Genomic DNA, 230686 nt, shown 5'->3' with positions numbered 1-230686 from the left:
GATAAACTGCCGCTGAAATCATTCAGCTGAACATCCGTCTTTTTTAAAGCGTTCACCTTATACAGATCAGTCTTTTTCATAAAGTACTCTTTATCGTTTAATTTCACTTTAGCCGCCTGGTTATTCTCGGCTTCTATCTGCACCTTCGTACCGAAACTTACACTTGCGGAGGCTTTTCCTTTTATATCTTTTTCAGTGTAAAGGTCCGCCTTTTCAGCTTTTACCAAAGCAGGTTTATTCACAGACTCATAAAGGCCGGCATCGCTCTGTTTGACGTCACCGAAAGATGTGATCGCACGCAGAGGCTTGTCTGAAAACATCGAAGCGCCTGCGCCGACAGCCAGCAATGCAAGCAGCGTAATCTGTATCGTATTGGCAATGAATTTAGGCTTCGCTTTCTTTTGCTGCGCCTGAGTGATTTTCTGTTCCTCGGCTGCCCGCGTTCTGCCTTCAATCTGCTCGTTTTGATATTTCTTTTTTTCTTTCTTTGAAAGCTTGTTGAACCAATCCACAAAAGCTTTATATTCTTTTACAACGGCTTTCGTTTCGTCGAACATACGCATTTCGCCGTAATGCATCCAAGCCACCCGGTCACACATTTTCTCAATCTGTCCGATGGAATGACTGACGAAAAAGATCGTTTTGCCGCGTTCTTTAAATTCCGTAATGCGGTCAACACATTTCTGATAGAAAGTCTGGTCCCCTACTGAGAGCGCCTCATCAATAATAAGGATGTCAGGGTCCATATGCGCCGATATGGCAAAACCGAGACGGGATTTCATACCGCTTGAATAGCTTTTAACAGGCTGATCTATAAAGTCGCCGATATCCGCGAATTCAACGATTTTTTCATAAAGCTCGTCTATCTGCCGATTGTTGAGACCCATCATCAAGCATTTTAAACGGATGTTGTCCTTGCCGCTTAATTGATTGTTTAATCCGGCAGAAATCGCGATTAAAGACGGCTGCCCGTTCATATCAATCTCACCGCTTGTCGGCGGAATGATCTTTGCAAGCAGATTGGACATCGTTGATTTTCCCGAGCCGTTGATACCTACGAATCCGATCGTTTCCCCTTCATAGACGTCAAAAGAAACATTTCGGACAGCGAAAAAACCTTTTTGATTTCTGTTTGGGAAAAACAATCCTTTAATTTTGTCAGACTGTTTTTTATATAGAAAATACTGTTTTGAAACATTTCTGAACGAAACTTTTAGTTTCATCGTATAATCTCCTTACTATATTAAAGAAAGTCAACAAACTTATCTCTGAATTTCATATGAAGAAGTGAACCGACTGTTAACAGCAGCAGTGTGACGAACCAGAAATACAGCGTGTATTTCACATCGTGGAAAAACCACTGCCCTTCCATAAAGCTGTCTCTGAAGCCCTCGATAATATAGAAAAGAGGGTTTAACTTCAAGATGGTCAAAACTTCAGGTCTGTTTCCAAATTTCTCCGCAATGTCCCAGAAAATCGGCAGAAGAAAAAAGAGAAGCCTTGTGACGGCTTGAAGCAAAAACTGATAGTCCCTGATTAATACGCTGATGGTTGAATTAAACAGGCCGAAAGCAAACATAAAACTGATCATGCAAAACAAGTAATAAATATATTGCAGCCAGTGAAGCGTCGGAAACAGTCCGTTGCTCAGCAGCACAATAATATAAATCGCCATCATCACAAAGTAACTGAATAAATTCGATGCTATCACTACAGAAGGCAGTGAACTGATCGGAAAGTTCATTTTCGACACTAAATTTATCCGTTTAAAAACGCTGTTAGATGCATCCAGTATCGTCGGACTGATAAAGAACCAAGGAATTAAGCCGGCCAGCATCCAAACGATGAACGGTACGCTGTCTCCATTTCCAAGCACCATATCATGTCCGCCGCGAATCCCGAGACCAAATACGAACCAGTAAGCCAGCATTTGAATCATAGGGTTGAGAAACTGCCACAATATACCCAAATAGTTCACTTGATACTTTGATTTCGTTTCGTACACTGCAAGCCGCATAATCAGCGGAAATGAGTTGAATTGCTCTTTCAGAATTTTTACCAATGCATTCATTCTAATCTTCCTTAGTCGTAAGTTTTAGGTAATAGCTTTGACTTACAAAAGCACCGCTCATAATTGTAACAGATTACGATGTATTTTTCACTTCATAACAAGCCTGAGTCCCATGAGCGCAACATGCCGTCACTTAAGCAAAAAAGCATAATTAACATGGTTAAATTATGCTTTTTTGCACTTATTTACTTGTCCCCGAAAATCACTTTTACGGCTTTTTCAGACGATTCTCCGGTTTCTAAATAACAGAACTTCTCGTAAAAAGGCCCGAACGAATCCGGAAGCTTATAATCATCTGATTCCGTTTCATTGACCCATTTGATAACGTCACCTGTTTCTTTGACAAGCGGGCCGGGCGCTTCTTTTTCAAAGTCAAAGTAAAACCCTCTGAGTTTATCCCGGTACGTTTCGATATCAGGCACATAAAACAGCATCGGTCTTTTCAGATTCGCATAGTCAAAAAAGACAGAGGAATAGTCCGTTATGAGTAAATCAGAGACCATATACAGCTCACGGATATCTTCGTAGCTGGAGAAATCATACGCAAATCCTTCATACGGTCCGAGATCAAAGTTTTCCGCCACGAGATAATGCATCCGTAAAATAATGACATAACGGTCGCCGATCGCTTCTCTCAATTGGTGAAGGTCTAAATCAAGGTCAAACTTGTATTTTCCCTTTTTATAAAATTGGTCATCCCGCCATGTCGGTGCGTAGATAATCACTTTTTTATCTTGCGGAAGATTCATTTTTTCTTTCAGCGCTTTAATGACAGAAGGGCTGTTATCCGTCTGAAGGAAGTCATTCCGCGGATATCCCGATTCAATCATGGTTTTATTAAACTGAAACGCCCGGGCGAATATTTCGGTTGAATATGCGTTCGGTGAAATCAGGTAATCCCACTTTGAAGCCTCTGTCGTAAAGTTGCGCTTGTATTTTTCAGTGTTTGTTCCGGGCATATGCACTTCATCCATATCTACGGCAAGGCGCTTTAAAGGCGTGCCGTGCCATGTCTGGACATATGTCGTATGCTCAGGTTTCGGAATCCACAGCGGCATACGGCTGTTGACAACCCAGTACTCGGCTCTTGCCATGGCAAACAGCCATTTGAACGTGAAGCGTTCGATATAAGGAATACCTTTATCTTTAAATGTCTGTGAGTAAGCGGGGTTTACACTCCAGCAGAGACGGTATTCCGGCATCTCTTTGCTCATGTATTCATAAATCGCCCGCGGGTTGCAGCTGTACTGTTTTCCGGCAAAGCTTTCAAACATGACAAGTTTCTGTTTGACAGGCAGTTTTCCTGCAAATCTGAATCCTGCTTTGTAAGTGTTCTGTATTCTTTTCTCAATGAACTTTTTCAGCTTATTCTTTCTCTTGCGTACAAAGGAAGCGCCCCGTTTCAGCTTTCCTTTCACAAAATACTCCACGCGGGTGCTGAAGCTGTAATCGTTCATTCTCAGGTGGAGATTTTTCGTTTTCTTTTTCGTGAAAACGTGAAATCTGGCAGGCCCTTTTTCCGTTTTAAGAACCGTGAATTGGTTAGGGTTTACATGTTCAGATTTCAGAACCTTTAACGGTTTGCTGTTGGTGATAATCTCTTCACCTGTCCCGGCATCTTCAAAAATGAATTGAATATGGAATTGAAAGATGAGCTGCTGATTCAATTCTTTATAAACGGCATTCAAATCAATTTTTGTATCAAAGCCTATCGTGTCAAGCATCGTTGTGTCCTGAACATATTCATCAAGGTCGTGTCTCGGCACGTCGTGAAGCGGATACTTCAGAATGAGAGGCTCCTCTTCTTTTCCTTTTTTCATTTTCAGAATCAGGTTTTTTTCTTTTATCTTTAAGGTTTCTGCCGCATTCAGCCGGAATGCAAAACCTTTCAGATGTAAGCTGCCGTCAGATTCGAGCTCCATTTCATCAATCCGCGTGACGAACTTTTTCTGCAGCAGCTTTAAGGAGAAATTCCCTTTCTTCGTCGTGTAAGGGAAAAAGTACATATGATGAGCCTCATCTTTATAAGAAGACAGTTCAATAGGTTCAAGGCTGGATTTTAACCGTTTTTTACTGATATCACTGTCATCATTGATAAAGGAGACATAGAAATCCAGACATCCTTTGCCGTCCGTATGGTCAGAAAGCAGATCCGTGCTCATGACAGCATGGTACTCTCCGCCCTCTCCGGCCAACCGTTTCAGAGGGACGGAAAGTTCCGCTTTTGTTTTACGATTTATAATCTGAAGAGAAGGCTCTTCCCCTGCAGTGACATTTTCACAGGATATCGTAATGCTGAATGTCTCTTCCTTTATGTTAAGATGTTTTAACTTGTATCTGACAGGATTTTCTATACCCATAAAATAAGTCTACTCCTCTGTTTCAATTAAACATATCCAATCACAATCATCATTTTGTTACTTTCAGTGAAAGGTTCTCCTTCACCGTCCGGTAGAATTGATATTGCAGTCCGTTCGCTTCTGCCGTCACCTTTTCACCGTCTTCTCTGTTTAACATGACACGTTCATAATCGTTATAAATGACATACATAATATAACCGCCAAGTCCGACTTTTTCAATGTCACTTAACGGGATTTCAAGGACGTACCGCCCGTCTCCCAGTGACTGAACCGGAAACTGGTGGTGTACTTTCATGTTATCTCTGTGCTGAAACTGAATATATTGGGCATTATTTCTGTCCTGTCCGAACAAGCGGAACGTAACGGTGAATTTATGATCGGCGAACACCGCGCTTTCCGTTTCTCCGTGCATGCGAAGTTCGACCAGTTTATTTTCTTCATCCGTCAGCGGGCTTTCTAAATAAGCCAGTCCGTCTTTCGTCACGATGTTTTTATCGGGCTCTTTTTTGGACCAGCGGAACAGCTTTTCGACCTCATCATACCGTTTTTGAGTCAGCAGACGGTAGGCTGTTTTATGAATCGGATGAAAAAATGTCTCGGAAATATCGTATTTCGTCTTCTTTAACACATTCAGAATTTCATTGAATTTATTGTAGTAGGCTTCTTTGTTTTCGCTTTTCAGGAAGTGCATCCGATCGAAAAGCCGCGTAATGGAATCGAATTCAATCAGGCGGTTCATCGCCATCTTCTCTTTTTCAGTATCTAATTTTTTGTTCAGAATATACTTCATTACGGCTATGTTCGTGTCGGTTTTTTCCATTATATTGGTCTGCTTTGTCAGCGACTCATTATTGTCCATTCTGTTCAGATAATAGACCGGTTCGGTTGACGTTGAAATATCTCCGCACGCCAAAAGAACATCCATAAAAAATTGCTTATCTTCAGCAAATTTCATTTCCGGATATCTGATATCGTTATCTTTTAGAAATTGTAAGTTCATCATTCTTGCCCGCGGGCCCAGATGATAGAAAATATGCCGGATTGAAAAAGGCGATACCTTCGCTCTGTTCAGCGAAGACTCATGTTTCCCGATCGTTTTTTGACCGTTCACCTGCATTTCGATCGTTTTTCCGACCGCATAATTTACATGATCTCTTTCAAGCATGTCAAATAAGATTTTAACCCCGTTCGGCGCAAACCAATCATCCGCATCCAAAAATGTAATGTACTTCGCATTTGCCAGCTCAATTCCCAAGTTTCTCGGATAAGCCGGAGTTCCCGTGTTGTCTTTCAAAAAGACGACTGTAATATTTTCATACAATTCGGCGTACTCAGTCAGGATGTTTCTGGAATCATCGGTAGAGCAATCATCGACCAGAATTAAAGAAATATGCTGAAAGCCGATGTTTTGAAGGATCACAGAATCAACTGTTTTCCTTACATATTCTTCTGCATTATAAACAGGAACGACTACCGCTACCTTCTTCTCTTCCGCCAATGCTTCTTTGTTTAAAATGGTATATTCGCGTTCTTCTACGGACGGCTTGGACTCTTTTTTATTCAACTTAAAAAAGTTACTAAGATTCATCTTTAAATTCTCCTCTTATTGTCTAGCTTTTTTTCAAAAGCGCATAACAAATATAGCGAAAATAACCTTATATTACAAGAAGTACTCCCTATCCGGAGGGAGTACTTCTTTATCATCTGTATATCCGAATGTTTCAATTACACCCCGGCAATTTCTTTTTTAATCTGTGTGGTGGAAATGCCTTCGGTTCTAGGGAGATAGATGACTTCGCATTGATCTTTAAGGAAATCGAATTTGCCTTCCCAATCGTCTCCCATCACGAACACGTCGATGTTGTGATCTGCTATGTCACGTACTTTTTGATCCCAGCTGTTTTCCGGAATGACTTCGTCGACATAACGGATCGTTTCCAGAATCAGCTTTCTGTGTTCATAGCTGTGGTAGGCCTTTTTTTGTTTTTGCAGGTTGAACTCGTCTGTTGAGATGGCAACAACTAGGTAATCTCCAAGCTGCTTTGCGCGCTCAAGCAGTTTAATATGACCCCAATGCAGTAAATCAAACGTTCCGTAAGTAATGACCTTCTTCATGAAACAAAAGCTCCTTTCTATCATCATACGTATAACAAGCAACTGCCCTGAAATGCTGCGCAGCTGTATCCTTAATCACTAAAGTGCCAATTTCGTACTCATGGAACCTCATTATATCACATAGCCCTGAAAAGGTTAAGCCAATGTAAAACGAAGTTAAATTCCACTTATTAACAAATGTTATTACAATAGGAGTTTAGCAGGGTTTTTGCGCGGTTGATTAAAGAAATTGTTATCTTATTTATATTTTTGTAAAACTATTGTTAAGTTTATCTGAAGGTATTATGTTAAAATAAAGCTTAGCCTAAGTCACGAAAAAATGAAAGAAAATCCCGTACAAAAAGGAGGACGGCAGATGCAGACTGAAATGGTGCACAACCTTTCTTATGTTAATGGAAATTTACAGGAGTTTATTTCATATTTAGACACTTATTATATCGCACAGAGGCAAGGAGCCGTCATTGCGACGGTCAACCCTGAGATCGGATACGCTGCTGCGAAAGACAAAGGTTATCATCAAGTCATTTCTTCCGCGGATTTCGTCCTGCCGGATGGTATCGGCGTCGTGTTAATGTCACGTTTGACGCAGCACCCGCTGAAATCAAGAATTGCGGGATTCGATGTGTTTCTGTCGCTGCTAGGTCTCGCAAACCGGCAGTCTAAAAAAAATATTTTTATACGGAGCTAAGCAAGACGTGCTTGACGCCGTTTTGAACCGGATCGGCAAAGAGTATCCGAATATTGAGGTTGTCGGAGCCAGCAACGGTTATGAAGCGGATAAACGCTTCGTCGCCAAACAGATTTCCCGGGCCAAACCCGATCTCGTGTTTGTCGCCTTAGGATATCCCCATCAGGAACAATTTATTTATGAATACAAACATCTTTTCCCTCAGGCTGTATCGATCGGTTTGGGCGGAAGCTTTGATGTGTTCAGCGGAACGGTGAAACGCGCCCCTGAATGGATGATCAAAACGAATCTGGAATGGCTGTACAGACTGGTGACGAATCCGTGGAGATGGAAAAGGATGCTGAACATTCCGAAGTATGCTTTTACCGTTTTGAGAAATAATAAATCAAATAAAAGCCTGTATTCCAAGCAGGCAGAAGATCAAACGAAACAGCTTTAAACAAATAAAACAGCAAAAGAGATTGGTAATCTATGAACTTGCGATCTTTATTCGCCGCTTTTTATTCTATATATCTGTCTGTTCTGGGCGTTTTGTTCAAGCCTGTAAAGCCCAAGAACCATCTGACCCTGCTGGTATCTTTTGAAGAGAATGCACAGGCTCTCATTCGCTCTTACAAAGCGCACGCTGAATCGCTTTCTTATGAAATGACGGTTTTGTATACGAGACACGCCGTCAGTCTGAAAAAAGAGCTGGAAGGTCTCGGCTCTTTTTATCTGAACGAAAAACATCCGCTGCATCTTTTGAAGGCGGTTTTGATCCTTTTTAAGAGCAAAGCGGTGATAACGGATAACTATTTCCTCATGACAAGCGTCTTAAACCGCCGGCCGCAAACGACATGTATTCAGGTGTGGCATGCGAACGGCTCTTTGAAAAAGTTCGGCCTTGAGGATGTGACGAATCAAAACCGTCCGGCATCAGACATCAGCCGTTTTAAAAAAGTGTACCGCTCGTTTGACTTTGTCACCGTCGGTTCAGACGCGATGGCTGACGTTTTTAAAAAGTCGTTCGGCATACGGGACGGCCAGCTGTTAAAAACGGGTGTCCCCCTGACTGACGTGTATTATGAAGAACACAAGCCCGAACTGAAGCACAAATGGCCGAAAAAAATCATCCTGTACGCACCGACATTCAGGGATTATGATATGCAGTCCTTTCGGCTGCCATTCACCGAAGAACAGCTTACAAACGCGTTAAACGGAGAGTATATGCTGCTTGTAAAGCTTCATCCTGCCGTTTTGCATCATATTTCAGCTTCGTTTGAAAGCGAATTGATCAAGAACGTGTCTGACATGCGTCTTCATGATCTCTTGAAAGCGGCTGATATTTTAATTACGGATTACTCTTCCGTGCCTTTTGAATTCGCGCTCTTAAATAAACCGATTTTCTTTTTCACGTATGATCTGGAGGAATATGATCGAAAACGCGGTTTAATCGACAATTATACTTCCGTCATTCCCGGAAAAGCTTGTCATGACAGCGAAGCTCTTCTGGAGGAAATGACGAAAAAGCCATTTCGTGCAGAAGAAATGAAGCGGTTCTCGGACAAATGGAATATGTATTCAGATGGGAATTCGAGTGAAGCGTTATTAAAATTTGCGGAAACAAAAATGAAAAATTGCGCTGAAGCACCTGCCTGAATCTGAGGCGGGTGTTTTTTGCATGAAGAAAGGGCTGAAGCATGCACTTCAGCCCTTTTTTTATACTTTCATATACACGGGAACATCATAGTAAAGCGTATAGTCATCCAGCAGTGAGTATAAGCTGTACATGCGGTTTACCTGCTTATACGCCCAGCCGATGTCTGTCGCATACTGATGAGCCGCGGCTGGAGACCATCTCATTTTATACAGCGTATCCTGCTCGTATGAAGGATTGTGAATATAAGACGCACCGATAAATTGGGCTCCGCCGATAATCGCGGCTTCCGGAGTAAACCAGCCTTGCTTATACGCGTATTGTGCGCCGTAGTAATTCGGGTTGCTGTCATAAGCCCCGATGCCGTACATGTTGTAAACCTTTTTACCATTATACATAATGCCGTTCGCAAGCTCTGACGTGCCATTGCCCGTTTCAAGCAAAGCATGCGAAATCAAATACACTTCATTGATGCTGTATTTGCCGGCGGCTGTAATAAAGGCCTGGCCTTTTCCTGTCAGTATTCCTTTATTGACCAGCACTTTTTGATTCAGTTCCGATGCGTTCAGTCCGGCTGTCTGAGAGAGCTTCAGAAATTGAAAGTAATACTTGCTGTCTTGTGCGAAGTGAGCCGGATTGACGTACTGACCGACTTCGTCACTGCTGGCGTTTCTCCAGCCCATGCTGAGTTTGGCCCAGCCGTTTGTCTGGCCTGTGATGCTGATTTTATCGCCTTTTTTCAACTGCCCGATAATATTGCCGGAGCTGACTTCCGGGGTTGACCGGACGTTCAGGACGTCGGCTGTGACCGTCCCGGAGGCCGTGTTGATGTACGTAAGCGATGCATAGGCCGCGGCATCAGTCTGCGGGCTGACTGTCATTTGTTTTTTGACCATATCTGCCAGCGAGATGTTGTAATTGGTATTCATGATTTGCGGTCCGTTTTTTATTTTCAGAATAGCCATCGTCCATCCGTACAGCTTTTTCAGCTTTTGGGAGGCGGCGTCCGCTGACTGCGCTCCCGTGAATTGATCGCGAATGCGGAGTTCATAAACCGGATGGCTTTCACTCGTATAGCCGGCCTGTAATTGTTTGGCGCTGAAAAAGCTCATGCTTTTATTTAAAACGGTTTTACTGCTGAATTTTTCGGTTTTGATGACGTACTGTGCAGAGCCGGTTTTCCCCGTCTCCTTCACAGTGCCGGCCGCTTTGTTTTGCTTGAAAAAAGCAGTCACGCGGTCAATGTCTTCCTTCTTAAGCAGCGGTGCCGTTTCAATTCTGAATTGTGTATACGCCGCTTCACCTGTTTTCTGTGCGGAGGCGGATACTTTTTTCCCTTTGAAAAAATCCAGCGATTGATTGATCTTTGCCGTATCAAGCAGTGATTCGGTTGTGACTTGGTACGTTGTGTCCGTCTGCTTGGATATCGTTTTTGAAATGGCAGTCAGTTTATATCCCGCCAGCAGATTCAATCCTTTTTTTTATCTTCGACTGGTCTGCCGTCTGCTGAGAAAGCAGCTGATATTCGTTTTCTGCTGTTTTTCTCGCCGCTGTTCTTGCCGTCTTTACATGCTGCTGGCGGAAAAACGCCTCCGTTCGATCTGCCTTTGCAGCGGTAAGCTGCCCTGCCGTGATCCGGTAAACGGACACTGATGCTGTCTTTTTGACAGGCGATGCGTCGCAATGCCATTTTTTCTTTTTAAAGAAAGCTTGCACGCTTTGCAGCTGCTTAGCCGTCAGTCCGCTCATCGCGACCGTGTAATTATTTTTCTTGCCGGCTTTTTGATAGCTTCCGCTGACGCCCGTATTCTTCTTGATTTGGGTGATAGCATTTTGTACGGCGCTTACTCCGTTAAAATATCCTGACTGCACATTATACACGGTTGCTGTTTTGCTTTGGGCATACTTTTGAACGTTCCCTTTGACGCCCGTTTTCTGCTGCAGCTGTTTCACTAAACCTGCCGCATTATTTGCATTTGAAATGTCAGAGGCTGTCACGGTGATATTCGGACTGGCCTTTGCCGTGACTTTCAGCGACGACTGCAATCCTGTTTCCTTTTGAAAATCAGTTTGAATCTGAGCGGCTTTTTGATCGCCGGAGATTGTTCCCGATTGGATCTGAAACCGAGCTGTTTCCCGTTTGATCTGACGGTATGACGCTTTCACGCCCGTCTGCTTCGTCAACGCTTGCGAGAGCGCTTTTGCATCCGCATCGGCCGCCATCTCAGAAGTCACGACCTGCATATACGGCTGTTTTGTCCCCGCCGGCTTGACGGCGCCGGTCACGCCCGTTTTTTTCGTCAGTTCGGCAAGAAGATTTTTCGTCTGCCGCTCGTCTGACAGAACGCCTGATGTAACGGTCACGTAAGGCTGTTTGCTTCCGCTTGCGCTGTAAGTGCCGGCCACGCCCGTCTGCTTCATAAAATCTTTCAGCACAGTTTTCGCATCCGTTTCATCGTGTAAGCCTGAAGCTGAGATTTGATAAGTGAGCGGCGCATTTCCGGCTTTCTTTGCGTCAGCCTGCCACCCCGTATCCTTTTTCAATTTCGCTGCCGCTTGAAGCGCCTCGTTCTCAGAAGCAAATTGCTGCTTCGTTTCCAGCTCGTAAACGGAGTAGTCGCTGTATGCGGCCTCGGCGGGCTGTGTAACGGTGCTAAAGACAAGGAAAACGGCGGACAATAACATAGGTGCAACGAATCTCTTTTTCATTCCTTCTCCTCTTTCTGATTCAATTGGTTTCTATCAAACTAGTTTATTTATCGGCCCGCTTTCTTCATTTTTACAGAGAGAAATCATCCAATTATCCAAATAAAAAAAACTTAATCCCAGAGCTGGGATTAAGTTTGGTTTTATATATGAGAAACGATGATCGTGCAATCTCCGTTTATCGTAAAGTCAGGCATCTGATCCGGCAGTATGAAATGCGCGCCTTTTTCAAGCTTGGCGGACTTGCCTTCAAAGATGATGGAGCCGCTTCCTTCTGTGACGCTGCACAGCATAAACGGAGCGTCCTGGGTCATTTCCGCCGTCCCGCTGATATCCCATTTGTATACAGAAAAATATTCTCCCTGCACAAAGGTTTTAATGGTGATGCCTTTTCTCGTTTCAGTTGATTCATCCAAAAATCCATCCACATGAGGAACGGTGGCGGCGTTGACGGCATCGCGGATATGCAGCTCACGCGCCCCGCCGTTTTGATCTGTACGCCCGTAATCATATATCCGGTAGGCGGCGTCTGAATTCTGCTGTATTTCCAGCACGAGCGCCCCGGCGCAAATGGCATGGATGGTTCCGCTCGGCACATAATAAAAATCGCCGGGTTTGATCTTCACGCGGCGCAGCAGGCCTTCCCAGTCACCGCTGTTAATCATGGTGACAAGTTCCGCTTTCGAACGGGCCGTATGACCATATATGATTTCCGCATTTTCTTTACAGTCAATAATGTACCAGCACTCAGATTTCCCCGTTTCGCCCTGTCCATGCTCCTCGGCGTCATAATCGTCAGGATGGACTTTAACGGACAGATGATGTTTGACGTCCAGTATTTTCGTCAGCAGCGGAAACCGGTCCCCTTCCGTTCCGCCGAATAATTCTCTATGCTGATCCCACAGTTCCATCAAGGTTTTCCCTTGATACGGACCGCTTTTGACCGTGCTCATTCCGTGCGGATGAGCTGATATCGCCCAGCATTCGCCGGTTGTTTCTGAAGGTATGTCATATCCGAATCGTTCGCGTAATAACGTGCCGCCCCATATTTTTTCTTTACATACAGGCTGTAGAAAAATCGGCTCTTGCGTCATGTTCGTTCCCCTCCCCTTAAAAAGCGGCTCATATCCCATTCCCCCTGTGTCTTTTTTAAAACACGGAGAGCCGCGGTTAAAAACAATATGTATAAAATGGCTGACCTGCTCATTATACCATTCGGATGGGGCGGAATGCTCAGTCATTTCCTATTCCAGAATAAAATGCCTTGTTTGTCGCAAATTAAAATAACTGATGGAAAGGGGGGAACATTATGACGATACATGCGGAGCTCGGCAAAAACCTTGAAGCGCTGAAAAAACGGATCGGCCAAAGCGATGACATGATGTTTTATTCGTTTACGTACGGAAACGGCAAATGTGACGCCTGTCTTATATATATAGACGGACTGACCGAGAATCAATTGCTTGCGGAATATATTATTTCGCCCGTGCAGGCGGCCGCCCTGCATCAAGAGGAACCGGCTGAAATACCGCCGTCATCCATCTCTTTCGGCTATCGTCACACCCGGCTTTCTTCACTTAAGGACGCGGAGGCAGACATTTTTTCCGGCAAATCGGTTTTGCTGGCGGAGGGATGGGAGGAAGCCCTTTCGTTTGAGACGGAAACATTTAAAATGCGTGATATTGAAGAACCGGCTTCAGAAGTGCTTGAACGGGGGCCGAGAATAGGTTTTGTCGAAAAGCTCCGAACGAACACGGCGCTTTTGCGCGAGCAGTCCGGTGATCCCAACCTCCAGATCAAAGAGATCACACTCGGCGAACGGACAAAAAAGCGGATCGCCGTTGCCTACATTCGGGATATTGCGCCTGATGATGTTGTAAAAGAAGTGATGAAAAGACTGGATTCGATCACCATTGATGACATTCCGGAATCAGGAACGATCGAGCAGCTTATTGAAGATAACACGTATTCCATTTTCCCGACCGTCTTGACGACCGAACGGCCCGACCGGGTTATGGGCGCTCTTTTGGAAGGAAGGGTCTCCATTCTTGTAGACGGAACGCCTTTTACCCTTTTGGTGCCGGCTACCATTGATGAATTTATCCACTCACCTGACGATTATAATCAGCGGTGGGTTCCGGTTAACTTTCTCAGGCTGCTTCGGTATACATGCATTTTAATCACGATTTATTTACCCGGCCTTTACATATCGCTCGTTACGTTTCACACGGGGCTTTTGCCGACGAGAATGGCGGTGACGATTGCCGGAAGCAGATTGAATGTTCCGTTTCCCCCTTTTGTTGAAGCGTTTATTATGATTTTTACGATTGAGATGATCAGAGAAGCCGGACTCAGGCTGCCGAAGCCGATCGGACAGACGATCGGCCTGATCGGGGGCGTGGTGATCGGGCAGGCCGCCGTTCAGGCGAACATCGTCAGCGCGATGATGGTCATTATCGTATCCGTTACGGCATTGGCTTCTTTTACGGCGCCCTCCTATGCGTTCAATTTTCCGCTGAGACTCATCCGTATTTTTTCGATGATTTTGTCGGCGATATTAGGTTTATACGGACTGATCATGTGTTATCTGCTTGTCGTCGGCCATCTGATGCGCCTGAAAAGCTTCGGCCAGGACTATCTTATTCCGATCATGGCGCAGCCGGGACAGGACTTAAAAGATACGATCGTCAGACTGCCGACGCCTCTTTTGAAAAAACGGCCGACCAGAAAAGAGACGAAAGATAAAATCAAGCAAAGGTGATCACCATGAAAAAACCGGAAGACAAGCTGTCGTTTATGCAGACACTTCTCATGGTAAGCGGAACAATGATCGGAGCGGGCGTGTTAACACTGCCGCGCTCCGCCGCAGCAGCGGACAGTCCGAGCGGATGGATCATTATTCTTGTGCAGAGTCTCGTGTTTATCGGCATCGTCCTGCTCTTTATGCCGTTTTTGCAGAAAAACAGCGGGGAAACCATTTATGAGCTGAATCAAAGCATCATGGGACGCGCCATCGGTTCTCTTCTGAATTTATTCATCAGCTGTTATTTTGTCGTCACCGTCTGTTTTCAAGCCCGTTTTCTCGGTGAGGTCATCAATTACTTTTTACTGAAAAATACGCCGATGGGTGTCGTTATATTCATCTTTCTGGCGGTCGGCATCTACCATGTGACCGGCGGGGTCTATCCCATTTCAAAACTCTATGCTTATCTCTTTCCGATTGCGATCGTCATTCTGATTGTGCTGCTCATATTCAGCCTGAGACTGTTTAAGCTGGATTTCGTCCGCCCGGTCTTGGATGGGGGCTACAAAAGCTTTTTTGAGCTGTTTCCGCGGACCCTTCTGTACTTTTCAGGACTTGAGGTGATTCTTTATCTGGTGCCGTTTATGAAAAATCCGAAGCAGGCGAAAAAGGCTGCCGTCTTCGGCATCGCATGCGCAGGCTTATTTTACAGCTTTACGCTGCTTGTCGTAATCGGCTGTATGTCGATCGCTGAAGCCAAAACGGTGACATATCCGACCATTTCCCTGATTCACGCCTTGGAAATCCGCGGTATTTTCATCGAAAGGTTTGATATCTTTCTTTTAATTACGTGGACATGCCAGCAGTTCACCTGTATGCTCGGTTCTTTTAAAGGAGCGCATCTCGGATTAAACACCATTTTCAAACTGAAAAATAAAAACAATGCCTGGCTGCTGGGGGGCTTATTGGCAGTGACATTCGGCCTTTCAATGTACCCCGATGATATCAACAGTGTGTTTGCATTCGCGAATATTCTCGGATATGCGTTTTTTGCCGTCATTATGATTCCTTTTCTCATCTGGTTTGTCAGCTGGATGAAAAAAATAGCCGGGAGGAAACAGACGTCATGACACATTTCGTAAAATGGGCGGCGGCGCTTTTCATACTGATGACGCTTTCAGGGTGCTGGGACGCGAAGGAAGTCGAAAAGCTGTCTTTCGCCCGGGGGCTGGCGATAGACGAGACGAGTGACCGCCGATATAAATTAACCTATCAAAACCTGCTGCCCCAAAGTGAAAACAGCCAGGCTTCCGGCCGGCCCGTGTTTGTCAATGTGACGTCGCGGGGGGATACCATTCTTGAAGCCGTCAGTGAAGTCGCTTTAAAAGATCCGCCCGTTTACAGCGATCATTTAAAAGTGCTGATATTCAGCGACAAATTGCTGGCCGACCAAAATATACTCCAGATGATGAATCATTTTATCCGCGATGATGAATTAAGGCGGAGCAGCTATCTCTTCGCGGCAAGAGGTAAAGCGTCCGATATTCTGACGGAGCCGACGCCGAATCAGCAGCAGCCCATGCCTGCGGAAAAGCTGATCGACCTTACGAACAACGGCGGCTACAACGGGAAGATTTTAAAACCGCTCCGAATCGGGAGAGCTTCGATTTACTGCCATAATAAACTCAGTTTTCTCATTCAGGCCGTCAGCAATCAAAAAGGAAAAACGGTGTATGACGGAGCGGCCATTATCAAAAACGCAAAACAAAACAGATTGGCGGGCTTTCTGTCATCATACGAAGTACAGAGCCTGAATTGGCTGACGGGGACGATACGGGGCGGCGTGCTGCCCGCTTTGGATAAAGGGGGGCACCCGATTACCTTCGAAATCAAAAAATCAACATCCTCCATCACCCCCCTGCTGAAAAACGGGAAGCTGTCATTTCATGTAGCGGTGAAAACAAAAGGACTTTTGTCAGAGGATCAATATGCCGGAGAAGATTCATTCGATCAGCACTATTTAAACGGGCTGGAAAAGATTTTCGAAAAAAAACTGAAAAGCGATATGAAAGAAGTCATCGATAAGCTGCAGAATCAATATGAAACGGACCCTGTCTTCTTTTCTGACAGAGTCCGCATTCAATATCCCGACTATTGGAAGAAAGTAAAGCACCGCTGGGATGAGACCTTCTCCGAAGCGGCCTTTGACTATGATGTTTCCATTCAGATTACCAACTTCGGAACGATGGGACGGTAGCCTTCAGCGTTTTTTTTCGACACGAAGGAGAATCTGATAAATCCGGCTTTGTTCGGGCAGCTGTGTCACCGGAAATTGCATCGATTGCGCCATTCGTGTGATTTCCTGTAAAAACAGCTGCACCCGCTCATCCACGTGAACATACGTATAGGACTGCTTTTTCACGTCAAATGTCTCTTCCGGAAAGAGCGTGCGCACCGTCTGCGGCGTAAAAAACCGCAAGTGGGTGCGGTCGAGAATGCCGGCGTCTCTGTATGTCCAGTCACCGAGCAGAAGCGGGAACAGCGCTTCGGCGTGGGAAATATTCGGAATGCTGCAAACAATTGATCCGGCAGGCGACAAATAGGATGAGTACGTTTCAATGACGCGCCACGGGTCTTTTAAGTGCTCAAGGATGTCCGCGAAAATGATGCAATCAAAAAAGCCTTCCGGATAAGGCAGCTTCACTTTTTCGACATCTTCCTGCAGCACCGCTTCATAATGACCTTTTGCCGCTTGCGCCGCCAGCGGGTGCAGTTCTATTCCGTACAGTTCGCAAGGCTGTCTGTTTTGAAGTTCCAGCCCCGTAGCTCCCGCACCGCAGCCGACATCAAGTATCCGTTTCGCCTCCCGGGGAACGAGCTCCGCAATTTCCGGTCTCGGATGAGTAAAGTACGTAAAATCAGTGCCCCATTTTTCCGTAAAACGCTGGCGGTTCTCCGAATATAACTGATTGATATTGATATCCTGATTAGCCGTAAACGTCGCATGCCCGTGGTGATGCACAAAGGCATCGAGAGCGATGTGCAGGCTGTAGCCTTTTTGCAGGGCGCGCAGACATAGGTCATCATCTTCAAAAGAACCGTATCCGAATTGCTCATCGAACGGGCCGATGTCTTCAATGACGCTTCTTTTCACCAGAAGACAGAAGCCGACAAGGCGCAGCACCCGCTTTGTATGATGCTTTTCCCGTGCGCAATATGCCTCCGCGAATGACTCCAGCTCATCAAGCGATTGATACGCGTCATGGATCATTTGCGCGCCGCTGACATAGTTGCTGACGGGCCCGACCATACCGGTTTTTTCAGATTGATACAGCACCCTCAGCATGGAGGTGAGCCAATTTTTCGTGACCATCGTATCGTTGTTCAGAAACAGCAGATTTTCTCCCCCTGCCGCTTCGATTCCCTGGTTGCACCCCTTGGCGAACCCGAGGTTTTTTTCATTAAGGACGACTTTGACGTCAGGCAGATTTGATATGTATTCTCTCGTTCCGTCTGAGGAACCGTTGTCAACTATAATCAGTTCAATCTTATCTTTGTCGGTGTATCGTTCAATGCTGGCCAGACATTTTTTCGTCAGCTCAAGTTCATTATATGTAAGGATAATAATACTCGTTTTCACCGGCATCCCCGCCTTTATCGTGACTTTATACAACGTATGACATATCCCCGTCATTTATGTGACCGGGCGCCCGCTCGGCATCCGTTTTGAGGGGCCGGTGAATAACCGCCCCCCTAAAACTGAATATTACGGATGAACTGTCCGCCGATTTGATTCTGATCCCGAGCCTCCGTTACGGCTTTTCAGATCCTGCTCAATTTCTTCAAGGCTTTTCCCCTTCGTCTCGGTCACTTTAAACCGGACGAACAGGAATGCCAGTATCCCGATCACGGCATAAATGAGAAATAAATAGCTGATGCCGACTGCTTCCATTAACATCGGATAGGTTAATGAGACAATCAATGTTCCGGCATGCAGCATCAAAGTGGAGACACCCGTCCCGATACCCCGGACATGCAGCGGGAATAATTCAGGAAGCATGACCCACACGGCAGGCCCCCAGCTGACCGCAAACACAATGATAAACAGGCCTAAACAAATCACCGTTGTCCATGATGCGGCTGCTGAATGTTCAAAGAAAAGATTGACCGCAGCCAATACGAGCAGACTGATGACCATGCCCGCATTTCCGGCCAGCAGCAGCGGCTTCCGGCCGATCTTATCAATGACTTTAATAGCCGCAAGCGTCATGATGACATTGACGGCGCCGATTCCGACCGTTCCCAATATAGACGCGGAATTGCCGAACCCGACACTGGTAAATGTTTTCGGTGCGTAATAAATAATTGTATTTGTCCCGATGAATTGCTGCAAAAAGGCAAGTCCGAGGCCGGCAATCAGCGCGGGTCTCACCCACGGCTCAAACAATTCTTTCAAGCCGCCTTCGTTTTCCTTTTCCGCTTCTTTCATCTGATCAATCTCATCATCAATATTCTTCGTTCCCCGCAATGATGAAAGGATTTCTCTTGCTTTCTCTTCTTTGCCGATCGTAAACAGCCAGCGCGGGCTTTCCGGCATAAATAAGATTCCGATCAGCAGAATAACTGACGGCACAACCGCAAGTCCAAGCATCCAGCGCCAAGCCCCTGCATCGGCAAATATATAGTTCACGATATAAGAAACGAGGATTCCGACCGTAATCATCAGCTGATTCAGCGAAGAAAGCGCCCCCCGTTTATGCTTCGGAGCCAGCTCCGATAAATAGAGCGGGACGATCGTTGTAGATGTTCCGACAGCCAGTCCGAGAATAATTCGGAAAAGAACCATCACCCCTGTATTCGGGGCAAAAGCGACTCCTAATCCGCCTATACAAAACAGCAGCGCCGCTCCCATGATGGCCTTTCGTCTGCCGAACCGGTCGGTCAGTTTGCCGGCGAATCCCGATCCGAGAATCGCCCCCGCCAATAACGAACTGACGACGAGGCCTTCTGTAAAGGCGTTCAGTCCCAGTTCTTTTTTCATAAATAAAATAGCTCCGGAAATGACTCCGGTATCATATCCGTATAACGCGCCGCCGAGTGCGCCGAAAAAATAGAGCCATTTATTCGAGTGTATGCTTTTCATGTTATATAGACTCCCTTCATCCAACGCTGTATCCGCGCGGAATTGTTCTACTGCTTCTTTTGCCTGTTTCCGATCGTTTCAAACCTTCCGCACCGTTAATATCCATTATTTTACTGATTATTTTTTACAAAGCGCCGAAACATTTCCCGCTTCCTGCCGTCCAATATAATGTGAACCTGATGCAAAAATAACAGTAGATGTTGTCGAAATAGAGAGAAAGATTTAGAATTTTCTCATTTGCAGAGTTGCTCCAAGTCAACAATTATGGTACGCTTCACAAAGAATAGAAACGAGAGGTAATGATATGGAAGAACGATCTCAACGCAGAAAAAAGAAAAGACGCCTCAGAAAATGGGTGAAATTTGTACTGGTATTCGCCGCTTTCTTATTGGTGATCGCCGGTTCCGTCGGCACCTACGCATTTGTGAAATTGAATAATGCGACCAAAGAAGCGCACGTCAGCCTTGACCGCGGCGACCAGTCCGTAAAACGGATCAAAGAATTTGACCCGAAGAAGGATTCTTTCACCGTATTGCTTTTAGGAATAGACGCCCGGGACAATAAGGGCGAATCAGTAGATGACGCAAGAAGTGACGCCAATGTGCTCGTCACCTTCAACCGGAAAAAGAAAACAGCGACGATGCTCAGCATTCCGCGGGATTCCTATGTCAACATCCCGGGACACGGCTATGACAAATTCGCGCACGCACATGCTTACGGCGGTTATAATTTAACTTATAAAACAGTAGAAAACATGTTTGATATTCCGGTAGATTATGTGGTTGAGAGCAACTTCGACGCGTTCCGCGATGTCGTCAATGAGTTGAACGGCGTTACGGTAAATGTGAAAAGCCAGAAAATTGCCGATCGTATTAAAGTCGATACAAAAGGAAAAGTCGTGCTGAAGCCGGGCGTCCAGACGCTTGACGGTGAGCAGGCACTGGCTTATGTAAGAACACGCAAAGCGGACACCGATCTGATGCGCGGACAAAGACAGATGGAAGTGCTGAGCGCCATTATTAAAAAATCTAAATCGTTAAGCTCGATCCCATCGTATGACGATATCGTCGACAGCTTAGGGAAAAACTTGAAAATGAACTTATCTCTTAATGACGCCATCGGTCTGTTCCCGTTTATCACATCGCTGAAATCGGTGAATTCTTTGCAGCTGACAGGTTCAGACAGCTACATTTACACTCCTCAGTACGGCAAAAATATTTATTACTTCAAGCTGAATGAGGAAAACCTTCAAGAAGTAAAAACGAAATTAAAAAATGATTTAGACGCGTAAGATGTCACGGCGGGATTAGCAAATCCCGCCGTTTTTCTGTTGAAAAAAAGGACATGAAGGTATAGCCTTTTAACTGACGGCTTTCTGCTGATTTCGCACAAAGCTGAACATACTACATGAAGCAGCTTTATTTTTAAGGAGGGCATCCATACATATGAAATTGATAGCCATTGACTTAGACGGCACATTACTGAATTCGGACAGTGTGATTTCTCCGGAAAACAGAGCGGCTTTACAAAGAGCGGATGAAGCGGGCATTCTCGTGGCCATCTGCACGGGCAGAGCCACGTTTGATGTAAAAGCGCTCTTAAAGGATTTGGATATTCCGATCATTGCGGCAAACGGCGGGACAGTCCATGACAAAGGATACCGCCTCGTCAGCCGCCTCTTAATGGATCAGCAGGCCGGAAAGGATATCGCCGCTTATTTAACGAACAAAGACATTTACTTTGAGGTCTATACAGATGATCATCTGCTGTCCCCGTTTGACGGCGAGTCCAAACTGCAGGCAGAACTGGACATTCTGAAAAGCGCCAATCCCAAGGAAGATATTCAGACATTATGGGAGGGCGCAAAGACGCAGTTCAAACAATTCGGCATTAAACCCGTACAGGATATACAGGCGATTTTTAACGGAGACGAACATGTTTACAAGCTTCTTTGTTTCTCTTTTGATATGGAAAAACTGAGAAACGCCAAAGAAGAAATTACACATCATCCGAAATTATCCCAGACATCTTCCGGAAAACACATTATCGAAATCCTCCCTGCCGGTTCCGGAAAGGGACGTGCTCTGACGGAGCTTGCCTCACTGTACGGAATTGAAAAACAGGATATTTACGCCATCGGCGACAGCCCGAATGATTTCTCCATGTTTGAAGCGGCGGGAAACCGCATCGCCATGGGCAATGCGATTGATGAACTGAAGGAAAAAAGCACGTATATTACAAAAAGCAACGATGAAAACGGCGTCGCATATTTCATCAACCGGCTTCTCGACAACGGGCAATAAAAGGTAAAAGCCAGGTCTTTCACGGCCTGGCTTTTCACGTTTCCCAAAAAAGAAATTCCCAAAAATGAAAATAAATTGTAAGATAAAGAAAAAAGAAAAAAGGAGTTTCATGATGTCGAATGCAATCGCTATTATAGGATTTTTAGCTTTTCTCTGCGCAGTCGGATACGGAATGTTTCATCTCATATGCAAAGCGGCAAAAAAAGAAAAACATTTTTCAAAAAAGCTGTTTTGGCCCCTTCTCATCGGCGGATTTATCCTGCTTCTGACCGGTGCCTCCCCCGCAGAACCGGACGCCTCGGCCGTGAAGGCAGAGGAGAAATACAGCACCCTTGATACGGCTTATCAAAAATTGACGAAGGAACACCAGGCGCTTGAGAAAAAATATGAAAGCATCAGTGCCGCGGCCGAAAAGGAGAAATCCGAAGCTGAAGCCGGCAATGAAGAAAAACTCAGCAAACTCAGCCAAGAGATAAGCGAGCTGAAAAAAACAAACAAATCACTCAAACAAGACAATGAGAAATTAAAAAATTCACAAAAGAAGCTCGAAAAGACCGCTGAAACCCTTCAGTCAGAAAATAAAACTTTAAAGCGGCAGAAAGCAAAAACAAAATCCGAAAACGCGGAAACGGCGCAAAACAACGCCCCTTCCTCCGGAGGACATGCCGAAACGAAAGCATCCGGCACCTCACAGGGATGCGACATTAAAGGCAGCCGGAACGGCATTTATCACACGCCGGGAAGTACATACTACAACCGGACGACAGAGCCCGCAGAAATGTTCTGTTCTGTAGAAGAAGCGGAAGCGGCCGGATACAGAGCGCCGAAACGATAAAAGAAAAAGACGTCAGAGACACTCTCTGACGTCTTTTTTTACGGAAGCCGGATGCCGCCCGCATATTTGTCCTTCCAATAAGCGCTTGTGTTCATATTTGTTATGGTAACGCCTGCGGACACGGTGACATGAATCACTTGTCCGTTCCCGATATAAATGGCCGGATTCAGGCTTTCCGCTTTAAAGAAGACCAGATCGCCGGGCTTCAGATCTTGTTTATCGACCGGAACGCCCGCCTGCATCTGCTTGTCGGCATAACGCGGCAGGCTGATACCTTTCGCTTTTTGATAGATGTATTGAACAAATCCCGCCGTATCAAAGCCGGTTTCCGGTGAAGCGCCGCCTTTCAGATAAGAAATTCCGATATGATCGGCCGCTGTGGACACAACGGGGTTGTCTTTAGAAATGGCTAAATTGCTGAATCGGCGCACCCCTGTGAAATGTTTTTTCCAATAATCTTCCGCCAAGTAAGAAATGGTGACTTTTTCGGAGCGGCTTGCTTGGATGAACCTTCCCTCTCCCGCATAAATGCCCGCATGGGAAATTCCTTTTTTATACGTATCACTGAAATAAATCACGTCCCCGGGCTTTATGTCGCTCAGCTTGATTTTCTCACCGACCAGCCACTGCTGTTCCGCAGATCTCGGCAGGTAAATGTGAAGCTTGTTTTCAAAAACATATTGGACCAGACCCGAACAGTCGAATCCCGCCTCGGGCGTGCTTCCGCCGAATACATACGGAATGTCGAGGTAACGGGCTGCCTCCTGAACGATCGGATCATCAGCCAGTTCCGGATCTTTTGTCATCCGCTTTGCGCCAAGATATAAATTCATCCAATAACTGCTTTTTTGAAAGCGTGTGACGGTTACGCCTTCTGACGGAGAACTGTGTATCATCTCTCCGTTTCCGATATACAGACCGTCATGGACAGGCGTATTTTGTGTTGAATCCGACTTTTTGAAAAACACAAGATCTCCCGGTAAAAGGTCATTTTCTTTGACGGCGGCTCCGACTTTCCATTGATCACTGACCGTTCTCGGCAGATGGATGTTCTGCCTGCTGAAAAGATAATGCATCAATCCGGACGGATCAAAACCGTCCTCAGGCTCTTCGCCTCCGTAAACATATTTATTTCCGACAAGTTTTTGCGCGTCTGAAACGATCAGGACAGAAACTTGAGAATCCGCTTCGGCAATTTCCGTTCTCGTTACTGCAGGTGCCACAAGACAAATCATAAGGCCGGCAAGGATGTACTTCCTCCAGCTTGTGAGCATGTTTTCTATTCACTCTCCTCATTTTTAGTAGTTTTTACATCGGTAACTTTTAACAAATGTTTAGGAGAGCACAAAAAAAAGAATGCCCGATATGGGCATTCTTTACTGGATTCGGAACAAACAATATGCCGGCAAGCGGAATCATGAGCTTATTTTGCGCCCGCTGTGTCCTCTTGCTGAATTTTTTGCATTTCCGTGTCAATTTTTTGTTTTTCCTGATCTGTGAGCTGATCATTGTATTTAAACGCAGACATAAACATAAATACCATAATGATCGCGGCAAACGGCCATCCTGCTTTAATGATTTTCATTTGTTTTTCACTCCGCTTTCTTTTTTAAGATATCGCTGTGATCCACATCAAACGTTAATTTTCCATCCTTGACGCTCCACTTGAAATTCGATTCTTTCGTCAGTTCACGTACGATCGTTTTATGATTGATGCTGCCTTTTTTAACCGGTGCAGGCGTTGCTTCATGAATGTTCATCGGCGTGACTTCAAAGCGTCCCGTGCCGTTTTTCTGCAGATGATATTGAACAAGCGCCGTGTCTCTCGTTCTTGTCCACCCCTGGTCGAATACGAAGTTGCCCAGGCTGTAGAAAATAACGGTGCCGTGGTACATTTCGATCGGTTCCAGCACGTGCGGATGGTGTCCGACGATAATATCCGCTCCGGCATCTGACATTGCTCTTGCCAATTGGCGCTGTCTGTCATTCGGATCATTATCGTATTCCTGTCCCCAGTGTGTTTGAACAATGACAAGATCGGCTTTCTTTTTGGCTTTAGAAATCATCGGAATAAACAGCTCTGGATCGGCCGGAAGCACACCCGGCGCATTTCGTTTAGCTGCAAAACCTTTTCCGGAAACATCAGTGAAACCCAGTGTTGCGATTTTGATTCCGTTTACATCTTGATAAGAAATGTTCTGCTCGGCTTCCTTCAGCGTGAGGCCCGCTCCGACAAGTTCAAGATTTTGCTTTGAAAACTCTTCAACCGTATCCCGCATTCCTTGAGGGCCGTAATCCATCGCATGGTTGTTGGCTGCCGTGAGAACGGTGAAATTCATGTCCTTCAATACTTTTACGGCATCTTTGTTTGACTGAAGGTGGATATTTTTTTCTGCTTCTTTGTAGTTCTTTTTATATGTAACCGGGTTTTCAAAGTTCCCCGACACATAGTCGGATGCTTCGAAGAATGGCTTTGCGTAACGGAAGACACTCTCCGTGCCTTTATGCTTTGTCACTTTCTCGACATTCCGGCCCATCATAATATCTCCGACGAATGAAGCTGATACAAGGTCATCGGCATTTCTTTTCACACTCGGCGTTTCCGCCTTCCCTGTCAGGATGCAGACGAACATCAGGCAAAAGACGATCGGCAGCGCGATAAAAACGTGAAGATTGGTCTTCTTTTTCTGCTGTTTGGTCAGCTTCAGCAGTTTTTCTTGAAAGCTTAATTGTTTTTTCATCGTTTGACACACCTTACATTAGATTAAGTAGTAAGCAAACATAATGGCAAAAGTTGCGCCGCTTAAGAACAGCGTGCTGGCGAATGTAATCGTTAATCCCTGTTTCTGAATGGTATTGGCGATCAGACCCGGTACGATGATACCGATTCCGCGGAATTCTGATATCTCAAACGGTACGATCGGGTAAAGAAAATCAAGGGCGATTTTTAAGCAGATTCCCGTTATCAGCATAGCTGCGAATTTTCTGCGTCCGTACAAAATCATAAATCTGGATAAACCGTATTTGACGATCACGTATGTAAGAAGACTCACTAACAATACGAGTAAAATAAAGACCGGCTGGTTAAAAACGAGCCCTAAATAACCCGGCACAACTAAACCGGCAGGTACGATACCTGTTTTTTCCGCGAAAATTAAACTGATTAACACGCCTAAAATAAGTGAAATGTATAAATCTGATCCGAACATTTATCCTTTTCCTCCTAGCTAACGAGCTGTTTCACCTTATACTCTTGGATTTTTTCAATTAATGGTTCCGCTGAACCGTGGATATTGCCGACGCCATATATGACACGGTTTTGCATTCTTGTTTTCAGCACGTCCATGATTTCGTCTGTTGATTTATATTCCAGATCGTGCAGTGTATCGGCAGGAATCTTGCCTTCTTCATAAGCTCTGACGATCGGTTCCGTCGTTTCGCCGATGAGTATGAGTTCCTTCGTTTTAATGTACGGAAGCACGTCGTTTGCGAACTGAATCGTTCTGTCCACACGGTCGGCGCGGCAGTTCATGATGACGATCGGTTCATCTGTCGGGTAGCCGATTTCCTTTACACGTTTCCATATATTCAAAGTAGAAGATGCATCATTTGCGGCAAAGCCGTTTACGAAATGACCGGGCTCCTTCGTGCTGAGCAGCGGCAGGATTCTCATGGCGCCAGGATCAGGCGGCGCGTTCAGCATTCCTTTAAACGCCGTTTCTTCATCTATCCCAAGAGCCTGGGCAACGCCGAGCGCCAGGGAAGCGTTATCAGGAAAGACCATATATTCAAATTTTCGAAGGTATTCATCTGTAATTTTAGAGTTATCCGCAATAATGACCTCGGTATTCCGCTCTGCGGCTTTTTCTTTAAAGAAGTCTGTGTATTCACTGTCTGTAATGACAAGGTGACCGTTATACGGTATCGTCGCGGTAAAAGCTTCAGCTATTTCATCAAGCGTCGGCCCCATGACATCCATATGGTCTTCAAGCACATTCACGATGACGCCGATGTTGGCTTGAAGGAGTTCTTCCTGAAAGATAATCTGATAATCCGGGTTTACCGCCATACATTCACTGACAATGGCATTGGCGCCCCGTTCTACGGTTTCCTTCATTACTTCTTTTTGCTCGCCGATATTCGGGCCCTGCGGTTTCCGTTTGATCGGTTTCTCCTCAGGTGTATCCCAATAGATCATCCTTGCATCTGTTCCCGTCGTTTTTCCGACTGTTTTGTAGCCCGCCTCCATCAGTATTCCGGTCGTCAGCCTCGTTACGGTTGACTTTCCGCGGATACCATTAATATTGACGCGTACTGGCAGAGCATCGATATTCTTCTGATGCCGCCTTTTTTCAATGATTCCGATGATTAGTACGGCAGCACAGGCTATAATGAGTAACCACATTGATTTTTGACATCTCCTTCTGTATTGATAAATTCATTCATCAGTATATAGCTTCACTATGAATTCTCAATCGGCATTATGTAACATAATCTTCCCGCTTTCACTGAGCCAAACTTCTCTATTAGTGACGCTATTCTTCCTATGATCGAATTGCTTTTTTTGGGAATAGGCAGGACTTCAACCTTACTTCAATTTTTCAAAAGAAAAATGAATGCGTTTACATTTCCACACAGAAATTCATTTGGACCAATGGGACTATACGCGTTCCGGAAGAAAAAGATGTAATGATAATCCATCTTTTACAGCCTGTTATATCAGCGTTTTCCGCACTGCGCATACGTTTCGGGACTCTATGTCCGCTGTATGCAGACTGCCTGTTTTGTTAAGGATAAGGTCTTAAAGTCATTCATTTTTCCCCCGTATCCTGCTTTCAGTCCCATTCCAAAATAACTAGCGGAATGACTGGTACGTGACAGAAAAAGACGGGTCCGGAGTGTTTACAAGAAATACACATTTTATATGCGGAAAGCCTATCTCCTTTTAAAGCATTTACAGGACATTTATCACTCTTTTGAAATAATTTTAATAAATCTTTATATTCGTTCAAGAAATATTCATCCATAATTGTGAAGTTCATGGAAAAAAGCAAGCAGTATCAAGAAATTCCTTTAATTTATAAAATGCATAAAAAAGGAATACCCGCTGAAAACTACAGATAACCGGGAAAGGAGGCGGTCTGATGTCTGCGGATAAACAAAACAAACGGATTCCCGGCGATTTTGAATCGGCTGTACGGAAAATGCAGGAGCTGATGTGTGTTTGCGGCGATTTTAAAATACGAAGGATCAAACTGCAGGACCGTCATACCGCTTTCTTTTATATTGAACAAATGATAGAAGAACAGAAGCTGAATGAGTTTCTGTTAAGCGACACCCTGCAGAACGGTCCGCTTGAGGAAACGATGAATGCCGTCAGCAGTGCGGAAACGGATGAAACCAGAAAACTCATTGACGGGATTTTGGCAGGCCAGGTTGTTTTTCTCAGCGATGCGTCAAGGAAAGCGAAGCTGTTTTCCGTCGGGCAGAATCCGCTGCGTTCCATTATGGAACCCGAATCTGAAAGTATCGTCCGCGGCGCCCATGACGGGTTTGTGGAAAGTTTGGAAACGAACATTCATCAGCTGCGGTTTCACATACAGGACCGCCATCTCTCCGTTCATTATATGGATATCGGGGAAAGAGCCAAATCAAAGGTTGCGGTTATCTTTGTTGAGAATATCGCCAATCCGGAGATTGTGGAGGAAGTGAAGCGGCGCCTGTCATACCTGCGTATAGACAGCGTGCTTGCGCCCGGAATTATCGAGGAATCAATAGAAGATAATTCGTTTTCCATTTTTCCGCAGATCGTTCATACGGAACGGCCGGATAAAGCAAAAGCATGCGTGATGGAAGGCTGTGTGCTGATCATGATGGATGGGAGCCCGTCGGCCTTGATTGCCCCGATCACGTTCTTTTCTTTTTTTCAATCGCCGGATGACTACAGCACGAGGTGGATTTCCGCCAGTTTTTTGAGAGTGCTGAGATTTTCCGCCTTTATGATCGCGATTACGCTGCCCGCTTTTTATATCGCGCTGATTGCGTTTCATTTTGAAGTCATTCCCAACGATCTGATTATCACTATGAAAAATTCGATAGTTGATATTCCCTTCCCTCCGCTGATAGAAGCCATGATTATGGAGATTACCATTGAACTGATCCGCGAAGCCGGTATCAGGCTGCCGAAACCGATCAGTCAGACGATCGGCATTGTCGGCGGTCTCGTGATCGGTGACGCGGTCGTTCAGGCGGGACTCATTTCTAATATGATGATTATCGTCGTAGCCGTTACGGCTGTTTCTTCTTTTGTGCTTCCTTCATATGAAATGAGCACGTCCATTCGAACGCTCAGATTTCCGCTTATGTTTCTGGCATCCTCGTTCGGTTTTATCGGCATCGGACTCGGCTTCGGACTTATTCTGATGAACCTGTGCAAGCTTGAATCCCTCGGCGTTCCGTATTTATCATCTCTGACGCCGTTTCATTTCAGTGACTTGAAGGATGCATTTATCCGGCTGCCGGCTTGGTTTATTAAAAGAAGGCCTTTTTATTTGAGACCGCAAGACTCAAAGCAGATGAAACATGTTCGGGGGTGGAGAAAAGATGAAGCCTAAAAAAATAAGCCGGCTTCAAGGCGTGTTTTTCATTAATCAGACGCAGATCAGCATCGGCATTTTGGCGCTGCCCCATTTACTGATGATGAAATCGGGAAGCAGCGGGTGGATTTCCATTCTGCTTACCGGATTGCTCGTCCAGCTTACATTCAGCCTGTATATGATATTATTCCACCGGTTTCCGAAGCTGAACCTGTACGAAATGCTGGAAGAGGTGTTCGGAACACTTGCCGGCAAAGGGGTGCAGGTGCTGTATATTTTATATTTCGCGTTCCTCTGCACGCTCATTCTTTCTGTATTTACACGGATATTGGATATCTGGGTGCTCCCTCAGACTCCGAATTGGGTGATCAGCTTAATGCTGATCCTCGGTTCTGTCTATATCGCCCAAGCTCCGCTGAATGCGATCGCGAGGTTCAGCTTTATTTTAACGCCGTTTTTGCTGCTGATCTCTCTGCCGCTTTTATACACGCTGGGAAAAGCCGATATCACATACATTATGCCGATTTTTCACGGAACCGCAAAAGACATGCTGACCGGGGTGCAGCAAACACTTGTCAGCATTACCGGCTTTCAGGCGGCGCTTGTGATCGGGCCCCTAATCAACTGCACCGTCAGCCAGCGCTACAAAATACTGACGATTTCAAACGGCTTGATTATCCTTTATTACCTGTATATCACCCTTACTTGCTTTGTCACCATCAGCCCCGAAGAAATAAAAATGATCCCGGAGCCTGTGCTGTACCTGTTAAAAACCGTTTCATTCAGAATTATCGAACGGACGGATCTGCTCTTTTTGACGTTTTGGTTCGTGACCGTCTTTTCAACGCTGGCCAACGTGTTTTACTTGGCAAGCACCGGCATCGCCAAGCTGTTCAATCAAAAAGATCACAGCCGGTTTGTTTATCCGCCGGCCCTGCTCGTCTTCCTTCTGTCTATTTGGGCCACAAGCACAGATAAAACGATACAGCAGCTGGATCAGTTTTTCCGCATTTCCGATATTGTGTTTGTGTATTTGTTTCCGTTGTTTATGGTATTGATTGTCCTTGTACGCAAAAAGGGTGTCCGCCATGCGCATTAAAAAAGCGGTTCTTATCAGTCTCATGTGCGCAAGCCTGACACTTGCCGGCTGCTGGGATCAAAATTTGCTGAAAGATATTTCTCTCGTGCTGACCGCAAGCCTTGATGTTGATCAGGACGGTAAAAATAAAATCGCCATCACCTATCGGAAGGTTCAGTCCTCCCAGGCGGAACAGGAAACGGGCGGCTCATTCATTACGACGGTGCTCAGCGCTTCCGGGCACACCATCCGTGAAGCGCGGTTTCAATTGGATAAGCTTGTCGACCAGCGCATTGACACGTCCAAGCAAAGAGTCTTATTAATAGGTGAGAAAATGGCGGAAAAACCGCTTTTTCCTTATCTCGATGTCTTTTACAGAGATCCGAAAAGTCCGCTTCTCGCTCATCCGGCGGTTGTAAAAGACGGCGAGGCGATTGAAGTGCTGAAGCTGATCGTCCGGCAGAAATTGATCGTCAGCAAGTATTTAACGAATTTATTAACAAGCGCTAATGCGGAATCAAATATCAGCATGGAAAATTTGCAATCCATCCGTTCAAGCATGCTGACGGCTGATAAGGATTTCGCCCTTCCTTATTTATCGATTAACGGACAGACGATAAAGGTAGAGGGTTCTGCCCTGTTCAGCGGCCAGCGGAAAGTGACTGAGGTGCTCGGTCAGGATTCGACCCTCCTGACCCTTTTAAGCGGGCAATTTAATAAATCGGCTAATATTAATCTGAAGCTGTGGGACAAATACAAAATGGATATTGAAAATTATCTTTCTCTCGGCATCACGGATGCCACGCGAAAGATTGTATTTATAGATACAGATCCGCAGCATATAAAAGTGAAAATCCGTTTAAAGCTGAACGCACGCGTCTTGGAATATCCGAAGGACAAGCTGAATTCTTATACGGCAATCAACCAAATGAACAAACAAGCATCAGCAAATTTGAACAGCCAGGCCAGATCGGTGATCAGCCATATTCAAGAGCACAACTCGGATATCCTCGGCATCGGCCGGAAATATCAAACCCATTATTATGAGCGGGGCAAGCGGCTCAATTGGCGTGAGGCCTACCCTTCCATCGAAATCGTCCCTGATATCAAAGTGAATATCTCGCAAATCGGCATCGTGAACTAAAAGAGACCCCGGTCTCTTTTTTTGTTGCCAACCGAAATGATTCGTGTTACTCTTTTTGTGTAAACGGTTACATAAATGAAGGAGGAGTGTTTGTTGGCAACGATTAAAGATGTCGCAGGAGCTGCCGGCGTCTCTGTTGCCACGGTCTCGCGTGTCCTCAATGACAACGGCTACGTGCATGAAGATACACGAACGAAGGTCATGCTTGCCATGGAGAAGCTGAATTATTATCCGAATGAAGTTGCCCGCTCTCTTTATAAAAGAGAATCCAGACTGGTCGGGCTTTTGCTTCCGGATATTACGAACCCCTTTTTCCCGCAGCTTGCCCGCGGCGCTGAAGACGAGCTGCAGCGGGAAGGATACCGGCTGATCATCGGCAACAGCGATGAAGAATTGGAAAAAGAACTCGACTACCTGCAAACATTTAAACAAAATCAAGTTGCCGGTATTTTGGCGGCCACCCATTACCCCGACCTTCCCGAATACAGCGGCAGCCTTTACCCGGTCGTATTTCTGGACCGGACAAAAGAAGGCGCCCCATCCGTATTCAGTGACGGGCGGGCAGGCGGAAAACGGGCGGCTGAGGAAATGCTTCGCGGCAAAAGCAAAAGCATCACGCTTGTCAAAGGCCCAGGCCACCTTCCGACCGCTCAGGAACGTTTTAACGGCGCACTTGATGTGCTGCAAAAAGCGGGCGCGCAGTTCAATGTCATCTCCGCTGCTTCATTTTCCATCAAGGATGCCGCCGTTTTAGCAGAAGAATTGTTTGCAGCATACCCGGAAACCGACGGAGTCATTGCCAGCAACGATATTGCGGCGGCTGCCGTCCTCCATGAGGCGCTGCGGCTCGGCAAAAAAGTTCCGGAGGAGATTCAGATCATCGGATACGACGATATTCCGCAGAGCAGGCTTTTGTTTCCGCCGCTTTCAACCATCCGCCAGCCTGCATATGAGATGGGAAAACAAGCGGCAAACCTGCTGTTGCAATTGATAAAGAAAGAGCCGCCGAAAGAGACGGCCATTCAAATGCCCGTGACTTATATAAGAAGACAAACGACGAGAAAGGATGATCACCATGAGTGAAATTTGTGTTATCGGAAGCTGTTCTATGGATCTGGTCGTCACATCCGAACGGCGTCCGAAAGCCGGGGAAACCGTACTGGGCACAGACTTTCAAACCGTGCCCGGGGGAAAAGGCGCAAACCAGGCCGTAGCCGCTTCCCGCCTTGGCGCGAACGTATATATGGTAGGAAAAGCTGGAAGTGACAGCTACGGAAAAGCGATTATTGAAAACCTGAAGGCAAACGGTGTCAATACGGACTATATGGAAACGGTTACACATAAAAAAAGCGGAACGGCTCATATTGTGCTCGCAGAAGGAGACAACAGCATCGTCGTCGTAAAAGGCGCAAACGATGACATCTCACCCGATTATGCCAAAAGTGCGCTGGCAAAACTTCCCGGCATTGATATCGTGCTGATCCAGCAGGAGATTCCTGAAGAAACCGTTGAAGAAGTGTGCAGCTACTGCCGCGCGCACCAAATTCCGGTTATCCTGAATCCCGCGCCGGCCCGCCCGCTGAAACAATCGACGATTGAGAATGCCGCATATCTTACGCCGAACGAACATGAAGCATCCATTTTATTTCCTGACCGGACGAAAGAAGAAGCGCTCGCCGGCTATCCCGGCAAACTGTTCATTACCGAAGGAAAACAAGGCGTACGCTACTCAGACGGCACCGCGGAACGGCTTGTTCCCGGCTTCCCTGCAGAAGCGGTCGACACGACGGGTGCCGGCGATACCTTTAATGCGGCACTTGCCGTCGCGCTCGCGGAAGGACGGGACATCGAGCAAGCGCTCCTGTTCGCCAACCGCGCCGCCTCCCTGTCCGTGCAGCACTTCGGCGCCCAAGGCGGGATGCCGGTCAGAAAAGAAGTTGAGGAGCTGCTGTCATGAAAAAACACGGAATGTTAAACAGCCACATTGCCAAAGTATTAGCCGATCTCGGGCATACAGACCTCATCGCGATCGCCGATGCGGGTCTCCCCGTCCCTGACGGCGTCCCTAAAATTGATTTGTCCTTAACGGCGGGCATTCCCGCCTTTCGGGATGTGATCAGCCTGGTAGCCGGGGAGATGGCCGTCGAAAAGGTGATGGCCGCCTCCGAGATCAAAGACGAAAATCCTGAGAATGCAAGTTTCATAGAAAGCCATTTCTCAGCGCAGACGATCGAGTACATGTCCCACTCGGAATTCAAACGGCTCACACAGAAAGCAAAAGCCGTCATCCGAACGGGTGAAATGACACCATACGCCAACTGCATCCTGCAGGCGGGTGTGATTTTCTAGAAAGAAGGGATCCAGCATGCACATCGGCATGACAGACATTCATAAAACATTCGGCAAAAACCAAGTGCTATCCGGCGTCTCATTTGAGCTTCTGCCGGGAGAAATCCACGCTTTAATGGGAGAAAACGGAGCGGGCAAATCGACGTTAATGAATCTGCTCACCGGGCTCTACCGGCTCGACAAGGGAAACATTACGATAAACGGAACAAATATGAATTTCTCCAATCCAAAGGAAGCCGAAAAGCACGGAATCGCCTTTATCCATCAGGAACTGAATATATGGCCGGACATGACGGTGCTTGAAAATCTTTTTATCGGCAAAGAGCTGACGACGGCGTTCGGCGTTTTGGAAACGAAGAAAATGAAAGCGCTAGCAAAATCACAGCTTGAAAAACTGGGAGTCTCTCTTCCTCTTGACCGGGAAGCCGGACAATGTTCCGTCGGCCAGCAGCAAATGATTGAGATTGCCAAAGCGCTGATGACAAACGCTGAAGTCATTATTATGGACGAACCGACCGCGGCGCTGACCGAACGGGAAATCAGCAAACTGTTTGACGTGATGACGGCGTTAAAGCGGGACGGCGTATCCATTGTCTATATTTCGCACCGAATGGAAGAGATATTTTCAATTTGCGACCGGATCACCATTATGCGGGACGGCCTCACTGTCGATACGGCGCATATGAAAGATACTCATTTTGATGAAGTGGTCAAAAAAATGGTCGGGCGGGAGCTGACCGATCGGTATCCGACCCGCACGCCGTCACTCGGCGATAAGGTGCTCGAAGTGAAAAATGTCTCAAAAAAAGGAAGCTTTTCACAGATCAGTTTCCATGTGAGCGCCGGAGAAATCCTCGGCGTTTCCGGCTTAATGGGTGCCGGACGGACAGAAATCATGAGGGCGCTGTTCGGAATTGACCGGCTCGATTCCGGAGAGGTCTGGATTTCCGGCCGAAAAACCGGCATTCGGGGTCCGTACGATGCCATCCGCAAGGGACTCGGCCTGATTACGGAGAACCGCAAAGATGAAGGGCTGCTGCTGGATACGTCCATTCGTGAAAATATCTCATTGCCGAACCTGACCAGTTTCTCTCCGAAAGGCATCATTGACCGAAAACGCGAGGCGGAGTTCGTTGAGCTGCTCATCAAGCGTCTGACCATTAAGACTGCATCTCCGGAAACCGCCGCCCGGCATTTATCAGGAGGAAATCAGCAAAAAGTCGTCATCGCCAAATGGATCGGAATCGGCCCGAAAGTTCTCATCCTTGATGAACCGACAAGAGGCGTCGACGTAGGCGCGAAAAGGGAAATCTATTCATTAATGAATGAACTGACCGATCGCGGAGTCGCCATCATCATGGTTTCTTCCGAGCTGCCGGAAATTCTCGGCATGAGTGACAGAATTATCGTCGTCCACGAAGGGCGCATCAGCGGAGAAATCAATGCGGCAGATGCAACACAAGAACACATCATGACACTTGCCACGGGAGGGCAGCAGTATGAAAACTGAACCAATAACATCAACTGAACAAAAGCGATTTTCCATTCATACCTTCACGCAAAAACTCGGTCCGTTTCTCGGCTTACTGATTCTTGTGCTGATCGTTTCCGTTTTAAACCCGAGTTTTCTTGAACCTCTCAATATTCTCAATCTTCTTCGGCAGGTTGCGATTAACGCTCTGATTGCATTCGGAATGACGTTTGTCATTTTAACGGGAGGCATTGATCTCTCTGTCGGAGCCATCCTCGCCTTATCGAGCGCATTGGTCGCAGGTATGATGGTATCAGGCATCGATCCGATCTTAGCCGTCATCATCGGCTGCGTGATCGGTGCCGTACTCGGCATGATAAACGGATTATTAATCACAAAAGGAAAAATGGCGCCGTTCATCGCCACTTTGGCGACAATGACCGTCTTTCGCGGACTGACCCTCGTCTATACGGACGGAAATCCGATTACGGGGCTCGGTTCAAATTACGCATTTCAATTATTCGGGCGCGGTTATTTTCTCGGCATCCCCGTACCTGCCATTACGATGCTGATTGCATTTGCGGCCCTGTGGGTTCTTCTGCACAAAACACCGTTCGGCCGCCGGACATACGCCATCGGCGGCAATGAGAAAGCGGCGCTGATATCGGGAATCAAAGTGCCCCGCATCAAGATCATGATCTATTCTCTGACAGGTTTATTATCGGCGCTGGCGGGAGCGATTCTGACATCACGCTTAAATTCCGCACAGCCGACGGCCGGAGAATCATACGAGCTGGACGCCATCGCAGCGGTCGTTCTCGGCGGAACGAGCCTGTCCGGCGGTCGAGGGCGCATCATCGGTACGCTGATCGGGGTTTTGATTATCGGTACGCTGAACAACGGCTTGAACCTTCTCGGCGTATCATCTTTTTATCAGCTCGTCGTCAAAGGAATCGTCATTTTAATCGCGGTGCTGCTGGACCGCAAAAAATCGGCATAGTAGGAGGACCATTATGAAGAAAGCCATCATCACGATCGCGGCATTATCACTGTTTTTGCTGTCCGCCTGTTCACTTGAACCGCCGCAATGGGCAAAACCGTCAAACACAAAACATAAAAAAGAATTCACTATCGGGCTCTCCGTCTCCACATTAAACAATCCGTTCTTCGTTTCATTAAAAGAAGGCGTTGTAAAGGAAGCCAAAAAACGGGGCATGAAGGTCATTATTGTCGATGCCCAAAATGATTCATCTAAACAGTCAAATGACGTAGAAGATTTGATCCAGCAGGGAGTCGATGCGCTGCTGATCAATCCGACCGATTCATCAGCGATTTCAACAGCCGTCGAATCGGCAAATTCCCTCGGCATTCCCGTCATTGCGCTGGATCGTTCAGCCGAACACGGCAAAGTCGAAACGCTTGTCGCCTCTGACAATGTCAAAGGAGGAGAAATGGCGGCTGACTACCTCGCCGATCAGCTCGGAAAAGGCGCCAAAGTGGCTGAATTGCAAGGGGTGCCGGGCGCATCCGCGACACGGGAACGCGGAACGGGCTTTCATCATATTGCCGACAAAAAGCTGGATGTCGTAACAAAGCAAGCGGCAGATTTTGACCGCACAAAAGGATTGACCGTCATGGAAAACCTGCTGCAGGGACATCCGGATATCAAAGCCGTGTTCGCCCATAATGATGAAATGGCACTCGGGGCGCTCGAAGCGATTAACAGCTCGGGCAAACACATTTTGGTCGTCGGTTTCGACGGAAACAAAGATGGGATTTCTTCCATTAAAAACGGGAAGCTGACAGCCACGGTCGCCCAGCAGCCGGAGCTGATCGGAAAACTGGCGGCCGAAGCGGCGGAGCAGGTGCTCAAAGGAGAAAAAGTCAAAAAAACCATTGCCGCTCCATTGAAACTTCAAACACAAAAATAATCGGCCGATGTTTAGACTTCCGGTAAAACGTGAAAGGATGAAGTAAAAGGAGAGATACAGATGAAGAAAACAGCCAAAGCGGCATCCATTCTGACCCTTGCAGCGGGAATATCAGCGGCTTCAGCTGCCGGAATAACGCCTCTTCCGGAGACACACGCGCAAGAAGCGGTCAAAATTGACGATCTGTACAGCTACCCGCTTGACTCTTATCTCGTTTCCGCGGAAGCATTGAACGTCAGAACAAAAGCATCAGCAGCCAGTCCGAGAGCTGATACCCTTCATTTAGGCGACAGCTTAAAGATCATTTCATTCCAGAACGCTGACTGGGCAAAAGTACATTATAAAAACGGAAAAACAGGATTTGTATCTACTCATTATATTGTTAAAGAAGCAACAACCGTAAAAACGACGGCAAAAACAAAAGTATATACAGACAAACAAGCGGTCAAAGCTTCCCTTGCCAAAAACACGAGCGTTTCTTTCCTCGGATGGAAAAAGACAGCCGGCGGCGGCATTGATTTCGGCTGGGCGCTTGTCGATTACGGGGGCGCAACGGGATATATCAGCACAAAAGATCTGCAAAAACTGACATAATATCAAAACGGATTTCGCAAATTCAGCGCGAAATCCGTTTTTTCTTTCTTGAGCAGTCAGAAACGTCTAAGGTTCGAAATATTTCTCAGGAAATATTGTCGGATGAAGATGAATGCATACGACTCTAAAATGGCTTCTTTATGTAATCCGCCAGGCGTTTGGCGTTGTCACGGATAGCCGCAGCATCGGCGCTGCTAACCCCGTACATCGCGAAAGCCGGCAAATAGGTCATTCCCGTAAAATTAGCCATTGCCTGAAACGGCCTTAAGAGCTCGCTCAGTGAAAAATGGTTAGACCCGCCTGCCTGATATGCATCCTCTCCGGCACCTACAGAAACAGCCAGCAGCAATTCTTTGCCGTGCAGCGCCTTTCCTTTGGAACCGTAAGCCCAGCCATACGCCAGCACATGATCCATCCATGTTTTTAAAAGCGGAGGCGCACTGTACCAGTACAGCGGGAATTGAAATACGATCCGGTCATACTGTTCACACAGCTGCCGTTCCTTTTCCCCATCTATTTTCCCGTCCGGATATTCTTTATAAAGCTCACGGACCGTGATGTCATCATGATTTTTTAATTCTTCTGTCCACGCCTTATTGACCGCTGAGTTGTCCATGTCAGGATGAACCGCTAATACCAATACTTTCACAGCTACCACACCTTTCCCTTTTGACTGTATTTTACCTAATCTTTGCCGGTTCAGCCAAATAAAAAGAAAGCCCCCGAGAAAAATGAGGCTTTCTTTTTTATTTTATTCCGGGCTTCCTTCGGTTGTTTCGATATCCTTCGCAAAATTCGGATTATCTAAATTTGCGTTGAAAAAGTCCGCCGTATTCGGAAGCTTGAGGTTCATATTCATTTTTTGAGAAATGGTCACTTTACAATCTTTAATGACATAGTCAAACACGTGTCCCCCGGAATTGCGTCCTTCATCAATGAAGTGCAGGTGATATCCGGAAACAGCGATGCCGTTTGCGTAACCCGGCGTCCAGAAGCCGGCGATTGTACCCTGAATGTCGTCAAAGTTGAACACAGGCTGTGTTTTCACCGCTTCGATCATCGGAACGTACGGTTTCTCCTGGCGTTCTACCGTTCTTGTCTGCACCTTTTTAAATACGCCGTCTAAACGGATCGCATAAAATAAGTTTTTACTAGGCAGAAGGCTGGCGATTTCCTGCTCGAATTCTTCACGGGTCATTTCGCCGTCGATCGTATGCGTCATGTCCGGCGTGAAAAATGTGAATGAGCAGAATGGTGACAGGTCTCCGCCTTTAACAGGCGTAGCCGTTCCGTCGCCGCGCAGACGGTAAAATTCGCCGTCAAATCCGATTAATTCGCCGTCCAGTTTGTTGAACGTGCCGATTCCGAAATCACCGAACTTCGGAATGTCAGCCATATCAAAATCTCCGTCATATACTCCGTCCAGCAGAGATGTCATGGTGGATACTTGATAGATCTGATCCTCAGGTGAGCCTTTTTCTCCGCGGCTCATCATATGGATGTCGCTTGCGTTTTTCATATTCCCTTCACTCCTTTTAAATTGGGCTGTTTTAGAAAACAGGTCATGGTGCGCAGAGTGCTAGAGAGCTTTTGCTTTCATTTTTTCTTTGAATTGCTTCGGAAGCATGTCGCTTGATAAATGGACATTGTCACTGTAATCGACAGGAATGTCAATGATGACAGGGCCTTCTGTGTTCAAGCCTTTTTGCAGCACGTCTGCCAGCTGTTCCGGTGACTCAACGCGCAAGCCGGTGGCGCCGAAGCTTTCTGCATATTTTACGATGTCAATGTTTCCGAAATCTACGCATGATGTACGGTTATATTTTTTCATCTGCTGGAATGCGACCATATCATATGTGCTGTCATTCCATACAAGGTGAACGATCGGCGCTTTTAAGCGGACTGCCGTTTCCAATTCCATTGCAGAGAACAAGAATCCTCCGTCTCCTGAAACGGATACGACTTTTTCACCCGGATTCACCAATGTGGCGGCAATCGCCCAAGGAAGCGCTACGCCCAATGTCTGCATGCCGTTGCTGATCAACAGTTTCAGCGGCTCATAAGCGCGGAAGTAGCGGGACATCCAGATCGCGTGAGAACCGATATCGCAAGTGACGGTTACGTCGTCATCAATTGCATTGCGCAGTTCTTGGACGATTTGCAGAGGATGCACTCTGTCGGATTTATGGTCGCTTGGCGCCTTCTCGCTGTCTGAGAGCATCTGTTTTAATTCGCTCAGCACTTCTTTTTCACGGCTGCCCATATCAAATGACACAGCGTCGTGTTCAATTTGTTTAACCGTAGCGGGGATATCGCCTAATAATTCTAATTCCGGCTGATAGGCATGATCGATATCGGCCTGAATTTCGTCAAGATGGATAATAGCACGGTCACCGTTTACGTTCCAGAACTTCGGATCGTATTCAATCGGATCATAACCGATCGTTAATACGACATCCGCCTGTTCAAGCAGAAGATCGCCCGGCTGGTTGCGGAACAGTCCGATCCGGCCGAAATATTGGTCTTCCAGCTCTCTGGACAATGTGCCGGCCCCTTGGTACGTTTCTACGAAAGGCAGTTTTGTTTTGGCAAGCAGTTTGCGGATTTGTTTTACCGCTTCCGGTCTTCCGCCTTTCATGCCGACTAACAGAACGGGAAGTTTCGCCGTCTGGATTTTCGCGATAGCCGCGCTGACCGCTTCTTCCGGTGCAGGGCCTTGTTTCGGCGCCGGCACGCTGCGTACGTTTTTCACATTTGTGATTTCATTCACAACATCCTGCGGAAAGCTCACAAAAGCCGCGCCTGCCTGACCTGCTGACGCTGCCCTGAAGGCGTTTGTTACCGCTTCTGGTATATTCCCTGTTTCCTGTACTTCTACACTGTATTTTGTAATCGGCTGAAATAGCGCCGCATTGTCCAATGATTGGTGTGTCCGTTTTAACCGGTCTGCGCGAATTACGTTACCCGCCAGCGCCACTACCGGATCACCTTCTGTATTAGCCGTTAACAAGCCGGTCGCCAAGTTGGATGCCCCCGGGCCTGAAGTAACGAGACAAACGCCTGGTTTTCCAGTCAGTCTTCCGACAGCCGCAGCCATAAATGCAGCGTTCTGTTCGTGACGGCATAAAACCAGTTCAGGTCCTTTATCTTTTAACGCATCAAATACTGCATCAATTTTTGCACCCGGAATGCCAAAAACATGTGTGACACCTTGCTCCACTAAGCAATCAACAACAAGCTCCGCCCCCCGATTTTTTTCAGAGGTTTTTAGTTCATTTGTTGCTTTTGCCAACACCCTCACTCCTTATTATGCATATTAAATATAAAATTTTAAGTAATTTGTGATATTATTCACTATACACTCTTTGGAAATTGACCTCCAATATCAATTCGCCGTATGATTAATATGTTTCACGAATAATTAACAAAGAGAAAGGAATGGATAAGGATGGAGCTTCGCCATCTTCAATACTTTATTGCCGTTGCCGAAGAACTTCATTTCGGCAAAGCTGCGCTTCGGTTAAATATGACACAGCCGCCTCTCAGCCAGCAGATCAAACAGCTTGAGAAGGAAGTCGGCGTGACCTTATTAAAGCGCACGAAACGGGTTGTAGAGCTTTCAGCTGCCGGAGAAAGTTTTTTAAAACACAGCCGAAACGCGATCGAAGAAATAGACAAAGCGATTGAAATGGCGCAGAGAACGGCGCGGGGAGAGCTCGGCCGCCTTGTCGTCGGTTTTGTCGGCTCGGCCACATATGAATTTCTGCCGCCGATCATTCGGGAATTCCGCGAAAAATTCCCCTCCGTCAAGCTTGATCTGCGTGAAATTTCTTCTTTCAGACAGCAGGAAGAACTTCTGAAGGGGAACATTGATATCGGCATCCTTCATCCGCCTTTACAGCATTCCGCGTTACATATGGAAAAGGTGCAGAGCAGTCCGTGCATTCTGGCTTTGCCGAAGCAGCACCCGCTTACCGCTAAACAGACAATCGACATTCAGGATTTAAAAAATGAACCGATTATCACACTGTCGAAAGAAACATGGCCGACTTTATACCTAGAGTTTGTAAACTACTGCGAGCAGGCGGGCTTCAAACCGAAAATCGTTCAGGAAGCGACGGAGTATCAAATGGTGATCGGATTGGTTAGTGCCGGTATCGGTGTAACCTTCGTGCCTTCTTCTGCTAAAAAGCTGTTTAATCTCGAAGTCGCCTACCGCGGCATTAATCAGGCGCAGCTCACTGCCGAATGGGTCATTGCCTACCGCAAGGATAATCAAAATCCGATCCTGAAACATTTTCTGGATATTATGAATAAACGCCAGGCTTTATTGCAGGCGGATAAGGAAAATGCATAAAAAAGAGGGCCGCCGAAAGCAGCCTCTTTTTTTGTGCTTTTATGGATTTTTACTAAATTGGTAGAAACGCTCAGTACACCTTACGACCTGTACCCGTATACATACAGTACAACTGATCAGGAGGGATAAAAATAACGGGGCGGCAATGACCCATCTAAAAGGAGGCAGAACACATTACACATATTACCGTCATTTTGACCCTGATTTCTTTCTTTGTGACCATTATTTTTATATTTTGGAGACCCGGGGGATTAAATGAAGCCGTTCCGGCGTCGCTGGGCGCCATTCTCGTTTTGTTATGCGGAACCGTTTCCTTTCATGATTTGGGGGATATAGGGTCAAAAGTCACCGGAGCATCAATAACCATTATCTCCACAATGATTATGGCGATCGCGCTGGAAAGCTTCGGTTTTTTTAACTGGGCGGCGGCCAAACTGCTTCACCGCGCCAAGGGATCGGGCATCCGGCTTTTTTGGCTGACCAACCTGCTCTGTTTTTCAATGACGCTCTTTCTGAATAATGACGGGAGCGTATTAATCACCACTCCTATTTTACTATTGGTCTTACAATATCTCGGACTTAAAAGACATCAGAAAACACCGTATTTAATAAGCGGCGTATTAATTGCGACGGCGGCAAGCACCCCGATCGGCGTCAGTAATATCGTCAATTTAATTTCTCTCAAAATGATAGGCATGGACCTTTATTTGTACACCAATATGATGTTTATCCCCGGCACGCTGGGACTGGTGTTTATGGCCCTTCTGCTGTTTGCCGTTTTTTACCGCCGTTTGCCGAAACAGCTCCCCGATATTCCGGTTCATTTTGATTCGCTGGAACACAAACGATATCATCCGCTTCAGCCTCCGCCGGACTTGAGCCAAAACAGCCGTACGAACATCATGTTTTGTGTTTTGGTATTTGTATTGTTCGTCCGGATCAGTCTGTTTGCAGCTTCTTACAACGGCATATCCGTTTCGCTCGTGGCTGTCATCAGTTCAGTCATCCTGCTTTGCTGGAGATGGTTTTATTTAAAAATCGGACCGGCAGACTTATTAAGAAAAGCGCCTTGGCATATCTTTATTTTTGCCTTCACGATGTACATTATCATCTACGGACTGCATAATATCGGACTGACGGCGCTGCTTGTTCAGTCTATTGAGCCTTATGTCTCACAAAGCATTGCCCACGCCGCAACTATTATGGGCATTGCTACATCCGTCCTCTCTAATTTGTTCAATAACCATCCCGCCTTAATGATCAGCACTTTGACATTAACTGAAATGTCCATCGACCCATTAACCGTAAAAATCATTTATCTGGCTAATATTATCGGCAGTGATATCGGATCATTGCTTCTGCCGATCGGGACATTAGCCACGCTGATCTGGATGCATATCATCAGACAGCACGGCGAAAAAGTTTCTTGGTCAGAATATATCAAAACGACCATTGTCGTTGTCCCTCTCACCGTCGTGTTTACCATTACCGTTTTATATGTTTGGATCAGTTGGATTTACCTTTAGCTCCGATGAAAAAAAACTGCCTGCTGTATAAGAGAGGCAGTTTTATCATTTATGGCAGGTGCATGGTTTTTAAATGATTCAATTTCCAAAAAACAGTATCGCCGTCTGCATTGGTCAATTCAAGAATATTATCTGAGACATCCTGTAACAGCCCCACTTTATTCGGTATATCTCCTAAATCCAGAATAATCAGCTTCCCGATATATCTTTTTAATTGCTCCTCAAAATTCCGGACAAGGGGCACATTAGCGGGAACAACCGGCAGCTCTGAACTGTTTAATGTATACGGCGTCTGCTCATCGGAATAGGGTGTCAGCCATTTCAAATGATGCATCGAGATGAAAAGAGTCTTATAAACCGGAGAGAAGAAAACAAAATAATCATTTAAAACACTTGTCACATACCCATGGATGGAACGGTCTCCCGTAACAAATATTTCTGTAAATCTGCCTTTTATATGCTGGAGGGTATTCCGGTAAGAAAATGAATGTTCCTGTTTTTCGGGATGCGGACTTTTTTTTCTTGCGTACGGCTCTTTATTCTCTTCGTCCGGGAGCGTCAATGTCATCCTCTGAAGATGCAGCAGCGGAATATAAAGAAACGTCCGGCCGTCATGAATCACAATGATATCCTGACCGATATCCAAAAGAGTTCCTGAAAATGTCGTATTCCCCGATATCTCAATATCGACTTGTTTATCCAGAAATCTGCTTAATCCAGCCATTTCATTCCCCCCTCTCCCGCGTTTACGGACAATCTTTCCAATCATTTACGGCCGTGTTTCCACCGATAATCTATTGTCCTTAATACAGTGGCGTAGCTATAAGAGTTCTCTTCCTCCCGTTTTGAGGATCGAACGGATCTTGATGATCTTTTCGACTTTTTAGAGGAAGTACGCTGCTCTTCGCATGATTCTTCTTCATGTGACTTTTCTTCTTCGGCGCTCTCTTTCTCACCTTTATTCTCGTCGTCTTTATTCTCCTCTTTTTTAGCTGCTCCTTTTGCCCCTTCGCTGATGCTCTTGATATGAAAAGGATAGATCCGCAGCACTTCTTTATCTTTCACAAGAGTGTAGTGGCCGTCGGAATTATCCACAAGTATACCTTCAACGGCTTCAGGACCTCCGCGGTTGATGGATACCCATTTGTGGATCAGGCGTTTAAATATGCCGTGAAAATCATCAGCCATTTCAAATTCCGGGCGCTCCTCCTCTTGGCCGTCCTCTTCTTGTTCCGCGCTGATGCTTTTGACATGGTCGGCGTTAAAATATACGATTCCGTCATCTTCCGTTTCCAGCACGAGAAAATCATCCCCTGTTTCGTGAAGCTTACCTCTTTTCGATTCGGGACCTCCCTGATTCAATTGCACCGTGCGATTGGTCATCCGGCTGATCAGGTCTTGAAAATCATCAGCTTTTTCACATTCTGCCGCTTCGGCCGGCGATACGGTTTCACTCGTATTTTCCGTCACACTTTTCACGTGTTTCCATTGATAATAAACGATTTTATTATCAACCTGAAGAGCGATATAATCCGATTGAATGTCTGCTAATCTCCCTGTCTTGGACTCCGGGCCTCCCCGGTAGACAGTAATTACTTTTCCTTCCATTGCATGCAAAAAGTTGTCATCAGACCGATGCCGCTTCGTATTGCGTTTCATCTATTGTCCTCCTAGTCATTTTTCTCATAATGTAAAAAGCATAATGCATATATACGTATCACGATTATTTTCGGGAACTGATTCACCAGCCTATTTGTAAAAAATCTTTCTTCATTTCCAAATCAGATATTCCACCGCTCTAACTCACTGCTGATGAAGGCGGACCGCTCCTTAATGTATTCGCAAATCACATCAGGCTCCCGGTCAAAGCAATCAATCTCCTCTTTCTTATAAGGATCCTTTGCGACATGCGGCCTGATCTGCTCATACAGTGACATGACCTTCGGCTTCATATGTTCAATGGTAAACCGGGTCTGAAGCGTTTCTTCCAAAAGCTGTTTGTACGCTTTGCGGAAATACGGTTCATCCAGAAGCCTTGCAGTCAAGGTATTAAACCCTTGTATTCTGACATAATCGGCGTCCATCCGATCACCGTGAATGTCTCTTCCCCACGTCGCATCGTAATCCCACGGAATGACTTCAAAAAGTCCCGTTTCATGATTCCGGTACAAAGCGTAATTATGAACAAACCCATCGTAGTTTGAGGTAAACACGATGCCCGCAAGCCACCGCAAATACTTATCGGCGTCCAAGTGTTTGACGATCTCCCCCTTGAACTCTGACTTCGGCACGGTATTAATTTTATAGATCATGTCCTGCAAGTATAAATCGTCTTCTTTCGTTCCCGTTTTCTTTTCATAACCAAGTTCGAGCGATGTTTTTGTATCCCGCTCCAGATCACTGACGAGGGAGAAATTGGCGTCGTCATCAACCGCGTAAAAAACAGCCCCTTCCGCCAAATTCCGTTTCGCCAGAAAATATTCATCCACTGACTCCAGCTCAAGATACACCCCCTCATGTCTGCCATTGATTTGCAGGGTTACGAAATTCGCCTTTGGTGACAGCGTCCCAAGCTCCGCGAAGAAATCGAGAGACAGCTTATTCCTCATCATCGACGGATCTTTGTATTCAGCGTTTAAATGTATCTCTTTCGCCCTGCGAAATGTTTTCGGCGAATAAAAAGCGATGTGATACGATTTTTTCTTGAAATCTCTTATATGAGAGCCGCGGTACGCCAGATCAATGTCAAGCCGTTTTTGATTCACTCTCAGCACCGCGGGCACCGGATCATCATCCCAAATGTCTTTTTTCAGCTCCATTAAGTCTTTCGGGTGAATAAACAGCTGGTACAGAGGCAATGTTGATTGGTCTTTCATCAGTAACCCTCCCTGTATTAATTTAGGCTGTGCTTTTTATATAAAACTCAGCGAATCACACATACACTTTTTTCATTCATGCGTACTATGTGGTAGTAAGGATCGCATCCTTAAAACATATATCATGAGGAGGTTTCAAAATGGGCCACTATTCCCATTCTGATATCGAAGAAGCAGTAAAGTCCGCAAGCACCGAGGGATTGGAAGATTATTTGTACCAAGAACCAAAAAGCAGTAAGAAGAGAAAATCTCGCAGTCATAAAAAATCGTGCCGCTCTCACAAAAAATCTCGCAGCCATAAAAAATCGTGCCGCTCTCACAAAAAATCTCGCAGCCATAAAAAATCCCGTTCTCACAAAAAATCTCGCAGCCATAAAAAATCCCGTTCTCACAAAAAATCTCGCAGCCATAAAAAATCCCGTTCTCACAAAAAATCTCGCAGCCATAAAAAGTCCCGTTCTCACAAAAAATCTCGCAGCCATAAAAAATCCCGTTCTCACAAAAAATCTCGCAGCCGTAAAAAATCGTGCCGCTCTCACAAAAAATCTCGCAGCCACAAAAAATCATGCCGCCGCAAGAAAAAACGCACGCAGAAAAAACCTTATCGTCCTCATAAAAAAGACCCTTGCAAAAAAGACGATTACTGCAGCAAAACAGAGTACTGGAAAGACGGGAACATCTGGGTTGTAAAGAAAAACTACAAGTAACGCCATTTGTAAATAGGCTGCCGGCTAAACGGAAGCCTTTTTCCTCAATCAGATATATGCCACGTGATAAGATATGCAGCCGGTTTTCTTTTGTTGTGTTTCCGAATTTTCTTTCTGTATAATCAGGTCATACGATAAAGAAAGGCGGCCGAAATCATGCATATCTTACGAGCAGACGAACTGAACGCAAAAGACACTTACAAATTGCTTTCGGGCACAGTCGTTCCCCGGCCGATCGCATTTGTCACGACGCGGTCATCCATCAACGGCGCCGTAAACGCGGCGCCCTTCAGTTTCTATAACGTTGTCTCCGCAGAACCGCCGCTTCTGGCCATCTCTGTCAGCCGCGCGGACGGACGGCAGAAAGACACCGCGAGAAACGCAATCGCTCATCGGGAATTCGTGGTGCACGTCAGTGATGAGTCCATTATTGAAGATATTAACAAAACGGCGGCAAGGCTTGATCCTGATGTCAGTGAACTTGGCATGACAGACCTTTCTGTGACAGACAGCGCCTGCATCAGCGTTCCCGGTATAAAAGAAGCAAAAGTCAGGTTTGAATGTATACTCGAACGCCATCTTCCGTTTCAAAATGACAGCGGAGAAACGACGACAGACCTCATCATCGGCAGAGTCGTTTGTTTTCATTTGAATGACCAAGTATATGACGCCGATAAAGGCTACATACGGACAGATGAGCTGAAGCCTGCGGCAAGGCTCGCGGGGAATGAATACGCCAGACTCGGGAAGACATATACGCTCGTCCGCCCGACCTGAAGCAGGAACCATTATAATAGAAGAAACTACTCAAAAAGACCCCTTTCAAAAGGGGTCTTTTTGAGTCTTTTACCATTAAACTCCGCCTAATGTCTTATAGAATGCTGAAACTTGCAAGGCCCTCACCCGTATGAAACGAGTGACACATTTTTAGGAGGCAGACGATGGATTTCATTCAGTTACTGATTTTTTCAGCCGTATTTATTTTGCTCAGCCTTATGTTTCAAGTATTTGCCGTCAAAGTTCTCCATTTTCCAAATCCTGTTAAAAAGCAGAAGCCGATAAACAGCACATATCGATTAATCGAAATCACACTGCTTATTACGGGCATCGCAGCGGTGACTTTTTTCAATGAAATGTACGTATTTGCCGGAGCTGTTTCCATGCTATTTTGCTGCAGCGGCTTAATGGAATGGCGGCACCGGCGGGAGGAAAAGCAATATGTGTACGATTCGTTTTACGCGGGTCTTTCTGCCGCTCTTGGCGTGCTTATTTTTTTCATCAGTTAGCGTATCATGCTCTATACTCCTGCGGCCGCTCCGTCGCCGCGCGGGTCGGCCCCGCCTTGGAGAAAGCCTTCTTCATCAATGACGATCGCTGCCGCATGGCCCATAAGCCCGTCAAAATCACCAACGGTCTCGACGCGGTGGCCGCTCTGCCTTAGGGCTTCTCTCGTTTCAGGGCTGATTCTGCTTTCAACCCTCAGCCCTTCATACTCCTCTCCCCATGTCCGTCCCCAGACCCAGCGAGGCTCATTGATCGCCTGCTGCGGGTCCATTTTGTAATCAATGATGCGCGTAATCATCGCTGTCTGAGTTTGCGGCTGGCCTTCTCCTCCCTGGGTTCCGTACAGGATGTGCGGCTTTCCTTCTTTACAGGCCATCGCCGGCATGAGGGTGTGGAACGTCCGCTTGCCGGGTTCGAGCGTATTGACATGGAATTCATCCAGCGAAAAAAATGACCCGCGGTTTTGCAGTAAAATACCCGTCTCCCCCGCCGTAACGGCAGATCCGAACTCGAAATAGAGGCTCTGTATAAAGGAAACGGCATTTCCTTCCGCATCTCTGACGGCGGCATAAGCAGTGTCGCTTCCGACCGGACGGCTTACCGCCGGCGCAGCCGTGTAACCGATTTCTTCCGCCAGCTGCTTTGCATACCGTTTATCAAGCAGCCGATCCAGCGGAATATGAGAAAATGCCGGATCTGTCAGCACTTCATTCCGGTGCTGAAAACTCTTCTTCAGCGCCTCGATCAGCAGATGATAATAGTCAAAGGAACCGTGTTCAATCTGAGAAAAATCATAGTTTTCCAATATATTGAGCGTCATTAAGCCTGTAAAGCCCTGTGAATTCGGCGGAGCCTGATAGATGCGGTACCCGCGGTAATCAGAGGATACCGGGTTCGTCCACTCGCCGCGGTGGGCTTTAAAGTCATCAAGTGTCAGACGGCTGCCGTTGTTTTGCAGAAAGGATGTGATGCTTTGAGCGAGATCTCCTTCATAAAAAGCGCCTCTGCCTTTCTCGGCAAGCTGTTCCAAGCTGGCCGCCAGATCCTTCTGGACAAACCGTTCACCGGGCATGGGCGCTTTTTTGTTTCTCGTAAAAATGGCTGAGGTATAAGGTGTTGAGGCTAAAAGAGCGAGATTGCGTTCTGTGTGGGCGCACTGGTCGGCGGACACTGGAAATCCGTTTGCCGCATAATCAAGAGCAGGCTTCAGCACCTCAGCGAGCGAAAGACGCCCGTACGCCGAAAGCACGGCATCCCAGCTGTCCGCCATTCCCGGAACGGTAATGGCGCTTTCTGTCCCGCGCAGAGGGATCGCTTCTCTGCCCCGATACAAGTCTCTCGTCACATGCTCCCCTGAACGGCCGCTCCCGTTATAAGCTTTGATTCGGCCCGTTTCTTTATGGTAAGTGAGCCAAAATGAATCCCCGCCAAGACCCGTCATGTGCGGATACACGACTGCCAGGCAGGCGCTGATCGCCACTGCCGCGTCAAACGCGTTTCCGCCCTTTTCCAGAATGCCGGCCCCCGCCTGAGAAGCAAGATAATGCGGACTGACGACCATTTGTTTCGTTCCGATGGTTGAAGTATTCATGGCAAGCCCCTTTACAAATTTTCTCAAGTATAAAAAGCGGCATCGCCGGCATCCACTTTCCTGAAAGAAAAGCTCACACACTATTTACTTTCCGATAAGAAATAATCCTCAATCATTACGTAACGAAAACATTAAAAAAATTTCTCCTTCATACCGTAACATTTCATGATACAATAATATCCACCAAATGAAGGAAGGTGAAGCCGGTTGGAACATGAGTACAGCATTCCGAATCTTGTCCTTGATGAAACGGATAAACAGATTCTCTCGATTTTGCACGAGGAAGGGAGGATTTCCTATACAGACTTAGGAAAGCGGGTTAACCTGTCGCGAGTGGCGGTTCAGCACCGCATTCAGCATTTACTGGATGCCGGTGTGATTGAAAAATTCACCGCTGTCATCAACCCGGCGAAAATCGGCCGTCATGTGTCCGTGTTTTTTAACGTGGAGGTGGAGCCGCAGTATTTGGAGGAAACCGCATTAAAGCTTGAAAAGGAGCCGGCGGTGACAAGCCTTTATCATATGACCGGACCGAGCAAGCTGCATATGCACGGCATTTTCGCAAATGATCAGGAGATGGAAGAGTTTTTGACAAAACGGCTCTATACGCAAAAAGGCGTCGTCAGCGTCGACTGCCAAATGCTGATTAAACGGTATAAAAGCAGAACGGGCATGAAGCTGTAAGGAGGACATAGCCATGAAACATCCCTATTGGGACATTACGGCGGCGATGGTCCGAACGGGCATTCTCGGATTCGGAGGCGGCCCGTCGGTGATCCCGCTCATCCGCCATGAAGCCGTCAATAAATACAAATGGATAGATGATGATGAATTCGGAGAAATATTAGCGATCGCTAATGCGCTTCCCGGACCGATTGCCACAAAAATGGCGGCGTATCTGGGCTTCAAGCTGAAAGGCACGTTAGGCGCAATCGCGGCAACCCTCGCACATATTCTGCCTACATGTCTCGCTATGGCGGGCTTGTTTGCGGCTGTCAATGTCTTAAGCCGCTCAGCAATCGTTGCCGGCATGATTGGCGCCGTAACACCGGTGATCGCCGTCATGCTCGGCATCATGGCGTACGAGTTTGGCCAAAAAGCGCTTAAAGGTTTCGGCTGGGTCACGGGCATCCTGTTTTTTATCATCGCTTTTATCGGCCTGCAAACGTTACAGATCAATCCCGGCTTTGTCATTATCATTTTCTTGGCGTACGGCGCGTTTCATTTTAAATTAAAGGACAAAATCACAAATAAACGTTCAAAAGATAAAGGAATGTCTGCCTCATGATCTTGATTTATGTATTTATGGCGTTTTTTGTCGCAAACGTACTCGGATATGGAGGCGGACCGGCGTCGATCCCGCTGATGTTTGAAGAAGTCGTCAACAGATACAGCTGGCTCTCAAACGATCAATTCTCAAATATGCTCGCACTTGCGAACGCATTGCCGGGCCCGATCGCAACCAAAATCGCGGCGTATGTCGGCTACAGCGCAGGCGGATGGCCCGGGTTCCTGATTGCGCTGATCGCCACCGTCGTACCGTCGGCGCTCGCATTGATCGTGCTGCTTCGCATCATTCAGCGCTTCCGCCAATCCCCCGTCATCAAAGGTATGACGCTGTCCGTCCAGCCTGTCATCGCCGTCATGATGCTCATTCTTACCTGGCAAATCGGCGCAGACGGCATCAAAGCGATCGGCTGGGTTCAAGCGATAGTGATTGCGGGGATTTCCCTCCTTGCCTTGACAAAATTCAAGATGCATCCGGCCTTCCTGATTATCGCGGCGTTTTTGTATGGAGGGCTTGTGATTCCTCATTTATAAAGAAAAGCACCTGGACAGGTGCTTTTTTATTTTGGCCCGGAAATACCGTTTGATATGACAACTGTTTCTTCGCCTGCATCACTCTTGATGATTTGCTTGACTTGCAGCGTTGCGCCTGCCATTCTCACAGATTGCTGAACCTGAGGCGAATTGGTTTCAGCCTGTACCCAAACAGAAGTCGGCGCTTTCCAAGCTAGAAAGAGTGCAAGAATCAATATACCAGAGATAACCAGCAGCAGCTTCATATCGCATCACTTCTTTTCAATAAACGGCTCGCAGCGGACAGAGCCTGTTGATCATGAAGAATATCACCCGGACGATTGCCTTCTCCCAGCACATAGCCTTTAAAGGACATTCCCATAAAATGAAAAATATGTTCAAATTGCTGAATCAGCGGCAGCCCTTTTAGTTTAGGATTGTCCCCTCCCACTGCTGTTACATATGCCTGCTTCGCTGACATTTGCTGTTTAAAATCAGGAAACCTCGGATCTCTCAGCGTCTGTGACCAGCGATCAATAAACAGCTTTAATGTCCCTGACATGCCAAACCAATAAATTGGGGTGGCAAATACAAGAATATCGCACGGCAAAATCCGCTCAATAATAGAATCGCAGTCATCTTGAACAGGGCGAAAGCCGCCTTGGGCGTGACGCAGATCTTCAACTGGCCGTATCCGATATTTCCGCAAATGAATGTGCTCCGCATCGAATCCTTGAACAGCCTTCTCCGCAAGAATATCCGTATTTCCGCCAGACCGGGTTCCGCCATTAATAACCGCAATTTTCATGATGCATCTGCTCCTTTGTTTACGAATGATTTTCTTCATCATATAATGGATTCATCAATCAATACAGATGATTATTTCGATTGTTTCAATCGATAAAACCGATTTAGAAAGGGCGAGATCAAATGGAATTGAAGCAGCTGATCACCTTTATTACCGCAGCAGAACACGTAAACTTCACCCTAACCGCCAAGATGCTTAACTATGCACAATCAAGCGTTACCTCTCAGATCAAATCACTGGAAGAAGAAATCGGGACTCCTTTATTTGAACGGCTCGGCAAGCGGCTTTTCCTGACAGAAGCCGGCAAAACGTTCAAATCCTATGCGGAGAAGATCATTGCGTTAACAGAAGAAGCAAAAATGGCCGCAAATCAAGCAAGGGAAACAACCGGAACCTTGAAAATCGGTGCGACGGAAAGCCAGTGCACATACCGCCTTCCGCCTATCATAAAAGAATTCAAACAGGCTTTTCCTCAAGTAAAGCTTATATTCAAACCGTATATTTCCAACGAACAAGCGAAAGAACAGCTCTTGCAGGGCCAGCTTGATATCACTTTCATTTTGGATGTGAGCCGAACGGAAGACGCACTGCACGTTGAATCTCTGATTCAGGATGAAATCAAAATGGTAGCCGCCAATAACCATCCTTTTCCAGCAGACTCACCAGTAACATTGAAGGATCTTCAAAACGAAACCCTTCTGCTGACAGAGGACGGCTGTTCATATCGCACGCTCTTTGAGAACACTTTACATGACGCCGGAGTCTACCCTAATAAATTAGAATTCGTCAGCATAGAAGCCATCAAACAATGCGTGATGGCCGGACTCGGAATTGGACTATTGCCTGAAATGACAGTAAAAGACGATATTGCCGAAGGACGGATGAAAGAACTCAACTGGCAGAATGAATGCCCCGTTTTTACTCAATTAGCATGGCATAAGGACAAGTGGATGTCTGCACCATTAAAGGCATTTATCGATTTGACGCGAAAAACATTCAAATAAAAACCTGCTGCAAGGACGACAAAGTTTTTAATAAAGCGGACACCAGGCATACAAAAAAAACACTTGGTGGCTTAAAGCCCCAAGTGTTACACGTGATTTTTCCGATAAAACGTTCGCAAAACATGCGTTTCAAGGTCAGCCAGACGGACAGGGATCGGCAGCCTGCTTTCTCGATTGATCATTTTCATTGTGATCTGATAGCTGCTTTCTAAATCAATGTTATGTCCGCAAGACAAGAAGATAGGCTTCACGTCCCGCCGTGTCCGAAGCGCCCGGCCATATACCTCGCCGTCAATGAGAATAACGGTGTAGGCGCCTACTTCATTTTCAGGCATCTCAAAATCGCAGCCTTTGATTTTGAGATAGGTTTTCGCAATCCCAATCGTCGGCTTTCCCAGAAAAAAAGCCGCATGGGTGGCAACGCCCATATGATTGTAATGCAGATACCCGTTGCCATCAAACAAGAAGACATCCGGCTCCGTCTCCAGCTTTTTCGCCGCCTCGATGATCAAAGGCAGCTCGCGAAACGCAAGAAAACCGGACACATACGGCACACTGATTTTCCCCATGCTGTGCACCTTTTCAATGACTTCTTTTGTATCAGCGTCAATCACGATCATACTGCACACCCCGTACAGTTCCCCGTCCTGCTCCCAATAGGCGAGGTCGACGCCTGCGCATGTATTGACGGATTCTGGATGGATGACGGGGGATAGGTTGATTTTATGTATAAGGGATTGTTGTGTCCGAATAAAATCCGATTCATCTTTTTGTTCAAAATCGTGAATTTGATGTATTTTCATTTCACTTGTTTTCCTCTCTTCGCGCTCAATTGTCCTGCATGTCGATTCTAGCAATGACTCCAAATTATATCATTGAAAAAAGCAGATAGTATAATCTGCTTTTTTATTAATATTCATTTTTCATTTCTTTCATAAAAATATAATTCAATTGTTTAATTAATTCTTTACGTTCAGTACACATAATATCTTCTAGAGGATTTTCCCAATCTTCGTTTTTTATCAGTCAATGCCATAACTGCTCTGGGTACCACCCTACATCAAGCAGCAAATTCTTAGTTTTATGAGAAATCTGCAGGAGATTTTGATTAAAGTCAAATAACCAAGCATCATCATTTTCCTCTAGAGTTTTAGGGTCAGTATCTTTTAATGTAATATAATCAACAGTCCACCCCGCCGGTATCTTAAGCCTTAAGAAATTGGGAACATGTTGGCTTAGCTGCTGCAAACCCTCTAAAACCCCACTTCCCACAGTCCAGATTTGATATTCTAACTCTTCCAATAATTGTTCTATTTCATTAAAAGAGTCTTCTTTATAAATCTTATCTGTTTTTAAGCCCGCTACTATGACATGGTATTGATCATTTTCAAATATTACCTTAATAACAGCATTACGTTTTTCATTTTGTAGTTTTAGTAATTCATATTTTTCTTGCATTCTTTTTTCTGAACTTAAATTGTTCAGTACTACAGACCAGCCATTACAGGTTTTTTATGGCAGCAATTGAGAAATATGGTCTCTGTCCATCCTGCTTCTCCTTGTATTCCACATTGTTATACTATCAATAAAAAAACTTGCCGATGACAACACGGCAAGCTCTTAACTATAGCAATTCTAATACATCAGTAAACAAGGCATCTCCTAATGTTAATCTCCTGTTGAAAGGCTGTATATGTGGCAATTCACTCCACTCATACACAGTATCGTAGTAATCATACAAATAACTGAGTTCGATAAACCCTTTCTCTTGCATTATTTGATTAATATAGTTCGTTCCCTGAATGAATTCTAAAGATTCAGTTAAGGCTTTTCATTACTAGAGGTTATTGATTTTGTCTTTATAAACTTTTAAAATTGTTGTGTTTAAATCACTAATTTCTGAGAAATGCCATTCAAACGTCGTTAGAATTCTATGAAGTTCAAATAACATTTTCTCTATTTCATCACCATCGTTCTTATCCAATGAACCAAAATTGTTTAATATAATATCTAAATCTCTAGTTAACACCCTAAAATCCTCAAGGTTCTCGTACTGTTCATCTAAATCTTCTTTATTTATAATATTAATACTTGAATTAAGTTTATCTAGTATGTCCAATATTCCTTCTAACTTTTTATCCATATCAATTCCTCCACTGTTATTTCCACCCCTTAACTACTCGTCCAAGTGCTTTCTTAGTCTTGTCAGGGTTTAAAGTACCATCTAAATTCAATACGTATTTCACATTTCCCGTCTTATCTATTACTTCTAAATGGTCTTTGTGTAATGCGTCAAGATAAACTCCATAACCCTTTTTCAGATATTGGTTATCAGTTTTCTTTTCCACCTTATAAATTGATTGTCCATCGTACTTTACTTTTGATTTTGATAAGGAATTACTTATTTTTTTTCCAAATTCCATATCAAAAAACTCATTCATATTTGAAACAGGTTTAACAATACCCTTAATACCTTTACCACTACTAGCCATCTTCACAATCCCAAGATCCTTCACAGCCGTCTTTTCTACATCTACCCGGACTGTAGGGATTCCGATCGTGAAGCCATCCGGAGTTACTGGGCGTTCTGCGTACACGCGGACGTTTGTCGGGACTTTGAATTGTTTAACTTTTTCTAGTGTCTTGTTAGCTTTTTGAACTTTTGAATGGGTTGCAAGCGGTATGCCTTTGTTTACATGTTTCGCCAGTGCGCCGGCTCCAACCAAACTCAGCGCAGCTTCCAGTGCCCCTTGCTTCCGCTTTTCCTCAGACACTTTATTTCCGAACATATCTCTGCCTGTGACGGCTTCTGAGAATCCGTTTGAGGCGACGAGGCCGTATGCGCCCATTTCTGTCATTTTGAGAATGTCTAAGGATTTTCCGGTTTTATAGGCATCTAAAGCATGTTCTGCGGCAATGACGGTTTTTCCGGTTTTGTAAATGGCTTTTCCGCCTTTGAAAGCGCGGCCCGCCCAGCCGACGACCGGTATGAATCCGGCGGCGGCCATCGCTCCTGCTGTGACGCGTTCTGCGGTGGAGAGTTTTTCGCCGGTCACCGGATCAACGCCTTCAGCTGCTCTTTTATAATCATAATAGCCGGTGACTTCGCCGGTAAAGTTGCAGATGCCGTCCCATGTTTTTTCGTACCATGGTTTATTGGCTTCTTCTTCAGCCTTTTCCTGAAGCCGTCTTGCTTCGGCCTGCTGGGCTTTTGCGTCAATATAGTCCGTGCCCTGTTTTTCTGTCGCCATGACGCTTTTGTAGATTTCATTGCTGTGAAAGGCTTTTTTGTCATAGTACATAGGGGAGGCGCTTTTCCCGTTGCTGGTGGCCTGCATGAGAACGGAATATTTGCTGAGCACTGCGTTGTCCAGAGATTCTAAGTTTTGATATTCAGCGGTCAGGGATTCATCAAGCGTATCGACTGCCGTGATCGTGTCACGTCTGGTTTTCTGGGCATCACCCATTTTATCTGCGTAATCATCCAGCGTATATGTATCGAGATGAATAATATCGCTGATGCCAGACAAAATCGAATCGATTTCTGCTTTATGAGCGGAGACAATCTCTGAAGCTCTCAAATCCGCATTGGGCAGCTCATGCTCTAAAAACGAAGTCTCCGCATATGAATCGCTGAGTTCTTGATCTTTAATGTCACCTGAAATGCCATTTAAAAACGCAATTTGAGCAGAGACAAGCGTCAGCCAGCTGTCGGCGATTTCCGCTTGTCCCTGAAAAAAATCTTTTATATTGTCTGCGCCTTTCCCTTTCAAAGCATCACCCAGATCGGCCACGCCTTGAAAGGCTTGTTTGAGCGCACGCAGCTGTTCTTCAAGGGCTTCGTATTGTTTCTTTCTCTTATCTGCTTCGTCCGTTAACGATTGTGATTCAAACACTTTGCTCATCGGCAAGTCCTTTCTTTCGTTATTTTACGGCGATCGCCTCGTCCTGTTCCTTCAAAGAATCTACGTTGTCTTTAACGTCCGCGATATTCTTATGAACGGCCTGCTTGTATTCGCTGATCATCGATACAAGCTTTGCCTCGCGTGATTGGTATTTGGAGGTATAGTCGAGCTTGTTTTTTCCGTTTGAACCGGCGTTCCCGATAGAAACGGCCTCCAAAGCGCTGCTGACGGATTCAAGCTGCTTCATGACAGCTCCGTATTTGAGTTTTATTTCTGCCATTAAAACCAACTCCAGCTTTTTTTGATTGATTGTATTTTTTCTCCGACCGTGTCAAGGGCTTCTTCTCCCAGCGTCAGCAGGTGCTCTGCCTCTCTCGCGATGCTTCTGGCGGCAAGGAGCCCTCCTTTTTCAATTTCAAGCTGTGTCATCTTTAAGCCGATTCTGTAAATATAACCGTCGTATTTGTCTGTGACGATTCTGTATGCTTCTGTATGGGCCTGATCGCGCCGGTCATCAAATTCTTCAGCAAAAGTGCCGGTCCAATGATGATCCAGGTGCGGCCTGAGGATGTCTCTGATTTCAGACACGCCCTCTTCCTGCAGAGATTCTATCTCTCTTTTCGCTTCTTTTAATTTATCAATTTGGTGTTCGATCTCGCCCAGTTTATGGCTGATCGTGCTGTTAATATGGCTTAATGTGCTTGAATGGCTCATCTGTTTTCACCTCGTCTTACGCAAAAAGTCGTACAAAAAGCACAGACTTTTCCATACTATATTTCCATATATTATATTTTAAAATAGACAGAAAGCAGCTTAAATAGGTTAAATGACTTATTTTCAGCAGCCGAGATGCTCATCATTAACGCCAAAAGACTCACATAAACGGCATATCCATTCATTGATCTCCTCTATGTATCCATGATAAATTCCCTAAAAAAAAGGAGACAGTGATTAACCGTCTCCTTTGCCTTGTATCATAATTCTAATACTGTCGTTAACTGCAGTCCCAGTTGTACAAAACGTTTGAGAAATCTTTTTTCTTCAAATCTTCCGGTCTGATAAAGAAATTGGCGATTCCCACATCTCCCCACATCGAATCAATGTCATCATCTGAATCAATTTGCAAGAGCAGAATCGTATGGTTTTGATGGGAATAAGACCGCGGATCTTCCTGGGTGAAGGACGCATAACCGCCGATTTTATGGCCGAATGCGTTCGCCGTATATTCGTCATACACCTCATCGTCAAACTGCTCGAAATAGCCGAAGGCATCCATCCCGGCATACTGCCTGAATTGAAAATCAGACGGGAGCACCCATTCAGCAGACAGCTCAGGGGTGATCAGCGCTTCGGATTGAATCGGAAAATCGTACTCCTCTTCAACCTGAACGAAAGAAAAATCATCCATGAGCTCCTCTTCCCGATCTGTCACATGCTCAAAATATTTGACGGAGAAACCCGTTTGCGCGCACCCGTCGTCAAAATTCAAACCGTATACGTCATCACTGGCCGATATGTAAAACTGAAGAATGCCGGTGTCCGGAAAATCAGGTAGTCCGGGCATATCCGCAAAATTGATTTGGGCGAGAAGTTTCATCGGCCTGCCGCTTTCATCTTCAGGGTATTGTTCATGTTTCGGAAAATAGGGGTCTCCGGCAATTTTACTGTCATACCGTCCCGTTTCAGTTTTTTTGACGTGCAGTTTGATAAAGGGCCGTGCTGACGTTTCCAGCAGACCGCGGGATGATTCCATTTGCTTCGGCAATTTCCATGTGTTTTCCACGATTAATATCCCCTTCGTCTCTAATGATTGTATGATAAAAGGCCGGCGCAGACCGCCGGCCTTTTAAGTGACAGAATCAGTCTGAGGCACGACGGCTCTTCTTCCGATTGAGATATATTCCACGCCCGCCTGTTCCGCTTCCTCAAGCGAGTGGCAGTTTCTCCCGTCGAAAATAACCGGGGTTTCCATCAGCTCTTTGTACGCTCCAAGCGGGAAGTGTTTAATTTGTTCCCAATCTGTCAGAATCAGGGCGGCATCCGCTCCCCTGACGGCTTCTTCTATGGACTCCCGATAGGAAACCGCAGCCGGAAGCAGCTCGGAGGCCCGAAATGAAGCGATCGGATCGTACGCTGTCATCCGGGCGTCAAGAGCCGCCAGACGATCCGCAATGACAATGGACGGGGCATCCCGCATATCATCTGTATTCGGCTTAAAAGACAGCCCTAATAACGCGATGGTTTTCCCCGTCACACCGCCCAGCCTGTTCAGCACTTTATCAACCAGCATGGACTGCTGGTTATTGTTGACTTTAATGACGGACTTCAGCAATTCAAAATCATGCTCCACATGTCCCGCGATCTGCACGAGGGCGTTTGTATCCTTCGGAAAACAGGAACCGCCGTAACCGATGCCGGCTCTTAAGAATTGATTGCCGATCCGTTTATCCAATCCCATTCCGTGTGCGACTGATTCCACATCCGCACCGACTTTTTCACATATATGAGAAATTTCATTAATAAAACTGATTTTTGCCGCTAAAAATGCGTTTGACGCATATTTGATCATCTCAGCGCTTCTGATGTCCGTATGATATACCGGAATCGCAAGCGGCGCGAAAACCCGGTCAAGCGTTTCCCGCGTCTGCCGGTCTTCCGTCCCGATCACGATGCGGTCGCCGTGAAAGGTATCGTGAATCGCCGAACCTTCACGGAGAAATTCCGGATTCGAGGCGATTGAAATGTTCACGTCCGCTCTCAGCCGTGAATGAATAACTTCGCTGATCCTGTCATTCGTTCCCACGGGAACCGTGCTTTTTGTCACGACGATCGCATCTTTAGAAATATGTTCGGCAATCCGTTCGGCGACATTTTCAATATAAGTAAGGTTTGCGTGCCCGTCTTCTTTTTGCGGCGTTCCGACCGCTATAAAAATAACGTCCGCTTCCGCAAGCCCTTTTTCGTAGCTCGTTTCAAATGCCAGCCGATGCCGGCCGATATTTCGTTTCATCATATCTTCAAGGCCCGGTTCAAAGATAGGGGACAATCCCTTTCTCATCTGCTCAACCTTACGTTCGTCAATATCAATGCATGTTACGTCATGGCCGATTTCTGAAAGAGACACTCCTGTCACAAGACCGACGTAGCCTGTTCCGATCACTGTTATTTTCATCGTGTTCCCCCAACCGTTTAGAAATTGCTGCTGGGCAGCTTACCGTTATTATCATATGATCCCGGCGCCGGCGGAATGCCGGAAGCCTGAGGCCATGATAAGAAAAAACGGCGCCGGCCGCTGATAATAGCATAAGCATAAACGAATCATCTTGCAAAACAGCCGCTTACGCTTCATTTAAACGGGATGGAGACGACGATTAAAAAAGACCCCAGCGCTTACGGCGGGCCACAGGCAGCGGAGGTTCCTTATAAACGGCTTTGTTTTCAGTGAGAAGCGCCGCATTTTCCGTAAGCATGTAAATCAGCTCCGCCCCTGCTTCTTTTTTCAGAACGCCGAGCGCCTCCTGATAATAAAAATTCCTCGGTCCGAGGTTATGGGCGTCAGATGCGAGAAAGTGGATCAAATTCGCTTCCATCAGCTGCAGCGAAAAGGATTTCGCTTTCCGCCCGAATGCTCCGGCAATGCAGCCGGCCGTCACTTGGGCGGCCGCCCCTTTCTTCACAAGACTGTAAAGGACGGAAGGGTTTTCGCGAATTTCCCTGTTCCGCTCCGGATGGGCGATGACGGGGACATATCCGTTCAGCTGCAGTTCATAAAACAGCCTTTCAGCGTAGGCCGGGACATGATCCGCCGGAAATTCCGCGAGCACATACTTTGTATTATGGAGCGGGGCAAGCGAGCCGCTTTGAAGACCTGCCAGCAGATCTCCGTCTATTCTGATTTCCTGGCCGGGCAGAACAGTCAGCGGAATGCCTTCCTTATTCAAACGTTTGTTTAACAGGCTGACCGCTTCGTTGACCGTATGCCGATCCGTGTCATAGCGGTATTTCACATGATGCGGCGTCGCGATGATCGTATCAATCCCCTGTCTGACCGCTTCTCTCGCCATCTTCAGGCTTTCTGTATCATCCGCCGCGCCGTCGTCTATGGAAGGAAGGATGTGACAATGGATATCTATCATATTTCAATCCCTCCTTAAAAAGAATGGACCGCGCCCATTGTGACATTATTGTCCGTAATAGGCGTAGTCCGAATGTTTCGTTTGTTTCTTCCCGTTCATAACGGCCCCAAGGAGCTTGCACGGGCAGTAATCGAGCGCTTCTTTCGCCTTGGCCGCTTTTTCTTTGTCCGTTTTCCCGCTTGAGATCACCATAATGGCCCCGTCAGTGTAGCTGCCTAATATTTTCGTATCGGCTACGGCCAAAACGGGAGGCGTATCCAAAATCACCTTATCATAAACTGCGGCTGCTTCTGACAGAAGATCTTTCATGGCACCCGTCGATAAAAGCTCCGCCGGATTGGGCGGGATCGGCCCGCTCGTTAAAATATCCAGGTTTGCTTCATCAGCCGGCAGGACGGCTTTCTGAAACGGCAGCTGTTTTAACAGCAGCGACGTTAATCCGGTTCCGTTATCCAATTTGAAGGTGAAATGAACCGTCGGTTTGCGCAGATCCGCATCAATTAAAAGCACTTTTTTCCCCTGCTGTGCAAATACGACGGCAAGGTTGGCCGCGGTTGTCGATTTTCCTTCTTCCGGACCGGCGGATGTGATCAAAAGGGACTTCACCTCCGTATCAACGGAAGAAAATTCAATGTTTGTGCGGATCGTGCGATATTGTTCTGAGTTGATGGATTTCGGCTCAGACATCGCAATCACGCTTCGTTTTCCGGGTTTGTCTTTTTTACGCGTCAACATGTCCGCCTCCCGCTTGTTTAGTTTCCGCCATCCTCACATTTTTGGCAACGCTGTCTTTTGTACTGATTGAAGTAACCGTTCCCAGGATCGGGATGCCGAGCAGCGCTTCCAGCTGTTCTTCCGATTTGATCGTATTATCCAGATGTTCCAGCAAAAAGGCGAGACCGATTCCGCCCAAAAGTCCGGCGGCAAACGCAATCGCGATGTTCAGCTTACGGTTAGGCTCTGCCGGTGACTGGCTGTCCGACGCTTCGGCCTTTGAAAGGATGCTGACATTATCAACGTTCATGATGGCGGTGATCTTGTCCTGAAAAACGGATGCAACCGCATTTGCCATAACGGCCGCCCGCTTAGCATCCGTATCCCGAACGGCAATCGTCACGACTTGTGAATCCTGCTCGCTGGATACCGTGATTTTCGATTCCAGCTCTTTCGAAGTCATGGACAGATGCAGCTGTTTAATCACCTCATCGAGGATGACCGGGCTTTTGATGATGACATTATACGTGTTGATTAATTGGAGGTTGGTTTGAACGTCATTGAATTGGACTTCTTTTTGATTGTTTTTGGATTGGCTGACCAAAATTTGAGTTGAGTTTTCATAGACCGGCGTAAGAGCGAAGAAACTGATGAGACCGCCTGCGGAAGATGCCGCCGCGGTAATAATAAGTATAAACAGCAGACGCTTTCTCAGTATTGCGAATATTTCCTTTATGCTTGCAGATTCTCCCATATAACCTCCATATCACTTTCCGTGTATTCCCATTCCCTCCAATGATCTTTTCCAATTACGATTATACAGCTTTGAACTGTCATTTCTAACCTTTTCAAATGACAAAATTCGACAAAAATAGACAATCACTTCAATCCGATATATTTTTGTAAGCGCTTTAAATGCTGGTGTCACAGGAAGATTAAAAAATCCCGCGGCCAAGAGCCTGCGGGATTTTATGTTGCATATCCATTTTTAATATAAGAAATCAAATTCTCAAGCATTTCTTTTGTGGTCATCTCAGAGGACTGCTCACCGATGTCGTGCGCATGCATTAAAATCTTCAGAAACTCCTCTTGATCTAACTTCGTTTTCTTCATCATTCGTTTCCTTTCGGCTTCCATTAAATTGAAAACAAGATTATTATATGCTGTCGGGTGCTGTTTTGCAATCTCTAATACATCATTCGACACATTCGGGTTTTTATGTCCTTTTTTAGGAAAAACTTTTTCCGGGCCATGTGTTGCGATATAATAGAGGAATTGGAATCTTTTTATTTTGTGACTCGTTAGGAGCGATAATCATGCTTCAGGATATGATTGCTAAAGAAGATGTGCTCGCAGCGGCTGAACAGCTTAAAGAACTTCTTCCTTACAATGAAGACAATGTTCAGCTGATGAAGAAAGCACTCATTTTATATCGGCAGGATTCCGTCTATCGTATACAGGTTCAAACCCCGACAGAGATTTCCGCATATGTGCAGGATGTTGTGCCTGTAAGGGTCACGCTGAACTTATTTTTCATGGTGAAAAGCGGCTGCGCATGCCCGTCTGAGGCGATCTGCCGCCACGTGCTCGCCGTTTTTCTTTACGTATATGCCCAATTCGAGCGGGTCGGTACCTTTACCGAACATTGGCTGGAAAGAGAAAAGCTTGAGGAAAGCAGGGAGCTTGTCCGCCGGCAGTTTCAGGAAAAAGTGCTGCCGAATGAAGAGTCGCTGTCAAGCTGGCTCGCTTTTTTTGATTCGGAATTCTCGCTGTGGGAGGCGCGGACGCCGGCCGGAAGCCAGACGATGCAGGGACTTTATTACGGCTATCTGTCAGCGCTCAAAAAACACGCCCCGAAAAAACCCGAGCTTAAAAGCTTATATCAGATTCATTCGGCGCTTGCCGTCTGGCTTCACATGTTCACTTTGATTGAGTCAGGCAGATTGGATGCCGAAAAAGATTATTACAGCATCAATCCATACGTGGAACAGCTGATGGATACGATTTATTCCTCCATTGACAGACTGAAAACGTACGCCTTGTCTTTTTCACTCGATCCTTTTTTAGACCGGACGCCCCCGGTGCTCCGCAGACTGCTTGTGAAAGAAGAGCTTTTTCAATACGAACGCCTCCGGGTATTCGGTGAAATGTGGAGCGCGCTTTTGAACCGGCCGAAATGGGTCGCGCGTGAACAGGAGGTTCTCGAACAGGAAAGCGGGCGCCGTTTTTCGCCGGAAGTGCGGTTCGGACGGCTTCATCTGGCCTTTTTGCAAAAAGATGATGAAGCGGTCTTTGAAGATATGTCCCGCTTCCCTCCTGAAGCGCTGCCGTACACCTTTCAATGGCTCGGTGAACTCACCGCGAAAAAAGACTGGAAACGGCTGAAAACATGGTATGGCCGGATCGAACCGCTTGCCGTGAACTATACGAAGCTTGATAAGCCGTTTAAAGAAATGCGCGACATCATCGGAGAGCTGTTTGCGCTGTTGGCGGATTATGCGCGGCACTCACGGGATGATCAGCTGTTTGAACGGTTTGCTTCCGGCTGCCTTCCCTATACCTTTACCGAATACAGCCAGTACCTGTACGAAAAACGGCGGTACGCGGAATGGGTGGAGATTCACAGCCTCGTCGGTTTTTCCGTCTGGGAAATCGAAAAGGACATCCTGAAGGAAATTGCCGCCAGTGATCCGGAAGCGCTCATCCCCTCCTATCACCGGGCTGCGGCCTTTTTTATCGACCAAAAAAACCGCAGCGCCTATAAAGAGGCTGCGCGTCATCTGAAAAAACTGCGGACGCTTTATAAAAAGGCAAAAAAACAGCAGGTTTGGGAGCGGTATATCAGCCGGCTGAGCGCAAGCTACAAGAGGCTGCGCGCCCTTCAAGAAGAATTGCAGAAAGGAAAGTTGATTGATGGCGAGTCTTAAGGAAATTTTCATTCATGTTGAACAAATGGAAGATTGGACATTTACGCTGTCAAGCCATGATGAGAAGGAGCAGCCGCTTACTCTCAGTCAGATGAAGACTCATCTGTTCCAATGGCATGAGTCCACCTTTTACGGAACGTTTCTTGAAGACGTCAGCTTCATCGGCACTCCGGCCGTTCTGCTCAGCCCTTGGATGACCGTCGAGCTGCTTGGAAAAAACTCGTTCAATTCATTCAGCACCGTGCAGCTGACAAAGGAAACGGAACCGTTAATCGAAGCGGCTTCGACGATATACGAATTTATTGCCGACGGCGATTTTCTTCCGGATTATGACGCATGGCAAAATGGTGTCCTGCGCTTCAAAGACCGCGAGCTTTTGCTTGAAGGCTTTACGGCAGACTGGTTCTCAGCCGCGGTACAGGACTACATTCAGTACAATGATGACCTGCTGGAAAAATGGCGGCGGATCGAAACCCGTTCGCCGGCCGTTCATACGTTTAAAGGCTCCTTTTTGGATGAAGATGATTTTCTCGAGGGAATCGGTTGGCATGACGATCTGACGCCGTTTACCGTCGGGCTCCGATTAAACGAGCCTGATTTCGACGGTGACGACTGGAAAATCGAGATGTTTTTACGTGAGAAAAAAACCGGCTCCATCACCTTTTTCGACGGATTGAAGGGTCTGAAAAAAGCGTGGCAGGCATACAGCGGAAAAATCGCGCGCGAACAGGACCGCTTCCGCAGAACGGTTCCCTGGCTTTCGTTTGATTCAGGAACGACGCTGATCTCTGAAGAAGAGGCTTGGATCTTCTTATCGGAAGCGAGTGAGACGCTTGTCGATATGGGTGTGGAGATTCTTCTCCCATCATGGTGGCAGATTGTCCGGGACAGCAATATGATGCTCAAGGCGAAAGTGTCATCCTCCCCGCGGGGCGAGTCCTTCGTCGGCATGAACGCTCTGCTTGATTTCAACTGGAGATTCGCCACAAACGGAATTGAGCTGACAGAGGATGAATTCAATGAGCTTGTCGCAAACAACAGACGTCTCGTCAACATCCGCGGCCAATGGGTGAAAATTGATCCGCAATTTATTAAACAGATGAAAATACTGATGGAAAAAGCGGAATCTGAGGGCCTCCACATGTCCGACGTGCTGGCGCGCGAACTGATGGATCACGGGGAAAACGGAGCCGAGGACACGGACATCATTGACTCATCGGCATTTGCCGGGATCAAGATCGAATTATCAAAGCATCTCAGAAGCCTGATCCGCAAACTGACGGATGCCGGGGATCTGCCGGAGCATGAAGTCAGCGCCGCGTTTCAGGGCCAGCTCCGCCCTTATCAGATGTACGGCATGAACTGGCTTCTGTTTTTACGGGAAAACGGCTTCGGCGCCTGTCTCGCAGATGACATGGGACTTGGAAAGACGATTCAGATGATCGCTTATTTTCTCCATGTGAAGGAAAGCGGCCGGCAAAAAGCGCCTGCCTTAATCATTGCGCCGACATCGGTACTCGGCAACTGGCAGCGTGAGCTCCAGACCTTCGTGCCGCAGCTGAAGGCCGTGCTTCATTACGGCCCCCGCAGGCCGAAGGGCGAAGCATTTGTCCCGGCATATCAGGACGCGGATGTCGTTCTTACTTCTTACGGCCTCTCGCACGCCGATCAGGAAGAGCTTTCTTCCGTGACATGGAGCACCATCTGCCTTGATGAAGCGCAAAATATTAAAAACGCGCATACGAAGCAGTCCCGCGCAATCAGAAAGCTGAAAGGCGTCCATCATATTGCGCTGAGCGGAACACCGATGGAAAACCGCCTGACAGAGCTTTGGTCGATCTTTGATTTTATGAACAAAGGCTATCTCGGCAGTCTGACCGGCTTTCATAAACGCTATGTGCTGCCGATTGAAAAAGACCGTGACGAAAAAAGAATCAACCAGCTTCAGCAGTTAATCCGGCCGTTTTTACTGCGCCGGACAAAACGGGATGAAGAAGTGGCGCTTAATCTTCCTGACAAGCTGGAACAAAAAGAGTTTATCCCGCTCTCAGCCGAACAGGCATCCCTTTATGAACAGCTTGTCAAAGATACATTTGAACATATGGCTTCTCTGACCGGGATGCAGCGGAAAGCGCTGATTCTGAGCATGCTCGGCCGCTTGAAGCAAATATGCGACCATCCTGCGCTCTATTTGAAGGAAGAACAGACAGAGCTGTTAAACGGGAGATCCGTCAAACTGGAAAAGCTGCTTGACTTAATGGCGGTGATCCGCGGACAAGGGGAAAGCTGCCTCATTTTCACCCAATACATTCAGATGGGCAACATGATGAAGCGCCTCCTGGAAAAAACATTCGGAGAACCGGTTCAGTTTTTAAACGGAAGCCTGTCCAAGCAGGAACGCGATTCTCTCGTCGAACGGTTCCAGAAGAAAGAATACCCGACGCTGATTTTGTCACTGAAAGCGGGCGGAACCGGCCTGAATCTGACGGCTGCCAATCATGTCATTCACTATGACAGGTGGTGGAATCCGGCGGTGGAAAACCAGGCGACCGACCGCGCCTACCGAATCGGCCAGGAACGATTCGTCCACGTTCACAAACTCATTACGACGGGAACGATTGAAGAAAAAATTGATGCCATGCTCGAAACGAAACAAACGCTGAACGATCAGATTATCCAAAGTGAAAATTGGATTACCGAGCTGTCATCCGATGAGCTTGAAGAATTATTCACCCTCAGCGCATCGGCGCAATCACATTAAACGCAAAAAGACCGGCTCTCTCGGGAAGAGCCGGTCTTTTATGTCGTCCTTACTGTTACGCCGCATTTGCCATGAATGCGTCACGCCAGTCATGAACAGTATCGCCATACCTTTCACAGTAAATTCCTGATCATATACGCAACGCCGTTTTGATCATTTGTCAATGTAACGGCATCAGCGATCTCTTTAATATCTTCTCTCGCATTCCCCATCGCTATGCCTTTTCCGGCCGCCTGAAGCATTGAATAGTCATTTAAGCTGTCACCGACCGCGGCGGTTTCAGCCATCGGAATGCCGAGCTTTTGCGCCAGCCGTTTGAGCGCCTGCCCTTTAGAGGCGTTTCGAGACGCCACTTCAAAGTTGTGATCAGCAGAGCTGACAAGGGTGAGATCTTTCTGACCGCTGAATCGGTCCCAGCCCGCTTTCAGCTTCCGCTCATCAAACGAAAATCCGAGAATATTATAAAAATCCAGATGCTCTTCTTTCTCAAAGAGCTCACGGTATGAATGAATGTAAGCAAAGCCGGACTGGCTGTATTGCACTGAAGCCGCCTGTTCCAAAACAGAAAGATCGGTTTCCGGATTGGCGCTTTTCACCCGGTCCATTTCGATATCGAGCAGCTGCCTGCCGGTTTCAGGCGTATAGATGGCTTTGTTTGTAAACACCTCATAATAATATTGATTCTCTTCAAGCCATGACAAAATGCCGCGGGCTATTGATTCTTCAATCGCTTCACAGTGGTACAGGCTGCCGTCAGGAGCATGAATGGCGGCTCCGTTTGCGCTGATAATCCATGTTTTTATGCCGAGCGGTTCGAATATGGAGTGCACATCAAAATGCGCGCGTCCCGTGGAAACCACGATTTCAATTCCCGCTTGCCGGGCTTCCCTTAAAGCCCGCTTGTTTTCATCGCTTACTTGATGACTGCTGTTCAGCAGTGTGCCGTCCAGATCTATGGCAATCAGTTTCACATGTCCTCATCCTCTTCTTCAGATTCAGTTACAAGCAATTCTACGCCGTGCCGGTCGAGCAGATCGCAAAAATCCTGATCAGGCAGCCGATCGGTAATCAGCAGGTCAACCTCGTGCAGGTCTGCATACTGATAAAAACTCGTACGGCCAAGCTTGGAGTGATCGCTCAGCGCAATCACCTGTTCAGCCTGTCGGATCATTTTACGCTTTACCATGCCGTCTTCTTCATGCGGAATCGTCAGGCCGTTTTCCGAGATGCCGACAACGCCGATCAGCACCTTATCAGCGTGATAATCCCCCAGTTTTTCTACGACGGAAGCCCCGTATAAAAACCGGTGTTCCTTCTGGAGCTTTCCGCCGAGCAGGTGAATATCAATTCCCTCTTTTGCGGAAAGGATATCGGCCTGATTGATCGAATTTGTAATAACAGTGCAGCCGGTGACATTTAAATGCTCCGCGCAGGCCTGCACGGTTGTCGAGGTGTCCAGGATGATCCGGTCTCCTTTATGGATCAGGGATGCGGCCAGCTTGCCGATTTTGTTTTTCTCTTCAGAAACGGTTTTCAGCCGGCCCGAATAGCCTGGAACTTCCTGATTCACCGACGGCAGAATCGCGCCGCCCCGTGTTCTGATAATGGCCCCTCGCTCTTTCAGCTTTACAAGGTCCCTTCTTGCGGTATCTCTTGAAATATGAAGCAGCGAACATATCTGTTCTGCGGTGATCCGCCGATGCTGTTTCAAATATTCCATTATCGCAATCAGTCTTTCTTCTTGATACACGTCCTCATTCCCTTTTTTCGTCACTTATCTGTAAGTAATTATAAGTTTTTATCCCAATATATTCAATGTTTTTAAGTATTTATAAGCAAAATCACTTCTTTTTAACCATTTTTCAGCTTCCGCACAAAAAAACCAGTCTTTCGACTGGCGAGTGGGAAGGAGGTATTGCGGGGCCCGCTGAAAGGCGGGAAATCGAGGAAAAAAGCATGCTATTCAGCCAGCGGCTCTTTCCGTTTCTGATCCATAAACCGAACGGTATCAGCCATGACCTCGGTCACATAAACTTTTACGCCGTCTGTCTTTTCATAGCTTCTCGTCTGGATTCTGCCGCTTACACCGACCATTGACCCTTTTTGGCAGTACAATGCCGTGTTTTCAGCGTTTTTTCTCCAGATGGTGCAGTTGACGAAGTCGGTTCCGGTTTCACCCGACGCGCTTTTAAAATTGCGGTTTACTGCCAACGTAATATGCGCGACGGGAATGCCCGCTGATGTAAAACGGAGCTCCGGATCTTTCGTCAGCCGGCCGACAAGCATAACGTGGTTAAACAAGCCGTATCCTCCTCTCTTTTTCGAGGCTGGCTTCATTGTAGTACAAGGGCTCATGAAAGCAAAAAGCGGAAAAAGCCGTTATCCGTTTAGGCTGCTTTTATGTCTTTGTTTTTCTTTCTGATAAAAAAAACTTTTGTTTTTGACCGCTTATGTAATATGTATTTTTGAGCAGCCGCGAGAAAAGTTTCGTTTTGAGCCAGTCTTTCTCAAACATGCGGACAAACTTTCCGCCGTCCCATGCGAACCAGTAAAAACTCAGCTTTTTATCAGTCAGTGAAAGCTGAATTTTATACTGTTCCATGCGGTCTTTTGTTTCATATAAAAAGACGACATTTCCCCTTCTGTTAAGATGCACCTCACAATCTTCCTTTTTGCATACCAAGTAGGAATGATCGTCTTTTCGCCTTGAACCGTCTTCTATATAGATTTCCTTCAGGCGCAATTGATTCATAAGCATCTCTCCATGACCATATTCTTTTACATTATAATGAAAAAATAGAAATGATTAAATGTTGACCGCCTACAAAAATGATGAAGCATGTCTTACAGCATTTTCCCGGGAAAAATGATATGTGTTATAATAAATGAACGAAAAACATGGACAACAGGGGTGAAAATAAGAGATGAAAACCTTTAAACTGGTTGATCTGAATGTGGAACGTTTAGATAAAGACGATCAGCCGATTGAACAGTTTCCCCTTTTAGACGGATTGATTATCAACAAAGAGGACGGAGAAAATCACTGGTTAATTGAAGCACTGGTCCCGGCCGAACACTTTTCTTTTTTTGACATGCTGATGAAAAGCCAGAAAGAAGCGAAGGTGTTTGTAACGATTACGAAAAAAAGCAACCGCCCCGCCCAGCTGACGGGAAGCATCAAAAATATCGTGGAGCTGGAAAAGAGTATACAAGTTTTAATTTACGGTCAAATGGTGTCAAGAAACCACCCCGGATCAGAAAGCATTCTGGAGTCGCTCGTAAAAGAAGGCTACTCGGGCAGCCGGCTGATTGAAGCGTTTAAACAAAAATTATAATCATAAAAAAGGCCGGACGTTAATCATCCAGCCTTTTTTTGTGCCCTAGTCATTGTGAGGAGCCCGCTGTTTCAGCAGATCTCTGATTTCAGTCAGCAGTTCTGTCTGCTGATCTGTGTCTTCTGCTTCTTCAGCCTCTTCTTCTGCTTCTTTTTTACGTCTCAGCTTGCCTATTGTGCGGATCACGATAAAGATAGAAAATGAAATAATGAAGAAGTTCACAATCGTTTGAATGAAGCTTCCGTACTTGATATGAGCATCGCCGAATGTCACGGCCAGCCCTGAAAAGTCAAGACCGCCAAGAAGCAGGCCGACAAGCGGCATGATGATGTCTTCAACGAGCGACGTCACAATTTTGCCGAAAGCGCCGCCGATGACGACACCGATTGCCAGATCCATGATATTGCCCCGCATCGCAAAGCTTTTAAATTCTGACCACATTACATTCACCCCTTTCTATACAAAATGGGCTTTTTTATAAGCCCATTCGTTTGTTTTTATTCTCCGAGCGCAAATGTTAATTCAGCTTCACACACGAGCTCGCCGTCAACTTTGGCAACGCCTTTGCCGCGTCCGATCGTACCGCGCGCGCGGGTAATATCAACCTCAAGCTCCAGCTTGTCACCCGGTTTTACCTGCTTTTTGAAACGGCAGTTATCAATCCCCGCAAAAAATGCGAGTCTGCCCCGGTTTTCTTCTTTAATCAGCATCGCAACCGCTCCGACCTGCGCCAAAGCCTCTACGATTAAGACACCCGGCATAACAGGGTATTCAGGAAAATGGCCGTTGAAAAAATCTTCATTCGCCGTCACATTTTTATATCCCGCCGCCCGTTTTCCTTCTTCGACTTCCGTAATTCTGTCTACCAGAAGAAACGGATAGCGATGGGGAATAATTTCTTTAATTTGCTGAGTATCAAGCATTTTCTTGACATCTCCTTCATCGACAATAGTATGTATAGAAGGTATATGTGCTAACCAATCTGTACATTTGGAAGTATATTATGAATCAATTTCTTTTTCAACCGCGCTGTAAACTGTAACCAGCTGGCAATGAGCCTCGTCCATTAATGTGTTATGATAAATAAAGATTTTTACCCTATGCAAAGAGGTTGGAAGATGATTGCTAAGTTTACTGAAAAACGTACGCTGGTGATGCTGAATGAGTGGTATGACGCCATGGGAAAACGCCAATTCGATCTAGCCCGTTCCCTTCACGAACAAATCAATCAGCATCTCCCCAAATTACAAAAGAATGCAAAGCTCAAACTCAGATATCAGCTGTTTTTCGCACGGTTTCAGCTGCTGTTTGAGAAAAAAGACGGTCTGACTAAATTGTTCTGCGAGCTGAAGCGGCGCAAAGATGAGATGGATCATGAATTAACTTATTATTTCTATTTTTTCAAAGGGTTATTCCATATGGTGAATGGCGCTCCGAACCGTGCTGTCTGCCGCTTTAAAGAAGCTGAACAGTACCTGCCGGCCATTCAGGACCGTTTCGAAGCCGCTGAATTTTATTATAAAACAGCGGGTGCATATTACATGATGAAGTCGCCTGCGCTCTCCATTCAATATGTCAATAAAGCGCTGGAAATCTATCAAGGTGAATTCGGCTACATCAAAAAAACGCTCAGCTGCCGGCTGCTTCTCGCCGTGAATTACATAGACGAGGCACGCTATGAAGACGCAGAACAGCTCTTTAATGAATCCATAAAGATAATGGACCGGATCAATGACAATAACCTGCTGTGCCACGCCTATTATAATTTTGGTTTTTTAAAGACCGCCCAGAAAAAAGATAAAGAGGCCCTCCCTTTTTACAAAAAGGTATTGGGCAATCAGCGTTTCGAGAAAGAGTCTCCCGTTTCCTACCTGCATTGTGTATACGAAGCGGTCAGAGCACTTTTTAAAACCGGATATGCCGCCGAAGGACAAACCGTGCTGCAGAAAGGTTTATACATATCTGAAAAAGTGCAGAACAAGATTATGAAATTGAAGCTGACCGCGCTCAACATACTGTACACCGCTCAGGAGGACCCGTACGACCGATTGCAGAAACTCGTGCTGGAGCTGCAGAAAATTGAAGCGTGGGTGGATTTGGAAGTGCTGCTTCAGGATATTACTGATTACTACAAAAAAAAGGGCGATTTTGAGAAAGCCGCATTTTTTATCATGCGCGGCTGATCAAAACGCCCCTTCTTTTATCTGACTGAGTTGATTAAGCCCAGCATTTGGTCTCCCAATGTAATCGTGCGGCTGTTCAGCTGATAGGAACGCTGAGACACGATTAAGTCGGTCATTTCTTTTGACATATCGACATTTGAACTTTCAAGCGCGCCCTGCTCCATGCCGATTGCCTGCCGGTTTGCGCCGGTAAGCTCTTCAATCGCTGAAGCCCCTTCTCCGTTTACGGAAAACAGATTATCCCCTTCCGCATGAAGGGCCTGAGGATTATTGACATTGACGATGCCGAGATTAAACGTCTGCGAACGGGTTCCTGCCTGGTCTGAAGCAGTCAGCGTTCCGGTTTTGCTGATTTTCAGCTGATTCAGCGAACTGTCAATTTGTATGGGCTGGCCGTTCTCATCGAGAATGGGATTGCCTCCCGCTGTCATCAGCTGAAGCAGCCGGTCATTTCCGCCGGCCGGCTTGAGGGAAAGTGAGCCGTCCCTTGTATACACCCGCCGTCCGTCCGCTTCTGCCTGAAGATATTGATAAGGTGAGGTGAACGCGATATCAAGGTCACGGTCGGTTTTTTTGATGCTTCCCTGCCCTGAGTCCAGCTGCGGAGTCATGACCGTCCCGGCGCCGAGACGCAGGCCGGGCGGCGTTTTCCGCATGTTCGGCGAATTTTCCTTTTTGTCATCTATATGGTCATACTGCTGTCTGATCAGCTCGGAAAAGCGGGAGTCCCTCGCTTTATAGCCTGTCGTATCACTGTTTGAAAGGTTGCTGCTGACTGTATCCATCTGCTGCTGAAGCTGATTTAAGGCTGTTGAAGCCGTCAGCATTGATCTGAGCATCATAATTGAACGTCCCCCATTTTGTTACACTTTGCCGATTTCATTTGCGGCTTTATCCATGCTTTTATCGTAAGCCTGAATGACTTTCTGATTGGCTTCAAATGATCTGTATGCTTCCGTCATTTCTGTATACGTGCTCGTCACGTCCACATTCGAAAGCTCCGAGACGCCTTGCTTTAATGAATACGAGACCTGGGGATTCGCCGCCGCGCTCGGCAGTTCAGAGCCGTCGGCCGTGCTGTATAGGTCATTGCCGTCCCGTTTCAGATTGCGCACGTCTTCTTCCATTCTGATGTCAATCTGCCCCGCCGGCCGGCCGTTTGTCGTGACCGTTCCGTTTTCTGATACGGTGAATTTTTCATTGTCGACTGTAATCGGCTGTCCGTTTGTTGATAAAACAAGGTTTCCGTTTATCGTAAGCTGATTGTTTTCATTTAATGAGAAAGTGCTGCTTTTTGAATAGCGGACGCCGCCCGCGGTCTGCACGGGATAAAACAGCTCGGCGTTTTCATTCGTTTCGGCATTCTTGGGAACCTGATTCTCCATAAGCGCGATATCGGTCGGCTGATCGGTCGTTTTCAGGCTTCCCTGCGTAAACAACGGTTTCAGCTCCTGCATGTATACGCCTGTGTTGACGGAACCGATTTTCGTTTTTTTGTCGCCTTCTATTCGGCTCAGAAGCATCTCGGGAAAGGCGCGGATTGAACCTTGATCCTCTTTGTATCCTGACGTATTCGCGTTTGCGATGTTATTTGACAGCATTTCCGTTCTTCTCTGCTGTGTAATCATTGCGGACGTTGCGGTATATAATCCTTTTAACAAGTCTTCCACCTCTGAAATAGCATTATTTCCAGTTGCCTCACCGGAACATTTGTTCTATAATGAAAATCAGCATTTTTTCTTATTATCGGATTTACATTCCCGTTCGTGAAGGGTTTGACAGAAAAAAACCCCATTCTTTTTCAGAATGAGGTTTTATCATCAGCTCAGTTTGCGTTTTGGAAGCTTGTCCATGTTATCCAGCATGACGCCGGTTCCGACCGCAACACAATCCATCGGGTTCTCAGCGACAAGAACAGGCACCCTCAGCTCTTCGGCAAGAAGCTGGTCAAGCCCGTTTAACAGCGCTCCCCCGCCGGTAATGATAACGCCGCGGTCGATGATGTCAGCGGACAATTCAGGCGGTGTTCTTTCAAGAACCTGCTTGGCGGCCTGCACAATGACGGCAACTGATTCACGAAGGGCTTCTTCCACTTCTTTGCTGTTTACTGTAATCGTTCTCGGCAGACCGGAAACCATGTCACGGCCGCGGATGGTGATTTCTTCATGACGTGCGTCTGGGAAAACCGTTGCGACCTTCACCTTAATATCTTCAGCGGTACGTTCACCGATCAGCAGCTTATACTCGCGTTTGATATAATTTAAGATTTCCATGTCAAACTTGTCCCCAGCCATCTTAATAGAAGAGGAGGTGACAATATCGCCCATAGAAATAACTGCGATATCTGTCGTACCGCCTCCGATGTCAACAACCATGTTACCGCTCGGCTGGAAGATTTCCATACCCGCGCCGATAGCGGCAACTTTCGGTTCTTCTTCAAGGTACACATGCTTTCCGCCGCTTTTTTCAGCTGCTTCTTTAATCGCTTTCTGCTCAACGGATGTAATATTCGTCGGGCAGCAGATCAGCATGCGCGGTTTTGAGAAAAGTCCTTTTACATTCAGCTTATTAATGAAATGTTTCAGCATGGCTTCTGTTACTTCGAAGTCTGCGATTACGCCGTCTTTCAGCGGACGGATCGCAACAATATTCCCAGGTGTACGTCCAACCATTCGTCTGGCTTCTTCACCGACAGCCAGCACTTTGCCGCTGTTTTTATCAAGTGCCACAACGGAAGGCTCATTCAGAACAATTCCTTTTCCTTTTACATGGATCAGTACATTTGCAGTACCGAGGTCAATTCCAATATCCCTTGCAAACATCTATTTATATCCTCCTTGATATCTGTTTCACAGTAAAATATCCACATTGTGCCCTAATTATATATATTATCATAATTTATCAAAAAAAAGCTGCTGAACGATATAAGTTCTTGACAAAATTTTGCGGATATTCGCGAAACCGCCCGGAGGAGAAAAAAGGGCCCGGCAGACGTCAGGCGCTACGGCTGCTGAACGGGCTCCCCTTCAAGAATTTCATCCTTCTTGTACTTTAATTTCGTCGCCTCGCCCCCTCTTAAATGTCTGATGGATTTATGATAATCGAGTATTTCTTTTACTTCATTCGCCAAGTCAGGATTGATTTCAGGCAGGCGTTCTGTCAGATCTTTGTGTACGGTACTTTTGGAAACACCAAACTCTTTCGCAATGACACGAACGGTTTTTTTCGTCTCCACGATATACTTACCAATCTTGATTGTTCGCTCTTTGATGTAATCGTGCACACCACTCGACCTCCCCAGTTGGATGTGAGAAGTGTGAAATGAGATCCGTATTCTGTAACAGATTCACTGATGATGCAGCTTCTTCGTTGTCCGATTATATAAGAAGGTTTTAGAAATATGCCCACGATCCCTCACCTCAAACACTCTCTTTGATAGGTTTGTAACAGTGTATTAGCAATGAATTGGGAATATGCTAAAAACTCAATAAGGACAAGGGGCGGGTCATAATTTTCTGCTTTTTGAACGGGGGGTTTACATCCGCGCGATCCTGCTGTAGAATGAAACAGCACAATTAGTTACTTAGGTAAGTTTTTTGAAAAGGAGAACGGAAATGATCCACGTCAACAGACGCCTCATTCATCAAATCAATCAATGCGCCCGCCTGATTACGAAGAAAGCCAATGAACGGCTGGAACCATTCGGCCTGTACTCCTCTCAATGGTCAATCCTATATTGCTTAAAAACGATCGGACCGATGACCCAAAAAGAAATCTGGTCTTATCTGAACGTAGAGGCGCCGACCGTTACCAGAACGATCAAACGCCTTGAAGAAAACGGCTGGATTCAGCGGGAACAGGGAGAAGACAAGCGGGAAAAGCTCGTCGTCCTGACGAAGGAAGCTGAATTGAAATACAACAGCATCAATCAAGAGATGCTGAAGTTCGAGGAAGACATGCTTGCGGATTTCCAAGATGGAGATAAGGAAGCTTTTTCTGAGTTTCTGAATGTGTTTTTAACGAAATAAAAAAGAAAGGGAAGTGCTGTACTTTTGAGTAAATCTGACTCGATCTGGACCAAAGATTTTATTATGGTCGTACTCGTGAATTTATTTGTCTTTGTGTTCTTTTATACATTTTTGGCCGTGCTGCCTATCTATATGATTCAGGAGCTTGGCGGCAGTGAATCGCAAGGAGGGCTTTTGATCAGCCTGTTCCTGTTATCTGCTATTATCACCCGTCCTTTTTCAGGGGCGATTATTGAACGGTTCGGCAAGAAAAGAATGACGATTGTATCTCTGGCGCTGTTCGCCCTGTCTTCTTATCTGTATTTGCCGATACACAATTTCTATCTGCTGCTCGGACTGCGTTTTTTCCAAGGCATCTGGTTCAGCATTTTAACGACGGTCACGGGCGCAATTGCCGCTGACCTTATTCCCGCCAAGCGGCGCGGCGAGGGGCTCGGTTACTTTGCGATGTCTATGAACCTTGCCATGGCGATCGGTCCGTTTCTCGGACTGAGCCTTGTGAAAATCATATCGTTCCCGGTGTTCTTTACGCTTTTTGCTGTATTTGTTTCTTTAGGCTTGCTGATTGCTTTTATGATTCGTGTGCCGGATCAAAACAACAGCGGAACGACTGTGTTCCGTTTTTCTTTCTCCGACATGTTTGAAAAAGGCGCGCTTAAAATCGCGATTGTCGGGTTGTCCATTTCTTTCTGTTATTCAAGTGTGACTTCATATTTATCCGTTTATGCAAAGACGATCCACCTGTTGGATGTCAGCGGCTATTTCTTCGTCTGTTTCGCCGTGACGATGATGGCCGCCCGTCCTTTCACAGGAAAGCTGTTTGACAGAGTGGGGCCGGGAATCGTCATCTATCCGTCGATTATCGTGTTTTCCGCGGGGCTTTGCATGCTGGCGATGACAAACAGCGCCTTCATGCTTCTCTTGTCCGGTGCCGTAATCGGTCTCGGATACGGCTCTATCGTACCGTGTATGCAGACGCTGGCGATTCAAAATTCGCCCGGACACCGTTCAGGCTTTGCGACGGCGACCTTCTTCACTTTCTTTGACAGCGGGATTGCCGGCGGGTCATATGTATTCGGCCTCTTCGTCGCTTCGGCCGGATTCCATTCGATTTATCTGGCAGCGGGGCTGTTCGTCCTGATTGCTTTGCTCCTGTATGGCTGGAGCCAGAAAAAAAGAACGCCGCTTGAAGCGGACGGAAACGTTTCAATCGCAGACTGATATGACAAAAAGCCGGGGGCAGCCCCCGGCTTTTTTTATTCGGCCGCTCTTTCCCGCACGATTCGTCCCTCCGCTTTTGCATAAGGAGGATGAATGTACATAAGCGCCGTATAACCGAGACATGACAAAATGACACCCGCAAACCAGGAGATATCATAGATGCCGGCGAACGCCGGGACGTACATCCCGATTAAAGAAATAAACGCGCCGAGAAACGTCGCGGCAAAGGCCCGGTAATTATAGCCTTTGTAATAAGTGTACTGTCCGGTTTCTGAATAAAGGTCTTCAACTGAGAGCTGCCTTTTTCTGATAATAAAATAATCAGCCATCATCACCCCGGCCACCGGTCCGAGCATCCCGCCGATGAGTCCGAGAAACGCATATACATTCGTGGCGCTCTCCATCAGCTTCCACGGTATTGTGAACAGAGCCAAAACGGCGGTCAAATACCCTCCCCTTCTGAATGTAATATACTTCGGCAGGACATTCGCCAAGTCATAGGCCGGTGACACGATGTTTGCCGCCACGTTAACCGAGACGGCGGCGATGCAAAGTGTGATGACCGAAAGAGCGATAACGAAAGGATTATCAAACCGGGCCAAAATCTCCACCACATCCCAAATCGGTTCTCCGAATGCTACCTGTGATCCGGATGTCACCGTGATGCTTGCAAACGCAAACAGCGCAAACGTTCCCGGCAGCCCGTAAAACTGGCCGCGAATCTGTTCTTTTTGCGACGCGGCGAACCGGGTGAAGTCAGGGATATTCAGGATGAGCGTCGCCCATATTCCGATAATGCCCGTCACTCCGGCGGCAAACGGCCAAAACGTTTCAGAAAATGTATGGAACTTTCCCGGCTGTGAGTAAATCGGACCGAGCCCGCCGGCAATATCTATCGCCCACCAGACCATGCCGCCGAAGACGAGATAAACAAGCGGGCCCGCCCACACTTCAAATTTTTTGATCGATTCCATGCCGTGCAGCAGCACAAGCAGATGAATGCCCCAAAAGAAAATGAACGACAGAAAGCCCGGCAGATGAAGCCCGAATATATTCCAATCTCCGCCGAGACTCCCCCCAGCCCGGCCATATGTTCAAAAGCAGAATGTGTAAGGCAGTGCTCCCGGCAAATGTTTGAATTCCGAGCCACATGATGGCTGTAAATGCCCTGAGAAGCGCCGGAATGTTAGCGCCGTATATTCCGTAAGAAGCCCTGATAATGACCGGAAAAGGCAGGCCGTATTTCGTTCCGGCATGGCCGTTCAAGGCCAAAGCGGCGAACAAAATCAGTGACGCCGTCACGATAATGGCGAGCACCTGCCACGGAGAAAGGCCGATCGCAATGAGCCCGCCCACAGTCGCGTAGGTCGGGATATTATGAATACAACCCATCCAGATGGATGCAAAATTCACCGCCTTCCATGTCCGTTCGCCGTCTTCTAAAGGCAGTAAATCTTTGTTGCTTAGCCGATCACTCGTTATTTTTGTCATTTTCTCCCTCCCGCATGTACGTTTTCCTTACATCACATGTGAAAAAATATAACTGAAAATTCCGTAAATAACATTGGTCGCTGTCGACAATAATCGTTTTGATTTTTGAGCACATTACACAAAAAAAGAGACGGGGAGAGCCCGTCTCTTTTTTTCGCGCCTGTTAAGAGGCTTTTTTGAGGAGAACCGAAAACCGGAACGCCATCAAAAGGCTTACGGCGCCGACAACGATAAGAATCGTCCCAAGCATATGAAAATGGGCGGCGGTAATTTCTTTCCCGAAAAGAATGCCCAAAATGACAGAAGACAAAATCGAACCGAGATACCTGCAGGTCTGAAACAGGCCGGACGTTGTTCCGACCATGTCGGCGGGGCTCGTTTTCAGCATGGCCGCCTGAAACGTGACATTTCCGAAGCCGTAGCCGACACCAAGCACGGACAGGATCAGCCCTTTTCCTATCATGGGCGCCTGAAGAAAGAAAAACGTTAACAGCACCGCCCCGATCGCGGTCAGGCAGGTTCCGGCAACAATCGGCTGAAGAAGCCCTTTCTTATCTATCCATTTTCCGGTCAAAGGCGACACCAGAATACTCATGCCCGACATAAACAGCATAATCAATCCGCTTGTCTGAACGGACAAATGCATTTCATCCTGAAAATAGCTCGGAAGCCCGAAAAAGATGCAGTAAAAGAATATATTCAGCAAAATAAATTGAATATACACCGACGATAGTTTCCGATGCGTTTTAAACAGCCTGACATCTATAAACGGCTTCTCCGTTTTCAGCTCGCGCCAGATAAACAGCCCGACAAACAAAAGCCCGAATACGCCTTCTGTATAGTGAGGCTTCGTACTGAAGGACAATAAAAACGACAGGAGAAGGATAATCGCTCCGGCAAACAGAAGTATCCCGATCGTATCAAGCTGGCGGAGCACGCCTTTCAAGCCGCCGATCTCGCGTTTTTCATCTTTCGGAAACATATACATTCCGAGAAAAAAGCTGAGGATGATAAACGGCAGATTGACGAAAAAGATCGCCGGCCACCCTCCCCAAACGATCAGAAAACCGCCGAGAGTCGGACCGAGCGCCGTCATGGCTGATGCAAAGATTGACAGGACGGCCAGCGCCGAAGCCTGCTTCTCCTGTATATTTGAACGGATCAATCCGACGCCGGACGGATATATCGCGCTGCTTCCGATCGATTGAAAAAGCCGCATGACCAGCAAAGTCATAAAAGTCGGCGCAAACGGCGCGCCGACCGCTGAGACGGCAACAAGCAGAAGCCCGATCAAAAACAGCTTCTTCCTGCCGAGCATATCACCGAGCTTCCCGGTAACAGGCTGCGCCACCGCGCTGGCCAGATAAAAGGACGATATCAGCCAGGACACCGTTGTAAACGACAGGTGAAATTCATGCTGAATACTGTGAAGCGCAAGAGAAATCATCGACGAGTTCAATGGGTTCAGCATCGTCCCCGAAGCCACGGCTGTCAAGAACAGGACGCGGCTTTTTTTGGAGATTGTCATTTTGTCTGTGCGATAAATTCTTCCGTCGTCCGGCTTCTGCCGATTTTCGGGAAGATAAACTTGAGTGTCGCTTCGTGCTGTTCATCGCTGAATGTCGCCATCGCGTCAGTTACGAAAACTTGCTGATACCCGAGCTGAAAAGCTTCTCGCGCCGTGCTCTCCACACCGATGTTTGTCGCAATCCCGCATAACACAATCGTGTCGATCCCCCGTCTTCTGAGCTGAAGGTCCAGGTCCGTGCCGAAAAACGCGCCCCACTGCCGTTTTGTTACCGTATAATCATTTTCTTTCACTCCGATGTCAGGCACAAATTCAGCCCAGTCCGCCGGCGGAGCCGAATGGCCCGCCGCCTCTTCATCCGTCAGCGGCTTCAGCGCATCCGCTCCGTCATGAAAATCCACGTTCACAAAGCTGATAAATCCGCCTTTTTCCCGGAACACATCAATTAATTTTTTCGCGTTCGGCACAACGGTACCGCTTTTATCCATCGGCACAATGCCTTTTTGTAAATCAATAAGGACCAAAGCCGTTTTTTCAAATTGCAGATTTAATGATGTTGTCATAATGATTCCTCCTGATGCAGTTAGTGTTTCTCACCCCGTTTATTTTACTCTTTCCCGGACAGGATTTCTTCCGCCGTGCTCCGGCGCTCTTTTTATGGATATAAAGTCGCACGGCACCCATTTGAAAAAGCAGCATTATGAACGCAAAAAACCATGTCAGATAACCTTACACGAAAATGTTTTATCGTTCTTTTTTCTCTATAATAATGAATTAATCACAATTACATTCTGAATGAGACGGAGGAATACAACATGCAGATGGGCGATACAGTATTTATGTTCTTTTGCGCTTTACTCGTGTGGCTGATGACCCCCGGGCTGGCTTTGTTTTACGGCGGAATGGTAAAAAGCAAAAACGTGCTCAGCACGGCGATGCACAGTTTTTCTTCCCTCGCCATCGTATCCGTCGTTTGGGTTTTGTACGGATATTCACTTGCTTTTGCCCCCGGGAATACATGGCTTGGCGGGATTGAATGGGCCGGACTGAAGGGGGTCGGCTTTGAACCCGGAAGTTATAGTGATACGATCCCGCATTCATTATTCATGATGTTCCAAATGACGTTTGCCGTACTGACGACGGCCATTATTTCCGGAGCATTTGCTGAACGCATGAGATTCAGTGCTTTTCTTGTATTTTCCTTTTTGTGGGCTTCCCTCGTATATACGCCCGTTGCGCACTGGGTATGGGGCGGCGGCTGGATCGGCCAAATGGGCGCTCTTGACTTCGCAGGCGGAAACGTCGTCCACATTTCTTCCGGGGTCGCCGGGCTCGTGCTGGCGATTGTGCTCGGGAAACGCAAGGACGGCACGGCGGCTTCGCCTCACAACTTAATTTACACGTTCTTGGGCGGGGCGCTCATTTGGTTCGGATGGTTCGGCTTCAATGTCGGCAGCGCCCTCACGCTTGACAGTATCGCGATGTTTGCCTTCATTAACACAAACACCGCGGCTGCCGCCGGAATTATCGGCTGGATTTTAATCGAATGGATGCTGAATAAAAAACCGACCATGCTGGGTGCTGTATCAGGCGCTATTGCCGGGCTTGTCGCCATTACGCCGGCTGCCGGGTTCGTTACGCCGTTCTCTTCCATCGTAATCGGTTTCATCGGCGGGCTTGTCTGCTTCTGGGGCGTGTATTGGCTCAAAAAGACTTTCGGATACGATGATGCGCTTGACGCTTTCGGCCTGCATGGAATCGGCGGGACATGGGGCGGCATCGCGACCGGTTTATTCGCCACCACTTCCGTCAATGACGGCGGGGCAAACGGACTGTTTTACGGCGATCCGGGACTGCTCTGGAAGCAGATTGCGGCCATTGCGGCAACCTATGTATTTGTATTTATTGTCACTTTCGTTATCATTAAAATTGTAGGTCTGTTCATTCCCCTCCGCGCCAGCGAAGAAGAAGAGTCACTTGGGCTTGATTTAACGATGCACGGGGAAAAAGCATATCAGGACTTATAAAGTGAGGAGTGGCTTAGATGAGCGGTCAAATGTTCAAGGTAGAAATCGTTACGCGTCCGGCTAAGTTTGAAACATTGAAACAGGAACTCGGTAAAATCGGAGTCACATCGCTGACCTTCTCCAACGTACACGGCTGCGGCCTTCAAAAAGCTCACACCGAACTGTACCGCGGAGTCAAAATTGAAAGCAATGTGTATGAACGGCTGAAAGTGGAAATCGTTGTCAGCAAGGTCCCCGTTGATCAAGTCGTGGAAACGGCGAAAAAAGTGCTGAAAACGGGAGAGCCCGGAGACGGAAAAATATTCGTCTATGAAATCGGAAACACGATTAATATCCGCACCGGAGAAGAAGGACCAGGAGCTTTATAAACAGACAGAACGCCCGGAGACAGAAATATCCCGGGCGTTTTTTCTCGCTTCATTAAAAAGAAGAAGCCTTTTTTTCATGCGGGGCAGGACGCTTATGCCGTACGGTTTGTTTTTTCGCATATGTACTGATATTGACCAGTATGCCGCACAAAAACAGCGTCATAATCAATGAAGAACCGCCATAGCTGATAAACGGAAGCGGCACACCCGTAACCGGGAGGAGTCCGCTCATCGCTCCCAAATTCAAGACAACCTGAAACATTAATTGAAACGTAATTCCGATGGCAAGAAGCTTCCCGAACGGGTCATCAGCCCGCACGGCCGTTTTTACGCCGAGAAGCATTAACGCAAAATATAATCCCAAAACGATCAGAACACCGAATATCCCCAGCTCTTCACTAATCACGGCCATAATGAAATCGGTATGCGCCTCAGGCAGATAGTTCATTTTTTCAACACTGTTTCCAAGCCCTCTGCCGAAAAACCCGCCTCCGGAAATAGCAAAATAGGATTGAATCAGCTGATAGCCGTCCCCGTTCGCGTCACCAAACGGATTGGTAAAGGAAACGAGGCGCTTCACACGATAGGATGCAGAAAATGCGAGATAAACAACCCCCGACACCGCCGTCGCGCCGAGCACGAAAAGATGGCGCTTTTTCAAGCCGGCACATAATAAAATCGACCCGCACGCCGCCAGGATTAAGGAAGCCGTCCCTAAATCAGGCTCCGCCAAAGTGAGCAGAAAAGCGGTCCCCAAAATTACTAAAGGCGGCAGAACCCCTTTCACAAATTGATGAATGTACGGTTGCTTTTTCGTATAAATCGAAGCGAAATACAAAATCATGGCGATCTTCGCCAATTCAGACGGCTGTACGACAAGCGGGCCCGCTCCCAGCCACCTGCGGGAAAAATTCCGCTCCAGCCCGATTCCCGGTATCAATACGAGCAGCAGCAATATCAGCGAACCGACCACAAACAGCGGTACAAGCCGCGCATACCGCTTATACGGCAGACAGGCGGCAAATAGAAATAAGCATAATCCGATCAGTAAAGAGGCACTTTGTTTATGGAAGAAATAGGATGGATCTCCGTACCGCTGAGACCCCATCACATCACTGGCGCTGTACACCATTAACAAGCCGAATCCGCAAAGCAGCATAATGACAAACACAAGCGGCAGATCGGCGTTTTTCAAACGTTTCAGCAACGGACAAAACTCCTTCGGCTATTCTTTTCCCGCATACTTGACGCACAGTAATACAGTCACGTTTCATTCTGTTTATTTTTTTATGATTATTTTTAATACCAATTGTGTCTCATAGAAAAAAGCATTACACTGTTCATATAAAATAAAGATAAAAGGTGATATTTGTGAATTACGAACTATTTAAAGCGATCAATGGTTTGTCGCACCATAGTGCCATTCTCGACTCTATCATGGTTTTTATAACGGAATACGCCATTTACGCCTACGCCCTTTTCCTGCTTGCCATGTGGCTGTTCGGAAGCACAAAAGGCAGACAAAACGCCCTGTACGCGGGCTTCACGGGTGTTGCGGCGCTTATCATCAACTACCTCATCACGAAAGTCTATGTCGAGCCGCGCCCCTTTGTCGAGCATACGGTTCATACGCTGATCCCTCATGCCGCGGATGCTTCATTCCCGAGTGACCATACGACAGGCGCTTTGGCGATTTCAATTGCGATTCTGTTCCGCAACAAAAAACTCGGCTGGCCGCTTGTGATTTTCGGCCTTTTGACCGGCTTCTCAAGAATTTGGGTCGGCCATCATTATCCGATCGATGTGCTCGGAAGCATTATCGTTTCCCTCATTGTCGGATTCCTGCTGTTCAGATTTTCAAATGTGCTTCGTCCGATTGTCGATCTGATCGTGCGAATCTATGAAAGTATCGTTCATAAAAGCAAATCGACAAACCATAATATATAAAAAAAGCCGGCGTCTGTCACAGACTGCCGGTTTTTGTATGTTTGGCTGTATGCTTTTTCCTTTGTAAAGCACAGAATGCGGCAATGCCGAGACTGTCAATCAGCACATCGCGGAGGCATCCGTTTCTGCCGAAAAAGAGCTGGACGATTTCTGTCAGGAAAGCGGCGGCCAATGCATACAGCACCGCCCTCTTCATGCGCCTGCGCTCCCTGAAAAACAAATAGGCGAGCACAAAAAATGAAAACGCGTGCCCGAGCTTTTGAATCGCCGCTTCCGGTATGGCGAGCTCCGCCATATCGAACACAAAGAAACCGGACACATCCGGATGGGACGTGAAACGGAAGGACACCGTCTGCGACACAATCATATCGTGAAAGCTTTCAGTCAAAGCAGAAACGAAAACAAAGACGAGCCACCCGGCCGCCAGACATTTATTCATTCAGCATCTCCTTCGTTTTCTATTAGTATAAAGGCACATGCAGCAATATGAAAAGCGCCTATCAGAGCTGATAGACGCTTTGGGATCAAGATTACTTGCCCGAATCTTTCATTGAGCCGTCATCTTTACCATCTGTCTTGTCTTTTGTGCCGTCTTCTTTGTCACCTGGTTTTTCTTCGGTTTCTTTTTTAGGCGTCACATCTTTTTTCTCGGAAGACTGCTGAATTGACCCTTCCGTTTCTTCTGTCACAGCGTTTTTCTCTTCAGCCGCCGCTTTTTCAATAGATGTTACCGGCTTGTCCATAAAATTGAGCGGGTTCATCGCTACGCCGTCCTTGCGGATTTCAAAGTGCACGTGATTTCCGCTTTCTTCACTGTAAAGATTTTTTCCGGATTTACCGATGACCTGGTTCTGCTTTACTTTGTCGCCCTGGTCCACGCTGACTTCAGATAAAGACTGATAGACAGTAGACAGGCCGTCTGAGTGTTCAATTTCAACCACATACCCCAGTACCGGGTCTTTAGCAGCTTTAACAACCGTACCGCTCAGAGAAGCAGAAACATCAAATGATTTTCCGTCTTTCTCAGCTAAGTCAATTCCTTTACTGAGGCTGTACGTGTTATTATAGTTAACAAGTGCTGCTTCTTTCTCTTTTTTTGCGGCATCAGATTCGTAAAACTTTTTCACAACAGAAACATTTTCAGAATGAGCAGCCGGCATTGCGACGTTTTCCATTGACTTGCCTACTTCGACGGCATCGTCTTTGCCGCTGTCATACGCGGAGTTTCCGCCGTTGTTCGTCAGATTGTCCTTCACATCATTCGAAACGGATTGATACCAAAGGACAGCTGTTAAAATGACGGCCGCACTGACTAAGTAGATTGCAGGGAATATCCAGCGTTTGCGAAAAAACCGCTGAAGTTTTTTGACTTGAGAAGTTTTCTTTTCTTCCTCTCTCATTTGTTCATCACCTCAGCAACATTCTGAACACTTTTCTGAAAATATATACACATCCATAAAAAACTTTTTTGGAAGTAGTATGTGCAGATTGCACTTAATTATGTAATGAAATGTGAAGGGAGATCCCGGAATATGAATTTAACCCTGCGCAAAGCCGTATTGGAGGATTTAGATGCGGTGGTGGCCATATACAACTCGACGATTGCCTCACGAATGGTAACGGCTGATACGGAAGAAGTGACGCCCGCAGACCGGATGGATTGGTTTTTGCGGCACACGGACCGGCGCCCGCTGATGGTCGCGGAAGATGAGACCGGCAAAGTGGCGGCCTGGATCAGCTTTGAAACGTTTTACGGCCGTCCGGCCTATGACAAAACGGCGGAGATCAGCATCTATCTGCATCAGGATTGCCGCGGCAAAGGAGCAGGAAGCTTTCTGCTGAAAGAAGCCCTGGCACTCGCTCCGACAATCGGCATCCGCAGCCTGATGGCTTTTATCTTCGGACATAACGTGCCGAGCATTAAGCTGTTTGAAAAATTCGGTTTTACCGAATGGGGCGTATTCCCGGGTATCGCCGAAATGGACGGAAAACGATATGACTTGAACATTTTAGGGAGAGAACTGTCATGATCACCATCGATAAAGACAAAGACGAAAACCAGCCGCTCAATAAAAAAGCCCGTTCCCTTGCCGACATCGCCAAATGGGGAAAGATCACCGCCGTGTTTCTGATCATCACGGGCTCTCTTTCCGCTCTGTCAGCCATTGTGACGCTGCTCGGAGCCATTCCGGGTGTTCTGCTCATCATTTCCGGCGTCATGCTGATGCGCTCGGCAAAAGCGGCTGCCGCCCTTCAGGAAGGACTAGAAGAAAACGCGGAAGAAAATATGCTTGCACATTACGCGTCATTTATCAAAATGCAGTTTTTTTACGCGGCATCCAGTGTGGTACTGGGCATTCTCGCTTTTATTTTAGTCGTCATCTTCGCTGTCATCGGAATTATGGCTTATTACAGCACTGATACGTATGACACGCCTGATTCATATTACTATGAGAACGACCCTGTGTTTGAATGACAAAAAGAGCTGATCGCGCGTCAGCTCTTTTTTAATAAAGCATTTCTTTTTTCCGGTCTTCTTCCGTTAAAAATTCAATAAAGCTCTTCATCGCAGACGGCTCCTCGGCAATCAGCCGGGTATAGGCGCTTTTCCGTTCCTCAGACAGAATATCGCTTTTTCTGATCCTGTTCAGCATATAAAGGCGGATCGTTTTTTGCACCTGTTTCCGCTGATAGCCGGCTTCCTTAAAAAACGCAAGACCCAGAGCCGCAAGGAGGGCAAAAATGCCGGCCGATACGAGAGCTCCTCTCCCGGAAGGGGCCTGAATCAAAAGCGATGCCAGATGAAACAGACTAAAAGCGGCGAGCGGGAAAGCAAGAAAACGGTAAATGATGCTTTTTTTCATCAGCGGCGCGATGGCGATTTGTATTTTCTGAATTTCTTTTTTTATGAATCCCGGCAATTGTTCCGCATGCTCCAGCTTCATGCCCTCTCCCCTTTGCTGTCATTTTTGTCTTCTTTTTCATATATGCATATTTTACCGCACCCGGAACTTTCTTTGAAAGAAAACTGCATTCATCTTTGATTCCGGCTCTTTATTCTTTCAAAATGTCAATGTTATAATTTGAAATGGGAATCAGATTGCTGCACTTGTCGGAATACTAATGGGCACAGTCTTGATAAATATGATATAGCGGGGTTGCAAAGTGAGCATTTCATTTATTTTATTCGGATTTTTTTTCGTTTTAAATATACTTTTGGCCGTCATCATGATTTTCAAAGAAAGACGCGATGCCAGCGCTTCATGGGCTTGGCTCTTGGTTCTTTTTTTTATTCCCATTTTAGGGTTTATTTTATACCTGTTATTCGGCCATAACCTGAGACGCAAGCACCTGTTTCAATGGGAAGACCGTAAAAAAATCGGAATAGAAAAGCTGCTGAAGTTTCAGCTGAAAGATCTGAAGTCGAGGCAATTCCAATTTAACAACAGGGCGACTGTGGATAATAAAGACCTCATCTATATGCTTGTCATGAACAACCACGCAGTCTTTACAGAGGATAATTCGGTGGAGATTTTAACGGACGGGCGCGATAAGTTCAAACGCTTAATGAAGGACATTTCCAACGCAAAAGATCACATTCACCTTCAATACTATATTTATAAAGGTGATGAACTGGGAAAAAAATTGCGCGATGCCTTAGTGAAAAAAGCACGGGAAGGCGTAAAAGTCAGAGTGTTATATGATGAACTCGGTTCAAGATCACTCAGAAAAAAATTCTTCAAACCGCTGCGGGACGCCGGCGGCCATGTGGAAGTCTTTTTTCCTTCCAGGCTTCGTCCGATTAATTTGCGGCTCAATTATCGGAATCACCGCAAGCTCGTCATCATTGACGGCGAAACCGGCTATGTCGGCGGCTTTAACGTCGGAGATGAATATCTCGGCCTGAATCCGAAATTCGGCTACTGGCGCGATACGCACCTCAGACTTCAAGGCACGGCGGTACACGCCATTCAGACACGGTTTATTCTCGATTGGAACCAAGCTTCCCATCACCATACGCTCACTTACGTTCCGAATCATTTTCCGGAATGCGAGCCGAAGGGCAATGTCGGGATGCAGATTGTCACGAGCGGACCGGATTCAGAATGGGAACAAATTAAAAACGGCTATATCAAGATGATCTCAACGGCCAAACGGTCGATCCTGATTCAGACGCCTTACTTTATTCCTGACTCAAGTCTTTTGGATGCCCTCAGGATCGCCTGTCTGTCAGGCATTGACGTCAAAATCATGATCCCGAACAAACCGGATCACGCTTTCGTTTACTGGGCGACTTTATCTTACATCGGCGATCTTTTGAAAGCCGGAGCCTCAGTCTACATTTACGATAACGGCTTTATTCATGCAAAAACGATTGTCGTCGATGATGAGACGGCTTCAGTCGGTACGGCAAATATCGACGTCAGAAGCTTCAGACTTAATTTTGAAGTCAACGCCTTTATTTATGACGTCACCATCGCGAAAAAACTCATTTCCTCATTTAAAGAAGATCTGCTCGTCTCCAGAAAATATACGTATGAAGAATATCAGGAGCGTTCGCTGCGGATCCGCATTAAAGAATCGATTTCAAGACTTCTGTCGCCGATTTTGTAATTCCCGGGATGTTTCCCGGGAATTTTCTGATATAAAAACGGAAACGGCTTGAAAAAACACATTTTATATTCAAAAGAATGACCGAATAGTGTATAAATGAAAAGTGAGTATTTTTTTATAAAGGAGTGCCATGGTTTGAAACCTGAATCAGTGAATCGTTCGCTTATTTCTATTTCGAAATGGGGAAAAGCGACAGGTATTTTGTTTATTATTATAGGCGCGTTTGCGGCGCTTTCGGGCGCGTTTTTCTTTTTAATCGGAGCCATTCCCGGCGTTCTGCAGATCATTGCCGGCATTTTTCTGATGCGCTCGGCAAATGAAGCGGGACAGATGGCGGCGCAGTTCAATGAACTGACAGAGGAACATATGCTGGAGAATTATGCAAAGTTCGTGAAAATGCAGGGGATCTATCTGATCGTGACGGTCGGCTTGTCCGTTCTCGGTATCGTTCTTTTCATTGTCCTCATGACGCTCGGCATCGTGGACGACGCGTTTAATAATATTGATGCTAATACATATTAAAAAGGAAAATCCCGGCGCATCCGCCCGGGATTTTTTCTTATTCCGCTTCTCCGACAACGGTAAAGTTTTTCTGCTTTGGATTTGCCAATACGGCGGCGAACAGCATTGACGCTGTATGCAGATATTCTTTCGACAAAAAAGTTTTTTCAAATAAAACGTTTCCTCAGAGTTTCAACTGAAATCACTCAGTTCTGCGAAATAAGGCTATGGCGGTACAAGACCACTCATCATACAATTTTTTGGGTCTTTGTAATTAAATTACAATTGTTCTTAATATTCACCCATGTATTCATGCTATTATATTGAAAGGAACGATCAAAAGCGTTGGCGTTCGTTAAATATTTACGAGTGCTGCCTCATGTCAAAGTCAGAAAAAATAGTATAGGAGGTAACATATGTTTAAGTTTAAAAAGAAATTCTTAGTGGGATTAACGGCTGCTTTCATGAGTATCAGCATGTTTTCGGCAACCGCCTCTGCAGCTGGCACAGATTACTGGCAAAATTGGACTGACGGGGGCGGGACAGTAAACGCAGTCAATGGCTCTGGCGGAAATTACAGTGTTAATTGGTCAAATACCGGGAATTTCGTTGTTGGTAAAGGCTGGACTACAGGCTCGCCATTTAGAACAATAAACTATAATGCCGGTGTTTGGGCGCCGAACGGCAATGGATATTTGACTTTATATGGCTGGACGAGATCGCCCCTCATCGAATATTATGTGGTGGATTCATGGGGTACTTACAGACCTACCGGAACGTATAAAGGTACTGTAAAGAGTGATGGAGGTACATATGACATATATACAACGACACGTTATAACGCACCTTCCATTGATGGCGATAACACTACTTTTACGCAGTACTGGAGTGTCCGCCAGTCGAAGAGACCGACCGGAAGCAACGCTGCAATCACTTTCAGCAATCATGTTAACGCATGGAAGAGCCATGGAATGAATCTGGGCAGTAATTGGGCTTATCAAGTCTTAGCGACAGAAGGATATAAAAGCAGCGGAAGTTCTAATGTAACAGTGTGGTAACAGCTCATCTCTAATGAGGGGCAGCTAACGGGCTGCTGATCGTTCCTTGAGAAATTTTATAATGATTGTGAAGAGGCGAACGGTTTTGGCATTACCGGAGGCAGGATATTCTCCATCAGTTTTTTTAGCGCGTATTAAAATAAGAGTTCCGTCTTTTTTTGGTAACCCGCTTACAACAGACACCTTCACATAAGCCTTAAGCAAAATAAAAATATCCCGGTTACCACCTCCTTTAGTTTCGGAGGTTTTCTTCATTAAACAGATCGCAATCCCGCATCCAGGCTTGTCTGAATATGGAGCCAAAACCGTGATTTCCTCATTACCCATTGTAACCATTTCCGTTACACGTCTAGCGGCATGAACCCATCTCTTTTTAACAAAAGAGATGATTCATTACATCATAAAGGGACTTGCTCGCAAGTTCATTCTCCATTGCCCGCTGTACGCTTCCGAACGTCTCATCGAGCGCGCGCTGAATATTTTTGCCGACCGGACAGTCGGGATTCGGATTGTCGTGAACCGCAAAAAGCTCTTCCTTATTCTGCACCGCCCTGTAAACCTCTAAGAGGGTGATCTCCGACGGATCTTTTTTCAGGCTGGCTCCCGGAACACCCGCCCGGGATGTCAGAATACCCGCTTTTTTCAGCTGGCTGATCGTTCTCCGCACTACGACGGGATTGGTGTTTACGCTGCCCGCAATCATGTCCGATGACGCCCGTTCATCCGTTGAGATCAGCGATAAAATGTGAATGGCCACAGCAAGACGGCTGTTAATCATGTTTTTCACCACCATTGTAACCAAAATAGTTACATTTCATTTGTTTGTCAACTACTAATATACACTAAAACGGGCGGCAGGATGAAATCAAGTTGGCAATAGAGGGTAAACAGGCCGGCGGGAAACCGGCCGGAGAGGGATTAAAATAAGAAATAACGCTGTCCTAGCGGAACATAGCTGACGGGCTGGCATGCCAGCTCTTCTCCGTCGGCGAACACCTGATAGGTTTTCGGATCGACATGTATATTCGGCATCGCGTCATTCAGCTTCATGTCGAGCTTACTCAGCTTACGGATATTCCGTACGGGAGAAATCATTTTTTCAAGGCCGAGCTTTTCCGGCACACCGTTTGCGATACCGGCCTGGGACATAAATGTAATAGAGGTATTGCGGTTTGCTTTACCGTATGATGCGTACATCTGCCGCATAAACACGGGCTCAGGCGTCGGAATGGAAGCATTCGGATCTCCCATCTGGGCGCGGGCAATCATGCCGCCTTTGAGCACAAGTTCAGGTTTGACGCCGAAGAAAACCGGGTCCCATAGTACGAGGTCGGCGAGCTTTCCTTTTTCAACGGAACCGACATCATGGCTCAGACCGTGAGTGACAGCCGGGTTGATCGTGTATTTGGCGATATAGCGTTTGGCGCGCACATTGTCATTGCCGTTTTCTCCCGATAGAGCGCCGCGCTGTTTTTTCATTTTATCGGCCACCTGCCATGTCCGGATAATCACTTCTCCCACCCTGCCCATCGCCTGCGAGTCAGATGACGTCATGCTGATCGCGCCGATATCGTGCAGAATATCCTCCGCCGCAATGGTGGCCGCTCTGATGCGTGAATGACTGAACGCCACGTCTTCAGGCACTTTTGAATCTAAATGATGGCAGACCATCATCATATCAAGATGCTCGTCCATCGTGTTGACGGTATATGGAATCGTCGGCGTCGTAGAGGACGGCAGGATATTGGCGTAAGATGCGAGTTTCATAATATCCGGTGCATGGCCTCCGCCGGCTCCCTCTATGTGATATGTATGGATAACCCGGTCGCCGATCGCATCAAGCGTATTTTCTAAAAAGCCCGCTTCATTTATCGTGTCTGTGTGGATCGCCACCTGAATGTCCGCCTCATCCGCTGCTTCCATGCAAGCTTTAATGGCGCTTGGCGTTGATCCCCAATCTTCATGCAGCTTCAGGCCGATCGCGCCTGCTTCCACCTGCTCGATCAGCGGCGCTTTATCGGATGCATTTCCTTTTCCTAAGAAACCGACATTGATCGGAAACTCCTCGGCCGCTTCCAGCATTCTCGACATGTACCATGCACCGGATGTACAAGTCGTCGCTTTACTTCCCGTCGCAGGACCTGTTCCGCCGCCGAGAAGCGTGGTCACGCCTGAAGAAAGCGCGACTTCCATCTGCTGCGGGCAGATAAAGTGGATATGCGTATCCACCCCGCCGGCCGTTACGATTTTCCCTTCGCCGGAAATGACTTCTGTTCCGGCACCGATAATCATGTGCGGGTCCACCCCATCCATCATATCAGGGTTGCCGCTTTTCCCGACGCCGACAATCCGGCCGTCCTTCACCCCGATATCCGCCTTGACGATTCCGGTATAATCCAGGATGACGGCGTTTGTAATGACCAGATCAAGCGCTCCGTCTTTCCCGGTGATACGCCCGTTCTGCCCCATGCCGTCCCGGATTGTTTTCCCTCCGCCGAAAATCATTTCTTCCCCGTAATTCGTGAAATCTTTTTCGACTTCAATCCATAAATCCGTATCTCCGAGTCTGACTTTGTCTCCCGTTGTCGGTCCGAACAGTTCTGCGTATTGCTCACGCGACATTTTCATCGGATCGCCTCCTCCATCCATCCGGCTTTTTTAAGATTTGACAGCGTCTTCTCTTTTCCCCGCTCATCCATGTACGTATCGGCCATGCCGTTGAGGCCTCTGACCGTTTTTCGCCCTCCGATTTCCACGAGCGTGACGGTTTTCTCTTCTCCCGGTTCAAAACGGACAGATGTGCCTGACGGGATATCAAGGCGCATGCCGATGGCTTTGTCCCGATTGAAGGAAAGGGCGCCGTTGGCTTCGGCAAAATGAAAATGCGATCCTACCTGCACTGACCGCGTTCCGTTATTGGTGACTGACACCTCCAGCGTCTTCCGGCCTTCGTTAATGGTGATGGTCCCCTTTGCGACTTGAATCGCTCCCGGCTTCATGACTTCACCTCCGCTTTGATCGGCTGATGAACGGTGACAAGCTTAACCCCGTCCGGGAACGTCGCTTCCACCTGAATGCTGTCCAGCATTTCCGCAACGCCTTCCATAACGTCTTTTTCAGTCAATACATTGCGGCCGGATTCCATCAGCTCAGCAACGCTTTTTCCGTCTCTCGCGCCTTCCATCAGATAACAGGTCAAATATGCGGCGGCTTCGGGATAATTCAGCAGAACGCCGCGCGCCTTCCGCTGCTTAGCGAGCTCTCCCGCCGTAAAAATAAGCAATTTTTCTTGTTCAACCGGTGTCAGTTTCATCTGTATTCCCCCTTAGTGATAGTCAAACACAATCCGCATGGTCATACCGAAACGATGCAGGCGGCCGCCACCCCCTTCACCTCATGAAATGTTAAGTGATAAAAGTTATTCGACAGTGAACGGCCCGATTCCTTTTGCAGAAATGACCGATTTCTCATTTTTTTCTTCAACAAACGTTTAATTAAATGTGAAGAAAGGTTACATTCTTTGTGAATATTATAAAGAAATCGCCGGGGAATTTATAGAATATTTAAAAATTTAGTGAATATTAACCAAACGAACTGGAATTTTTGTCATTTCTCATAACAAAAAGCCCAAAATATTTTGGGCTTTTGCTGTGTTTCACGATCAAATTAATCATCACTGAGTTTATCTTTCGTTTTACCGACACCCTTTTGCAGGCTGCCTTTCGCTTTGTCTTTTTTCCCTTCCGCTTTTAAGTCGGACTTGTTTGCCATGTCGCCTGCTTTGTCCTTTGCTTCCCCTTTCATTTTGTTCATGCCGCCTTTTACTTTGTCTTTTAAACCGTTATCTTCACTCATGGTCTCTTCAGCTCCTTTTGTTTTTGTGTACTTGTTTTCTTCCCTTTCAGCCTGATAGCAAACATTTCAACTCTCAATTATTGATTTCACAGCGTTCCCCGTAGCGGATCACTTTGTAAACGGCTAATCCGTCTGACAGCTTATTATCCCCGTATTGCACGGGCAGAAGAGCAAAGAAAACATAATAAGTTGAAAAATAGACAAATTGGTAAAAAAATAAGTTTGGCTCTAGGAAATCTTTTATGATCAGCAGATTTATTAAAAAGATAGAAGCGAGATTAAACAGACAGCCTCCGGAATAGACGAGCGCGCTCGTCAGACGGTTATCTATCCGCAATTCGCCGAACTTGCAGAAAGAATCTATGAAGTAGATACGCCGAACCTGAATCGGCCCTACTTTTAAAAGACGTTTCCCCATTCCGATATCCAACGACGCCTTGCCTCCGAACAGCATGGCCATAAAGCTGTGTCCCGACACATGGATGACAGACACCATCGGGAGAATGATGAGAAATGAAACGAAAAACTTTATCATATCATTAAATCCGAACAACAAATCCCTCCTTCCCATCGTACTTTTTTCCCTCTTTTGCGATTTTTCCGATTTTTTCTATGATCAAACGTCCTGATGTGCATAAAAAAATAACCATCTGCTGATCAGATGGTTAAGAAAAATTATATATCGTATAAACACTGTTCTTTTTGAATGTTTTCTCTCATGCGAATCGCTTTTTCATAAAAATACGCCGCTTCTTTATATTGCTCATGTGCGCTTGTGTAAACGGCGGCCTCCAAGGCGAAATCTTCAATATACACATACAGCGATTTTTCATTCATATAGTCAAACACTTCATGGATTAAATCCATATTGAGTGACTCCAAATAAAGCGCTTGTAAAAACTTATACTTCTCTAAACTGAATCGGTCGCCGCGTTCTTTCGCGATCATGATCCCTCTTTCATAATAGGTGAGGGCCGCTTGGTCATCATGCAGCCTGAAAAGGGTGTGCGTTAAGCTGAACAGCGCCTTCGGAAGCTGTTCAAGCTGATGCTCTTCAAAAACGGGAACCGCTTTTCTAAAGTACCGGGCCGCTTCATCCAGATCCCGCTTTTCAGCATAACAATTCCCCAGATTGTAAAGCGAAGACCCGATCAGGCGGGGCTGTCCTTCAAGCAAAGAAAGGCGGAGGGCTTCGTCTAAATGCTCAAGCGCTTTGTCGTAGTTTTTGCAGTCGATGTAGTTTCCTGAAATGACGAAATGGCATTGAATTCTCCGCACTCTGTAAAAATCGTGTTTCATATACGTATCCAGCGCCTGAATCCCGTGATTCATGGAAAAATGAGTCTGCTTCATGACGTAAAACACTTCAGACATCTTGAAATGGAATTCCGCCCTCTCTATATCATCCTCGACAAATGAAAGGAGTTTTTCCGCTTTCCGGTAAAAAGAAATAGCCGCAACATAGTTATTGTGATCGAATTCATACATCCCTCTGAACAAATGGAAATAATACTCAGACAGTCCCGATATGCTGTCCGTGCTTTCGATCGTCTTTTGCAGCTCGCTATACTGAATCTGTGATTGTTCGGTGCATTCCGGCTTGACGTAATCAAGCATAATATGATGGCGGTAGCTGATCAGCTGATAATATAACAGCAGCAGCTGGTCTTCCTCCATACGTTGTATATCCTCATCAATTTCCTCTTTCAGCTTTATGGCATCAGCCGCTTGAAACGCTAAAATGTGCTTGTACCATTTGTTGATCTTGACTCCAACTTGAGATGACGGAATCTCGTATGCGGTCATGCCCCTTTCACAACCTTTTCTAATTTCTATTGGTTATATTTTAACATATTGTATGGCTTTGGAATTGCATAACTTGATTGTCCTGCATCAAAATTCCTATCATATATTTCGGCTGTTACCGGTATTTTTTGAACAGACCGCTCTCATATTGTGAATAAAAAAGCCTGCCCTTGTCCGGGCAAGCTTTTCTTCATCCGCCTATATAAGACATTTCCACTTTCTTTTTTCCATCCGTTTTAGAAAGCGCGCGGTCAATTGAATACTGATCCGTGCGATTTCTCCAGACAGAAGCGATGGATTCCGTCAATTCATCATCGGTCAGACCGCCGCGCACGAGTTTCCGAACATCATAGCCGCTTGACGCAAACAGGCACGTAAACAGCTCGCCTCTCGCCGACAGGCGCGCTCTGTTGCAGGAGGCGCAGAATGCATCCGAGACGGAGGAAATCACGCCGATTTCGCCGGAACCGTCAAGATAGCGGAACCTGGAAGCGACCTCTCCTTTGTAATTCGCTTCTATCGGCTCCGTCGGCATGTGCTGGTTGATCAGATCAATAATTTCGGCCTTCGTGATCACGTCTTTTTTATTCCATTGATTCGTATTGCCTACATCCATAAATTCAATAAACCGGAGAATATGACCCTTTTCTTTAAAATAGCGGGCCATCGACAGGATATCTTTTTCATTGACGCCCTTTTGAACAACCATATTGATTTTCACACCGAGTCCGGCCGCTTTTGCCGCCTCAATGCCCTCAAGCACCTTGTTCACCGAAACGCCGCGGCCGTTAATGGCCTTAAACCGCTCATCCTCTAAAGAATCGAGGCTGACTGTCACTCGATGCAGCCCCGCCTGCTTCAGTTTTTCCGCATACACGGGAAGCAGAGAGCCGTTTGTCGTCATCGCGATATCTTTAAGTCCGGGGATGCGCGCAAGTTTTTTGATCAATTCAGGCATATCTTTTCTCATGAGCGGCTCTCCGCCCGTCAGCCTGATTTTTTCAACGCCGAAGCGGCCGACAAACAGCTTCGCAAGCCGCTCAAGCTCCTCGAAGGAGAGCAATTCCGTCTTTTGTAAAAATGGATAATCCGGTCCGAATAATTCGGCTGGCATACAGTACGTGCATCTGAAGTTGCAGCGGTCGGTTACAGAGATACGAAGATCCCTGAGCGGCCTTTCCTTTTTGTCTGTCACCCGGCGCGTTTCTGTATTCATAAGCCCAAGACCCCTTTCTATTGTTCAACCCGTTCAGGATGTGTGTATACGTTAAATGATCCGTTTCTGACAAAACCGATCGCGGTGATGTTCAGCTCTTCCGCCATTTGCAGCGCGAGCTCCGTCGGCGCCGATTTTGAAATGACAATCGACACGCCGATTTTTGCGGCTTTTAATAAAACCTCTGAGGAAATCCGGCCGCTGAAGACGATCAGCTTGTCACGGACGGGCATTCCGTTTTTCAAACAGCAGCCGTACAGCTTATCCAGCGCGTTGTGGCGCCCGATATCCGTCCTCATCAAGAGCAGCTTTTCCGTATCGCACAGCGCTGCATTATGGACGCCGCCCGTTTCCCGGAAGGTGCCGCTTCCGCTTTGCATCTCCTTCATCAGGCGAAGGCACGTCTCAGGAGTTATGGTAATCCGGCTGACGGCGGTTTTGGCCGTTTTCACATCCTGCTGAAAGTAAAAATGGCGGCCTTTCCCGCAGCATGAACCGATGACCCTCTTCGTATAGTCTTTTTGCTCAAGCACTCCGGGATTCGTCAGTTCAACATATGCGAACCCGAGACTTTCATCTATAGTAAAGCTTTTGATCTCTTTTTCAAAACGAATGACGCCTTCTGATGCGAGAAATCCGATGACGAGTTCCTCTAAATGGTCAGGCGTGCAGACGAGCGTAACAAATTCCTGCCCGTTCACCATGACGGTAAGCGGATACTCTGAAACCATCCGATCTGCCGTCTTTGTTAATACCCCTTTTTCATAGCGGTATATGTCTCTTACCGCTGTTGTTTTTTCATCCACTGTTTTCCCCTCCGCAGTATCCTTCTCTTTTATTCTTCCACAATCCCTGTATTTTGTCGAATTTGCGGTTTAAAAAAAGAGCCCTCTTCGGACTCTATGTTTCATTGCGATGATGTCTGCTCAGAATGGTGAATAAAATAACTGCGGCGATAATGGCCAATATACTGACGAATATGAAGGCGGCAAGCTTCAGAAAAATCCCTATCAGAACAAAAACGACTGCCGCCAGCACCAATATAATGCCTGCTCCTTTTAACAACAGCGTTCATCTCCTTTTATCCGTATCATTCCCGCGGTTCCGTTTTCTAAACAAAAAAAAGACGCCGCGCGGGCGTCCTTTTTTTAACCTATTCTTTTGCTAAATCCTTTGCGGCGTCTTCCCAAGCCTGTTTGAACTCGTCCGCGCTGTCAGCTGAGACGTATGTGCCGCCTCCCGCTTCCGCCGCTTTTTCAAGGCTTTCGCTTCCTTTCATGCCGAAGTTGAAGCCGATGATATTGACGACCGTGTTGACATTCGCTTTACGGAGCTTTTGAATTTCGGCTTGAGGATTCCCGCCGCATGTTTCTTCACCGTCTGTGATCAGATATACGACGTTTTTCCCTTTAGCGCCGGCCCGCTCAAATTCTTCACGTGTATCAGAAAGCGCTTTCGCTATCGGTGTCCAGCCGGTCGGTTTAATCTTGCTGAGTGATTGCTCAAATGGAGTCACGGCGTACGGCTGAAGGCCGTATAACGTTTCAGTCGCGTTACATGATACGGCTTTGCCTGAGTTTTTATTATTGCCCATATGCCCGAATACCCGAAGCATCAGATTCGTGTCTTCAGGAAGAACTTCCGCAAAAGAAGTGACAGACTCTTTCGCAACATCTATTTTACGCTCTCCCCCTGTTTTTTGTATCATGCTCCCGCTTGCGTCAAACAGCACGGCGACGTTTGTTTCTTCGTGCTTTTTCTCAGCTGCAAAAACAGGTGATCCGAGTGAAAGCGTCAAAAGTCCGACAATCCCCGCAGTGAACATTTTTTTCATTTCCTTCATTCCTCTCCGTTTGTTTTTGGCCGATGGGCCCCCGGCTCTTCTCTATGCTAGATGAGGAGTATGCAAAAAGATATAGGGCGGGATTCCTTTTGTATAAGCGGCTGTACGCCGTTAAAAATGAACAGAATTATGCGCATCATCCTAAAAAGATTGGATAAATGATGACAGATTTAATGCCTTTTTCGCCCTTTTTGTAATATAAGTCCGGAATCTGATTCTTTTTACAGTTTTCTCTTCATCTTTTCTTGAAATTTTTGTTAAATAAAAATAAAAAAAAGGGCCGCTAAACGGCACCTTTTCTTATTTCGCTAATGAACTCGCTTCCATCGTAAAGATGCGGTTCATATCCTTTTGGCTGTGAGCTTCGTAATATTTTCCTCCGCCCGCACCGGCAATTGCGTGAAGCTGTCCGTTGAAGCCTTCTTTAAAGTCAAAGCCGATTACGTTGACTTTAATATGATGTTTGCGAAGTTCTTTCGCTGTCTTAATAGGATCTCCGCCGCATGTCTCCTCACCGTCCGTCAACAGGTAAACGGATTTAAAGCCGAATTTATGAACGCCGTTAAAAGAAGCCTTCGCATCTTCTAATGCTTTTGCAATCGGTGTCCAGCCCGTAGGCCCGATTCCGTTCAGAGAGTTGAGGAAGCTCTGTCTGTCAAACTTTTGGAATCCGTATACACCGCGAATGGATTCACAAGATTGAACTTTTCCGGAGTTTTTATTATTGCCTTCCGAACCGAAAACCGTCATTCTGACCTGTGATGTAGACTTAATTCGATCTGCAAAACGGACGATTTCATCTTTTGCCATATTGTATTTAGAAACGCCGTCAATCCGTTTCGCCATACTGCCGCTCGCATCAAGCAAAATGGCGATATTGTTTTTAAATAAAAATGTCTTCTCGTTTGCATTCTCGGCAGCAAAAGCAGGAGATGCAGCAGTCAGCATCAATCCGAGCATGATTATGAGTGAAAGTGTTTTTTTCATTGCTTCTTCCCCTTTTCAATAGATTTACGTTCAACGCCGAACAATATTTATCGTAAATGAGATGAAAAGGGAAATAAATAGGACGGCGTTCCTCATTATTTTTGCGTATATTCACATAGATACGGCATTTTTATCAGTGATTTTCACCCGGCGCTCAGCCTTCAGACGGCATTTGTCAGCCTTTAGGCTTTCGTTATATGAGTCTGTTGGTTGCTTTACCGTTTATGGAATAGTTTTCAAAAAAACAGACGCTCATGAAAGCGTCTATTTTTTCGCCATATATTTGTTTAAAAATGAATCTGCTTCGGATATGTCCACTCCCTGATAATAATGCTTGACGATGTCCGCCACGGATTTCCCCTGCTCCGCCATGTAATTGGCCCCGTACTGGCTCATGCCGACGCCGTGGCCGAATCCTTTTGTCGTAATGGTGATGCTGCCGCCGTTCCGTTTCCATTCAAAGTCGGCAGAACGGAGTCCGAGTTTTTCCCGGATGTCTCTTCCCTTCAGCTTTTTGCCGTTTATGACGGCCGTCGCCACTTGATGGCCCGGCGTTCTGGCTGTAATCTGCCCTACCGTGTTTTGTCCCGAGAGCTGTACGCCGAGCTTTTGCTGAAACTCCGGCACACTGAAGGTCTGGGTGGCGAGATATTTCGGCGAATGCTTATCCCACGGACTTTTCACGCTCTTTAAATAAGGAATGGCGCTTGTCCAATAGGCTTCCGCATTTTCCGTATACCCGTTGCTCGTAGAGAAGAAAGATGCCTCAATCGGCTTGTTGTCGTACGTTAAAATCTTTCCTTGCGTGCCTGCGACCGCGTTTGTGATTTTCTTGAGGTTGTGTGCGTACTTAGAACCCCATTCTTTTTTCAGCTGGCTTTTGCTTTGATAGACTTGGAACATTTGCGTATCGTCCACCAGTGATCCTTTCGGCGCCTGAACGGCTGAGTCAGCGACCATCAGCCTGACGATGAAGGTCCGGGCGGCGAGCGCCTGGGCTTTTAAGGCTTCCGGTTTAAAGGTTGCGGGCATTTCGGAAGCCACGACACCGATCACGTACTCTTCAAGCGGAATGTTCTCTACAGAATGATTGGATGTCCGATAAACCGGAATGGATACAGGTGATTCTTTCAATGTTTCTGCTCCTTTTGTTTCTCGTGTGGTGTGTGTTGTTTTGTGTCCGGGCTCTCTGTTTACGGCTGCTCCTTTTTCCGCCTGAAACGGAAGAACGAGAATGGTGGGAACAAGAAGAATAAGTATACACAGCCCGGATAGTAGAAATACAATCGGTTTCATATATCAGCTGCCTCCTGCTTGGGATTCGACTCTACTTCATCTTATGGGCAGGGACAAGCTAATATGACTTCCTTTTGGACAGAATCTTATTCCATTTTTCACGCGAAAAACGTATTCTTTTTTGAAAATCAGAGCATAATAATGATGATAAACCATAAAAAAACAGTATGCCAGATTGACATACTGTTTTTACAGCCATTATGCGTTTAGGTCAGTTACGACTTCTTTGCTTTCTTGTTCAGCGGCCGTTTCATCAACGACACGCTCGATGTCAGCGCCGAGAGCCGCAAGTTTTTTATGGAAATTCACATAACCGCGATCCAAGTGCTTCAGTTCCGTGACGCGTGTATGACCTTCAGCCACTAATCCCGCAAGAATCAGCGCCGCGCCCGCACGCAGGTCCGTAGCGGCAACTTCTGCGCCTTGCAGCTGTACAGGGCCGTTAATGATCACAGAACGTCCTTCAATTTTAATGTCGCCATTCATCCGGCGGAATTCTTCAGCATGCATAAAACGGTTTTCAAACACAGTTTCAGTAATCATGCTTGTTCCGCTCGCACGGAGAAGCAGCGCCATCATTTGCGACTGCATATCAGTCGGGAATCCTGGGTGAGGCATCGTTTTAATGTCGATCGGCTTCAGCTGGGCAGGACCGATGACACGAAGGCCTTCTCCTTCATCCGTAATTTTGACTCCCATTTCTTCCATTTTCGCAATTAAAGACGTAAGATGCTCAGGAACCGCACCTTTGACTAATACATTTCCTTCCGTGATAGCCGCAGCCACCATGAAAGTACCCGCTTCAATACGGTCAGGAATGATGTTGTGTCTTACGCCGCGAAGCTTCTCGACACCTTCAATTTTAATGGTGCCTGTGCCGGCTCCGCGGATTTTTCCGCCCATCGCATTGATATAGTTCGCTAAGTCAACGATTTCAGGCTCTTTTGCCACGTTTTCAAGCGTTGTTGTTCCTTCAGCTAAAGCAGCTGCCATAATCAAGTTTTCTGTCGCACCCACACTTGGGAAATCTAAATAGATTTTTGCGCCCTGCAGACGGCCTTCCACTTCTGCTTCAATAAAGCCGTTGCCTACTTTGATTTTTGCACCCATTGCTTCAAAGCCTTTTAAATGCTGATCAATCGGTCTTGAGCCGATTGCGCAGCCGCCCGGAAGCGCTACTCTTGAATGACCCGTACGGGCTAACAGAGGGCCCATAACAAGCACTGACGCGCGCATTTTGCGCACATATTCAAAAGGTGCTTCTGTTTCTAAAGCGTAAGAAGCGTTTACGGTAACTTCATTATTCTCAAAATGCACATCTGCTCCTAAATGACGCAACACTTCATTAATTGTATATACATCGGAGAGCGTAGGTACATCACATATTACGCTTTTTTCTTCACTTGCTAATAAAGATGCAGCGATAACTGGTAAAACGGCATTTTTTGCTCCTTCAACTTTCACTGTGCCGTTTAACTTCTGACCGCCGCGGACGATGATTTTTTCCAAGGTATTCCCCTCCGCGTCCCTATATTCTCTATATTAATATTCAGTCGTCACGATTGGTGTGCCAACCGTAACGGTATGTTTTCCGCCCATTCCCGCACTTCTAAGCGCAACTTGCACATTCATCTTATGTTTCGATGTCATGATGTAATCTGTCCACTTATATGTAAATGCAGAAACAGAAACGAAATGAGGCTCAACTACATGTTCAACTGGACTTGCTTCAAATTCTTTCATGAGCTGTTCTGCTTTTTTTTGCAAAACAATACTCATATTATCATTTAAATGACCCTTTAGACAAGTAAAAATAAATACTTTATTTTGAAATATGTCATGTGCCTGCCGTTCAAACTGTTCATATGTATCATTCCAGTTTTCCGGTTGCTCCGGGCTCATTTGCTCATATAATAAATACGAAGTTGGGTTCTGGTTTTTGAGGGTAGTGACGAGCTGCAGTTTAAAAGTTGTGTGATTTTTTTTGTCAGAATACGTGCCGACGGCCTTTACGATTTTATCTTCCCGCGCGGATTCCCAATGATATTGCGGATACTGCGTCTTCAGTTCTTTTACCTTGTCATCAAATTCACTCAGTGACAGGTTCAGATTTTTTTTCGCATGAAGCGTCCATTCATCCACAGTGACCTGCTGCCGCTCCATTCCTTCGGCAATCTGGGCAAGCGGAGACAGCTCACTTGCATGAATGGAATGAAATACCGCTATTAAGGCGCTTAAAAAAACAAAAAACAAGATGATGCGGCCTGCTCTTTTTTTCTTCATATCGATCTCTCCCCCTTACTCCCATTTTTGCCGGAGCCGGGGAAAGCAATACATGGAAAACTTCGTCAAAACTCGCCAAGCGGGTGAAGAAAAATTGGTTTCTCACCCAGCGATTCCCTTCATTTCAACAGACGAAACATCTTAAAATAAGTATGGAAGCTGTTTCGAATAGGTAAGATAATCTAAAAAGAAGTTGGCGACTGCCGTACCGATCGCAATGGTAAGAAGAATGATCAGCAGCCTCGCCTGCACTATTTTTCCTTTTCGGATCAGCGGATCAAAGTTGACGGCCTGAAGCGCCCACCATGTCACCGCAATGCATACCAGGTGAACCAGGATGCTGATTGCGGCCTGCTGCCCCAATACATTCACAAATTCCATCTCCTTTCATTTTTTCCGCCCCTCATATCCTCTCTTATTATATAAGAAGAAGAGAGAAAGATGATCATTTTTACATCAGAATTTTTATCCAAAATTAGGGGCAATCCCCGCTTAAATGTCCGTTCTCCGGCATGATATACTTTTTTGGAAAGGAGATGGGAATATGAATCATTCCTTTTTTCATCCGGAAAAGCAGTATGGAGAAACACTTCCCGTATTTGACCACGAGTGGGAAGCGATAGCATTCTACTATGATTATAGACAGTCTCAAACAGAGGAACTGAAAGAATTATGTCAGTTTTTCAACATTTCTCTTGATTATTCACCCGGCAGCCTGCTGGCAGTGGAAGCTCTTTACTTCCGCAGCATAAAAGAGCTGCTTTTGGCGGATTGGAACCTGCCGATTGACGAATTTGAGAAAATGCTCAGTGTGTATGTCATCGATTGCGCCATCAGACATCATGACGATGCCGAATGGGTCGTCAAACCTTATCCGTATACGGACGGCGCTTATACGACGGGTGTGCGGAGAGGAAACAAAACGTGGCACACCGACAACTGCTGCGAACATTTATATCTGCAAAAAGAAGAGGATCATCCGCTTATCGGCGTCTATGAATCTCTTATGCGTTAATATAGAAAAAGAATCCTTCTCAGACAGCCGAGAAGGATTCTTTTTTAGTTTCCTGCAACATCCAATCTGTTTACAGCCCGCTGTAACGCAAGCTCAGCCCGACGAATGTCAGTATCATCTGATCGTTTGTTCAAACGGTCTTCCGCCCGCTTTTTCGCAGCAAGGGCGCGCTCTTTATCAATGCTTTCCGCTGTTTCAGCGGCTTGTGCAAGGATAGTGACCTGATCAGGACGGACTTCTAAAAATCCGCCGCTGACAGCCGCCAATTCGGTCTGCCCGTCTTTTTTAAGGCGGACAGCGCCGATTTTAAGCGGAGCCACGGTCGGAATATGGCCAGGCAGGATACCGAGATCACCGCTCTCGGCTCTTACACTCACCATTTCAATATCAGCATCATATACTGGGCCGTCGGGAGTAACGATATTGACTTTAACGGTCTTCATGCTTTTACCCTCCTAGGACCAGATTAAACTTCTACACCCATCTCTTTTGCATTCTCAATGACTTCTTCAATGCGTCCCACAAGACGGAATGCATCTTCCGGAAGATGGTCATATTTACCGGAAAGGATTTCTTTAAAACCTCGTACCGTTTCTTTAACAGGCACGTAAGAACCCTTTTGTCCCGTAAACTGCTCAGCTACGTGGAAGTTTTGAGAAAGGAAGAACTGGATACGGCGTGCGCGGTGAACGACAAGCTTGTCTTCTTCACCTAATTCGTCCATACCGAGAATCGCGATAATATCCTGAAGTTCTTTGTAACGCTGAAGCGTTGACTGGACTTCACGCGCCACCGCATAATGCTCTTCTCCGACAATTTCCGGAGCAAGCGCGCGGGAAGTGGAAGCCAGCGGATCAACCGCAGGGTAGATACCCATTTCAGTTAATTTACGCTCAAGGTTAGTCGTTGCATCCAAGTGAGCGAACGTTGTCGCCGGAGCCGGGTCTGTGTAGTCATCGGCAGGCACGTAGATCGCCTGGATAGATGTAACTGAACCAACGTTTGTAGACGTAATACGCTCTTGAAGCTGACCCATTTCTGTCGCAAGCGTCGGCTGATAACCAACCGCAGAAGGCATACGGCCGAGAAGCGCGGAAACCTCTGAACCCGCTTGTGTGAAACGGAAAATGTTATCGATAAAGAACAGTACGTCCTGTCCTTGTTTATCACGGAAATGCTCAGCCATTGTAAGACCCGTCAGTGCTACACGCATACGTGCGCCCGGCGGCTCGTTCATTTGTCCGAAGACCATGGCTGTTTTCTTGATAACGCCTGAATCGCTCATTTCGTAGAAAAGGTCGTTCCCTTCACGAGTACGCTCTCCTACACCGGCGAATACGGAAATACCGCCGTGCTCTTGCGCGATGTTGTTGATTAATTCCTGGATTAATACGGTTTTACCTACGCCGGCGCCGCCGAACAATCCGATTTTACCGCCCTTGATGTAAGGAGCGAGCAGGTCAACAACCTTAATTCCCGTTTCAAGAATTTCAACCTCAGTTGAAAGCTCATCGAATGAAGGAGCTGATCTGTGGATCGGGTCCTTTTGAGCATCCGCAGGCAGCGGTTCATTTAAATCAATTTTATCTCCCAGTACGTTAAATACGCGTCCGAGAGTCACATCACCGACAGGAACGGAAATCGGCGCACCTGTATCAACGGCTTCCATTCCGCGCTGAATTCCGTCCGTAGATGCCATGGCAATTGTACGGACTGTATCATCGCCTAAATGAAGAGCAACCTCTAGCGTTAGGTCGATGCCTACTTCATTTTCGCCTGTAGCTGGCTGTGAAACTTTAATCGCATTATAAATCGCAGGCAAGTGGCCGTCCTCGAAACGTACGTCGACAACCGGTCCAAGCACCTGACTTACGCGTCCTTTCTTCATCGCTATCCCTCCTGACAAAATCTTTCTATTCTAAAGCGGCTGCACCGCCGACAATTTCGGTAATTTCTTGTGTAATCGCCGCTTGACGCGCGCGGTTATATGAAAGCGAAAGTGAATCAATGAGTTCTTTCGCATTATCAGTCGCATTTTTCATTGCTGTCATTCTCGCAGCGTGTTCACTTGCTTTACTGTCAAGAAGCGCGCCGTAAATTAAGCTTTCCGCATATTGAGGAAGCAGCACTTCGAGCACCTCTTCTTCATCCGGTTCGAACTCGTAAGAAGCCGTGCGCTTCCCGCCGCTCGTTCCGAAATCCGTTAAAGGCAGCACTTTTTTCTCCGTCACTTCCTGTGAAATCGCACTGACGAAATGGTTATACACCAAATGCAGTTCATCAAAAGCGCCGTCGATAAACATTTGAACCGTCTGACGGGTCAAATCTTTAATCTGAGCAAAAGTGACCTCGTCGCCAAGCCCCACTAACTCAGACAAAATCGGCATCTCCCGTTTTTTGAAGAAATCGCGGCCGACTCTGCCGATTGCAATCACCGTGTATTCATCTTTAGACTGATGGCGTTCTTGAATGGTGCGGTAAGCGTTTCGCAAAACCGAACTGTTAAACGCACCCGCAAGCCCGCGGTCAGACGTAATGACGAGATACGCCGTCTTTTTCACTTCTCTTGAGACAAGCATCGGGTGTTTCGCGTTTTTCGCGCCTTTTCCGACGTTAAACACAACCTCCTGGATCTTATCCATATACGGAGCAAATGACTTCGCGTTGGTTTCCGCACGGTTCAGCTTCGCAGCGGATACCATCTGCATGGCTTTTGTAATCTGGCTTGTTTTTTTCGTTGACGTGATCCTTGACTTAATATCGCGTAATGAGGCCAAAGATTTCACCACCTTTATTCTTCATTTGCGTAAAAAGAGAGAAAAAGAGAACCTTTTTCTCTCATCTTCTAAGGGTTAGTTGCTTGGTGCAAATGTGCGTTTGAAGCCTTCGATTGCAGCTTTGAAGTCTTCATCAGCAGGAAGGTTTCCTGTTTTCGCAATGCCGTCAAGCAGATCTTTATGGTTTTGATCAAGGTACATGTAGTACTCTTCTTCAAAACGTCTGATATCCGCAACCGGAATATCATCAAGATATCCTTTTGTCAGCGCATAAAGAATGGCTACCTGTTTTTCAACCGGAAGCGGCTTATTCAAGTCTTGCTTCAGCACTTCAACTGTACGCGCACCGCGGTTCAGTTTCGCCTGAGTCGCCTGGTCAAGATCAGATCCGAATTGGGCGAATGCTTCAAGTTCACGGTATGAAGCAAGGTCAAGACGCAATGTTCCCGCTACCTTTTTCATCGCTTTGATTTGGGCTGACCCGCCGACACGGGATACGGATAATCCGGCATTGATCGCAGGACGCACGCCTGAGAAGAATAGGTCGGATTGAAGGAAAATCTGTCCGTCAGTAATGGAAATGACGTTTGTCGGAATATAAGCGGAGATATCTCCTGCTTGTGTTTCGACGAACGGCAGCGCCGTAATTGATCCTGCGCCTTTAGCGTCACTCAGCTTGGCTGCGCGCTCAAGCAGACGGGAGTGAAGATAGAATACATCCCCAGGGAATGCTTCACGGCCCGGCGGACGGCGAAGAAGCAATGACAGTTCACGGTAAGCGGCTGCTTGTTTCGATAAATCATCATATACGACGAGAACGTGCTTGCCGTTGTACATGAATTCTTCACCCATTGTCACCCCTGCATACGGTGCAAGGTAAAGAAGCGGAGCCGGCTGTGAAGCGGATGCCGTCACGACAATCGTGTAATCAAGCGCGCCGTGCTTACGAAGCGTTTCCACCACGCCGCGTACTGTAGATTCTTTTTGGCCGATCGCTACGTACACACAGATCATGTCTTGATCTTTTTGGTTTAAGATTGTATCAATCGCAACAGATGTTTTACCTGTCTGACGATCCCCGATAATCAGCTCACGCTGTCCGCGGCCGATCGGAATTAACGCGTCGATCGCTTTGATACCCGTTTGCAGCGGCTCATGTACCGATTTACGGTCCATTACGCCTGGAGCCTGGCTTTCGATCGGACGTGTTTTGCTTGTCAGAATCGGACCCAGTCCGTCTACCGGCTGTCCGAGCGGGTTGACGATACGTCCGATTAATTCTTCACCTACAGGAACTTCCATGATGCGGCCCGTTCTTTTGACCTCATCACCTTCGCGGATATCTCTGTAAGGTCCTAAGATAACGATACCTACGTTGGATTCTTCAAGGTTTTGAGCCATACCCAAAACGCCGTTTGAAAACTCAACAAGTTCACCGGCCATACAATTGTCAAGGCCGTGTACACGCGCAATACCGTCTCCGACTTGGATGACTGTACCTACGTCATGAACTTCAATTTCAGATTGGTAATTTTGAATTTGCTGCTTTATCAGCGTGCTAATCTCTTCAGCTTTGATGCTCACTTAGGTTTCACCCCTTCTATCGATTTCCTCCGGCAAGTTGACGTTCCATGCGCTCAAGCTTTCCGCTTACGCTTCCGTCATAAATCCGGTTTCCAATGCGGACTTTAATGCCGCCTATTAAATCCGTCTGCACTTCATTTCTGATTCTGAGCGAAGCGATTCCGGCTTTTTTTGCAAACACTTGAGACAATGATAACATTTCCGCTTCTGACAGCGGTTTTACTGAATAAACAACCGCATCCTCTGTCTGACGGGCCTGATTGGCAAGTTTGATAAACTCGTCTGTGAGATCAGGCACAATCGAAGACCGGCGGCGGTCAATCAGAAGAAAAATCGTATGCAGCACAGACTCAGACAGTGCGCCGAACGATTGCTGAATCAGCTCTTTTTTCTTAGCGGCCGATACCTTCGGATGGCTTAGCACTTCCTGTAATCCGGCTTCGTTCCGGAACACTTCTTTTAGTACGGTAAGCTCTTCTTCGATTTCATTGATTTGAGAAGTCTCAACGGCAATGTCGAAAAGCGCTGACGCGTATCGTTTAGAGACAGCAGATCCACTCATCGGCTTTCTCCTACCTCTTTAAGATAGTCCTGAATCAGTTGTTCCTGGGCTTGTTCATCAAGCTCTTTTTCAATCACTTTCGATGCGATTAAGACAGAAAGTGATGCGACTTGCTCGCGAAGTGCGGAAACCGCTTGTTCTTTTTCTTTGACAATTTCGGTTCTCGCCGCTTCTTTCAATCTTTCAGACTCGGCGCGTGCAGCCTGGATAATGTCTTCCTTCTGCTTTTCACCCAGTTTTTTCGCATTTTCAATGAGTGATTGTGATTCCTGTTTCGCTTCTTTTAAAAGAACGCGCTGCTCTTCAATCAGCTTCTGCGCTTCTTTATTTCTTTCTTCAGCGGACGTAATTTCGCCGGCGATATGATCTTCACGCTGTTTCATTATATTTAATAGCGGTCCCAGAGCGAATTTCTTGAGAAGCGCTAATAAAACTAACATAGCTAACAATTGGAATAGGATATCTCCGCCGTTAAACGACAGTCCTAATTCAAGAGGTAATTGAGACATCTACTACGGCAACTCCCTTCTGCAGGTTTTCTCTGCTGATAAAAAACCGTTTCGGCACGGCCTGCTTATCAGACATAAAGCAATGGCGAAGGTTCTCTTAGAGTGATCTTCGCCATTTTTAGTTCATATAAGGCTTTTTTGCTTAGCCAAAGAACGCTAAGAACGCGATAACGACAGCGATAATCGGAAGGGCCTCAACCAATGCGATACCCATGAACATAAGAGTTCTAAGTTCTTTTCCTGCTTCCGGCTGACGGGCGATTCCCTCTACCGTACGTGAAACGATCAGACCGTTACCAATACCTGCACCAAGTGCACCTAAACCGATTGCAATTGCAGCTGCTATTAAATTCATGAAAAAGTTCCTCCTTTAAAATGTTATCCGAATGGATATATGATTTTAATGATCATGACTGATTTTGTGTGACATGTACACCATCGTCAGCATCGTAAAGATAAATGCCTGGATGGTACCGATGAACAAGCTGAATGCCTGCCATGCAAGCATCGGAATAATGGCTCCGACTGTGCCGACCAAACCGAGAAAGAAACTGTTTGAGTAGAAATTCGTCGCCAGATTCGCAAGCAGGCCAAGAAGAATTTCCCCGGCGAAAATGTTACCGTAAAGACGAAGTCCGAGTGTCAGCGTATTCGCAAACTCCTCAATGATCTTCATCGGGAACATAAGCGGAACCGGTCTGAGGTAATCCTTAGAGTATTCCTTCAAACCTTTCATCTTCACGCCGTAATAGTGCGTTAACGACACAACCATAACGGCTAGAGTCAGAGTAATAGCCGGATCGGCCGTCGGTGATTTCCACCAAAGCTCGTGTCCGACCGTTACAGAAAACGGCAGCCCTAGCATATTTGATACAAATATGTACATCAGCAAGGTTACACCAAGCGCCAAGAAGTTAGCCCCTGTTTTTAAATCCATTGTACTGCCTATAATATTGCGGACAAAATCAACAATCCATTCCATGAAGTTCTGGGCTTTTCCCGGACGGATGGACAGCGTTCTTGTAGTAAGAATCGCAATCAGCAGCACAATCACACTTGCCACAGTAATCATCAGAATGTTTGTCAGATTAAAAGTAAGACCAAACAAATCAATAGTTCTGTAATCGTGATTCAATGGGTTTTCACCTCTCTTCCATTGATGAACGTTTGAGCTGAATAATGGAATCTATCATAATGACGGGATAAATTGTCATTAATCCAATAATCACACTTGCCACACTGACTTTATCGGGATATTTAAAGGCGACAGCCATCGCAAGTATCGCATTGCACCAACGCGCTGCGCTCCCGAGTGATCGTATGGACTTTCCTTTCGCCACGGCCTTGTCAAAAGCATTCATTCTTCTGGTCAAGAGCCACAAATTAAACAAACTGAAAACAGTTCCCAAAAAGAGGCCTAAAAAAACAGTTTTATACGCCGTAAGACCATATCCCAGCAAATAGATTGCTAAGATTACAAATACATATCTCCGTTGTCTGCTGAATGTAAGATTGGGATCGTCCATCAACTATCTGTCTCCTGATGAAAATGTAATATAATTCCTGGATACGGCAAAACATGCGGTTAACCCTTGCAGAAGGCCTTTTTTGTCCGCAAAACGGCCTGTTCGAAAAAACCACTCATCCTCCTGATGCCACGGGATGCTGTTTCATTCGCTTAGATAAATCCTCATATAACGGGTTTTTTTGGAGGATTTAAAATGAGGATGGATACTAGAAATGAAAGGAATGAAAACCTTCTCATAATACCCTCGTTTAGCATACAATAGCCCCTAACATGTGTCAATCTGTTTAAAGTTAAAAAACTTTTTATACCGGAAGCATACACAGAATGTTCACAAATTCACCTATAAATGTATGAACTCTGCCCATTCAGCAAATATCTGGATAAAAAAAGAAAACCCCCTGAATGAGGTTTTCCGATTTATTTGGTTCCGTACAGTCTGTCACCCGCGTCACCGAGGCCCGGAACGATATAGCCTTTTTCATTCAGTTTTTCATCAAGGGCGGCGATATAAATATCAACGTCAGAATGATGTTTCTGCAGCTCTTCCACGCCTTCCGGAGCCGCTACAAGACACATAAAACGAATGTTTCTCGCGCCGCGCTTTTTCAGGCTGTTGATCGCTTCCACCGCAGAGCCTCCCGTAGCAAGCATCGGATCCACGACAATAAATTCGCGTTCTTCTACATCAGAAGGAAGCTTGACATAGTATTCCACCGGTTTTAAGGTTTCCGGATCACGGTATAATCCGACATGTCCCACTTTAGCGGCCGGGATTAATTTCAGCATGCCGTCTACCATTCCGAGACCCGCTCTCAGGATCGGCACGATACCGAGTTTCTTCCCTGAAATCACTTTGGAAGTCGCTGTTTGAACAGGTGTTTTCACTTCCACTTCTTTAAGAGGAAGATCACGTGTAATTTCAAACGCCATCAGTGATGCGACTTCGTCCACAAGGTCTCTGAAATCCTTTGTACCTGTATTTTCATTCCGAATATATGTCAGCTTATGCTGGATTAAAGGATGATCAAATACGTAAACCTTTCCCATACTGTGTTCAGCTCCTTTTTTGTTGTCCGAGTGACTTTTTCACACTTCTATTGATTCTACAGAAAAAGACAAACAGTTTCAAGAAAATCATAAAAAAACCCGCCGGATTAAGGTTCCGGCGGGTTTCTTCCTTATTAATAGTCCAGATCTTTATATAAAGGAAACTTTTCAGTCAAGGCAGATACGCGCTGTCTCGCTTCTTCAAGTTTTGCTTCGTCTTCATGATTTTTCAGCGCGAGGCCGATGATGGCGCCGACTTCTTCAAGCGCATCACCGTCAAAGCCGCGGCTTGTCACAGCTGCCGTACCGAGACGGATTCCGCTTGTGACGAACGGTTTTTCCGGATCGTAAGGGATCGCGTTTTTATTAGATGTAATGCCGATTTCATCAAGAACGTGTTCAGCGACTTTTCCGGTCAGTCCGAGAGAACGGAGGTCGACAAGCACAAGGTGGTTATCCGTTCCGCCTGATACGAGCTGAATGCCCTCTTTGTTCAGAGACTCAGCCAGGCGCTTCGCGTTCGAGATGACGTTTTGCGCATATGTTTTGAAATCATCTTCAAGCACTTCTCCGAAAGATACGGCTTTGGCCGCGATGACATGCATAAGCGGTCCGCCTTGGATTCCCGGGAAAATGGATTTATCAATCTTCTTGCCGAACTCTTCACGGCAAAGGATCATTCCTCCGCGGGGGCCGCGAAGTGTTTTGTGAGTCGTTGTCGTTACAAAGTCAGCGTAAGGAACCGGATTCGGATGAAGACCGGCTGCGACAAGACCCGCGATATGCGCCATGTCTACCATGAAGTAAGCGCCGACTTCATCAGCGATTTCGCGGAATTTTTTAAAGTCGATCGTGCGGGGGTATGCGCTCGCTCCGGCTACGATGAGTTTCGGCTTATGCGCCAGCGCTTTTTCACGCACATCTTCATAATCTATATATTGCGTGTCTTTATCGACACCGTATTCTACAAAGTTGTATTGAACGCCGCTGAAATTAACCGGGCTTCCGTGTGTTAAGTGGCCGCCGTGGGAGAGGTTCATCCCGAGCACCGTGTCGCCGTGCTCTAAAATCGTGAAGTAAACAGCCATGTTCGCCTGAGCGCCTGAGTGCGGCTGAACGTTTACATGCTCAGCTCCGAAAATCTCTTTCGCGCGGTCGCGGGCGATGTCCTCAACGACATCAACATGCTCACAGCCGCCGTAGTAGCGTTTGCCGGGGTAGCCTTCAGCATATTTGTTTGTTAAAACAGAGCCTTGTGCTTCCATTACCGCTTCCGTCACGAAGTTTTCAGAAGCAATTAATTCGATCTTAGTCTGTTGACGCTTACGCTCATCTTTGATGGCGTTAAACACTTGTTTATCTTGTACAGGTAAATGTTTCATCAGCGAGATCCTCTCCTATCCGTTTCCTGTTCTTTATTTTTACCACCCTTATTGTACATGGTTTTTCAGGTGAATGTAACAGCTTATTTAAAAAAATCACAAAATTTAATTAGAAAACACGAACATTATACAGGAAAAGCATTTTCATCATTCGCATTCATAAACGGCGCGAATTCCGCCTATCAGCTTCGGTCTTGTCCGGGCCATCGTCACATGTGCTTCTCCAAGCTCACGGCTCGATATCCGGACAGGGACGGCAACGGGTTTCAGATGCATGCCGATGAACGTATCACCGATGTCAATCCCGGCGTCAGCCTGAATCGATTCAGCGAGCACTGGAGAACGCATCTGCCGGTATGCATAAGAGGCCATCGCTCCGCCCGCTTTCGGGACGGGGACGGCTGAAACAATGGGGAGCCTGAACCGCTCGGCCGTTTCCGCTTCAATGACAAGCGCCCTGTTTAAATGCTCGCAGCATTGAAAAGCAAGATGCACACCCGTTTTTTCCTTAAACCGGTTAAGTCCGCCGTATATCAATTCAGCCCAATCCCCGCTTCCGGCGGTGCCGATCCGGCTTCCGGCGGCTTCACTTGTACTGCACCCGATCACCAGCAGACTGCCGTCCGTCAGTCCTGCCTGCTCTTGAAACTCAGTCAGCATGTCCGTCCATTTTTGCTTCATCTCTTCCATTGTCCAGCACCTCTTACAGATTTTTTTCTTCGTAATCTGCGATTTTGCCGATCCGCCGTTCGTGGCGGCCGCCCGTAAATTCAGTCGTCAGCCAGACTTTTGCGATTTCGCGCGCCAGCCCCGGGCCGATGACGCGTTCGCCCATCGCAAGAACATTCGTGTCATTGTGTTCACGCGTCGCTTTTGCGCTGAAGGTGTCATGGGCAAGCGCACAGCGTATGCCCTTTACCTTATTTGCGGAGATGCTCATGCCGATGCCTGTGCCGCAAATTAAAATTCCCCTGTCAGCTTCGCCGTTCACCACTTTTTCCGCTACCGGAAAAGCGTAGTCTGAATAATCGACAGAGCCGGCGCCGCATTCACAGCCCATATCAATGTATTCAATCTGCAATTCATCCAAAAGACTTTTTATTTCTTCGCGGATATGGACGCCGCCGTGATCTGACGCAATAGCTACTTTCATTCATTTACCTCCTAGGTGTGGCTGGGCGAAGACAGCCCAGTGTGCTTGTCCTTTTTATTACGAAATCCGTTGATTTCATTCTACTCTTTCACATTCGTTTTGCAAATGACCTGTTTGCAGATTTTCTGACAGATTACTTGCTTTTCCCGTCAAGCAATTGATCAGCCAAAAGGGTCAGCAGCTCCTCCAGTTCGTCCCGCGTCTGTTTATAAACATCAAGCGGACCGCCGAACGGGTCAGAGATATCGCCGCTTTCCCCCGTCACGTATTCTTTAATGGTAAAGACTTTGCCCTGACTGTTTTGATATCGGCCTTCAATCAGCTGTTTATGCTGTTCGGTCATCGCCAGCACCAGATCGGCCGTCTCGATATGTTCTTCCGATAAGGGAGATGAACTGTGATTGAGGGCGATCCGTTTTTCAAACAGCGCTTCTACGGCATGAGCCGACGCTTTTCCGTGCGGAGACGCGAATACGCCGGCCGAGCTTACGCTGACATCCAGCCCTTTCGTTTCTGCTATGGATTTAAAAAGAGCCTCAGCCATGGGACTGCGGCACGTATTGCCTGTACAAACAAAGATTATTTTCATGTCCGTCACCTCTTACTGCCTATTATAAATGAAGAAAAAAGAAACGGCATCTTCGTTTCTTTTTTTACGTATCTTATATCGGTAAAAGCAGTTTCAGCCCGAATCCGATCAAAATGGCTCCGCCAAGCGCTTCGCTGTAGGAGCCGAGCCACGACTGCACCTTTCTTCCCGCCAAAAGGCCCGCCCATGTTAAAACGGTGCTGAAGACCCCGAACAGCGTAACGGCCAGAAACGGATTGGAGCCGTTCATCCCGAGACTGAGCCCGACAGAAAAGCTGTCCAGACTGACACCGACCGCAAACAGCAACAGTCCCGAGCCTGCCGGAGATATGAGCGGCCCGTCCGATTGTTTAAACGCGGCGATCATCATCTGCACCCCTAAAATGAAAAGAAGAGATCCGCCGATGTAAACGGCGAGCATCCCCAGAAAACCGGACAGCAGATGCCCGGCCGCCATTCCCACAAGCGGCATCATGACATGAAACAGCCCGATGACAACCCCTATATGAAAAATCTGTTTTTTCTTCAGCTGAATCATTCCCATTCCGAGTCCGACGGAAAAGGCATCCGTCCCCAAAGCAAATGCCATGATGCTTAAGGAGACAAGTTCCCCGATGAATAGATTCGACATGAATAAAAACCCCCTTGGACGTGCCCGCTTGTTTAGCTTATGCATGTCCGATAAGGGGTAGAACAAGTTAATGGATAACGGTGCCGCCTGCGGCTTTCATCAGCCTGTTCATAACGGCGAGCCCCACTCCGGTATCCGGAAAGGACTCAGAAATAATCATATCCACTTCCGCTTCATCAAAGCTGCGGAGCGCATCGTATAAGGCGGACGCCACTGTTTCAAGGTCGGCGCGTTTGCCGCAGACCTTGATATAATCAGCCTGGTAACTATCGGCGTTCTCTTCTGTTGTCAAAATGCCGATTCGTTTTCCCCGGCTTTTATATGCGTCTGCCAGTTCTTGAATTCTCCGGGCGCCGCCGTCGGCAATAGCCATCGGCGCAGAAGGCGCGTAATGTGTATATTTCATACCGGGAGAAATAGGAACCTCATCTTCTTCGGTCAGCCCTTTATCCACAAGAACCGGACCGGCGGCGGATTCAATCTGCTCTTTTGTCACGCCTCCCGGACGAAGCAGCACGGGCTGTTTCCCCGTACAGGACAGAACGGTTGATTCCACTCCGATTCCCGTCGCGCCGCCGTCCACAATACCGGCAATACGGCCGTTTAAATCATGAGCTACATGCTCGGCCTTCGTCGGGCTCGGTTTTCCTGATAAATTGGCGCTCGGCGCGGCGATCGGCAGTCCGGCCGAGCTGATGAGGGCTAATGCTGCCGGATGATCAGGCATTCTGACCGCTACCGTCTCAAGTCCCGCGGTGACACGGGGTGACAGCGCACCGGGCTTACACGGCAGGACAAGGGTCAGCGCCCCCGGCCAGAATAGCTCCATAAGCTTTTTCGCCGTCTCAGGAATATGGCTGATAAAACGATCAAGCTGGCTGATATGGGATATATGCACAATCAGCGGGTTATCGCTCGGCCTTCCTTTCGCCTCATATATTTTCGTTACGGCTTCCGTATTTTCAGCGTTAGCGCCCAGTCCGTAAACGGTTTCTGTCGGAAAAGCCACAACCTCATTCTGCCGGAGCAATTCCGCGGCTTGTGTAATTTGGGGATCGGTTGTGGATAATTCTGCGGAACAATCCACAAACCATCTTCTTGTTTTCATGTATAACCAAACTCCTTATTTTAAAGCGGTAAAACTTTATTTTCTCTCGTGTATTCCTTTTGAAAGTATAAAAGATGTCCTTTAATAAAACAAGTGTTATCCACAAACTGTGGACAACACTTTTTAATAAGTGGATAACCTTGTGTATAAGTTAGATCAGGCAGAGGTTTTCACCATTAAAAACGAACCTTCTGTGCATAACGAGTTGCGGAAATGTTCGGACGTATACAGTTCATCAGGCGCATCGGCGCACGCTTCAAATCCCATCACATTCAGAAACTCAGCAGATGAGGGCTGATTGGCGACTAAGTAGACATCTTGAATCTCATGTTTTTTGCACAGCACATCCATACTTTGAAACAGTGTAACGATATGGCTTTGATTCAGCCTGTCCGACATGACGAGTGAACGGAGAAGCCCTTTTCCGCCGCTGAATTTTTCGATCCCGAGACAGGCGGCAATCTTTTTTTCGCTGTCTTCCAGCACGATAAACCGGCTGATCTGCTGATCGATTTCCGCATGTGCCGTATCAGACTTTTTCAAAAAGGCCTCCAGCGCCTCCGTATCTTGATCTCTTGCCACTCTTAGCTGATAAAACATATATTTCCCTCCGTTTCGATCAACTCTTTCTTCCAATCTATGAATCGAATCCGGATTTATGCCTTTTGCTTCAGGAAAATAGATCTGAAATCCAATCGACGAGGAAAAACTTCACTTCGGTATCATCGTCATCTTTATTTTCTTTCTTCGCTTTATCAGCCTTCGCTTTTACGTCATCCAGCACTTTTTCTGTCTGTTTCTGCGTTTCTTCCTGCTTCTGTCCGCCGTCTTCCTGATCTTTCACCGCTTCGCCGTTTGAGAAATCAAGGAAGCACAGCGGCGGAAACAAGACGCACCACCAGTTGGCGCCCTCGCCATTGCCGAGTGTAATTAAAATCGCTTCATATTTTCCGGCCGGATAGACCATATTGCCGTACAGCTTTGTCGGAAACGAGATTTTATTGAATTGAACTGAAACGGATTGATGCGCATCCTTTTCTTTCATCGTTTGTTTGGCGATTTCTTTAATTTCAGGAAGCTTCGAACGAATGAGCCGCCGCGCTTCTTCAATGGAAGTGATATCTTTCACCCAGTCCGTAATTTGCTTGTTTACAGCATCTCTGATCTGGCGCTTGAGCTTTTGATCCTCATCGTTATCACTGTTGGCCAAAATCCTGAGCCGGATCGCTTCATCCGGTATGACGACGGGCTCATCGGCTGATGCCCGCGCCGTTTCTTCTTTTGTCAAACCCGCAAGCGCTCCTGATAATAAAAGAAAAATATATATGCAGATCATCATTGTCTGTTTCATCGGTCCCCACCGTTCCTCTCCGTGCTTTTTTTATCTAGTCCCATTATGGACATGACGGAAAAGGTTTAAACCGGCGGGAAGAAAAAAATCTAGCAAGCTGATAATCTGCATTGACAGATTCAAAATATGGTACGATATTATTTTGATAGGAGGTTTTCAGATGAAATATAATTACACCGTGCTGCTGTCGGCGGCATGTATGTCTGTCATTTATTCTATTTTGTATGTTCATCAATTCATTATCGCGGCTTTCATTTCGATGGCGTTTTATTTTTTGTTTCCTTATTTGATTTTTGCGCTGCCGCTTCAATACTTTCTGAATAAAAAGCCGAAGAGATTTCATCCGCTGTATTTTCTTTATTATTTGGGGGTGTCGTTCATTGCAAACGGGATCATCTTCGGTCTTTTGCAGCCGTCAGGCCAATCTCTGTTTTCTAATTCAGCCTTTTATATCTTTGCGGTTTTAACAGCCGTCGTCTATTGGGTATGGGATTCCGTATTGCTGCAAAGACAAAATCCGGCTACAGAAGCGTAATCAGCAGACAGCCGGCTGAAGGGAGAGCGGCGCAAAAGAAAACGGCGGCCATCTTTAAACGGGCGTGCCGTCCTTCTTCTGTTTCAGAATGATAATTGGCCCGCTGCTCCGCTCCGCTTACGGCCAGCCCGGAAACGATGACCGCTGCGACGATAAGAACAGCCGCAACGGCGCCGAAAATGATGTCAAAGCCAAACGGCAGGACAAATCCAGCCGCATAAGCTGCGGCGGCGAGTATACATCCGAAGGCGAACGCTTTTTTCAAGGCGGATGCCCCTTTCATTTTCTTTCCATTGTAACAAAAGCCCGCCGTGTGCGTCACCGGCGGGCTTTTTTCATGATGTGATGACCGCGGATACGGTTCTGTCTTTTCCGTTGATGTCCTGTACGACTTCCACTTCCGCATTCGGAAAGGAATGACGGAACAGGTCTTTCACGGCTTTTCCCTGATTATATCCGATTTCAAAGACGACAAGCGCTTTATCTTTCATGACAAGAGGCAGCTCCTCCATAAACCGCTTGTAGAATTTCAAACCGTCACCGCCGTCCGTAAGAGCATGAAGCGGCTCATGGAAACGGACGATATCCGACAAATCCGCCATTTCTTCTTCAGAAATATACGGCGGATTGGAAACAATAATATCCGCTTTTTTTCCTGATGAAATAAAAGGAGTTAACAGATCTCCCTGCAAAAAGCACACGTCCACTCCGAGGTTTTGCGCATTTCTTTCCGCCACCTGCAGCGCTTCTTTTGAAATATCCGAAGCCGATACTGAAAAATGTCCGCATTCAAGCGCAAGCGTCACCGCAATAGCTCCGCTCCCCGTACCGATATCAATGACGTTCAGTCGTTCCGCCCCGGAAAATATCCGCTTCTGTCTGTCCAGCAGATGAAACACAACTTCTTCCGTTTCCGGACGCGGAATAAGAACATCGTCATTCACAAAAAATTCCCTGCCGTAAAACTGTTCTTTCCCGATAATATATTGAATCGGAACGCCTTCTTTATGCATTTCCACATGCCGTCTGAATCGGTAAAGCTCGTCCTCGCCGACGGGCTCCTGCAGACTTGCGAGAAGCTTGCTCCGATCCATTCCGATATCATTTAACAGCAGCAGCTCGGCCGCGTTTTTTTCTCTTCCCGCTTCGGTTAAATAAGAAGAAGCCCAGCTTAGGGCTTCAAAAACGGTCTTCATCTTAATTTTCCGCCTGCTGGAGCTTGCTTGACTGGTCTTCTACGATTAACGCTTCAACCACTTCATCAAGCTTGCCTTCCAGGATTTGATCCAGCTTTTGAATCGTCAGGCCGATGCGGTGATCCGTCACACGGTTTTGCGGGAAATTGTATGTGCGGATACGCTCGGAACGGTCGCCTGATCCGACGGCTGATTTACGGGTCTGATCATATTCAGCCTGAGCTTCCTGCTGGAATTTGTCATAGATTCTGGCGCGGAGCACCTTCATCGCTTTTTCTTTGTTTTTAATCTGAGATTTTTCATCCTGACAGGATACGACGACACCGGTCGGTAAATGCGTCAGGCGTACGGCCGACATCGTCGTGTTTACGCTTTGTCCGCCCGGTCCGCTTGATGCGAATGTATCGACGCGGATGTCTTTTTCGTGGATGTCCACTTCTACTTCTTCCGCTTCAGGAAGACACGCCACCGTCGCCGTGGATGTATGAATACGGCCGCCTGATTCCGTTTCCGGAACACGCTGTACGCGGTGCGCGCCATTTTCATACTTCAGCTTGGAGTATGCGCCTTTTCCCGTAATCATAAAGATGATTTCTTTGTAACCGCCCGTTCCAGTCACGTTTGCTTCCATGACTTCAGTCTTCCAGCCTTGGATCTCGGCGTAACGGGAGTACATTCTGTAGAGATTTCCCGCAAACAGCGCAGCTTCTTCTCCTCCCGCTGCTCCCCGGATCTCCATAATTACGTTTTTGTCATCGTTCGGGTCTTTCGGGATGAGGAGCACTTTCAAACGCTCTGATAAGGTTTCCGTCTCTCCCTGCAGTTCGGAGATTTCTTCCTTCACCATTTCTCTCATATCGGCATCAAGCTTTTCCTCAAGCATCGCTTTCGCATCGGCAAGCTGTTCTGATGCGTCTCTGTATTGTCTATAGACTTCAACGGTTTCTTGTATATCAGATTGCTCTTTCGAATATTCTCTAAGCTTTTTCGGATCGTTGACCACTTCCGGATCACTTAAAAGCTCATTTAATTTTTCGTATCGTTGTTCAATTGACTGTAAACGGTCTAACACGGTCTTCACCTCTGTTTTCCTGTGCGTAACATTCTCATTATAGTATAGGGCTTATCACCAGTCAAAAGCAATTCGCCTCTGTTATACTGAAGCAAAAAAGGAGGGGCGGATATGCTGAAATCCATCCACCATATAGCAATCATATGCTCTGATTATGAAAAGTCGAAAGCTTTTTACACCGAGATACTCGGTTTCGGCATTATAAAAGAAACATATCGAAAGGAACGGGAATCTTATAAACTCGATCTGGCGCTGGACGGCGCATATGCGATTGAATTGTTTTCCTTTCCCGATCCGCCCGAACGGCCGACCAGACCGGAAGCCGCGGGTCTCCGGCATCTCGCCTTCACCGTAAACGATCTTGAAGCAGCCGTCAGGGAGTTAAAGGAAAAGGGCGTCGGCACAGAACCGATCAGAACCGATCCTCTGACGGGGAAACGGTTTACCTTTTTCTTCGATCCCGACAAGCTTCCGCTTGAATTGTATGAAGCGTAACGTTTTTTGAAGAAATGCCGCTTTCTTTGGCGAATTCCTTCTTGTTTTGTCTAACATGAAGGGAACGCCGCCTCATGGTCGAATACCTAGCAAAAAGGAGGTATGTGATCATGAATACAAACATGGCCGCGAAAGAGCTCGGTGTCTCCGCAAAAACGGTGCAAAGGTGGGTCAAGCAGCTGAATCTTCCGGCTGAACGGAATGAGCTCGGACATTATTCCTTTACACCTGAGGATCTTGATGTGCTGAAATCGGTCAAACGGCAAATTTCTGAAGGCACTGCCCTTCTGGACGTTCAAGTGCCCCGGCAGCCGAAAAAACGGACGGGCTTCATTTTGCAGCGTCCGAAAATCACTGGCGGCGCTGAACAAAGGTTGGCAGAGCTGGAGCGCAAACTGGACATTCTCACGAAAGAGAAACAAAGTGAGAACCATCTGCTTTCAAGGATAGAGGAGCTTGAACGCCAGCTGAAACAAAAGGCGGATGAAGGGGTGTCTTATCAGCTTCTTCAACACAGACGGGAAATTGACGACCTCAATACCGAATTGCAGACATTGGCCTCCCGCATCCAGGAACTTGCCCAGACAGCTCCCCTCTCAGAAACAGCCGCTTCTTCAGAACATAAGAAACCCAGAAAAAAAACGAGATTTTCGCCTTTTAAATTTCAATTCTAATCAAAAAAGCTCCCTGAAACAGGGAGCTTTTCATTATGCAGTCAGCGCAATGATGATCGGCAGTGAGATAAGAGATAAAATCGCACTGATCACGAACGCGGACGCAGTTTCTTCCTCTTGTTTTTCGAAACGTGTGGCAATCATCGCCGCTACCGCAGATCCAGGGAATGCAACGAGCAATACCGCTTTAGTGATCTGGTCAGCCGGAAGTCCGACTGCAAGAGCGATCAAGTACATCAGCGCAGGCTGAACGGCAACTTTTAACAAAGCGATACCGAAAGCCGGCAGACTGAGCTTAATGTTGCGGATACCGACAGTTACACCGACGGCGAAGAGTGCAACACCTGATGTTGTGCTTCCGAGCTGATCAAGCATTTTTTCACCCAAGCCAGGGAGTGTTACACCGCAGAGTACCAGGATGATACTGATAAGCGGTGCAGCCGCAAGCGGTTCGGAAAGACCGTGAAGAATAGACTTACCAGTCATTTTCCAGAAGTTCTCGTTTTCGCTGTCTTGTTTCTTAGATGACTCTCCGACAGTAGCGATAATGATCGCAAGCGGGTCAAGGATGGCGTTAACCACGATACCCGTAACGGCGATAGGAATCGCTACTTCGTTTGCTCCAAATAAGCTTCCGAGTACCGGAATACCCATAAATGCAAATGTCGGCTGTGCAGAGTTTAAAGAAAATACAGATGAATTCGTTAAATCATACTTGAAGATAAATTTGCAAACCAACAGAATGACGATAAAGAATCCGACAATCCCAATGATCAAAGCGACCATCAAAGGAACCTGTGATAAAAACGCACTTCTTGAAGTGGTTAAAATACTTGCGATAAAATGCGCCGGAAGCGCGTACTTCGTAACTAAGGTGCTTACCCCTTTTGCTGACTTCGCGTCATAACTTCCGAAGCGACCTGCGAACCATCCCAGCACGATCACGAAAAAGATCGGCGCCAGGAGGATTAAAATATCTAAGAAGCTCAAAATGTTCTCCTCCAAATCCTTAATGTCCGTATACTTTAGCCTTTACATAAAAGCTTTCCCTCGGACTGTAAAATTAATCGTAAAATTATTTAGCGATAACTTGTTTATATTGCGGTTTCCACATTGCATCAAGAACGGCTTGTTCTACATTCTCAGGAATGCGGTTTGCCACGCCTTCTTTAATGGCAGTTTCCGCTACGGCGATCGCAACTTTAATTGAAACTTCTTGTAAGTCGCTCATGCTCGGCAGAAGGCCTGCACCCGGTGTTTCAAAATCAACGCTTTCTGCGATTGCGTCAGCAGTTGCCGCAAACATTGCAGGAGTAATCACTTTCGCTTCTACAACGATTGAACCGAGACCAAGTCCAGGGAACGCAAATGCGTTGTTAGATTGTCCGATTTCATGAGAAACGCCATTGTACTCTACATTGTCAAACGGGCTTCCTGTCGCCACAAGCACTTTGCCGTCAGTCCATTTGAATAGATCGCTAGGAACGGCTTCAGCAAGCGGTGTCGGGTTAGACATCGGCATGATGACCGGACGCTCAACGTGTTTTGCCATTTCTTTGACGATTTCTTCACTGAACGCGCCGCTTTGGCCTGATGTACCGATTAAGATTGTCGGTTTCGCTTGACGGATCACTTCAATGAAAGGAATTTGTCCGTTTTCATCGCGTTTCCAATCTTTAATTTCTTCAGCTGTGCGCAGGTACGGCTCTTGGAAATCAAGAATGTTTTCCATACCTTCAATTAACAAGCCTCTGTAGTCCATTGTGTAGAACGCTTTGTTGGCTTCTTCTTCAGAAAGACCGGCAAGCACCATAGTGTCGCGGATTTGGTCAGCGATTCCGATTCCGGCAGATCCCGCACCGAAGACAACCACACGCTGGTCTTTAATAGACGCGCCTGTTTTCTTCATAGCCGCAAGCACACCTGCAAGCGTAATCGCGCCTGTTCCTTGAATGTCATCGTTGAATGTAAGAATTTCATGATTGTATTTCTTCATGATATTGCGCGCGTTTTTGTTTCCAAGGTCTTCCCAGTGAAGAAGAGCTTTAGGGAAATATTTAAGCGCAGCTTTTACATAAGCGTCAATGAAAGCTTCATAACGTTCGCCTTGGATACGTTCATGACGGTTACCGATGTATAAAGGATCGTTCAGAAGTTTTTCATTGTTCGTACCGACGTCAAGAACGACAGGAATAACACGGCTTGGGTCAATACCGGCAGCCGCTGTGTATACGGCTAATTTACCGATGGCGATGTTGATACCGCCTACACCCCAGTCACCGATTCCGAGGATGCTTTCTGAGTCTGTCGCAACGATCAGATCAATATCTCCGGCAGTGGCATGAAGGTTTTCAAATGCCTCTTCGATTCCTTCTACATTGTCGATAGAAAGGTAAATCCCTTGAGGTCTTCTGTACTCATGGCTGTATTCTTGAATCGCTTCACCGACAGTCGGTGTGTAAACAACCGGCAGCATTTCACGAAGATGGTTTTGAAGCAATTTAAAGAAAAGAACTTCGTTACGGTTTTGCAAATCATTCAAATACACGTTTTGGCGAAGGCGGTCCGGCTGAGCTTGAAACTGCTCGTATGCGCGTTTTGCCTGCTCATCAAGAGACAGAATTGTCGGAGGAAGCAGCCCGTCTAATCCAAGGCTTTTTCTTTCTTCTGCTGAAAACGCAACACCTTTATTTAAAGTAGGGATAGATAGAACTTCTTTTCCTCTTAAAGTAGTTTCTAAGTTGCCTTCCTTCGTTACTTTAATATTATTCAAGAAAATCTCCTTCTTTCTTCAAATAGTTAACAAAGTTAAGTAATTACCCATTTTGGCTAGTGTGATCGCGATCTGCTATATCTTTTTTTGACAATTATTCGAACAATGTCTCATAACTATTTACATTACTTAGTCATTTTATGCCTGTAAAAATGAAAATTCAAGAGATGAAAATTACTTAATTTTTTCATACTCTTTTTTAAGTTAATTAACTACAATTTTTGAAAAACCGTCAAAAAAACACCGGATTTTTTACCGATGTTTTCATGAAAAGGGTTATTTATCAGTCTGTTTTTTCGGCACTTCGTGATGATGTCTGCATCTCGCTTCGTATGACTCCGACGCGCCGACTAAAATGACCGGATCATCATAGGAAGCGGGCTTCCCGTCAATCAAACGCTGCGTACGGCTTGCCGGCGACCCGCAAACGGAGCAGACCGCCTGCAGCTTCGTCACTGATTCGGCAACCGCCATCAGATTCGGCACCACGCCGAACGGCTCTCCCCGGAAATCCATATCAAGTCCGGCCGCGATGACACGATAGCCTTTATCCGCAAGCGAGGATAAGTCGCCGATGATCGATTCGCCGAAAAACTGCACTTCATCTACCGCGATGACGTCCGTGCTTTCACTGATATGATCCCATATTTCAGCCGAAGACGAGATGACGTGGCTTGTCATGGATGTGCCGTTGTGAGAAACGACAGCCTCCTCATTGTAGCGATTATCAATGGCAGGTTTGAACACCTTGACCTCCTGCTTCGCATAAGTCGCTCTTTTCACTCTGCGGATCAGCTCTTCTGATTTCCCAGAGAACATGCTGCCGCATATCAGCTCAAGCCATCCGCTTTGCTTCATTATGTACATAGGCTATCCGCTCCCCTTTTTTTCCTGTTTATGGACATAAAAAACAGGCAAGAAGCAATTCTTGCCTGCCTGTAAAATCTATTATTACTTAAGACCGTATTTTTTGTTAAAGCGATCAACACGACCATCAGCAGAAGCGAATTTTTGACGTCCAGTGTAGAATGGGTGGCATTCAGAGCAAATCTCAACGCGTACCTCTTCTTTTACTGAGCCTGTTTCAAATTCATTTCCGCAAGCGCATTTAACTGTTGCTTTTTTGAAATTAGGATGAATTCCTGCTTTCATTGTATCCATCTCCTTCCGCCCTGAATCCCGTGTGGAAACAGAGTTATTATTCCGGAGCGAATCCGGAACGCATATGAGAGAATTATATCAGTCATTTACTGCATTTGCAAATACATTTTTTATCAGCGGCGGGCTGGTGATGAAAGGTTTGCCTGCTTCCATTCTTGGTTGATCAGATCGAAGAATTCCTGATTCGTTTTTGTTTTTTTCATTTTTCTCATAAACTTCTCTGCGAAGTCCGGAGAATCAGACATCGATTTGCGGATTGCCCATAGACGGTCAAGATGCTCTTTCGGCACGAGCAGCTCTTCCTTCCGCGTGCCGGAGCGGCGGATATCGATCGCCGGGAAAATCCGTCTTTCCGCAAGAGAACGGTCAAGGTGAAGCTCCATGTTGCCCGTTCCTTTAAACTCTTCATAGATGACGTCATCCATCCGGGAGCCCGTGTCTACGAGCGCCGTCGCCAAAATGGTCAGGCTGCCGCCCTCTTCAATGTTTCTCGCGGCACCGAAAAAGCGCTTCGGACGATGGAACGCAGCCGGGTCAATCCCGCCGGAAAGCGTACGTCCGCTTGGCGGGATAACGAGGTTGTAGGCCCGTGCCAGGCGGGTAATGCTGTCCATCAGAATGATAACGTCTTTTTTGTGTTCAACGAGACGCATCGCCCGTTCAAGCACAAGCTCCGCTACCTTAATGTGATTTTCCGGCACTTCATCGAACGTCGAGCTGACGACATCGCCCGCTACGGAACGTTCAATATCCGTTACTTCTTCCGGTCTTTCATCAATTAAGAGAACGATCAATTCAGCGTCAGGCTGATTTGTCGTAATGCTGTTAGCGATTTCTTTTAACAGCATGGTTTTACCGGCTTTCGGCGGCGCCACGATCAGACCGCGCTGGCCGAAACCGACGGGAGCCATCATATCGAGAATTCTTGTTGAGAGATAATTCGGTTTCGTCTCAAGCACCATTTGGCGGTCCGGATAAAGCGGAGTCAGCGCGGGAAAATGAACGCGCTCTTTCGCAGATTCCGGATCGTCTCCATTTACCGCTTCAACGTGCAAAAGTCCGTAATAGCGTTCGTTTTCTTTCGGCGGACGCACCTTGCCGGATACTTTGTCACCGTTTCTTAAATCAAAGCGGCGGATCTGGGAAGCAGAAATATAGATGTCTTCTGAGCTTGGCGAGTAATTAATCGGTCTGAGGAAGCCGAATCCTTCCGATTGGATGATTTCGAGCACGCCTTCCATAAACAGAAGATCCTCCTGCTCGGCGTTGGCTTTCAGGATGGCAAAGATTAATTCTTTTTTAGTCAGTTTGCTGTAGTAGGAGATTTTATAATGTCTGGCCAGTTCATATAGTTCTTTTAATTTCATATTTTCCAAAGAGGAAATAGATACGTCTTTCATAAAAACACCACGCTTTTCATAGTCAATGTATTGCTGTTTTCATTCAAATCGGCTGCTTCGCATGATTCCGCCAAAGCACATTCTTTTATAAAACGTTCAGGAACTTCTATCGGTAACACTTCCACCCATGATCGGCGCTTTTTTAAAAAAGGAATGTCTTAATGAGTTTTGAAGGAAGCGAGGACAAAAACTTGAGAAGATCAATATTTATATCGTCTGTATGCGGTAGAATTTGAAAATTTCCCAGTACTCAAAAGAAGGAATGACACAGAAAAATCGCAGCACTCTTTATTTTTACCTCATTTCAAAAAATTATTCAACTTAAATAATGCTTTGACATATAAATGATAGGGTTGACTCTTTTTTGCAAAAGAAAAGCGGGACTTTCCGTCCCGCTTTTCTCTATTTATGGCCGGATCACAAGATTTGGTTTTTTCTTCAGGCTGTGTCTTCCGTCAACGAATCGGACCGTTCCTGATTTCGCCCGGATGACCAGGCTTTCAGTCGTGCCGACGGAGCCTTTGAACTGAACGCCTTTCAGCAGCTCTCCGTCCGTGACGCCCGTTGCGGCAAAAATGGCGTCATCCCCTCTCACAAGGTCCTCCATCCGGAGCACTTTGGATACATCAAGGCCCATTCGCTCACAGCGCGCCTGCTCTTCCGCACTTTGCGGCAGAAGCCTGCCGATGATTTCGCCGCCTAGCGCTTTTAACGCAACGGCAGACAGCACGCCTTCAGGAGCCCCGCCTGAACCGAAGAGAATGTCTACTCCCGTATGGTCAAAGGCCGTATTGATGGCGCCCGCGACATCGCCGTCGTTGATCAGTTTGATTCTGGCGCCCGCCTCACGCAATTCAGAGATGATTTTTTCGTGTCTGTCACGATTTAAAATGGTTGCCACGACATCTTCAATGTCTTTATTTTTCGCTTTCGCAACGGCTTTTAAGTTATCAATGACAGGCGCTTCGATATCGATGCAGCCTACCGCTTCGGGACCGACCGCGATTTTTTCCATATACATATCCGGGGCGTTCAGCAATGTTCCATGGTCGGCGACCGCGATCACCGTCAGCGCATTCCAGCCGCCGCTCGCTACGATGTTTGTGCCTTCAAGAGGATCGACGGCGACATCGACGCGCGGGCCGTATCCGTTTCCGAGCTTTTCGCCGATGTAAAGCATCGGCGCTTCATCCATCTCGCCTTCCCCGATCACGACCGTGCCTTTCATCGGCACCGTGTCAAACACGTCACGCATTGCGCTTGTCGCCGCATCATCAGCTTCATCTTTTTTCCCGCGGCCCATCCATCTGGCAGATGCTAAAGCCGCCGCTTCAGTGACTCGAACCAATTCCATCGATAAGCTTCTTTCCATTTCAACACGATCTCCTCTCAAAAGTCCGCATTTCTATGAATTTTGGAGCTGTTCTATCTCTTCGTCCGTCAGCCTTTGCCGCCAGATTGTGGCGCCCAGACCTTCGAGTTTTTTCTCAAGATTGCTGTAGCCGCGGTCTAAATGCTCGAGACCGGTAATTTCGGTTACGCCGTCAGCCATGAGCCCGGCGACGACCAGACAAGCGCCTGCACGCAGATCGCTCGCCTTTACTTTTGCGCCCTGAAGCTCGGCCGGACCGGTGATAATGGCCGACCTGCCTTCCACTTTCATATTGGCCCCCATCCGTCTCAGCTCATCTATATGTTTAAATCGGGCCGAGTAGATGGTGTCGGTTACGACGCTCGTGCCACTGGCTCTCGTTAACAGAGATGTCATCGGCTGCTGAAGATCAGTCGGGAATCCCGGGTAAACAAGCGTTTTTACGTCGACCGGTTTTATCTGCTTCTGCCCGCCGAGCATAAGAAGCTGATCGTCACTCGTCTCAATGTAAAAACCCATTTCCCTGAGCTTCGCCGTTAAAGACTCCAGGTGAGTCGGTATGACATTATCAATAATGACTTCTTTCCCCATCGCGGCGCCGGCGATCATAAAGGTGCCCGCCTCAATTCTGTCCGGAATGATCGTATGCCTGCATCCGTGCAGCTCTTTTACGCCGTCGATTCTGATTACATTGGTTCCCGCGCCTTTGATCTTCGCGCCCATGCTGGTGAGCAATGTGGCAACATCAATAATCTCAGGTTCCTTGGCGGCGTTTTCTATCACGGTTTTACCTTCAGCCAGTACAGCGGCAAGCATGATATTGATCGTCGCTCCGACGCTGACGACATCTAAATAAATCCGTGCGCCTCTCAGCCTTTCGGCGCGCAGATAAATCGCGCCTTGTTCATTGGTGACTTCCGCTCCAAGCGCCTCAAACCCTTTGATATGCTGGTCAATCGGCCGCGGACCGAGATGGCATCCGCCCGGCAGTCCGATGACCGCCTGTTTGAAGCGGCCGAGCATCGCGCCCATTAAGTAATAGGAAGCGCGGAGTTTTTTCACTTTGCCGTTGGGAAGCGGCATGCTGATCATCGGGGAAGGGTCAACGACCATTTCTCCTTTTTCAAAATGGACGTTTCCGCCGATTTCTTTCAGCAGGTCACGCAGCGTTTCAATATCTGAGATCTCCGGAAGCCCTTCGATCGTTACTTCGGAATTTGCCAGAATGGTTGCGGGTATCAATGCGACGGCGCTGTTTTTCGCGCCGCTGATATGTACGGTTCCGTTTAACGGATCGCCGCCGGCAATATTCAACTTTTCCATGATAGTCTCCTTCCATAAGAAGATAGCTGCGGAGCGTAAATAAAATGGCATTTTATTCTGTCTCTGCAAATAAAGCTCTTGTCCAAAATGTAGCCAATTCGAAGAGAAAGAATACAAGGACATTATAAAATAACAGGAAGAAAATAGCGAAGCTTTGCGGGGCATTTTTAACACAGGATGCACAGAGGCCCGCCGGGTTCATATTCCGGGGAAACACACTCTTCACTTTGATACTGAAGGCCCGCTGCCAAACAGGAAAACATAAGGGTGCGGCAAACGGATGCAACCGGTTTGCCGCCCTTTTCGCCCCTTATTTATTCCAGTCAGCCAAGAATTGCTCGATGCCTTTATCCGTTAACGGATGTTTCGTCAGCTGGTGAATGACTTTCAGCGGCATCGTACCGATATGCGCACCGCGTAAAGCGGCTTCAGTCACGTGCTGCGCATGACGGATGGAAGCTGCGATGATTTGAGTATCAATGTCATGAATGTCAAAAATCTGTCTTATTTCTGAAATCAGTTCAAGACCGTTATGGCCGATGTCATCCAGACGGCCTAAGAACGGAGATACATAAGTCGCCCCGGCTCTTGCCGCCAAAAGCGCCTGGTTGGCGCTGAAAATGAGCGTTATGTTTGTTTTAATGTTCAGGTCGCTCAGCGCTTTTACGGCTTTTAACCCTTCAGACGTCATCGGGATTTTCACCGTAATATTCGGCGCGATTTTCGCAAGTTCTTTACCTTCTTCAATCATTTCTTCAGCATTCAGGGAAATGACTTCCGCGCTTACTGATCCGCTCACGACTTCCGTAATCTCACGAAGTCTGTCATGGAAAGACACGTCAGCTTCTTTTGCCACTAAACTAGGATTTGTCGTAACTCCGGCAAGAACGCCAAGTTCATAAGCTTCTTTAATCTCGTCAATGTTTGCTGTATCAATGAAAAATAACATAAGGAAAGCCTCCCCAGTAATAAATTTTCAGAACTGTAAAACATGATTGCGCTTTCTAAAGGTAAGACATAAAACCGCCTGTCAATGCTGTCAGGCGGTTTATGGATGTTACATTGAATTAAGCTTGGTTTGAAGAACCGAACTCACGCATTTTGCCGATAACCGTTTCTTTGATTGCTTCACGAGCAGGTCCAAGATATTTACGAGGATCGTATTCGTTCGGCTTAGCTGCCAATGTTTCGCGGACAGCTTTTGCAGAAGAAATTTGGTTTTCAGTGTTTACGTTGATTTTAGCCGTACCAAGTGAGATTGATTTTTTAATGTCGGCAGTCGGAATTCCTGTACCGCCGTGAAGTACTAACGGAAGGCCGGTTGATTTTCCGATATCTTCCATTTCTTTGAAACCGAGGTTCGGTTCGCCTTTGTAAGGACCGTGAACAGAACCCAGTGCAGGTGCAAGGCAGTCGATGCCAGTGCGCTCTACAAGTTCTTGACACTCTTTAGGGTCAGCATAGATTACGCCTTCAGCGATCACGTCATCTTCCTGTCCGCCTACAGTTCCAAGCTCAGCTTCAACTGAAACGCCGTGGAAATGAGCAAGCTCAACCACTTTAGCTGTAGTTGCTACGTTTTCCTCAAACGGATGGTGAGATGCGTCGATCATTACAGAAGTGAAACCTGCATGAATCGCTTTCGCACAAGATTCAAAGCTTGAACCGTGGTCTAAGTGAATCGCGACAGGAACTGTCACTTTGTATTCTTCCATAAGAGCTTTAACCATGGCAACCACTGTTTTGAAGCCGCCCATGTAGCGTCCCGCGCCTTCTGAAACACCAAGAATAACCGGGGATTTTTCCTCTTCTGCTGCTTGTAAAATAGCTTGAGTGAACTCAAGGTTATTTAAGTTAAATTGTCCAACAGCATATCCTTTTTCTTTAGCTGTATTCAACATTTCCGTCATTGAAACTAAAGGCATGTCGAAAGTCCTCCTTATGTAGCCTGATTTGCTTCTTCTCGAAAAAAGCTTTCCACCTATAGCATGACCATAAAAACCTGTCATATGTAAAACAACAGATCGCTTTTTCTCCATCTCTAGGATACCAACTTTTCGACAAATCGGCAACACAATGACATAATTGTTTCTAATTTTATTAATTCGATTTTAGAGGTAAATATTTTTTCACCGCGTCTCTGATCTCATCAATGTCAAAAGGTTTCGCAAAATGGGTCAGCGCTCCGAGCTCTTTTGATTCCTTAATCATATCGAGTTCTCCGTAAGCGGTCATGATAATGACGCGGATGGATTCGTCGATCATCTTCATGCGCTTGAGAATTTCGATACCGTCCATGCCGGGGATTTTCATATCTAAAAGCACGAGATCGGGCCGTTCTTTCGTTACAATGTCCAGCGCCTGTATGCCGTTGGCGGCCTGAAACGTCTGGTACCCTTCTTTATGAAACACTTCATTGAGCAATATGCGTATACCGTATTGGTCATCTACGATTAAAATCTTTTCATTCATCATTTTACACCCCAATATTATCATTTTCGTCAAAAGGAAGCAGTTGTTTATGTATTCTGTTTGATTTTCACATTTCCTTTAATTATAATAGTCTACTTTCCGACATTTTCTGAGCATTTTCTCTTTTGTTGTATACTGTTCTTGTATGTGTAAAGGAGGTTTCACTCATGTTAAAGATATTTACGACGCAGCTTGCAGGCATTTTTTCCCGCATTCAGGATAAGGAATCCGAAGCAATAGAAGACGGCGCGCGCCTGCTGGCGCAGGCAGCCGTCAGCGGTCATACCATTTATTTATACGGCGCAAATGAGATGCAGGGCATTTTGTGCGAGGCGGAACTCGGCTCAGAACCGATGCCTTCCGTCAAAGCGTTTCCGGATACAGCTGATTCGGTTACAGAAAGCGACAGGGTGCTGATGTTTTGTTCAGGTCCGGGCACAGCTGAAGAACAGGCGCTGGCTCAAAAGCTTTATGAAAAAGGGGTCGGCCTCGTTTGCGTATCTCCTGTCATCAAAGATCAAACCGGGATTGAGGAATTTTGTGATGTTCATATTGACAGCAAATTAAAAATGCCGCTTCTGCCCGATGAAGACGGGACAAGATACGGCTTTCCTTCATTAATGACAGGCCTGTATGTCTATCACGCGCTATCCTTTACGTTAAAGGAAATGATGCAGGAATATGCCTGATGCAGAAAAAAGACTTGCCGCTTTTAAAGGAGGCAAGTCTTTTTTTATTACTTCTGTTCTGCAGCTTGTACGGAAGCGCCGATAAAGTCTTTGAATAAAGGCTGAGGTCTTGTCGGTCTTGATTTGAACTCAGGGTGGAACTGGCAAGCGACATACCAAGGATGGTCTTTCAGCTCGATGATTTCCACAAGACGGCCGTCAGGGCTTGTTCCTGAGAACACAAAACCGTTCTCTTCCATTTGCTGTCTGTATTCGTTGTTGAATTCATAACGGTGGCGGTGGCGTTCGTATACCACTTCATCCGCATACGCTTCGAAGGCTTTCGTGTCTTCCTGAAGCTTACAAGGGTACAGTCCGAGACGAAGCGTTCCTCCAAGATCCTCGACATCTTTTTGTTCTGGCAGAAGGTCGATGATCGGATAAGGAGTGGACGGATCGATCTCCGCAGAGTGAGCCCCTTCCAGACCTAATACGTTTCGCGCATATTCAATGGATGCAATCTGCATACCGAGGCAGATGCCGAAGAACGGAATTTTATTCTCACGCGCATACTTGGCGGCGATGATTTTCCCTTCTACGCCGCGATCCCCGAAACCGCCGGGCACGATGATTCCGTCTGTGCCGCCAGTCAGCTCTTGAATATTGCTTTCTGTCACTTCTTCGGCGTTAATCCATTTGATCTTCACATCAGCGTCAAACGCATAGCCCGCGTGGCGCAGTGATTCAACGACTGAAATGTAAGCGTCCTGAAGCTCGACGTATTTACCGACAAGGCTGATTGTAATGGTTTTAGACAAGTTTTTCACTTTCGTGACAAGGTCTTTCCATTCCGTCATATCCGGGTCTTTGCATTCTAATTTCATATGATCGCAGACAAGCTTATCGAGTCCCTGCTCCTGAAGGTTAAGCGGGATGGAGTAAAGGTTGTCCGCATCTTCGCACTCGATGACCGCTTTCGTGTCAATATCGCAGAAGAGCGCGATTTTATCTTTCATATCTTGAGAAATCGGCATTTCCGTGCGCACGACGATGATATTAGGCTGAATACCGAGGCTTCTCAGCTCTTTTACGCTGTGCTGTGTCGGTTTTGTTTTCAGCTCGCCCGCCGCTTTGATGTACGGAACAAGCGTACAGTGAATGTACATCACGTTTTCATGGCCGATGTCGCTTTTCATTTGACGGATGGCTTCAAGGAACGGAAGGGATTCGATGTCTCCCACTGTTCCGCCGATCTCAGTAATGACTACATCTGCGTTTGTTTCTTTGCCTGCACGGTACACACGGTCTTTCAGTTCATTTGTGATGTGCGGAATGACCTGAACCGTTCCGCCGAGGTAGTCCCCGCGGCGCTCTTTTTTCAATACGGCAGAATAGATTTTACCGGTCGTCACGTTGCTGAATCTGTTCAGATTAATGTCAATGAACCGCTCATAATGCCCTAAGTCAAGGTCAGTCTCAGCGCCGTCATCGGTAACGAATACCTCACCGTGCTGGTACGGGCTCATCGTTCCCGGGTCAACGTTGATATAAGGGTCAAATTTTTGGATGGTGACGCTCATGCCTCTGTTTTTCAAAAGGCGGCCAAGTGATGCTGCCACAATTCCTTTTCCGAGTGATGATACAACTCCCCCGGTTACAAAAATATATTTCGTCATTTCGTTTGCTCCTCTCTTCGGTCTGCGCTACATTCCTTAAAATGTGCCGTTTTATAGAAAATCATTTCACTAAAAACAAATGATGTGTAAAAGAATTTGGGAGATGAAAATAAGAAAGCTCCCTTTCAATTTCTTGAAAGGGAGCGTAGCACTCTTATGAATTCTCTTCTTTTTGAAGAGCCCAAAATACATACTACATAGTTCGACAATGAAAGTCAAGATCGTTTTGCTGATATAAAATCAGTCTTTGCGATCCTCTTCTTCATCATCATAATCTTCCTCATCTTCTTCAATCATCTCATCTTCAATCTCAAGCTCGTCGTCATCTTCTTCATCGATATCTTCGTCGTCAAAGCTGTCTGCGTCAAGGTCAATATCTTCTTCCATTTCATCGAGATCGATGTCATCTTCATCAACTTCCTCGAATTCATCAAGATCGAGATCTTCCTCAACGGCTTTTTTCGCTTTTTTCTTTTTCGCTTTTACAGTCGGCTGTGTTTCTTCGTCCAGCTGATCGTACGGATACCAGCTGCGGAGCCCCCATGTCTGATCTGACAGAGCAATAAAGCGGCCGTCAATGTTGAGGTCTGTATAAAATTGGGCGATACGGTCGCCCAGTTCCTCTTTCGTAACACCGAGCAAGGAGATCATTTCATTCAGCAGCTCCTGGAACGGAACCGGTTTTTTATGTTCTGAGAAAATTTCGTGAGCGATTTCAACTAAAGCCATCTGCTTCAGCTGTTCCTGAGAATATTGTTTGATACCCAAGGTCGGACACTCCCTTTCTATTACTTATATGTATCTGTTTCTATCCTATAATAAGAACGAATTTGTATTGTTTTGTTCATAAACCATACCTCTCATTATAAACAAATTAAAACAGAATATGCTACCCTAAACAGCGTAATTTAAGAAATTTTAGAGCCTTCCCTTCATAAATCGGCTGATGTGCGAAAACAAAGCCGCCGGTATGCGCCGGCGGCCCGCTTCTTTCTATAAAGACTCTTGTTTTTCGGCGCCGAATACAGACATGGCGAGCAATTCACTGACATCATAAGTACCGATCGCGTCTTCGGCTTCTTTCGCTTTCGTACCGTCACCGAGCATGGTCAGACAGTAAGGACATCCGGAGCTGATGACCGTCGGACTGACAGAAAGCGCCTGCTCAGTCCGGGCCGTGTTGATCCTCGCTCCCGTTTCTTCTTCCATCCACATGAGCCCTCCTCCGGCGCCGCAGCACATCCCGTTTTCGCGGCTGCGCTCCATTTCCTTCAATTGAACGCCCGGAATGGCTTTTAAGATCGCTCTTGGCGGCTCATACACTTCGTTGTATCTTCCTAAATAGCACGAGTCATGGAAGGTAATCGTTTCATTGACCGGGTGAAGCGGTTTTAGTTTCCCCTGTGACACAAGCTCGGCTAATAATTCAGTATGATGATAGACTTCGGCCCGGAATCCGAAATCAGGGTATTCATTTTTGAACATATTATAGGCGTGCGGATCAATTGTGACGATTTTTTTGATTCCGTGTTTTTCAAATTCGCCGATGTTGTGTTCCGCCAGCTCTTGGAACAGAAACTCGTTGCCCAAACGGCGCGGCGTATCGCCTGAGTTTTTTTCCTTATTGCCGAGAATCGCAAAGGATACGCCCGCTTCATTGAGCAGCTTTGCAAATGAAACGGCAATCTTTTGGCTCCTGTTGTCGTAGGAACCCATTGAGCCGACCCAAAACAAGTAGTCGAACTCTTTGTCTTGTTTTTTCATTTCTTTCACTGTCGGAATCTCTGTATCAGCCTGCTCCCGCCAGTTCTCCCGCTCTTTCCGGTTTAAGCCCCACGGGTTTCCCTGTCTTTCAATGCTTGTCATGGCCCGCTGCGCGTCGCTGTCCATCTTCCCTTCCGTGAGCACAAGATAGCGGCGCAGATCGATAATTTTATCAACGTGTTCATTCATGACCGGACATTGATCTTCACAGTTGCGGCAAGTGGTGCACGCCCAAATCTCCTCTTCCGTGATGACCTCGCCGATTAAGCTCGGGTTGTAATCAATGGCTGCCGCCGCTTCACGCGATCCTCCCCCTGAGGAAGCCGCGGCGAGCTGATTCGCCTTCGTGTGCTGAAAAACGGGCGCGGGCACCCACGGAGATTTTGACGTCACGGCAGCGCCTTTTTCCGTCAAATGGTCTCTGAGCTTTAAAATGAGGTCCATCGGCGAGAGCATTTTGCCCGTACCGGAGGCCGGACACATATTTGTACAGCGGCCGCATTCGACGCAGGCGTAAAGGTCGACAAGCTGAGAGCGGCGGAAGTCTTCAATCTTTCCGACGCCGTAGCTTTCTTTCGTCTCATCGGTAAAATCAATTTTTTCCAGCTTTCCTTTTGAATCCAGCCTGCTGAGGAACACATTCGCCGGACCCGCAATTAAGTGCGCATGCTTTGATTGCGGCACGTACACTAAAAAGCTGAGCAAAAACAACAGATGAAGCCACCATGAAACATAAAATACGGCGGCGGCCGCCGGCGCTGAAAGACCGCCGAGCACAAACGCAATGGAGGAAGCGATCGGTTCCGTCCAAGACAGAGAATGATCGTGCCATAAAAGGTTCATGGCGTTCCCGAGAAGCACCGTCACCATCAGTCCGCCGATAAACAGCAGGACAAGCCCCGCTTTAAACCCGCGTTTCAGTCTGACGAGCTTTTCAATGTAGCGCCGGTAAAACGCCCAGACTACGGCGATTAAAATCAGAAACGTGACGATTTCCTGAAAAAAGGTAAACGCCGGATAAAGCGGGCCGAACGGCAGATGCCGGTCAGGTAGCAGCCCTTTCAGAATAAAATCAATTGCGCCGAACTGAACGAGTATAAAACCGTAAAAAAACAGAACGTGGATGATTCCGCTCTTTTTATCTTTCAGCAATTTTTTCTGTCCGAACACATTCACCCATATCTTCTGAAGACGTTCTTTCAGGCGTTTATCAAATTCTTCCCTTTGGCCGAGCTTAATATAAGTGATCCTCGTTCTGATCAGGTAAACGAATAAATAAACGGCGTAAGCGGTTACAGCTGAAAACAGCAGCGCGTTTACCATGAGAAATGCGTTCATCTTGTCTCCCCCTTTGTTCTGATTCCCCTCTTTATTGTCATATCTTTACTTTATCATAAATAATGAATGAGTGTTCAGTCAATAATTAAATTCACATTCTCAGGGCACACTACGGATACTTCGGAAAGGAGCGTCGGTATGAAGGTCATTTTTGTGTTGCTTGTCATTTTTATCATATTGATCGCACTTATGCTGCTTGATATGCTGCTTGGCCGGGCGGCGTACAAAAAACAGGCGTATGAGCCCGTTTTTGACCCGAAAAAAAGTGATATCAGACTTATTCACTGCGGCAGCGAGCTTGTGCAGCAGATGACGGCTGATATCCGCCAAGCCGTCTCTTCTATTCATATGATGTTTTTTATTATGAAGAACGACCAAGTCAGCCATGAGATGTTTGATTTATTGAAAGAAAAGGCCCGGGCCGGCGTCTCCGTATATCTGCTGCTCGATTGGGCAGGCAGCCGCCAAGTGAAAAAGCCTTCCATTCAAACGATGAAAAAAGCCGGCGTTCACGTTCATTTTCTAAATAAACCGGCATTTCCGTTTCTTTTTTTCAGGCTGCAAAAACGGAATCACCGGAAAGTGACCGTCATTGACGGCAAAATCGGCTATGTCGGCGGCTTTAATATCGCTGAAGAGTACCTCGGCAAAAAAGCGAAGTTCGGAAACTGGGAGGATTATCACCTGCGGATGACCGGCGAAGGCACGGCGGATCTTCAGACTCTTTTTGTAAGCGACCTGAAACGAAACACCGGAAAAAAACCCGAATCACCCGGGGTTTATCCGGCATTATCCGAAGGGGATATCTCTCATAGGACATATGCATCTGACGGTTTTTCGCTTGAATCGCATTATGAAAACTGCATCCGTAAGGCGGAGAAAAAAATCATCATCGGCACGCCTTATTATGTACCGAGCAAAAAGCTTCAGGAAGCGCTTATTTCAGCCTGCCGAAAAGGCGTCAAAGTCATCTTGATCGTTCCGATGAAATCAGATCACCCGCTCGTTCGGGAAACAGCTTTTACCTATTATCCCGAGCTCCTGAAGGCCGGCTGCCTCATCTATCGGTATTATCAAGGCTTTTATCATGTTAAAGCCTTCATTATAGATGACCGCATCAGCATTATCGGCACGCCGAATTTTGATAAACGGAGCCTGTTCTGGAATGAAGAGGTGAATGTCATCATTCATGATGAAGACTTTACAAAGGAAGTGCTTTCAACCATAAAGCAGGACATCGAAAAATCCGAGCTTCTCACATTAGAAAAAGTGAAACAGCGCTCCGTCAGACAGCTTCCTGCAGAATGGCTGGGAAAGGCCATATCTTACTTTTTATAAAGGAGAAACCATATGCTGTTCAGATTCGGATTCGTCGCAAACGCCATGTGCCTTTGGGACGCGTCCCCCGCCAAAACCTTAACATATGCGCGCTATACCAAGCTTTCCCGCAATGAGCGGAAAGACGCCCTGCTTTCTGTGACGAAAGCAAATCTTACCAATACGCTGCGCACCCTCCACTATGCGGTCGGCCACGGCATCCCTTTGTACAGGTTCTCAAGCTCAATTGTGCCGCTCGCCACGCACCCGGATGTAATGTGGGATTTTGTCACGCCGTTTCGCCAGGAGTTTCGTGAGATCGGCGGGCTGGTCAGAAAATATGACCTCAGAACGAGCTTTCATCCGAACCAATTCACGCTTTTTACAAGCCCGAAACGGGAGATTACCGCAAATGCGGTCAAGGATATGGCCTATCATTATGACATGCTGGACGCAATGGGCATCGCGGACCGTTCCGTCATCAACATCCATGTCGGAGGCGCTTACGGTGACAAACAAAGCGCGCTTGGCCGTTTCCGCGTGAATCTGAAAGAACTTCCCGATGTCATCAAACAGCGGATGACTTTAGAAAACGATGATAAAACATATACGTCCGAGGAAACACTCAGTGTATGTGAGCAAGAAGGCATTCCGTTTGTGTTTGATTATCACCATTTTTACGCCAATCCGACAGATGACGCTGATTTAGATGACATTCTTCCGCGGATGATCAAAACATGGCAGCGGATCGGCTTAAAGCCGAAGGTCCATCTCTCCTCGCCAAAATCAGAATCAGCCGTACGCAGTCATGCGGACTATGTGGATGCGAATTTTATTCTGCCGGTGCTGGAGCGGTTCAGACAATGGGATGCGGACATCGATTTTATGATTGAGGCGAAAGAGAAAGACCGGGCGCTGCTCCGGCTCGTCGAAGAATTAAGCGCCATCCGCGGAGTTAAACGCCTGGCGGGCGGAGTGCTGAGGTGGAAGGTATAACCAGGTTTATCACCCGTTCATATGGGGAATTTCCGAAATAACAGACCATCAGACGGAGGAGAAAACACATGAAAAACATTACATCTTTGAAAATAGCCGCTAAGAAGTTCACTTTAAGAAACATGCTTCAGCTTTATCAGCTTTGCCACACGGGAGGCCACGAGCTGTATATCTACTCTAAAAAAACAATGTGCAAAATCAAAGATATCATTGAGCTGGAAACGTTCAGAATGGCTCATAAAGAACAAGAATATTTAATTGTAGTGGAAGGAAAGAAAGCGGTGCAGCTTGTTGACCGTTTCAAACATATCATCGAACCTGCGCAAAAAGAAGCCCATTAAATACGGACTACATAAAAAAGGATAGACAGGAGGCTGCCCGGCCCCCGCTCGTCTATCCTTTTTCCATTATTCATGTATCAGCTCGCCGAATTGGGCCTGATGGAGTCTCTGGTACATGCCGCCGGATGCCAGCAGTTCCTTATGATGACCTTGTTCAGCGATGCCTTCTTTCGTGACGACGACGATCCTGTCCGCATCCTTAATCGTAGCCAGCCGATGGGCGATCACAAGCGTTGTGCGTCCTTCAGACAGCTCTTGCAGCGATTTTTGAATGGCGGCTTCCGTTTCTGTATCGAGGGCTGATGTAGCCTCGTCTAAAATTAAGATCGACGGGTTTTTCAAAAACATTCTGGCGATGGAAAGCCGCTGCTTCTGCCCGCCTGACAGCTTCACGCCGCGCTCGCCGATCACCGTGTTTAAACCGTCGGGATACCCGTTTACCAAATCCTCTAAATGTGCCTGGCGGACGGCCTGCCGGATTTCTTCCTCAGACGCATCGAGCCGCCCGTAAGCAATGTTTTCCCGCAATGTGCCGGAAAACAGAAAGACATCCTGCTGGACGACGCCGATTTGTCCGCGCAATGATGACAGCGTCATGTCCTTAATATCGATTCCGTCGATGGAAATCACGCCTTCAGACGGCTCATAAAAGCGCGGCAGCAGACTTGTCAGCGTTGACTTCCCCGCTCCCGAAGGCCCGACGAATGCGACTGTCTCCCCGGCATGAATGGACAAATTGATTCCCGACAGAACCGGGCTGTTTTCTTCGTAACCGAATGACACACCATCATAACGGATATTCCCTTTTAAACCGGACACATGTCTCGCGTTCGGGGCGTCCTTGATATCAGGCTCCGTTTCCATTATTTCTATAAAGCTTTTAAAACCGGCTATGCCTCTCGGATACAGCTCAATAATCGCGTTGATTTTATCAATCGGACGGAACAGAACGTTCGTCAGCAGCACAAAAGCGACGAATTCTCCGTAAGATAACGATCCGCGGATCACGAACCATGTCCCGCACAACAGGACGAACAGCGTGACGAATCTTGTCAGCATGTAACTGATCGAGCCGTTTTTCGCCATGATTTTATATGACGTCAGCTTTGTTTTGCGGAAACGCTGATTGTTCACGTCAAACCGCTGCTTTTCAAACGCTTCATTGCTGAAAGCCTGAACAAGACGAATGCCGCCGATATTGTTTTCGACCCTCGCGCTGAAGTCTCCGACGTCTTTGTTCAGTTTTGTAAACGCAGAGGTCATTTTTTTATTAAAATACAAAGCAAGCCAAATGACGACCGGCATAATAATAAAGGTCAACAGCGCGAGCTGCCAGTTAATGAACAGCATCACACCGAACGCGCCCAAAATCGTCATGACCGCGATAAACAGGTCTTCAGGCCCGTGGTGGGCGGTTTCTCCGATATACATCAAATCATTGGTGAGCTTGGACATTAAACTGCCCGTTTTGTTGTTATCGTAAAATTTGAACGAAAGCTTTTGCAGATGGTCAAAAAGCTTTTTCCGCATATCGGTTTCAATGTTAATGCCGAGCATATGGCCCCAATACGTCACAACATACTGAAGCGCCGAGCTGAGGGCGTAGACTCCGAATAAAGCAGCGGAAGTCAAAATAATCAGACGCCAATCCCGCCCCGGGAGCAATGTATCGATAAAGTAATTAACAATCAGAGGAAAACTCAGCTCCATCAATCCGCCGGCGATGGCAGAAAAGAAGTCGAGAAAAAACAGCTTTTTGTACGGTTTATAATAAGAAAAAAATTGTCGCAGCACGATTCCGTCCTCCTTGTGCCTCGTTCCTAATGATAATATTTCTCAATTATACTATACACAAGGAGTTTTAAAAGCGTTTTTTATAAAACGCCGGAAAATAACCGCGCGAAGGATTCCTTCGTTCTTTCCCATAATGTGCGCTTATAGAAACAGACGGGGCTGATTTTCTCAGACTCTCTCATATCCTCCAGATAATGCGCTTCAAGATCTTTAATCGCCTCTTGATCTGTAAAAAAGACATTGACCTCAAAGTTCAGCTGAAAGCTTCTCATGTCCATGTTCGCCGTCCCGACAGAGGCGAGGTTTCCGTCAGTGATGAGCACCTTTTGATGCATAAAGCCTTTTTGATAGGAATAGACTTCGATTCCTTCGCGAAGAAGCTCGGGGAAATACGATCTCGTCGCGTACTGGGTTAAAAATCCGTCATTGGTTTCCGGCACCATGACTCGCACCCGGACGCCTCTGGCAGCAGCCTCCTTTAGCGCTGTGCGGATCGGCTCATTCGGCACGAAATAAGGCGTCGCGATCCATACAGATGATTCGGCCGCCGCTATCATGGCATAATACAGATCGCTCATCCGTTCCTTCATATCGGGGCCCGTCGGAACGACTTGATAGACGCCGCCGCTTTCTGCAGGGACCGGGCGGCTGTATGCTTTCTGATCAATCAGCACCTCATCCGAAACGTATTCCCAATCAAGCATAAAAATGCTGTGGAGCGTCTGAACGATTTCTCCTTCGACTTTCATATGGGTGTCCCGCCAAAAACCGACACTTTGGTCTTTGCCGATATACTCCTTGCCGACATTCAGCCCGCCGACAAAACCGGTTTTCCCGTCAACGATGACGATCTTGCGGTGATTTCTGAAATTGAATTTTTGGTTGAAAAAACCGTATTTCAGCGGCAGAAACGGGACGATGTTCACGCCCGCGCGTTTCAGTTTTTTAATGTCTTTTCCGGCCAGCTTCAGGCTGCCGGCCGCGTCGAACAAAAACCGCACCTCCACGCCTTGACGCGCTTTTTCCATCATAATGTCCATCATCTTGTGCCCAAGCATGTCTGATTTGAACATGTAATACTCAATATGTATAAATGATGCTGCCGACCGGAGCGCTTCAAACAGCTCCGGAAATGTTTCATCCCCGTTTTTGAGCACCTTCAGCCTGCTTTTTGTATTGATATTCATATGAGACGCCTTGATTGAATATTGAAAGAAACGCTTCTGATTTCCTTTCAGCCCGGACAGATCGGGCTTCTGTTCCATATCAAATATCGTTCTCAGCTTTTCCCGGTTGTATGTCCGTTTCGACCTGAACAGCTTGCCTTTTTCATAAAGCTGGCCGGAAAAAAGGTAAAATAAGTACCCGGCGATCGGAAAAAACACAAGAATATGAATCCATAACAGCGTATGCTGAGAGGTGCGGTTTTCAAGAATTAACGAATAGATGCTGAACAAAATAATGCTTGCATAGCAAAGCAACCCTCCGTAAAACTCAAGCCTGGAAACCGGAAAAAACCATATGACATATGCTCCGATAAGCATCATATATAAAAAGCAAAATTCCAGTCTCCTTTTCAGCATCCCGACTCTCTCCCATCTGATCCGATATCTCTGTATACCCTCTGTTTTCCGGCCTGTAAACATATGAAAAATCCTCTCCGCACGAGCGGAAAGGATTATGATGACACTTCCTGTGACTGGCCGGTTGTGATGTTCTGAAGCAATGCCGGATTGAGCGAGCAGCTGCCTTTGATTTTATTTTTGAAGATGCCGATGATCAGACCGGTGACCGCTATCGACACTAAGGAGAAGAGCCCTTTCAGCAATCCGACGGAAAAAATGCCGGCCAGCACGACGCCAAAATCGAAGAGGAAATTAACGGCACCCGGATTCCATCCGCAGCGCTTTTGCAGAAATAAAGCGAGGATATTGGCGCCGCCGAGCGATGCCTGATGATAAAACATGAGCGACAGGCCGAACCCGATCAGCGCCCCGCCGCAAATCGCCCCGGCAAGCGGTGAAACAGAGACCGGCGGCAGCCAGTGATCCGCGCCGGTCAACAGAGTCAGCACAGTGACTGCAAAAACGGTGGATAGAGTGAATTTGATTCCCATTCTGATGAGAGAAAATATATAAAACGGGATATTGATCAGAAAGAAGATAATCGCAAATGAGGAATGAAACAAGTACGACAGGCTTAGTGACAGTCCCGCTGTGCCGCCGGTTAATACATGAGAATGTCTGAGTGTCAGGACGCCGGCGCTTGTCATCAGACAGGCGGCTAAAATGAGGAAAATCCGCTTCATTCTTCACTCTCCTTTTGTTGATATTATTTCCACATAAAACATAACAGGAATCACCGCCGCCCAGCCATTACCTTGGCAGAAAATATCTTATGTTTTTATTTTTTCACCATAAAAAAATCCCCCTCTTGCAGGGGATTTTTACGTGCGTTTCCGATAGACGACATAGCTGCGGGTCAAATACTTGAGGGGCAGGCTGAACACGTGAACCAATCTTGTAAACGGCCAGAGGATAAAAACGACGTACCCTATGATGATATGAAACTTAAACCATAGCGGGACACTCTCCATCAAAGAAGCGTCAGGCCGGAACAAAACAATTTCCCTGAACCACGGCCCGACTGTTGCCCTGTAATCAAATCCTTTCGAGTCAATGTTGAGAAACGTGGCCGCAACGCCCGACAGCATCATGAACAGCAGCAGAATAAGCGTCAGGATATCCGATGGCGAGCTGGTTTTGCGGATTCTTTTGTCAAACAGCCTTCTGTATGTCAGGATCACTAGTCCGGCACAAGCCGCGATCCCCGCCGGCAGGCCTGCGCCGATCGCCATTTTGTGATACGTATGCTCTGAAATGCCAAGTGCAGTATACACGCCTTCCGGGATCAGAATTCCCATGACATGTCCGCCGACAACGAACAGCAGTCCCCAGTGAAAAAGTGTGCTGCCCGCCGCAAGTTTTTTCTTTTCTAACAGCTCGCTTGATTTCGCCGTCCAGCCAAACTGGTCATGCTGATAGCGGTAAATATGCCCGCCGATAAAGATCGTCAATACCATGTACGGCATAATCCCCCACAGGATCTGCCCGCTCATGCCTGAGCAGCCCCTTCTTCAGTGCTTTCACGTACACCGATGCTTTCCAGCGCGGCCTGCAGCACGTGCAGCAGCTCAGCATAGAGGCTGTCATTTTTTTCGAGGCGGGAAGCCAGCTCCCGCACATTGGACAGGTATTTCTCAAACACGCTTCTCGCCGCTTCAATCTCCGCAACCGCGGCGAATTCCAGCATCAGCGGCAGGTAATCAGGCAATTCTTTCTCTGTCGGCAGGAAACCGGATTGCTGGTAGGTGTCTTTTAAATGCAGCAATTCGATGCCGCGTTCCCTTTGCTCGCCTGAGTTAAAGTAGGTGACGTACATATTCGTTTTTTTCCCGAAGTCGAACGTATACACATAGTGTTCAATCAGCGCTTGCGGAGAAAAGCCGGCTGCCGCCTCTAAAAAGTGCAGCAGTTTCTCACGGATTTGCTGATTGGTGACGTCATGGATAAGAGCCTTCCATTCGGGAAGCCCGGCTCTCCACTCTTCATCCGGATAAGAGAGAAGAATGGAAAGAGCGGAGAATGTGATTTGCCGGTCTGTGGTGTTCATCTTGTTTCACCTCATTTATCAAAAGTTAGAAACAAGAGCCGGGGCCGCCTGAAAATGACAAGCCGCAGCTTCCTTGTTCAGCGTATAAATCAGACACTTCTTCTCGATGGCTGCTTGGGATCACAAAGCGGTCATCATATTTGGCGATCGCCAGCAGCCGATACATGTCTTCAATTTGCTTTTCTGTTAAACCGACACCGGAGATCAGTGCCGGGTCGATGGATTTATTCGTCTGGACTGCTCTCATATACTGGCGCATGACAGACATTTTCTTTAACGTTGACCGAATATGATCCGTATCACCGGCCGTTAATAACTGGGCCAAATAGTCAATCGGAATTCTCATTTGGTCGATAGCCGGAAAAATATCTTCCGCCGTTTGCCGGCTGCCTTTTCCTTCAAAGAGATTCATAATCGGGCTGAGCGGCGGAATGTACCAAACCATCGGCAGTGTGCGGTACTCAGGATGAAGCGGCAGCGCAATCTTCCAATCGATGATCATTTTATAGATTGGCGATTGCTGCGCGGCCTCTATCCATTCAGCCGGGATGCCTTGTTCTTTTGCCAGTTTGGCAATCTCAGGATCATTCGGATCAAGAAAAACGTCCAGTTGGGAATGGTAGAGATCCTTTTCATTTTCAACGGAGGCCGCTTCCTCCACTTTGTCCGCGTCGTACAGCATGACGCCGAGATAGCGGATTCTGCCCACACACGTTTCGGAGCAGATGGTCGGCATCCCCGCCTCCAAGCGCGGAAAGCAGAGTGTGCATTTTTCCGCTTTGTTCGTCTGCCAGTTAAAATAGACTTTTTTATAAGGACAGGATGAGACGCAATATCTCCATGAACGGCACGCGTTTTGATCAACGAGTACGATGCCGTCTTCCTCACGTTTGTACATGGCGCCGGACGGGCAGGATGACACGCATGCCGGATTGATACAGTGCTCACAAATACGGGGCAGATACATCATAAAGACCTCATCGAATTCTGTTTTGATCGATTCCTCCATTTTTTGAACGTTTGGATCTTCAAGCCCTGTAATATGGCCGCCCGCGAGATCATCCTCCCAGTTCGGGCCCCATTCGATATTCATAAAATCACCCGTCAAGGACGATTTCGGCCGCGCCACCGGCTGGTGCTTTTTCTGCGGACTGTTTGTTAATGTTTCATAATCATAGTTCCAAGGTTCATAGTAGTCATCAATCGTCGGCTGGTTCGGGTTATAGAAAAGGCCTGCAAGCCGATTCGTTTTCGGGCCTGATTTCAGTTCAAGCTTTCCTTTTTTCAACGTCCATCCGCCTTTATATTTGTCCTGGTCCTCCCATTGCTTCGGGTAGCCGATGCCGGGCTTTGTTTCTACATTATTGAAGTACATATATTCCGCACCGGAACGGTTTGTCCACGTGTTTTTGCAGGTGACGCTGCACGTGTGGCAGCCGATGCATTTATCCAAATTCATGACCATCCCGATCTGCGCTTTAATCTTCAAGCCAATCGACCTCCTTCAGCTTGCGGATGACGACATTCAGATCGCGCTGATTCCCCGTCGGACCGTAATAATTAAAGCCGTAGCTGAGCTGTGCGTAGCCCCCGATCATCTGGGTCGGCTTGACGTGAATCCTTGTCGGGCTGTTATGGGTGCCTCCGCGGTTATTCGTCAGTTTTGTGCCGGGCACGTTGATGTGGCGGTCCTGGGCATGGTGCATAAACGCCATTCCTTTAGGAATCCGGTGAGACAAAACCGCTCTCGCCACGACAACGCCGTTTCGGTTGAAGCATTCAATCCAATCGTTGTCTTTGATATCCGTGTCCTCTGCGTCATCTTTATTCATCCACACGGTCGGCCCGCCCCGGAACAGCGTCAGCATCGGCAGGGAATCAAAATACATGCTGTGAACGGACCATTTATTATGCGGCGTCAAATAATTAAGAACGATCTCTTTGCCCTCTTGATCAGGCCGCTTGCTTAGGAACGGACGGTGCTGGAGGATCGGTTTAAATGTCGCCATCGTTTCACCGAATTCCATCATCAGTTCATGATCGACATAATAGGATTGTCTGCCTGTCAGCGTCCGCCACGGGATTAATTTTTCCACATTCGTCGTAAACGGCGAGTATCTGCGCCCTCCTTTTTCTGAGCCGGTAAAAGCCGGAGACGTGATGACCGTTTTCGGCTGGGCTGTAATTTGCTCGAACGTAAAGCATTCTTCCTCGCGTTCTTCCGCCAGGTCTTTCAGCTTCAGGTTTGTGATGTTTTCAAGCGATTCCCATGCTTTTACGGCGACCTTTCCATTTGAGGTGGACGACAGGGTTAAAATCGCTTCTGCCGCCTGCTTTGCTTCACTTATATTCGGGCATCCTTTGGCAACGCCGTCTGAATCGGTTTCTCCCAGTCTCTTTTTGAGCGATTCATATTCATCGGCGATCGACCAGCTCATCCCTTTTGTTCCGCTCGGTTTTAAAGCCGTATGAGGGCCGAGCGCGGTCATTTTATGAAAAATGTGTTTGTAATCCCGTTCAGCGACATGGATGTTCGGCATCGTTTTTCCCGGAATGGCTTCACATTCGCCCTTGCTCCAGTCATTGATTTTTCCGAACGGCTGGGCCAATTCCTGCATCGTGTCGTGGAGGAGCGGCGTCGCGACTACCTCTTTCACCGGCTCCATCTCGACTTCTTCCGCCAGGTCGGAAACGGCTTTTGACAGTGCTTTGAAAATATCCCAGTCTGACCTCGATTCCCACGGCGCCGAGATCGCCGGAGCAAAAGGATGAATAAACGGGTGCATATCCGTGCTGCTGAGATCGTGTTTTTCATACCATGTCGCCGCCGGCAGCACGATATCGGAATACAGCGCCGTACCGGCCATTCGAAAGTCGAGATTGATTAACAAGTCAAGCTTGCCTTCCGGCGCCTGTTCCCGCCATTTGATTTCTTCAGGGCGGATGCTGTCGCTGTCGTCATTCATCAGACCGTTCGTAGTCCCCAGCAGATGCTTGAGAAAATATTCATGCCCTTTTCCTGAGCTTGAGATCAGATTAGCCCGCCATACGAAGAGATTCCTTGGGAAATTCACTTCATTGTCCGGGTCTTCAATCGCGAATTTCAATTTTTTCTCTTGAAGCCGTGAGGCCACGTACGCACCTACGTCTTCAGGTGTCGCCGCCCCCGCCTTCTCAGCTTCTTGATACAGATTGATGCCGTTTTGATTGAATGTCGGATAGGACGGCAGCCACCCTAATCGCGCTGCCAGCACATTGTAATCGGCGTGATGCTTGTAGCGGGATGACGCGGCGATCGGTGAAGCCAAGTCACTGATCGGCTGGTCTTCATAACGCCACTGGTCTGTCGCAAAGTAAAAAAATGAGGTGCCGTTTTGCAGTTTAGGCACGCCTTCCCAGTCCTTTGCGGTTGCGATCGTCTGCCACCCTTCAGCCGGACGGAGCTTTTCCTGCCCGACATAATGGGCCCAGCCTCCGCCGTTTACGCCTTGGGCGCCGACGAGTAAAACAAGATTTAACACCGCACGGTAAATCGTGTCGGAGTTGAACCAGTGGTTGATTCCCGCCCCTACGATAATCATCGATCTGCCGTCTGTATCGATCGCATTTTGAGCAAACTCCCTGGCAATCTGTATAACGGCTTCTCTTTTAATTCCCGTGATCTGTTCCTGCCAGGCAGGTGTGAACGGACGGGGATCATCATAAGATGCGGCTGATTGTCCGCCGATGCCCCGGTTCACGCCGTAGTTTGCCAATATCAAGTCAAACACGGTCGTGACGTACGTCTCTTCACCATTCAGATCCAATTTTTTAATAGGAAGATCCCGCTCAAGCACTTTGTTTCCGTCATTTGAAAAATACGGAATGCGCACCGAGCCGATTTCGTCCTCTATTCCGAGCACGGAGAGACGGGGTTCAATCGGTTCCCCAGTGTCTTCATCGATCATATGCAGGTTCCATTTTTGCTGTCCGTCCCAGCGGGAGCCCATTGTTCCTTGCGGTATAGCAAATTCGTTTGTTTGTTCATTCCAGACCGCAGGCTTCCATTGATCATGCTTTGTCTGCCGCCCGATGTCCTTCGCATGCAGAAACCGTCCCGCTGTGTATACGCCATTTTCTTTTGACAGGGTGACGAGGAATGGAAAATCCGTGTATTGCTTTGCGTATTCAATGAAACGTTCCGTCTCTTGATTCACGTAAAATTCCTGCAAAATGACGTGACCCATCGCCATCGCCAGGGCTCCGTCAGTCCCTTGGCGGATACTGAGCCAGTCATCCGCGAACTTTGAGGACTCCGCAAAATCGGGACTGATTGAAATCACCTTGGCGCCTTTATAGCGGGCCTCCGCCAAAAAGTGCGCGTCAGGCGTTCTCGTTAACGGAACGTTGGAACCCCATGTGATGATATAGCCTGAATTGTACCAATCACTGCTTTCCGGAACGTCCGTCTGGTCGCCCCAAATTTGCGGGGACGCCGGCGGAAGATCCGCATACCAGTCATAAAAACTGAGCATTGGGCCGCCGATTAAAGACATGAATCGCGAACCTGATGCATGGCTGATCATGGACATGGCGGGAATCGGAGAAAAACCGACATTCCGGTCAGGCCCGTATTTCATCACTGTATACAGCAGAGAGGCTGAAATCAGCTTCAGCACTTCCGGCCATTCCGCGCGGACAAAGCCGCCTTTCCCTCTTGCCTGTTTATAAGACTTCGCTTTTTCAGGGTTTTCAACGATCGCTTTCCAGGCATCCAGCGGATTTTGATGCGCCTGCAACGCTTCCCGCCACAAATTGATCAGCACACCTCGCACATATGGATATTTCACACGGAGCGGGCTGTAGATGTACCATGAAAAACTGGCCCCCCGCGGACAGCCTCTCGGTTCGAAATCAGGCATATCCGGGCCTGTTGATGGATAATTCAAGTTTTGTCCTTCCCACGTGACAATTCCGTTTTTCACATAAATATTCCAGCTGCAAGAACCCGTGCAGTTGACGCCGTGGGTGGAGCGAACGACTTTGTCGTACTGCCATCTGTTTCTGTATACATTCTCCCAATCACGATCTTCGCTTGTCGTTTGGCTATGATGATTTGAATGATGTTCGATAGGAGAAAAATAGTTTAATCTCCTGAGCAACGGACTCATTTTCTTTTTCTTCATGATCGTTCACTCCTTCCGAGTCAGGTGATGCTATGTACACTATAAACAGAGACGGCGCATCACCTTGTGAACTATGTCACACACTCTGCTTTTTTCACAAAACGTTCACACAGAGCAGCAGGAAGGATTTTCAAACGATATAGGGACGCCCGCGTCATCAAAAAAACCGGTTCTGTTTAAGAACCGGGTTCGGCGTTTTCATCCCGTGATGTATGCAGATACCTCAAAAACAACTGATAGGAACAGAAGACATTTTGCTGAAGCATCGCCAAAAAGTTCATTTGCAGCCGCGGATGGTAAGACATCATTTGCTTAAATACGGAATATGGAATATGGAGTACCAGAATATCCGGTGAGGCATTGACTGAGATAAAAGGCGATAAAGAGAGCCCGCCTTTTTCATCAATCGGAAACACATCGCCTTTTTCCCACAGCGCAACGGTTTGCGACCCTTCAGGGAGCCTGCTGTCCGTAAAACGGATATTGCCTTTTAATACAATATAAACGGATTGTGAATGAAGAAAGGATGGAGATTGGTCAGATGAGCCGCGGATAAACGTCCCGTTTTTCAGCAAGGTTTCGACAATGGACAGAGGCACTTCATTAAACATAGGAAGTTGTTTCAGAAATAATAAATAGTCACACTGATTCATAGGAAAGCCTCCTGTGCTATTGATAGCTTTAGTGTAGCCCGATTGAGCCCGCGCGGCAGTGATGTATTTCACAGCTTGTATGATAAAGGTCACTTATCAGGAGAGTGTTTGCACTTATAATGAAATAAAAAGGAGGGTTTCGATGAAAGCGATGATTCCGAAGCAGCACGGCGCATGGGCGATGCTGCTGATTCCATTTTTACTCGGCATGGTTAAGGGAGGCCCGGTTTTCTGGCATATTCCGCTCTTTCTGGGCTGGCTGTTCCTTTACTTGACGGTTTATCCCGTTTCGCTCGCTTTGAAAAAGAAACAGCTTCAGCCCTATCAAAAGTGGATATGGTATTACGGTTTTCCGGCCTGCTGCTTTTTGATCATTTCTGTCTTTCATAAGCCGCAGCTCGTCTGGATCGGCGTTTTTTTATTGCCGCTGTTTCTCATACATACGCATTATGCCCGCCGAAAAAACGAACGGGCGCTTACGAATGATATTGCGGGTGTTCTGTTCTTTTGTTCGGGCGGACTTGCGAGCTGCTGGCTGGGAACGGGAATCCTTGACGGCTGGGCTTGGTTTCTATTCTTGCAATCCGCTTTATTTTTTGTCGGGAGTTCTTTTTATGTGAAATCGGTCATAAGGGAGAGAAAAAACAGAAGGTTTGCTTACTGGTCGTGGGGATATCACCTCTTGCTCCCCTTTTTATCGGCCCTTCTCGGGGCAGGCTGGGCGTTTCTCGCTTTTATCCCAAGCAGTCTGCGGGCTTGGTTTTTTCATGGAAGAGACTGGCCGGTGAAAACGATCGGCATTCTGGAAATCGTAAATGCCGGCTTCTTTTTCGCCGTCATGTGTATATGTATCACAAGCTAAAAAACAAGGACATCGGCTGCCCTTGTTTTTTCAGTCAATATTGCAGATCTCAAGCGGACAATTTTCACACTCGATCTCGCATCGTAAATAGTCCCGCTTGTGCAAAATAATTTTTCCGGTTTCGTCTATCGAAATAACCCCTTGTTTGCGGAGGTCTCCCAGCATGCGGTTGACGCTCTCCCTTGCCGCCGCGCAAAACTTAGCCAAATCCTGATTTGTCAGCACGATGTTAATCAGAATCCCGTCGCTTCGTTCCACCCCGTAGCTGTTTGATAAGCGGATAAGGGTAGAATAGAGCGCCCCTTTTTTGCCGTGAAGAAGCAGATCCCTGATCTTAGACTGGATTTTTCGCAGATGGGTGCTCATCCATTTCATAAATTCAAACGTTAAAACACCGTTTTGGATCAATTCCTTTTCCAGCTTGTTTTTATTAATGACGAGCACCTCCCCGTCCTCTAACACTTTCGCACTGAGCATATATCTCGGCTCATCTGTGAATAGCGTCAATTCCCCGATAATATCGTGTTTCTGGCAGATTCTAAGTGTCAGGTCTTTTCCGTCAGACGTCAGCTTGCCGATTTCAATGAGTCCTGATTGAATCAGATAAAGCTCTTCTGCATCCATTCCTTCTTGAAACAAATACGTGTGTTTTTTCATTTTCCTTTTCGTACTGATCGATTCCAGCAATTCATGCAGTTCGCGGGAAAGAAGTTCTTTATCAGATTTTCGGACAGAGAGAATATTCATGAGCTCACCTCGAAGAAAGTCACGTTGCGTATGTATATTGTAACGTGACTTGATTTGCACTCGCCCAGAAAAAATTAACAATCTTGTGAATGGATCATTATGAATCAAGGCTATGACTGTTTCTCTCCGTATGTGTTTTCATTCTTTCCTGCCAATACATCCAGATCACAAGGACAAAGCTGGCTAACGCAACCTCTGAAAGCGCCATAAACCCGATCGCGTATTGACCCGTTGCCTGAAATACACTTGCCAGAATCAGCGGAGGGAAAAAACCGCCCAGTCCGCCCATGGCAGACACAATACCGTTGGCAATCCCCGCTTGCTTCGAAAAATAGAAAGGCACCAGTTTAAATACCGTCCCGTTTCCAATCCCTGAGCAGACTGCCACCGTCAGCGATCCGAACGCATAAAGGCCGATCGCCGGGGAGAATGACAGCATGACGCCTGACAGCGTAAGCCCTGCGAAAACGAACATCAGAATGCGGAGCGGGCTCAGTTTATCTGCAAGAAACCCTCCCACAGGCCTGAGCAGCGTAGAGACCGCAATAAAGCCGGCCGTCCGCAGACCGGCGTCCGCAGGGCTCAGCCCAAAATGCTCAACCAAAAAATTCGGAAGATAGATGGTAAAGGCGACAAAGGCGCCGAACGTAATAAAATAAAACAGGCTCAACATCCACAGCACACGATTTCGGTAAACGGCTTTCATTTGTGTCTTTATGGAAACTTTGACTTTCTTCTCATGCCGGTCGCCGAACAAAACGTGCAGTAATGCGAAAACAGCCAGCAAAACAAGATACATCTGCACGGTTGCATTCCATCCCGCGGCTTGAGCGATAACTGGCGCGGCAAAGGTAGTAACGGCGGTCCCGATGTTTCCGGCACCGTAAATCCCATTGACGACACCGTGCTTTTCTTTCGGATAATATTTCGGGAGGGACGTCACTCCGATGGAGAATACCGCTCCCCCGATCCCTAAGAAAAAGCCGCCCGCAATTAAATCAAATAAAGAATCCGCGATACTGATCCAAAATACGGGAAACAAAAGCAGGATGAAGCTGATCATAAACATCAGCCGCGCGCCATACCTGTTCGTTAAATATCCTAAAGGAATACGGAGAAGCGATCCGAGAATAACGGGAATCGCCGTCACCAATGAAATCTCGCCTTTGCTTAAATGAATATCTGATGTCATTTGAGAAATGAGCGATGAAATCAGCACCCACACCATAAACCCTGCCACTAAGCTTAATGACTGCAACGATAATTGAGTATGTTGACGATTGATCATTCGGCTTGCCCCTTTCACTGATTCAATATCAGTCTTATCATACAAAAACTCAGTGTGCGGGATTGTGAATTACATCACACGCTTTATATGCAAAAAAAAGAACAAAGCCCGAAGACTTTGTCCTTTGATCATCATTACATTTTTTCCGGAGCGGATACGCCGATCAGCTGAAGCGCATTGTTCAGCGTAATTTGCGTCGCCTTCATTAAAGCGAGACGCGCGCGGCTCTTCTCTTTATTTTCCGGATCGATGACTTTCTCTGCATTGTAGAAGCTGTGCAGAGCGGAAGCCAGATCATAAATATAGTTTGTGACACGGTGAGGAATGCGTTTTTCCGCCGCTTCTGCCACTGCCTCAGGGAAGCCGCCGATTGTTTTCAGCAGGTCATATTCTTTTTCTGATTGAATATGGCTGAAATCAAGATCTGCCGCCGGTTTAAGTCCCTGCTCCTCCCCTTGGCGAAGCATGCTGCAAATACGTGCGTGTGCGTATTGCGCATAATACACAGGGTTTTCATTAGATGTTGATACGGCAAGATCCAAGTCAAAATCCATATGCGTATCAGCGCTGCGCATCGCGAAGAAATAACGGACCGCGTCAAGGCCGACCTCTTCAATCAGGTCGCGCATCGTTACGGCTTTCCCCGTACGTTTGCTCATCTTCATTTTTTCGCCGTTTTTGTATAAATGAACGAGCTGAATGATCTCAACTTCCAATGTGCCTTTCTTGTAACCGAGCGCTTCAATCGCCGCTTTCATACGCGGAATATACCCGTGATGATCCGCGCCCCATACATTGATGAGCTTGTCGAATCCGCGGTCAAGTTTGTCTTTATGGTATGCGATATCCGGCAGCAGATAAGTGTATGAGCCGTCTTTTTTGATCAGCACACGGTCTTTATCGTCGCCGAACGTTGTGGAGCGGAACCATGTCGCGCCGTCCTCTTCGTATACATGGCCCTTTTCGCGAAGCGTCTCGAGCGCCTGATCAATTTTTCCGTTTTCGTACAGGGACGTTTCAGAATACCATACGTCAAACGGCACGCGGAAATTTTCCAGGTCGGAGCGAAGTTTATCAAGCTCGTACTTTAAGCCGTATTCACGGAAAAACGCCTGACGTTCGCTCTCCTCTTCATGTACGAAACGGTCACCGAAATCTTCGGCAAGTTTTTTCCCGATGGCGATAATATCCTCGCCGCGGTAACCGTCTTCCGGCATCGGTTTCTCGAGGCCGAGCGCTTCAAAATAACGGACTTCAACGGAAAGCGCCAGGTTGTTAATCTGGTTGCCCGCATCATTAATATAGTATTCACGGCTCACATCATAGCCCGCTTTAGAAAGCACGCTGCACAGCGCGTCACCTACCGCCGCGCCGCGCGCATGGCCTAAGTGAAGATCTCCCGTCGGGTTGGCTGATACGAATTCGACCTGAATCTTTTCGCCTTGTCCGATGTTTGTCTCTCCATAATGTTCACCCGCTTCAAGCACGGACGGAATCAGTTTTGTTAAGTAGCTGTTGTTCATGTAAAAGTTGATAAAGCCGGGTCCCGCAATATCCATCTTTTCAATGGAAGCTTTGCCTTTATCAAATGACGCCACGATCTCCTCAGCGATTTGGCGCGGCGCTTTTTTTGCGATTCTCGCCAGCTGCATCGCCATGTTTGTGGAATAATCACCGTGTGTTTTGTCTTTCGGCGTTTCTAACAGTACGCTTGGAATCTGGCTTTCGTCCGCCAGGCCCGCTTTCAGAACGGCCGCTTTGATCTCTTCCTTCAGCACGTCCTTCATCTGTTCCGCAATATTCATGCCTTTGTTTCCTCCTTATATTGGATCGTCATGTTATGTACATGTTCTTGGTTTTCGCCTACAGTCATGTTATATGTCAGTTTGACGGAGCCTTCCGAACCGCCGACATCAGATTGAATGTTTTTCGTTTCCGTACGGAGCTCCATTTGTCCGAACGGCAGTTTATATTGAGTGAGTGTCGATGCCCCCGGAATGAACCGCTGTTTCATTTGGATGGCGCCCGATCTCATTACGAGAATCTCTTTTTCTGTGATCTTGACGACCGTTTTAATCTTGCCCAAATCATGCTCTTCGTGATAGGAAAGATACGTTTTGCCGTTTCTCACGTAATAGAATCCACTCGATGTAAATTCAACCGACTCTTCTTCAGAGCCGTTATGAATGAATGATTGCACATGAATGGCTACTGGTGTCTCCTGTCTCATGCTGACACTTCCTTTTCATCATCCCGCTTAACCTGAATAGTATAAGTTTTCAAGGGAAAAAGTTCAACCGCTTCCTCCTATCTTACCATCTTTGCTGATTGGTTTTGAAGATAAACATGATTTTTAAGGAAAATGAAAAAACCGGAAAACCTAGGCTGCGGGATAAATGCGGTTCCTTCGGCGGACGGCTTTGTCAAAGGGGAAAAGTTTGCGGTATTTTTGCGCTATCCTTCCGAATGAAAATGATAAAATATGTCATATACATAACGTGGAAGGGAGGGATTCGGAATAGTGGCGAGTGTTTTATCGTCTTCAGCGATTGGAGAAAAAATCAACGAATGGTATATGTACATTCGAAGATTCAGCATCCCGGACGCCGAGTACTTGCGGAGAGAAATCAAAGAAGAACTTGCAGGCCTGGAAGATGACCAGGATCTTCACCTGTACTATTCTCTCATGGAATTCCGCCACAATCTGATGCTCGAATACCTCGAACCGCTGGAATCGCAGCGGATAGAAGAACAGCCGAGACTATCGGATCTGCTCGCGGATATTGATAAAAAGCAGGCCCGGCTGACCGGACGGCTTGATTATTATTTTAATTTTTTCCGGGGGATGTATGAGCTGGAATGCCGTGAATATCTTTCAGCGATTCAGTTTTTTAAGAAAGCTGAAAGCAAACTGACGTACGTTAAAGATCATATAGAAAAAGCTGAATTTTACTTTAAAATGTCAGAAGTCTATTATTATATGAAACAAACTTATGTATCGATGGATTATGCGCGGCAGGCTTATTTAATTTATAAAGATGAAAAAAAATACAATATTAGATTAACCCAGTGCCATTCTTTATTTGGGGCTAATTATCTTGATGTAAAGCAATACGATCACGCGATTTCCCACTTTCAAAAGGCATATACGATGGCTGAATTGGAGCAGCAGCCGCAATTAATGGGGAGAACACTTTTTAACATCGCTTTATGCCATAATAATCAAAACAATAAAGTCGAGGCTATTCCCCATTTAAAAGAAGCCATAGCTGTTTTTGAAAAAGCTCAAATGAGCCATTCACTTCCGCAGCCCTACTTCTTACTTACACAGATTTATTTTAAGTTAGAAAATATAGATAATGCGTACGATTATCATAAAAAAGGTATCTCAATATGTAAGGAAATAGATGATATAATTTACGAGGAAAAATTTAAATTTTTGGAATATTTATATATGCCGGATCCAAGAGATACATTAATAAACGATTGTCTGCATTTTCTTGAAAGTAAATTGATGTATGCTGATATTGAGGAATTAGCCCTTGATGTAGCTAAATATTATTACACAAAAGAAGAATATAAAAAAGCTTCTGTCTACTTTTTAAAAGTTGAAGAAGCCAGACAGCAGATCGAAGGAGGAGTGAATTTATATGAAATTGAAGTATAAATTACTTATAGTCTGTTTTGCTGTGAGTACGATATTAGTATCAGCAGGGATAATGAATAGCTTAACTCCTCATTATTATGTTTCTGAACGCGCCATGATTTGAATTTATTATGAAAGATTTCATTTTAGGTTTGCGGGGACAATCCCCTCGAGTGTTTTAATATCTATTACAAAAAACCCGGAACAAAGGCTGCTTCTGCCCTGTTATTCCGGGTTTTCTTCTTTCTATTTCACAAACCCAAGCAGCATTTCACGGATCATCTTGCTTGCCGTGTTTGCGGTTTGTTCTGAGTGGTCATAGACCGGTGCCACTTCTACGAGGTCGGCGCCTTTTACGCTGACCTCTGAGCGCGCGATTTCATGGATGGACGCGAGCAATTCTTTAGACGTGATGCCTCCCGCGTCAACCGTGCCCGTTCCCGGCGCATGAGCGGGGTCGAGAACGTCGATATCGATGGTGACATAAACCGGGCGTCCCGCAAGCTGCGGCAGCACTTTTTTCAACGGCTCAAGCACTTCAAACTTAGAAATGTGCATGCCGTTTTCTTTCGCCCATTCAAATTCTTCCTTCATTCCGGAGCGGATGCCGAATGAAAATACGTTTTGCGGCCCGATGAGCTCGGCCGCTTTGCGGATCGGAGTAGAGTGGGAAAGCGGTTCGCCTTACTTCTTCTAAATTTTTCAACGAAACCCTTATCTGACAGGCTAAAACTTTAATATACGAACTTTCAGATCTGGAAATACTCACAAGTACAACCATATTGCCAAAATCCAGAAGTTATTTTTTCTAGGGTTAAATAAATTGTCTTAGGCTTATTTTGAAGTTATTTTTTTTGTAAGTCTAATAAAGAGTTGAAATAAGAAGGAGTTAACGGTCCAAGAGATAGCACTTTATTGAGATCATAACGTTTATTACTTTTTAAAATCTTAGTATATTCAATATAACCAATTACATAAACTAAATTAACAGAACCAAAACCTTTATTTCTTTTAAATTCATTATACAATTGTTTATTAGAACTAAATATTTTTTCAATTAATTTTTCTGCACTTTTCTCGCCATTTAGAAGCATTTCAAAAAAAATAGAGACCGGTATTATTTTTTTAAGGTTGTTAAGTTTAAGTTCATAACCAAAACCCAATTGATTTAATATCTGCTCGCTATAAACTGCCCACCCTTCTAAACCAATAGGATTGGTTAGAAAATCAAGATGTTCTTTAATAAATTTATACTTTATTGAATTAATATGATGGTGATGTCCAGGATAAATTTCATGCGACAAAAATGCATAAATGAACGATTCAAATTCTCGCTTGTCCGCATTGTATAATTTTGTCATCTCGTTAGAAATCAGTAATTTTTTTTCTATCTTGTTATGCAAATAGAAACCTTCTCTTGTTATATAACTAAATATATTAGGGAGCAATTCAATATCAAAATCTAAAGAATTATCCTGCTCAAAATGACTTTTTTTATACAATTTTTTTATATAATCATATATATATTTTGTAAGCCCTTCCTTTTCCTTGATAGTAACTATATTATTGTTTATTTCCGGGTACTCCATTTTATTTAATTGAGTTAATTCTTCAAGTAAGCATTCTTGTATATCATTCCGCCAACTACCTAGAGTATTTTTGGTTCCGTAACATTCCGTTAACAAATAGTTTATGTTTTCTATTTCAGGCCTAAATAGTTTTTTTTCTTTATTTAAAGATATACTGATCAATAATTTAATACACATATCTAATTGTTTCTTTATTCGCCAATCTTTTACATGAATTTTCATCAAATAAATTATCAAATCTTGAGCAAACTTTTGATCTTCTAAATTCACATTAATTTTTAGTTCAGACGCAGTAACCAGTGCTCTGTAAATATTCTCAACAGTATGTGAATTTAAATTTTCTTTATGGAAATATATCACCAGTGTTATGTACTTTAGATAACTATTTAAACTTCTTTTATAAGGGTTATCGTTTTTTAAAATATATTTTTTTAATTTTATAGAACGAAGTATTTCCTTTTTGAAAAATTCATCTTCTTTATCAAAGTTTTTTACAAGTTTTATTTCCTTTTCAAAATCATTTAATAATAATATCTGGTTCTCAAATCCTCCGACAGTTAAGTCCTCTAATTGAAGATGATTTAAAATTCCTCCGTTCAATCTAGATTGGATAGGATTTTTTATTCTCCACTTGTTAATGTGTTTAGATGCTATTTTTTTCAAGGCACTCTTACTGTTGCTCATTTAGGCATTCACATTTTTCATGTAGTTTTGGTTTTTAAAAACAGCGTTAATAAAACAAATTGACATTAAGCATCTACCTATCCAATAAAACAGAAAAGCAATATAAACACCGTCTAAATGATATCCTAGTCTAACTCCTAGAAAATAAGCCAAAGGTAACTGGATAAACCAAATTGGTATTAAGTTTGCATACATTTCATTTTTAGTTTTTCCTAAGGAACGTAGTGTCCCTGATAATACACAAGAGAGAGCAATTATAGGAGCAGATATTCCAATTAGCACCACGGAGTTTTTGGTAACACTTACTAACTCGGGTATATTAGTGAATATACTTAAAATATTATTAGGGAAGATAATGAAAACTAAGCTAGGTACCAGTATTATTATGCATAAGAATAAAACACTTGTAGAAAAAATCTTCTTAATTTCTTCTTCTTTTCCCTCTCCCCAAGCTCTACCTATCAAAATGTTCCCCCCTATACCAAGACTCATTGAAAATGTGAAAATCAACATATCCAGTTGAAATGCAACTCTGCCTCCAGCAAGATATATAGCTCCCATTACTCCTAATAACCAGAATATGATTAAATTGACTATATAATCAAAAGTTGCTGAACTCATAGCAGGAAGACAAAACTTTTGAACTTCGAAAATTTCCCTAAAATTAACTTTATAGATAATTTTTTGTTTTCGGTATATGTTCTCCTTTTTGTAAACTATATATATATATATTAAACCACATAAAGTTGCTAAGCTACTACCAATTGCAGCTCCACATGCACCCATTCTGGGAAAAAAACCCACCCCGGAAATTAGAATATAACTAAAGATCACATTGGCTATATTTATAAATAGACTAGAAAACAAAATGTATTTTGTTTTCTTATAAGAACTTAATAAATCTTTTAATAATAGTAGAGGGATTAGAAAGAAGAGTTCAGGTAGTCGCATCGCTAAATACAAATAAGAAATTTCCGAGACTAAACTATTGCTATCAATTAAGCTAAATAAATATGGTGAGCAAGTTAGAATTATAACACTTGAAATTACAGCAATAATAATACTGAAAATAAAATTGTTAGCCAATGTATTGTATACTTTATCCAATCTATTTTCACCAAAATATTTTGCGGAAAACACTTGATTGCTAACCAAGGTTGCTGTAACAATAGATGTAAATAGAGAAAAAACTGCAGCACCTCCTGACACTCCGGCAAGTTGGCTGACATCTGTACGGCCTATTAAAATAGTATCAACCAAACCTAACAATATACTTGTGCTAGAGCTAACAAAAATCGGAAGTGATATTTTAGAGATTTCTTTTAAATAGTTTATTTTCATATATTATCTCTACCTTTATTTGCATACCCTATATTTATTGTATAAATAACCTGTTCAAATCTACTATCTAACTCTAACAATTGATTATAAAATCCATCTCTCCCCGCAGGGGTTAAGTTACAATATAAATCAAATTGAGTCGCACCTATGACCATTTTTTGACAAACTTGTCCTGAGTTTATGTAAACATTTCTTAATTCTCTATTATGCCTATATCTCCACTGTTTTCTTCTATAATCTACTGTAATAATTAATGCAAATGCTGAAGTTAAAGGTGACATCTGACCAATAAGAGCCTCTTGAACTTTGCCTCTGAAATCTCCTTTTGTTTTGAGTTCAAGACTATGTTCACATACATCATAAAAATATATACCTTGCTCTATTCCTTCCACGTCAAAACTCACTATATAAAAATCGAATGCATAACTAAGTCCATTTAAGAGATCTAGTTTATCCACTGAATTCCCTAATTCTTTTCTTTCATTTCGGATATCCTTCATTGAATAATACAAAAATTCGCTAAATGTTTTAAAAAGAATTTTTTTATTTATGAATTTTTCTACAGTAGTTCTTTTCAATAGAACCTCACCTAGGCTTTTATTCGTATTATGTGCCTGACCTTTTATAAGCTTAATACTCCTGCCCGTGGAAATTTTAGGACTAAGCGGAAGACCATCCTCCTTTAAATACATATCTATAGTTTCTTTTCTTTTAGACTGATAGTTATCTCCTTCATCTATAAATTTTATACTTCTTGTCCAACAATAATAATTTAGTGATTCGTCCCAGTTTCTTTTATCCCAGTGTTTTATCAATGATGTACATGATTCTTCTCCTTCATATTCAAGGATGTTTAAATCAACAAGTTTATTTGATATGTCCTCTTCTAAACTATTATTTTCGATTTGAGAAATTAATTCTAATAGATCTTCTTTAGAAGTTTTATACTTTTTCATTTCTAGAGGATTAGAGATTTCTACTAAGTCATTTTCTAAAAATCTAATATTTGTTTTGTTTTTAAAAGTAAGGGCTGTTTTAAATTCACTGATCATTTTTCTCCTCCTATTGCAATACCCATAATTGCTCCTTCTTCTAAATAGTTTATACCCAAGATGTTTTCTATCATTTCATCATCAATGCCTTGGTGTGGATAAATATGCATCCCCAAAAAAATTCCTGTTTTGCTTATATTCTCAACTATATGGCCCACATCCATAAATACCGTTCTAAAGGTTCTAGGCTCTCTATATCTATACATATTTCTTTCAAAAACCGATGTTATTACAATAAATGCATTTGGAGTAAACGGAGCTCTTAAAGGACCAGCAAATGCTTTTTTAAAATAATCTTCTTCTGGAAGATCATTAATAAAATCCAAGGTTGAAGTTAAACTTGAGAAATGATAAATGCCCTTTTCTAGATTATCTATTGATAAGTTAAAAAGGTAGCCTTCTGAAGGATGTCTCGAACCACCGGATGGATTCGTTTTTTTGACCAGATCAGATACATTTTCCCACGTTATTCTTTTCTTTCTAAGTACTCCAAAAATTGAACTCATTAATTTTGTGATTGTATCAGCGTTTAATCCATCTTTATATGACACTGATAAATTTTTTAAAATATTAATCGGTGAATCAACTTTAATTTCTTTTCTCACTTTTTCGCATTTTTTTCCTCTGTTATGATCCACTTCCTTTTCAGCATATTCTTCCATTAAAAATACATCTTTTAGTTGTCCGTCTTTTTTATAATCTAAAAAAGGGTAATCATACGTTAATAAGTGATAATCAACTGCCTTATCCCATCCCTTTTTACTCCATTCTTCTATTACTTCCAAAGCCCACAAATGATTACTATTTTTCTTATCGATTAATATTTCTCTATGTAGTAAATTTTCAACTACAGAAATGAATTCAGATAGTTCTACGTTAATTTTTTGAGAGATCATTTTATAAGAATTATCTATACTCTCTCCATGGGAAAAAACTGATATTACCATGACTATCAACGTGTTGACCTTATTTCTCTTTTTGTTTAAGAGGTCAATCAATTCCCAACTATCATCATTAAATTTAACTCTTATCCCTGCATTAAGATATAATTTATCTTCTAAATTAATCACATTTTCACCTACTCCAAATTTCTTACTGGGATTTCAAGACCCGAAAAAATTCTTCGGATCTTGAAAAAAAATTATCTGTTATACCAGGACTGTTGGCGGAGGGCCATTGGCATTTCTGATATTTCTTCAATTTTAAAATCAGTCGCTTTAATGATTAGTTTGTTATTTTCCTTATTGTTCATTTTTTCTTTCGAAATATCTTCTTTGTAATTTTTTTTCATTTTTTTCACCTCCCTTTCACTTTAAAATATTACCAAATAAGTTATATACTTTCAACCATTTTTTTAATATTTTGTTTAATTTTCCTATTCAGAAAACTAGATAAAAAAAACATTGCTCCAAGTAAGCAATGTTTTTCACAAATATCACATTTTTTCTGGGGCAGAAACTCCTATCAATTTTAATGCATTTTTCATAGTTATTTGGGTAGCTTTCATTAAAGCCAAACGAGCTCGACTTTTTTCTTTATTATTAGGATCGATTACTTTTTCAGCATTATAAAAGCTGTGAAGAGCCGTAGCTAGTTCATAGACATAGCTAGTAATACGATTTGGATTTTGTTTTTTTGCTGCATCACTAACTGAATCCGGAAATTCCCCAATTTTTTTTAGTAAGTTATATTCTTTTTCCGTATTTATATATGTCCAGTTACAATCAGTATCAGCAAATAGTTCTTCCTCTTTTCCTTGCCGAATTATACTACAAATCCTTGCATGTGCATATTGCACGTAATATACTGGATTTTCATTAGATTTGGATACGGCAAGATCTAAATCAAAGTCAAGATGTGTGTCTGCACTCCGCATAGCAAAAAAGAATCGAGCTGCATCAAGACCGACTTCTTCAGTAAGATCTCGCATTGTTAATGCATTTCCTGTCCTTTTGCTCATTTTAACTTTTTCTCCATTTTTATGAAGATTAACAAGTTGAATAATTACTATATCTAACTTCTCCTTTTCGTAACCCAAAGCCTCTATTGCAGCTTTCATTCGAGAAACATAGCCATGATGATCTGCTCCCCATAGATTTATTAGTTTATCGAATCCTCGATCTATCTTATCTTTATGATAAGCGATATCAGGTAATAAGTAAGTGAATGATCCATCTTTTTTGATCAAGACTCGATCTTTATCATCTCCGAAATTTGTTGATTTAAACCAGGTGGCACCATCTTTTTCATATATATAACCTCTCTCTTTCAACACATCAAGACTTGGTGTTATTTTATTTTTTTGATAGAGTGAGGTTTCTGAAAACCATACATCAAATGAAACTCGGAAATTTTCCAAATCTCTTCGTAGTTTCCCCAACTCATGTTTTAACCCATACTTAAAGAAAAAGCTTCGTCTCTTACCTTCTTCTTCATGTAAATATTTATCTTCATATGCTTTTACAAGCTCTATTGCAATTTCTTTTATATCCGATCCTTGGTATCCCCCTTCCGGTAAACCCTTGTTGTGCCCTAAAGCTTGAAAATAACGTGCTTCTATAGATAATGAAAGGTTTTGCATCTGATTACCGGCATCATTGATATAAAATTCCCTCACTACATCAAATCCTGCTTTATCAAAAATATTACAAAGTGAATCGCCAAAAGCAGCTCCACGCGCATGTCCTAAATGAAGATCACCTGTAGGATTAGCTGATACATACTCCACTAAAATTCTTTTTCCCTTTCCTAAATTAATCTCTCCATAAGAATCGCCTGCTTTAATTACAGCAGGAATAAGTTCTGTTAAACAATGATTGTCCATATAGAAATTGATAAATCCTGGTCGTACAATATCAACTTTTTTGATATAAGCTTTTTCTTTATCAAGGAAACCAACTATTTTCTCTGCGATTTGAAGTGGGGCTTTTTTTAATTTATTAGCCAGTTGCATAGCAATATTTGTCGAGAAATCCCCGTTTAACTTGTCTTTCGGTTTTTCCAGTCTTATATTTAAAATATCAATATCATCTATTAAACCAGCCTCATTAACCGCTGAGTTAATTTCAATTTTGAGTTTCTCCTGTACCTGTTGTAGGATATTCATGAATACATTCCTCCTTCATAATCTAGCAATAAGGTTATGTAAATGATATGCAGTAGTGGATTTATACTATAGTGCATGTATCAAACTCCCCAAACTATAATTTTATGTGTTCCAATTCTCTTTATTATAATTTCTTATTACTGACTTTAAAACGTTTTAATTTTCTGATTTTCCTAATCTTCTTTATATTTAAAGCGGACTATTCCTCTTGATAAAGCAATAGCCCTGTGTCCGAAATATAAGTACTTCTTTATTGGAATATCAGAAAAGATATCTAGTTTCTGTTATTCCGTAATGCTCACTTCATTAAAAAAATCCATATCTGATTTAAATCTCATCGATAAGGTTAGTTTCCTTTATTTTAACAGATTAACCCAACTTAAAGAAAGCTGTTATATAAGAGACTTTAATTATTTCACAAACCCAAGCAGCATTTCACGGATCATCTTGCTTGCCGTGTTTGCGGTTTGTTCTGAGTGGTCATAGACCGGTGCCACTTCTACGAGGTCGGCGCCTTTTACGCTGACCTCTGAGCGCGCGATTTCATGGATGGACGCGAGCAATTCTTTAGACGTGATGCCTCCCGCGTCAACCGTGCCCGTTCCCGGCGCATGAGCGGGGTCAAGAACGTCGATATCGATCGTGACATAAACAGGGCGTCCCGCAAGCTGCGGCAGCACTTTTTTCAGCGGCTCAAGCACTTCAAACTTAGAAATGTGCATGCCGTTTTCTTTCGCCCATTCAAATTCTTCCTTCATTCCGGAGCGGATGCCGAATGAAAATACGTTTTGCGGCCCGATGAGCTCGGCCGCTTTGCGGATCGGAGTAGAGTGGGAAAGCGGTTCGCCTTCATAATCCGTGCGCAGGTCGGTGTGCGCGTCAAAATGAATGATGGCAAGATCCGGAAACTTCTTATACATGGCTTTTATGACAGGCCATGATACAAGGTGCTCCCCTCCCATGCCGAGCGGGAACTTGCCTTTTTCTAAGATGCCGTCCACGTATTCTTCAATCATATCAAGGCTTCTTTGCGGATTGCCGAACGGAAGCGGAATGTCTCCGGCGTCAAAGAAATTCAAATCAGCCAAGTCACGGTCGAGGTACGGGCTGTATTCTTCAAGACCGATAGACACCTCGCGGATTCTCCCCGGGCCGAACCGTGAACCCGGACGGTAGCTGACCGTCCAATCCATCGGCATGCCGTAGAGGATGGCGTCCGCCTCTTTCCAGTCGGGGCGGCTTGCGATAAATACTTTTCCTGAATAAGCTTCATCAAATCTCATCAATAATACCCTCGCTTTCCTGTAAAAAAGCGCAAGATTCGCTCCTGCGCCGTACGTTTTTATTTGATTAAGTCGCTCACAAATTTCGGAAGAACAAATGCCGCTTTGTGAAGCTCTTTCGTGTAATATTTCGTGTCGATGTCAAAGAAACGGCTGTCCTCCACTTCAAGCGGATCGTACTTTTTAGAACCGATCGTAAATGTCCACAGGCCGCTCGGGTACGTCGGGATATTAGCCGTATACAGACGGGTGATCGGGAAGATTTCTTTCACGTCACGCTGTACGTTTGTAATCAGTTCCGGTGTAAACCACGGGTTGTCCGTCTGCGCGACGAAGATGCCGTCTTCTTTTAACGCCTTGGAAATTCCGGCATAGAAGCCTTTTGAGAACAGATTGACGGCCGGTCCGACCGGTTCTGTTGAATCAACCATAATAACGTCATACTCATTTTCTGATTTCGCGATGTGCATGAAACCGTCATCGACTCTCACGTCGACGCGCGGATCATCAAGCTTGCCCGCAATGGACGGAAGGAATTTTTTAGAGTATTCAATAACCTTGCCGTCAATGTCGACAAGCGTCGCTTTTTTTACGCTTGGGTGCTTCAGAATCTCTCTGATGACACCGCCGTCTCCGCCGCCGACAACGAGAACGTTTTCCGGATTCGGGTGCGTAAATAACGGGACGTGCGCAACCATTTCATGATAGACGAATTCGTCTTTTTCAGAAGTCATGACCATTCCGTCTAAGAACAGCATGTTGCCGAATTCTTCTGTCTCCACCATTTCCAGATGCTGAAATTCCGTCTGTTCCGTATGTAATGTTTGTTTCACCTTTAATGTAATGCCGAAATTCTTCGTCTGCTTCTCCGTATACCAAAGCTCGCTCAATTGTCATCTCCCTTTCAAGGCTTATTTCATTTATTGTAAGCGTCTGTATCGCTTTTATTCCGGTTAAAATCTCATTTTCACCTAAGGAAAAAGTATAGAGGATGGAGGGGAAAAAGTAAAGAAGTGTCCGGTTTGATATGTTTAAAAAACCCCCTTTTTTCACATAATAATAGAATCATGAAAAAGGGGGTTCCCAAAAGTGGATAAAGTATCTGGAAAACAGCTCAGAATCACGCTCAAAATCATCCGCGCCTGCATCTTTCTGACACTGATCGGCGGAATGCTGGCCGGCGTCTGCTTCACATCCGTTCTTCTTGCAGCGAAATGGCAGGGCGCCCCCTCCGTCCGGGTTCCTCAGTCTACGATTCTTTATGCAAATGACGGCTCAAAGCTAGGTGAGACCGATTTCGGGGAAAAGCGCTACTGGGTCCGGTTAAAAGATATCAATCCGATAGCAGTGCAGGCCGCGATTGCGGTGGAGGATCAAAACTTTTACAATCACCACGGTTTTGATTACCGGCGGATGGCCGCCGCCGCGCTGGCTGACATAAAGGCAATGGCCAAGGTTCAGGGCGCCAGCACCATCACCCAGCAATACGCGAGAAATCTCTACCTTGAGCATGATAAAACATGGAAACGAAAATGGAACGAAGCATTTTACACGATCCGCCTTGAACAGAACTATTCTAAAAACGAGATTTTAGAAGGTTATGTAAATACGATATATTACGGCCACGGCGCATACGGAATTGAAGCCGCCTCCCGCCTGTATTTCGGCAAACACGCCAAAGATCTGAACGATGCGGAAGCCGTGCTTCTGGCGGGCATACCGAAAGGCCCGTCCGGCTATTCGCCATATGTCAGCGAAAAGAAGGCCAAACAGCGCCAGGAAACCATTCTCCGTCTGATGGCCGGACAAAAAATGATCTCAAAAGAAAAGGCGGAAAGGCTTAAGACAACGCCGCTTGCCTATCAGCCGCTGAAAAGCAGAACCGCGGCGAAAACGGCGCCTTATTTTTACGATGATGCGATGAAAGAACTCGAGAAAAAGCTCGGCATGACGCGCGAACAGCTCGCAACGAGCGGGTTGCGTGTTTATACAACGCTTGATAAGCGCATGCAGCGGATCGCGGAAAACACTGTGGCACATACGATCCGTACCGGCTCTGACATTCAGGTCGGCTTTTCCGCGATTGATCCGGCAACAGGGCGCGTGCTTGCGCTTCTCGGCGGACGTGACTACGAAAAAAGCCCGTTTGACCGGGCGACACAGGCGAAACGGCAGCCGGCTTCCACGATCAAGCCGCTTTTGTACTACAAAGCGATTCAAAGCGGCTTTACACCGGTCACGCTGATGAAAAGCGAAGCCACAGAGTTCCAGATTGACGACAACGGAGATACCTATTCTCCAAGCAATTACAACGGCTACTACGCCAATAAACCGATTACGCTGCTTCAGGCGCTTGCGTTATCAGACAACATTTATGCCGTGAAGACCCATCTCTTTCTCGGCATGAATAAGCTCGTGTCGGCGGCAAAGGAATTCGGCATCAGCGAACATTTAAAGCCCCTTCCGTCTCTGGCGCTCGGAACTGAACCCGTGCGCCCGATTGAGATGGTTAATGCCTACGCGATGCTCGCAAACGGGGGAAAACAAATCACCCCTTCCTTTATCACAAAAGTGACGGATACCGCCGGCAACGTCTTGTATGAACAGCCGCGCGGACATCAGCAGACGCTTGATAAAAAAGCCGCTTTTGTGACGGCGAGCATGATGACGGGCATGTTTGATCAGGATTTAAACGGCTATACTTCCGTCACGGGACGCACCATTTCTGACCGGCTGACCCGAACCTATGGCGGTAAATCAGGCACGACCAGCGCAGACAGCTGGATGATCGGCTTTAATCCCGCTCTTGCCGCCGGTGTGTGGACAGGCTATGACAAAAGCAGCACGATTGATTCAGTAGAAGAAAAAAGCTATGCGAAGACGATTTGGGCGGACTTTATGGAGAAGGCGCTCGAAGGAGAACCGGAAATAGCGCTTAAACCGCCGAAGGGCGTCACGGGCGTCTATATCGATCCCGCTTCCGGCTACACTTCCGGACCCGGATGCGCCGCAAAGCATTATACGTATTTCATCGCAGGCACAGAGCCCGCGGATGTGTGCTACGGACCGGAACCGTCTAAAAAAGAAAAGGAACACGTCCCCGCCCGTAAAGAAGCTCCGCGCAAAAAGTGGTGGGATAAGTGGCTCGGCAAAAAAGACTGAGCCCGGTGCATTGCGCGCCGGGCTTTACTCCGCGTCTTCCTCAAGCACCCATGGGAGCAAGAGTGAAAAGTCGAGATGGATAATAGGGTCAGGAAAACCCTTCGGTATAAAAAATGTTGTACTCGCCAATGAAAACGAAAAGCGGATATCTCCCGCCCTCTCGATATGAAACTTTGGCCAGCCTTCCCTAAGCCTGCCGACAATCGGATAGCTGCCCGCATAATGATGCAGGCCGTTTTCCTTTCCATGCTCCCCCAAATCGTGACAGACAGCCGGACGAATCCCAAACTGCGTAAACAATCTTGTTTTCTCGGCGGAAAGGAGATTCACCGCCTCGGAAAAGTTCCGGCAGCACCCGCAATCGCAGGGATCAGGCCATGATTTTTCATATTGTTTTCTCGTTTCCGCCGTATCTGCTTCAATGACCCAAGGCCCGATTTCAAAGACGGTGAACATGATGAAACCTCCGCGTAAACATGAAAAACCCCGAGTCTTGGTTCGGCTCGGGACTTTCCATGTCCTGATTCTGTATCAACAGTTTACTCAGTACAATTGCGAAATAGTGCAAATATTTATAAAGTTCACAAAAAGTTCACAAATTATTTTTCGCCCGGAAGCAGACCCGTTTTCAATTCATCGGATGAACGTTCCCAGAGCCCTTGGTCATGCTTCTGCAGAAATTCAGCAAGCACCTGCTTTGAGCTGGCGTCCATTTTGTCCACGATAATGCGGCGCTTCATTGATTTATCCATTAAATTCACATGCTCCGGCAATGACTTATAGCCTCTGCGGATACTTCTGTCCACGGTCATTTCACAAGCCGTCACACCCGCGTAATAAGGGCCTTCTTCTTTTCTGTCGATGGTGACCCACACGAGCCAGTACGGTTTTCCGTTCGGCACTTCATCTTTGTTCGGCAGGAATTTGATGCCTTTTTCAACGACACTGCGGGCATGCATTGCGCCGATGTCAACGAAGGCTTCCTTCTCTTCCACATCGACAAATACCGGAGAAATATTATCAAGGCTCAGCGACCCGGCGCCAAAACCGCCATGTCCGTCGGTCGGATCACTTTTAATAATATTAAATCCGATTGTTTTCTTCTTTTTTTCTTCCATGAAAATACCCTCCTACAAAAGCGGTTGAAATATAATGGCAAATACCTTGAGAATCCAGTCTCTCCCCTCGCTTAGCAGCGGCCACACGACATAGGAGCCGACCGGTGTCACAAACAGCACGAGAAACACGATAATCCCGTAGCTCTCAAACTGAGTCATTTTGGCGCGCACCCGCGGCGGCACGAGATCCTCAATAATCCGGTAGCCGTCAAGCGGAGGAAGCGGCAGCAGGTTGAATAAACACAGCGCGAGATTCAGCTGAATCCAAATAGAGAAAAAGCGGTCAAGCCCCATGCTGAATGCAGAAAGCAGCTCCATTCCGTAAGCATGCATCAACACTAGCAAAAAGAAACCGATAAAGGCAAGAAGCAGGTTGCTTACGGGCCCGGCGACGGAAACCAGCACTCCCGCCAGCCGCGGTCTTTTAAAGGCGCGGCGGTTCACCGGCACCGGACGGGCCCAGCCGAAACCCGCGACCAAAATTAGAATCGTTCCGAAAACATCAAGATGTTTAATCGGATTGAGCGTTAATCTGCCCTGTCTCGCCGCGGTATCGTCTCCGAAGCGATACGCGACATACGCGTGCGCCAGTTCATGCATCGTAAATGCCACGATCAGCGTAATCACGACATAGGGCATAAGCTCCAGCGGATAATATAAAAATCTGTCCAAATGTCAAAATCCCCTTTTTTAAAAAATGCAAGATTGTCCTTCATTCAGTATACTATAAGTGATCTCTCTTCCAAAGAGAGGAAACGATAAAGGAGGACAGCACCATGCCGCTCGTAACCGTTAAAATGCTTGAAGGCCGCACAGATGAACAAAAACGGAATCTGGTTGAAAAAGTGACCGAAGCCGTAAAAGAAACGACAGGCGCAGCCGAAGAAAAGATCATTGTCATGATTGAAGAAATGAGAAAGGATCATTACGCCGTCGCCGGCAAACGGATCAGCGATACGGAGTAATCCTTGATAATGGCCGGCGCTGCTATGTCAGGCCGGCTTATTTCACAACCTTTTCAACCAGGCTGAAAAAGATTTTCTTTTCTTCCTCTGTCAATGCTTCGAACAGTTCGTCAATCAGCAGCTGCCGGTTTTCAATCATTTGCATGGCCGCCATTTTTCCCGATTCGGAAAGCGTCATCCATACCGTGCGGCGGTCTTCGTTGTTTCTCGACCTTTCCACGAATCCTTCTTTTTCTAAATGATTGAGAGCGGTTGTCGTGGCGGAAGGCGATAATGTGACCTCCTGTAATATATCTTTAATCGTGCACGTGCCGTGCCGGTAAATAATCCTCAGAATAAATCCTCTGATATTGTTTATACTCTTCGGAATTGTCGCCTCATCAAGCTTTTTCGTGCTCTTTAAATATTTCGTGAGCGCGTAATCCAGTACATTTGCTTGCAAGTTATCGTGCTTCATGCAGAAACTCCCCATTTCAAGATGCATCCATCATCATTTGTTTGTTTTTTATTACATTTTACTGATACCTTACGGAGAAAGTCAAAATTCCGGCCGGAATGCCCGCAACTTTTATCCTGCCCTGCACAGGCTTTTGTCTCCCTCTTTTTTACCATATCCTTTTATGCAATGCTGGTTTTATAGACACGATTCAGGTAAAATCATTAAGGGTGACTGCGTTTGACGGAAAGGATAATCTGATCGGATGCGGCAGACAATATGATTGGAAAAGAAAAGAAACGGAACAGACGGGGAAACAGAACACAGGATTGTCGATTACACAGAAGATGTGACACGGGTAAAAGCCAAAGAGTCCCTCTTGGCTTTTGCTTTTGGATGGAGGGATGCGTGTTGCGGAATATCCTACAAAAAAAAAAGACATCACCCAGCTGCTTGAACAAAGCAGAAAAAGGCAGACTGCCAAAACGATGGGTGGATTTGATTTAACATTACTGGGCATCGGCGCCGTCATCGGGACGGGCGTCATGGTTCTTACAGGCATTACAGCCGCGAAAAACGCCGGGCCTTCCGTAATCTTTTCTTTTATCATTGCAGCCGTTGTCTGCAGCCTTGCAGCATTATGTTACGCCGAAATCGCTTCTGTTCTCCCGGTTTACGGAAGCGCCTATATTTACTCTTATACCACCATGGGAGAAATTGTCGGCCATTTAATGGGCTGGACGCTCTTATCCGTTTATATGGTGACGGCGTCGGCGGTGGCAAGCGGCTGGTCAAGTTATTTTAATAATCTGTTAGCCGAAATCGGCATGCCTTTGCCGGACAGTCTGCTGCACGTGCCGAGCCAGGGGGGGCATCGTCAACCTTCCTGCCATCATCATTACTCTATTAATTGCCGTCGTTCTGTCACGCGGCTCTAAAGAGAGCAAAACCTTTAATAATATAATGGTTCTCGTAAAAATCGGAATTGTTTTGCTGTTTATCATCACAGGAAGCTTTTTTGTAAAGCCGGGCAATTGGCACCCTTTTATGCCTTTTGGAATCAAAGGCGTCATTACGGGGGCTTCTGCCGTCTTTTTTGCGTTTCTCGGATTTGACGCGATTTCGGCTTCGGCTGAAGAAGTCAAAAAACCGCAGCGCAACCTGCCGATCGGTATTATCGGTTCACTGGTGATCTGTACATTGGTGTACGTCATCGTCTGTCTCGTCATGACGGGTATGGTTCCGTATTCACAGCTTAATGTGCCGGAAGCCATGTCTTATGTGCTGCAGACTGTCGGACAAAACGCGGTGGCGGGCATTATCGCTGCCGGTGCGGTGATCGGACTGATGGCCGTCGTTCTCGCCCATACCTATGCGGCGACCCGTATATCTTTTGCGATGGCAAGAGACGGAATGCTGCCGAAAGTCTTTACCATTGTCGGAAAGAAATCGGGAGCGCCGATCTTTAATACTTGGCTGATCGGACTGATCAGCGCATGCATCGCGGGTTTTGTTGATCTGAAAGAGCTGTCAGATCTCTCAAACATCGGCGCGCTATTGACATTTGCCATGGTCAGTCTGTCCGTGCTGATTCTGCGCCGCACCCATAAAGATCTTCCACGGGGATTTAAAGTGCCTTTTGTACCCGTACTGCCGATTTTGGCCATTATCTGCTGTTTGTTTTTAATGGTCAATCTGCCGCTGAAAACGTGGCTTTATTTTGCCGTCTGGCTGATCATCGGCGTCATCGTTTACTTTTTATATTCGTACAAGCACAGCAAATTGAGACAATAAACAAAACCAGGCCCGCTTCATTGCGGCCTGGTTTTTTCATAAAAAAAGACGAAAGCATCGCCTTTAACAAATGTGTTTCAGCTCTTCTATGTAGTGAAGCGCCTCATCATATTCTTCATCCGTATATTTCTGTTTGCTTTTTATCGTAAACACTTTCTCTTTCTTTTCCTCAGCTTCAAGGCCGTCAAAATACAAAATCGTAGACACCAGCTCCAGAAACCGGGATGAGCGGCTGTTGACGCTGTCGATGTACTTCTTCATATCCGGCATTGTGAGCTCCGCATGATGTAAAAACTCGGCTCCCGTCTCCGTCAGCGAGTACCGGTATTGAAAGTAGCCGCCCTTTTTTTCCTTCACCTCATCCAGAAACCCAAGATTGCACAGCTCTTCAATTCGAAGCGTCAGTTCTTCGGAATACGGGCCGTAAAAATGAAAATCATATTTTTCGTAGAAAGGATACTGCATTTTCTTCGCGATATAAATGATTTTCTGCAGCTTTTTCCGCCCGATGATTTCTCCAGAATCCGAGAACACCTTCATCAGTTTTGCATGTTCTTTCAACAAATTCCCGACATCTCCTTTTCCTTCTTTACCAAAATCCTTTTATGTCAGTCCCAGCAGCTGCCGGATTTTTAATTTTGCTTCAGGGTTTTCTGAATCATCAAAAATGAGGTCCATCGGATAGTACAGCTTATGATCCGTCCGGCGTTTGCCCGAAATGGATTCGACAATAGCGGACTGCCTGGACAGCTCTTTGATCTGGCCGTTCTGCGTTAACAGATGAATCGGCAGACGCTCCTCCTCTTCACCCGGCCGGTAAAAATCATACGGCAGATCCGATGAAGAATCGACCACTAAATAGTAATTGGGATCAATTCCCGCCTCTTTAAACAGAGCGGTCAGTTCAAAATAAGCCGACATTTCCTCATTGGGGTTAAATTCGGCGTATTGAAACAGCTGGCGGTTAATGAAGCGGCGGCACAAGTCGGACAGAATCGGGTCCTCTTCTTCCTCCCAAGCCTGGAAATAATATAAAATGATGGCTTCATCAAGCTTCAGATAATCCGCAAGCGTCAGCTTCCCTTCAAAAATGGAATAAAAATGAACGGGAGCATGAGTGAATATATACCCTTCTTCATGGAGCTGCTTCGCACGGTGGAGAATTTTCGTCAAAATGACTTCTGCGCTTCTCGTCACGGGATGAAAATACACCTGCCAGTACATTTGATAGCGGCTCATAATATAGTCTTCGACGGCGTGCATGCCGCTTTGCTTAATGACGATCTGGTCCTCTCGCGGACGCATGACCCTTAAAATCCGTTCCATATCAAAATGTCCGTAGCTGACGCCCGTATAGTATGCGTCCCGCTGAAGGTAATCCATCCTGTCGGCATCAATCTGGCTCGAAATCAGGCTGACCACCTGTTTGTTTTTGTATGTTTTGGCAATGACTTCGGCAACATCCTGGGGAAATCCCGGTCCCGCCTTTCTGAGAACCTGATTCACCTCGGTGTCGCCGAGAATGATTTCCCTCGTATAGTCTTCATGATCCAGATGAAAAACCTTTTCAAAGGAATGCGAAAACGGCCCATGTCCCAAATCGTGCAAAAGCGCGGCGCTGAGACAGAGTTCGCGTTCATTGTCATCCCATTCAGAACGCCCTTTAAAAACATCATCAACCATTCGTCTGACAATCTCATAGACGCCGAGAGAATGGTTAAAACGGCTGTGTTCCGCGCCGTGAAAGGTCAAATACGTCGTACCGAGCTGTTTGATCCGGCGCAGCCGCTGAAATTCACGGGTGCCGATCAAATCCCAGATCAGCTTGTCCCGCACATGAACATAGCGGTGAACGGGATCTTTAAACACTTTTTCTTCTGATAATTTTCCGTTTGGATACGCCATCGTCATTCCCTCTTTTTTTTAGCCGTGATTCTATTATATCGGCTCTGTAATTTGAAAACATCCTTGAATTTGTCCGGCGTTTTGTTCCAGTTTTCCGACATTGATTTTTTGAAGCAAAAAAGCCTGACCCATCGGGCGAGGCTGTCGTAAAAATACACATTTACTTTTTGATCTTCTTTTTCACTTTCTCAATCAGCTCGTCCTCAGTCGGCGCCGACAGCGGGCGGTTGTTTACGAAAGCAAACGATTTTTTGCGTCCGGGCCCGCAATATGACTGACATCCGACCTCCACTTTTGCATCCGGGTCAGCTTCTTTCAAACGCGGCAGCAAAGTCTTAATATTGGTGGCCTGGCAATCATCACACACTCGGAATTCATTAGCCATGATGTACGCTTCCCTTCATTCAATGTTCCTCTATGTTAAATCTTAATTTTTAAAAACGAAAAAAATCACATCACGTTTTATTGTACAAGGATTCATCTTATCCTGCAAGGCTCTGCGTATCTCTCATTCTTTCAGCCAATTTGTATAAATATTTTCCAATCTGGACATTCTAATACCATCAAGATTATTGGGGGTTGAGAACATTGACAAAGCAAAGACAGGACGCCTGGTCGGAGGAAAATGACCTGCTGCTTGCGGAAACCGTGCTCCGGCACGTCCGGGAAGGGAGCACGCAGCTGAACGCCTTTGAAGAGGTAGGCGATAAATTAAACAGAACGTCGGCAGCGTGCGGATTCAGATGGAATGCCGTCGTGCGCCATCAATATGAAAAAGCGCTTCAGCTTGCAAAAAAACAGCGGAAACAGCGGATGCGCGCGCTCGGAAACGGCCAGCCGGCCAAGAAGAAACTATTATACCAGCCGCCTGCACCGGATGCGGACATCATTCAAGAAACCGCAGCCGAAGAGACGGTTCAAACGGAAGCGCCAAAAGAGGACCGGCAAGCCGTCATGTCCGGCGAACATATGCCTTATGTCGATGAAAGCTTCAAGGAAGAGTTAGCTAGTTTATCACATTTGCTGGCGCCTCAGCAGCCGAGCCAAAAGGCGGAGCTCACAATGGCAGACGTCATTCAATTTCTGCAGAGCTATGAAGGCAGCGGAAAGCAAACTTCCGCCTTGCAGATGGAAAATGACCGTTTAAAACGGGAAAATCAAGAACTTCAGTCTAAAACCGAGCAGCTGGAAGCGGCCGTCGAAAAGCTTGAAAAAGATCAAAAGACCATTCAGGAAGACTACGAAACCTTGGTGAAAATCATGAACAGAGCCAGAAAACTAGTTTTATTTGAAGACGACGAGCATGCCTCTTCTCCGTCCTTTAAAATGGACCGGAACGGCAATTTAGAAAAAATGGCCGAATAACGCAAAAAACCCCTTTCCTTGTCATGGAAAAAGGGGTTTTTGCCATTTGTCAATGACGCGCATCCTAATCTATATTAATGTAAACATTGTTCAGGAGGCCTTCTTCCCGCAAGGGCTGCGCATCTCGGTCCCCGCCCGCGCATAAGCATAAAGATTCAATTCCTCATCCCAAATGGTTCTTGGGAATTATTGATCGATTAGCTACTGTGCAATACACTGTATAGAGAATACAATTATTAGATATGATGGGAATGATAGTAAATGAGTAGCCAATTACGAAAAGGAGCATTGGAACTTTGTGTGTTGTCCCTGCTTCTTTATGAAGATTTATATGGTTATGAATTAATCAAGGTCATAAGTGAAACGTTCCCTGTATCGGAGGGCACCATCTACCCCATATTACGAAGACTTACGAAAAATAACTATTTAAAAACGTATACAGCAGCTTCAGATCAAGGCCCGTCACGCAAATATTATAAAGTAACAGAAGAAGGCGCCTTTTATCATCACACATTAAAATCGGAATGGCTTGACCTGTCCGAAAAAGTGAACAGCATCATTAAGGAGGGAAAATGAATGTGTAAAGACCAATATTTAAAACATCTCCGGCGGGAAATAAAAGATCTGCCGGAACTTGAACAAAAAGAGATACTCGCCGATATCGGCGAAATATTCCAAATGGGCGGCGCTGAAGGAAAAAGCGATGAACAAATCGCCGGCAATTTAGGAAACCCCAAAACACTTGCGCGCGCCTTAAAAGCGGATATTTTCATCAGTGATGCCGAGGAGCAGAAAACATGGCGCTCCTTTTTCAAAGCATTTGGCCTGATGCTGGGTATGGGCATGTTCAACTTCATGTTTATGCTGACACCGTTTCTTTTTGCCTCTGTTGCGGTGTTAAGTTTGATGGCAATCGGCCTGATGCTGATGACCGGATCATTCTTTCTCCTCGTAAAAGTGCCGATTGTAACAGCCATTTTTAACGGATGTATGGTCCTCGGAGCGGGTATGGCGGTGTTTATGGCCGGATTTGATCTTTCGAAACTGATATTCCGCATCTTTTTGCGCTATTTCAAATGGAATGTCAGCATTGTAAGGAGGGAAACCATTGAATCGAAAAATGTGGTATAGCATTGCTCTCATTTTAATCGCTGCCGGCCTGATCGGAAGCATGTTCTTCGGTTTTGACGGCTTTTACCCTAAATCATAAGGAAGGTGTGCAAGTAGCATGAGTGAACCAGCCCTGATATTAAAAGATGTCTCTAAAACCATCAATCATACCCCTATTGTACAGTCAATTTCTTTCGATGTGAGAAAAGGCGAGATATTCGGCCTTTTAGGGCCGAACGGCTCAGGTAAAACCACTATTTTCAGAATGATCGTACAGCTTATTAAAAAAACAGAAGGAGCCATTTCATTCAGAGGCAGACCGGACAGCGACTTTGAATATTTTATGAGACATATCGGGGTTATCATTGAAGGCCCGGATATGTATCCGAATATGACCGCTTTGCAAAACCTAAAATATTTTACTAAACTGCGCAGCACCTCGCTGCGAACGGGTGACCTTATGAATACCCTTGCAAAAGTCGGACTGGAGCAGGCTGCCCGCAAAAAAGTGAAACATTTCTCATTAGGCATGAAACAGCGCTTGGGGCTCGCTTATTCTCTTCTTCACAATCCCGGGTTATTAATTCTGGATGAACCGATGAACGGTCTCGATCCTAAAGGTATGAAAGAATTGCGCATCATTCTTTCCGATTTAGCGAAGCAAGGGGTTTCCATTTTATTATCAAGCCATTTATTGTCAGAAATGGAGGAGATTTGCGACAGGGTTGCCTACATTAAAAAGGGACGGATTTTAGGAATTGAAGACATGAAGAGCAGAAATGACCTTGGTCAGAAAAAGCTGTTTACCGTCACGGTCGATCATCCGGCAAGGGCGAAAGAAATATTAGAGCAGGACGGTATTCTTCAAGTACAGCAAAAAGACAGCCGCATCATTGAATTGGAAGCGGAGGAAGATACCATCCCGTATATCATTAAAACTTTGGCAGAGAAAGAGATTCTGATTTCCCGCGTTTCTGCAAGGACTTTGTCATTGGAAGAGAAATACATGATGATTACAGATCAGGAGGACGCGGTATGAGCATATTTCATCTGACGCAGAACGAATTCATAAAAATAACCCGAAAAAAAGGCACACTTTTATCTCTTTTTTTCCTGTTTCTCATCGTTTTGCTGGCCGGCCTTATTATGAATCATGAGTTAGATGCTTCCTCGGATAACAATTGGAAAGAACGGCTTCTCGCCGAAAAAAAACAGGAAGAAATTAATAAACCGGCTGAAACGGCAGGCGTTTATTATTCTGCTGATGTTAAGAATAAAGACTATTATTTGGAGCATAACATCAACCCTTATGAATGGAACGGCTGGAGGTTTTTCGGCACGGTTACTTCAAACGGGCTTGAGATTTTCGTAAGCTTGACTGCGATTTTAACCGTCAGCGGGGTTGTTTCTAAAGAGTTTGCCCTTGGGACGATTAAGTTTATCGCTACAAGCCCGAACCGAAGATGGCGGATTTTAACATCGAAATTTCTGGCCTCTCTTCTGTTTACCGGTATGATTTACTTATTTTACTGTGTGAGCTGTTTGCTGATCGGCGGCGTGTTATTCGGTTTTTCCAATGCTTCATATCCGCTCGTCTATACTCATTTAAATGACAGTCTGTATACCATCAGTTCAATCAAAGCATCCGGAATCATTCTGCTTTTGCGTTTCATATCAATTATAAGTATTGTCACCATTGCGTTCACTTTGTCAGTATTGTGCAAAAACCAGGCGCTCTCCCTTTGCTTATCCATTTTACTGCTGTTTGCCGGCAGTATATTGGGCGGAACTGATTTGCTTGCCCAATTTACGTGGTATAAATTTACGCTCTTTCCGCATTTAAACCTCGTTGCTTATGTAAATAAAAGTGCGGGTGATGCGATTTCAACGTTAAACATCCCCTATTCCGTGACAGTTATAGCGATCTACTTTCTTATTTGTTTATTGATTTCTTTTTCCGTCTTTCAAAAGAGAGACATTACAGCATAGACAGAGAGGCGGCGGCATAATGAGCGGACGGCAGGAAATACTGACGGTCCAGCAATTTGCCGCTGACCGCCCCTTGGTCCATCGCTAATGGATTCAAATAACCGAAGCTCCCGCTGCTTCGCTGCTGAAAGCGTAGAAATTCCCGCCCTTCCCGTATAAAAAGCGCCTCATCGAATCGGAGAAATTTCATAATGGCTGTGTATTTTGCAACGGCGGCAATGTGATACTTTCTGCACTCGGCTAACATTAAACCTGAAAAAGCAAAATCTGATGTTTTGTACCATTTTGCGAGAAAAGGCTGTAATTCTTTCATTTGCAAATAAGAGACGGCATAAAGGGCATCCGCCTGTTCTTCCTGGATGCCGCCCGGTGCCATGAGCAAATCGGCCTCACGTTTCATTGCGGTTTCTAAGAAAACGATCAGTTCTTCCGGGGTCACCGCTCCAAAATAAGCTGCTAACACCATGAGGATCATAGAGGAAGGCTCTGATTTCAGTTCCTCTTGTAAACCGCGGACCATTTGTTCAAGTCCGTTATGAAAAAAGATGCTTTTTGCGGCATCCATCCTGCGGTACACATGATACGCATACGCGAACAGGACCGGATGGCATTCGTGCGTTTTTTCCCAAAAATAACGGTCTAAGAATAGAATAATTTCTTCTGTATCCTTTCTTTTTTCAAAATGATGACATGCCGCTAAACCGCAAAACAGGTGCATGAGATCATCTGCTTCCATTTCTTCCGGCTGCAGCTGAATGTTCTTCCAAAAACCCAGCAGCCATTCTTCTGTTTTTTTTTATATTAAAATGTTCCTTGACTATCCGCATGTTCCACACTCCAGATTCAGAATCTCAATCGCCGGCAGAAGAGCCGGAGCACAATGAATGGATGGATTCTCGTTATTTATATGATGAAGAGCCGCTTGACAGCCATAAAAAAATGGATCGATACACGATTGGATAAATAACATATTGCACAGCTGTTTCATTTTTCGGCTGCCGAGACAAAACACAAGCCATTTTTGAATGGAGGCCTTCAAGCCGGGATGAAGCAGATGCTCTCCCTGGTCTAAATGAAGAAGACAGTACTCGACAAACTCCAGCTCGTTTTCAGCTGTTCTTTTCCATGCGTCATGGAGCAAAGGCTGAAACATCGAATTCTTGTAAAAGCGCACTTTTTCATGGTCAGTTGACATTCCCAGCTCATTCAGTAAACCGACGAATTCGGCATATTTAAAATAAGGCCATTCTTTTTTTATAAGATAGCCGTTTTGCAATCCGTGACGTATGATCTGATCATCCGCTTCCATTCCCTGCTTCTTTTTATAAGCTTTTGCCGTTAAATAGATATGAATCAACTCATTGACAATGGCCGTGTTACAGTGAAACAGATCTTCCCAGCATGACTTATCAACGAAAGCGGAGGCAATCCTTTCAGTATGTTCTTTTACAGTAGAAGAATGGCTCGTCTTTCTGTAGTATTTGCAGAAGCCGGCAAACAGCTGAATGCTCTTTTGATCCGGAAGCGATTGTTCAGCAAAAGATAATAAAAATTGATCCGTCTCTTCAGCTAATCTGTTCAAGTTAATCGTTCCTTTCTGTTCTAAGACAGGCATGCGCGGCACCCGCGGCGACAAGTGTTGTATGATAGCAATGTTTGAACACATCTTCTCTTCGCTGTTCACCTTTCAAACCGGGTTTATGTTGATAGGTGATGCTCGGGACATTCCCCTCTTTCATTCGGCCCCGATAGATTTTATTCCAGGCTGCTTCATAGAGCGGTTTATGGTTGTCCTTATCCATGTCGATATGTAAAAAAGAGCTGCACATCAATAATTCACTGGTAATATCTAAATTCTCAAGACAGATATAGATCCCGAGAAATTTCAGGACCTTTTCTTTTAAGGACGGCAGATGATATTCTTTATCCGTAAGCGAAGAACATCCCATGTCTGTTATATAAAAAATCGTATGAGTGATGCTGTACGCATCATGATCCGTCATATATGTATTTGGGATATCCTGGCCAGCTGCTGTGTAGTGATATAAGTCAGAAAAGTCCGTTATTTCCGAGGTTACGCCCGCTCTTTGCAGACTGTACTTCAAATCCATTTTTCGAAAGGGAATTTTAGCAAGGCTGCAATCAAAACGCGCTGCCGTGAATTTTTCCAGCTCCCATATCACTGAAGCCTGTGACGGATGATCAGTCAAGGTAAGAAATTCACCCGCAATAGCCAATCCGGCGAGACCGTCCGGATCAAAATGAATAAATTCTTCAAGCTGATCATTACGGAGCCTTTCTGTAATAAACTCCGTTAAAACAGCAACCTCCTTATCATCTGCCTGATTTCTGATCAGGTAATTGGTAAGAAAAATGAGTTCTATAAATGTTTTAAGACGCCATCTGAAATCATTCGCTACTTTATGATTCATATCAAAATAATGGATATTTTCAACAATCCATGACAGTGCTCCCCGCTTAATTTCTCTTATATACTCTTGTGTCACACTCTCACCGCCTCGTCTCAGATGCGTAGGCTCCAAACAGTGATTATCTTACTTTTGAGCGGCTAAATCAGAGAAATTCAAATTCGGGTTTTGATTGTCTTCTTGGCTCGGCACTACAAGCACCCAGCCGCTCCAAGCGAAAGAATTGCCTGATTGTTCCGCATCTCCGGCTAACAAATGTGTCGGGATCGTGATTCTTTTTTCTTCTTTTATTTTTTTAAAGTTCATATCTCCATCTCCTTCAGTTTATAGAATTATTTGGAACCTACATAAATATATTAATCAAATAAGGTATATAATGTAAACTAGTTTTGATATAACGATTCTTTTTCACTATAACTAAATAGTATATAATTACCAAAAACAAAAAAAGCCCGGACTCAGTCCAAGCTTTCCTGCGTGCCGAACACCTTCTCATTCCGTTCCAGCATTCGGGTCAGATTTTTTTCAAATACCATTTCCTCTTCCGGCGATAATCCGGCTGCATACAGGCGTCCGCTGAGTTCCTTCAGTTCAGTCAAAAGCGCCAGCATTAAGTCCTGCACGGTAATGTCCGTTTGCAGCAATTCGCTTAATGAAGCCATCGTTTCGGGCCGGATATCGGGATATACGCCTTTTGTATCGTTGCTTTTGTCTTTTAAAGCGGCTTGATAGAAACGTCTGATCAGATCGGCGCGTTCGCTTCCGCTTTTATCGGCGCAGAGGTAAATCTGAACCGCGGTTCCGCCCCGCAGGCGTCTTTGTGAGATTCCCGCGAATTTTCGGCCGCCGATGCTGAGATCATAGCTGCCCGGACAGTACGATCCTTTAATTTCATATGCTTCAATTTCGGCATTGTGCGGACGCAGCATCCGCCGCACCAGCTCTGTCATCGCCTCGTAGCCTCTGTCAATGTCGATGCCTTTTTTCTCATCTTCAAAAATAAGCGAGATATTCAATACGCCTTCATCGAGAACGACCGCTAGGCCTCCTGAATTGCGGACAATGACACGGTAGCCTTCGTCCTCCAGCAATTTCACGCCGTCCTCTAAAAACGGCAGGCGTGTGTCCTGAATACCGAGCACGATCGTCCGGTGGTGCACCCAAGAGCGTGCCGTCGCAGGCGATTCCCCTTTGCCTACGGAGGCGCACAGCGTATCATCCATTGCGAATGACTGCTTCGCATCAAAATAAGGGCCGAGGCTGGATTGGTCAATGATTCTCCAGCTCGGCTGCATCAGTAAATCAATCGGTTGCTTTCCCATCTATATTAAATCCCTTTCGTCATAGGCTTTCCATGCGTTTATTATATCACTCCGCTTGAGATGATTGAAATTGGCTTTTCAAAAGAGCGATGAAGATTTCTTTGTTTTTTGTGTTCTCCATAATGGAAGATTGGATGATAGACAGTTTCCGTTTTAAGGAGAATCCTTTTATCTCAAGCACGGAAATGCTGCCGTGAAGCAGATCCTTTTGCAGCACGCTTTTTGACAGAACGGAAAGACCCATTCCGCTGATCACGGCTTCCTTGACGCCCTGGTTGCTGCTGATCGTCATCATGGATTTCGGCCGCAGTCCGTTTGATTGAAGGACATGGTCTAAATATTCCCTCGTTCCCGAACCCTTCTCCCTTGTCACCCACGCTTGATTTTGCAATTCGGCAGCCGGGATGTTTTTTCTGCCGGCGAGCGGGTGTCCGTTCGGTGCGGCAATGCACAATTCATCCTCCATAAACGGCTGAATGTCGAGCTCGTTTTTCCCCGTATGCCCTTCAATTAATCCGATATCGGCTTGAAGCATCCGAACCGCTTCGCTGACCTCCTCCGTGTTTCCGATCATGACGTCCAGGTTCAGTTCGGGATACTCGTTATGAAGCTTTGCGAGAAGCGGCGGCAGAATATATTCGCCGATGGTAAAGCTCGCGGCGATTTTGAGCTTCCCTTTGACATAATGATGGTGGGCGTAAATTTCGGATTTCGCCTGTTCGTACAAAAAGACCATCTGCTTGGCGCGCTGATAGAGAATGTCCCCCGTCGGCGTCGTCGTAAAATGCTTCGGAGAGCGGTTCAGCAAGGCAGTTTGAAATTCTTTCTCCAGGTTTTTAATGTGAAGGCTCACGCTCGGCTGAGAAATCATCAGCTTCTGCGCCGCCTTTGTAAAGTTTTTTTCTTCCACGACGGCAATGAATGTTTTCAGTTCCCCATAATACAAAAAGCATCGCCCCTAATCATTATTTTTCCTAATCGTTTATATCATATAAATATATTTTACTAATGATTAAGACCGCAGTAAAGTGGAGTTATCAAGATAATGGGAAGTGACTGAGATGATGATGGTAAAAGGTATTTCAGTTACCGCAGGAATTGCGTTTGCGGCTTTCTATGTCAGCCGCCTGCCGTTTTTGCATATGCTCGGAATGCTTGTCCTTGCCATGCTGATCGGCATGCTCTGGCGCGCCGTATTCGGACAGCGGGAGGCATTAGAGCCGGGGATCGCGTTCTCAAGCAAATACTTGCTGAAAGCAGGCATCATCCTGCTTGGCATGAGACTGAATCTGGCGGATATCTATCATGCGGGCTGGCACGTATTTGCAATTGCCGTCTGCTGTATGATGTTTGCGGGTGCCGTTGTATACGGACTGTCCCGGCTGTTCCGTATAGATCAGACACTCAGCACGCTGACAGCCTGCGGCACAGCGATCTGCGGGGCGGCAGCCATTGCCGCGATCGCGCCGCAGATCAGATCAAATGAAAATGCAGCCGCCATCAGCGCGGCCGCCGTTTCGTTATTAGGAACCGTTTTTACTGTTGTATATTCTCTTGCTTATCATGGATTGGGGTTTTCTCCTGCGGCTTACGGGGCCTTTTGCGGGGCAACGCTTCACGAAGTGGCGCATGCGGCGGCGGCCGGCAGCGCCGGAGGAAAAGCAGCCGTCGAGATGGCGGTGATCGTCAAACTGACCCGGGTCGCGCTGCTCGTCCCGGCCGCATTCATGCTCGGAATGCGGGCGCGCCGCAGCGGAAAGTCAAAGACGGCTTCTGCCGCTTCGCTCCCCATCCCTTGGTTTATCTTCGGATTTCTCGGAATGAGCGCCATCCATACATCAGGCGTTATTTCAGCTTCGTTTTCCGCGTTTCTTGTTCAAGTGTCTTATGTTTTAATCGGCATGGCGATGGCGGGTCTCGGTTTGAAAGTCCATATATCGGCGTTTCGTCATAGCGGCTGGCGGGCGCTCGCAGCAGGCTTGATCGGTTCTCTCTGTTTGTCCCTGTTCGGCTGGGCCGCAGTGACGTTCTTTCTATAAAAAAAGCCGGACCTCGTAAAGGCCGGCTTTTGCGGATTACAGCGCTTGAACAGCCGTAATTAACGCAAGATTGTAGACGTCTTCCGCATTACATCCTCTGGAAAGATCGTTTACAGGCATATTCAATCCTTGCAGAATCGGTCCGACCGCTTCAAAGCCGCCTAAGCGCTGAGCGATTTTGTAGCCGATGTTTCCTGCTTCAAGGCTTGGGAATACAAATACATTCGCGTCTCCTTTAATGTCGGAGTCCGGCGCTTTTTTCTCCGCGACAGACGGCACAAATGCAGCGTCGAATTGGAATTCGCCGTCAAGCGTAAGCTCAGGCGCTTTTTCCTTCGCAATTTTCACGGCTTCAGCCACTTTGTCCGTCTCGTCTGATTTCGCCGATCCTTTTGTAGAGAAACTGAGCATGGCAACGCGCGGGTCAATGTCAAACATTTGAGCCGTATTGGCGCTTTCAATGGCGATTTCGGCAAGGTCCTGGCTGTCAGGAGCAATGTTGATCGCGCAATCAGCGAACACATACTGCTCGTCACCGCGGGCCATGATGAAGACGCCTGATGTTTTTTTCACGCCTTCTTTTGTTTTAATGATTTGCAGTGCAGGGCGCACCGTATCGGCTGTAGAATGTGCAGCTCCGCTGACAAGTCCGTCTGCGAGACCTTTGTACACAAGCATCGTGCCGAAATAGTTTTCGTCCAGCAAAGCTTTGCGGGCCTGTTCTTCCGTCGCTTTGCCTTTGCGGCGTTCTACGAAAGCCTGAACGAGTTCTTCCATGCCTTCATATGTATGCGGGTCAAAAATGTCCACGCCGTCAAGCGTAAGATTTAATTCTTTCGCTTTTGCCTGAATGTCTTCTTTATTGCCGACCACAATCGGCTTTAATACCTTGTTGCCCGCCAAGTTGTTGACCGCAACCAGGATACGTTCGTCCAACCCTTCAGGAAATACGATTTTCACATCTTTTCCTGCGACTTTTTCTTGTACTTTTGTAAATAAATCTGCCACGATATTCCCTCCTCTATGTTGACAAAAAACGCTTACTTTTACAGCATACTCTTCTTCCAGCTAAATTCAAATAACCAACTTCTATTATAGCGCTTTCAAAAAGAAATCTTATTTTTCTAACTAATTTAATTGACGGTTTGTTTCACGGCTTAGTTTCTGACACAAGGCTTCGGATTATTCAAGGTTTCTCCACAGCCGAAACGGTTAAACTGTGGTATAGTGAAGGCATCAATGTAATGAAAAGATATAGGAGTGAAGATACATGAGTGAGCAGCAAAAAACGAACGAAGCCGCCCAAACGCTTGACGGTTGGTACGCGCTTCACGATTTCCGCACAATGGACTGGACGTCATGGAAGATGTTATCCAGCGATGAGCGCCTGTCGATTATTCACGAATTTACGGGACTGCTTGAAAAATGGGGCGTCGCCCAAAAAGAAGGCAAAGGCTCGCAAACCATCTACAGCATCGTCGGACAGAAAGCTGATTTTATGCTGATGATTCTTCGCCCGACAATGGAAGAGCTGAACGAAATCGAGCTTGAATTTAACAAATCAAAGCTTGCTGAATTTACAATCCCGGCTTATTCTTATGTTTCCGTGGTTGAGCTGAGCAACTACCTGGCAAGCGGAGAAGGCGATCCGTATGAAAATCCGCATGTCCGCGCCCGCCTGTATCCTGAGCTGCCTGAAGCGAAATACGTCTGCTTCTATCCGATGGATAAAAGAAGAAGCGGCAATGACAACTGGTACATGCTTTCTATGGATGAACGCAGAAACCTGATGAGAAGCCACGGCTTGATCGGACGGAGCTATGCCGGCAAAGTCAAACAGATTATCACGGGATCTGTCGGTTTTGACGATTACGAATGGGGCGTCACGCTCTTCAGCGATGATGTGCTTCAGTTCAAAAAACTTGTTTATGAAATGCGCTTTGATGAAGTCAGCGCGCGCTACGGCGAATTCGGTTCATTTTTTGTCGGAAACCGCTTGTCTCTCGACACGCTTCCGAAGTTTTTGCATGTGTAACACCCACCCGCCTGTCCGGCGGGTTTTTTTATTTGTCAGAATTTAAATAAAATTTGCTATTTTTATCATTTTTTTTTACGATGTAAAGGAGATTCCATTTTGGTAAAGGGGTGCAGACAGTTGTCAAAACGAACCGCATTTATTATGGGAGCCAGTCAGGGGATCGGCAGAGCGATCGCTCTGAAACTGGCTGACAATGGCTTTCATACCGTCATTAATTCACGAGTTCCCGAAAATATCGAATCGGTAAAAGAAGAGATCCTCGCCAAACATCCGGATGCGGGCGTCACCGTTCTGGCCGGCGATATGTCGGACCAGAAGGCGAGAGCCGGCATTTTTGAAGAGATCAGATCACAATGCGGACGGCTTGATGTATTGATCAACAACATTCCGGGCGGCTCGCCGGATACCTTTGAAAACTGCGATATAGAGGATATGACAAATACCTTTACGAATAAAACGATCGCCTATATCGACTCTATGAAAACGGCCGCAGCGATCATGAAACAGCACGAATTCGGCAGAATCATTAATATCGTCGGAAACCTATGGAAAGAACCCGGCGCCAATATGTTTACCAACAGCATGATGAACGCCGCTTTAATTAATGCCAGCAAAAACATCGCCATTCAGCTTGCGCCTTTTCACATTACTGTCAACTGTCTGAATCCCGGATTTATCGCCACAGACCGTTATCACCAATTCGTGAAGAATGTCATGAAGCAAAACGGCATTTCTAAAGCGGAAGCGGAGGAACGGATTGCCTCAGGCGTCCCGATGAAGCGTGTCGGAACTGCGGAAGAAACCGCGGCGCTGGCTGCCTTTCTTGCCTCTGAAGAAGCCTCCTATATTACCGGACAGCAAGTGTCAGCCGACGGCGGCAGCATGAAAAGCATATAATAAAAACATCCCGCTCTCAGCGGGATGTTTCTTGTAATGAAGGAAAGGACAAACCTAGCTTTTGAATCCGCAGCACGACTTCCCTTAAATCGCCCTGTTTTGCCACCATTGATATTCTGACATAACGCTTTCCGCCGCTGCCGAAAATCTCGCCGGGCGTCACGACAACATGGGCATGCTCCAGCAGATAGTCCGAAAACTGGTGTGATGACTCGAATTCATTCGGAATTTCAGCCCAGACATAAAAAGTCCCTTTCGGTTTTTCAATGCTCCAGCCTAATTCCTTTTCACATAACGCCGTGAAAAAATCAATCCGTTCTTTATAAGTGCGCTTCAGACGCTCCGTATGCTCAGGATTTCCTGACAGCGCCGCCGCTGCCGCCTGCTGAAGGCCGCCGAACATGCCGACGAAGACGTGATCCTGAAACTCATTGACCGCCTGAATAATTTTCTCATTCCCCACGGCAAATGCCATTCTCCAGCCTGCCATATTGAAGGTTTTCGAAAATGAATAAAGCTCCGCGCCGACCGTTTTTGCTTCCTTCGCCTGAAGAAAGCTGGCCGGGTTCTGATCAAATTCGAACGCGCCGTATGCAAAATCGTGAATAAGATGGATGTCATGACTTTTTGCAAACGCAGCCGCTTTTTCATAAAACGCCTGATCCGCAGTCGCGCCCGTCGGGTTATTCGGGTAATTCAAAAACATCAGCTTGGCTTTTTTCAGGACGGCGGGATCAATCCGCTCAAAATCCGGCAGATAGCCGTTTTCCGGATGAAGCGGCATCTCATGCAGCTCCGCTCTGGCCATTGTGATTCCCGATAAATACTCAGGGTAGCCGGGGTTCGGGACTAAGGCGATATCGCCGGGGTTCAGCAGGCATTGCGTCAAAACGTACAAACCAGCTTTCCCTCCGCCGAACAGCGCGACTTCTGTCTCCGGATTGACCGATACCCCGTACTCTCTCTCATAAAATTCCGCGATGGCTTCTTTCAGAAACGGATAGCCTCTGAACGGGCCGTATCCGTGATACGAAGGATTCAGCGCAGCCTCCCGCAATGTTTCAACGATATGCGGCGGAGTGGGGAGATCGGGATTCCCCTGCCCGAGATTAATGATCTGGGCTCCTGTTTTCTCCATCTCTTTTACCTTTTGAAAAACGAGCGAAAATTCCTGTTTCGGAAGTGTCTTGATGACGTCGGACGGTATGATTTCCATCTGAAAGGCTCCTTATAAATGAATTTGCTCTGATTCGTTATTCCGTTCTGAAAAGGATTTATTGACCAGTTTTGTATGCAGAAACAGCCCGCTGACCAAAAGGACGATAAACGCCATGATGACTGCCGCGTCTACAATGTTGATCAACATGGAACCGACGGCGATGCACAATCCGATGGACGCCTCCGCCACCGAAAAGATCCGTCCCTGAATCTGGTTCGCCGCGTTCTCCTGAACTTTGACCTTCGCCAGCACCTCACCGTATTCCATTGCGATAAAGAAAAGAATGGCGGCAATGACTGACACGGCGAAAATCGGGGTAAACAAAAACAGCGCAAGCGAGACGATCGATAACACTGTAAAATACATCAGCCCTTTATTGTTGTTAAAGCCCCATTTGCTGACAAGAGCGGCGCCGATAAAGCCGCCGAAGCCGATACAGAACGTCAGGATGAAATTGCCGATTTCCCCGTCGCCTAAAAAGCGGCTGACAATCGGGAAATAGCTGTAGACGACACCCCACAAAAGCGCCATCGTAATCATCGTGAACATGGCGTTTAACACAAAAGCATTTGTTTTGATTTCCTTCAGGCCTTCTTTAAACGACTGAAAAGCTTCTCTTACGTTTTCTGACTGAATCGGCACGTATTGAAGCTTAATGCGGCTGATGAAAAACGCGGAGACAAGATAGGTCACCCCGTTAAACGCGACGGCAAGCTCCACAGAACCGCCTAACAGAAAAAGTCCGCCGGCTGCAGCGCCGACAATAATCGAAATCGTCGTGGCTTTTGCAAACAAAGTGTTGATATTTTTAATATCCGCTTCTAAAGACGACATGACCGCGAGACGTGCCGGGTTAAAGAACACGCCGCTTCCGTAAGAAATAAACAGCAGCGCCAGAAAAAGCAGCGGATATTCGCCTTTCGGGAGAAATGTCAGCCCCAAAAAGATGACACCTCTGATCACATCCGTCCACAGCATGATTTTCACCCTGTCGAGCCGGTCCACGAGCACGCCTAAAAACGGCTGAAACACCATCGGAATACTACGGACCGCGATGACGCCGGACGTCACCCAGTAGTCGTGATAGTATGTAGACAAAATGAGCAGGGCCGGGAGAACGCAATAGTCTCCCATAAACGAAAGCGCCTGCCCGAAAAGCAAATACTTAGAGTTCGGTTTCAGCTGTTTCATACCGGTAACGCATACTTTGCAGTCAGCTTCGCCTGCTGCTGAATTTGTTTGATTGATTCGGCCACGTCACCCGAATTGCTTCCTTTCAGCTCGAACGCCGCAATGCTGTTGAACGCTTCGAACAGCCGCAGATCCACGGACGTACCCGCCTCGGCCGCCGAGAAAGAAACGAGTTCGGTGTCTCCCTTTAAGACGCCGTCAGGAATGTCAATGCTTTCAATGACGAAATCGACAGCTGTCTCAGGCAGCTGGCCGTTCTCTTTGAAATGCTGTGGATACAAGTGGCAGTCGGCGACATAGCACGGCTCCTGCTCCAATAATCCATTCGGCAGATCGGCTTCTTTTCCGAAACAGAGAACATCCAATAACAGCTGCGCCATATCGACGCCGAAGACCTTTTTAATATTCGGAATCATGTTCCAGCCCGCAAATCGTGCCGCTGATTCAATCAATCCGGCTTCCCGGTTTTTCATTAATTTTATTTCTGTATGTGTCGCGCAGTTTTCGAGGCCGAGTCCTTCATTCGCCTTTTTGGCAGCTTCGACGATTTTCCGCTTCGCGTCATCATCCAGGATGGACGGCGTAATATGCGATGTCTCCGTGAATCCGATTTGCGGTGTTTTATCATGAATCGCGACAGGGAAGTATTCCCCGTCGGCCATGATGCCTTCTATGCTGATATAGTCGGAATAACCGCTTGTTTCGTACCAGTCGTCATACTCGCCCTGCAAAAATTCTTCCGCGATAAAAGGCGCTTCAAACGTGACCGCTTTCGGTACGTTAATCGACTTCAGGTATTCATTGACTCTGTTAAATTCGGCTTCTGCCGTTTCTCTCTCTTTGATGAGCGTCACGCCGATGGAGCTCGCCAGATATGTAGGCTTCAGAATGAGCGGCGTTCCGATTTCCTGAAGCGCGGCGCGGAAATCTTCCAGCGTCGTCACCCGTTTGTTTTTGATGGACTTGACGCCGGCCCGGTTGAAGGCGGCTCTCATTTTGTTTTTATCTCTGGCATTTTCAGCGGCCTGTACGCCCGCTCCCCGCAGGCCGAGACGTTCACACGCTTTTGCCATCGGAGCGATAAACAGTTCATTGTTGGTCGTAATGGCGTCAACCGCGAACATGTCAGCCACCTTGACGATTTCTTCGACGACTTCTTCCTCAGGTTTGTCATGATCTTCATGAGCCCAGTAAATCGAATCGGGATGCTCAAAATCAGCCAGACTCTTAAAATAGTCTTTATCTTTAATGACCGCAATCGAGTATTTTTCAATTAATGCCGCATGAGAGGCTGTAATTGCAAAAGGTCTCGGAATAAAGCTGACGAGGTTGTATTTTTCGGCTGCGCTTTTGTAAAACATATGCGGCGGGCATCCCCCAAGGTCAGCGATAACCAATACTGTTTTTCTCTCCATATGTAAACACTCCTTATCTATTGTGCGGTGTATCCACCGTCTGCGGTGATCGCGCTTCCGGTCATATAGCTTGATAAATCCGAAGCGAGAAACAGCATGACGTTCGCTATTTCTTCAGGCTTGCCGAGTCTCAGCAGCGGATTGACTTTCGCTTTTTCTTTTTTGATTTCTTCAAGAGTGCCTTCGTTGTTTTCAAGGAACGACTTTTCATTCAAAGGTGTGTCAATGATTCCCGGGCACACGCAATTGACGCGGATGTTGTGTTTGGCGTAATCGACGGCCATCGAACGCGTCAGCTGCAATACGCCGCCTTTAGAAGCGTTATATGCGGGAATGTCGGGCCATGCGACGACTCCTCCGACGGAGCACGTGTTAATGATATTGCCCTTGCCGCTTTTGAGCATATACTTGAGCGCGTGCTTGCTCATAAGAAACATGCCCGTCAGATTGACGTTGAGCACTTTGTCCCAATCGCTCAGCTCCATCTCATGAATCGGGGCGACAATTTCGATGCCGGCGTTATTGATTAACACATCCAATCCGCCGAACTTGTCAACCGCTGACCGGATGGCGTTTTGACATGCCGGTTCATCTGTAATATCCGTCCGGACAAAATGCAGCCTGTCATTGTTTTCTTTCCGGATCATCGCTTCTCCCTGCGCCTCATCAATATCCGCGACGACCACATTTGCCTCTTGATTCAGAAACGCCTGAACCGCGGCATAACCGATGCCTGATGCGCCCCCTGTGATGAGGACGGTTTTATCCGTCAGGTTCATGACTCTTTCGCCTCTAATTTTTTCGCTTTTGCTCTGTTATAGCGCGGAGGGAAAAAGATATTGACTGATTTTGAATCTTTTTCAAATCTGTTGATGGCGCCGTGATCTTCTCTCGGATCGCAGAAATAAGCTGTACCGAATGTCATATCCACTTTGCAGCCTTCAATGGTCATATCATAGCCGCCGCCGATGCAGATGCCGATCTGTTCATTGCGGTGTTTATGGAACGGCATTTCTCCTCCGTTGCCCGGAATGTTGGCAAGCATGATTTCCACCCAGTCTTCCACGAAGAACGTGACTTCCATCCCAGGCAATAAGTCTCTTGTTTTAAAAATATTCAAAAAATAATCCTCAGGGCTTGTATAGGTTTCACCGGCTTTCAGGCGTTTAATATCAATGGCGATCACTTCTTGATCCGTCTCATTTCTTGCGCCGTGAGGCACGTTAGGAGGCGCGATATAGGCTGATTCCAGCGCTGTCATCTTTCTTGTGACATCTCCGACAGTCATGGACAGCTCGCCGGAAACGACAAGGCCGATTTGGACTTCCTTATGCTGATGCGGTTCCACGTTTGTATGCGGCGGAACGTAAGAAAGCAGAACTTCCGTATCGCCTCTGACGGACGAATATTGTCTTACTCCGTTATCCCATTCTATTAATTTAGGCGTCGGGAAATAAAGTTCCTGCAAATCTTGTTCAGTTTTCATCATGAATCTCTCCTTTTCCGAATAATGACCAGCTCATGGGAATGCTTTTAAATGTTTTGACAAAGTGAAGGCCGTACTTTTGTCTGGCCAGCTCATTTGTCAGCGCGATGTCGGACAAACCGTCCTTCACTCTTTTCGCGGCTGCGCTCGTTGAGTTCACCAGATCAAACGTGACATCTTTACGGGTAAAATACTTAATCAAATTGATAGGAGACGGGTGGGATACGATGACAGTCTTATCAAGCATGTCATCTGTATATTCAAAACCGGGCCGGACAGCCAGGCCGTACATCGGGGTGTCGCACCTGAAAATTTGCAGAAGCTGCAGATCCGGTCTCATGTAGAAGTGCTTAATGCCGTCATACGCGTGAGGCACAATTGTGTATTCCAGCGGACTTTGAAGCGTTTTTTCAATGCACGATTCAAATGTATCATGCAGTGATAATTTGCTGTTCACCCCTTGGAGAAGGGTGAAATTGGTGATGAAGTTTTTTGCTGCGTACTCACTGCTTGTCCCTTCAGGACCGAGCGTGTTGATCGTAATCAGTTTAGATATTGAATAAGCCTTGCTTTTTGTTTGAATGCTATTATCCAATATAATCATGAGCACCAACCAATCTGTTAAATTTTAAGTAAATATTATCCATAGACGTTCAAGCTGTCAATATTATTTGAAAATATTGATAATTATTCCTATATATTAGAAAACACCTTATGATATAAGGTGTTAAAAATTAACATTTACAAAATTATAGAAACTTTATTTTACCGATACAATGATTGGTTGGTCTTATGCTCATATTTCCCGTACCTTCTGTATGCGAAAACGCTGAGGACAAAGCCGATGAGGGTGACGGCCGCACAGATAAATCCGACAGCTGCATATCCGTATCCGACATAGACCGGACCCATGAAAGCAGAACCCAAGGTGACGGCCAAATTGGATGCCAGACTGTAAAATGCCATGATTTTGCCCCGGCGGCTCTGTGAGCAATCACTTAAAATAGTGCTGAGCAAGGTCACCGTCAGGCTTTGCATCAACCCCCAGACGAATAACCCGATGACCAAAAACGGCATTGATGACGGCGCATAGGCGAGACAGGAAAGCCATATGCTGATCACGGCCAATGCCGCGATCAAAGAGCGCATTTTCCCCGCCTTATCTGCGATTTTTCCGGTGAACACGCTCATGGAAAAACCGATTCCGTACACCATGATCAGCAGCCCTGAAGCTGTATTCCCCCCCCGGCAGCACGCGGTGAAGATATGTGCCGAGAAAGGAATACATGCCGTAAAAACCGATCATGTTGCAAAAAGTGATCGTGAGGTATACAGGGACACGGGGCACCTTCAGCGCATCCCGGAAAGTGCCTGCCTGCCGTCCGTTTTCCTCTTCTGTTTTATCCCCATCCGCCGTGCTGCGGCGCGCCTCAATGAAAATGAGCGAAGCAACGAGGACAGACATGAGGGCGAAAATCCAAAACGTCCACCGCCAATTCAAAACGCCGCCGATAAAAGAGCCGATCGGAACACCGAAAATCAAAGCGAGCGACCAGCTTGACACGATCAGACCCATCACCTTGCCGCGGTACGCATAAGGCACACGGTCGCCGACCACCGCATATGCTGTCGGCACAAACGCACCCGCCGCAAGCCCGGAAAGCGCCCTGCCCAGAAAGAAGAAAAAGAGATTGTGCGCCAGCGCGCAAATCACCGTGCCGGCCGTAAATATAAGCAGTCCCGCCAGCAGACTGAGTTCCCGGGAATATTTATCTCCCAGCGGAACGAGAAGCGGCGCCCCGATAAAAATCATCACTCCGTAAATACTGATGGAAAGCGCCAGCACACTGACATCCGAACTGAAAGCCTGCGCTAAATCCGGAAGCAGCGGAGAAATCACCAGCTCTTCAGAACCCGCGGCAAATACGCCTAATGTCAAAGCAAGCGCGAGACAGACCGGAAATCGGCGTTTCGTTTCGATGTGATCGGTTTGTTTGCTGTTCATGCTCTTTGAACACCTCTTCCGTAAAACTTTTCTACCTTTTGTTGTTTTATAGTTTAGCATCCTTATATTTCATTTTACATTTCATATGAAAACTAATTCTGATTTTTTATTTACATTCAGATTTTAAATAAAATATTTAGTTTGTATTCAATAAATGATATAAAATACGCCGTCCGCTTATGCTATAGTGATAGAATCATTTGTTAAGGTGGGGGGTTATGAAATGAATAACGCTGATTCAAAGGCCGCCCGCGCAGGCCTCGGCATGGTACTGATTCTCGGGACGCTCGCTTCATTCGGGCCGCTTTCGCTCGATATGTATCTGCCCGCTTTGCCTGAGGTGGCGGCCGATCTTCATACGACAGCGTCACTTGCGCAGCTGAGCCTGACGTTTTGTCTGTTGGGGCTGGCGGTCGGGCAGATCGTTGTCGGGCCGCTCAGTGATATGATCGGGCGCCGGAAGCCGCTGATTCTGTCATTGCTGCTTTATACGCTGTCTTCTTTATTATGCGCCTTCAGCCCTTCTGTTTCGTTTTTAATTGTCATGAGGTTTATTCAAGGATTCACCGGGGCGGCCGGAATCGTCATCGCACGGGCTTCCGCACGCGATATGTATTCCGGAAAAGAATTGACGGCTTTTTTCTCATTACTGATGCTCGTCAATGGGGCGGCGCCGATTTTAGCGCCGATTACAGGGGGATTTATCCTTCAGTTCGCCGGCTGGAAAATCGTATTTATCGTGCTGGCGGTGATCGGCTGTATCATTTCTGCCGCCGTGCTTACGGCGTTGCCTGAATCACTCCCGCCGGAAAAGCGGACAAGCGGCGGACTCCGGGAGACGCTGATGACGTTTCGCGGCCTGCTTGGCGACCGGATGTTTATGGGATTTGCGCTCAGCCAGGCATTTGTGATGACCGGCATGTTCGCATATATTGCCGGGTCGCCGTTTGTACTGCAAAACATCTACGGCGTATCGGCGCAAATGTTCAGCCTGCTGTTCGCCGTAAACGGTGCGGGGATCATATGCGCCACCCAAATCACCGGACGGATGGCCAAAACACATGATGAACGGAAGCTGTTTGTCTCCGGTCTGATGATTGCCGTCATCGGGAGCATCGCTTTGCTTTTATCACTTGCGTTTGGTTTAGGCCTGACGGCGGTCTGCATTTCTTTATTCATCATTGTTTCTTCTGTCGGGATCGTCACGACGACGGGATTTTCTCTGGCTATGCAGAAACAGGAGAAAGGCGCGGGAAGCGCTGCGGCTCTTCTCGGACTCCTGCCCTTTATCGGCGGTGCGGCTGCCGCTCCCCTTGTCGGTATTGCCGGAGAAGAAAATGCCTGGCCGATGGCCGTCAGCATTTTCGGTTTTCAGTTCTGTGCCGTTCTATCCTATGTTCTGTCGGCCAAACGAAACACAAAGTAAAGCCCGCCGCTTTAAGCGAAGGGCTTTTTTTCTTATCCGGCAGCGCCTTTTTCCGAAGAAGCCGGCTCACGCTTCAGGCGTTTTTTGATACCGAAGTGATAATACGCGTAACAGATGATCATCAGCGGGACGCCGCAGTACAGACCGATACGCTGGTCGGGGATAAAGATGAGACTGATTAAGATAAGACCGTAAACCGAAAATCCGAGAATCGGCACAATCGGATAAAGAGGCGTTTTAAATGCCAGGTCTTTCAGATTTCCTCCTTCAGCGAGAAAGCGTCTCCGGAAAACGAATTGTGAAGCGCAGATTGACATCCACGCGACGACGGTAATCATACCGGAGATGGAAATGAGCCACACATACACCGTTTCAGCCGCGACTACACTTGTCAGCAGGGATAAACCGGAGATGGCGATGGTGATGGAAAGAGCTTTCAGAGGCACGCCTTTTTTCGTCAGTTTCGTTAAGGAAGCGGGGCCCATCTTAGTTTTTGATAGGGACCACATCATTCTGGACGAAGCGTACAGCCCGGAATTCGCCACCGACAGCATGGCGGTCAGAATGACAAAGTTCATGATATCGGCCGCATAAGGAACGCCGATTTTATCCAGCACAGCCACAAACGGGCTTTCGATGACGCCTGCCGTTTGATACGGCAAAATGGACACGAGAACAAACATCGCCAGCACGAAGAAAAACAGCGTCCGCCATATGACGTTTCGGATCGAGCGGGGAAGCGTCTTTTCCGGATTTTCGCTTTCTCCCGAGGCGATTCCGACCAGTTCGGTACCCTGGAATGAAAAATTCACCATAACAAGGGTAAACAGCACGGCTTGGGCGCCGTTCGGAAAAAGCCCTTTGTCCGTCGTAAAGTTTGACAGATACGGAGCCGTCTGCCCGCCGTTAAAACCGACAAAGCCGAATACCGCAGCGCAGCCGAGAATAATAAACAATACAATGGCCATGACCTTAATGCTGGAAAACCAAAATTCCATTTCCGCAAAACTCCGTGCAGACAGCGCGTTAATGGAAAAAATGACGACGCCGAATACCAGGCACCACACCCAAATCGGAACGGCCGGAAACCATCGCTGCATTAAAATCCCCGCCGACGTCAGCTCAAGCCCCACTGTATTGGCCCAGCTGAATGCGTACATCCATCCGATCGTAAATCCCGTCGACGGCCCGAGAAACTTTGCGGCATACGCCTGAAATGATCCTGCGACCGGCATAGCGACCGCAAGCTCCCCCAAACAAAGCATCACCAGATACATTAAAAATCCGCCGATCACATAAGCCAATATCGCGCCGATCGGTCCCGCTTCACTGATCGTAAAACCGGAGCCCAGAAAAAGCCCCGTCCCGATCACGCCGCCGAGGGCGATCATAAACAAATGCCGGCCCTTCATCGTGCGCTGCAATTCATTTTGATTGGTATCTCCCTGCATATACATCCCCCTTATTCCGTTATGTCAGCCATTTGTGCGTATGTCTAATCGGTAGCTGTGCAAAAGGTGCATTGTCGTCTGCTGAATAAGTTCCGGCAGCACATGGAATGTGTACGGCTTGTACACGCGTTCCGTCCATTTATGGCCGTCCTTTCCGTATACCCCTATATTGACCGACGGAATATTCAATTCCCTGATTTCTTTAAAAGGAATCGTCCCGATGACATCCCAGCCCGGAAAATTATCGGTAAAGGCGGAGACCTCCTCGTCTGTTTCATGCAGCGATAAAAAGCTTCCGTCCGCTAAATAGGGGAAAAACTTTTTAAAGACGAATGTTTCTCCGGTTGATGCCGCTGTTTTATCGACCGCTTCTTGAATGACATGCTGCAAAAGCCGGTCCCGTGTGCTTTCTTCCTTCAGATAATTGTGCGGAAGATAAGGCGGCGCATAGAAAATAATGACTTTAGCTCCCTGCTCAGGATCGAGTTTTTGCAGTTCTTCGACGGCTTTAAAACATCTCATCCGCAGTTCAAGATGTTCATATGTTTTAAATGCCTGCCCGATACACTGTGCAGGGTCTATCCCGCGGCTTCTCAGCCTTTTCAGGTAATCTTCCAGACTGTACACTTGAACGTTCCATGACATCTCTTTTTTCGGCAGGCTCGTTCTCTCACAGTATTCGTCGTAATAATCAGATAATTTTTGTTCTGTCTCTTTGCAGGCTTCGTCAGCCACGGCGGTCAGCTGATCCATGACTTCTTTGGCGGTTTTCTCGTAAATAAAATAATTAAAATAGACATAGCTGCTGACGGCGGTCTGCACGTTATACGCTTCCTTATTGTCACGCTGGTAGAGGCAGGTCGGCGGAAGCACAAGCTCCCCTTCAATGTTTTCCGCCATATGAATATTGTTGTGAATTCTTCTGGTGATTTCTGACGCGATCAAATTCGGATCGATGCCGGACAGCGTATCTCCGACATGCACCTCCCGCCCGTAAATCGCAAAGCAAGGCAAAAGCTTCCCTGCCGCACCCGTGTATATGTACCTTGTCGTGTCACCCTCATACAGCGGCGTGATGAAGTCATTGTTAATCGCTGCTAAATAACGAAGCTGCTTTTCTTGTTTCAGCCGTTTTAATTCAGAAATGCTGGTTAAAATGCCGGAATGCTGGCTTTCTTCATCCGGGTTTGCCATGAACAAAATATGGCCCGGCAGCTGATCGCGCCGTTCAGAAAAGTGAAGCAGATTGGCGAGATGAACGGCAATACCGCTCTGCATATCAACCGAACCCCTTCCGAACATCCACTCGCCTGAGCGGGCGTCCCGCTGCACATCCCGATCAAATTCATAGTTTGAGAAATATTCCGCGAGACGGTCGGAATCAAAAGCGATATCTTTTAAAGGGCCGAAATCCTCGATGCCGACCGTATCAAGATGAGCGTGATAAATGACCGTATTCAGGCTTTCGCCGTTTCCCTCAATAAATGCGAAAATATTTTTGCGGCCGTAAGGGTCCTCAGGAATCGCCTGCTCCCACACATGTGACGGATTCTCCTGAAAGTAGGGAAAGCTCTTGATCATATCTTTGATATAGTCGGCTTTTTTTCCTTCTCCCAATGTGCCGTTGATGCTGTTTAAGGCCACCAGTGATTTCGTAATGGCTTCTATTTTCTCCTCCGGAAGCATTTTGCTGAGCTGCTGATACATATTCCATCCTCCTTACCCTCATATAGAGAAAATAGCGCGACTCTTTTTTCATCGCGCTATTTCCGAAAGATTAATAGGCTTCAGACGTTGTTTTTGCCTGCATATGAAGAATCAGATAGTCAGGTCCTCCGGCTTTCGAATCGGTTCCTGACATATTGAAGCCGCCGAACGGCTGGTATCCGACAATCGCTCCCGTACAGCCGCGGTTGAAGTATAGATTTCCGACGTGAAAATCTTCGCGGGCGCGTTCAATGTGCGCGCGGGTTTTCGATAACAGAGCGCCCGTCAGTCCGTAATCGGTATTATTGGCAATCTCAAGCATATGGTCGAAATCACGGGCTTTTGAGATCGCGACGACAGGCCCGAAAATTTCCTCCTGCATCAGGCGGGCGTTTTCATCAACATCCGCAAAAATGGTCGGCTGAATAAAGTATCCTTTTGAATCATCACCTTCGCCTCCCGTCAGGAGTTTTCCTTCTGTTTTGCCGATTTCGATATAACTCATGACTTTATTATAAGATGCTTCGTGGATGACTGGCCCCATGTATGTATCAAAATCTTCCGGACTTCCGACGGTGAGTGATTTTGTTAAAGCGACGGCTTTTTCAACAACTTCATCATAGACGTCCTGATGAATGACCGCACGCGAACCGGCTGAACATTTTTGGCCTGAGAATCCGAAGGCGGAATACACGATTGAGGAAGCGGCAAGATCAAGATCAGCATCTCTGTCTACAAGCACCGTATCTTTCCCTCCCATTTCGGCAATGACCCGTTTCAGCCACTTTTGGCCCGGCTGTACTTTTGCGGCGCGTTCATAGATGCGGCATCCGACCGCGCGGGAGCCTGTAAACGACACAAATCTCGTCTTCGGATGCTCAACCAGATAGTCGCCGATTTCTCCTCCGTCGCCCGGTATGAATTGGAGCACGCCGTCCGGCAGGCCCGCTTCTTTCATTACTTCAACGAATTTCGCCGCCACGACAGGCGCCGCATCCGCCGGTTTCAGAAGTATCGTGTTGCCTGTTACGATGGCTGCCGCCGCCGTTCCCGCCATGATCGCAAGCGGGAAGTTGAATGGAGAAATGACGATTCCCACCCCAAGCGGCTCATAGTGATACTGATTATATTCTCCGTCACGGCTCTTTACAGGAGAACCGTCTTTCAGTTTCAGCATCTGACGGGCGTAATACTCTAAAAAGTCGATCGCTTCCGCCGTATCCGCATCCGCTTCCTTCCACGGTTTTCCCGCTTCTTTCACCAGGTACGCGGAGAATTCGTGCTTTCTTCTGCGGATGATCGCCGCCGCTTTAAACAGCACATTCGCGCGGTGTTCCGGCCGTACTTTTTTCCATGTTTGAAATGCCTGCAGCGCAGCCTGCATGGCCTTTTCCGCAAGTTCTTTTCCGGCTGCCGATACAGAACCGATCACTTCTTTTTTATCTGCCGGATTGACGGAAATGATCTTTTTATCCGTTTCAATCGCTTCACCGTTGATGATAAGCGGATAATGCTTGCCGAGCTGTGAATTCACATAAGCCAGCGCTTCCTGAAACGATTGTTTATTTGTCTCTTCCTGAAAATTTGTAAATGGTTCGTGTGCGTATGAAACTGTCATTAGAATTCCTCCCCGTATTTTGTAATGTGTGCTCACGCTTAATAAAGATGCAAGAAGCATACCAGCATAGCAATTTGTGATAAAAAAAGATAATCTTTGCCGAAAGCTTGTCCGAATCTGTCAGCTGCAATCTGAAAACGCAAAGAAATTTTGCGATCCGCTATATAACTGATGCAAAATCTCTTTGCGGATAACACTTATACCCAGCCGCGGAACCGGGCCGCTTCAGCCGACTTTCTGATACCTGTCATATAGGCGGCCAAACGCATATCGACTTTGTGGGTATGCGCTGTCTGATAAATGGATTCAAACGAATTCACCATGACGCTGCGCAGTTTTCCGGCGACTTCCTCTTCAGACCAGTAAAAGCCTTGATTATTTTGCACCCATTCAAAATAAGACACCGTCACGCCGCCGGCGCTTGCCAAAATATCCGGCACGAGAAGCACGCCTCTTTCATTCAGGATTTTCGTGGCGTCTATCGTTGTCGGGCCGTTCGCCGCCTCCACAATGATTGAGGCTTTAATGTGATGGGCGTTTTCAGCCGTTATCTGATTGGAGATTGCGGCAGGCACGAGAATATCACAGTCCTTTTCCAGCAGCTCCCGGTTCGTTATGACATCAGAGAAGAGATTCGTCACCGTGCCGAAGCTGTCCCGCTTATCCAGCAGGTAATCAATGTCAAGGCCGTCAGGGTCATACAAAGCCCCGTGGGCGTCTGAGATGCCGATCACCTTGGCGCCGGCGTCATGCATAAATTTAGCGAGAAAGCTCCCCGCATTTCCGAACCCCTGAATGATGATCCGCGCATTTTCCAATGGAATCCCTTTTTTCTTAACGGCTTCCTCAATACAAATCGTGACGCCTTGCGCGGTCGCCGTTTCCCGCCCCTGTGAACCGCCGAGAACAATCGGTTTGCCCGTAATGAATCCCGGTGAATCAAATTCTCTCAGGCGGCTGTATTCGTCCATCATCCATGCCATAATCTGCGAGTTGGTATATACGTCGGGAGCCGGAATATCCTTTGTCGGGCCGACGATCTGGCTGATCGCGCGCACATATCCGCGGCTCAGCCGTTCCAGCTCTCCGAATGACATCGTCCGCGGATCACAGATGATGCCGCCTTTTCCGCCCCCGTAAGGAAGATTTGTGATGCCGCATTTTAAAGTCATCCAGATGGAAAGCGCCTTAACCTCTTCTTCACTGACTTCCGGATGAAACCGCACGCCCCCTTTTGTCGGGCCGACTGCGTCATTATGCTGTGAGCGGTAGCCCGTGAAAACCTGTACTGAACCATTGTCCATTTTGACGGGGATGCGTACGGTCAATAGCCGCATCGGCTCTTTCATCAGTTCATACATATTGTCAGGATAGCCCAGTTTGCGCAGGGCCTCTTTTATGATCGATTGTGTGGACAAGAACAAATTAAGAACTTCTTTTTCTTCATCTTTCTGAGTGCTTTTAGAAAGCGGGTTGGCTGACATGTTTTATCACCTCATCGTATTTTACGTGTAAGCTTCAATTACCGGCAGAACGAAATGTAAGCGCTTTTACACCAAAACCCATCAATCCCTTTCACATTGTCGTTACACCCCTTTTTATATGCAAGATTCATGCCAGGATTTTGCGCATCAAAAAAGAGGCTGTTGTCAGCCTCTTTCATCCCAATTAACGCGGGTCAATAACCAGCTTTGTTTCGGCATAGAGACTGCCGGCCCCCAAACCGTTTACGTAATCGCCTTTAATTGTATACGTGCCCGCGCGCGGAAGGTTTTTACGCACCAGGACGAGATTATATTCAGACGCGCCCAATAAGTCAAGGGTAAGCGGAAGTCTGACCGTTTTTCCGTAGTTGAGAATTTGCGTTTCTTTCAGTGTTCTTCCGTTTACAGAGTCCCTCACAGTGGCGTTGAACCCGTCAGGAAATTGAAATTCAACGGCCCCGACGGCAAGCAGCGCATTCGGCTTGTATGTGACTTCAATATCAGACGTCGCGTATTCTTTCGTACTATTGACGGTTTTCGCTTCAATAACGGCAGATTGGGCGTTCGCATGAAAAGATGGCAAGAATACAGCTGAAAATACCGCAGCACTGATGAGAAAGGCAGAAAATGATTTTCTTTTTAACATCATGAATTCCTCCAGATCATATAGGATTCAGAGCGTCCTCTGCCGGAAAAGCGTGTCTGATGATTCCATTCGCGAATTGGGTTTCTCTTTTCCTGAGAATAATCTACCACCTTTATCCATGGAAGTAAATTATTTTTAGAATATTCAATCATTTATTTTTCGCGAGATGAATCAGCACAAAAAAACGAAGACATCCGCTGTCTTCGTCTTGTGCGCTACCGGTGAGCCGTCTGCCAGTCAAATCCGATGGTGTCATCATTCCACGGAATTCTTTTTTCGTCAGGCTGATCCGGATTGTAGGACATTGTCGTGAAATAAATAATGGTCAGCGGGGTTTCGCCCAGCACTCTGTACCCGTGTGCGACGCCTTTGGGAATGAGAAGGAGCATCGGATTGTCTTCTCCCATGTAGTAGACATCCGTTTCTCCCTTGGTTGCCGACTCTTCGCGAAGGTCATGCAGCACGACCTGGGCGTGGCCTGTCGGGAAAAACCACAGGTCATCCTGTTTCTCATGATAGTGAAACGCTTTAATGACGCCGGGATAGCTTTTGGACCAGGAAGCCTGCCCGAAACGCTCTAAGAGATGTTCATCGTCACGGACGAGTTCTGAGAAAAAACCCCGGTCATCGCTGTGTTTGATCAGCTTTTTAATTTTTACGCCTTCGATCACTTGCACTGTCCCTCCCTTTGTAAATAATCCTGCAGCGCTTCCCGCCAATGCCTCATGCCGAGCCCCTGCCGTTCAATCGACTCAAGGCTCAACACCGAGTAAGCGGGGCGCGGCGTCTCATTTCCGTATTCCTCCGTCGTGACGGGCAGCACGGCGGCGGTTCTGCCGCTTTCTTCAAAAATAGCCTTGGCAAATTCATACCAGCTGCACACTCCGCTGTTTGCGGCGTGGTACAAGCCCGGCGGCCTGTCAAACAGACCGATCACCGTTTCGGCTAAATCCTTTGTGTACGTCGGTGCGCCGACTTGATCGTTAACGACACGAACCTGATCATGTGTATCCGCAAGTTTCAGCATCGTATTGACAAAGTTGTGCCCGCCGCTGCCGTACACCCACGACGTTCTGATAATGGTGTGGTTTTTTCCCGTTAACCGGATCAGTTCTTCGCCGAGTTTTTTGCTTTTTCCGTAAATCGTGCCCGGATCTGCGGGATCATCGGTCTGGTATGGCCGTGTTCCTTTGCCGCTGAAGACGTAATCGGTGCTGATGTGAATGAATTTCGCGCCGGTGTTTTCAGCCTCAAGCGCGGCATAATAAGCGCCGATTCCGTTTATTAAATACGCTTTGTCGAGCTCCGTTTCACATTTGTCAACGGAGGTGTATGCCGCCGTATTGACGACGATATCCGGCTTGTAATGGCTGAACGAGTGCCGCACCGAACGCTGGTCGGATATGTTCATCATCGCTTTTGTCAAGGCGATCACTTCATACCCTTCCCGCTTCAGCTGGCGGCATAACTCCCGCCCCAGCTGACCGGCCGCTCCGGTTACTAATACCTTCGTCAATCGGATCCCCTTCTTTCCGATTAGTCTTGGCTGTCTGTATACCAGCGAATGGTTCTTCTCATTCCTTCTTCAAATGTGACGTCCTGCCGCCATCCCAGCTCATTTTTCAGCTTTGAAGCATTGATGGCGTAACGGCGGTCATGCCCTTTTCTGTCTTCGACATGAGCAAACCGTTCCTCGACACCGAGCTCCTTCATGATAAATGACGCAAGCTCTTTATTCGTCCGTTCATTTCCTCCGCCGATATTGTAAATTTCGCCGAGTGTTCCTTTTTCCAGCACGAGCTTAATGGCGCGGCAATGATCTTCCGCAAACAGCCAGTCTCTGATCTGCATCCCGTCGCCGTACAGCGGAACCGGCGTGCCGTTTACGGCATGCCTGATAATGGTCGGAATCATTTTCTCGTGGTGCTGGTACGGCCCGTAATTGTTGCTGCATCTCGTAATGATGGCAGGAAGCTTATGGGTTTTCACATAAGACATGACAATCAGGTCTGAGCTTGCCTTGCTGGCGGAATACGGATTGTTCGGAGAAAGCGGCGTCGTCTCTGTAAAAGCGGGATCATCCGGTGCCAAATCTCCGTACACCTCATCTGTGGAAATGTGAATCAGCCTGCCGGCTTTTCCCTGTAACACCGCGTCCGCCAGTCGGTATGTGCCCATCACATTTGTTGTGATGAACGGCTCTGCCTGATTTATGCTTCTGTCCACATGGGATTCAGCCGCAAAATGAATGACAGCGTCATACATTTGGGAAAAGACTTTGTCAATGTCCTCTTTTTCAGAAATGTCACCTTTGATAAAACGGAAACGGCCGTTCTTTTTTAAGGCTTCTATTTCAAGCGGCCTGCTTGCATACGTGAGATTATCCAGGACGGTAATCTGCGCATCTGTTTCTTTCAGCATCATCTTTGTGAAGGTAAGGCCGATAAATCCGGCGCCCCCTGTAATTAAATATGATTTTGGCATGATTAATGCTCCTGTCCTTTCTGTAATGCCTGATGCGCCAGGCTTCCGGCGAGATAGAGCGATTCATGCGTGCCCGCATCCACCCACCAGCCCGTTAACACATCATACGTCAGCTCACTGTGTTCAATGTATAAATTATTGACATCCGTAATTTCCAGTTCGCCGCGTTTTGAAGGAGAAATTTGTTCAATATAAGAAAACACTTCTGCGTCGTACATGTAGATCCCCGTGACGCATAGTCTGGTCGGCGGCTGCTCCGGCTTTTCAATGATCGACTTGATCCGTTTGTTTTCCTCATCAATCTCGGCGATGCCGAAGCGCTCCGGATCGTCAACTTCTTTCAGCAGCACTTTCGCTCCTTTTCCCTGCTTTGCGAAACGCTCCGTATAAGGTTTTAATGAATCTTCAAAAATATTATCTCCCAAAAGCAGAACGAACGGATCGCGCCCGGTAAACCGCTTTGCGTATGATAAACCGTCGGAAATGCCGGATGCGGCTGGCTGAACCTGATATGTGATTGAGACGCCGAGCTCTTCTCCGGTTTCGAGAAGTTTATGAAATTGCGGAATATATTCTTTTTGCGTAATCAGCAAGATATCCGTAATCCCCGCTTCTTCCAGCTTCATGATCGACCAGTAAATCATCGGATATGGACCGACAGGGAGTAAATGCTTATTGACCGCTTTTGTCAGCGGCATAAGGCGTGAGCCGGTGCCTCCGGCTAAGATAACACCTTTCACATGAACACTTCCTTACGTGTGGTTTTATCACAAATCATAAAGAATCGCCGCCGCCCGTTTAATGCCCCTGCCGTCAACCAGCGGCTTTCCGTTCTGATGAAGCCCGAGCCGTCTCGGATAATCAGCAGCCAGCTCAGACATATGCCGAGCGAGCACGTCTGCCGCGGTGTGTTCTCCCAGGCCGAGATGAACGGCGGCCTCTCGTGCGGCGAATTTTTCCGCCGTCTCAGTTTGATGCTCCACTTGAGAAAGAACGATGCAGGGCACACCTGTACAAATGGTCTCATATAAGGTGATCCCGCCGGACACGATGGCCATATCAGCCCCCGTGAGAAGCGCGGCCATGTCATTTGTCTGCCTTACCATCTCGGCATAAGGCATTTGTGTGAGATGCGCGCGCACGTCATCAGCATGAGGCGCGGCGCCGCCCATGACGATGATCACTCGTTTCCGCTGAATGCCGGGAATGCGGCGGCATGCTTCCATCACTTTAAAGACAAGCTTCTTCGGGTCGCTTCCTCCTAATGAGACCAATATGGTTCGGCATTCTTTATTCAGCTGATAAAGCTGTTTGGCTTTTTCAAAACCCGGATGAAGAATCATATAATCCGGGCCTTCATATACCGCGGCGCTGCCCATTTGAACCGTCCGGCTTTTCAGCCCGCCGTAAATGCCGTTTATAACGGCATCGCATAAATGAATGACATGTTCCCTCTTTTCTTCAAATAAGACGATACGAGCCGATGAATGCTTTTTAATTTTCTCCAGCCAGTCACACGGCATATCGAGCAGATCGAATATGAGAAGGTCGGGAGCCCGCCTGTTTATTTCCCGGACAATAAATTCCTTCTGTCCCTTGTCAGGCTTGATGATCACTTCCCATTGATCAGATGACAGATAAGAAGAAGCCTCTTTATTTGTGTAGAACGTTATTGAGCAATTGTTCTTAATGGCACCGGCAAGCAGCTTCATCCGAACCGCGTGCCCCATGCCGATGTCACGGCCCCCGTCCGTGAAAATCAAAACCCGCACGCTAATCAGCCTCTTTTTGCCGGATCATTTGATTAATGGCCCTGAGCTCCGGATCACGATTCAGCAGATGGATCAATTCTTTTGCCGGAATATCAGGACGCGAGCCCGCTTTTACGTACAGCTCGCGGGCCAGCCTGTAGTCCTCTTCTGTATCGACGGTCATCCGCAAGTGAGGAGCCCGGAGTTCCTGCGGGGGCTCAGGAAAGAGAAGCCGGTACCTCTCAGGAGATTCTCTTATCAAAAGGGTGACATGCTCCTGATATTTGTCCGCCAGCGTTTTGTCCGCATTGATCTCCGTTAAAAGGCGCGCGTTCACCGCCTCGCCGCCGATCCCGAGCGGTGTACCGCAGATATACGTGTAGTCTGCGTGCTGATCTAAATGCGATTGAATCAGAAAATCAAGCAGCGAAGGGTCAACAAACGGGTTATCCCCCGTCAGTCTGACTGCGATGTCCGGTTTTACTTGTTCGATGACTTGTGCAAACCGGTCAAGCACACGCTGTTCGCTGCCGCGGTGCACACGGTAGCGGTTGCTGAGGCAGTGCGCAGACAGAATGTCGTCGGTCTTGCTGTCAGACACGGCGACGATCAGATTATCCCGTGATTGATCGTAAAACGCGCTTTGCCGAACCCTTTTGACAATCATATCGAGGATCGTATACCCGCCGATCGGTTTCAGCACTTTGCCGGGAAGACGCCCGCTTCCCATCCGCGCCTGAATGATAAACAAAATGTCAGTCATCATATGGGCTGCCTTTCGTCAAAAGGTCATCCCAAGTGATGCCCGTGTCGGCGGGGATATCCCTGACCGCACGCGCGCCGTCAGTTAAAAGCTCAAAATATCTCGGGTGAAGCCCCTGCGGTTTTTGGCCGGGACGAAGGACGGCAAGGTTTTCCGCCGTAAAACATTCGCCTTTTTGAATCGGCGCTGTTGAAAAAATGCCTCTGTAAGCGAACCTTCTGATATCCCCTTCAATCGGTGTCGTCGTTTTATGGGAACTTCCCGACAGCACTTCCGGCACCGGAGCGTGATACCCCTGCCGCAGCTCCGCTTCAACTGAGCGGATCGCCGCAACCATTTCTTTTAATTCATCCGGATTGAGGGCGAAGGAGTGATCAGCACCGGGCAGGTTTTTATCGATCGTAAAATGCTTTTCAATCAGTTTCGCTCCGAGCCTGACAGCCGCGCACGGCACATCATACGGATGGGCGCTGTGATCGGAGAAACCGATCACTGCATCCGGGAATGCGGCGGCAAGCATGGGAATGACGCTCAGATTGCTGTATTCAGGCGGCGCGGGATATTTCGCCACACAATGCATGATCGCAATTTCTTTGTTCCCCTCGCCGGTAATGGTTTGATAAGCCTCCTGAATATCTGAAATATCAGCGCCCGCGGTGGAGAAGATAATCGGGGTCTTCAGCCCCGCGACATATTTCAATAACGGCAGATGGTTCAGCTCGTAGGAGGCGATTTTAAAAGCTGAAGGGGAAGTCGCATACAGTAAGTCGGCAGAGCCTTCGTCACATACCGTGCTTAAAAACAGCACGCCTTTTTTCTTACAATATTCAAGCAGCGGTTCGATCCACTCAGCAGGCATTTCCATTGATTGCACCAAAGAAAAAATAGAGACTTTTTTTCCCGCAGCTGTTTTGTATAAGCCGGGGTCTTTCTGATACATTTTGTCAGCCTGAAACATTTGGAACTTGACCGCGTCCGCGCCGGCCTCACTGGCCGCATCTATCAATTCAAACGCCTGACTCAGTTTTCCGTCATGATTAATTCCGGCTTCGGCGATGATGAATACGGGCGAACCTTCGCCGATTGACTTCGTTCCGATTTTGCATGATGCCATCAGTCCGCCTCCTTCCCGGGCCACACATGATAGTAGTAATAGGACGCATCCGCTTTAAATCCCATTCTTTCATACAGGCGGATGGCTCTTACATTGTGGAGCTGCGTTCCCGCTGATACAGTCTTATGCTGAAAACGCAATGATTGTTCAATCACGTGCGCAGCTAAATGGTATCCCGCTCCTTTTCCTTCAAAGCCCGGCTTTACCGCCATCAGATCAAGGACGAATTCATCGCCTTTAGACAGCCCCTGAACAAAGCCCGCGGTCTCTCCCTTATATTTGGCGAGGAATTGTAACGAAGCTCTTCCTTCCGCGTTATTCCGCGCCCACTCTTCAAACAGGCGGTTTGCACTTTTATAACTGAGATGGGGGTCTTGATAATACCTGCTTTTTGTAAAGGCGTCGCGGGCCAGCCGGCTGATCGCTTCCGTGTCACCGGGTCCGGCTTCTGTAATCTCAAACGGCGGCGTGCTGTTATATACACGCACCGGACTGACGAGCTTGAGAAGACTCCCTACAAAATAAGCGTTCGGAAGCTGCTGCACGACCTGCATCGCGCCGATATCTTCAGCCGGTATTTTAATAAATATAAAATCAGTGCCGTCCGCCCGCCTTGCCGCGTAAAATTCCTGAAACAGCCTTTTGAGCTGTCCGGTGCTGTTTGCGGCTGCAAGCTTCACATTGATGATATTTTTTCGGAACAATTGACTTTCCCACGAAGAGTTTTCATATAAAATCACGCCTTGAAGGCTGTTTTCTTCCAATAAACAGAGCGACGATTCATAGGCTTCCGACTGAATGCCCTTCTGATGCAGGAAGGCATGAATCATGTCCTGCGCAAGATTTTCCCTCAGTCTGTACACCTAATCAGCCCCTTTGACGATATCCGTAACGGCTGCAATGACGTATTCAACGTCATCATCTGTCATTGACGGATAAAGAGGGAGTGATACGGTGCGGTGATAATACGCGGCCGCGGCCGGAAAATCAGTTTCCTTATATCCGTACGTTTTTTGATAATACGGATGGAACGGAACCGGAATAAAATGAACACTTGTGCCGATATTATATTGGTCTTTCAAAGCGGAAATCAGATCGTTCCGGCTGATCCCGGCCTCCTGCTCCTCTATTTGAAGAACATACAGATGCCATGCATGCCGCCCGTCATTACTGACATGCGGGATGGTCAGCCCTTTCATGTGTCTGAAGGCGTCCTGGTAGCGGCTTGCAATGTCAGCCCTTCTTTGCTGCATGCTGTCAATCCGTTTCAGCTGATGAAGCCCAAGCGCTGCCTGAAGATCAAACATATTCATTTTATAGCCGGGTGTTTCGACCTCGTAGTACCAGCTTCCGTTTGAAGAATAGCGGTTCCACGCGCCTTTGCTCATGCCGTGAAGGCTGAGCACCCTGATCTGATCGGCAAGCCCGTCATCGTCCGTCGTCAGCATGCCGCCTTCACCGGTTGCCAGATTTTTTGTCGCGTAGAAGCTGAATGCCGTCGCATCACCGATTGATCCGATCATTTTCTGTTTATAAGTGGTATACACGGCATGTGCGGCATCCTCTAAGACAAATAACTGATGCTTTTCGGCAATGGCCAGAATCTGATCCATATCACACGACTGGCCGGCGAAATGAACGGGTACAATCGCTTTTGTCCGCGGGGTGACGGCCGCCTCAATTTTTTCAGGGTCTGCATTCAGCGTAAGCGGATCGATGTCAACAAACACCGGAACGGCGCCTGTGTGCACGATTGTATTGGCTGTTGAACTGAACGTCACGGCAGACGTGATGACCTCGTCACCGGGACCGATCCCTTTCGCTTTCAGGGCCAAAAACAAAGCGGCGGTACATGAGTTCAGCGCGATCGCGTGCTTTGCCCCCGTCCAGGCGGCAAAGGCTTTTTCAAACGCCTCTACTTTCGGTCCCTTTGAAAGCCAGCCCGATTCAAGCGTATCAATAACCTCCTGAATTTCGTCCTTCCCGATCATGGGCAATGAATAGGGAAGAAAAGCTGATCTTTTTTGCACCATTTTTTTGCGCTCCTATCTTTTTTATGAAGGGTCAACCCGTCTGAAGCTGACTCCGGTTTTTTCCTGAAGCACTTGGCATAAAGCGGCAAGCGAATCCTGTACCGGGTAGTTCGCGGCGACAAAAGCACGGCGCGCCTGTTCCGCTTTTTGATATTCTGCGGGGCTTTCGCATATCCGGATTAATTCCTGAGCGAGTGCCTGCGGGTCCTCAAAGACAAATTCTCCAAGTGAATGATAATAAGGGTATCGGCGGGTTCCCGCTGATTTTCCGATCAGCACGGGCTTTTGAAACAGCATCGCTTCAAGACCGACCGTTGATGTCTGTGTCACCGCAGCGTCAACATACGGGAGAATATCATACAGCTCCATCTCTTTTTTGATGATTTTGCCTGCTTTATATTTCCGCAGCACCTGATTGTAAGCATCCAGCTTGTTTTTGCCGATTTCCCACGGATGCGGTTTAATAATGAGCTGCATGTTCTTTTGGCCGGCAAGCTCTTCAAGCACTCCCGTATAAAATTCATCAGAAAACGGCTGCGTGGCGATCAGCACCGTCCGCTGTGACGGGAGAAAAGAAAGTTTGCGGTAAAACATGTCCCGATCTATCGGCTCTCTTGAGAAAATCTCGTCGAAACGGGGATGCCCCGTGATGATGATTTGTTCCTCCCTGCAGCCTTTTGCTTTATACCACTCCGCTTCATAAGCCCCGAATACGGCCTGATAGTCCGTAAATACGGGCAGAAACGCTTCATCTCCCATGAGCGCTCCGTGCTGCAGACAGATGCTGACGGCGTTTTTTTTCGCGGACATCAGCGCCAGCACACGGCTGTAAATATCCTCCGTCGTGCCGACTACAACGGCGGAAATCTTCTCGGCCGTAAACAAAATATCAACGGCGTCAATCGCTTCAATAAATAACGGGATGTCTTTATACAAACGTTCCTGAAATTCTCTGTTTCCGAAAGCGGGATGGCTGTGAAGCTCTTTCAAAATGGAATGGGCTTTTTCAATATAAGGGACGGGGTTCCCTTTTTGTCCCATTTCCGTCAGCTCCAATTTGCAGATAACGGGCAGCCCATGATGGTCAGGCAGACTCCATCTGGCCAGTACCGCTGTTTTTGCCGGATCAAACTGCCGGTAATTTCCCTCGGTGAACCGAAGATGATCGAAATGCAGAATGACTTTTCCGTTTACCGGTTTCTCATCTGTTTTCTTAATGTTTTGCCTTTTTTGATCATAATAAGGCTGAATACCGGCTTCAGGAATATGCTGATCCGCCGGACCGAAAAGCTCTGGGTTCTGCTCCATGCTCTCCCGAAGCGCCGGACTGATATATTGATAAAAATTACTGATCAATGCGAGCGGGATGTCTTTGTAGCGAAGTGACTGAAAAAGGTCAATATACTGCCGGTACAGCACCCAATAGTTCGCTAAGTATGCCGACAAGCCCTCACCCCTTTCCAAGCTTTTTTAATGATTCCCTCAGCTCCCGGCACGTGGTCTGCTGCGGAAGGCTGTTCACAAACTCGTTTTTCTCCGCCGCGAAAAGCTGATAATGGATGGATTGATCGGTAATATAATTGATATCAAGCTCCTCAGAAATCGGGTAAAACGGATAAAAATGATTCACTCTCCAAAAGAAACGGGCGTCACCGATACGGTAAAACGCGGGGCTTTCATCCCAATAGGAACCGAATGCCGATTTGACCTGTTCCAGCACGGAAAACCGGTGCATGACCGAACAATGGTCAATGGCGCACGGCGCGTTCCACACGATCCGTTCGGCGGGCCTGGCCGTCTCCTTCACCGTCTCTTTCCGCTGATTCAGATGATAGGTTTTGGAACTTGAATACACGACGGCTTTTTCCGGGTCTTCATCAAGCTCTTTCACCATTTTCTCAAGTCGTTCCGGCACATACGTGTTGTCGTCGGTCGCATACGTCACGTACTCGCCCTCCGCCATTTCTATTGCCTGATTAATCAAGGCGGCGTAGCGTGTTTTTTCCGTTCTTTCTTTGACGCCCGATACATCGCTTTGATAAAACCGGACACGGTCATCCGTGAGAAAAGGACGTATTTCCGCCAATGTCGCTTCATTTGAGTTGTCATCCATAATGAACAGTTCAAAGTCTGTAAACGTCTGAGACAGAATACTTTTAATAGAGCGGGCCACATAGTCACTTTTGTTATAGCTCGTCATGATCACTGACACTTTAGGCAACTCGTCACCCCCTTTTCGCACCTGAAACTACCGCTATCATATGTTCCTTATGCGGAAGATGCGCTAGGAATACAGACTATTATGTGAAAAGTCAGCATTGCGCGCACAAAAAAAAGCCGGCTCTGATGTCCGGAAACATTGGATCGTATTTTCTTTTTTCGCATAAATCTTTCTTTGGGCTCATATGGTGGAATAGATAAAAACAGCAGCCGCTCTGTCGGCTGTCTGATACTTGTCAGGAGGTTTCAGCATCAAGAGGTTTTCATCAAAGGAGGAACAATATGAAACCGAAAAAGAATCAATATCAGCAAATGCAGGGGATGGGGATGGGAATGGATATGCAAGGATTCCAGCCGCAGCTCGGGCCTAATCCTTATCCGCAGCCTCAGGGCCAAGGATCACAAATGATGCCGATGCAGCAGCAAATGACAATGCCGATGCAGCAAGGCCAGCAGGGCTTCGGCGGGGGGTTCCCCGGCCAGCCGCAGCAGCAGGGCGGCGGCAGCTTTCAAATCCCGTCAGGTCCATCATCGTCACAAAACGTTCCCGGCATGCTGCCGATTGAAGAGTCATACATTGAAAATATTCTGCGGTTGAACCGGGGCAAAACGGCGACGATTTATATGACATTTGAAAACAGCAAAGAATGGAATTCAAAGATTTTCCGCGGTGTGATTGAGGCGGCGGGACGTGACCATATCATCATCAGCGATCCGAAAACGGGCACCCGCTATCTGCTTCTGACCATTTACCTTGATTACATCACGTTTGATGAGGAAATCGCTTATACTTATCCGTACTCCATGTCTTCTTATTCTCCGAGATAAATCAAAAAGCCAATCGCTCACTTGACAGAGGATTGGCTTTTTTTCTTTATAAATATTTGACGGCCGCGACGATAATCATAATCCAAGAGATGATAAACGCCACGCCGCCGAGCGGTGTAATCGCGCCGAGAATGGAAATCTGCGTCACGCTCAATACGTACAGGCTTCCTGAAAACAGAACGATTCCCGCAAACATCAGCCAGCCCGCAACAGAAACACTGCCTGCGCCAGAAAGCTTTTCGGCCAAAAACGCGACAGCCAGAAGACCGAGCGCGTGATACATATGATATTGCACGCCTGTGTGCCACACCTGCAAATATTTATCGGGGATTTTCCCTTCAAGCCCATGCGCGCCGAAAGCGCCCAGCGCCACGGCCAATAAAGCGTTAATCGCACCAAGAATAATAAACACTTTCATCTATTTTTCTCCCGCCTTTTCGTTAAAGTTTCCAATTCAATCATAACCCAACATCGGCAAAATTCAACGTCCGTCATCCGATGACACGAGATTGTCGGATTTTTTCTTTTTGATAAGCTGGATTCGGTCAATCGCTATCGCCAGCAGCGTCCCGAGCACAAGGCCGTTGCTTAAGAGCGAAATCAGGATCGGATGCATCCCTGATAACGCGCTCTCCGGCACAAACATTACGCCGACCCCCGTGAGGAGCGCCAGACCGATAATGGAACGGATTCGTTTTTGCTCCGCTTTCTCATAAGAGTCAAACTCCGTAAAGGCAAGACCCGCCATCGTGGAGAAAACGACGAAGTTTACCGCAAAGCCGACCGGTGAGGGCAGACTCGCAAACGCATTCATAAATAGCGGGATCATACTGATGATCATGACAAATACACTTCCCAAAAGAAACGGCTTTTTCGAAGGAAGCTTCGTCGTCTCAATAAAACCGGCCGCCCCTGAAATCGGCACAGGCGCAATGCCCCCTGACAGCCCGCTCAAAAGGTGGCTGATCGAAGCCGCAAACCCTGCCGGACGCTCACGCCGTTTCCCAACGGTGCCGCCGAATTTTTTCACCGCCGCTTCTACAACCCGGATGCTCGCGAGCATGTTGACAATCAAAAGCACGGTAATGAAGAGTGACGTAATGATCAGGCCGCTGTCAAACACGGGTTTTCCAAACGGAAAAAGAACCGGCAGCTGAATCACGCGATCCGGTATTTGAATCGGTTTGGCAGCGCCGAAGACGGCGAATAAGATCCATCCGCCGGCAAGCGAAAGGAGAATCGCATACTGTCTTAAGAACGTAACATTTGATCGGGACATGATGAACATCGCCGCCGTCACAACCATGGCGAGCCCGAATACAAGGCCGTCGACGCTGTTTTTTAAATAGCCGATGCCCAAAAGGCCTTTCACAATCGGCTGACTCAGCTGCATGACCAACAGCAGCAGATACACACCGGTCACAACCGGCGTAAACAGCACGGCCAGCCGTTCAATCACTTTAAAAAGGCTGAACAAAAAGAAAAAGACAGCGCTTAATAACAGCGCCCCCTGCAGCGCCCGCAGCGTCTCGCCGAATGTCGCAAACACCGTGCCCGTCAGTCCGCCGTAAATCGTGTATACGCCCCACCATAAGCCTGCCGGGCTTTCATTAATCGGCAGACGATGTCCCTGGAGACATTGGATGACCGCAGCGACGCCAAGCACAAAAAATGTGCTCTGAATCAACGCGGCAGAATCGGCATGGTTCAAGTGAAATGATTGTGCGATGGCGACAGGAACTACAATCGCAGCCGCAATCATAAATGCCGTCCATTGCAAACCCCCGAGTATCAGTTTCAAGTCAATCAACCTCTCCTGTTAAAAATCGAAAATGGAATCCCCGTTTCCGTCTTCCTCACGTTCGTCTTTCGCTTTTTTCTGATATTGGTTCAGCCCGGCGCTGCCCATCATTTTTTCAAGCAGCAGCGGGTCTGTCGAAGGAGACGCGGAAGGTTTCGGCGCCGCTTTCGGAATCGGATTCTGCACAGGCGCCGGAGCGGTGTGCGTCTGAGTGCCGAGCACGACATCACACAGAGAGCGGATGGCGGCCGCGTGCATTTTGACCTCCTCGGTGCGGGTCGCCGTTTTCGCCTGCCTCAGTTCTTCTTCCATCTTCTGAATTAAAGCAGAGATATGTATGTTCATGAGTAAATCCTCCAGCAGTAATTTGTCTTCTTCCTGCATTTTATCAAATTTCTGAGCGAATCGCAGAATGGAGTTTGTTATTTTTTCTGACGGCATACCGCCCGGAACATCAAAAAAGACGCTTCCGCCGGGCGGAAGCGCCTCAAAAAACCGTTTATTGCGGCAGGTCGGGGATGCACCAATCGATCGGCTGCTCCCCCATTTTTTCAAGGGCGGCGTTTGTACGGGAAAACGGTCTGCTCCCGAAAAAACCGTTCCTTGCCGAAAACGGGCTCGGATGAGTCGATTCAATAATAATGTGTTTCGATGTGTCAATGCGCTCTTTTTTCATCTGCGCGTGACGCCCCCACAGGATAAAGACAATCGGCTTCTCTCTTTCATTCACCACATCAATGATGCGGTCAGTGAGCCGCTCCCACCCCTTGCCTTTGTGGGAATTGGCCTGACCGCGGCGAACCGTAAGCACTGTGTTTAACAAAAGCACTCCCTGCTTCGCCCAGCTGACGAGCGATCCGTGGTTCGGTACGGAGCAGCCGATATCGTCCTGAAGCTCTATGAAAATATTTTTCAAAGACGGCGGCTGTCTGACCCCGGGCTGAACGGAAAAACTAAGCCCGTGCGCCTGTCCTGGGCCATGATACGGGTCCTGTCCGAGAATGACCGCTTTTACATCCTCATAGGGCGTATAATGCAAGGCGTTAAAAATATCATGGCTGTCAGGATAAATCGTTTGGCTGCTGTATTCTTGTTTCAGCATCTCTCTCAGCTCTTGATAATACGGTTTGTCAAATTCATCTTTCAGCTGATTCCACCAGCTGTCTTTTAAAAGCTGTTTCAAACTGTCCGTCCCCCTTATGAACTGTGCAGTCTTGAATGGACGGGCTTTCCGTCCCACACAATGTCAGTCGGCGCCTCCCGCCTCTTCATGTCCGGCTCTCCAAGAAGAACCGCGAAGTTTTTCGTCGGGAGCTCCCCAAGCCCGTGCTTTTCGCTTAACCGGTCTAAGTACCGCTTCCGTTTGCCGCCGAGATCCGCGGACTGATTGCCGCCTCCCTCAAAAAACGCATATATGACGCTTGCGCAAGGAACACGCTTCACACAGTGCTGTTTCGCGGCGCGCAAATAAAAGTCCCAATCCCAATAATTATGGACATCCGGATCAAAATACCCTAACGTGTCATGCAGAGAACGTCTGTACATGCTGCCTGACGGAACGTACGTGGAAAATACCCGCATATCCGCATAATCCGCCGTATAGGCGAATGGCTTTCGTGACACCGGGTATCTCGTGCCGCCCCGTTCTTCAAATGACACAATTTCCGCGTCAGAATGGACAAAATCCGCATCAGCAAGTGCAGCCGCCATTCTTTTCAAATGGCCCGGCGTAATGAAATCATCATCATCGCACAGCATGATGTAATCACCCGACGCTTTTTTCACACCTGCGTTCCGCGCTTCCACATGTCCGGCATTCTGTTCTAAATCAATAATCTGAATCGGCAGATCGCTGTACAGCTGCTTCGCTTGTTCGACCGATTCCCCGGCATCATTTACGATGATGACTTCATAAGGCTTAATGGTCTGCCTGGAAATCGACTCCAGCAGTTCACACAAAGCCGGAATCCGATTATACGTGACTATGACAATTGATATATTCATGACCCGCTCCTTCTGCTTTTTCTCATGTTCTATTAAAACATAAAGCGGCGGAGAGATCAGGGGGGATTTTTGATTTCGGCCCATTCAGAAACAAATCCACGTCATCCCCGCCAGCAAAACCAGAATGATCAGAAGGTCTCCCCAAACAGTGCATACCGCCTTGGCATTAAGTCTGCCCGCCTCCATGGCATTCCAAAGTTTTGATTGATAAACAGGCACCAGCACCATCGCATAGCATGTGCACAAGCAGACAAAAGCCGGCGGGACAAGCGCACATCCATCCTCATGCCAATCATGAATCAGTTCCGGTATACTCACCCCGCTGTCAATGTACAAGTATAATATACCCGCCAGCGGAATGAGCGAGCTGATCTGCAGCTCGAAAAGTTTCACCTTCCACTCACGCGCAAACGAAACAGCCCAAATCCATCCCAGCGCATAAAACAATAGAAGAAGCAAAATACTGAAAACAACAAAAATAGCGTCTTGCATCCCATTCAGAAACATAATAAAAAGACTCACAACGGGCAATGCAAGAACCAAGCCGCAGACGGTAAATACGGTAACGGCTATTTGGGCGCACGCACCGTACATCCACGAACCTAATCTCATTTTAACACCCCTATATAGATTCCCTATGTATATAGTAAAAAAGATCAGGCAAGTCTCTGCCTGCCTGCGTAAAAACCCATTTTGCCGCAAAACGGAAAACATACCGTCACAACGGCGCATACTGCCGCAAAACTCGGTGTGACCGCCGAAGGAAACAGCCCAGCCGGAACCAGATTGAACAAAAAGACAAACATAAAACATAGATTCGGCACCATTGAAGCCCATACCGTCCGCTCAGCAAGCTTTTTGCCGCCTGCCCCGAACTCTTTGCCAGCTTGATAGCCGATTTGGAACCAATACAGCACATAACCGATCATAATCAGCCATACTGAAACGGAAACCCCTTTCCACAGCGCGTCAACTGCGGGATGAACCCTCCACGCGTGCATCATCGTAATCATCGCCCCCATCACAAAAAGACCGCAGTTGCAGAACAGATAAAAGAGCATAAAAGTCCGCGCGGGAACCGCCGAAGCTTTTTGAAAAGCAGAGATAATCTCAGACGGAGTCCCCACTTCCCGCAGAATAAGCTCCATCGCTTCGCTTTCGGTTTTGCCTTTTTCCAGATGATCACAAATGGCATGATGAATATGGCTTTCGATTTCCTTTAATAATTCACGGCTTCCGGCCTTGCCTTCCAGCCCTTTTCTGATTTCGTGCACATAAAGGTCTTTATCCATTCTGCCCGCCCCGCTTCAGCATCCGGTCCATCAGAGCGGAGAACAGATTCCATTCCTTCGTCCGTTCGGCTAGAATGTTTTTTCCTTCATCGGTGATCCGGTAATATTTTCGGTCGGGCCCTTTGGTCTGCTTTTCCCAGTAAGAAGAAATATAGCTTTGGCGTTCAAGCTTATGAAGCGATGGGTACAGCGTGCCTTCCTTCATTTGCAGTTCATTCCCGCTTCTTTTCTCCATTTCTTTCACAAGTTCATACCCGTACATGGGCCGTTCATTCAGCAGCGTCAGCACCAGAATGACCGTGCTGCCCTTTACAAGCTCCCTGTTGAGCATTTATTTTCTCACCCTTACCTAGTAATCTTATGTAGGTATTGTACGCACATCCCCCGCGGCTGTCAAATCATTCCTCCAAGCCTTCCGTATTGTGATCGGGAGAAAATCTAACTATAATGAGATATAAAACACTGATGGAGGCCATTGATATGTCAATGCACAAAGCACTTACTATTGCCGGTTCTGATTCCAGCGGCGGCGCGGGAATTCAGGCCGATTTAAAAACATTTCAAGAAAAAAACGTATACGGAATGACGGCTTTGACCGTGATCGTAGCGATGGACCCGGAGAACAGCTGGGATCATCAAGTATTTCCGATTGATGCCGATACGATTCGCGCACAGCTGGCGACGATTGTTGACGGAATCGGCGTAGACGCCATGAAAACGGGAATGCTCCCTACCGTGGAGATCATCGAGCTTGCGGCGAAAACGATTAAAGAAAAACAGCTGAAGAATGTCGTTATTGATCCTGTCATGGTCTGCAAAGGAGCGAACGAAGTGCTGTATCCGGAGCATGCCGAAGCGCTTCGCACCCAATTGGCGCCGCTGGCAACCGTCATCACGCCAAACCTGTTTGAAGCAAGCCAGCTGAGCGGTATGGATGAATTAAAAACGGTGGAAGACATGAAAGAAGCGGCCAAGAAAATTCACGAACTCGGCGCGAAATATGTATTGATTACAGGCGGCGGCAAATTGAGACATGAAAAAGCGATCGACGTGCTGTATGACGGAGAAACCGCGGAAGTATTAGAAAGCGAAATGATTGATACGCCTTACACGCACGGAGCCGGATGCACATTCTCCGCCGCCGTGACGGCAGAACTGGCCAAAGGCGCTGAAGTGAAGGAAGCCATCTATGCGGCAAAAGAATTTATCACTGCGGCAATCAAAGAATCTTTCCCGCTGAACCAATACATCGGACCGACTAAACATTCGGCGATGCGTCTTAGCGGAAAATAAAATAAATATCCCCCTCATGATCGAGGGGGATTATTTCATTTTTTTCGCGGATGACCGCAAAAACATCTCAATCGATTGCACAAACAGCGCATATTCCTTCATCTGTTCATATGTATGCCTCAGCCGATCACTCCATTCATTGTGCGGCTCAGCCCTCTTGAGCATGCGATTCAGCTGAAGCAATACTTCTTTATATTCTTCCCGCTTATCTTCCACTTGCTCTGCGGCTTTGACAAGTAAACATTTCGGCGTCATCTTCTGATTTTTCAAAACTGAGAAAACAACTCCTTTTATTCCTGGAATCATAGGCTTTCGTTTGAAGAATAGCACAGATGGCATAGGTTTCACATAAGAAAAAAGAACGATTTTCTACAAAAGTGTCCAAATTGAGGCATTTATTTCCGTTTTTCCAACCGAAGTGACGGTTACGTCATCATTTCCCGGGAAAGGAAAATATCTGGCGCTGAATACCTCTTCTCCATCATTCAAAAACAATTCAATGGAGGATGCATCCAGAAAGAGCTGGACGGAATGCAGCTCGCTGATGGCGCAGCTTCTCTTTTCTTTTTCTTCTCCGCTGAAAGCGGTGCGCTCCAGCACAGCCAGCCCCTCTTCCTGATGAAATATAAACCGGGCCGCGCCCCGAATTGAGATTTCAAAACCGGATTCGCAAGTGATGTCTTCCAGCAGCACTTCAGCCCGGGACGCATCTTTCACCGGGAGGCTTACAGACGAGCAATTCAATTGAAGACGGCGCTTTTGTTCATCCCTGCGGCGCGATTTCATTTCCGGGAGCGGACGCTGTATGATTCTGCCGTTGGACAGTGACAGCTGTCTCGGCATCGTTAAGCAGTGAATCCAGTGATACGCATGTGTCGGATGTTTGTCCTCATGCTGATCCGGAACGCCCATCCACGCGAAGAGAATCCTCCGTCCCTTATCATCTTCCAGCGTCTGCGCCGCATAAAAATCAAATCCTCTGTCAAGCTCCGTAAATTCACCGTGCTTAAACTCTGGCGGCTCTGTATGCAGCCTGCCGAGGAAATAGCCCGCCTGGTGGCTGTTATGATATTTTATCCCGTCGGCTTCAAGCCCCTGCGGACATACGAGCAGCACGTCGGTTCCGTCAAGGGAAAACAGGTCGGGACATTCCCACATATAGCCGAATGACCCGAGACCGCCCGAGTCCGCCCCCGCAATCGCACCGAGAAACGTCCAATCCGTCAAGTTCTCTGATGTGAACAACACAGCGCTTCCGGTGAGCTTTTCTGTCTGCGCGCCGAGCACCATGTAATACGCCCCGTCCTTCTCCCACACCTTCGGATCACGGAAATGAGCGGTATAGCCTTCCGGGAGACGCGCGACGACTCCTTTTTTATCAAATACGATCCCGTCTTCGGATACGGCGAGGCATTGATACGTTTCCCGATTTCCTTCTCCGTCACGGACATTGCCTGTGTACATCAGGCAGAGCCGCCCGTCTTTTTCGATGGCGCTTCCGGAATAACAGCCGTTTTTGTCATACCACTCACCCGGCGCAAGCGCGATTTCTTCCTCTTTCCATTCAACGAAATCCTTCGTCGTCACATGCGCCCAAAATTTCGCGCCGTGCCCCGTATGAAATGGCTGCCATTGAAAAAACAAGTGATATGCGCCGTTCCAATGGATGACGCCGTTCGGATCATTTAAAAGCCCGACCGGCGGCATAACATGATAGTTCTGGCGGTATGGATCTGACGCGGCTGTTTCTTGCCGCTTCTTTTTCACTTCCTCAGCCTGCAGACGCAGCTCTTGATCCGGTGTCCTCATTTGACGGCCTCCTTTTCTTTAGCTCCCATAATGTAAGCGGCAATAAACGCCGAGACAGAGGCGATGCCCATTCCGATCAGATAGTTTATAAGATTTCCTAAACCGAGCGGAGCCGTGATGGCAATCATCGGAATTCCGGTCAGACCGTAAGCATTGGCTGCGACGCCGGTCACCACGACATAGGCCCCTCCCAGCGCTCCGCCGATCATTCCCGCGATAAACGGCTTCTGGTACCTTAGGTTCACACCGAAAATAACTGGTTCGGTTACGCCGAGAAAAGCGGAAAATGCGGCAGGCAGAGCGATTTCTTTCATTTTCGCTTTTTTCGTCAGGAAAAATACAGCCAGTCCCGCCGCGCCCTGACCGACATTCGCCATCGACCAGATAGGAAGGATATAGTTTCTGCCCAAATCAGCGATGAGGCCGGCCTCAATCGCATGAAAGCTGTGGTGCACACCGGTAAGCACAATAAGCGGATAAAGACCGCCGAAAAGAAGTCCGGCAACAATGCCCGCATGATCATACACATATGTCAGCGAGACGGTAATGCCTGATCCGATCGCCCTGCCAAGCGGACCGATTGCGATAAAGGTGATAAATCCTGTGACAATCACCGTGACAAACGGGGTGACCAATAAGTCGAATGCGTGAGGCACAATTTTTCTCGTGCCCTTTTCCACTTTGCTCATAATGTAAACGGCTAACAGTACGGGGATGACCGTCCCTTGGTAGCCGAGCAGCGCAATGTCGAAGCCGAAGAGCTGCATAAAATCAGGCGATGCATCCGCAAGCCCCCACGGATTCAAAAGCGCCGGATGGATCATAATCCCCCCGAGCACGGCACCGAGATAGGCATTACCGCCAAATTCCTTCGCCGCGCTGAACCCGATGAATACGGGCAGGAAGATAAACGCCGCGCTTGAAAACATGTCTAAAAGCTTAAACAGCGATGATTGTTCAGACACCCAGTGGAAAGCCTTCATCATGCCGAGCAGCCCCATTAAAAGTCCGCTTGCCACGATAGCCGGAATGATGGGAACGAATATGTTAGACAGTGTTTTCGCAAATCTTGCGGCCGGATTCAGCTTTTTTTTCGCCGCGTCCTGATGTGTCTCACGATCCTCCCGCCCCAAATCGGCTTCTTTTGAAAAAGCGTCATACACTTTATTCACAAGGCCGGTGCCGAATATAATCTGATATTGCCCCGAGCTGCTGAAAGCCCCTTTTACTCCTTCTGTCTCTTCAATATCGGCCTGGCTGATCTTCTGTTCATCTTGAATGACGAGCCTGAGCCGTGTGGCGCAATGTGTCGCGCTGATGATATTTGATTTCCCTCCGATATGTTTGATAAGCTGTTTTGCCGTTTCTTGATAATTCATGATGTATCCCCCTTTCTAAAATCAAAAAAGACCTAAAATTCGCCAACGAAAAAGGTCAGCATGATCCCTTTTTCATGTACGCAAATTTTAGGTCTTGCCTGCATTACCAGTCACAATCCCGCCGGATTCAGTTTTTTTAATGCGCTTTCATTCTATTCCATGATAGCGCTTTCGTCAATATGTTTTCAAAAAAAAAGTCTGTTTCTCGAAACAGACGCGTTATTCCGGGTTTTTTTGCAGACGCTGGACATGCAGCGTGATATAGCCGGCCTCGGATTCCGGCAGTTCCAAATCATATTCAGTTTTTAAAAACGCCGCCAGTTCAAGCGCACACCGATAAGCAAACGGATACTTTTTTTGGATGAAATAAAGCATCTCCTCGTCCATGGAATGGAGTGCTTCATTTGAGTCCAACCGGCTGACCGCATACCGCAAGTGCGTGACGAGGCGCTGATAGGAAATACTGTCTTCATCCACCTTCTGTTCGAAAAAGGATTCGATCTTTTCGATCATTTCTTTGATCATGGTTGTATGCTTCATCGCCAAATACATGCTTTTGGCATCCGCCTTGGCAGTGTGGATATGAAGCGCGATATACCCCGCCTCATCATCAGGCAATGATATACCGAGGGTTTGTTTCACGTGTTCAACCGCCCAGCGGCCGATCTCATATTCTTTTTTATAAAGCGCCTTAATTTCATGAAGCAATCGGTTATGCACCTGAAGGCCGTTTTGAATCCTTTCGATCGCAAAGGATAAATGGTCCGCCAGCGCAATGTGGATGTGATCGTTCAAAGGTGCCGCAAGCTCTCCCTCCGCATGGCTGATGATATCTTCAGCCGCCTCTATATGCTCTTCGGGAAGCGTTTCTAACACTTGTTTGAACTTTTCATTTTCGTCGTGCACGACAAATATTTTTTCAATTTTATGCTTTTGAATCACATCATTTTTTCTCTTTTGAAAAGCGATTCCGGGACCCATTACGATCTTTTCCCGTCCGTCTTCTTTTATTAACGCCGCATTGTTGTTTAATACTTTGTCTATTCTCAAGAGGTTCGCTCCCGTTCATATGTTTAGTGGGATTGTACCCTCTTTTTCATATGATGTAAAGGTGCCGGACCCGCGCGCTCCCGTTTCGGCAATTCTTTGCGGACAGGCATCCATCGGTTTTTATCCAGCCTGCCGCGGGCCGATTTCGTTTCATCGGTCAAATCCGCCGATCGGACACGGCTCACAAACGAAAAAGCCCCAGCCGTCCGCT

At 46.7% G+C, this 230686-nt stretch carries 232 protein-coding genes and 10 pseudogenes (2 of these 242 cut by a window edge); 66 read left to right on the top strand and 176 right to left on the bottom strand.

Features of this window, described 5'->3' with window-relative positions:
* The 5 genes from tagH to tagD all read right to left on the bottom strand — a co-directional run.
* Positions 1–1223 carry the 5' portion of a teichoic acids export ABC transporter ATP-binding subunit TagH gene (gene tagH / locus MJQ52_RS14155; RefSeq protein WP_094247448.1) on the bottom strand. Its footprint begins 322 nt before the window's first position, so 1223 of the gene's 1545 nt are visible here — the first part of the coding sequence; the start codon lies at positions 1221–1223; its stop codon lies beyond the left edge, outside the window.
* A 20-nt stretch (positions 1224–1243) separates the two neighbouring features.
* Entirely contained in the window at positions 1244–2071 is an 828-nt protein-coding gene (locus MJQ52_RS14150; protein ID WP_003151365.1) for an ABC transporter permease, read from the bottom strand.
* A 185-nt stretch (positions 2072–2256) separates the two neighbouring features.
* Positions 2257–4431 (bottom strand): CDP-glycerol glycerophosphotransferase family protein, encoded by a 2175-nt coding sequence (locus tag MJQ52_RS14145; RefSeq protein WP_043867476.1) that lies wholly within the window; start codon positions 4429–4431, stop codon positions 2257–2259.
* Positions 4432–4480: 49 nt separating this feature from the next.
* Positions 4481–6019: a glycosyltransferase family 2 protein gene (locus tag MJQ52_RS14140; protein ID WP_025853548.1), complete on the bottom strand. Its 1539-nt coding sequence runs from the start codon at positions 6017–6019 to the stop codon at positions 4481–4483.
* A gap of 137 nt (positions 6020–6156) precedes the next feature.
* A complete protein-coding gene (gene tagD / locus MJQ52_RS14135; protein ID WP_025853549.1) occupies positions 6157–6546 on the bottom strand; it encodes a glycerol-3-phosphate cytidylyltransferase in 390 nt (129 codons plus the stop codon).
* A 355-nt stretch (positions 6547–6901) separates the two neighbouring features.
* On the opposite strand from tagD, the pseudogene MJQ52_RS14130 reads away from it, so the two are divergent.
* Positions 6902–7673: pseudogene (locus MJQ52_RS14130) on the top strand (WecB/TagA/CpsF family glycosyltransferase).
* A 32-nt stretch (positions 7674–7705) separates the two neighbouring features.
* Positions 7706–8872: a CDP-glycerol--glycerophosphate glycerophosphotransferase gene (locus tag MJQ52_RS14125; protein WP_025853551.1), complete on the top strand. Its 1167-nt coding sequence runs from the start codon at positions 7706–7708 to the stop codon at positions 8870–8872.
* Positions 8873–8932: 60 nt separating this feature from the next.
* On the opposite strand, the pseudogene MJQ52_RS14120 reads toward MJQ52_RS14125, so the two are convergent.
* Positions 8933–11579: pseudogene (locus MJQ52_RS14120) on the bottom strand (N-acetylglucosaminidase).
* Positions 11580–11719: 140 nt separating this feature from the next.
* Positions 11720–12670 carry a mannose-6-phosphate isomerase, class I gene (manA, locus tag MJQ52_RS14115; protein ID WP_094247919.1) on the bottom strand — a complete coding sequence of 317 codons (951 nt, stop codon included), beginning with the start codon at positions 12668–12670 and terminating at the stop codon, positions 11720–11722.
* A gap of 215 nt (positions 12671–12885) precedes the next feature.
* Between manA and MJQ52_RS14110 the strand changes: the two genes are divergently transcribed.
* Genes MJQ52_RS14110 through MJQ52_RS14100 form a run of 3 tightly spaced genes read left to right on the top strand, consistent with a single transcriptional unit; the run spans position 12886 to position 16576 of the window.
* On the top strand, positions 12886–14337 hold the full coding sequence (locus MJQ52_RS14110; protein WP_071392381.1) for a spore germination protein: 1452 nt from the start codon (positions 12886–12888) through the stop codon (positions 14335–14337).
* 5 nt (positions 14338–14342) lie between these two features.
* On the top strand, positions 14343–15449 hold the full coding sequence (locus tag MJQ52_RS14105) for a GerAB/ArcD/ProY family transporter (RefSeq protein WP_025853554.1): 1107 nt from the start codon (positions 14343–14345) through the stop codon (positions 15447–15449).
* Positions 15446–16576, top strand: a complete 1131-nt coding sequence (locus tag MJQ52_RS14100) for a Ger(x)C family spore germination protein (protein WP_025853555.1) — start codon at positions 15446–15448, stop codon at positions 16574–16576. Before MJQ52_RS14105 ends, MJQ52_RS14100 begins: the two co-directional genes overlap by 4 nt.
* Before the next feature lie 3 nt (positions 16577–16579).
* Here the strand turns inward: MJQ52_RS14100 and MJQ52_RS14095 are convergent, their stop codons facing one another.
* Complete coding sequence (locus MJQ52_RS14095) at positions 16580–17992, bottom strand: bifunctional glycosyltransferase family 2 protein/class I SAM-dependent methyltransferase (protein ID WP_094247446.1); 1413 nt, start codon at positions 17990–17992, stop codon at positions 16580–16582.
* Between the two features lie 93 nt (positions 17993–18085).
* Positions 18086–19462 carry a sugar porter family MFS transporter gene (locus tag MJQ52_RS14090; protein ID WP_094247445.1) on the bottom strand — a complete coding sequence of 459 codons (1377 nt, stop codon included), beginning with the start codon at positions 19460–19462 and terminating at the stop codon, positions 18086–18088.
* A 304-nt stretch (positions 19463–19766) separates the two neighbouring features.
* Between MJQ52_RS14090 and MJQ52_RS14085 the strand changes: the two genes are divergently transcribed.
* From MJQ52_RS14085 to MJQ52_RS14075, 3 genes are all read left to right on the top strand, one after another.
* Positions 19767–20753 (top strand): LCP family protein, encoded by a 987-nt coding sequence (locus MJQ52_RS14085; protein WP_003151348.1) that lies wholly within the window; start codon positions 19767–19769, stop codon positions 20751–20753.
* 154 nt (positions 20754–20907) lie between these two features.
* Positions 20908–21765, top strand: a complete 858-nt coding sequence (locus MJQ52_RS14080) for a Cof-type HAD-IIB family hydrolase (RefSeq protein ID WP_025853558.1) — start codon at positions 20908–20910, stop codon at positions 21763–21765.
* A gap of 112 nt (positions 21766–21877) precedes the next feature.
* Positions 21878–22600, top strand: a complete 723-nt coding sequence (locus MJQ52_RS14075) for a sunset domain-containing protein (RefSeq protein ID WP_094247444.1) — start codon at positions 21878–21880, stop codon at positions 22598–22600.
* Between the two features lie 38 nt (positions 22601–22638).
* Here the strand turns inward: MJQ52_RS14075 and MJQ52_RS14070 are convergent, their stop codons facing one another.
* From MJQ52_RS14070 to pgsB, 5 genes are all read right to left on the bottom strand, one after another.
* Positions 22639–23874, bottom strand: coding sequence for a C40 family peptidase (locus tag MJQ52_RS14070; RefSeq protein ID WP_077722947.1), 1236 nt, complete (start codon positions 23872–23874; stop codon positions 22639–22641).
* A gap of 149 nt (positions 23875–24023) precedes the next feature.
* Positions 24024–24185, bottom strand: coding sequence for a hypothetical protein (locus MJQ52_RS14065; RefSeq protein ID WP_003151344.1), 162 nt, complete (start codon positions 24183–24185; stop codon positions 24024–24026).
* A gap of 7 nt (positions 24186–24192) precedes the next feature.
* Positions 24193–25341, bottom strand: coding sequence for a CapA family protein (locus MJQ52_RS14060; RefSeq protein WP_017418784.1), 1149 nt, complete (start codon positions 25339–25341; stop codon positions 24193–24195).
* 18 nt (positions 25342–25359) lie between these two features.
* Positions 25360–25809 carry a poly-gamma-glutamate biosynthesis protein PgsC gene (gene pgsC / locus MJQ52_RS14055; RefSeq protein ID WP_003151340.1) on the bottom strand — a complete coding sequence of 150 codons (450 nt, stop codon included), beginning with the start codon at positions 25807–25809 and terminating at the stop codon, positions 25360–25362.
* A 14-nt stretch (positions 25810–25823) separates the two neighbouring features.
* Positions 25824–27005: a poly-gamma-glutamate synthase PgsB gene (gene pgsB / locus MJQ52_RS14050; RefSeq protein WP_003151337.1), complete on the bottom strand. Its 1182-nt coding sequence runs from the start codon at positions 27003–27005 to the stop codon at positions 25824–25826.
* A 739-nt stretch (positions 27006–27744) separates the two neighbouring features.
* Between pgsB and MJQ52_RS14045 the strand changes: the two genes are divergently transcribed.
* From MJQ52_RS14045 to MJQ52_RS14000, 10 genes are all read left to right on the top strand, one after another.
* Complete coding sequence (locus MJQ52_RS14045) at positions 27745–29214, top strand: spore germination protein (protein WP_172615027.1); 1470 nt, start codon at positions 27745–27747, stop codon at positions 29212–29214.
* Complete coding sequence (locus tag MJQ52_RS14040) at positions 29204–30295, top strand: GerAB/ArcD/ProY family transporter (protein WP_071392385.1); 1092 nt, start codon at positions 29204–29206, stop codon at positions 30293–30295. The genes MJQ52_RS14045 and MJQ52_RS14040 overlap by 11 nt, the downstream gene beginning before the upstream one ends.
* Positions 30285–31418, top strand: a complete 1134-nt coding sequence (locus tag MJQ52_RS14035) for a Ger(x)C family spore germination protein (protein WP_070082480.1) — start codon at positions 30285–30287, stop codon at positions 31416–31418. Before MJQ52_RS14040 ends, MJQ52_RS14035 begins: the two co-directional genes overlap by 11 nt.
* A gap of 93 nt (positions 31419–31511) precedes the next feature.
* Positions 31512–32501 (top strand): LacI family DNA-binding transcriptional regulator, encoded by a 990-nt coding sequence (locus MJQ52_RS14030; RefSeq protein WP_070082481.1) that lies wholly within the window; start codon positions 31512–31514, stop codon positions 32499–32501.
* Positions 32494–33375, top strand: a complete 882-nt coding sequence (gene rbsK / locus MJQ52_RS14025; protein WP_043867483.1) for a ribokinase — start codon at positions 32494–32496, stop codon at positions 33373–33375. The genes MJQ52_RS14030 and rbsK overlap by 8 nt, the downstream gene beginning before the upstream one ends.
* A complete protein-coding gene (gene rbsD / locus MJQ52_RS14020; protein ID WP_094247442.1) occupies positions 33372–33767 on the top strand; it encodes a D-ribose pyranase in 396 nt (131 codons plus the stop codon). Before rbsK ends, rbsD begins: the two co-directional genes overlap by 4 nt.
* A 16-nt stretch (positions 33768–33783) precedes the next feature.
* Positions 33784–35277: a sugar ABC transporter ATP-binding protein gene (locus MJQ52_RS14015; protein ID WP_265210221.1), complete on the top strand. Its 1494-nt coding sequence runs from the start codon at positions 33784–33786 to the stop codon at positions 35275–35277.
* On the top strand, positions 35267–36238 hold the full coding sequence (rbsC, locus tag MJQ52_RS14010; protein ID WP_007614200.1) for a ribose ABC transporter permease RbsC: 972 nt from the start codon (positions 35267–35269) through the stop codon (positions 36236–36238). Before MJQ52_RS14015 ends, rbsC begins: the two co-directional genes overlap by 11 nt.
* A gap of 13 nt (positions 36239–36251) precedes the next feature.
* Complete coding sequence (rbsB, locus tag MJQ52_RS14005) at positions 36252–37169, top strand: ribose ABC transporter substrate-binding protein RbsB (RefSeq protein ID WP_094247440.1); 918 nt, start codon at positions 36252–36254, stop codon at positions 37167–37169.
* Between the two features lie 60 nt (positions 37170–37229).
* The gene (locus MJQ52_RS14000; protein ID WP_003151321.1) at positions 37230–37763 is read left to right on the top strand and encodes an SH3 domain-containing protein; all 534 of its coding nucleotides are present in this window, start codon (positions 37230–37232) and stop codon (positions 37761–37763) included.
* A 124-nt stretch (positions 37764–37887) separates the two neighbouring features.
* Here the strand turns inward: MJQ52_RS14000 and MJQ52_RS13995 are convergent, their stop codons facing one another.
* From MJQ52_RS13995 to alsS, 3 genes are all read right to left on the bottom strand, one after another.
* Positions 37888–38412, bottom strand: coding sequence for an NAD(P)H-dependent oxidoreductase (locus tag MJQ52_RS13995; protein WP_003151320.1), 525 nt, complete (start codon positions 38410–38412; stop codon positions 37888–37890).
* Between the two features lie 102 nt (positions 38413–38514).
* On the bottom strand, positions 38515–39282 hold the full coding sequence (gene budA / locus MJQ52_RS13990) for an acetolactate decarboxylase (protein WP_003151318.1): 768 nt from the start codon (positions 39280–39282) through the stop codon (positions 38515–38517).
* Between the two features lie 60 nt (positions 39283–39342).
* Complete coding sequence (gene alsS, locus MJQ52_RS13985; protein WP_025853569.1) at positions 39343–41055, bottom strand: acetolactate synthase AlsS; 1713 nt, start codon at positions 41053–41055, stop codon at positions 39343–39345.
* 156 nt (positions 41056–41211) lie between these two features.
* Between alsS and alsR the strand changes: the two genes are divergently transcribed.
* A complete protein-coding gene (alsR, locus tag MJQ52_RS13980; protein ID WP_003151316.1) occupies positions 41212–42120 on the top strand; it encodes an acetoin biosynthesis transcriptional regulator AlsR in 909 nt (302 codons plus the stop codon).
* A 194-nt stretch (positions 42121–42314) separates the two neighbouring features.
* On the top strand, positions 42315–43646 hold the full coding sequence (locus tag MJQ52_RS13975) for an arsenic transporter (RefSeq protein WP_025853570.1): 1332 nt from the start codon (positions 42315–42317) through the stop codon (positions 43644–43646).
* Between the two features lie 49 nt (positions 43647–43695).
* Here MJQ52_RS13975 and MJQ52_RS13970 read toward each other — a convergent pair whose 3' ends face one another.
* The 3 genes from MJQ52_RS13970 to MJQ52_RS13960 form a co-directional block, all read right to left on the bottom strand.
* Positions 43696–44370, bottom strand: a complete 675-nt coding sequence (locus tag MJQ52_RS13970; RefSeq protein ID WP_007407530.1) for a hypothetical protein — start codon at positions 44368–44370, stop codon at positions 43696–43698.
* Positions 44371–44411: 41 nt separating this feature from the next.
* Positions 44412–45305 (bottom strand): spore coat protein, encoded by an 894-nt coding sequence (locus MJQ52_RS13965; RefSeq protein ID WP_094247439.1) that lies wholly within the window; start codon positions 45303–45305, stop codon positions 44412–44414.
* A 122-nt stretch (positions 45306–45427) separates the two neighbouring features.
* The gene (locus MJQ52_RS13960) at positions 45428–46522 is read right to left on the bottom strand and encodes a CotH kinase family protein (RefSeq protein ID WP_015387604.1); all 1095 of its coding nucleotides are present in this window, start codon (positions 46520–46522) and stop codon (positions 45428–45430) included.
* Between the two features lie 140 nt (positions 46523–46662).
* On the opposite strand from MJQ52_RS13960, the gene cotG reads away from it, so the two are divergent.
* The 3 genes from cotG (at position 46663) to MJQ52_RS13945 (ending at position 48515) form a co-directional block, all read left to right on the top strand.
* Positions 46663–47229 carry a spore coat protein CotG gene (cotG, locus tag MJQ52_RS13955; RefSeq protein ID WP_096034907.1) on the top strand — a complete coding sequence of 189 codons (567 nt, stop codon included), beginning with the start codon at positions 46663–46665 and terminating at the stop codon, positions 47227–47229.
* 156 nt (positions 47230–47385) lie between these two features.
* Entirely contained in the window at positions 47386–48006 is a 621-nt protein-coding gene (locus MJQ52_RS13950; protein ID WP_014419051.1) for a flavin reductase family protein, read from the top strand.
* Between the two features lie 164 nt (positions 48007–48170).
* On the top strand, positions 48171–48515 hold the full coding sequence (locus MJQ52_RS13945) for a DUF4181 domain-containing protein (protein ID WP_094247437.1): 345 nt from the start codon (positions 48171–48173) through the stop codon (positions 48513–48515).
* A gap of 11 nt (positions 48516–48526) precedes the next feature.
* On the opposite strand, the gene ggt is transcribed toward MJQ52_RS13945, so the two are convergent.
* Positions 48527–50104, bottom strand: coding sequence for a gamma-glutamyltransferase (ggt, locus tag MJQ52_RS13940; RefSeq protein ID WP_094247436.1), 1578 nt, complete (start codon positions 50102–50104; stop codon positions 48527–48529).
* Between the two features lie 207 nt (positions 50105–50311).
* Between ggt and MJQ52_RS13935 the strand changes: the two genes are divergently transcribed.
* The 3 genes from MJQ52_RS13935 to chrA are packed head-to-tail and all read left to right on the top strand — an operon-like array spanning position 50312 to position 51925.
* Positions 50312–50788, top strand: a complete 477-nt coding sequence (locus MJQ52_RS13935) for an Lrp/AsnC family transcriptional regulator (RefSeq protein ID WP_003151298.1) — start codon at positions 50312–50314, stop codon at positions 50786–50788.
* Between the two features lie 13 nt (positions 50789–50801).
* Positions 50802–51392: a chromate efflux transporter subunit ChrB gene (gene chrB, locus MJQ52_RS13930; RefSeq protein ID WP_025853576.1), complete on the top strand. Its 591-nt coding sequence runs from the start codon at positions 50802–50804 to the stop codon at positions 51390–51392.
* Positions 51389–51925, top strand: a complete 537-nt coding sequence (gene chrA / locus MJQ52_RS13925; RefSeq protein ID WP_052586801.1) for a chromate resistance efflux protein ChrA — start codon at positions 51389–51391, stop codon at positions 51923–51925. The genes chrB and chrA overlap by 4 nt, the downstream gene beginning before the upstream one ends.
* Before the next feature lie 26 nt (positions 51926–51951).
* On the opposite strand, the gene MJQ52_RS13920 is transcribed toward chrA, so the two are convergent.
* A complete protein-coding gene (locus tag MJQ52_RS13920; protein WP_025853578.1) occupies positions 51952–52170 on the bottom strand; it encodes a hypothetical protein in 219 nt (72 codons plus the stop codon).
* Complete coding sequence (locus MJQ52_RS13915) at positions 52167–52712, bottom strand: flavodoxin family protein (RefSeq protein ID WP_070082492.1); 546 nt, start codon at positions 52710–52712, stop codon at positions 52167–52169. Before MJQ52_RS13915 ends, MJQ52_RS13920 begins: the two co-directional genes overlap by 4 nt.
* A gap of 122 nt (positions 52713–52834) precedes the next feature.
* Here MJQ52_RS13915 and MJQ52_RS13910 point away from each other — a divergent pair, with 122 nt between their 5' ends.
* Positions 52835–53716 (top strand): LysR family transcriptional regulator, encoded by an 882-nt coding sequence (locus MJQ52_RS13910; protein ID WP_094247435.1) that lies wholly within the window; start codon positions 52835–52837, stop codon positions 53714–53716.
* An 86-nt stretch (positions 53717–53802) separates the two neighbouring features.
* Here MJQ52_RS13910 and MJQ52_RS13905 read toward each other — a convergent pair whose 3' ends face one another.
* From MJQ52_RS13905 to MJQ52_RS13845, 13 genes and pseudogenes are all read right to left on the bottom strand, one after another.
* On the bottom strand, positions 53803–54519 hold the full coding sequence (locus MJQ52_RS13905) for an endonuclease V (protein ID WP_094247434.1): 717 nt from the start codon (positions 54517–54519) through the stop codon (positions 53803–53805).
* A gap of 106 nt (positions 54520–54625) precedes the next feature.
* A pseudogene (locus MJQ52_RS13900) lies at positions 54626–55264 on the bottom strand (hypothetical protein).
* 76 nt (positions 55265–55340) lie between these two features.
* Positions 55341–55535: pseudogene (locus MJQ52_RS13895) on the bottom strand (hypothetical protein); the annotation flags it as partial.
* Between the two features lie 18 nt (positions 55536–55553).
* Complete coding sequence (locus MJQ52_RS13890) at positions 55554–55859, bottom strand: hypothetical protein (protein ID WP_003151282.1); 306 nt, start codon at positions 55857–55859, stop codon at positions 55554–55556.
* A 16-nt stretch (positions 55860–55875) separates the two neighbouring features.
* Complete coding sequence (locus MJQ52_RS13885; RefSeq protein ID WP_094247433.1) at positions 55876–57621, bottom strand: ribonuclease YeeF family protein; 1746 nt, start codon at positions 57619–57621, stop codon at positions 55876–55878.
* Positions 57622–57640: 19 nt separating this feature from the next.
* Positions 57641–57901 (bottom strand): YwqI/YxiC family protein, encoded by a 261-nt coding sequence (locus tag MJQ52_RS13880; protein WP_007614257.1) that lies wholly within the window; start codon positions 57899–57901, stop codon positions 57641–57643.
* Positions 57901–58335, bottom strand: coding sequence for a DUF5082 family protein (locus tag MJQ52_RS13875; protein ID WP_003151273.1), 435 nt, complete (start codon positions 58333–58335; stop codon positions 57901–57903). Before MJQ52_RS13875 ends, MJQ52_RS13880 begins: the two co-directional genes overlap by 1 nt.
* Positions 58336–58615: 280 nt before the next feature.
* Positions 58616–59404: a YwqG family protein gene (locus MJQ52_RS13870; protein ID WP_265210219.1), complete on the bottom strand. Its 789-nt coding sequence runs from the start codon at positions 59402–59404 to the stop codon at positions 58616–58618.
* A gap of 63 nt (positions 59405–59467) precedes the next feature.
* Positions 59468–60793 carry a UDP-glucose dehydrogenase family protein gene (locus MJQ52_RS13865; RefSeq protein ID WP_265210218.1) on the bottom strand — a complete coding sequence of 442 codons (1326 nt, stop codon included), beginning with the start codon at positions 60791–60793 and terminating at the stop codon, positions 59468–59470.
* Between the two features lie 199 nt (positions 60794–60992).
* A complete protein-coding gene (locus MJQ52_RS13860) occupies positions 60993–61757 on the bottom strand; it encodes a tyrosine-protein phosphatase (protein ID WP_070082497.1) in 765 nt (254 codons plus the stop codon).
* A 45-nt stretch (positions 61758–61802) separates the two neighbouring features.
* Positions 61803–62492, bottom strand: a complete 690-nt coding sequence (locus MJQ52_RS13855) for a CpsD/CapB family tyrosine-protein kinase (protein WP_014305982.1) — start codon at positions 62490–62492, stop codon at positions 61803–61805.
* Entirely contained in the window at positions 62479–63225 is a 747-nt protein-coding gene (locus tag MJQ52_RS13850; RefSeq protein WP_070082498.1) for a YveK family protein, read from the bottom strand. The genes MJQ52_RS13855 and MJQ52_RS13850 overlap by 14 nt, the downstream gene beginning before the upstream one ends.
* 215 nt (positions 63226–63440) lie before the next feature.
* Positions 63441–63584, bottom strand: coding sequence for a hypothetical protein (locus tag MJQ52_RS13845; protein WP_003151259.1), 144 nt, complete (start codon positions 63582–63584; stop codon positions 63441–63443).
* Positions 63585–63787: 203 nt separating this feature from the next.
* Here MJQ52_RS13845 and MJQ52_RS13840 point away from each other — a divergent pair, with 203 nt between their 5' ends.
* Positions 63788–65398 carry an SWIM zinc finger family protein gene (locus tag MJQ52_RS13840; RefSeq protein ID WP_265210217.1) on the top strand — a complete coding sequence of 537 codons (1611 nt, stop codon included), beginning with the start codon at positions 63788–63790 and terminating at the stop codon, positions 65396–65398.
* A complete protein-coding gene (locus tag MJQ52_RS13835) occupies positions 65385–68159 on the top strand; it encodes a DEAD/DEAH box helicase (protein ID WP_094247431.1) in 2775 nt (924 codons plus the stop codon). The genes MJQ52_RS13840 and MJQ52_RS13835 overlap by 14 nt, the downstream gene beginning before the upstream one ends.
* Before the next feature lie 113 nt (positions 68160–68272).
* Here the strand turns inward: MJQ52_RS13835 and MJQ52_RS13830 are convergent, their stop codons facing one another.
* From MJQ52_RS13830 to MJQ52_RS13815, 4 genes are all read right to left on the bottom strand, one after another.
* Positions 68273–69130 (bottom strand): Cof-type HAD-IIB family hydrolase, encoded by an 858-nt coding sequence (locus MJQ52_RS13830; protein WP_094247430.1) that lies wholly within the window; start codon positions 69128–69130, stop codon positions 68273–68275.
* Positions 69127–69909 (bottom strand): DeoR/GlpR family DNA-binding transcription regulator, encoded by a 783-nt coding sequence (locus MJQ52_RS13825; RefSeq protein WP_003151250.1) that lies wholly within the window; start codon positions 69907–69909, stop codon positions 69127–69129. Before MJQ52_RS13825 ends, MJQ52_RS13830 begins: the two co-directional genes overlap by 4 nt.
* 209 nt (positions 69910–70118) lie before the next feature.
* Complete coding sequence (locus MJQ52_RS13820; protein ID WP_003151249.1) at positions 70119–70460, bottom strand: single-stranded DNA-binding protein; 342 nt, start codon at positions 70458–70460, stop codon at positions 70119–70121.
* Between the two features lie 97 nt (positions 70461–70557).
* Positions 70558–70911 (bottom strand): hypothetical protein, encoded by a 354-nt coding sequence (locus MJQ52_RS13815; protein ID WP_003151247.1) that lies wholly within the window; start codon positions 70909–70911, stop codon positions 70558–70560.
* Between the two features lie 172 nt (positions 70912–71083).
* On the opposite strand from MJQ52_RS13815, the gene MJQ52_RS13810 reads away from it, so the two are divergent.
* Complete coding sequence (locus tag MJQ52_RS13810; RefSeq protein ID WP_003151245.1) at positions 71084–71494, top strand: YwpF-like family protein; 411 nt, start codon at positions 71084–71086, stop codon at positions 71492–71494.
* Between the two features lie 45 nt (positions 71495–71539).
* Here MJQ52_RS13810 and mscL read toward each other — a convergent pair whose 3' ends face one another.
* Together mscL and fabZ are read right to left on the bottom strand one after the other, a co-directional pair.
* Positions 71540–71935 carry a large conductance mechanosensitive channel protein MscL gene (gene mscL, locus MJQ52_RS13805; RefSeq protein WP_015418395.1) on the bottom strand — a complete coding sequence of 132 codons (396 nt, stop codon included), beginning with the start codon at positions 71933–71935 and terminating at the stop codon, positions 71540–71542.
* 56 nt (positions 71936–71991) lie between these two features.
* Positions 71992–72417: a 3-hydroxyacyl-ACP dehydratase FabZ gene (gene fabZ / locus MJQ52_RS13800; RefSeq protein ID WP_003151242.1), complete on the bottom strand. Its 426-nt coding sequence runs from the start codon at positions 72415–72417 to the stop codon at positions 71992–71994.
* Positions 72418–72612: 195 nt separating this feature from the next.
* Here fabZ and MJQ52_RS13795 point away from each other — a divergent pair, with 195 nt between their 5' ends.
* Positions 72613–73677 carry a tetratricopeptide repeat protein gene (locus MJQ52_RS13795; RefSeq protein ID WP_265210216.1) on the top strand — a complete coding sequence of 355 codons (1065 nt, stop codon included), beginning with the start codon at positions 72613–72615 and terminating at the stop codon, positions 73675–73677.
* Positions 73678–73694: 17 nt separating this feature from the next.
* Here the strand turns inward: MJQ52_RS13795 and MJQ52_RS13790 are convergent, their stop codons facing one another.
* From MJQ52_RS13790 to spoIIID, 4 genes are all read right to left on the bottom strand, one after another.
* Positions 73695–74516, bottom strand: coding sequence for a flagellar hook-basal body protein (locus MJQ52_RS13790; RefSeq protein WP_151140331.1), 822 nt, complete (start codon positions 74514–74516; stop codon positions 73695–73697).
* Positions 74517–74540: 24 nt separating this feature from the next.
* The gene (locus MJQ52_RS13785; RefSeq protein ID WP_007614310.1) at positions 74541–75338 is read right to left on the bottom strand and encodes a flagellar hook-basal body protein; all 798 of its coding nucleotides are present in this window, start codon (positions 75336–75338) and stop codon (positions 74541–74543) included.
* 159 nt (positions 75339–75497) lie between these two features.
* Positions 75498–76499: a cell shape-determining protein Mbl gene (gene mbl, locus MJQ52_RS13780; protein WP_003151237.1), complete on the bottom strand. Its 1002-nt coding sequence runs from the start codon at positions 76497–76499 to the stop codon at positions 75498–75500.
* 179 nt (positions 76500–76678) lie between these two features.
* Positions 76679–76960 carry a sporulation transcriptional regulator SpoIIID gene (gene spoIIID / locus MJQ52_RS13775; protein WP_003151236.1) on the bottom strand — a complete coding sequence of 94 codons (282 nt, stop codon included), beginning with the start codon at positions 76958–76960 and terminating at the stop codon, positions 76679–76681.
* Positions 76961–77291: 331 nt separating this feature from the next.
* Here spoIIID and MJQ52_RS13770 point away from each other — a divergent pair, with 331 nt between their 5' ends.
* Positions 77292–77705 (top strand): MarR family winged helix-turn-helix transcriptional regulator, encoded by a 414-nt coding sequence (locus MJQ52_RS13770; RefSeq protein WP_014305988.1) that lies wholly within the window; start codon positions 77292–77294, stop codon positions 77703–77705.
* Between the two features lie 24 nt (positions 77706–77729).
* The gene (locus tag MJQ52_RS13765) at positions 77730–78926 is read left to right on the top strand and encodes an MFS transporter (protein WP_014305989.1); all 1197 of its coding nucleotides are present in this window, start codon (positions 77730–77732) and stop codon (positions 78924–78926) included.
* A 35-nt stretch (positions 78927–78961) separates the two neighbouring features.
* Here MJQ52_RS13765 and MJQ52_RS13760 read toward each other — a convergent pair.
* The 3 genes and pseudogenes from MJQ52_RS13760 to MJQ52_RS13750 form a co-directional block, all read right to left on the bottom strand.
* Positions 78962–80417 (bottom strand): annotated as a pseudogene (locus tag MJQ52_RS13760) (NCS1 family nucleobase:cation symporter-1).
* Between the two features lie 163 nt (positions 80418–80580).
* Complete coding sequence (locus MJQ52_RS13755) at positions 80581–81945, bottom strand: MFS transporter (protein ID WP_265210214.1); 1365 nt, start codon at positions 81943–81945, stop codon at positions 80581–80583.
* Entirely contained in the window at positions 81942–82508 is a 567-nt protein-coding gene (locus MJQ52_RS13750; RefSeq protein WP_039063775.1) for an isochorismatase family protein, read from the bottom strand. Before MJQ52_RS13750 ends, MJQ52_RS13755 begins: the two co-directional genes overlap by 4 nt.
* A 252-nt stretch (positions 82509–82760) precedes the next feature.
* Here MJQ52_RS13750 and MJQ52_RS13745 point away from each other — a divergent pair, with 252 nt between their 5' ends.
* Positions 82761–83972 (top strand): ammonium transporter, encoded by a 1212-nt coding sequence (locus tag MJQ52_RS13745; protein ID WP_003151223.1) that lies wholly within the window; start codon positions 82761–82763, stop codon positions 83970–83972.
* A 17-nt stretch (positions 83973–83989) separates the two neighbouring features.
* Entirely contained in the window at positions 83990–84340 is a 351-nt protein-coding gene (locus tag MJQ52_RS13740) for a P-II family nitrogen regulator (protein ID WP_003151222.1), read from the top strand.
* 52 nt (positions 84341–84392) lie between these two features.
* Here MJQ52_RS13740 and ftsW read toward each other — a convergent pair whose 3' ends face one another.
* Complete coding sequence (gene ftsW / locus MJQ52_RS13735) at positions 84393–85547, bottom strand: putative lipid II flippase FtsW (RefSeq protein ID WP_015387586.1); 1155 nt, start codon at positions 85545–85547, stop codon at positions 84393–84395.
* 164 nt (positions 85548–85711) lie between these two features.
* Here ftsW and MJQ52_RS13730 point away from each other — a divergent pair, with 164 nt between their 5' ends.
* The gene (locus MJQ52_RS13730) at positions 85712–86287 is read left to right on the top strand and encodes an undecaprenyl-diphosphatase (RefSeq protein WP_003151220.1); all 576 of its coding nucleotides are present in this window, start codon (positions 85712–85714) and stop codon (positions 86285–86287) included.
* A gap of 16 nt (positions 86288–86303) precedes the next feature.
* Here MJQ52_RS13730 and MJQ52_RS13725 read toward each other — a convergent pair whose 3' ends face one another.
* On the bottom strand, positions 86304–86726 hold the full coding sequence (locus MJQ52_RS13725) for a VanZ family protein (protein ID WP_014305992.1): 423 nt from the start codon (positions 86724–86726) through the stop codon (positions 86304–86306).
* Between the two features lie 91 nt (positions 86727–86817).
* Complete coding sequence (locus MJQ52_RS13720) at positions 86818–87687, bottom strand: M23 family metallopeptidase (protein ID WP_017418752.1); 870 nt, start codon at positions 87685–87687, stop codon at positions 86818–86820.
* Positions 87688–87819: 132 nt separating this feature from the next.
* Here MJQ52_RS13720 and MJQ52_RS13715 point away from each other — a divergent pair, with 132 nt between their 5' ends.
* Together MJQ52_RS13715 and MJQ52_RS13710 are read left to right on the top strand one after the other, a co-directional pair.
* Positions 87820–88317: a GNAT family N-acetyltransferase gene (locus MJQ52_RS13715; RefSeq protein ID WP_003151217.1), complete on the top strand. Its 498-nt coding sequence runs from the start codon at positions 87820–87822 to the stop codon at positions 88315–88317.
* Positions 88314–88763: a DUF5362 family protein gene (locus MJQ52_RS13710; protein ID WP_003151216.1), complete on the top strand. Its 450-nt coding sequence runs from the start codon at positions 88314–88316 to the stop codon at positions 88761–88763. Before MJQ52_RS13715 ends, MJQ52_RS13710 begins: the two co-directional genes overlap by 4 nt.
* 31 nt (positions 88764–88794) lie before the next feature.
* On the opposite strand, the gene MJQ52_RS13705 is transcribed toward MJQ52_RS13710, so the two are convergent.
* On the bottom strand, positions 88795–89232 hold the full coding sequence (locus MJQ52_RS13705; RefSeq protein ID WP_007614328.1) for a DUF5392 family protein: 438 nt from the start codon (positions 89230–89232) through the stop codon (positions 88795–88797).
* A 220-nt stretch (positions 89233–89452) separates the two neighbouring features.
* Between MJQ52_RS13705 and cls (MJQ52_RS13700) the strand changes: the two genes are divergently transcribed.
* From cls (MJQ52_RS13700) to xynA, 3 genes are all read left to right on the top strand, one after another.
* Entirely contained in the window at positions 89453–90901 is a 1449-nt protein-coding gene (gene cls, locus MJQ52_RS13700; RefSeq protein ID WP_003151210.1) for a cardiolipin synthase, read from the top strand.
* Between the two features lie 135 nt (positions 90902–91036).
* The gene (locus tag MJQ52_RS13695) at positions 91037–91423 is read left to right on the top strand and encodes a DUF5362 family protein (protein WP_003151208.1); all 387 of its coding nucleotides are present in this window, start codon (positions 91037–91039) and stop codon (positions 91421–91423) included.
* A gap of 395 nt (positions 91424–91818) precedes the next feature.
* The gene (gene xynA / locus MJQ52_RS13690) at positions 91819–92460 is read left to right on the top strand and encodes an endo-1,4-beta-xylanase XynA (RefSeq protein WP_003151206.1); all 642 of its coding nucleotides are present in this window, start codon (positions 91819–91821) and stop codon (positions 92458–92460) included.
* A gap of 24 nt (positions 92461–92484) precedes the next feature.
* On the opposite strand, the gene MJQ52_RS13685 is transcribed toward xynA, so the two are convergent.
* The 17 genes from MJQ52_RS13685 to MJQ52_RS13605 all read right to left on the bottom strand — a co-directional run bounded on the left by MJQ52_RS13685 (position 92485) and on the right by MJQ52_RS13605 (position 106118).
* On the bottom strand, positions 92485–92787 hold the full coding sequence (locus MJQ52_RS13685) for a hypothetical protein (protein WP_225630116.1): 303 nt from the start codon (positions 92785–92787) through the stop codon (positions 92485–92487).
* Positions 92788–92833: 46 nt separating this feature from the next.
* The gene (locus MJQ52_RS13680) at positions 92834–93238 is read right to left on the bottom strand and encodes an Rrf2 family transcriptional regulator (protein ID WP_003151203.1); all 405 of its coding nucleotides are present in this window, start codon (positions 93236–93238) and stop codon (positions 92834–92836) included.
* A gap of 140 nt (positions 93239–93378) precedes the next feature.
* Complete coding sequence (gene ureC, locus MJQ52_RS13675) at positions 93379–95088, bottom strand: urease subunit alpha (RefSeq protein ID WP_003151201.1); 1710 nt, start codon at positions 95086–95088, stop codon at positions 93379–93381.
* On the bottom strand, positions 95085–95459 hold the full coding sequence (gene ureB / locus MJQ52_RS13670; RefSeq protein ID WP_003151199.1) for an urease subunit beta: 375 nt from the start codon (positions 95457–95459) through the stop codon (positions 95085–95087). The genes ureC and ureB overlap by 4 nt, the downstream gene beginning before the upstream one ends.
* A complete protein-coding gene (gene ureA / locus MJQ52_RS13665) occupies positions 95456–95773 on the bottom strand; it encodes an urease subunit gamma (RefSeq protein WP_003151198.1) in 318 nt (105 codons plus the stop codon). Before ureA ends, ureB begins: the two co-directional genes overlap by 4 nt.
* Positions 95774–96126: 353 nt before the next feature.
* Complete coding sequence (locus tag MJQ52_RS13660; protein ID WP_003151197.1) at positions 96127–96315, bottom strand: CsbD family protein; 189 nt, start codon at positions 96313–96315, stop codon at positions 96127–96129.
* Positions 96316–96388: 73 nt separating this feature from the next.
* Complete coding sequence (locus tag MJQ52_RS13655; protein ID WP_003151196.1) at positions 96389–96868, bottom strand: hypothetical protein; 480 nt, start codon at positions 96866–96868, stop codon at positions 96389–96391.
* Positions 96869–96990: 122 nt separating this feature from the next.
* Positions 96991–98121 carry a tetratricopeptide repeat protein gene (locus MJQ52_RS13650; protein WP_003151195.1) on the bottom strand — a complete coding sequence of 377 codons (1131 nt, stop codon included), beginning with the start codon at positions 98119–98121 and terminating at the stop codon, positions 96991–96993.
* Between the two features lie 190 nt (positions 98122–98311).
* The gene (moaA, locus tag MJQ52_RS13645; protein WP_094247428.1) at positions 98312–99337 is read right to left on the bottom strand and encodes a GTP 3',8-cyclase MoaA; all 1026 of its coding nucleotides are present in this window, start codon (positions 99335–99337) and stop codon (positions 98312–98314) included.
* 17 nt (positions 99338–99354) lie between these two features.
* Positions 99355–100143: a formate dehydrogenase accessory sulfurtransferase FdhD gene (fdhD, locus tag MJQ52_RS13640; RefSeq protein ID WP_014306001.1), complete on the bottom strand. Its 789-nt coding sequence runs from the start codon at positions 100141–100143 to the stop codon at positions 99355–99357.
* Positions 100144–100237: 94 nt separating this feature from the next.
* Positions 100238–100402, bottom strand: a complete 165-nt coding sequence (locus MJQ52_RS13635; RefSeq protein WP_003151191.1) for a hypothetical protein — start codon at positions 100400–100402, stop codon at positions 100238–100240.
* 88 nt (positions 100403–100490) lie between these two features.
* Positions 100491–101171 carry a VWA domain-containing protein gene (locus tag MJQ52_RS13630; RefSeq protein WP_165625824.1) on the bottom strand — a complete coding sequence of 227 codons (681 nt, stop codon included), beginning with the start codon at positions 101169–101171 and terminating at the stop codon, positions 100491–100493.
* 309 nt (positions 101172–101480) lie between these two features.
* Positions 101481–102167, bottom strand: coding sequence for a VWA domain-containing protein (locus tag MJQ52_RS13625; protein ID WP_003151188.1), 687 nt, complete (start codon positions 102165–102167; stop codon positions 101481–101483).
* 264 nt (positions 102168–102431) lie between these two features.
* The gene (gene spoIID, locus MJQ52_RS13620; protein ID WP_014306003.1) at positions 102432–103463 is read right to left on the bottom strand and encodes a stage II sporulation protein D; all 1032 of its coding nucleotides are present in this window, start codon (positions 103461–103463) and stop codon (positions 102432–102434) included.
* 198 nt (positions 103464–103661) lie between these two features.
* Complete coding sequence (gene murA / locus MJQ52_RS13615; protein WP_003151185.1) at positions 103662–104972, bottom strand: UDP-N-acetylglucosamine 1-carboxyvinyltransferase; 1311 nt, start codon at positions 104970–104972, stop codon at positions 103662–103664.
* Positions 104973–105005: 33 nt separating this feature from the next.
* Positions 105006–105746: a YwmB family TATA-box binding protein gene (locus tag MJQ52_RS13610; RefSeq protein ID WP_003151183.1), complete on the bottom strand. Its 741-nt coding sequence runs from the start codon at positions 105744–105746 to the stop codon at positions 105006–105008.
* A 141-nt stretch (positions 105747–105887) separates the two neighbouring features.
* Positions 105888–106118 (bottom strand): DUF1146 family protein, encoded by a 231-nt coding sequence (locus tag MJQ52_RS13605; RefSeq protein WP_003151181.1) that lies wholly within the window; start codon positions 106116–106118, stop codon positions 105888–105890.
* Between the two features lie 172 nt (positions 106119–106290).
* Between MJQ52_RS13605 and MJQ52_RS13600 the strand changes: the two genes are divergently transcribed.
* On the top strand, positions 106291–106761 hold the full coding sequence (locus MJQ52_RS13600; RefSeq protein ID WP_003151179.1) for a hypothetical protein: 471 nt from the start codon (positions 106291–106293) through the stop codon (positions 106759–106761).
* Between the two features lie 44 nt (positions 106762–106805).
* Here MJQ52_RS13600 and MJQ52_RS13595 read toward each other — a convergent pair whose 3' ends face one another.
* From MJQ52_RS13595 to spoIIR, 18 genes are all read right to left on the bottom strand, one after another.
* Positions 106806–107204 carry a F0F1 ATP synthase subunit epsilon gene (locus MJQ52_RS13595; protein WP_003151176.1) on the bottom strand — a complete coding sequence of 133 codons (399 nt, stop codon included), beginning with the start codon at positions 107202–107204 and terminating at the stop codon, positions 106806–106808.
* Between the two features lie 23 nt (positions 107205–107227).
* Entirely contained in the window at positions 107228–108649 is a 1422-nt protein-coding gene (atpD, locus tag MJQ52_RS13590; protein WP_003151173.1) for a F0F1 ATP synthase subunit beta, read from the bottom strand.
* Between the two features lie 25 nt (positions 108650–108674).
* Positions 108675–109538, bottom strand: coding sequence for an ATP synthase F1 subunit gamma (gene atpG, locus MJQ52_RS13585; RefSeq protein ID WP_003151172.1), 864 nt, complete (start codon positions 109536–109538; stop codon positions 108675–108677).
* Positions 109539–109613: 75 nt separating this feature from the next.
* The gene (gene atpA, locus MJQ52_RS13580; protein ID WP_003151170.1) at positions 109614–111122 is read right to left on the bottom strand and encodes a F0F1 ATP synthase subunit alpha; all 1509 of its coding nucleotides are present in this window, start codon (positions 111120–111122) and stop codon (positions 109614–109616) included.
* A 16-nt stretch (positions 111123–111138) separates the two neighbouring features.
* Positions 111139–111684 (bottom strand): F0F1 ATP synthase subunit delta, encoded by a 546-nt coding sequence (locus MJQ52_RS13575; RefSeq protein ID WP_003151169.1) that lies wholly within the window; start codon positions 111682–111684, stop codon positions 111139–111141.
* Positions 111681–112193: a F0F1 ATP synthase subunit B gene (atpF, locus tag MJQ52_RS13570; RefSeq protein WP_003151168.1), complete on the bottom strand. Its 513-nt coding sequence runs from the start codon at positions 112191–112193 to the stop codon at positions 111681–111683. The genes MJQ52_RS13575 and atpF overlap by 4 nt, the downstream gene beginning before the upstream one ends.
* A gap of 142 nt (positions 112194–112335) precedes the next feature.
* Positions 112336–112548, bottom strand: a complete 213-nt coding sequence (atpE, locus tag MJQ52_RS13565; protein WP_003151167.1) for a F0F1 ATP synthase subunit C — start codon at positions 112546–112548, stop codon at positions 112336–112338.
* A gap of 45 nt (positions 112549–112593) precedes the next feature.
* Positions 112594–113328, bottom strand: coding sequence for a F0F1 ATP synthase subunit A (gene atpB, locus MJQ52_RS13560; protein WP_003151158.1), 735 nt, complete (start codon positions 113326–113328; stop codon positions 112594–112596).
* A 7-nt stretch (positions 113329–113335) separates the two neighbouring features.
* Positions 113336–113719: an ATP synthase subunit I gene (gene atpI / locus MJQ52_RS13555; protein ID WP_003151155.1), complete on the bottom strand. Its 384-nt coding sequence runs from the start codon at positions 113717–113719 to the stop codon at positions 113336–113338.
* A gap of 419 nt (positions 113720–114138) precedes the next feature.
* A complete protein-coding gene (gene upp / locus MJQ52_RS13550) occupies positions 114139–114768 on the bottom strand; it encodes a uracil phosphoribosyltransferase (RefSeq protein ID WP_003151154.1) in 630 nt (209 codons plus the stop codon).
* Between the two features lie 134 nt (positions 114769–114902).
* Positions 114903–116150, bottom strand: a complete 1248-nt coding sequence (glyA, locus tag MJQ52_RS13545) for a serine hydroxymethyltransferase (RefSeq protein WP_094247426.1) — start codon at positions 116148–116150, stop codon at positions 114903–114905.
* Between the two features lie 147 nt (positions 116151–116297).
* Positions 116298–116840 carry a TIGR01440 family protein gene (locus MJQ52_RS13540; RefSeq protein WP_007407598.1) on the bottom strand — a complete coding sequence of 181 codons (543 nt, stop codon included), beginning with the start codon at positions 116838–116840 and terminating at the stop codon, positions 116298–116300.
* 13 nt (positions 116841–116853) lie between these two features.
* Positions 116854–117303 carry a ribose 5-phosphate isomerase B gene (gene rpiB, locus MJQ52_RS13535; RefSeq protein ID WP_003151149.1) on the bottom strand — a complete coding sequence of 150 codons (450 nt, stop codon included), beginning with the start codon at positions 117301–117303 and terminating at the stop codon, positions 116854–116856.
* Between the two features lie 133 nt (positions 117304–117436).
* Positions 117437–117892: a low molecular weight protein arginine phosphatase gene (locus tag MJQ52_RS13530; RefSeq protein ID WP_029325731.1), complete on the bottom strand. Its 456-nt coding sequence runs from the start codon at positions 117890–117892 to the stop codon at positions 117437–117439.
* Positions 117893–117965: 73 nt separating this feature from the next.
* Positions 117966–118523: a manganese efflux pump MntP gene (locus MJQ52_RS13525; protein WP_003151147.1), complete on the bottom strand. Its 558-nt coding sequence runs from the start codon at positions 118521–118523 to the stop codon at positions 117966–117968.
* 67 nt (positions 118524–118590) lie between these two features.
* Entirely contained in the window at positions 118591–119631 is a 1041-nt protein-coding gene (locus tag MJQ52_RS13520) for an L-threonylcarbamoyladenylate synthase (protein WP_172615045.1), read from the bottom strand.
* 156 nt (positions 119632–119787) lie between these two features.
* Entirely contained in the window at positions 119788–120231 is a 444-nt protein-coding gene (locus MJQ52_RS13515) for a hypothetical protein (RefSeq protein ID WP_003151145.1), read from the bottom strand.
* Between the two features lie 70 nt (positions 120232–120301).
* Positions 120302–120982, bottom strand: a complete 681-nt coding sequence (spoIIR, locus tag MJQ52_RS13510) for a stage II sporulation protein R (RefSeq protein WP_069449064.1) — start codon at positions 120980–120982, stop codon at positions 120302–120304.
* A 160-nt stretch (positions 120983–121142) separates the two neighbouring features.
* Here spoIIR and MJQ52_RS13505 point away from each other — a divergent pair, with 160 nt between their 5' ends.
* Positions 121143–121517 carry a UPF0715 family protein gene (locus MJQ52_RS13505; protein WP_003151143.1) on the top strand — a complete coding sequence of 125 codons (375 nt, stop codon included), beginning with the start codon at positions 121143–121145 and terminating at the stop codon, positions 121515–121517.
* Here MJQ52_RS13505 and MJQ52_RS13500 read toward each other — a convergent pair.
* From MJQ52_RS13500 to prfA, 3 genes are all read right to left on the bottom strand, one after another.
* The gene (locus MJQ52_RS13500; protein ID WP_094247424.1) at positions 121504–121782 is read right to left on the bottom strand and encodes a DUF5316 family protein; all 279 of its coding nucleotides are present in this window, start codon (positions 121780–121782) and stop codon (positions 121504–121506) included. The genes MJQ52_RS13505 and MJQ52_RS13500 overlap by 14 nt on opposite strands.
* Positions 121783–121852: 70 nt before the next feature.
* On the bottom strand, positions 121853–122713 hold the full coding sequence (prmC, locus tag MJQ52_RS13495) for a peptide chain release factor N(5)-glutamine methyltransferase (RefSeq protein ID WP_146275708.1): 861 nt from the start codon (positions 122711–122713) through the stop codon (positions 121853–121855).
* Between the two features lies 1 nt (position 122714).
* Complete coding sequence (prfA, locus tag MJQ52_RS13490; protein WP_003151139.1) at positions 122715–123785, bottom strand: peptide chain release factor 1; 1071 nt, start codon at positions 123783–123785, stop codon at positions 122715–122717.
* A gap of 111 nt (positions 123786–123896) precedes the next feature.
* Between prfA and gloA2 the strand changes: the two genes are divergently transcribed.
* Positions 123897–124280 (top strand): SMU1112c/YaeR family gloxylase I-like metalloprotein, encoded by a 384-nt coding sequence (gloA2, locus tag MJQ52_RS13485; RefSeq protein ID WP_003151138.1) that lies wholly within the window; start codon positions 123897–123899, stop codon positions 124278–124280.
* Positions 124281–124390: 110 nt separating this feature from the next.
* Positions 124391–124954, top strand: coding sequence for a chromosome-anchoring protein RacA (racA, locus tag MJQ52_RS13480; RefSeq protein ID WP_191073233.1), 564 nt, complete (start codon positions 124391–124393; stop codon positions 124952–124954).
* 33 nt (positions 124955–124987) lie between these two features.
* On the opposite strand, the gene MJQ52_RS13475 is transcribed toward racA, so the two are convergent.
* The 11 genes and pseudogenes from MJQ52_RS13475 to spo0F form a co-directional block, all read right to left on the bottom strand.
* Entirely contained in the window at positions 124988–125944 is a 957-nt protein-coding gene (locus MJQ52_RS13475; RefSeq protein WP_156735443.1) for an AEC family transporter, read from the bottom strand.
* Positions 125945–126029: 85 nt separating this feature from the next.
* Positions 126030–127727 (bottom strand): oxaloacetate-decarboxylating malate dehydrogenase, encoded by a 1698-nt coding sequence (malS, locus tag MJQ52_RS13470; RefSeq protein WP_003151135.1) that lies wholly within the window; start codon positions 127725–127727, stop codon positions 126030–126032.
* Positions 127728–128003: 276 nt separating this feature from the next.
* On the bottom strand, positions 128004–128594 hold the full coding sequence (locus MJQ52_RS13465; RefSeq protein ID WP_191073234.1) for a thymidine kinase: 591 nt from the start codon (positions 128592–128594) through the stop codon (positions 128004–128006).
* An 84-nt stretch (positions 128595–128678) separates the two neighbouring features.
* On the bottom strand, positions 128679–128879 hold the full coding sequence (gene rpmE, locus MJQ52_RS13460; RefSeq protein ID WP_003151132.1) for a 50S ribosomal protein L31: 201 nt from the start codon (positions 128877–128879) through the stop codon (positions 128679–128681).
* A gap of 122 nt (positions 128880–129001) precedes the next feature.
* Entirely contained in the window at positions 129002–130288 is a 1287-nt protein-coding gene (gene rho, locus MJQ52_RS13455) for a transcription termination factor Rho (RefSeq protein WP_191073235.1), read from the bottom strand.
* Positions 130285–130493, bottom strand: a pseudogene (locus tag MJQ52_RS13450) (hypothetical protein). Before MJQ52_RS13450 ends, rho begins: the two are co-directional and overlap by 4 nt.
* Before the next feature lie 201 nt (positions 130494–130694).
* Positions 130695–131660: a class II fructose-bisphosphatase gene (glpX, locus tag MJQ52_RS13445; protein ID WP_003151105.1), complete on the bottom strand. Its 966-nt coding sequence runs from the start codon at positions 131658–131660 to the stop codon at positions 130695–130697.
* A 33-nt stretch (positions 131661–131693) separates the two neighbouring features.
* Positions 131694–132983, bottom strand: coding sequence for a UDP-N-acetylglucosamine 1-carboxyvinyltransferase (locus MJQ52_RS13440; protein WP_014306008.1), 1290 nt, complete (start codon positions 132981–132983; stop codon positions 131694–131696).
* A 310-nt stretch (positions 132984–133293) separates the two neighbouring features.
* Entirely contained in the window at positions 133294–133932 is a 639-nt protein-coding gene (gene fsa / locus MJQ52_RS13435) for a fructose-6-phosphate aldolase (RefSeq protein WP_265210213.1), read from the bottom strand.
* 118 nt (positions 133933–134050) lie between these two features.
* Positions 134051–134908, bottom strand: coding sequence for a class II fructose-bisphosphate aldolase (locus MJQ52_RS13430; protein ID WP_003151102.1), 858 nt, complete (start codon positions 134906–134908; stop codon positions 134051–134053).
* Positions 134909–135083: 175 nt separating this feature from the next.
* Positions 135084–135458: a sporulation initiation phosphotransferase Spo0F gene (gene spo0F, locus MJQ52_RS13425; RefSeq protein ID WP_012118670.1), complete on the bottom strand. Its 375-nt coding sequence runs from the start codon at positions 135456–135458 to the stop codon at positions 135084–135086.
* Positions 135459–135622: 164 nt separating this feature from the next.
* Between spo0F and MJQ52_RS13420 the strand changes: the two genes are divergently transcribed.
* Entirely contained in the window at positions 135623–136144 is a 522-nt protein-coding gene (locus tag MJQ52_RS13420; RefSeq protein ID WP_077722977.1) for a DUF2529 domain-containing protein, read from the top strand.
* Positions 136145–136191: 47 nt separating this feature from the next.
* Here MJQ52_RS13420 and pyrG read toward each other — a convergent pair whose 3' ends face one another.
* The 3 genes from pyrG to MJQ52_RS13405 all read right to left on the bottom strand — a co-directional run bounded on the left by pyrG (position 136192) and on the right by MJQ52_RS13405 (position 140901).
* Positions 136192–137799: a glutamine hydrolyzing CTP synthase gene (pyrG, locus tag MJQ52_RS13415; protein WP_003151098.1), complete on the bottom strand. Its 1608-nt coding sequence runs from the start codon at positions 137797–137799 to the stop codon at positions 136192–136194.
* 240 nt (positions 137800–138039) lie between these two features.
* Entirely contained in the window at positions 138040–138567 is a 528-nt protein-coding gene (gene rpoE, locus MJQ52_RS13410) for a DNA-directed RNA polymerase subunit delta (RefSeq protein WP_103526566.1), read from the bottom strand.
* Between the two features lie 225 nt (positions 138568–138792).
* Positions 138793–140901, bottom strand: a complete 2109-nt coding sequence (locus MJQ52_RS13405) for a heterodisulfide reductase-related iron-sulfur binding cluster (RefSeq protein ID WP_265210211.1) — start codon at positions 140899–140901, stop codon at positions 138793–138795.
* A 138-nt stretch (positions 140902–141039) separates the two neighbouring features.
* Here MJQ52_RS13405 and cls (MJQ52_RS13400) point away from each other — a divergent pair, with 138 nt between their 5' ends.
* From cls (MJQ52_RS13400) to MJQ52_RS13390, 3 genes are all read left to right on the top strand, one after another.
* A complete protein-coding gene (gene cls, locus MJQ52_RS13400) occupies positions 141040–142239 on the top strand; it encodes a cardiolipin synthase (protein ID WP_191073237.1) in 1200 nt (399 codons plus the stop codon).
* Positions 142240–142251: 12 nt separating this feature from the next.
* The gene (gene uvsE / locus MJQ52_RS13395; RefSeq protein ID WP_191073238.1) at positions 142252–143214 is read left to right on the top strand and encodes a UV DNA damage repair endonuclease UvsE; all 963 of its coding nucleotides are present in this window, start codon (positions 142252–142254) and stop codon (positions 143212–143214) included.
* Between the two features lie 68 nt (positions 143215–143282).
* Positions 143283–143555: a hypothetical protein gene (locus tag MJQ52_RS13390; RefSeq protein WP_003151087.1), complete on the top strand. Its 273-nt coding sequence runs from the start codon at positions 143283–143285 to the stop codon at positions 143553–143555.
* Between the two features lie 66 nt (positions 143556–143621).
* Here MJQ52_RS13390 and MJQ52_RS13385 read toward each other — a convergent pair whose 3' ends face one another.
* The 8 genes from MJQ52_RS13385 to MJQ52_RS13350 form a co-directional block, all read right to left on the bottom strand.
* The gene (locus tag MJQ52_RS13385) at positions 143622–145349 is read right to left on the bottom strand and encodes an ABC transporter ATP-binding protein (protein WP_025853595.1); all 1728 of its coding nucleotides are present in this window, start codon (positions 145347–145349) and stop codon (positions 143622–143624) included.
* 80 nt (positions 145350–145429) lie between these two features.
* A complete protein-coding gene (gene cls / locus MJQ52_RS13380) occupies positions 145430–146932 on the bottom strand; it encodes a cardiolipin synthase (protein ID WP_191073239.1) in 1503 nt (500 codons plus the stop codon).
* Between the two features lie 95 nt (positions 146933–147027).
* Positions 147028–147657 (bottom strand): YitT family protein, encoded by a 630-nt coding sequence (locus MJQ52_RS13375; protein WP_191073240.1) that lies wholly within the window; start codon positions 147655–147657, stop codon positions 147028–147030.
* A 138-nt stretch (positions 147658–147795) separates the two neighbouring features.
* On the bottom strand, positions 147796–148467 hold the full coding sequence (narI, locus tag MJQ52_RS13370) for a respiratory nitrate reductase subunit gamma (protein ID WP_024085917.1): 672 nt from the start codon (positions 148465–148467) through the stop codon (positions 147796–147798).
* A complete protein-coding gene (narJ, locus tag MJQ52_RS13365) occupies positions 148464–149021 on the bottom strand; it encodes a nitrate reductase molybdenum cofactor assembly chaperone (protein WP_191073241.1) in 558 nt (185 codons plus the stop codon). The genes narI and narJ overlap by 4 nt, the downstream gene beginning before the upstream one ends.
* 25 nt (positions 149022–149046) lie before the next feature.
* Positions 149047–150510: a nitrate reductase subunit beta gene (gene narH, locus MJQ52_RS13360; RefSeq protein ID WP_025853598.1), complete on the bottom strand. Its 1464-nt coding sequence runs from the start codon at positions 150508–150510 to the stop codon at positions 149047–149049.
* Entirely contained in the window at positions 150500–154186 is a 3687-nt protein-coding gene (locus MJQ52_RS13355; protein ID WP_025649384.1) for a nitrate reductase subunit alpha, read from the bottom strand. The genes narH and MJQ52_RS13355 overlap by 11 nt, the downstream gene beginning before the upstream one ends.
* 176 nt (positions 154187–154362) lie before the next feature.
* The gene (locus MJQ52_RS13350; RefSeq protein WP_007407629.1) at positions 154363–154839 is read right to left on the bottom strand and encodes a Crp/Fnr family transcriptional regulator; all 477 of its coding nucleotides are present in this window, start codon (positions 154837–154839) and stop codon (positions 154363–154365) included.
* Positions 154840–154981: 142 nt separating this feature from the next.
* On the opposite strand from MJQ52_RS13350, the gene MJQ52_RS13345 reads away from it, so the two are divergent.
* Positions 154982–155701, top strand: coding sequence for a YwiC-like family protein (locus MJQ52_RS13345; RefSeq protein ID WP_017418714.1), 720 nt, complete (start codon positions 154982–154984; stop codon positions 155699–155701).
* A gap of 30 nt (positions 155702–155731) precedes the next feature.
* On the opposite strand, the gene MJQ52_RS13340 is transcribed toward MJQ52_RS13345, so the two are convergent.
* From MJQ52_RS13340 to MJQ52_RS13325, 4 genes are all read right to left on the bottom strand, one after another.
* Positions 155732–156448 (bottom strand): Crp/Fnr family transcriptional regulator, encoded by a 717-nt coding sequence (locus MJQ52_RS13340; RefSeq protein WP_025853599.1) that lies wholly within the window; start codon positions 156446–156448, stop codon positions 155732–155734.
* Positions 156449–156545: 97 nt separating this feature from the next.
* Positions 156546–157736, bottom strand: a complete 1191-nt coding sequence (gene narK / locus MJQ52_RS13335) for a nitrate transporter NarK (RefSeq protein WP_025853600.1) — start codon at positions 157734–157736, stop codon at positions 156546–156548.
* A 134-nt stretch (positions 157737–157870) separates the two neighbouring features.
* Positions 157871–159541 carry an arginine--tRNA ligase gene (gene argS / locus MJQ52_RS13330; protein ID WP_025853601.1) on the bottom strand — a complete coding sequence of 557 codons (1671 nt, stop codon included), beginning with the start codon at positions 159539–159541 and terminating at the stop codon, positions 157871–157873.
* The gene (locus MJQ52_RS13325) at positions 159538–159966 is read right to left on the bottom strand and encodes a DUF1934 domain-containing protein (RefSeq protein ID WP_003151069.1); all 429 of its coding nucleotides are present in this window, start codon (positions 159964–159966) and stop codon (positions 159538–159540) included. Before MJQ52_RS13325 ends, argS (MJQ52_RS13330) begins: the two co-directional genes overlap by 4 nt.
* A 291-nt stretch (positions 159967–160257) precedes the next feature.
* Between MJQ52_RS13325 and MJQ52_RS13320 the strand changes: the two genes are divergently transcribed.
* Complete coding sequence (locus MJQ52_RS13320; protein ID WP_081364451.1) at positions 160258–161403, top strand: Rap family tetratricopeptide repeat protein; 1146 nt, start codon at positions 160258–160260, stop codon at positions 161401–161403.
* Complete coding sequence (locus tag MJQ52_RS13315; RefSeq protein ID WP_017418707.1) at positions 161387–161506, top strand: PhrC/PhrF family phosphatase-inhibitory pheromone; 120 nt, start codon at positions 161387–161389, stop codon at positions 161504–161506. Before MJQ52_RS13320 ends, MJQ52_RS13315 begins: the two co-directional genes overlap by 17 nt.
* Positions 161507–161628: 122 nt before the next feature.
* Here the strand turns inward: MJQ52_RS13315 and speB (MJQ52_RS13310) are convergent.
* The 9 genes and pseudogenes from speB (MJQ52_RS13310) to speE form a co-directional block, all read right to left on the bottom strand.
* A pseudogene (gene speB, locus MJQ52_RS13310) lies at positions 161629–162066 on the bottom strand (agmatinase); the annotation flags it as partial.
* A 161-nt stretch (positions 162067–162227) separates the two neighbouring features.
* On the bottom strand, positions 162228–163655 hold the full coding sequence (locus MJQ52_RS13305; protein WP_071543386.1) for a DUF885 family protein: 1428 nt from the start codon (positions 163653–163655) through the stop codon (positions 162228–162230).
* Positions 163656–164996 (bottom strand): MATE family efflux transporter, encoded by a 1341-nt coding sequence (locus MJQ52_RS13300; RefSeq protein WP_094247420.1) that lies wholly within the window; start codon positions 164994–164996, stop codon positions 163656–163658.
* Positions 164993–166048: a SagB/ThcOx family dehydrogenase gene (locus MJQ52_RS13295; protein WP_071543387.1), complete on the bottom strand. Its 1056-nt coding sequence runs from the start codon at positions 166046–166048 to the stop codon at positions 164993–164995. The genes MJQ52_RS13300 and MJQ52_RS13295 overlap by 4 nt, the downstream gene beginning before the upstream one ends.
* Complete coding sequence (locus tag MJQ52_RS13290) at positions 166045–167118, bottom strand: SagB/ThcOx family dehydrogenase (protein WP_071543388.1); 1074 nt, start codon at positions 167116–167118, stop codon at positions 166045–166047. Before MJQ52_RS13290 ends, MJQ52_RS13295 begins: the two co-directional genes overlap by 4 nt.
* 71 nt (positions 167119–167189) lie before the next feature.
* On the bottom strand, positions 167190–167339 hold the full coding sequence (locus MJQ52_RS13285) for a hypothetical protein (protein WP_155759322.1): 150 nt from the start codon (positions 167337–167339) through the stop codon (positions 167190–167192).
* 144 nt (positions 167340–167483) lie between these two features.
* Positions 167484–169154 (bottom strand): arginine--tRNA ligase, encoded by a 1671-nt coding sequence (argS, locus tag MJQ52_RS13280; protein ID WP_025853609.1) that lies wholly within the window; start codon positions 169152–169154, stop codon positions 167484–167486.
* A gap of 410 nt (positions 169155–169564) precedes the next feature.
* Positions 169565–170437, bottom strand: a complete 873-nt coding sequence (gene speB / locus MJQ52_RS13275; RefSeq protein WP_003151054.1) for an agmatinase — start codon at positions 170435–170437, stop codon at positions 169565–169567.
* Between the two features lie 59 nt (positions 170438–170496).
* Positions 170497–171327, bottom strand: coding sequence for a spermidine synthase (gene speE / locus MJQ52_RS13270; RefSeq protein WP_003151052.1), 831 nt, complete (start codon positions 171325–171327; stop codon positions 170497–170499).
* A 199-nt stretch (positions 171328–171526) separates the two neighbouring features.
* On the opposite strand from speE, the gene MJQ52_RS13265 reads away from it, so the two are divergent.
* Entirely contained in the window at positions 171527–173599 is a 2073-nt protein-coding gene (locus MJQ52_RS13265) for a transglycosylase domain-containing protein (RefSeq protein ID WP_265210207.1), read from the top strand.
* Positions 173600–173623: 24 nt separating this feature from the next.
* On the opposite strand, the gene MJQ52_RS13260 is transcribed toward MJQ52_RS13265, so the two are convergent.
* From MJQ52_RS13260 to MJQ52_RS13250, 3 genes are all read right to left on the bottom strand, one after another.
* Complete coding sequence (locus MJQ52_RS13260; protein ID WP_077722995.1) at positions 173624–174055, bottom strand: hypothetical protein; 432 nt, start codon at positions 174053–174055, stop codon at positions 173624–173626.
* Between the two features lie 143 nt (positions 174056–174198).
* Entirely contained in the window at positions 174199–174717 is a 519-nt protein-coding gene (locus MJQ52_RS13255) for a YwhD family protein (protein ID WP_015387555.1), read from the bottom strand.
* A 12-nt stretch (positions 174718–174729) separates the two neighbouring features.
* Positions 174730–175389, bottom strand: a complete 660-nt coding sequence (locus tag MJQ52_RS13250; RefSeq protein WP_003151043.1) for a site-2 protease family protein — start codon at positions 175387–175389, stop codon at positions 174730–174732.
* A gap of 104 nt (positions 175390–175493) precedes the next feature.
* Here MJQ52_RS13250 and MJQ52_RS13245 point away from each other — a divergent pair, with 104 nt between their 5' ends.
* Positions 175494–175682 (top strand): 2-hydroxymuconate tautomerase, encoded by a 189-nt coding sequence (locus MJQ52_RS13245; RefSeq protein WP_003151042.1) that lies wholly within the window; start codon positions 175494–175496, stop codon positions 175680–175682.
* Between the two features lie 37 nt (positions 175683–175719).
* Here the strand turns inward: MJQ52_RS13245 and MJQ52_RS13240 are convergent, their stop codons facing one another.
* On the bottom strand, positions 175720–176139 hold the full coding sequence (locus tag MJQ52_RS13240) for a MarR family transcriptional regulator (protein ID WP_003151040.1): 420 nt from the start codon (positions 176137–176139) through the stop codon (positions 175720–175722).
* Positions 176140–176514: 375 nt separating this feature from the next.
* On the opposite strand from MJQ52_RS13240, the pseudogene MJQ52_RS13235 reads away from it, so the two are divergent.
* Positions 176515–177912: pseudogene (locus MJQ52_RS13235) on the top strand (amino acid permease).
* Positions 177913–177975: 63 nt separating this feature from the next.
* Here MJQ52_RS13235 and MJQ52_RS13230 read toward each other — a convergent pair.
* From MJQ52_RS13230 to MJQ52_RS13220, 3 genes are all read right to left on the bottom strand, one after another.
* Positions 177976–178476, bottom strand: a complete 501-nt coding sequence (locus MJQ52_RS13230) for a YwgA family protein (protein ID WP_007407653.1) — start codon at positions 178474–178476, stop codon at positions 177976–177978.
* Between the two features lie 39 nt (positions 178477–178515).
* The gene (locus tag MJQ52_RS13225) at positions 178516–179817 is read right to left on the bottom strand and encodes an HD domain-containing protein (RefSeq protein WP_146275737.1); all 1302 of its coding nucleotides are present in this window, start codon (positions 179815–179817) and stop codon (positions 178516–178518) included.
* A 160-nt stretch (positions 179818–179977) separates the two neighbouring features.
* A complete protein-coding gene (locus MJQ52_RS13220; RefSeq protein ID WP_003151034.1) occupies positions 179978–180202 on the bottom strand; it encodes a DUF1450 domain-containing protein in 225 nt (74 codons plus the stop codon).
* Between the two features lie 203 nt (positions 180203–180405).
* Here MJQ52_RS13220 and MJQ52_RS13215 point away from each other — a divergent pair, with 203 nt between their 5' ends.
* From MJQ52_RS13215 to MJQ52_RS13195, 5 genes are all read left to right on the top strand, one after another.
* Positions 180406–181182 carry an RsfA family transcriptional regulator gene (locus tag MJQ52_RS13215; RefSeq protein ID WP_025649388.1) on the top strand — a complete coding sequence of 259 codons (777 nt, stop codon included), beginning with the start codon at positions 180406–180408 and terminating at the stop codon, positions 181180–181182.
* A 261-nt stretch (positions 181183–181443) separates the two neighbouring features.
* Entirely contained in the window at positions 181444–181758 is a 315-nt protein-coding gene (locus MJQ52_RS13210; protein ID WP_014306027.1) for a PadR family transcriptional regulator, read from the top strand.
* Positions 181759–182313, top strand: coding sequence for an HAAS signaling domain-containing protein (locus tag MJQ52_RS13205; RefSeq protein ID WP_003151028.1), 555 nt, complete (start codon positions 181759–181761; stop codon positions 182311–182313).
* A 97-nt stretch (positions 182314–182410) separates the two neighbouring features.
* Entirely contained in the window at positions 182411–183331 is a 921-nt protein-coding gene (locus tag MJQ52_RS13200; RefSeq protein WP_003151027.1) for an ATP-binding cassette domain-containing protein, read from the top strand.
* Entirely contained in the window at positions 183328–184281 is a 954-nt protein-coding gene (locus MJQ52_RS13195; protein ID WP_094247417.1) for an ABC transporter permease, read from the top strand. The genes MJQ52_RS13200 and MJQ52_RS13195 overlap by 4 nt, the downstream gene beginning before the upstream one ends.
* Here the strand turns inward: MJQ52_RS13195 and MJQ52_RS13190 are convergent.
* The 6 genes and pseudogenes from MJQ52_RS13190 to MJQ52_RS13165 all read right to left on the bottom strand — a co-directional run bounded on the left by MJQ52_RS13190 (position 184271) and on the right by MJQ52_RS13165 (position 188978).
* Positions 184271–185108: pseudogene (locus MJQ52_RS13190) on the bottom strand (hypothetical protein). The gene MJQ52_RS13195 and the pseudogene MJQ52_RS13190 sit on opposite strands and share 11 nt — an antisense overlap.
* Entirely contained in the window at positions 185099–185896 is a 798-nt protein-coding gene (locus MJQ52_RS13185) for a hypothetical protein (protein ID WP_094247416.1), read from the bottom strand. Before MJQ52_RS13185 ends, MJQ52_RS13190 begins: the two are co-directional and overlap by 10 nt.
* Positions 185865–186788, bottom strand: a complete 924-nt coding sequence (locus MJQ52_RS13180; RefSeq protein WP_025853619.1) for a DUF6895 family protein — start codon at positions 186786–186788, stop codon at positions 185865–185867. The genes MJQ52_RS13185 and MJQ52_RS13180 overlap by 32 nt, the downstream gene beginning before the upstream one ends.
* A 48-nt stretch (positions 186789–186836) precedes the next feature.
* Complete coding sequence (locus MJQ52_RS13175; RefSeq protein WP_003151018.1) at positions 186837–187016, bottom strand: hypothetical protein; 180 nt, start codon at positions 187014–187016, stop codon at positions 186837–186839.
* A 152-nt stretch (positions 187017–187168) separates the two neighbouring features.
* Positions 187169–188032, bottom strand: coding sequence for a lipoate--protein ligase family protein (locus MJQ52_RS13170; protein ID WP_025853620.1), 864 nt, complete (start codon positions 188030–188032; stop codon positions 187169–187171).
* 46 nt (positions 188033–188078) lie between these two features.
* Positions 188079–188978, bottom strand: a complete 900-nt coding sequence (locus MJQ52_RS13165) for a LysR family transcriptional regulator (protein WP_007407666.1) — start codon at positions 188976–188978, stop codon at positions 188079–188081.
* A gap of 115 nt (positions 188979–189093) precedes the next feature.
* On the opposite strand from MJQ52_RS13165, the gene MJQ52_RS13160 reads away from it, so the two are divergent.
* Entirely contained in the window at positions 189094–190071 is a 978-nt protein-coding gene (locus MJQ52_RS13160; protein WP_094247415.1) for a YeiH family protein, read from the top strand.
* A gap of 36 nt (positions 190072–190107) precedes the next feature.
* Here MJQ52_RS13160 and pta read toward each other — a convergent pair whose 3' ends face one another.
* Positions 190108–191079 carry a phosphate acetyltransferase gene (gene pta, locus MJQ52_RS13155; protein WP_094247414.1) on the bottom strand — a complete coding sequence of 324 codons (972 nt, stop codon included), beginning with the start codon at positions 191077–191079 and terminating at the stop codon, positions 190108–190110.
* A 262-nt stretch (positions 191080–191341) separates the two neighbouring features.
* Here pta and hemQ point away from each other — a divergent pair, with 262 nt between their 5' ends.
* Complete coding sequence (gene hemQ / locus MJQ52_RS13150; protein ID WP_003151011.1) at positions 191342–192106, top strand: hydrogen peroxide-dependent heme synthase; 765 nt, start codon at positions 191342–191344, stop codon at positions 192104–192106.
* Positions 192107–192226: 120 nt separating this feature from the next.
* Entirely contained in the window at positions 192227–193006 is a 780-nt protein-coding gene (locus MJQ52_RS13145; protein WP_017418688.1) for an SDR family oxidoreductase, read from the top strand.
* 16 nt (positions 193007–193022) lie between these two features.
* Here the strand turns inward: MJQ52_RS13145 and MJQ52_RS13140 are convergent, their stop codons facing one another.
* From MJQ52_RS13140 to MJQ52_RS13110, 7 genes and pseudogenes are all read right to left on the bottom strand, one after another.
* Positions 193023–194222 carry a pyridoxal phosphate-dependent aminotransferase gene (locus tag MJQ52_RS13140; RefSeq protein ID WP_094247413.1) on the bottom strand — a complete coding sequence of 400 codons (1200 nt, stop codon included), beginning with the start codon at positions 194220–194222 and terminating at the stop codon, positions 193023–193025.
* A gap of 12 nt (positions 194223–194234) precedes the next feature.
* Entirely contained in the window at positions 194235–195416 is a 1182-nt protein-coding gene (locus MJQ52_RS13135; protein WP_017418686.1) for an MFS transporter, read from the bottom strand.
* Complete coding sequence (locus tag MJQ52_RS13130) at positions 195413–196831, bottom strand: ATP-grasp domain-containing protein (protein WP_094247412.1); 1419 nt, start codon at positions 196829–196831, stop codon at positions 195413–195415. The genes MJQ52_RS13135 and MJQ52_RS13130 overlap by 4 nt, the downstream gene beginning before the upstream one ends.
* A gap of 17 nt (positions 196832–196848) precedes the next feature.
* Positions 196849–197610, bottom strand: a complete 762-nt coding sequence (gene bacC / locus MJQ52_RS13125) for a dihydroanticapsin 7-dehydrogenase (protein WP_038460243.1) — start codon at positions 197608–197610, stop codon at positions 196849–196851.
* Entirely contained in the window at positions 197607–198317 is a 711-nt protein-coding gene (locus MJQ52_RS13120; RefSeq protein ID WP_003151000.1) for a cupin domain-containing protein, read from the bottom strand. The genes bacC and MJQ52_RS13120 overlap by 4 nt, the downstream gene beginning before the upstream one ends.
* Complete coding sequence (locus MJQ52_RS13115) at positions 198307–198921, bottom strand: bacilysin biosynthesis protein BacA (RefSeq protein ID WP_003150997.1); 615 nt, start codon at positions 198919–198921, stop codon at positions 198307–198309. The genes MJQ52_RS13120 and MJQ52_RS13115 overlap by 11 nt, the downstream gene beginning before the upstream one ends.
* 161 nt (positions 198922–199082) lie before the next feature.
* Positions 199083–200322: pseudogene (locus MJQ52_RS13110) on the bottom strand (MFS transporter).
* Between the two features lie 223 nt (positions 200323–200545).
* Between MJQ52_RS13110 and MJQ52_RS13105 the strand changes: the two are divergent.
* A complete protein-coding gene (locus MJQ52_RS13105) occupies positions 200546–201748 on the top strand; it encodes a multidrug effflux MFS transporter (RefSeq protein WP_094247411.1) in 1203 nt (400 codons plus the stop codon).
* A gap of 32 nt (positions 201749–201780) precedes the next feature.
* On the opposite strand, the gene MJQ52_RS13100 is transcribed toward MJQ52_RS13105, so the two are convergent.
* The 16 genes from MJQ52_RS13100 to MJQ52_RS13025 form a co-directional block, all read right to left on the bottom strand.
* Positions 201781–203199: an amino acid permease gene (locus MJQ52_RS13100; RefSeq protein ID WP_094247410.1), complete on the bottom strand. Its 1419-nt coding sequence runs from the start codon at positions 203197–203199 to the stop codon at positions 201781–201783.
* Positions 203200–203223: 24 nt separating this feature from the next.
* Positions 203224–204906 carry a M20 family metallopeptidase gene (locus MJQ52_RS13095; protein WP_071392439.1) on the bottom strand — a complete coding sequence of 561 codons (1683 nt, stop codon included), beginning with the start codon at positions 204904–204906 and terminating at the stop codon, positions 203224–203226.
* A gap of 70 nt (positions 204907–204976) precedes the next feature.
* The gene (gene pruA / locus MJQ52_RS13090; RefSeq protein ID WP_003150992.1) at positions 204977–206524 is read right to left on the bottom strand and encodes an L-glutamate gamma-semialdehyde dehydrogenase; all 1548 of its coding nucleotides are present in this window, start codon (positions 206522–206524) and stop codon (positions 204977–204979) included.
* 197 nt (positions 206525–206721) lie between these two features.
* Entirely contained in the window at positions 206722–208008 is a 1287-nt protein-coding gene (locus tag MJQ52_RS13085; RefSeq protein WP_015387545.1) for a Glu/Leu/Phe/Val family dehydrogenase, read from the bottom strand.
* 184 nt (positions 208009–208192) lie between these two features.
* On the bottom strand, positions 208193–208654 hold the full coding sequence (gene bslB / locus MJQ52_RS13080) for a biofilm surface layer hydrophobin BslB (protein ID WP_003150988.1): 462 nt from the start codon (positions 208652–208654) through the stop codon (positions 208193–208195).
* Between the two features lie 215 nt (positions 208655–208869).
* A complete protein-coding gene (locus tag MJQ52_RS13075) occupies positions 208870–209325 on the bottom strand; it encodes a dTDP-4-dehydrorhamnose 3,5-epimerase family protein (RefSeq protein ID WP_003150986.1) in 456 nt (151 codons plus the stop codon).
* Positions 209322–210170 carry a dTDP-4-dehydrorhamnose reductase gene (rfbD, locus tag MJQ52_RS13070; protein WP_024085934.1) on the bottom strand — a complete coding sequence of 283 codons (849 nt, stop codon included), beginning with the start codon at positions 210168–210170 and terminating at the stop codon, positions 209322–209324. The genes MJQ52_RS13075 and rfbD overlap by 4 nt, the downstream gene beginning before the upstream one ends.
* A 20-nt stretch (positions 210171–210190) precedes the next feature.
* Positions 210191–211138: a dTDP-glucose 4,6-dehydratase gene (rfbB, locus tag MJQ52_RS13065; protein WP_094247409.1), complete on the bottom strand. Its 948-nt coding sequence runs from the start codon at positions 211136–211138 to the stop codon at positions 210191–210193.
* Positions 211139–211140: 2 nt separating this feature from the next.
* Positions 211141–211878 carry a sugar phosphate nucleotidyltransferase gene (locus MJQ52_RS13060; RefSeq protein WP_003150981.1) on the bottom strand — a complete coding sequence of 246 codons (738 nt, stop codon included), beginning with the start codon at positions 211876–211878 and terminating at the stop codon, positions 211141–211143.
* Positions 211879–211905: 27 nt separating this feature from the next.
* Positions 211906–212910, bottom strand: coding sequence for a PseG/SpsG family protein (locus MJQ52_RS13055; RefSeq protein WP_094247408.1), 1005 nt, complete (start codon positions 212908–212910; stop codon positions 211906–211908).
* Position 212911: 1 nt separating this feature from the next.
* Positions 212912–213652, bottom strand: coding sequence for a cytidylyltransferase domain-containing protein (locus tag MJQ52_RS13050; protein ID WP_172424430.1), 741 nt, complete (start codon positions 213650–213652; stop codon positions 212912–212914).
* Positions 213645–214766 carry an N-acetylneuraminate synthase family protein gene (locus tag MJQ52_RS13045; protein WP_094247406.1) on the bottom strand — a complete coding sequence of 374 codons (1122 nt, stop codon included), beginning with the start codon at positions 214764–214766 and terminating at the stop codon, positions 213645–213647. Before MJQ52_RS13045 ends, MJQ52_RS13050 begins: the two co-directional genes overlap by 8 nt.
* The gene (locus tag MJQ52_RS13040) at positions 214766–215629 is read right to left on the bottom strand and encodes a GNAT family N-acetyltransferase (RefSeq protein WP_094247405.1); all 864 of its coding nucleotides are present in this window, start codon (positions 215627–215629) and stop codon (positions 214766–214768) included. The genes MJQ52_RS13045 and MJQ52_RS13040 overlap by 1 nt, the downstream gene beginning before the upstream one ends.
* Positions 215630–216799: a DegT/DnrJ/EryC1/StrS family aminotransferase gene (locus MJQ52_RS13035; protein WP_094247404.1), complete on the bottom strand. Its 1170-nt coding sequence runs from the start codon at positions 216797–216799 to the stop codon at positions 215630–215632.
* 21 nt (positions 216800–216820) lie between these two features.
* Positions 216821–218245 (bottom strand): capsular polysaccharide export protein, LipB/KpsS family, encoded by a 1425-nt coding sequence (locus tag MJQ52_RS13030; protein ID WP_172615067.1) that lies wholly within the window; start codon positions 218243–218245, stop codon positions 216821–216823.
* A gap of 4 nt (positions 218246–218249) precedes the next feature.
* The gene (locus MJQ52_RS13025) at positions 218250–219020 is read right to left on the bottom strand and encodes a glycosyltransferase family 2 protein (RefSeq protein WP_003150972.1); all 771 of its coding nucleotides are present in this window, start codon (positions 219018–219020) and stop codon (positions 218250–218252) included.
* 281 nt (positions 219021–219301) lie between these two features.
* Here MJQ52_RS13025 and gerQ point away from each other — a divergent pair, with 281 nt between their 5' ends.
* Positions 219302–219847 carry a spore coat protein GerQ gene (gene gerQ, locus MJQ52_RS13020; protein WP_003150971.1) on the top strand — a complete coding sequence of 182 codons (546 nt, stop codon included), beginning with the start codon at positions 219302–219304 and terminating at the stop codon, positions 219845–219847.
* Positions 219848–219893: 46 nt separating this feature from the next.
* Here the strand turns inward: gerQ and MJQ52_RS13015 are convergent, their stop codons facing one another.
* From MJQ52_RS13015 to MJQ52_RS12980, 8 genes are all read right to left on the bottom strand, one after another.
* The gene (locus MJQ52_RS13015; RefSeq protein ID WP_003150969.1) at positions 219894–220265 is read right to left on the bottom strand and encodes a DUF423 domain-containing protein; all 372 of its coding nucleotides are present in this window, start codon (positions 220263–220265) and stop codon (positions 219894–219896) included.
* 63 nt (positions 220266–220328) lie between these two features.
* Positions 220329–221648 (bottom strand): purine/pyrimidine permease, encoded by a 1320-nt coding sequence (locus tag MJQ52_RS13010; RefSeq protein WP_003150968.1) that lies wholly within the window; start codon positions 221646–221648, stop codon positions 220329–220331.
* Positions 221649–221666: 18 nt separating this feature from the next.
* Entirely contained in the window at positions 221667–222089 is a 423-nt protein-coding gene (locus MJQ52_RS13005; RefSeq protein ID WP_015387535.1) for a YwdI family protein, read from the bottom strand.
* Positions 222090–222147: 58 nt separating this feature from the next.
* The gene (locus MJQ52_RS13000; protein WP_012118732.1) at positions 222148–222831 is read right to left on the bottom strand and encodes a uracil-DNA glycosylase; all 684 of its coding nucleotides are present in this window, start codon (positions 222829–222831) and stop codon (positions 222148–222150) included.
* Between the two features lie 14 nt (positions 222832–222845).
* A complete protein-coding gene (locus MJQ52_RS12995) occupies positions 222846–223652 on the bottom strand; it encodes a glycosyltransferase family 2 protein (RefSeq protein WP_094247918.1) in 807 nt (268 codons plus the stop codon).
* 84 nt (positions 223653–223736) lie between these two features.
* Positions 223737–224264 carry a hypothetical protein gene (locus MJQ52_RS12990; RefSeq protein ID WP_094247402.1) on the bottom strand — a complete coding sequence of 176 codons (528 nt, stop codon included), beginning with the start codon at positions 224262–224264 and terminating at the stop codon, positions 223737–223739.
* A gap of 44 nt (positions 224265–224308) precedes the next feature.
* Entirely contained in the window at positions 224309–224944 is a 636-nt protein-coding gene (locus MJQ52_RS12985; RefSeq protein ID WP_094247401.1) for a permease prefix domain 1-containing protein, read from the bottom strand.
* Complete coding sequence (locus MJQ52_RS12980; protein ID WP_003150960.1) at positions 224937–225275, bottom strand: PadR family transcriptional regulator; 339 nt, start codon at positions 225273–225275, stop codon at positions 224937–224939. The genes MJQ52_RS12985 and MJQ52_RS12980 overlap by 8 nt, the downstream gene beginning before the upstream one ends.
* A gap of 149 nt (positions 225276–225424) precedes the next feature.
* Between MJQ52_RS12980 and MJQ52_RS12975 the strand changes: the two genes are divergently transcribed.
* Positions 225425–226237: a bifunctional hydroxymethylpyrimidine kinase/phosphomethylpyrimidine kinase gene (locus MJQ52_RS12975; RefSeq protein WP_094247400.1), complete on the top strand. Its 813-nt coding sequence runs from the start codon at positions 225425–225427 to the stop codon at positions 226235–226237.
* Positions 226238–226267: 30 nt separating this feature from the next.
* Here the strand turns inward: MJQ52_RS12975 and MJQ52_RS12970 are convergent, their stop codons facing one another.
* The 5 genes from MJQ52_RS12970 to MJQ52_RS12950 all read right to left on the bottom strand — a co-directional run.
* Positions 226268–226543 carry a hypothetical protein gene (locus MJQ52_RS12970; protein ID WP_046341456.1) on the bottom strand — a complete coding sequence of 92 codons (276 nt, stop codon included), beginning with the start codon at positions 226541–226543 and terminating at the stop codon, positions 226268–226270.
* A gap of 63 nt (positions 226544–226606) precedes the next feature.
* Positions 226607–228046, bottom strand: coding sequence for a sucrose-6-phosphate hydrolase (locus MJQ52_RS12965; protein WP_434181827.1), 1440 nt, complete (start codon positions 228044–228046; stop codon positions 226607–226609).
* Positions 228043–229425 (bottom strand): sucrose-specific PTS transporter subunit IIBC, encoded by a 1383-nt coding sequence (locus MJQ52_RS12960; protein ID WP_434181826.1) that lies wholly within the window; start codon positions 229423–229425, stop codon positions 228043–228045. Before MJQ52_RS12960 ends, MJQ52_RS12965 begins: the two co-directional genes overlap by 4 nt.
* Before the next feature lie 219 nt (positions 229426–229644).
* A complete protein-coding gene (locus MJQ52_RS12955; RefSeq protein WP_063636528.1) occupies positions 229645–230475 on the bottom strand; it encodes a PRD domain-containing protein in 831 nt (276 codons plus the stop codon).
* Positions 230476–230498: 23 nt separating this feature from the next.
* Positions 230499–230686: the 3' portion of a hypothetical protein gene (locus MJQ52_RS12950; RefSeq protein ID WP_003150952.1), read on the bottom strand. The gene runs 127 nt beyond the window's last position; only the last 188 of its 315 coding nucleotides appear in the window; its start codon lies off the right edge, out of view; it ends in the stop codon at positions 230499–230501.

It is taken from the genome of Bacillus sp. jun7 (assembly GCF_051034795.1).
In the GTDB taxonomy this organism is placed as follows: Bacteria; Bacillota; Bacilli; order Bacillales; family Bacillaceae; genus Bacillus; species Bacillus velezensis.
The sequence above is the reverse complement of the archived record's forward strand: the minus strand, read 5'-3'. Positions and strand labels throughout refer to the sequence as shown.

Bases quoted from the DNA above. Each gene is read 5' to 3' on its own strand.
- MJQ52_RS13845 (WP_003151259.1), bottom strand. From the start codon at position 63,584: ATGAAGAAAACGAAGTTAGATCAAGAGGAGTTTCTGAAGATTTTAATG.
- bslB (WP_003150988.1), bottom strand. From the start codon at position 208,654: ATGTTAAAAAGAAAATCATTTTCTGCCTTTCTCATCAGTGCTGCGGTA.
- rbsD (WP_094247442.1), top strand. From the start codon at position 33,372: ATGAAAAAACACGGAATGTTAAACAGCCACATTGCCAAAGTATTAGCC.
- MJQ52_RS13375 (WP_191073240.1), bottom strand. From the start codon at position 147,657: ATGAAGCGGATTTTCCTCATTTTAGCCGCCTGTCTGATGACAAGCGCC.
- MJQ52_RS13245 (WP_003151042.1), top strand. From the start codon at position 175,494: ATGCCGCTCGTAACCGTTAAAATGCTTGAAGGCCGCACAGATGAACAA.
- ggt (WP_094247436.1), bottom strand. From the start codon at position 50,104: ATGAATACTTCAACCATCGGAACGAAACAAATGGTCGTCAGTCCGCAT.
- chrB (WP_025853576.1), top strand. From the start codon at position 50,802: ATGAAACATCCCTATTGGGACATTACGGCGGCGATGGTCCGAACGGGC.
- MJQ52_RS13160 (WP_094247415.1), top strand. From the start codon at position 189,094: ATGATGATGGTAAAAGGTATTTCAGTTACCGCAGGAATTGCGTTTGCG.
- MJQ52_RS14075 (WP_094247444.1), top strand. From the start codon at position 21,878: ATGTCGAATGCAATCGCTATTATAGGATTTTTAGCTTTTCTCTGCGCA.
- MJQ52_RS14065 (WP_003151344.1), bottom strand. From the start codon at position 24,185: ATGAAAATCATTAAAGCAGGATGGCCGTTTGCCGCGATCATTATGGTA.
- MJQ52_RS13945 (WP_094247437.1), top strand. From the start codon at position 48,171: ATGGATTTCATTCAGTTACTGATTTTTTCAGCCGTATTTATTTTGCTC.
- MJQ52_RS13725 (WP_014305992.1), bottom strand. From the start codon at position 86,726: ATGAATAAATGTCTGGCGGCCGGGTGGCTCGTCTTTGTTTTCGTTTCT.
- chrA (WP_052586801.1), top strand. From the start codon at position 51,389: ATGATCTTGATTTATGTATTTATGGCGTTTTTTGTCGCAAACGTACTC.
- MJQ52_RS13680 (WP_003151203.1), bottom strand. From the start codon at position 93,238: ATGATTAACAGCCGTCTTGCTGTGGCCATTCACATTTTATCGCTGATC.
- argS (WP_025853609.1), bottom strand. From the start codon at position 169,154: ATGAATATCCTACAACAGGTACAGGAGAAACTCAAAATTGAAATTAAC.
- MJQ52_RS12985 (WP_094247401.1), bottom strand. From the start codon at position 224,944: ATGGATAAAGACCTTTATGTGCACGAAATCAGAAAAGGGCTGGAAGGC.
- MJQ52_RS13650 (WP_003151195.1), bottom strand. From the start codon at position 98,121: ATGACCGCATACGAGATTCCGTCATCTCAAGTTGGAGTCAAGATCAAC.
- MJQ52_RS13715 (WP_003151217.1), top strand. From the start codon at position 87,820: ATGAATTTAACCCTGCGCAAAGCCGTATTGGAGGATTTAGATGCGGTG.
- MJQ52_RS13885 (WP_094247433.1), bottom strand. From the start codon at position 57,621: ATGAGCAAAGTGTTTGAATCACAATCGTTAACGGACGAAGCAGATAAG.
- alsR (WP_003151316.1), top strand. From the start codon at position 41,212: ATGGAGCTTCGCCATCTTCAATACTTTATTGCCGTTGCCGAAGAACTT.
- MJQ52_RS13520 (WP_172615045.1), bottom strand. From the start codon at position 119,631: ATGAAAACAAGAAGATGGTTTGTGGATTGTTCCGCAGAATTATCCACA.
- spoIID (WP_014306003.1), bottom strand. From the start codon at position 103,463: ATGAAACCGATTGTATTTCTACTATCCGGGCTGTGTATACTTATTCTT.
- MJQ52_RS13920 (WP_025853578.1), bottom strand. From the start codon at position 52,170: ATGAAGCTGCTGCTGGTTATCTCTGGTATATTGATTCTTGCACTCTTT.
- pyrG (WP_003151098.1), bottom strand. From the start codon at position 137,799: ATGACGAAATATATTTTTGTAACCGGGGGAGTTGTATCATCACTCGGA.
- MJQ52_RS14145 (WP_043867476.1), bottom strand. From the start codon at position 4,431: ATGGGTATAGAAAATCCTGTCAGATACAAGTTAAAACATCTTAACATA.
- pgsB (WP_003151337.1), bottom strand. From the start codon at position 27,005: ATGTGGTTACTCATTATAGCCTGTGCTGCCGTACTAATCATCGGAATC.
- MJQ52_RS13540 (WP_007407598.1), bottom strand. From the start codon at position 116,840: ATGGAAGAGATGAAGCAAAAATGGACGGACATGCTGACTGAGTTTCAA.
- MJQ52_RS14060 (WP_017418784.1), bottom strand. From the start codon at position 25,341: ATGAAAAAACAATTAAGCTTTCAAGAAAAACTGCTGAAGCTGACCAAA.
- manA (WP_094247919.1), bottom strand. From the start codon at position 12,670: ATGACGCAAGAGCCGATTTTTCTACAGCCTGTATGTAAAGAAAAAATA.
- MJQ52_RS13005 (WP_015387535.1), bottom strand. From the start codon at position 222,089: ATGCCGTCAGAAAAAATAACAAACTCCATTCTGCGATTCGCTCAGAAA.
- MJQ52_RS13960 (WP_015387604.1), bottom strand. From the start codon at position 46,522: ATGAAAGACCAATCAACATTGCCTCTGTACCAGCTGTTTATTCACCCG.
- MJQ52_RS13175 (WP_003151018.1), bottom strand. From the start codon at position 187,016: ATGAACTTTAAAAAAATAAAAGAAGAAAAAAGAATCACGATCCCGACA.
- speB (WP_003151054.1), bottom strand. From the start codon at position 170,437: ATGAGATTTGATGAAGCTTATTCAGGAAAAGTATTTATCGCAAGCCGC.
- MJQ52_RS14035 (WP_070082480.1), top strand. From the start codon at position 30,285: ATGCGCATTAAAAAAGCGGTTCTTATCAGTCTCATGTGCGCAAGCCTG.
- spoIIR (WP_069449064.1), bottom strand. From the start codon at position 120,982: ATGAAACAGACAATGATGATCTGCATATATATTTTTCTTTTATTATCA.
- MJQ52_RS13045 (WP_094247406.1), bottom strand. From the start codon at position 214,766: ATGGCATCATGCAAAATCGGAACGAAGTCAATCGGCGAAGGTTCGCCC.
- MJQ52_RS13100 (WP_094247410.1), bottom strand. From the start codon at position 203,199: ATGCAGGGAGATACCAATCAAAATGAATTGCAGCGCACGATGAAGGGC.
- MJQ52_RS13140 (WP_094247413.1), bottom strand. From the start codon at position 194,222: ATGGAAATCATACCGTCCGACGTCATCAAGACACTTCCGAAACAGGAA.
- MJQ52_RS13790 (WP_151140331.1), bottom strand. From the start codon at position 74,516: ATGCTCAGATCAATGCTGACGGCTTCAACAGCCTTAAATCAGCTTCAG.
- MJQ52_RS12965 (WP_434181827.1), bottom strand. From the start codon at position 228,046: ATGAGGACACCGGATCAAGAGCTGCGTCTGCAGGCTGAGGAAGTGAAA.
- rbsC (WP_007614200.1), top strand. From the start codon at position 35,267: ATGAAAACTGAACCAATAACATCAACTGAACAAAAGCGATTTTCCATT.
- MJQ52_RS13525 (WP_003151147.1), bottom strand. From the start codon at position 118,523: ATGTCGAATCTATTCATCGGGGAACTTGTCTCCTTAAGCATCATGGCA.
- rbsK (WP_043867483.1), top strand. From the start codon at position 32,494: ATGAGTGAAATTTGTGTTATCGGAAGCTGTTCTATGGATCTGGTCGTC.
- cls (WP_191073239.1), bottom strand. From the start codon at position 146,932: ATGCTGAAAAGGAGACTGGAATTTTGCTTTTTATATATGATGCTTATC.
- MJQ52_RS13875 (WP_003151273.1), bottom strand. From the start codon at position 58,335: ATGAGCCATTCAAGCACATTAAGCCATATTAACAGCACGATCAGCCAT.
- xynA (WP_003151206.1), top strand. From the start codon at position 91,819: ATGTTTAAGTTTAAAAAGAAATTCTTAGTGGGATTAACGGCTGCTTTC.
- MJQ52_RS14080 (WP_025853558.1), top strand. From the start codon at position 20,908: ATGAAATTGATAGCCATTGACTTAGACGGCACATTACTGAATTCGGAC.
- pruA (WP_003150992.1), bottom strand. From the start codon at position 206,524: ATGACAGTTTCATACGCACACGAACCATTTACAAATTTTCAGGAAGAG.
- MJQ52_RS14140 (WP_025853548.1), bottom strand. From the start codon at position 6,019: ATGAATCTTAGTAACTTTTTTAAGTTGAATAAAAAAGAGTCCAAGCCG.
- MJQ52_RS13660 (WP_003151197.1), bottom strand. From the start codon at position 96,315: ATGAGTGAAGATAACGGTTTAAAAGACAAAGTAAAAGGCGGCATGAAC.
- narJ (WP_191073241.1), bottom strand. From the start codon at position 149,021: ATGAACACCACAGACCGGCAAATCACATTCTCCGCTCTTTCCATTCTT.
- MJQ52_RS14105 (WP_025853554.1), top strand. From the start codon at position 14,343: ATGAAAAAACCGGAAGACAAGCTGTCGTTTATGCAGACACTTCTCATG.
- MJQ52_RS13285 (WP_155759322.1), bottom strand. From the start codon at position 167,339: ATGAAAAAAAATTACAAAGAAGATATTTCGAAAGAAAAAATGAACAAT.
- MJQ52_RS13965 (WP_094247439.1), bottom strand. From the start codon at position 45,305: ATGAAACGCAATACGAAGCGGCATCGGTCTGATGACAACTTTTTGCAT.
- MJQ52_RS13405 (WP_265210211.1), bottom strand. From the start codon at position 140,901: ATGAACGCATTTCTCATGGTAAACGCGCTGCTGTTTTCAGCTGTAACC.
- MJQ52_RS12995 (WP_094247918.1), bottom strand. From the start codon at position 223,652: ATGAATATATCAATTGTCATAGTCACGTATAATCGGATTCCGGCTTTG.
- MJQ52_RS13465 (WP_191073234.1), bottom strand. From the start codon at position 128,594: ATGTACATAATGAAGCAAAGCGGATGGCTTGAGCTGATATGCGGCAGC.
- MJQ52_RS13850 (WP_070082498.1), bottom strand. From the start codon at position 63,225: ATGGGAGAATCTGCAAGCATAAAGGAAATATTCGCAATACTGAGAAAG.
- ureA (WP_003151198.1), bottom strand. From the start codon at position 95,773: ATGAAACTGACACCGGTTGAACAAGAAAAATTGCTTATTTTTACGGCG.
- MJQ52_RS12970 (WP_046341456.1), bottom strand. From the start codon at position 226,543: ATGATTCCAGGAATAAAAGGAGTTGTTTTCTCAGTTTTGAAAAATCAG.
- ureB (WP_003151199.1), bottom strand. From the start codon at position 95,459: ATGAAGCCGGGAGCGATTCAAGTCGCAAAGGGGACCATCACCATTAAC.
- MJQ52_RS13300 (WP_094247420.1), bottom strand. From the start codon at position 164,996: ATGAAAATAAACTATTTAAAAGAAATCTCTAAAATATCACTTCCGATT.
- rpmE (WP_003151132.1), bottom strand. From the start codon at position 128,879: ATGAAAGCAGGAATTCATCCTAATTTCAAAAAAGCAACAGTTAAATGC.
- MJQ52_RS13755 (WP_265210214.1), bottom strand. From the start codon at position 81,945: ATGACAATCTCCAAAAAAAGCCGCGTCCTGTTCTTGACAGCCGTGGCT.
- MJQ52_RS13950 (WP_014419051.1), top strand. From the start codon at position 47,386: ATGCATATCTTACGAGCAGACGAACTGAACGCAAAAGACACTTACAAA.
- MJQ52_RS13430 (WP_003151102.1), bottom strand. From the start codon at position 134,908: ATGCCTTTAGTTTCAATGACGGAAATGTTGAATACAGCTAAAGAAAAA.
- MJQ52_RS13325 (WP_003151069.1), bottom strand. From the start codon at position 159,966: ATGAGACAGGAGACACCAGTAGCCATTCATGTGCAATCATTCATTCAT.
- MJQ52_RS13015 (WP_003150969.1), bottom strand. From the start codon at position 220,265: ATGAAAGTGTTTATTATTCTTGGTGCGATTAACGCTTTATTGGCCGTG.
- MJQ52_RS13530 (WP_029325731.1), bottom strand. From the start codon at position 117,892: ATGAAAATAATCTTTGTTTGTACAGGCAATACGTGCCGCAGTCCCATG.
- MJQ52_RS13575 (WP_003151169.1), bottom strand. From the start codon at position 111,684: ATGAGTGGATCTGCTGTCTCTAAACGATACGCGTCAGCGCTTTTCGAC.
- MJQ52_RS13795 (WP_265210216.1), top strand. From the start codon at position 72,613: ATGATTGCTAAGTTTACTGAAAAACGTACGCTGGTGATGCTGAATGAG.
- MJQ52_RS13305 (WP_071543386.1), bottom strand. From the start codon at position 163,655: ATGAGCAACAGTAAGAGTGCCTTGAAAAAAATAGCATCTAAACACATT.
- MJQ52_RS13420 (WP_077722977.1), top strand. From the start codon at position 135,623: ATGTTAAAGATATTTACGACGCAGCTTGCAGGCATTTTTTCCCGCATT.
- MJQ52_RS13240 (WP_003151040.1), bottom strand. From the start codon at position 176,139: ATGAAGCACGATAACTTGCAAGCAAATGTACTGGATTACGCGCTCACG.
- MJQ52_RS13835 (WP_094247431.1), top strand. From the start codon at position 65,385: ATGGCGAGTCTTAAGGAAATTTTCATTCATGTTGAACAAATGGAAGAT.
- MJQ52_RS13880 (WP_007614257.1), bottom strand. From the start codon at position 57,901: ATGGCAGAAATAAAACTCAAATACGGAGCTGTCATGAAGCAGCTTGAA.
- mbl (WP_003151237.1), bottom strand. From the start codon at position 76,499: ATGTTTGCAAGGGATATTGGAATTGACCTCGGTACTGCAAATGTACTG.
- racA (WP_191073233.1), top strand. From the start codon at position 124,391: ATGAATACAAACATGGCCGCGAAAGAGCTCGGTGTCTCCGCAAAAACG.
- MJQ52_RS14085 (WP_003151348.1), top strand. From the start codon at position 19,767: ATGGAAGAACGATCTCAACGCAGAAAAAAGAAAAGACGCCTCAGAAAA.
- MJQ52_RS13390 (WP_003151087.1), top strand. From the start codon at position 143,283: ATGAAAAACATTACATCTTTGAAAATAGCCGCTAAGAAGTTCACTTTA.
- argS (WP_025853601.1), bottom strand. From the start codon at position 159,541: ATGAATATTGCGGAACAGATGAAGGACGTGCTGAAGGAAGAGATCAAA.
- MJQ52_RS13350 (WP_007407629.1), bottom strand. From the start codon at position 154,839: ATGAATCAGTGTGACTATTTATTATTTCTGAAACAACTTCCTATGTTT.
- MJQ52_RS14090 (WP_094247445.1), bottom strand. From the start codon at position 19,462: ATGAAAAGCATACACTCGAATAAATGGCTCTATTTTTTCGGCGCACTC.
- MJQ52_RS13625 (WP_003151188.1), bottom strand. From the start codon at position 102,167: ATGAAAAAAACACTTTCACTCATAATCATGCTCGGATTGATGCTGACT.
- MJQ52_RS13815 (WP_003151247.1), bottom strand. From the start codon at position 70,911: ATGAATCAATTGCGCCTGAAGGAAATCTATATAGAAGACGGTTCAAGG.
- MJQ52_RS13355 (WP_025649384.1), bottom strand. From the start codon at position 154,186: ATGAAGAAAAAGAAAATGAGTCCGTTGCTCAGGAGATTAAACTATTTT.
- MJQ52_RS13120 (WP_003151000.1), bottom strand. From the start codon at position 198,317: ATGAAAACTGAACAAGATTTGCAGGAACTTTATTTCCCGACGCCTAAA.
- hemQ (WP_003151011.1), top strand. From the start codon at position 191,342: ATGAGTGAGCAGCAAAAAACGAACGAAGCCGCCCAAACGCTTGACGGT.
- rho (WP_191073235.1), bottom strand. From the start codon at position 130,288: ATGAAAGACGTATCTATTTCCTCTTTGGAAAATATGAAATTAAAAGAA.
- MJQ52_RS13315 (WP_017418707.1), top strand. From the start codon at position 161,387: ATGAAATTGAAGTATAAATTACTTATAGTCTGTTTTGCTGTGAGTACG.
- MJQ52_RS14045 (WP_172615027.1), top strand. From the start codon at position 27,745: ATGTCTGCGGATAAACAAAACAAACGGATTCCCGGCGATTTTGAATCG.
- MJQ52_RS14070 (WP_077722947.1), bottom strand. From the start codon at position 23,874: ATGCTCACAAGCTGGAGGAAGTACATCCTTGCCGGCCTTATGATTTGT.
- glpX (WP_003151105.1), bottom strand. From the start codon at position 131,660: ATGGAAAGAAGCTTATCGATGGAATTGGTTCGAGTCACTGAAGCGGCG.
- atpD (WP_003151173.1), bottom strand. From the start codon at position 108,649: ATGAAGAAAGGACGCGTAAGTCAGGTGCTTGGACCGGTTGTCGACGTA.
- MJQ52_RS13505 (WP_003151143.1), top strand. From the start codon at position 121,143: ATGAAATATAATTACACCGTGCTGCTGTCGGCGGCATGTATGTCTGTC.
- MJQ52_RS13610 (WP_003151183.1), bottom strand. From the start codon at position 105,746: ATGAAGAAAAAAAGAGCAGGCCGCATCATCTTGTTTTTTGTTTTTTTA.
- MJQ52_RS13710 (WP_003151216.1), top strand. From the start codon at position 88,314: ATGATCACCATCGATAAAGACAAAGACGAAAACCAGCCGCTCAATAAA.
- MJQ52_RS13440 (WP_014306008.1), bottom strand. From the start codon at position 132,983: ATGGAAAAGTTGAATATTGCCGGCGGCGATCCGTTAAACGGAACCGTA.
- MJQ52_RS14110 (WP_071392381.1), top strand. From the start codon at position 12,886: ATGACGATACATGCGGAGCTCGGCAAAAACCTTGAAGCGCTGAAAAAA.
- atpI (WP_003151155.1), bottom strand. From the start codon at position 113,719: ATGGACGATCCCAATCTTACATTCAGCAGACAACGGAGATATGTATTT.
- MJQ52_RS12990 (WP_094247402.1), bottom strand. From the start codon at position 224,264: ATGAGATTAGGTTCGTGGATGTACGGTGCGTGCGCCCAAATAGCCGTT.
- fsa (WP_265210213.1), bottom strand. From the start codon at position 133,932: ATGTTATTTTTCATTGATACAGCAAACATTGACGAGATTAAAGAAGCT.
- MJQ52_RS13855 (WP_014305982.1), bottom strand. From the start codon at position 62,492: ATGTTGACGCGTAAAAAAGACAAACCCGGAAAACGAAGCGTGATTGCG.
- MJQ52_RS13685 (WP_225630116.1), bottom strand. From the start codon at position 92,787: ATGGGTAATGAGGAAATCACGGTTTTGGCTCCATATTCAGACAAGCCT.
- MJQ52_RS13205 (WP_003151028.1), top strand. From the start codon at position 181,759: ATGTGTAAAGACCAATATTTAAAACATCTCCGGCGGGAAATAAAAGAT.
- MJQ52_RS14150 (WP_003151365.1), bottom strand. From the start codon at position 2,071: ATGAATGCATTGGTAAAAATTCTGAAAGAGCAATTCAACTCATTTCCG.
- MJQ52_RS13260 (WP_077722995.1), bottom strand. From the start codon at position 174,055: ATGTTCACCGTCTTTGAAATCGGGCCTTGGGTCATTGAAGCAGATACG.
- narK (WP_025853600.1), bottom strand. From the start codon at position 157,736: ATGATCAATCGTCAACATACTCAATTATCGTTGCAGTCATTAAGCTTA.
- MJQ52_RS13185 (WP_094247416.1), bottom strand. From the start codon at position 185,896: ATGCCTGTCTTAGAACAGAAAGGAACGATTAACTTGAACAGATTAGCT.
- gloA2 (WP_003151138.1), top strand. From the start codon at position 123,897: ATGCTGAAATCCATCCACCATATAGCAATCATATGCTCTGATTATGAA.
- MJQ52_RS14040 (WP_071392385.1), top strand. From the start codon at position 29,204: ATGAAGCCTAAAAAAATAAGCCGGCTTCAAGGCGTGTTTTTCATTAAT.
- MJQ52_RS13345 (WP_017418714.1), top strand. From the start codon at position 154,982: ATGAAAGCGATGATTCCGAAGCAGCACGGCGCATGGGCGATGCTGCTG.
- MJQ52_RS13890 (WP_003151282.1), bottom strand. From the start codon at position 55,859: ATGGATAAAAAGTTAGAAGGAATATTGGACATACTAGATAAACTTAAT.
- rpiB (WP_003151149.1), bottom strand. From the start codon at position 117,303: ATGAAAGTAGCTATTGCGTCAGATCACGGCGGCGTCCATATCCGCGAA.
- MJQ52_RS13105 (WP_094247411.1), top strand. From the start codon at position 200,546: ATGAATAACGCTGATTCAAAGGCCGCCCGCGCAGGCCTCGGCATGGTA.
- MJQ52_RS13295 (WP_071543387.1), bottom strand. From the start codon at position 166,048: ATGATCAGTGAATTTAAAACAGCCCTTACTTTTAAAAACAAAACAAAT.
- MJQ52_RS12975 (WP_094247400.1), top strand. From the start codon at position 225,425: ATGTCAATGCACAAAGCACTTACTATTGCCGGTTCTGATTCCAGCGGC.
- MJQ52_RS13630 (WP_165625824.1), bottom strand. From the start codon at position 101,171: ATGAAAAAAATGTTCACTGCGGGGATTGTCGGACTTTTGACGCTTTCA.
- spo0F (WP_012118670.1), bottom strand. From the start codon at position 135,458: ATGATGAATGAAAAGATTTTAATCGTAGATGACCAATACGGTATACGC.
- MJQ52_RS13225 (WP_146275737.1), bottom strand. From the start codon at position 179,817: ATGGCGTATCCAAACGGAAAATTATCAGAAGAAAAAGTGTTTAAAGAT.
- upp (WP_003151154.1), bottom strand. From the start codon at position 114,768: ATGGGAAAGGTTTACGTATTTGATCATCCTTTAATCCAGCATAAGCTG.
- MJQ52_RS13720 (WP_017418752.1), bottom strand. From the start codon at position 87,687: ATGAGAGAGGAAGAAAAGAAAACTTCTCAAGTCAAAAAACTTCAGCGG.
- prmC (WP_146275708.1), bottom strand. From the start codon at position 122,713: ATGAAGACCGTTTTTGAAGCCCTAAGCTGGGCTTCTTCTTATTTAACC.
- narI (WP_024085917.1), bottom strand. From the start codon at position 148,467: ATGAGCGGGCAGATCCTGTGGGGGATTATGCCGTACATGGTATTGACG.
- MJQ52_RS13195 (WP_094247417.1), top strand. From the start codon at position 183,328: ATGAGCATATTTCATCTGACGCAGAACGAATTCATAAAAATAACCCGA.
- mscL (WP_015418395.1), bottom strand. From the start codon at position 71,935: ATGTGGTCAGAATTTAAAAGCTTTGCGATGCGGGGCAATATCATGGAT.
- MJQ52_RS13865 (WP_265210218.1), bottom strand. From the start codon at position 60,793: ATGAAAATAACAGTGATCGGAACAGGCTACGTCGGTCTTGTGACAGGA.
- MJQ52_RS13840 (WP_265210217.1), top strand. From the start codon at position 63,788: ATGCTTCAGGATATGATTGCTAAAGAAGATGTGCTCGCAGCGGCTGAA.
- uvsE (WP_191073238.1), top strand. From the start codon at position 142,252: ATGCTGTTCAGATTCGGATTCGTCGCAAACGCCATGTGCCTTTGGGAC.
- bacC (WP_038460243.1), bottom strand. From the start codon at position 197,610: ATGAACCTGACGGATAAAACCGTCCTCATCACAGGGGGCGCATCAGGC.
- MJQ52_RS13170 (WP_025853620.1), bottom strand. From the start codon at position 188,032: ATGGGAAAGCAACCGATTGATTTACTGATGCAGCCGAGCTGGAGAATC.
- MJQ52_RS13340 (WP_025853599.1), bottom strand. From the start codon at position 156,448: ATGAATATTCTCTCTGTCCGAAAATCTGATAAAGAACTTCTTTCCCGC.
- MJQ52_RS13860 (WP_070082497.1), bottom strand. From the start codon at position 61,757: ATGATAGATATCCATTGTCACATCCTTCCTTCCATAGACGACGGCGCG.
- MJQ52_RS13220 (WP_003151034.1), bottom strand. From the start codon at position 180,202: ATGGCTAATGAATTCCGAGTGTGTGATGATTGCCAGGCCACCAATATT.
- rfbB (WP_094247409.1), bottom strand. From the start codon at position 211,138: ATGCCAAAATCATATTTAATTACAGGGGGCGCCGGATTTATCGGCCTT.
- MJQ52_RS12960 (WP_434181826.1), bottom strand. From the start codon at position 229,425: ATGAATTATCAAGAAACGGCAAAACAGCTTATCAAACATATCGGAGGG.
- MJQ52_RS13115 (WP_003150997.1), bottom strand. From the start codon at position 198,921: ATGATTATATTGGATAATAGCATTCAAACAAAAAGCAAGGCTTATTCA.
- MJQ52_RS13135 (WP_017418686.1), bottom strand. From the start codon at position 195,416: ATGAAACAGCTGAAACCGAACTCTAAGTATTTGCTTTTCGGGCAGGCG.
- MJQ52_RS13810 (WP_003151245.1), top strand. From the start codon at position 71,084: ATGAAAACCTTTAAACTGGTTGATCTGAATGTGGAACGTTTAGATAAA.
- gerQ (WP_003150971.1), top strand. From the start codon at position 219,302: ATGAAACCGAAAAAGAATCAATATCAGCAAATGCAGGGGATGGGGATG.
- MJQ52_RS13750 (WP_039063775.1), bottom strand. From the start codon at position 82,508: ATGACAACATCATTAAATCTGCAATTTGAAAAAACGGCTTTGGTCCTT.
- cotG (WP_096034907.1), top strand. From the start codon at position 46,663: ATGGGCCACTATTCCCATTCTGATATCGAAGAAGCAGTAAAGTCCGCA.
- MJQ52_RS14100 (WP_025853555.1), top strand. From the start codon at position 15,446: ATGACACATTTCGTAAAATGGGCGGCGGCGCTTTTCATACTGATGACG.
- fabZ (WP_003151242.1), bottom strand. From the start codon at position 72,417: ATGCTTGATACTCAGCAAATTAAAGAAATTATTCCCCATCGCTATCCG.
- cls (WP_191073237.1), top strand. From the start codon at position 141,040: ATGAAGGTCATTTTTGTGTTGCTTGTCATTTTTATCATATTGATCGCA.
- MJQ52_RS13705 (WP_007614328.1), bottom strand. From the start codon at position 89,232: ATGAAGCTGGAGCATGCGGAACAATTGCCGGGATTCATAAAAAAAGAA.
- MJQ52_RS13910 (WP_094247435.1), top strand. From the start codon at position 52,835: ATGGAATTGAAGCAGCTGATCACCTTTATTACCGCAGCAGAACACGTA.
- MJQ52_RS13745 (WP_003151223.1), top strand. From the start codon at position 82,761: ATGCAGATGGGCGATACAGTATTTATGTTCTTTTGCGCTTTACTCGTG.
- MJQ52_RS12980 (WP_003150960.1), bottom strand. From the start codon at position 225,275: ATGCTCAACAGGGAGCTTGTAAAGGGCAGCACGGTCATTCTGGTGCTG.
- MJQ52_RS14000 (WP_003151321.1), top strand. From the start codon at position 37,230: ATGAAGAAAACAGCCAAAGCGGCATCCATTCTGACCCTTGCAGCGGGA.
- MJQ52_RS13200 (WP_003151027.1), top strand. From the start codon at position 182,411: ATGAGTGAACCAGCCCTGATATTAAAAGATGTCTCTAAAACCATCAAT.
- MJQ52_RS13515 (WP_003151145.1), bottom strand. From the start codon at position 120,231: ATGTTTTATCAGCTAAGAGTGGCAAGAGATCAAGATACGGAGGCGCTG.
- MJQ52_RS13095 (WP_071392439.1), bottom strand. From the start codon at position 204,906: ATGTATCAGCAGCTCAGCAAAATGCTTCCGGAGGAGAAAATAGAAGCC.
- MJQ52_RS13600 (WP_003151179.1), top strand. From the start codon at position 106,291: ATGAATCATTCCTTTTTTCATCCGGAAAAGCAGTATGGAGAAACACTT.
- MJQ52_RS13255 (WP_015387555.1), bottom strand. From the start codon at position 174,717: ATGGAAGAAAAAAAGAAGAAAACAATCGGATTTAATATTATTAAAAGT.
- ureC (WP_003151201.1), bottom strand. From the start codon at position 95,088: ATGAAAATGTCGCGTGAGCAATACGCAGAACTGTTCGGACCGACAACG.
- pgsC (WP_003151340.1), bottom strand. From the start codon at position 25,809: ATGTTCGGATCAGATTTATACATTTCACTTATTTTAGGCGTGTTAATC.
- MJQ52_RS13210 (WP_014306027.1), top strand. From the start codon at position 181,444: ATGAGTAGCCAATTACGAAAAGGAGCATTGGAACTTTGTGTGTTGTCC.
- glyA (WP_094247426.1), bottom strand. From the start codon at position 116,150: ATGAAACATTTACCTGTACAAGATAAACAAGTGTTTAACGCCATCAAA.
- MJQ52_RS13770 (WP_014305988.1), top strand. From the start codon at position 77,292: ATGATCCACGTCAACAGACGCCTCATTCATCAAATCAATCAATGCGCC.
- atpE (WP_003151167.1), bottom strand. From the start codon at position 112,548: ATGAATTTAATAGCAGCTGCAATTGCAATCGGTTTAGGTGCACTTGGT.
- atpF (WP_003151168.1), bottom strand. From the start codon at position 112,193: ATGTCTCAATTACCTCTTGAATTAGGACTGTCGTTTAACGGCGGAGAT.
- MJQ52_RS13915 (WP_070082492.1), bottom strand. From the start codon at position 52,712: ATGAAAATTGCGGTTATTAATGGCGGAACCCGGTCTGGCGGAAATACG.
- MJQ52_RS13130 (WP_094247412.1), bottom strand. From the start codon at position 196,831: ATGGAGAGAAAAACAGTATTGGTTATCGCTGACCTTGGGGGATGCCCG.
- MJQ52_RS13970 (WP_007407530.1), bottom strand. From the start codon at position 44,370: ATGGCTGGATTAAGCAGATTTCTGGATAAACAAGTCGATATTGAGATA.
- MJQ52_RS14015 (WP_265210221.1), top strand. From the start codon at position 33,784: ATGCACATCGGCATGACAGACATTCATAAAACATTCGGCAAAAACCAA.
- MJQ52_RS13740 (WP_003151222.1), top strand. From the start codon at position 83,990: ATGAGCGGTCAAATGTTCAAGGTAGAAATCGTTACGCGTCCGGCTAAG.
- MJQ52_RS13085 (WP_015387545.1), bottom strand. From the start codon at position 208,008: ATGTCAGCCAACCCGCTTTCTAAAAGCACTCAGAAAGATGAAGAAAAA.
- MJQ52_RS13035 (WP_094247404.1), bottom strand. From the start codon at position 216,799: ATGGTGCAAAAAAGATCAGCTTTTCTTCCCTATTCATTGCCCATGATC.
- tagD (WP_025853549.1), bottom strand. From the start codon at position 6,546: ATGAAGAAGGTCATTACTTACGGAACGTTTGATTTACTGCATTGGGGT.
- budA (WP_003151318.1), bottom strand. From the start codon at position 39,282: ATGAAAAACGCAAGCGACATCCATATGATGAGCCGCGGAGAAAAAGGC.
- MJQ52_RS13595 (WP_003151176.1), bottom strand. From the start codon at position 107,204: ATGAAGACCGTTAAAGTCAATATCGTTACTCCCGACGGCCCAGTATAT.
- MJQ52_RS13050 (WP_172424430.1), bottom strand. From the start codon at position 213,652: ATGACTGACATTTTGTTTATCATTCAGGCGCGGATGGGAAGCGGGCGT.
- moaA (WP_094247428.1), bottom strand. From the start codon at position 99,337: ATGAATACAGAAACGCGCCGGGTGACAGACAAAAAGGAAAGGCCGCTC.
- MJQ52_RS14125 (WP_025853551.1), top strand. From the start codon at position 7,706: ATGAACTTGCGATCTTTATTCGCCGCTTTTTATTCTATATATCTGTCT.
- MJQ52_RS13905 (WP_094247434.1), bottom strand. From the start codon at position 54,519: ATGAAAATACATCAAATTCACGATTTTGAACAAAAAGATGAATCGGAT.
- rbsB (WP_094247440.1), top strand. From the start codon at position 36,252: ATGAAGAAAGCCATCATCACGATCGCGGCATTATCACTGTTTTTGCTG.